This is a genomic window from Streptomyces sp. NPDC051051 (assembly GCF_040682975.1).
Lineage (GTDB): Bacteria > Actinomycetota > Actinomycetes > Streptomycetales > Streptomycetaceae > Streptomyces.
Genome location: NZ_JBFBCB010000001.1, coordinates 111052 through 338026 on the forward strand (window position 1 = coordinate 111052; position 226975 = coordinate 338026).

Annotated in this window: 202 protein-coding genes, 1 tRNA gene, 10 pseudogenes and 1 riboswitch (2 of these 214 running past the window's edge); of the genes and pseudogenes, 109 read left to right on the forward strand and 104 right to left on the reverse strand. The window is 72.7% G+C overall.

The annotated features are described in order from the left end of the window. A protein-coding gene (locus AB0N31_RS00550; RefSeq protein WP_366056085.1) for a GNAT family N-acetyltransferase crosses the window boundary here: on the forward strand, positions 1 to 64 show its final stretch. 650 nt of this gene lie to the left of the window's left edge; 64 of the gene's 714 nt are visible here — the last part of the coding sequence; its start codon lies off the left edge, out of view; its stop codon occupies positions 62 to 64. 30 nt (positions 65 to 94) lie between these two features. Here the strand turns inward: AB0N31_RS00550 and AB0N31_RS00555 are convergent, their stop codons facing one another. Next, the gene (locus AB0N31_RS00555) at positions 95 to 550 is read right to left on the reverse strand and encodes a MarR family winged helix-turn-helix transcriptional regulator (RefSeq protein WP_366056086.1); all 456 of its coding nucleotides are present in this window, start codon (positions 548 to 550) and stop codon (positions 95 to 97) included. Between the two features lie 266 nt (positions 551 to 816). On the opposite strand from AB0N31_RS00555, the gene AB0N31_RS00560 reads away from it, so the two are divergent. Then, complete coding sequence (locus tag AB0N31_RS00560) at positions 817 to 1659, forward strand: putative protein N(5)-glutamine methyltransferase (protein WP_366056087.1); 843 nt, start codon at positions 817 to 819, stop codon at positions 1657 to 1659. Positions 1660 to 1669: 10 nt separating this feature from the next. Here the strand turns inward: AB0N31_RS00560 and AB0N31_RS00565 are convergent, their stop codons facing one another. Together AB0N31_RS00565 and AB0N31_RS00570 are read right to left on the reverse strand one after the other, a co-directional pair. Then, on the reverse strand, positions 1670 to 2362 hold the full coding sequence (locus AB0N31_RS00565) for a hypothetical protein (protein WP_366056088.1): 693 nt from the start codon (positions 2360 to 2362) through the stop codon (positions 1670 to 1672). 104 nt (positions 2363 to 2466) lie between these two features. Next, positions 2467 to 4530, reverse strand: a complete 2064-nt coding sequence (locus AB0N31_RS00570; RefSeq protein ID WP_366056089.1) for a SpoIIE family protein phosphatase — start codon at positions 4528 to 4530, stop codon at positions 2467 to 2469. Between the two features lie 242 nt (positions 4531 to 4772). Between AB0N31_RS00570 and AB0N31_RS00575 the strand changes: the two genes are divergently transcribed. From AB0N31_RS00575 to AB0N31_RS00590, 4 genes are all read left to right on the forward strand, one after another. Continuing rightward, positions 4773 to 5654 carry a hypothetical protein gene (locus AB0N31_RS00575; RefSeq protein ID WP_366056090.1) on the forward strand — a complete coding sequence of 294 codons (882 nt, stop codon included), beginning with the start codon at positions 4773 to 4775 and terminating at the stop codon, positions 5652 to 5654. 172 nt (positions 5655 to 5826) lie between these two features. Then, entirely contained in the window at positions 5827 to 6195 is a 369-nt protein-coding gene (locus AB0N31_RS00580; RefSeq protein ID WP_366056091.1) for a hypothetical protein, read from the forward strand. Positions 6196 to 6328: 133 nt separating this feature from the next. Further along, positions 6329 to 8344, forward strand: coding sequence for an NADPH-dependent 2,4-dienoyl-CoA reductase (locus AB0N31_RS00585; protein WP_366056092.1), 2016 nt, complete (start codon positions 6329 to 6331; stop codon positions 8342 to 8344). Positions 8345 to 8375: 31 nt separating this feature from the next. Next, a complete protein-coding gene (locus tag AB0N31_RS00590; protein ID WP_366056093.1) occupies positions 8376 to 8924 on the forward strand; it encodes a PadR family transcriptional regulator in 549 nt (182 codons plus the stop codon). A 140-nt stretch (positions 8925 to 9064) separates the two neighbouring features. On the opposite strand, the gene AB0N31_RS00595 is transcribed toward AB0N31_RS00590, so the two are convergent. Beyond that, on the reverse strand, positions 9065 to 9604 hold the full coding sequence (locus tag AB0N31_RS00595; protein ID WP_366056094.1) for a hypothetical protein: 540 nt from the start codon (positions 9602 to 9604) through the stop codon (positions 9065 to 9067). Positions 9605 to 9798: 194 nt separating this feature from the next. Further along, a complete protein-coding gene (locus AB0N31_RS00600; protein ID WP_366056297.1) occupies positions 9799 to 10734 on the reverse strand; it encodes a fibronectin type III domain-containing protein in 936 nt (311 codons plus the stop codon). A gap of 423 nt (positions 10735 to 11157) precedes the next feature. Between AB0N31_RS00600 and AB0N31_RS00605 the strand changes: the two genes are divergently transcribed. After that, a complete protein-coding gene (locus AB0N31_RS00605) occupies positions 11158 to 11910 on the forward strand; it encodes a glycoside hydrolase family 75 protein (protein WP_366056095.1) in 753 nt (250 codons plus the stop codon). Positions 11911 to 12045: 135 nt separating this feature from the next. On the opposite strand, the gene AB0N31_RS00610 is transcribed toward AB0N31_RS00605, so the two are convergent. The 9 genes from AB0N31_RS00610 to AB0N31_RS00650 all read right to left on the reverse strand — a co-directional run bounded on the left by AB0N31_RS00610 (position 12046) and on the right by AB0N31_RS00650 (position 21089). Further along, complete coding sequence (locus tag AB0N31_RS00610; RefSeq protein WP_366056096.1) at positions 12046 to 12456, reverse strand: PTS fructose transporter subunit IIA; 411 nt, start codon at positions 12454 to 12456, stop codon at positions 12046 to 12048. An 8-nt stretch (positions 12457 to 12464) separates the two neighbouring features. Then, positions 12465 to 13064 (reverse strand): dihydroxyacetone kinase subunit DhaL, encoded by a 600-nt coding sequence (dhaL, locus tag AB0N31_RS00615; RefSeq protein ID WP_366056097.1) that lies wholly within the window; start codon positions 13062 to 13064, stop codon positions 12465 to 12467. A gap of 47 nt (positions 13065 to 13111) precedes the next feature. Further along, positions 13112 to 14104, reverse strand: coding sequence for a dihydroxyacetone kinase subunit DhaK (dhaK, locus tag AB0N31_RS00620; protein WP_366056098.1), 993 nt, complete (start codon positions 14102 to 14104; stop codon positions 13112 to 13114). A gap of 643 nt (positions 14105 to 14747) precedes the next feature. Continuing rightward, positions 14748 to 15572, reverse strand: a complete 825-nt coding sequence (locus tag AB0N31_RS00625) for a DUF1684 domain-containing protein (protein ID WP_366056099.1) — start codon at positions 15570 to 15572, stop codon at positions 14748 to 14750. After that, positions 15569 to 17293, reverse strand: a complete 1725-nt coding sequence (locus AB0N31_RS00630) for an ABC transporter ATP-binding protein (protein WP_366056100.1) — start codon at positions 17291 to 17293, stop codon at positions 15569 to 15571. The genes AB0N31_RS00625 and AB0N31_RS00630 overlap by 4 nt, the downstream gene beginning before the upstream one ends. Beyond that, positions 17275 to 18201 (reverse strand): ABC transporter permease, encoded by a 927-nt coding sequence (locus tag AB0N31_RS00635; protein WP_366056101.1) that lies wholly within the window; start codon positions 18199 to 18201, stop codon positions 17275 to 17277. Before AB0N31_RS00635 ends, AB0N31_RS00630 begins: the two co-directional genes overlap by 19 nt. Next, positions 18198 to 19157 (reverse strand): ABC transporter permease, encoded by a 960-nt coding sequence (locus AB0N31_RS00640; protein WP_366056102.1) that lies wholly within the window; start codon positions 19155 to 19157, stop codon positions 18198 to 18200. The genes AB0N31_RS00635 and AB0N31_RS00640 overlap by 4 nt, the downstream gene beginning before the upstream one ends. Before the next feature lie 3 nt (positions 19158 to 19160). Then, positions 19161 to 20783: an ABC transporter substrate-binding protein gene (locus AB0N31_RS00645; RefSeq protein WP_366056104.1), complete on the reverse strand. Its 1623-nt coding sequence runs from the start codon at positions 20781 to 20783 to the stop codon at positions 19161 to 19163. A gap of 183 nt (positions 20784 to 20966) precedes the next feature. Then, positions 20967 to 21089, reverse strand: coding sequence for a putative leader peptide (locus AB0N31_RS00650; protein ID WP_366056105.1), 123 nt, complete (start codon positions 21087 to 21089; stop codon positions 20967 to 20969). Positions 21090 to 21116: 27 nt separating this feature from the next. Next, positions 21117 to 21226, reverse strand: a riboswitch (SAM riboswitch). A gap of 566 nt (positions 21227 to 21792) precedes the next feature. Here AB0N31_RS00650 and AB0N31_RS00655 point away from each other — a divergent pair. From AB0N31_RS00655 to AB0N31_RS00695, 9 genes are all read left to right on the forward strand, one after another. Further along, a complete protein-coding gene (locus AB0N31_RS00655) occupies positions 21793 to 22578 on the forward strand; it encodes a sulfite exporter TauE/SafE family protein (RefSeq protein WP_366056106.1) in 786 nt (261 codons plus the stop codon). A gap of 977 nt (positions 22579 to 23555) precedes the next feature. Next, positions 23556 to 24569 carry an amino acid ABC transporter permease gene (locus AB0N31_RS00660; protein ID WP_366056107.1) on the forward strand — a complete coding sequence of 338 codons (1014 nt, stop codon included), beginning with the start codon at positions 23556 to 23558 and terminating at the stop codon, positions 24567 to 24569. Beyond that, positions 24566 to 25414, forward strand: a complete 849-nt coding sequence (locus AB0N31_RS00665; RefSeq protein WP_366056108.1) for an amino acid ABC transporter ATP-binding protein — start codon at positions 24566 to 24568, stop codon at positions 25412 to 25414. The genes AB0N31_RS00660 and AB0N31_RS00665 overlap by 4 nt, the downstream gene beginning before the upstream one ends. Before the next feature lie 116 nt (positions 25415 to 25530). Continuing rightward, positions 25531 to 26556 carry an ABC transporter substrate-binding protein gene (locus AB0N31_RS00670; RefSeq protein ID WP_366056109.1) on the forward strand — a complete coding sequence of 342 codons (1026 nt, stop codon included), beginning with the start codon at positions 25531 to 25533 and terminating at the stop codon, positions 26554 to 26556. Positions 26557 to 26645: 89 nt separating this feature from the next. Continuing rightward, on the forward strand, positions 26646 to 27422 hold the full coding sequence (locus AB0N31_RS00675) for a GNAT family N-acetyltransferase (RefSeq protein ID WP_366056110.1): 777 nt from the start codon (positions 26646 to 26648) through the stop codon (positions 27420 to 27422). A 302-nt stretch (positions 27423 to 27724) separates the two neighbouring features. Beyond that, the gene (locus AB0N31_RS00680; RefSeq protein WP_366056111.1) at positions 27725 to 28930 is read left to right on the forward strand and encodes an LLM class flavin-dependent oxidoreductase; all 1206 of its coding nucleotides are present in this window, start codon (positions 27725 to 27727) and stop codon (positions 28928 to 28930) included. A 19-nt stretch (positions 28931 to 28949) separates the two neighbouring features. Then, on the forward strand, positions 28950 to 30323 hold the full coding sequence (locus AB0N31_RS00685) for an NtaA/DmoA family FMN-dependent monooxygenase (RefSeq protein ID WP_366056112.1): 1374 nt from the start codon (positions 28950 to 28952) through the stop codon (positions 30321 to 30323). Beyond that, the gene (locus AB0N31_RS00690) at positions 30320 to 31411 is read left to right on the forward strand and encodes an LLM class flavin-dependent oxidoreductase (protein ID WP_366056113.1); all 1092 of its coding nucleotides are present in this window, start codon (positions 30320 to 30322) and stop codon (positions 31409 to 31411) included. The genes AB0N31_RS00685 and AB0N31_RS00690 overlap by 4 nt, the downstream gene beginning before the upstream one ends. A gap of 14 nt (positions 31412 to 31425) precedes the next feature. Next, positions 31426 to 32553 (forward strand): LLM class flavin-dependent oxidoreductase, encoded by a 1128-nt coding sequence (locus AB0N31_RS00695; RefSeq protein WP_366056114.1) that lies wholly within the window; start codon positions 31426 to 31428, stop codon positions 32551 to 32553. A gap of 456 nt (positions 32554 to 33009) precedes the next feature. Here the strand turns inward: AB0N31_RS00695 and AB0N31_RS00700 are convergent, their stop codons facing one another. From AB0N31_RS00700 to AB0N31_RS00755, 12 genes are all read right to left on the reverse strand, one after another. Continuing rightward, positions 33010 to 34224, reverse strand: coding sequence for an LLM class flavin-dependent oxidoreductase (locus AB0N31_RS00700; protein ID WP_366056115.1), 1215 nt, complete (start codon positions 34222 to 34224; stop codon positions 33010 to 33012). After that, on the reverse strand, positions 34221 to 35606 hold the full coding sequence (locus AB0N31_RS00705; protein WP_366056116.1) for an NtaA/DmoA family FMN-dependent monooxygenase: 1386 nt from the start codon (positions 35604 to 35606) through the stop codon (positions 34221 to 34223). Before AB0N31_RS00705 ends, AB0N31_RS00700 begins: the two co-directional genes overlap by 4 nt. A gap of 161 nt (positions 35607 to 35767) precedes the next feature. Further along, a complete protein-coding gene (locus AB0N31_RS00710; protein ID WP_366056117.1) occupies positions 35768 to 36718 on the reverse strand; it encodes a fumarylacetoacetate (FAA) hydrolase in 951 nt (316 codons plus the stop codon). A gap of 31 nt (positions 36719 to 36749) precedes the next feature. After that, positions 36750 to 38042 (reverse strand): pyridoxal phosphate-dependent aminotransferase, encoded by a 1293-nt coding sequence (locus AB0N31_RS00715; RefSeq protein ID WP_366056118.1) that lies wholly within the window; start codon positions 38040 to 38042, stop codon positions 36750 to 36752. A gap of 86 nt (positions 38043 to 38128) precedes the next feature. After that, positions 38129 to 39799 (reverse strand): AMP-binding protein, encoded by a 1671-nt coding sequence (locus AB0N31_RS00720; RefSeq protein ID WP_366056119.1) that lies wholly within the window; start codon positions 39797 to 39799, stop codon positions 38129 to 38131. After that, a complete protein-coding gene (locus tag AB0N31_RS00725) occupies positions 39796 to 40914 on the reverse strand; it encodes a Glu/Leu/Phe/Val dehydrogenase dimerization domain-containing protein (protein ID WP_366056120.1) in 1119 nt (372 codons plus the stop codon). Before AB0N31_RS00725 ends, AB0N31_RS00720 begins: the two co-directional genes overlap by 4 nt. A gap of 53 nt (positions 40915 to 40967) precedes the next feature. Next, positions 40968 to 41531, reverse strand: coding sequence for a gamma-glutamyl-gamma-aminobutyrate hydrolase family protein (locus AB0N31_RS00730; RefSeq protein ID WP_366056121.1), 564 nt, complete (start codon positions 41529 to 41531; stop codon positions 40968 to 40970). A 12-nt stretch (positions 41532 to 41543) separates the two neighbouring features. Next, positions 41544 to 42371, reverse strand: a complete 828-nt coding sequence (locus tag AB0N31_RS00735) for an acetylglutamate kinase (protein WP_366056122.1) — start codon at positions 42369 to 42371, stop codon at positions 41544 to 41546. After that, on the reverse strand, positions 42368 to 43435 hold the full coding sequence (gene argC / locus AB0N31_RS00740; protein ID WP_366056123.1) for an N-acetyl-gamma-glutamyl-phosphate reductase: 1068 nt from the start codon (positions 43433 to 43435) through the stop codon (positions 42368 to 42370). The genes AB0N31_RS00735 and argC overlap by 4 nt, the downstream gene beginning before the upstream one ends. Further along, a complete protein-coding gene (locus AB0N31_RS00745; RefSeq protein ID WP_366056124.1) occupies positions 43432 to 44280 on the reverse strand; it encodes a RimK family alpha-L-glutamate ligase in 849 nt (282 codons plus the stop codon). The genes argC and AB0N31_RS00745 overlap by 4 nt, the downstream gene beginning before the upstream one ends. 1 nt (position 44281) lies before the next feature. Continuing rightward, positions 44282 to 44467 carry a lysine biosynthesis protein LysW gene (locus tag AB0N31_RS00750; protein WP_366056125.1) on the reverse strand — a complete coding sequence of 62 codons (186 nt, stop codon included), beginning with the start codon at positions 44465 to 44467 and terminating at the stop codon, positions 44282 to 44284. A gap of 69 nt (positions 44468 to 44536) precedes the next feature. Next, complete coding sequence (locus tag AB0N31_RS00755; RefSeq protein ID WP_366056126.1) at positions 44537 to 45688, reverse strand: isopropylmalate synthase; 1152 nt, start codon at positions 45686 to 45688, stop codon at positions 44537 to 44539. Positions 45689 to 45859: 171 nt separating this feature from the next. On the opposite strand from AB0N31_RS00755, the gene AB0N31_RS00760 reads away from it, so the two are divergent. Then, positions 45860 to 46612 (forward strand): arylmalonate decarboxylase, encoded by a 753-nt coding sequence (locus AB0N31_RS00760; protein WP_366056127.1) that lies wholly within the window; start codon positions 45860 to 45862, stop codon positions 46610 to 46612. Between the two features lie 65 nt (positions 46613 to 46677). Here AB0N31_RS00760 and AB0N31_RS00765 read toward each other — a convergent pair whose 3' ends face one another. From AB0N31_RS00765 to AB0N31_RS00780, 4 genes are all read right to left on the reverse strand, one after another. Next, positions 46678 to 47367: a response regulator transcription factor gene (locus AB0N31_RS00765; RefSeq protein WP_366056128.1), complete on the reverse strand. Its 690-nt coding sequence runs from the start codon at positions 47365 to 47367 to the stop codon at positions 46678 to 46680. Positions 47368 to 47404: 37 nt separating this feature from the next. Then, the gene (locus AB0N31_RS00770) at positions 47405 to 48601 is read right to left on the reverse strand and encodes a transposase (protein ID WP_366056129.1); all 1197 of its coding nucleotides are present in this window, start codon (positions 48599 to 48601) and stop codon (positions 47405 to 47407) included. Positions 48602 to 48901: 300 nt separating this feature from the next. After that, entirely contained in the window at positions 48902 to 50146 is a 1245-nt protein-coding gene (locus tag AB0N31_RS00775; protein ID WP_366056131.1) for an MFS transporter, read from the reverse strand. A gap of 152 nt (positions 50147 to 50298) precedes the next feature. Beyond that, positions 50299 to 50844, reverse strand: coding sequence for an SDR family oxidoreductase (locus tag AB0N31_RS00780; protein ID WP_366056133.1), 546 nt, complete (start codon positions 50842 to 50844; stop codon positions 50299 to 50301). A gap of 268 nt (positions 50845 to 51112) precedes the next feature. Between AB0N31_RS00780 and AB0N31_RS00785 the strand changes: the two genes are divergently transcribed. Continuing rightward, positions 51113 to 54460, forward strand: a complete 3348-nt coding sequence (locus AB0N31_RS00785) for a BTAD domain-containing putative transcriptional regulator (protein ID WP_366056134.1) — start codon at positions 51113 to 51115, stop codon at positions 54458 to 54460. A 111-nt stretch (positions 54461 to 54571) separates the two neighbouring features. On the opposite strand, the pseudogene AB0N31_RS00790 reads toward AB0N31_RS00785, so the two are convergent. From AB0N31_RS00790 to AB0N31_RS00800, 3 genes and pseudogenes are all read right to left on the reverse strand, one after another. Beyond that, a pseudogene (locus AB0N31_RS00790) lies at positions 54572 to 55712 on the reverse strand (homoserine O-acetyltransferase). Continuing rightward, positions 55709 to 56041: pseudogene (locus AB0N31_RS00795) on the reverse strand (PLP-dependent transferase); the annotation flags it as partial. The pseudogenes AB0N31_RS00795 and AB0N31_RS00790, both read right to left, overlap by 4 nt. Positions 56042 to 56461: 420 nt before the next feature. After that, positions 56462 to 57337 (reverse strand): NAD(P)-dependent oxidoreductase, encoded by an 876-nt coding sequence (locus tag AB0N31_RS00800; RefSeq protein ID WP_366056135.1) that lies wholly within the window; start codon positions 57335 to 57337, stop codon positions 56462 to 56464. A 142-nt stretch (positions 57338 to 57479) separates the two neighbouring features. Here AB0N31_RS00800 and AB0N31_RS00805 point away from each other — a divergent pair, with 142 nt between their 5' ends. Next, positions 57480 to 58076: a TetR/AcrR family transcriptional regulator gene (locus AB0N31_RS00805; protein WP_366056136.1), complete on the forward strand. Its 597-nt coding sequence runs from the start codon at positions 57480 to 57482 to the stop codon at positions 58074 to 58076. Positions 58077 to 58085: 9 nt separating this feature from the next. On the opposite strand, the gene AB0N31_RS00810 is transcribed toward AB0N31_RS00805, so the two are convergent. Continuing rightward, the gene (locus tag AB0N31_RS00810) at positions 58086 to 58706 is read right to left on the reverse strand and encodes a hypothetical protein (protein ID WP_366056137.1); all 621 of its coding nucleotides are present in this window, start codon (positions 58704 to 58706) and stop codon (positions 58086 to 58088) included. A 175-nt stretch (positions 58707 to 58881) separates the two neighbouring features. Continuing rightward, the gene (locus AB0N31_RS00815; RefSeq protein ID WP_366056138.1) at positions 58882 to 60201 is read right to left on the reverse strand and encodes an MFS transporter; all 1320 of its coding nucleotides are present in this window, start codon (positions 60199 to 60201) and stop codon (positions 58882 to 58884) included. A 180-nt stretch (positions 60202 to 60381) separates the two neighbouring features. Between AB0N31_RS00815 and AB0N31_RS00820 the strand changes: the two genes are divergently transcribed. After that, complete coding sequence (locus AB0N31_RS00820) at positions 60382 to 60741, forward strand: metalloregulator ArsR/SmtB family transcription factor (protein WP_366056139.1); 360 nt, start codon at positions 60382 to 60384, stop codon at positions 60739 to 60741. A 124-nt stretch (positions 60742 to 60865) separates the two neighbouring features. On the opposite strand, the gene AB0N31_RS00825 is transcribed toward AB0N31_RS00820, so the two are convergent. Together AB0N31_RS00825 and AB0N31_RS00830 are read right to left on the reverse strand one after the other, a co-directional pair. Next, complete coding sequence (locus AB0N31_RS00825) at positions 60866 to 61603, reverse strand: DUF1775 domain-containing protein (RefSeq protein ID WP_366056140.1); 738 nt, start codon at positions 61601 to 61603, stop codon at positions 60866 to 60868. Further along, a complete protein-coding gene (locus AB0N31_RS00830) occupies positions 61564 to 62301 on the reverse strand; it encodes a hypothetical protein (RefSeq protein ID WP_366056142.1) in 738 nt (245 codons plus the stop codon). The genes AB0N31_RS00825 and AB0N31_RS00830 overlap by 40 nt, the downstream gene beginning before the upstream one ends. A gap of 212 nt (positions 62302 to 62513) precedes the next feature. Between AB0N31_RS00830 and AB0N31_RS00835 the strand changes: the two genes are divergently transcribed. The 6 genes and pseudogenes from AB0N31_RS00835 to AB0N31_RS00860 form a co-directional block, all read left to right on the forward strand. After that, positions 62514 to 63020: a hypothetical protein gene (locus AB0N31_RS00835; RefSeq protein ID WP_366056143.1), complete on the forward strand. Its 507-nt coding sequence runs from the start codon at positions 62514 to 62516 to the stop codon at positions 63018 to 63020. 151 nt (positions 63021 to 63171) lie between these two features. After that, positions 63172 to 64056, forward strand: coding sequence for a hypothetical protein (locus AB0N31_RS00840; RefSeq protein WP_366056144.1), 885 nt, complete (start codon positions 63172 to 63174; stop codon positions 64054 to 64056). A 162-nt stretch (positions 64057 to 64218) separates the two neighbouring features. Continuing rightward, positions 64219 to 64680 carry an RpiB/LacA/LacB family sugar-phosphate isomerase gene (locus tag AB0N31_RS00845; RefSeq protein WP_366056145.1) on the forward strand — a complete coding sequence of 154 codons (462 nt, stop codon included), beginning with the start codon at positions 64219 to 64221 and terminating at the stop codon, positions 64678 to 64680. A gap of 200 nt (positions 64681 to 64880) precedes the next feature. Beyond that, complete coding sequence (locus AB0N31_RS00850; RefSeq protein ID WP_366056146.1) at positions 64881 to 67265, forward strand: phosphoketolase family protein; 2385 nt, start codon at positions 64881 to 64883, stop codon at positions 67263 to 67265. 343 nt (positions 67266 to 67608) lie between these two features. After that, the gene (locus AB0N31_RS00855; protein ID WP_366056147.1) at positions 67609 to 68625 is read left to right on the forward strand and encodes an alpha-L-glutamate ligase; all 1017 of its coding nucleotides are present in this window, start codon (positions 67609 to 67611) and stop codon (positions 68623 to 68625) included. A gap of 221 nt (positions 68626 to 68846) precedes the next feature. Next, a pseudogene (locus AB0N31_RS00860) lies at positions 68847 to 69299 on the forward strand (hypothetical protein); the annotation flags it as partial. A gap of 294 nt (positions 69300 to 69593) precedes the next feature. Here the strand turns inward: AB0N31_RS00860 and AB0N31_RS00865 are convergent. Then, positions 69594 to 70007 (reverse strand): annotated as a pseudogene (locus tag AB0N31_RS00865) (IS1380 family transposase); the annotation flags it as partial. Between the two features lie 344 nt (positions 70008 to 70351). Here AB0N31_RS00865 and AB0N31_RS00870 point away from each other — a divergent pair. The 5 genes from AB0N31_RS00870 to AB0N31_RS00890 all read left to right on the forward strand — a co-directional run bounded on the left by AB0N31_RS00870 (position 70352) and on the right by AB0N31_RS00890 (position 72263). Beyond that, positions 70352 to 70813, forward strand: a complete 462-nt coding sequence (locus AB0N31_RS00870) for a cupin domain-containing protein (protein WP_366056148.1) — start codon at positions 70352 to 70354, stop codon at positions 70811 to 70813. A 415-nt stretch (positions 70814 to 71228) separates the two neighbouring features. Beyond that, positions 71229 to 71369, forward strand: a complete 141-nt coding sequence (locus AB0N31_RS00875) for a helix-turn-helix domain-containing protein (protein WP_366056298.1) — start codon at positions 71229 to 71231, stop codon at positions 71367 to 71369. Continuing rightward, complete coding sequence (locus AB0N31_RS00880) at positions 71366 to 71584, forward strand: hypothetical protein (protein WP_366056149.1); 219 nt, start codon at positions 71366 to 71368, stop codon at positions 71582 to 71584. The genes AB0N31_RS00875 and AB0N31_RS00880 overlap by 4 nt, the downstream gene beginning before the upstream one ends. Before the next feature lie 23 nt (positions 71585 to 71607). Beyond that, positions 71608 to 71835, forward strand: coding sequence for a hypothetical protein (locus AB0N31_RS00885; RefSeq protein ID WP_366056150.1), 228 nt, complete (start codon positions 71608 to 71610; stop codon positions 71833 to 71835). 80 nt (positions 71836 to 71915) lie between these two features. Beyond that, positions 71916 to 72263 (forward strand): hypothetical protein, encoded by a 348-nt coding sequence (locus tag AB0N31_RS00890; protein ID WP_366056151.1) that lies wholly within the window; start codon positions 71916 to 71918, stop codon positions 72261 to 72263. Here the strand turns inward: AB0N31_RS00890 and AB0N31_RS00895 are convergent. Next, positions 72232 to 73818: a PAS domain S-box protein gene (locus AB0N31_RS00895; RefSeq protein ID WP_366056299.1), complete on the reverse strand. Its 1587-nt coding sequence runs from the start codon at positions 73816 to 73818 to the stop codon at positions 72232 to 72234. The two genes, AB0N31_RS00890 and AB0N31_RS00895, sit on opposite strands and share 32 nt — an antisense overlap. A gap of 317 nt (positions 73819 to 74135) precedes the next feature. Here AB0N31_RS00895 and AB0N31_RS00900 point away from each other — a divergent pair, with 317 nt between their 5' ends. After that, positions 74136 to 76523 (forward strand): excinuclease ABC subunit UvrA, encoded by a 2388-nt coding sequence (locus AB0N31_RS00900; RefSeq protein ID WP_366056152.1) that lies wholly within the window; start codon positions 74136 to 74138, stop codon positions 76521 to 76523. Positions 76524 to 76643: 120 nt separating this feature from the next. Here the strand turns inward: AB0N31_RS00900 and AB0N31_RS00905 are convergent, their stop codons facing one another. Beyond that, complete coding sequence (locus AB0N31_RS00905; protein ID WP_366056153.1) at positions 76644 to 77009, reverse strand: DUF6479 family protein; 366 nt, start codon at positions 77007 to 77009, stop codon at positions 76644 to 76646. 157 nt (positions 77010 to 77166) lie between these two features. Here AB0N31_RS00905 and AB0N31_RS00910 point away from each other — a divergent pair, with 157 nt between their 5' ends. The 3 genes from AB0N31_RS00910 (at position 77167) to AB0N31_RS00920 (ending at position 79922) form a co-directional block, all read left to right on the forward strand. Next, entirely contained in the window at positions 77167 to 77541 is a 375-nt protein-coding gene (locus AB0N31_RS00910) for a ferredoxin (protein ID WP_366056154.1), read from the forward strand. Between the two features lie 477 nt (positions 77542 to 78018). Further along, positions 78019 to 78924 carry a universal stress protein gene (locus tag AB0N31_RS00915; RefSeq protein WP_366056155.1) on the forward strand — a complete coding sequence of 302 codons (906 nt, stop codon included), beginning with the start codon at positions 78019 to 78021 and terminating at the stop codon, positions 78922 to 78924. 113 nt (positions 78925 to 79037) lie between these two features. Then, the gene (locus AB0N31_RS00920) at positions 79038 to 79922 is read left to right on the forward strand and encodes a universal stress protein (protein ID WP_366056300.1); all 885 of its coding nucleotides are present in this window, start codon (positions 79038 to 79040) and stop codon (positions 79920 to 79922) included. Between the two features lie 89 nt (positions 79923 to 80011). Here AB0N31_RS00920 and AB0N31_RS00925 read toward each other — a convergent pair whose 3' ends face one another. The 3 genes from AB0N31_RS00925 to AB0N31_RS00935 all read right to left on the reverse strand — a co-directional run bounded on the left by AB0N31_RS00925 (position 80012) and on the right by AB0N31_RS00935 (position 82471). Then, positions 80012 to 80476 (reverse strand): pyridoxamine 5'-phosphate oxidase family protein, encoded by a 465-nt coding sequence (locus AB0N31_RS00925; RefSeq protein ID WP_366056156.1) that lies wholly within the window; start codon positions 80474 to 80476, stop codon positions 80012 to 80014. A 158-nt stretch (positions 80477 to 80634) separates the two neighbouring features. Then, complete coding sequence (locus tag AB0N31_RS00930; RefSeq protein ID WP_366056157.1) at positions 80635 to 81102, reverse strand: FMN-binding protein; 468 nt, start codon at positions 81100 to 81102, stop codon at positions 80635 to 80637. A gap of 7 nt (positions 81103 to 81109) precedes the next feature. Continuing rightward, the gene (locus AB0N31_RS00935; protein ID WP_366056159.1) at positions 81110 to 82471 is read right to left on the reverse strand and encodes a ferredoxin reductase family protein; all 1362 of its coding nucleotides are present in this window, start codon (positions 82469 to 82471) and stop codon (positions 81110 to 81112) included. A 242-nt stretch (positions 82472 to 82713) separates the two neighbouring features. On the opposite strand from AB0N31_RS00935, the gene AB0N31_RS00940 reads away from it, so the two are divergent. From AB0N31_RS00940 to AB0N31_RS00970, 7 genes are all read left to right on the forward strand, one after another. Next, a complete protein-coding gene (locus AB0N31_RS00940) occupies positions 82714 to 83463 on the forward strand; it encodes a response regulator transcription factor (RefSeq protein WP_366056160.1) in 750 nt (249 codons plus the stop codon). A 59-nt stretch (positions 83464 to 83522) separates the two neighbouring features. Beyond that, entirely contained in the window at positions 83523 to 85007 is a 1485-nt protein-coding gene (locus tag AB0N31_RS00945) for a HAMP domain-containing sensor histidine kinase (RefSeq protein WP_366056301.1), read from the forward strand. 314 nt (positions 85008 to 85321) lie between these two features. Continuing rightward, positions 85322 to 86236: a universal stress protein gene (locus AB0N31_RS00950; protein WP_366056161.1), complete on the forward strand. Its 915-nt coding sequence runs from the start codon at positions 85322 to 85324 to the stop codon at positions 86234 to 86236. Between the two features lie 404 nt (positions 86237 to 86640). Beyond that, entirely contained in the window at positions 86641 to 87543 is a 903-nt protein-coding gene (locus AB0N31_RS00955) for a universal stress protein (RefSeq protein ID WP_366056163.1), read from the forward strand. Positions 87544 to 87615: 72 nt separating this feature from the next. Continuing rightward, a complete protein-coding gene (locus AB0N31_RS00960) occupies positions 87616 to 88461 on the forward strand; it encodes an oxygenase MpaB family protein (protein ID WP_366056164.1) in 846 nt (281 codons plus the stop codon). A gap of 133 nt (positions 88462 to 88594) precedes the next feature. After that, the gene (locus AB0N31_RS00965; protein ID WP_366056165.1) at positions 88595 to 90187 is read left to right on the forward strand and encodes an NAD(P)/FAD-dependent oxidoreductase; all 1593 of its coding nucleotides are present in this window, start codon (positions 88595 to 88597) and stop codon (positions 90185 to 90187) included. Positions 90188 to 90284: 97 nt separating this feature from the next. Further along, the gene (locus AB0N31_RS00970; protein WP_366056167.1) at positions 90285 to 91784 is read left to right on the forward strand and encodes an acyl-CoA synthetase; all 1500 of its coding nucleotides are present in this window, start codon (positions 90285 to 90287) and stop codon (positions 91782 to 91784) included. 19 nt (positions 91785 to 91803) lie between these two features. Here AB0N31_RS00970 and paaK read toward each other — a convergent pair whose 3' ends face one another. Continuing rightward, on the reverse strand, positions 91804 to 93102 hold the full coding sequence (gene paaK, locus AB0N31_RS00975; RefSeq protein WP_366056168.1) for a phenylacetate--CoA ligase PaaK: 1299 nt from the start codon (positions 93100 to 93102) through the stop codon (positions 91804 to 91806). Positions 93103 to 93269: 167 nt separating this feature from the next. Between paaK and AB0N31_RS00980 the strand changes: the two genes are divergently transcribed. From AB0N31_RS00980 to AB0N31_RS01000, 5 genes are all read left to right on the forward strand, one after another. Further along, entirely contained in the window at positions 93270 to 94136 is an 867-nt protein-coding gene (locus tag AB0N31_RS00980) for an alpha/beta hydrolase (protein ID WP_366056169.1), read from the forward strand. 297 nt (positions 94137 to 94433) lie between these two features. After that, positions 94434 to 94676, forward strand: coding sequence for a DUF397 domain-containing protein (locus AB0N31_RS00985; protein WP_366056170.1), 243 nt, complete (start codon positions 94434 to 94436; stop codon positions 94674 to 94676). A gap of 339 nt (positions 94677 to 95015) precedes the next feature. Then, on the forward strand, positions 95016 to 95915 hold the full coding sequence (locus AB0N31_RS00990; protein WP_366056171.1) for a universal stress protein: 900 nt from the start codon (positions 95016 to 95018) through the stop codon (positions 95913 to 95915). 42 nt (positions 95916 to 95957) lie between these two features. Beyond that, on the forward strand, positions 95958 to 96557 hold the full coding sequence (locus AB0N31_RS00995; RefSeq protein ID WP_366056172.1) for an ABATE domain-containing protein: 600 nt from the start codon (positions 95958 to 95960) through the stop codon (positions 96555 to 96557). Between the two features lie 97 nt (positions 96558 to 96654). After that, the gene (locus AB0N31_RS01000; RefSeq protein WP_366056173.1) at positions 96655 to 97152 is read left to right on the forward strand and encodes a hypothetical protein; all 498 of its coding nucleotides are present in this window, start codon (positions 96655 to 96657) and stop codon (positions 97150 to 97152) included. A 6-nt stretch (positions 97153 to 97158) separates the two neighbouring features. Here AB0N31_RS01000 and AB0N31_RS01005 read toward each other — a convergent pair whose 3' ends face one another. Then, the gene (locus tag AB0N31_RS01005; RefSeq protein ID WP_366056303.1) at positions 97159 to 99048 is read right to left on the reverse strand and encodes an N-acetylmuramoyl-L-alanine amidase; all 1890 of its coding nucleotides are present in this window, start codon (positions 99046 to 99048) and stop codon (positions 97159 to 97161) included. A 364-nt stretch (positions 99049 to 99412) separates the two neighbouring features. Further along, a complete protein-coding gene (locus AB0N31_RS01010; RefSeq protein ID WP_366056174.1) occupies positions 99413 to 100555 on the reverse strand; it encodes an aminoglycoside phosphotransferase family protein in 1143 nt (380 codons plus the stop codon). 232 nt (positions 100556 to 100787) lie between these two features. On the opposite strand from AB0N31_RS01010, the gene AB0N31_RS01015 reads away from it, so the two are divergent. Beyond that, entirely contained in the window at positions 100788 to 102284 is a 1497-nt protein-coding gene (locus AB0N31_RS01015; RefSeq protein ID WP_366056175.1) for a hypothetical protein, read from the forward strand. A gap of 27 nt (positions 102285 to 102311) precedes the next feature. Here AB0N31_RS01015 and AB0N31_RS01020 read toward each other — a convergent pair whose 3' ends face one another. Next, complete coding sequence (locus tag AB0N31_RS01020; protein ID WP_366056176.1) at positions 102312 to 103679, reverse strand: SpoIIE family protein phosphatase; 1368 nt, start codon at positions 103677 to 103679, stop codon at positions 102312 to 102314. Between the two features lie 415 nt (positions 103680 to 104094). Between AB0N31_RS01020 and AB0N31_RS01025 the strand changes: the two genes are divergently transcribed. Beyond that, on the forward strand, positions 104095 to 104517 hold the full coding sequence (locus AB0N31_RS01025) for an SsgA family sporulation/cell division regulator (RefSeq protein WP_366056177.1): 423 nt from the start codon (positions 104095 to 104097) through the stop codon (positions 104515 to 104517). Positions 104518 to 104529: 12 nt separating this feature from the next. Here AB0N31_RS01025 and AB0N31_RS01030 read toward each other — a convergent pair whose 3' ends face one another. Further along, on the reverse strand, positions 104530 to 105543 hold the full coding sequence (locus AB0N31_RS01030; protein WP_366056178.1) for a Gfo/Idh/MocA family oxidoreductase: 1014 nt from the start codon (positions 105541 to 105543) through the stop codon (positions 104530 to 104532). Between the two features lie 58 nt (positions 105544 to 105601). Further along, on the reverse strand, positions 105602 to 106696 hold the full coding sequence (locus tag AB0N31_RS01035; RefSeq protein WP_366056179.1) for a chemotaxis protein: 1095 nt from the start codon (positions 106694 to 106696) through the stop codon (positions 105602 to 105604). 267 nt (positions 106697 to 106963) lie between these two features. Between AB0N31_RS01035 and AB0N31_RS01040 the strand changes: the two genes are divergently transcribed. Continuing rightward, positions 106964 to 107761 carry an alpha/beta fold hydrolase gene (locus AB0N31_RS01040; protein WP_366056180.1) on the forward strand — a complete coding sequence of 266 codons (798 nt, stop codon included), beginning with the start codon at positions 106964 to 106966 and terminating at the stop codon, positions 107759 to 107761. Here the strand turns inward: AB0N31_RS01040 and AB0N31_RS01045 are convergent. After that, positions 107754 to 109208, reverse strand: coding sequence for an FMN-binding glutamate synthase family protein (locus AB0N31_RS01045; RefSeq protein WP_366056181.1), 1455 nt, complete (start codon positions 109206 to 109208; stop codon positions 107754 to 107756). The two genes, AB0N31_RS01040 and AB0N31_RS01045, sit on opposite strands and share 8 nt — an antisense overlap. Beyond that, positions 109209 to 110810 (reverse strand): alpha/beta hydrolase, encoded by a 1602-nt coding sequence (locus AB0N31_RS01050; protein WP_366056182.1) that lies wholly within the window; start codon positions 110808 to 110810, stop codon positions 109209 to 109211. A 332-nt stretch (positions 110811 to 111142) separates the two neighbouring features. On the opposite strand from AB0N31_RS01050, the gene AB0N31_RS01055 reads away from it, so the two are divergent. Next, entirely contained in the window at positions 111143 to 111634 is a 492-nt protein-coding gene (locus AB0N31_RS01055) for a chaplin (protein WP_366056183.1), read from the forward strand. 37 nt (positions 111635 to 111671) lie between these two features. Here AB0N31_RS01055 and AB0N31_RS01060 read toward each other — a convergent pair whose 3' ends face one another. Beyond that, positions 111672 to 112169, reverse strand: coding sequence for a nucleoside deaminase (locus tag AB0N31_RS01060; protein ID WP_366056184.1), 498 nt, complete (start codon positions 112167 to 112169; stop codon positions 111672 to 111674). Between the two features lie 108 nt (positions 112170 to 112277). Between AB0N31_RS01060 and AB0N31_RS01065 the strand changes: the two genes are divergently transcribed. Next, entirely contained in the window at positions 112278 to 113060 is a 783-nt protein-coding gene (locus tag AB0N31_RS01065) for a GNAT family N-acetyltransferase (protein WP_366056185.1), read from the forward strand. Between the two features lie 224 nt (positions 113061 to 113284). Then, positions 113285 to 115000, forward strand: a complete 1716-nt coding sequence (locus AB0N31_RS01070; RefSeq protein WP_366056186.1) for an alpha/beta hydrolase — start codon at positions 113285 to 113287, stop codon at positions 114998 to 115000. Positions 115001 to 115090: 90 nt separating this feature from the next. On the opposite strand, the gene AB0N31_RS01075 is transcribed toward AB0N31_RS01070, so the two are convergent. Further along, complete coding sequence (locus AB0N31_RS01075) at positions 115091 to 115531, reverse strand: SPW repeat protein (RefSeq protein ID WP_366056187.1); 441 nt, start codon at positions 115529 to 115531, stop codon at positions 115091 to 115093. 203 nt (positions 115532 to 115734) lie between these two features. Between AB0N31_RS01075 and AB0N31_RS01080 the strand changes: the two genes are divergently transcribed. Beyond that, the gene (locus AB0N31_RS01080) at positions 115735 to 116688 is read left to right on the forward strand and encodes a MerR family transcriptional regulator (protein ID WP_366056188.1); all 954 of its coding nucleotides are present in this window, start codon (positions 115735 to 115737) and stop codon (positions 116686 to 116688) included. A 258-nt stretch (positions 116689 to 116946) separates the two neighbouring features. Here the strand turns inward: AB0N31_RS01080 and AB0N31_RS01085 are convergent, their stop codons facing one another. After that, positions 116947 to 117642 (reverse strand): type 1 glutamine amidotransferase domain-containing protein, encoded by a 696-nt coding sequence (locus tag AB0N31_RS01085; RefSeq protein WP_366056189.1) that lies wholly within the window; start codon positions 117640 to 117642, stop codon positions 116947 to 116949. A 153-nt stretch (positions 117643 to 117795) separates the two neighbouring features. Here AB0N31_RS01085 and AB0N31_RS01090 point away from each other — a divergent pair, with 153 nt between their 5' ends. Then, positions 117796 to 118704 (forward strand): LysR family transcriptional regulator, encoded by a 909-nt coding sequence (locus tag AB0N31_RS01090; protein ID WP_366056190.1) that lies wholly within the window; start codon positions 117796 to 117798, stop codon positions 118702 to 118704. 134 nt (positions 118705 to 118838) lie between these two features. On the opposite strand, the gene AB0N31_RS01095 is transcribed toward AB0N31_RS01090, so the two are convergent. Next, positions 118839 to 120203, reverse strand: a complete 1365-nt coding sequence (locus tag AB0N31_RS01095; protein WP_366056191.1) for a deoxyribodipyrimidine photo-lyase — start codon at positions 120201 to 120203, stop codon at positions 118839 to 118841. A 70-nt stretch (positions 120204 to 120273) separates the two neighbouring features. Then, the gene (locus AB0N31_RS01100) at positions 120274 to 121800 is read right to left on the reverse strand and encodes an SDR family oxidoreductase (RefSeq protein WP_366056192.1); all 1527 of its coding nucleotides are present in this window, start codon (positions 121798 to 121800) and stop codon (positions 120274 to 120276) included. A 125-nt stretch (positions 121801 to 121925) separates the two neighbouring features. On the opposite strand from AB0N31_RS01100, the gene AB0N31_RS01105 reads away from it, so the two are divergent. The 3 genes from AB0N31_RS01105 to AB0N31_RS01115 all read left to right on the forward strand — a co-directional run bounded on the left by AB0N31_RS01105 (position 121926) and on the right by AB0N31_RS01115 (position 124946). Next, positions 121926 to 122432: a MarR family transcriptional regulator gene (locus AB0N31_RS01105; RefSeq protein WP_366056193.1), complete on the forward strand. Its 507-nt coding sequence runs from the start codon at positions 121926 to 121928 to the stop codon at positions 122430 to 122432. Between the two features lie 140 nt (positions 122433 to 122572). Then, positions 122573 to 124705: an MMPL family transporter gene (locus tag AB0N31_RS01110; protein WP_366056194.1), complete on the forward strand. Its 2133-nt coding sequence runs from the start codon at positions 122573 to 122575 to the stop codon at positions 124703 to 124705. Between the two features lie 73 nt (positions 124706 to 124778). Further along, positions 124779 to 124946 (forward strand): hypothetical protein, encoded by a 168-nt coding sequence (locus tag AB0N31_RS01115; protein WP_363089407.1) that lies wholly within the window; start codon positions 124779 to 124781, stop codon positions 124944 to 124946. Positions 124947 to 125027: 81 nt separating this feature from the next. Here AB0N31_RS01115 and AB0N31_RS01120 read toward each other — a convergent pair whose 3' ends face one another. Further along, entirely contained in the window at positions 125028 to 126059 is a 1032-nt protein-coding gene (locus tag AB0N31_RS01120; RefSeq protein WP_366056195.1) for an acyl-CoA dehydrogenase family protein, read from the reverse strand. 117 nt (positions 126060 to 126176) lie between these two features. Between AB0N31_RS01120 and AB0N31_RS01125 the strand changes: the two genes are divergently transcribed. The 7 genes and pseudogenes from AB0N31_RS01125 (at position 126177) to AB0N31_RS01155 (ending at position 132925) form a co-directional block, all read left to right on the forward strand. Next, entirely contained in the window at positions 126177 to 126527 is a 351-nt protein-coding gene (locus AB0N31_RS01125) for a YciI family protein (protein WP_366056304.1), read from the forward strand. Further along, the gene (locus tag AB0N31_RS01130; protein WP_366056196.1) at positions 126527 to 127714 is read left to right on the forward strand and encodes an RNA polymerase sigma factor; all 1188 of its coding nucleotides are present in this window, start codon (positions 126527 to 126529) and stop codon (positions 127712 to 127714) included. Before AB0N31_RS01125 ends, AB0N31_RS01130 begins: the two co-directional genes overlap by 1 nt. Positions 127715 to 127854: 140 nt before the next feature. Continuing rightward, on the forward strand, positions 127855 to 129177 hold the full coding sequence (locus AB0N31_RS01135) for an aldehyde dehydrogenase family protein (protein WP_366056197.1): 1323 nt from the start codon (positions 127855 to 127857) through the stop codon (positions 129175 to 129177). A gap of 254 nt (positions 129178 to 129431) precedes the next feature. Beyond that, on the forward strand, positions 129432 to 130322 hold the full coding sequence (locus AB0N31_RS01140) for a glycoside hydrolase family 19 protein (protein ID WP_366056198.1): 891 nt from the start codon (positions 129432 to 129434) through the stop codon (positions 130320 to 130322). After that, positions 130319 to 131239 (forward strand): annotated as a pseudogene (locus tag AB0N31_RS01145) (aldo/keto reductase); the annotation flags it as partial. The gene AB0N31_RS01140 and the pseudogene AB0N31_RS01145, both read left to right, overlap by 4 nt. Before the next feature lie 145 nt (positions 131240 to 131384). Beyond that, positions 131385 to 131777: a VOC family protein gene (locus AB0N31_RS01150; protein ID WP_366056199.1), complete on the forward strand. Its 393-nt coding sequence runs from the start codon at positions 131385 to 131387 to the stop codon at positions 131775 to 131777. 77 nt (positions 131778 to 131854) lie between these two features. Next, the gene (locus AB0N31_RS01155; RefSeq protein ID WP_366056200.1) at positions 131855 to 132925 is read left to right on the forward strand and encodes an adenosine deaminase; all 1071 of its coding nucleotides are present in this window, start codon (positions 131855 to 131857) and stop codon (positions 132923 to 132925) included. Here the strand turns inward: AB0N31_RS01155 and AB0N31_RS01160 are convergent. Then, positions 132907 to 133422 (reverse strand): DinB family protein, encoded by a 516-nt coding sequence (locus AB0N31_RS01160; RefSeq protein ID WP_366056201.1) that lies wholly within the window; start codon positions 133420 to 133422, stop codon positions 132907 to 132909. The two genes, AB0N31_RS01155 and AB0N31_RS01160, sit on opposite strands and share 19 nt — an antisense overlap. An 88-nt stretch (positions 133423 to 133510) precedes the next feature. After that, positions 133511 to 134398, reverse strand: coding sequence for a LysR substrate-binding domain-containing protein (locus AB0N31_RS01165; RefSeq protein WP_366056202.1), 888 nt, complete (start codon positions 134396 to 134398; stop codon positions 133511 to 133513). 143 nt (positions 134399 to 134541) lie between these two features. Here AB0N31_RS01165 and mgrA point away from each other — a divergent pair, with 143 nt between their 5' ends. Continuing rightward, positions 134542 to 135534 carry an L-glyceraldehyde 3-phosphate reductase gene (gene mgrA / locus AB0N31_RS01170; protein ID WP_366056203.1) on the forward strand — a complete coding sequence of 331 codons (993 nt, stop codon included), beginning with the start codon at positions 134542 to 134544 and terminating at the stop codon, positions 135532 to 135534. Between the two features lie 170 nt (positions 135535 to 135704). Here mgrA and AB0N31_RS01175 read toward each other — a convergent pair whose 3' ends face one another. Then, a complete protein-coding gene (locus AB0N31_RS01175; RefSeq protein ID WP_366056204.1) occupies positions 135705 to 136088 on the reverse strand; it encodes a nuclear transport factor 2 family protein in 384 nt (127 codons plus the stop codon). Between the two features lie 306 nt (positions 136089 to 136394). Here AB0N31_RS01175 and AB0N31_RS01180 point away from each other — a divergent pair, with 306 nt between their 5' ends. From AB0N31_RS01180 to AB0N31_RS01195, 4 genes are all read left to right on the forward strand, one after another. Then, entirely contained in the window at positions 136395 to 136805 is a 411-nt protein-coding gene (locus tag AB0N31_RS01180; protein WP_366056205.1) for a hypothetical protein, read from the forward strand. 120 nt (positions 136806 to 136925) lie between these two features. Further along, positions 136926 to 139265 (forward strand): FHA domain-containing protein, encoded by a 2340-nt coding sequence (locus tag AB0N31_RS01185; RefSeq protein WP_366056206.1) that lies wholly within the window; start codon positions 136926 to 136928, stop codon positions 139263 to 139265. Positions 139266 to 139272: 7 nt separating this feature from the next. Next, entirely contained in the window at positions 139273 to 139857 is a 585-nt protein-coding gene (locus tag AB0N31_RS01190; protein WP_366056207.1) for a hypothetical protein, read from the forward strand. Continuing rightward, the gene (locus AB0N31_RS01195; RefSeq protein ID WP_366056208.1) at positions 139854 to 140858 is read left to right on the forward strand and encodes a serine/threonine-protein kinase; all 1005 of its coding nucleotides are present in this window, start codon (positions 139854 to 139856) and stop codon (positions 140856 to 140858) included. The genes AB0N31_RS01190 and AB0N31_RS01195 overlap by 4 nt, the downstream gene beginning before the upstream one ends. 6 nt (positions 140859 to 140864) lie before the next feature. On the opposite strand, the gene AB0N31_RS01200 is transcribed toward AB0N31_RS01195, so the two are convergent. Continuing rightward, on the reverse strand, positions 140865 to 142142 hold the full coding sequence (locus AB0N31_RS01200; RefSeq protein WP_366056209.1) for a streptophobe family protein: 1278 nt from the start codon (positions 142140 to 142142) through the stop codon (positions 140865 to 140867). Positions 142143 to 142305: 163 nt separating this feature from the next. Between AB0N31_RS01200 and AB0N31_RS01205 the strand changes: the two genes are divergently transcribed. Together AB0N31_RS01205 and AB0N31_RS01210 are read left to right on the forward strand one after the other, a co-directional pair. Further along, positions 142306 to 143556 (forward strand): DUF6777 domain-containing protein, encoded by a 1251-nt coding sequence (locus tag AB0N31_RS01205; protein WP_366056210.1) that lies wholly within the window; start codon positions 142306 to 142308, stop codon positions 143554 to 143556. A gap of 108 nt (positions 143557 to 143664) precedes the next feature. Continuing rightward, the gene (locus AB0N31_RS01210; protein WP_366056211.1) at positions 143665 to 144120 is read left to right on the forward strand and encodes an ATP-binding protein; all 456 of its coding nucleotides are present in this window, start codon (positions 143665 to 143667) and stop codon (positions 144118 to 144120) included. A gap of 35 nt (positions 144121 to 144155) precedes the next feature. Here the strand turns inward: AB0N31_RS01210 and AB0N31_RS01215 are convergent, their stop codons facing one another. Then, complete coding sequence (locus AB0N31_RS01215; protein ID WP_366056305.1) at positions 144156 to 145043, reverse strand: RNA polymerase sigma factor SigF; 888 nt, start codon at positions 145041 to 145043, stop codon at positions 144156 to 144158. 205 nt (positions 145044 to 145248) lie between these two features. Between AB0N31_RS01215 and AB0N31_RS01220 the strand changes: the two genes are divergently transcribed. Continuing rightward, complete coding sequence (locus tag AB0N31_RS01220; RefSeq protein WP_366056212.1) at positions 145249 to 145653, forward strand: helix-turn-helix transcriptional regulator; 405 nt, start codon at positions 145249 to 145251, stop codon at positions 145651 to 145653. Between the two features lie 20 nt (positions 145654 to 145673). On the opposite strand, the gene AB0N31_RS01225 is transcribed toward AB0N31_RS01220, so the two are convergent. After that, positions 145674 to 146276 (reverse strand): ATP-dependent Clp protease proteolytic subunit, encoded by a 603-nt coding sequence (locus tag AB0N31_RS01225; protein ID WP_366056213.1) that lies wholly within the window; start codon positions 146274 to 146276, stop codon positions 145674 to 145676. 1 nt (position 146277) lies between these two features. Then, complete coding sequence (locus tag AB0N31_RS01230) at positions 146278 to 146931, reverse strand: ATP-dependent Clp protease proteolytic subunit (protein ID WP_366056214.1); 654 nt, start codon at positions 146929 to 146931, stop codon at positions 146278 to 146280. Positions 146932 to 147217: 286 nt separating this feature from the next. On the opposite strand from AB0N31_RS01230, the gene AB0N31_RS01235 reads away from it, so the two are divergent. Further along, the gene (locus AB0N31_RS01235) at positions 147218 to 147706 is read left to right on the forward strand and encodes a VOC family protein (protein WP_366056215.1); all 489 of its coding nucleotides are present in this window, start codon (positions 147218 to 147220) and stop codon (positions 147704 to 147706) included. Positions 147707 to 147820: 114 nt separating this feature from the next. On the opposite strand, the gene AB0N31_RS01240 is transcribed toward AB0N31_RS01235, so the two are convergent. Continuing rightward, positions 147821 to 148714 (reverse strand): aminoglycoside phosphotransferase family protein, encoded by an 894-nt coding sequence (locus AB0N31_RS01240; protein WP_366056216.1) that lies wholly within the window; start codon positions 148712 to 148714, stop codon positions 147821 to 147823. Between the two features lie 222 nt (positions 148715 to 148936). Here AB0N31_RS01240 and AB0N31_RS01245 point away from each other — a divergent pair, with 222 nt between their 5' ends. The 3 genes from AB0N31_RS01245 to AB0N31_RS01255 all read left to right on the forward strand — a co-directional run bounded on the left by AB0N31_RS01245 (position 148937) and on the right by AB0N31_RS01255 (position 153464). Then, positions 148937 to 150595: a catalase gene (locus AB0N31_RS01245; RefSeq protein WP_366056217.1), complete on the forward strand. Its 1659-nt coding sequence runs from the start codon at positions 148937 to 148939 to the stop codon at positions 150593 to 150595. 341 nt (positions 150596 to 150936) lie between these two features. Beyond that, the gene (locus AB0N31_RS01250) at positions 150937 to 152553 is read left to right on the forward strand and encodes a cellulase family glycosylhydrolase (protein ID WP_366056306.1); all 1617 of its coding nucleotides are present in this window, start codon (positions 150937 to 150939) and stop codon (positions 152551 to 152553) included. Positions 152554 to 152714: 161 nt separating this feature from the next. Beyond that, the gene (locus tag AB0N31_RS01255; protein ID WP_366056218.1) at positions 152715 to 153464 is read left to right on the forward strand and encodes a cupin; all 750 of its coding nucleotides are present in this window, start codon (positions 152715 to 152717) and stop codon (positions 153462 to 153464) included. A gap of 148 nt (positions 153465 to 153612) precedes the next feature. Here the strand turns inward: AB0N31_RS01255 and AB0N31_RS01260 are convergent, their stop codons facing one another. From AB0N31_RS01260 to AB0N31_RS01275, 4 genes are all read right to left on the reverse strand, one after another. Next, the gene (locus AB0N31_RS01260) at positions 153613 to 154209 is read right to left on the reverse strand and encodes a hypothetical protein (protein WP_366056219.1); all 597 of its coding nucleotides are present in this window, start codon (positions 154207 to 154209) and stop codon (positions 153613 to 153615) included. A 207-nt stretch (positions 154210 to 154416) separates the two neighbouring features. After that, entirely contained in the window at positions 154417 to 155592 is a 1176-nt protein-coding gene (locus AB0N31_RS01265; protein ID WP_366056220.1) for a serine hydrolase domain-containing protein, read from the reverse strand. A gap of 275 nt (positions 155593 to 155867) precedes the next feature. After that, entirely contained in the window at positions 155868 to 156578 is a 711-nt protein-coding gene (locus AB0N31_RS01270) for a DUF4232 domain-containing protein (RefSeq protein WP_366056221.1), read from the reverse strand. Between the two features lie 141 nt (positions 156579 to 156719). Next, positions 156720 to 158294, reverse strand: coding sequence for a multicopper oxidase domain-containing protein (locus AB0N31_RS01275; RefSeq protein WP_366056223.1), 1575 nt, complete (start codon positions 158292 to 158294; stop codon positions 156720 to 156722). A gap of 378 nt (positions 158295 to 158672) precedes the next feature. On the opposite strand from AB0N31_RS01275, the gene AB0N31_RS01280 reads away from it, so the two are divergent. After that, positions 158673 to 159548 (forward strand): phosphotransferase, encoded by an 876-nt coding sequence (locus tag AB0N31_RS01280; protein ID WP_366056308.1) that lies wholly within the window; start codon positions 158673 to 158675, stop codon positions 159546 to 159548. A 102-nt stretch (positions 159549 to 159650) separates the two neighbouring features. Here AB0N31_RS01280 and AB0N31_RS01285 read toward each other — a convergent pair whose 3' ends face one another. Beyond that, positions 159651 to 160895, reverse strand: a complete 1245-nt coding sequence (locus tag AB0N31_RS01285) for an ROK family transcriptional regulator (RefSeq protein WP_366056225.1) — start codon at positions 160893 to 160895, stop codon at positions 159651 to 159653. Positions 160896 to 161110: 215 nt separating this feature from the next. Between AB0N31_RS01285 and mmsA the strand changes: the two genes are divergently transcribed. From mmsA to AB0N31_RS01300, 3 genes are all read left to right on the forward strand, one after another. Continuing rightward, positions 161111 to 162658 carry a multiple monosaccharide ABC transporter ATP-binding protein gene (mmsA, locus tag AB0N31_RS01290; RefSeq protein ID WP_366056226.1) on the forward strand — a complete coding sequence of 516 codons (1548 nt, stop codon included), beginning with the start codon at positions 161111 to 161113 and terminating at the stop codon, positions 162656 to 162658. Continuing rightward, positions 162655 to 163953, forward strand: coding sequence for a multiple monosaccharide ABC transporter permease (gene mmsB / locus AB0N31_RS01295; protein ID WP_366056227.1), 1299 nt, complete (start codon positions 162655 to 162657; stop codon positions 163951 to 163953). The genes mmsA and mmsB overlap by 4 nt, the downstream gene beginning before the upstream one ends. A gap of 182 nt (positions 163954 to 164135) precedes the next feature. Next, a complete protein-coding gene (locus tag AB0N31_RS01300) occupies positions 164136 to 165245 on the forward strand; it encodes a sugar-binding protein (protein ID WP_366056228.1) in 1110 nt (369 codons plus the stop codon). A gap of 69 nt (positions 165246 to 165314) precedes the next feature. Here the strand turns inward: AB0N31_RS01300 and cpt are convergent, their stop codons facing one another. Further along, on the reverse strand, positions 165315 to 165836 hold the full coding sequence (cpt, locus tag AB0N31_RS01305; RefSeq protein WP_366056309.1) for a chloramphenicol phosphotransferase CPT: 522 nt from the start codon (positions 165834 to 165836) through the stop codon (positions 165315 to 165317). Between the two features lie 87 nt (positions 165837 to 165923). Further along, positions 165924 to 166373, reverse strand: coding sequence for a DoxX family protein (locus AB0N31_RS01310; protein ID WP_366056229.1), 450 nt, complete (start codon positions 166371 to 166373; stop codon positions 165924 to 165926). A gap of 207 nt (positions 166374 to 166580) precedes the next feature. Here AB0N31_RS01310 and AB0N31_RS01315 point away from each other — a divergent pair, with 207 nt between their 5' ends. The 3 genes from AB0N31_RS01315 (at position 166581) to AB0N31_RS01325 (ending at position 168017) form a co-directional block, all read left to right on the forward strand. After that, entirely contained in the window at positions 166581 to 167147 is a 567-nt protein-coding gene (locus tag AB0N31_RS01315) for a snapalysin family zinc-dependent metalloprotease (RefSeq protein WP_366056230.1), read from the forward strand. 541 nt (positions 167148 to 167688) lie between these two features. Continuing rightward, positions 167689 to 167892 (forward strand): cold-shock protein, encoded by a 204-nt coding sequence (locus AB0N31_RS01320; protein ID WP_073499692.1) that lies wholly within the window; start codon positions 167689 to 167691, stop codon positions 167890 to 167892. Positions 167893 to 167940: 48 nt separating this feature from the next. Continuing rightward, positions 167941 to 168017: transfer RNA gene (locus AB0N31_RS01325), tRNA-Met, on the forward strand. A 65-nt stretch (positions 168018 to 168082) separates the two neighbouring features. On the opposite strand, the gene AB0N31_RS01330 is transcribed toward AB0N31_RS01325, so the two are convergent. Both AB0N31_RS01330 and AB0N31_RS01335 read right to left on the reverse strand, forming a co-directional pair. Continuing rightward, positions 168083 to 168394, reverse strand: coding sequence for a hypothetical protein (locus AB0N31_RS01330; protein ID WP_366056231.1), 312 nt, complete (start codon positions 168392 to 168394; stop codon positions 168083 to 168085). 19 nt (positions 168395 to 168413) lie between these two features. Further along, positions 168414 to 169076, reverse strand: coding sequence for a phosphoribosyltransferase family protein (locus AB0N31_RS01335; protein WP_366056232.1), 663 nt, complete (start codon positions 169074 to 169076; stop codon positions 168414 to 168416). A gap of 196 nt (positions 169077 to 169272) precedes the next feature. On the opposite strand from AB0N31_RS01335, the gene AB0N31_RS01340 reads away from it, so the two are divergent. After that, positions 169273 to 169983, forward strand: coding sequence for an alpha/beta family hydrolase (locus tag AB0N31_RS01340; protein WP_366056310.1), 711 nt, complete (start codon positions 169273 to 169275; stop codon positions 169981 to 169983). 162 nt (positions 169984 to 170145) lie between these two features. Continuing rightward, the gene (locus AB0N31_RS01345; RefSeq protein WP_366056233.1) at positions 170146 to 170478 is read left to right on the forward strand and encodes a DUF6343 family protein; all 333 of its coding nucleotides are present in this window, start codon (positions 170146 to 170148) and stop codon (positions 170476 to 170478) included. 80 nt (positions 170479 to 170558) lie between these two features. Here AB0N31_RS01345 and AB0N31_RS01350 read toward each other — a convergent pair whose 3' ends face one another. The 4 genes from AB0N31_RS01350 to AB0N31_RS01365 all read right to left on the reverse strand — a co-directional run bounded on the left by AB0N31_RS01350 (position 170559) and on the right by AB0N31_RS01365 (position 176037). Further along, positions 170559 to 171011, reverse strand: coding sequence for a YbhB/YbcL family Raf kinase inhibitor-like protein (locus tag AB0N31_RS01350; protein WP_366056234.1), 453 nt, complete (start codon positions 171009 to 171011; stop codon positions 170559 to 170561). 353 nt (positions 171012 to 171364) lie between these two features. Further along, on the reverse strand, positions 171365 to 172936 hold the full coding sequence (locus AB0N31_RS01355) for a DUF4139 domain-containing protein (RefSeq protein ID WP_366056235.1): 1572 nt from the start codon (positions 172934 to 172936) through the stop codon (positions 171365 to 171367). A gap of 7 nt (positions 172937 to 172943) precedes the next feature. After that, a complete protein-coding gene (locus tag AB0N31_RS01360) occupies positions 172944 to 175019 on the reverse strand; it encodes a DUF4139 domain-containing protein (RefSeq protein WP_366056236.1) in 2076 nt (691 codons plus the stop codon). Between the two features lie 127 nt (positions 175020 to 175146). Beyond that, positions 175147 to 176037, reverse strand: a complete 891-nt coding sequence (locus AB0N31_RS01365; protein ID WP_366056311.1) for a helix-turn-helix transcriptional regulator — start codon at positions 176035 to 176037, stop codon at positions 175147 to 175149. Positions 176038 to 176166: 129 nt separating this feature from the next. On the opposite strand from AB0N31_RS01365, the gene AB0N31_RS01370 reads away from it, so the two are divergent. Then, positions 176167 to 176865: an SDR family NAD(P)-dependent oxidoreductase gene (locus AB0N31_RS01370; RefSeq protein WP_366056237.1), complete on the forward strand. Its 699-nt coding sequence runs from the start codon at positions 176167 to 176169 to the stop codon at positions 176863 to 176865. Positions 176866 to 177123: 258 nt separating this feature from the next. Here AB0N31_RS01370 and AB0N31_RS01375 read toward each other — a convergent pair whose 3' ends face one another. Continuing rightward, positions 177124 to 177768, reverse strand: a complete 645-nt coding sequence (locus AB0N31_RS01375) for a hypothetical protein (protein WP_366056238.1) — start codon at positions 177766 to 177768, stop codon at positions 177124 to 177126. 254 nt (positions 177769 to 178022) lie between these two features. On the opposite strand from AB0N31_RS01375, the gene AB0N31_RS01380 reads away from it, so the two are divergent. Next, positions 178023 to 178607, forward strand: a complete 585-nt coding sequence (locus AB0N31_RS01380; protein WP_366056239.1) for a DM13 domain-containing protein — start codon at positions 178023 to 178025, stop codon at positions 178605 to 178607. Between the two features lie 78 nt (positions 178608 to 178685). Here AB0N31_RS01380 and AB0N31_RS01385 read toward each other — a convergent pair whose 3' ends face one another. Then, the gene (locus tag AB0N31_RS01385) at positions 178686 to 180194 is read right to left on the reverse strand and encodes a SulP family inorganic anion transporter (protein ID WP_366056240.1); all 1509 of its coding nucleotides are present in this window, start codon (positions 180192 to 180194) and stop codon (positions 178686 to 178688) included. Positions 180195 to 180650: 456 nt separating this feature from the next. Here AB0N31_RS01385 and AB0N31_RS01390 point away from each other — a divergent pair, with 456 nt between their 5' ends. The 4 genes and pseudogenes from AB0N31_RS01390 (at position 180651) to AB0N31_RS01405 (ending at position 185287) form a co-directional block, all read left to right on the forward strand. Then, the gene (locus tag AB0N31_RS01390) at positions 180651 to 181055 is read left to right on the forward strand and encodes a MerR family transcriptional regulator (RefSeq protein WP_366056241.1); all 405 of its coding nucleotides are present in this window, start codon (positions 180651 to 180653) and stop codon (positions 181053 to 181055) included. 719 nt (positions 181056 to 181774) lie between these two features. Then, positions 181775 to 183331 (forward strand): pectate lyase, encoded by a 1557-nt coding sequence (locus AB0N31_RS01395; RefSeq protein WP_366056242.1) that lies wholly within the window; start codon positions 181775 to 181777, stop codon positions 183329 to 183331. 146 nt (positions 183332 to 183477) lie between these two features. Further along, positions 183478 to 183876 (forward strand): annotated as a pseudogene (locus AB0N31_RS01400) (restriction endonuclease); the annotation flags it as partial. Between the two features lie 298 nt (positions 183877 to 184174). Further along, positions 184175 to 185287: a tyrosine-type recombinase/integrase gene (locus AB0N31_RS01405; RefSeq protein ID WP_366056243.1), complete on the forward strand. Its 1113-nt coding sequence runs from the start codon at positions 184175 to 184177 to the stop codon at positions 185285 to 185287. A 55-nt stretch (positions 185288 to 185342) separates the two neighbouring features. Here AB0N31_RS01405 and AB0N31_RS01410 read toward each other — a convergent pair. Next, positions 185343 to 185441: pseudogene (locus tag AB0N31_RS01410) on the reverse strand (arsenic resistance protein); the annotation flags it as partial. Positions 185442 to 185475: 34 nt separating this feature from the next. Then, positions 185476 to 186039, reverse strand: a complete 564-nt coding sequence (locus AB0N31_RS01415; RefSeq protein WP_366056244.1) for a TetR/AcrR family transcriptional regulator — start codon at positions 186037 to 186039, stop codon at positions 185476 to 185478. A 138-nt stretch (positions 186040 to 186177) separates the two neighbouring features. On the opposite strand from AB0N31_RS01415, the gene AB0N31_RS01420 reads away from it, so the two are divergent. From AB0N31_RS01420 to AB0N31_RS01430, 3 genes are all read left to right on the forward strand, one after another. After that, on the forward strand, positions 186178 to 186903 hold the full coding sequence (locus tag AB0N31_RS01420) for an SDR family oxidoreductase (RefSeq protein WP_366056245.1): 726 nt from the start codon (positions 186178 to 186180) through the stop codon (positions 186901 to 186903). A gap of 69 nt (positions 186904 to 186972) precedes the next feature. Next, positions 186973 to 188043, forward strand: coding sequence for an aldo/keto reductase (locus AB0N31_RS01425; RefSeq protein WP_366056246.1), 1071 nt, complete (start codon positions 186973 to 186975; stop codon positions 188041 to 188043). Between the two features lie 69 nt (positions 188044 to 188112). Then, positions 188113 to 188859 (forward strand): SDR family oxidoreductase, encoded by a 747-nt coding sequence (locus AB0N31_RS01430; RefSeq protein ID WP_366056312.1) that lies wholly within the window; start codon positions 188113 to 188115, stop codon positions 188857 to 188859. A 321-nt stretch (positions 188860 to 189180) separates the two neighbouring features. Here AB0N31_RS01430 and AB0N31_RS01435 read toward each other — a convergent pair whose 3' ends face one another. Further along, positions 189181 to 192216 carry a Tn3 family transposase gene (locus AB0N31_RS01435; RefSeq protein WP_366056248.1) on the reverse strand — a complete coding sequence of 1012 codons (3036 nt, stop codon included), beginning with the start codon at positions 192214 to 192216 and terminating at the stop codon, positions 189181 to 189183. Between the two features lie 129 nt (positions 192217 to 192345). Here AB0N31_RS01435 and AB0N31_RS01440 point away from each other — a divergent pair, with 129 nt between their 5' ends. Then, on the forward strand, positions 192346 to 192528 hold the full coding sequence (locus AB0N31_RS01440) for a hypothetical protein (protein ID WP_366056249.1): 183 nt from the start codon (positions 192346 to 192348) through the stop codon (positions 192526 to 192528). Positions 192529 to 192765: 237 nt separating this feature from the next. Here AB0N31_RS01440 and AB0N31_RS01445 read toward each other — a convergent pair whose 3' ends face one another. Then, positions 192766 to 194235, reverse strand: a complete 1470-nt coding sequence (locus AB0N31_RS01445) for an MFS transporter (RefSeq protein ID WP_366056250.1) — start codon at positions 194233 to 194235, stop codon at positions 192766 to 192768. A gap of 258 nt (positions 194236 to 194493) precedes the next feature. On the opposite strand from AB0N31_RS01445, the gene AB0N31_RS01450 reads away from it, so the two are divergent. The 3 genes from AB0N31_RS01450 (at position 194494) to AB0N31_RS01460 (ending at position 198965) form a co-directional block, all read left to right on the forward strand. Next, positions 194494 to 195117, forward strand: a complete 624-nt coding sequence (locus tag AB0N31_RS01450; protein WP_366056251.1) for a TetR/AcrR family transcriptional regulator — start codon at positions 194494 to 194496, stop codon at positions 195115 to 195117. 235 nt (positions 195118 to 195352) lie between these two features. Next, positions 195353 to 197650 carry a glycoside hydrolase family 78 protein gene (locus AB0N31_RS01455; protein WP_366056252.1) on the forward strand — a complete coding sequence of 766 codons (2298 nt, stop codon included), beginning with the start codon at positions 195353 to 195355 and terminating at the stop codon, positions 197648 to 197650. A 58-nt stretch (positions 197651 to 197708) separates the two neighbouring features. Continuing rightward, a complete protein-coding gene (locus tag AB0N31_RS01460; RefSeq protein WP_366056253.1) occupies positions 197709 to 198965 on the forward strand; it encodes a family 1 glycosylhydrolase in 1257 nt (418 codons plus the stop codon). Positions 198966 to 198987: 22 nt separating this feature from the next. Here AB0N31_RS01460 and AB0N31_RS01465 read toward each other — a convergent pair whose 3' ends face one another. Both AB0N31_RS01465 and AB0N31_RS01470 read right to left on the reverse strand, forming a co-directional pair. Then, positions 198988 to 199779, reverse strand: a complete 792-nt coding sequence (locus tag AB0N31_RS01465; RefSeq protein WP_366056313.1) for a YihY/virulence factor BrkB family protein — start codon at positions 199777 to 199779, stop codon at positions 198988 to 198990. A 546-nt stretch (positions 199780 to 200325) separates the two neighbouring features. Next, positions 200326 to 200590 (reverse strand): annotated as a pseudogene (locus AB0N31_RS01470) (transposase); the annotation flags it as partial. A gap of 175 nt (positions 200591 to 200765) precedes the next feature. On the opposite strand from AB0N31_RS01470, the gene AB0N31_RS01475 reads away from it, so the two are divergent. Both AB0N31_RS01475 and AB0N31_RS01480 read left to right on the forward strand, forming a co-directional pair. Further along, entirely contained in the window at positions 200766 to 201263 is a 498-nt protein-coding gene (locus AB0N31_RS01475; protein WP_366056254.1) for an SRPBCC domain-containing protein, read from the forward strand. Between the two features lie 311 nt (positions 201264 to 201574). Further along, positions 201575 to 202459 (forward strand): SAM-dependent methyltransferase, encoded by an 885-nt coding sequence (locus AB0N31_RS01480; RefSeq protein WP_366056255.1) that lies wholly within the window; start codon positions 201575 to 201577, stop codon positions 202457 to 202459. Here the strand turns inward: AB0N31_RS01480 and AB0N31_RS01485 are convergent. The 3 genes from AB0N31_RS01485 to AB0N31_RS01495 form a co-directional block, all read right to left on the reverse strand. Next, positions 202456 to 203409, reverse strand: coding sequence for an IS481 family transposase (locus tag AB0N31_RS01485; RefSeq protein ID WP_366056256.1), 954 nt, complete (start codon positions 203407 to 203409; stop codon positions 202456 to 202458). The genes AB0N31_RS01480 and AB0N31_RS01485 overlap by 4 nt on opposite strands. 110 nt (positions 203410 to 203519) lie before the next feature. Beyond that, on the reverse strand, positions 203520 to 203741 hold the full coding sequence (locus tag AB0N31_RS01490; protein ID WP_366056257.1) for a hypothetical protein: 222 nt from the start codon (positions 203739 to 203741) through the stop codon (positions 203520 to 203522). A gap of 68 nt (positions 203742 to 203809) precedes the next feature. Beyond that, complete coding sequence (locus tag AB0N31_RS01495) at positions 203810 to 204184, reverse strand: hypothetical protein (RefSeq protein ID WP_366056258.1); 375 nt, start codon at positions 204182 to 204184, stop codon at positions 203810 to 203812. 158 nt (positions 204185 to 204342) lie between these two features. Between AB0N31_RS01495 and AB0N31_RS01500 the strand changes: the two genes are divergently transcribed. The 5 genes and pseudogenes from AB0N31_RS01500 to AB0N31_RS01520 form a co-directional block, all read left to right on the forward strand. Continuing rightward, complete coding sequence (locus tag AB0N31_RS01500) at positions 204343 to 204906, forward strand: MSMEG_1061 family FMN-dependent PPOX-type flavoprotein (RefSeq protein ID WP_366056259.1); 564 nt, start codon at positions 204343 to 204345, stop codon at positions 204904 to 204906. 54 nt (positions 204907 to 204960) lie between these two features. Then, a complete protein-coding gene (locus tag AB0N31_RS01505; protein WP_366056260.1) occupies positions 204961 to 205830 on the forward strand; it encodes an ABC transporter ATP-binding protein in 870 nt (289 codons plus the stop codon). Continuing rightward, positions 205827 to 206807, forward strand: a complete 981-nt coding sequence (locus tag AB0N31_RS01510; RefSeq protein WP_366056261.1) for an iron-siderophore ABC transporter substrate-binding protein — start codon at positions 205827 to 205829, stop codon at positions 206805 to 206807. Before AB0N31_RS01505 ends, AB0N31_RS01510 begins: the two co-directional genes overlap by 4 nt. 8 nt (positions 206808 to 206815) lie before the next feature. Then, complete coding sequence (locus AB0N31_RS01515) at positions 206816 to 208882, forward strand: iron ABC transporter permease (protein WP_366056262.1); 2067 nt, start codon at positions 206816 to 206818, stop codon at positions 208880 to 208882. Between the two features lie 39 nt (positions 208883 to 208921). Beyond that, positions 208922 to 209170, forward strand: a pseudogene (locus AB0N31_RS01520) (transposase); the annotation flags it as partial. 154 nt (positions 209171 to 209324) lie between these two features. Here the strand turns inward: AB0N31_RS01520 and AB0N31_RS01525 are convergent. Then, a pseudogene (locus AB0N31_RS01525) lies at positions 209325 to 209563 on the reverse strand (IS5/IS1182 family transposase); the annotation flags it as partial. 140 nt (positions 209564 to 209703) lie between these two features. Continuing rightward, a complete protein-coding gene (locus AB0N31_RS01530) occupies positions 209704 to 211170 on the reverse strand; it encodes a non-reducing end alpha-L-arabinofuranosidase family hydrolase (protein ID WP_366056263.1) in 1467 nt (488 codons plus the stop codon). 814 nt (positions 211171 to 211984) lie between these two features. Here AB0N31_RS01530 and AB0N31_RS01535 point away from each other — a divergent pair. Then, positions 211985 to 213415: an endo-1,4-beta-xylanase gene (locus AB0N31_RS01535; protein WP_366056264.1), complete on the forward strand. Its 1431-nt coding sequence runs from the start codon at positions 211985 to 211987 to the stop codon at positions 213413 to 213415. A 100-nt stretch (positions 213416 to 213515) separates the two neighbouring features. Further along, a complete protein-coding gene (locus AB0N31_RS01540) occupies positions 213516 to 214814 on the forward strand; it encodes an RICIN domain-containing protein (RefSeq protein ID WP_366056314.1) in 1299 nt (432 codons plus the stop codon). 355 nt (positions 214815 to 215169) lie between these two features. Here AB0N31_RS01540 and heR read toward each other — a convergent pair whose 3' ends face one another. The 4 genes from heR to AB0N31_RS01560 form a co-directional block, all read right to left on the reverse strand. Then, complete coding sequence (heR, locus tag AB0N31_RS01545) at positions 215170 to 215952, reverse strand: heliorhodopsin HeR (protein ID WP_366056265.1); 783 nt, start codon at positions 215950 to 215952, stop codon at positions 215170 to 215172. A 510-nt stretch (positions 215953 to 216462) separates the two neighbouring features. Continuing rightward, entirely contained in the window at positions 216463 to 217503 is a 1041-nt protein-coding gene (locus AB0N31_RS01550) for a TerC family protein (protein ID WP_366056266.1), read from the reverse strand. A 131-nt stretch (positions 217504 to 217634) separates the two neighbouring features. After that, the gene (locus AB0N31_RS01555) at positions 217635 to 217781 is read right to left on the reverse strand and encodes a hypothetical protein (RefSeq protein WP_366056268.1); all 147 of its coding nucleotides are present in this window, start codon (positions 217779 to 217781) and stop codon (positions 217635 to 217637) included. Next, positions 217781 to 218401: a universal stress protein gene (locus AB0N31_RS01560; protein WP_366056269.1), complete on the reverse strand. Its 621-nt coding sequence runs from the start codon at positions 218399 to 218401 to the stop codon at positions 217781 to 217783. Before AB0N31_RS01560 ends, AB0N31_RS01555 begins: the two co-directional genes overlap by 1 nt. Before the next feature lie 159 nt (positions 218402 to 218560). On the opposite strand from AB0N31_RS01560, the gene AB0N31_RS01565 reads away from it, so the two are divergent. After that, on the forward strand, positions 218561 to 218899 hold the full coding sequence (locus tag AB0N31_RS01565) for a helix-turn-helix domain-containing protein (RefSeq protein ID WP_366056270.1): 339 nt from the start codon (positions 218561 to 218563) through the stop codon (positions 218897 to 218899). 99 nt (positions 218900 to 218998) lie between these two features. On the opposite strand, the gene AB0N31_RS01570 is transcribed toward AB0N31_RS01565, so the two are convergent. From AB0N31_RS01570 to AB0N31_RS01610, 9 genes are all read right to left on the reverse strand, one after another. Next, entirely contained in the window at positions 218999 to 219481 is a 483-nt protein-coding gene (locus AB0N31_RS01570) for a hypothetical protein (protein ID WP_366056271.1), read from the reverse strand. Between the two features lie 245 nt (positions 219482 to 219726). Beyond that, positions 219727 to 220650: an SGNH/GDSL hydrolase family protein gene (locus AB0N31_RS01575; protein WP_366056272.1), complete on the reverse strand. Its 924-nt coding sequence runs from the start codon at positions 220648 to 220650 to the stop codon at positions 219727 to 219729. 368 nt (positions 220651 to 221018) lie between these two features. Continuing rightward, the gene (locus AB0N31_RS01580) at positions 221019 to 221669 is read right to left on the reverse strand and encodes a CoA transferase subunit B (RefSeq protein WP_366056273.1); all 651 of its coding nucleotides are present in this window, start codon (positions 221667 to 221669) and stop codon (positions 221019 to 221021) included. Then, a complete protein-coding gene (locus tag AB0N31_RS01585; protein ID WP_366056274.1) occupies positions 221669 to 222424 on the reverse strand; it encodes a CoA transferase subunit A in 756 nt (251 codons plus the stop codon). Before AB0N31_RS01585 ends, AB0N31_RS01580 begins: the two co-directional genes overlap by 1 nt. Beyond that, entirely contained in the window at positions 222421 to 223218 is a 798-nt protein-coding gene (locus tag AB0N31_RS01590) for an SDR family oxidoreductase (RefSeq protein WP_366056275.1), read from the reverse strand. Before AB0N31_RS01590 ends, AB0N31_RS01585 begins: the two co-directional genes overlap by 4 nt. Further along, on the reverse strand, positions 223215 to 224186 hold the full coding sequence (locus AB0N31_RS01595; RefSeq protein ID WP_366056276.1) for a fumarylacetoacetate hydrolase family protein: 972 nt from the start codon (positions 224184 to 224186) through the stop codon (positions 223215 to 223217). The genes AB0N31_RS01590 and AB0N31_RS01595 overlap by 4 nt, the downstream gene beginning before the upstream one ends. 30 nt (positions 224187 to 224216) lie before the next feature. Then, positions 224217 to 225149, reverse strand: coding sequence for a VOC family protein (locus AB0N31_RS01600; protein WP_366056277.1), 933 nt, complete (start codon positions 225147 to 225149; stop codon positions 224217 to 224219). A gap of 4 nt (positions 225150 to 225153) precedes the next feature. Continuing rightward, on the reverse strand, positions 225154 to 226188 hold the full coding sequence (locus AB0N31_RS01605; RefSeq protein ID WP_366056278.1) for an amidohydrolase family protein: 1035 nt from the start codon (positions 226186 to 226188) through the stop codon (positions 225154 to 225156). Continuing rightward, positions 226185 to 226975: the 3' portion of an FAD-dependent oxidoreductase gene (locus tag AB0N31_RS01610; protein ID WP_366056279.1), read on the reverse strand. 340 nt of this gene lie beyond the right edge of the window; 791 of the gene's 1131 nt are visible here — the last part of the coding sequence; the start codon falls outside the window, past its right edge; it ends in the stop codon at positions 226185 to 226187. Before AB0N31_RS01610 ends, AB0N31_RS01605 begins: the two co-directional genes overlap by 4 nt.

Sequence of the window (226975 nt, forward strand, 5' to 3'; positions counted from 1 at the left end):
GCGCCGCAGGACGGCGTTCCTGGCGGCACGGGCCCCCGAACGGGATGCGGCGCCGGCGGCGTAGCCGAGCCGGGGGAGCGGGGCCGGTGCGGAGTCAGCCTTCGTCCGGCGCCCCGCCGCCGCCCCCGGACCGGCCCCACGCGTTGTACCGCGCCAGGTACTCCGCGAACCGCTCCAGATCGTCCTCCGGCCACCCGGCGAGCCGTTCGCGGAAGGCCGCGCGGCGGCTCTCGGTGACCTGGGCGAGGATGGCGCGGCCCGCGTCGGTGAGGTGCAGGACGTGCACGCGATGGTCCGCGGGGTCCCGGCGCCGTTCGATCAGCCCGGCCCGTTCCAGCGCGGAGACCTGGCGGCTGACGGTGGACTTGTCCAGGGCGTAGTGCGCGGCCAGGTCGGTGGCCCGGCGGCCGCCGCTGTCCTCCAGGTGACCGAGCAGCGTGTACGACACCAGGGACAGCTCGGGATGCAGCCGGCCGGCCGAGGCGCGGGCCCGCCGGGCGAAGACCGTCATCTCGCGCTGGATGGTCTCCACCGCCTCGTCCGCGTCCACCCGGTCTCCTTCACCACTGCCTCGGCCACCTCGTTGCACCGTACAACTTGACGCGGGGGTGCGCAGGCGCGGGACGATCGGCGGTCCCCCCGGCGGCAGTTCGGATAGGGTGGCCGACGGCCGCGGACGCCCCCGGCCACGAGCGACCGAGGAGGTGGGACCCATCACCGCAGTGTCAGGTCGGGTGCTCTCCCCCCGGAACGGCGCGGACCGCCGCCGGGCGACCGCGAGAGCGCCCTTCGGCTTCCGAAAGGCTCTCGGCTTCCATGCCTCCTCTTCCCTCTTCCGCTCCCTCGTCCCCCTTTCCCGGCTCTCCCGGCTCTCCCGTTCCCTCCCCGTCCCCGTCCCGTGACGCCGTCGTCGTGGCGCTGCGCGCCGCCGGCTGCGTCTTCGCCGAGGACGAGGCGGAGCTGATCCTCGCCACCGCCCGCACACCCCGCGAACTCACCGCCATGGTGGAGCGCCGCGTGGCCGGTCTGCCCCTCGAACTCGTCGTCGGCTGGGCCGAGTTCCTCGGGCGGCGCATCGTCGTCGAACCGGGCGTCTTCGTGCCCCGCCGCCGCACCGAGTTCCTCGTCGGCCAGGCCCTGGCCGGGGCCCCGCACGCGTCCGTCGTCGTGGACCTGTGCTGCGGCTCGGGGGCGGTCGGCGCCGCCCTCGCCTCGGCGCTGGGCGGAGTCGAGCTGCACGCCGCCGACATCGACCCGGCCGCCGTGCGGTGCGCCCGCCGCAACGTCGCCGCCCTCGGCGGGCACGTCCACGCCGGTGACCTGTTCGACGCGCTCCCCGCCGGACTGCGTGGCCGCGTCGACATCCTGGCCGCGAACGTGCCGTACGTCCCCACCGGGGACGTCCCCCTGCTGCCGGCGGAGGCCCGTGACCACGAGCCCCTCACCGCCCTCGACGGCGGCGCCGACGGACTCGACGTGCTGCGCCGGGTCGCCGGCGAGGCGGCCGACTGGCTCGCGCCGGGGGGCTGCGTCCTCGTCGAGACGAGCGAACACCAGGCGGCGGACGCCGTCGAGGCGTTCCGGCGGGGCGGTCTCACGGCACGTCCGGCCGTCGACGAGGAGCTGTACGCCCACGTGGTGATCGGGACCAGGGAGTAAGGGGGCGGGGTCAGGTCGCGGCGCCGCCGCCCTCGGGTTCGGGGGAGCGGTCGTCGCGGTCCCAGGGCCCGTGCCCCGGCGATCCGGAGTGCCGCTCCCGGTGGTCCGGATGGTCCTGGTGATCCATGTCGCCGAACGTGCCGGACAGGACCCGGTCGGCCGTCCGCTCCGCGTCGTCCCCGTCGCCGGTACGGGAGCCGGTGACGTACACCGTGTCGCCCTTCTTCAGGGTGCCTGTGCCCGTCCCGGAGCCGCCGTCGGTGCGGACGCGGGTGTCGTCGTCCACCGTCCATGTCCAGGAGGTGCCGTCCTCGCTCCTGACGGTGATCCGGTCGCCGTCCGTCTTCCCGACGGTGCCGCGCTGCCACACGCGGACGATCCACTCGCCGGAGTCGCCGTCCTTGACGGTCGCCTCGCCGTGCACCGCCTCCCCGCCGAGGCCGGACCACGGTCCGCCGTGCCCGTGCCGGAACCCGTCGGGCGACCAGGACGCCGACGGGGTCCCGCCCGGTGCGCCGTCCGACGTGCCGCCGGACGTCGCCGCGTACGCGACGGTGCCTCCCAGGGCCAGGACCGCGACGGCCGTCGCCGCGGCCACCGTCCGGCCCCGGCCGGACAGCCGCCGCCGGCGGGCCGGTGGCGAAGCGCTTCTCCGCTCACCGCCGGGCCCCGGGAACACCTCGGCCTCTTCCGGATCGCCCATCACGATCCACCCTCCTCGGTCCGACGGACCACCCCTCCCTGTGATTGTCGGAGGCGTGCGGTAAGGAGGGAGTAACGAACACCTGTGAATCGGGGCGTACGGCGTCACAGTGCCCGTGCGCGCGCCACGAGCAGGGCCACGTCGTCGTGGTTGTCGGGGTGGTGCAGCTCCCGCAGCAGCAGGTCGCACAGCTCCTCCAGCGGGCGGTCCGGGTCGTCGAGGAGCGTCAGCAGCAGTTCCAGGCGCTCGTCGAGGGAGTGCGTGCGCGTCTCCACCAGCCCGTCGGTGTACAGCACGAGCTGGTCGCCGGGGCCGAAGTCGACGTCGGTCGAGGAGAAGGCCACCCCGCCCACCCCGAGCGGTGCCCCGGTGGGCAGGTCGAGCAGCTCCGGCGGGTGTCCCTCCCGTACACGGGCGGGCGGCAGGTGCCCGGCGTTGGCGATCCGGCACCGCCCGAGGCGCGGGTCGTGGACGACGTACAGGCAGGTCGCTATGAAGTGGTCCAGGCCCGAGGTGATCCGGTCGAGGTGCTCGAGGAGCACCGCCGGATCGAGGTCGAGGGCGGCGAGCGTGGCCGTGGCGGTGCGCAGCCGGCCCATCGTGGCGGCGGCGTCGATGCCGCTGCCCATGACGTCGCCGACGACCAGGGCGGTCTTGCCGTCCGCCAGGGGGATGACGTCGAACCAGTCGCCGCCCACCTCGGTGGTCGCGCCGGCCGGCTGGTAGCGCGAGGCCACCTCCAGGCCGCCCGTCACCGGCGGATGGCTCGGCAGCAGGCTGCGCTGGAGGGTGAGCGCGGTGCCACGGGCGTTCTGGTACCAGCGGGCGTTGTCGATCTGCACGGCCGCACGGGCGGCCAGCTCCCGGGCGAGCAGCACGTCGTCGCGGCCGAACGGCAGCGGATTGCGGGTCCGTTTCAGGTCGAGGGCGCCCAGCACCTCGCCGCGCGCGATGAGCGGCACCGCGAGATAGGAGTGGACGCCCGCCCGCGCCAGGAGTCCGGCGGCCTCCGGGGAGCGGGCGATGCGCACCAGGTCCTCGTCCTTGACCTGTGCCACCATGACCGGCCGGCCGGTGCGCACGCACTCGGTGACCAGCCGCTCGGGCCCGTAACGGGCGGTCCGGCCGGGCGGATCGGCCGCGCTCAGGGCGTCCGGCGCGTCGGCGGCGCGGACGGCCAGGGCGCGGATCACGGCGGGCTCCGAAGGCCCCAGGCTGGTGCGCCGGCCCGCCACGACCGCGTCGAGCAGGTCCACGGCGGCGACGTCGGCCAGCTCCGGAACGGCCACGTCGGCCAGCTCGTCGGCGGTGCGTTCCAGGTCCAGGGTGGTGCCGATGCGGGCTGAGGCGTCGGCGATCAGGGCGAGGCGGCGGCGCGCTGCCTCGGTCTCGATGCCGGCGCGGTACCGGTCGGTGACGTCGACGACGGAGAGGGCGACGCCCAGCACGGTGTCGCGGGCGTCCTCCAGCCGGTACAGCGACACGGACAGGGCGTGGTCCTGGTCGGGGTCCGCGGGGGTACGCCCGATCGTCGGCCGGTCGACGACCGGCACCCCCGTCCGCAGCACCTCGCGGGCCGCCGACTCCAGGGCCCCGGCGTCCAGCCGAGGGAGCACGTCGGGGACGGTCCGGCCGAGGTGCTCCCCGGCGGGGACGCCGTCGATGCGCTCCAGCGCCGGGTTGACCGACACGTACCGCAGCCGGGTGTCGAGCACGGCGAGGCCGATGGGGGACTGGGCGACCATGCGCGTCGACAGGGCCACGTCCCGCTCCAGGCGGCGCACCGTGGAATGGTCGGCGGCCAGACCGAGGGCGTAGACGTCCCCGTGGACGTCGACGAGCCGCATGTTGCGGAACTCCACGAGGCGCGTGCTGCCGTCCTTGCGCCGGACGGGGAAGGCGCCCTCCCAGCTGCGGCCGGTCGCCATGACGTCGGTGAACAGCTTCACGACCAGTTCGACGTGCTGTTCGTGGACCATCACGTGGGCGGCGTAACGTCCCAGCGCCTCCGCGGCCGGGTAGCCGAACAGCTCCTCGGCCTGCGGGCTCCACAGCACGATGCGGCCCTCGGCGTCCAGCACGACGGAGGCCACGTTGAGCACGTCCAGCAGGCCGCTGGGCCCCGTCGGGCCACCGGCCTCGGCCGCGGTCGATCCGGCTGCACTCATGCCACGCACCGCCTCCGTACGTCGACGCGGCACGTCGTCCCCCGTGCCGACTCCTCCAGTTCTACCGCGCCGAACCGTTTTCTCCCACGCCTGGGGCACCGTTCCCATGCTCCTCCAGCACGGCGGCGCGCGCCGTTCTCCTCATGGTCCACACCGGTCCATTCGATTGGTCTGTACATGACCACCGAAGTTGGCCACACTGTCCGCCGAGCGCGCACCCCACCCCCCGTCAGAGGAGACCCATGCCCCTGCGCCCTGCCCGCGGACGCCGTCACACCCTGCGCACCGCCCTGATCGCCCTGGCCACGGTCACCGCCGCGGCCCTCGGCGCCGCCCCGCCCGCCGCGGCCGCCGACACCTGGAACGAGGTCGGCTCCGACCGTGCCGACCCGTTGACCGAGAGCCAGGGCCTGGCCTCGGTCGAGGTCCCCGCGAACAGCGCCAACCGCTACACCGGCGTCGGGACCATCCCGTTCGGGGTGAGCACCCGCGGCTGGAACCACGTCGGCGACCCCGACGCCTCCTACGACGGCCACTACATCGAGCCCTACCAGCGGGACTCCGGCACCTCGAAGATGTACCGCGTGCAGGCGCCGGGCGGCGCCTGGTCGGAGTACGTGCACGCGCTCGGTCCCGGCGAGGCCCTGAACAACTCCTGGGTGGCCGTCGCGCCGGGCGGCCAGTGGATGCTCACCGGGGAGTGGGGCACCATGACCCGGCTGATCGTCCTGCCGACCCCCGGCGTCAACCCGAGCACCTCGCCCTCGGCGAACCTGCCGCAGGCCTCCACGGTCCACCTCGACCACGCGGTGCGCGACGTCCAGGGCTGCGACTTCACCGGCCCGACCACGCTGCTGTGCTCCTCCGACGACCCGGCGGGCACCCTCTTCGGCATGACCAAGCCGCTGCTCCAGATCGACCTGTCGGCCGAACCGGGCGGCTCCGGTGACGTGAACGGCCATGTCGCCGCCCTGCGTCAGGTGCCGTTGCGCAGCTCCTGCTCGGGCTCCTTCGAGACCGAGGGGATCGACTACGACCGGCGCACCGGCACCCTGCGGGTGATCGTCGTCTCGCCCGGTTTCTGCGTGCTGACGGACAGCAAGACCTACCGCTTCACGCGGTGACGCCCGCCCCGGGCGCGGGGCGTCGCCCGGCTCCCCGGCGCGGGGCGTGGTCGGGCCCCGGGCGGGCCGTTCAGGTGGTGCCCGCCCGGGGAAGTGGTGCTTTTCTTGGGATGTGGCGCGGTTCGCGGGGAACCCGCGACATCGCGCCACCGCCACGAGAGGAGCGATCACGATGGACCGCGAGCGATCCCATCCGGAGTCCGTCAGCCTCGAGATCAGCGACTGCAGCAAGGAGGACGCGCGGATCGTGTTCGACACGCTGTGCGCCTGCTTCGCGTCCGACCGCTGTGCCGACGACGTGCCCGAACAGGTCGACGAGACCCGTCCGATGGTGTGGCTCGGCACCTTCGAGGTCAGCGACGTGCAGGACTGCGCCCGCCCGGCCCGGCTGTCGTCGTCGGTCACGGCCGACGTCCAGGGCGGCTACTGGGCGATCGAGCGGTTCCGCGCGACGCTGGACTCCATGTTCCGGGTCAAGGACCTGTCCTCCGCCTCCGGCGACCAGGAGACGGAGCTGCACCTGCTGCTCGAGAGCCGGTGACGTGCCGGACCGGCGACGCCGGAAGCGGGTGACGTGAGAAAGGCGACTCCGAGGCCATTGTGCAACTAGTTGCACAACCCGTGCGCGGTCCTCTACAACTACAGGGGCACGACACCGCGCACGGAGGGCCCCGATGAGCCGATACCCGCACCTGCTGAGCCCGCTCGACCTGGGCTTCACCACCCTGCCCAACCGCGTCCTCATGGGCTCGATGCACGTGGGCCTGGAAGAGGCCGAGCACGGCTTCGCGCGCATGGCGGAGTTCTACGCCGCCCGCGCGCGCGGCGGGGTGGGCCTGATCGTCACCGGCGGCATCGCCCCCAACGACGAGGGGCGCCCCTACGAGGGCGGCGCCAAGCTCACCACCGACGAGGAGGCCGAGCAGCACCGCACGATCACCGAGGCCGTGCACCGCGAAGGCGGTCGCATCGCCCTGCAGATCCTGCACTTCGGCCGCTACGCCTACCACGAGGACCTGGTCGCGCCGAGCGCGCTGCAGGCGCCGATCAGCCCGCACGTGCCCCGCGAACTGACGGACGCCGAGGTCGAGCGGACCATCGACGACTACGCCCGCACCGCCCGCCTCGCCCGGCAGGCCGGCTACGACGGCGTCGAGATCATGGGCTCCGAGGGCTACCTCATCAACGAGTTCATCGCCCTCCAGACCAACCGGCGCACCGACCGCTGGGGCGGCTCCTACGAGAACCGGACGCGCTTCCCCCTCGAGATCGTGCGACGCGTGCGCGAGGCGGTCGGCGAGGACTTCATCGTCATCTACCGGCTCTCGATGCTCGACCTGGTCCCCGGCGGCTCCACGCTGGACGAGGTCGTCACCCTGGCCAAGGCCGTCGAGGCGGCCGGGGCCACCCTCATCAACACCGGCATCGGCTGGCACGAGGCCCGCATCCCCACCATCGCCACCTCCGTGCCCCGCGGCGCCTACACCTGGGTGACCAAGAGGCTCATGGGCGAGGTCTCGATCCCGCTCGTCACCACCAACCGCATCAACACCCCCGAACTCGCCGAGCAGTTGCTCGCCGACGGCTGCGCGGACATGGTGTCGATGGCCCGCCCGATGCTCGCCGACCCCGACTTCGTCAGCAAGGCCGCGGCGGGCACGCCGGAGGCCATCAACACCTGCATCGGCTGCAACCAGGCCTGCCTCGACCACACCTTCAGCGGCCGGATCACCTCCTGCCTGGTCAACCCGCGCGCCTGCCACGAGACCGAGCTGGTGCTCAGCCCGACCCGGCGCCGCAAGAGCGTGGCGGTCGTCGGCGCCGGACCCGCCGGACTCGCCTGCGCGGTCTCGGCGGCCGAACGCGGCCACGCCGTCACGCTGTTCGAGGCGGCGGCCGAGATCGGAGGCCAGCTCAACGTGGCCCGCAAGGTCCCCGGCAAGCAGGAGTTCGACGAGACGCTGCGCTACTTCCGCCACCAGCTCGACGCCCACGGCGTCGACGTACGCCTCGACACCTTCGTGAACGCCGGCGACCTGGCGGACTACGACGAGGTCGTGGTCGCCACCGGCGTCAGCCCGCGCACCCCCGACATCCCCGGTATCGACCACCCGAGCGTGGTCGGCTACCTCGACGTCCTGCGCGACGGCGCCCCCGTCGGCGACCGTGTCGCGATCCTCGGCGCGGGCGGCATCGGCTTCGACGTCGCCGAGTTCCTCACCGACGGCGGCGACAAGGCGAGCGAGGACCCGGCGGCGTACTTCCGGCAGTGGGGCGTCGACATGGACTACCGGGCGCCCGGCGGCCTCGCCGCGCCCGAGCGGAGCGCCCCGCCCCGCACCGTCCACCTGCTGCAGCGCAAGACCGGCAAGGTCGGCGCGGGCCTGGGCAAGACCACCGGCTGGATCCATCGCACCGAACTCAAGCACCGCGGCGTGCGCATGGTCCCCGGCGTGCGCTACGACCGCATCGACGACGCCGGCCTGCACGTCACCGTCGGCGAACAGAGCACCGTCCTGGAGGTCGACACCATCGTGCTGTGCACGGGCCAGGACCCGCGCCGCGACCTCTACGAGGAGCTGGTCGCCGCCGGGGTGAGCGCGCACCTCATCGGCGGTGCCGACGTGGCCGCCGAGCTGGACGCCAAGCGTGCCGTCAAGCAGGGCACGGAGCTGGCGGCGGCCCTGTAGGGGCAGCCCCGCCCGTCCATAGGATGAGCCCATGTCACTCCCGCACGCGATCCTCACCGCTCTGCTCGAGAAGCCGTCGTCGGGGCTGGACCTGACCCGCCGGTTCGACAAGTCGATCGGCTACTTCTGGTCGGCGACGCACCAGCAGATCTATCGCGAGCTGGGACGACTGGAGGCCGAGGGTTTCATCCGCGCGCTGCCCGCCGAGCAGCCGGCCCGCGGACAGCGCAAGAGCTACGAGGTCCTGCCCGCGGGCCGTGCCGAACTCCAGCGGTGGACGGCCGCGGCGCAGGACCCCAAGCCGCACCGCGACGCGCTGCTGCTGCGGCTGCGGGCCGCCGCCGTCGTCGGCACCGCGGGCCTCGAGGCCGACCTGCGCCGCCATCTCGACCTGCACCGGCGACAGCTGGCCGAGTACGAGGAGATCGAGAAGCGGGACTTCCCGCCCGGCGACGACAGCGCGCAGGTCAGGCTCCAGCACCTGGTGCTGCGCGCCGGCATCGAGCTGGAGACCTTCTGGACCCAGTGGCTGGCCGAGGCGCTGGAAGGCCTGCCCGGCCCCGCCGAGCAGGCACCGTAGGCCGGGCGACGGGGGCGGGCTCACGGCGCCGGATCCGCCGCGGTGGCCGCGGCCTCGGGCGGCGCGCGGCGGATGGCGGCCACCGGGCTTGCGTGCTGTGCGCGGGCCGGCCCGCGCCGGTCACGGCGACGGGGAGGTGTTCAGAGCCGGTACGGCTTCGTGCGGCGGCGCAGGAACCAGGCCGTCGCGATGACACCCGTGCCGACCAGGACGCCGCCCGCCACGAGCGTGACGGTGCCGTAGTCGCGGGTGGCGCCGCCCATGCCGCCCAGCACGCCGCGGGTCGGCGAGGCCGTCGCGGAGATCGTCGGCGTGGTGGCGGGTGACACGATCACGGACTGGGTGCCGGCGGTGCCGCCGCTCGAGCACATCACGACGACCGTGTGCGTGCCCTGGGAGACGTTGGACCAGGCCGCGGACTGGCTGACGCTGGTGCCCGACAGGGCCACCTGGCGGCCCTGGGCGAAGTTCGCCTGGTTGCTGTCGAGCAGCGCCGCCGTGCCCCAGCTGCCGTTGATCTGGGTGCACGCACTGGTCACCACGGACACCGTGGAACCGGACGTGCTGACGGAGATGCCCGAGGCCCGCGCGGCGGCGGGCTGGGCGGTCACGGCGAGGGGCAGCGCGGCGGCGGCGGCCATGGTCAGTCCGCAGCGGGCGAGGAAGGGGGAAGTGCGCATCGGGTGTCCTCCGGCGGCACGGTTGGCGACCTTGCGCCGCCGAGGGTCGGGTACGCCCGTGCTGCCATCAGGGGCAGCCAACGTCCGCCCGGCCCGGCCCGCACCCCGGCCGCCGCCGGGCAGGTGACGGATTCCACCGGACGGCGCAGAACGGCACCCCGCCCGCTTGCGCTCCCGCGGCCGGACCGCTGGGGTCAGTGTGCGCCCGTGCTCCCCGTGGTCACCGCCCGCTCCGCGGAGAACGCCCCCCACGTGCCGTCCGGCAGCCGTGCCCGCAGCCGCACCCGGTGCCCGGCACCGGCCTCGCGCCCCGCGTAGAAGCTGTGGGCGGCCCTGCCCCGCGGCGGTGCCCCGCCCCAGACCAGCGAGGTGACCGGCTGCCCGTCGAGCTGGATCTGGTACTCCGTGACCGTCCCGTCCAGCCGCGGCGGCATCCAGGACAGATCGATGTAGTACGCCCCGTCGGCACGGTGGGTCGTCGCCCGGAAGTCCGCCGGTGCGGTGTCCTCTCCCCCGTCGCCGTCCGGCGCGGTGCTCAGGCGCACGGCCGCGCCGGCGGGGGAGAGGTTGCCGGCCGCGTCCCGTGCCCGGACGGTGAAGGAGTACCGGGTGCCCGGCCGGAGCCCCGTCACCACGGTCGCCGTCTGGCTCCCGCCGGCACTGTGGATCTTCGTCCCGCCCTGGAAGACGTCGTACGACACCACCCCGCGGTCGTCCGCGGCCGCCGTCCAGGACAGCTGGACGGCCCCGCTGCCCGCCGCCCGGCCCGTGGTGCCGCCCGGCCGGGTCGGCGCCGAGCGGTCCGCCGGGACCACCGCCGGAGTCGTCGCCCGCGCCTCCCGGCTGGGCGGCCCGAGCCGGCCCCCGGCGTCGCGGGCCCGGACGGTGAAGACGTAGGCGGTGGACGGCGTGAGGCGGGTGACGTCGAGCATGCGCCCGGAACCGGGCACGTCCGCGACCTTCGAGGCGCCCCGGTACACCTCGTAACCGCTCGCCGCCGGGAGCGCGTTCCACATCACGTGCACACTGGTCGCGCTGCCCGCCTCGGCGGTGACCCCCGTCGGCCGCCCCTCGTCACCGTCGCCCGGCGCGGCGCAGCCGCAGCACAGGGCGAGGATCCCTCCGCACAGCACAACGCGTCGCACGGCTTCGCCTCCCGGCCCGGTACGGCGGCAATGGTCCGGACCAATATGGCGCGTCGGCGTGAGCACATCAAGAGGGAGGTGCGGCACGGGGTTGGCGAGCGGTCCGGGGAGTTACGTATGCTGAACCTCCCCACGGCTGAACACCGCCTGCAGGCAAGGCAGTTCATGCCGGCGACGCGGGCCGCTGTCGTCGCTGATCCCGCGTCGGCGGGGCTGCCGGGCGGCCGGTGCCGGGAAGGCGCCGGCCGCCGCTCCCCGTCGTACCGTCGGAAGATCCGCGGTGCGCGCAGGTCGTCGGAACGTCGGCACCATTGCTCCGTACGGCCCTGGGGGACTGGACCCCGGACGGGACCGGCCTCAGATTGGGCCGGGTGTCCGTCCCTGTCCCCGACGAGAGGGTTCCCCCACGTGCGTGTCCAGTCGCTGACGCTGGCCGTGGCCGGCCTCGCCCTGCTGGCCCCGGTCCCCCCGCCCGCCGCCGCGGTCCGGGCCCTCGAGGTCCCCCGGAGACCGGCGGCGCGGCAGGAGGGTTCCGTGAGCGCCTCGGCACTGCTGGCCCGGGTGAGTGCCTGCGCCCCGGTCTCCCGCGGTCGCTACCGCACGGATGCCGGCGCGCCCGCCACGGTCCCGGTCTGCGGGACCGACGGCGCGGTCTTCTGGACGGCCGACATGGACATCGACTGCGACGGACGGCCCGGCCCGCGCTGCAACGGCAGCACCGACCCGCTGTTCTCGCCCGCCACCGCCTTCCAGCAGTCCGACGGCCGCCACCTGAGCGCGGAGAGCCTGCCGTTCATCGTCGTGCCGGGCGTGAGCGACCTCTGGAACCACCGCGACCACGGAGTGCGCGGCGGGAGCGTCGCAGCCGTCGTCCACGGCGACCGGGTCCGCTACGCCGTCGTGGGCGACGTGGGGCCGCCCGAGGTCATCGGCGAGGCCTCGTACGCCGCCGCCGAGGCGCTGGGCATCCGCCCCGACCCGCGCGGCGGCGGCGTGGCCTCCGGCGTCACCTACATCGTCTTCAAGGACTTCCGGGCGACCCCGATCGAGAGCCACGCGGCGGCCGTCGAAGCGGGGGAGCGGCTGGCCCGGACGTTCGTGGCGGGGACGGCCGCGGGCACCCGCCGAGGCGCGGGTGCCGAGGCCTCCGGCGGCGGGTGACGGCGCGGCCCCGGCCCAGCGGCAGGGCCCTGCCCGCCAGGGCGGGACCCATCGGCACGGTTCGGCCCGCCTGTGACGGGGCCCCGTCCGGACGGTTTGCGCCGCCCGGACGGGGCCGCCCGCCCCGAGCGCCCGTCAGGCCTTGCGGTAGGTGTACGCCTCCGAGGCGGCCGCCTCGACCGCGTCCAGGTCGGCTCCCGTGGAGGCCGTGACGACGGCGGCCACCGCCCCCTCCACGAACGGCGCGTCCACCAGACGCGTGCCGTCGGGGAGTTCGTCGCCCTCGGCGAGCAGCGCCTTCACGGTCAGCACGGCACTCCCGAGGTCGGTGAGGACGGCGACCCCGGCACCGCGGTCGACCGAGGCGGCAGCGGCGGCGATCAGCTCCGCGCTCGTGCCCAGCCCACCCGCTTCCGTACCGCCCGCCGGGGCGACGGGCACGGCGGTGCCGCCGCCCGCGAGCCCCTGGGCCAGCTCGGCGACCGAGGCCGCCACCTGCGCGCTGTGCGACACGAGCACGATGCCCACCAGCTTGTCGTCGGTCATGGCCGCGCTCACTCCCCGTTCGCTTCCGCGAGACCCGCGACCAGCAGCGCCGACGAGGTGGCGCCCGGGTCCTGGTGTCCGATGCTGCGCTCGCCCAGGTAACTCGCCCGGCCCTTGCGGGCCTGCAGCGGGACGGTGTCGAGGGCGCCCTGTTCGGCCGCGGCCCGTGCCGCCCCGAAGCCGTCGCCCAGGGCGTCCACGGCGGGCACCAGCGCGTCGATCATCGTCGCGTCGCCCGGCGCCGCCCCGCCCAGCCGCATGACCGCGTCGACCCCGGCGCGGAACGCCTGCGCGAACTCCTCCTCGCTCACCTCGGCCGCGTCCCCGAGCGCCTTGCCGGTGCCGCGCAGCAGCGTGCCGTACAGCGGTCCGGACGCCCCGCCGACCGTCGAGATGAGCCGGCGCCCGGCGAGGACGAGGACGGCTCCGGGGACCGCGGGGGGCTCCTTCTCCAGGGCGGCGACGACGGCGGTGAACCCCCGCTGGAGGTTGCTGCCGTGGTCGGCGTCGCCGATCGGCGAGTCGAGAGCGGTGAGCCGTTCCGCCTCGCGGTCGACGGACGCGGCGGTCGCCGTCATCCAGCGGCGGAAGAAGTCGACGTCGAGCACGGGATCTCCTTGCGTGGTCGGTACGTTGATCGCTTGCGTCCGCCTGATCACATGCCCCAGCGCAGCCCCGGCGTCCGTACGGGCGCGTCCCACAGCCGCAGCATCTCCTCGTCGACCTGGCACAGGGTCACCGAGGCGCCGGCCATGTCGAGGGACGTCACGTAGTTGCCGACGAGCGTACGGGCGACGGCGACCCCGCGTTCGCCGAGCACCCGCTGGACCTCGGCGTTGAAGCCGTACAGCTCCAGCAGGGGCGTCGCCCCCATGCCGTTGACCAGGACCAGGACCGGGTTGTGCGGCGACATGTCCTCCAGCAGCGCGTGCACCGCGACGTCGGCGATCTCGCCGGACGTCATCATGGCCCGCCGCTCCCGGCCCGGTTCGCCGTGGATGCCGATGCCCAGCTCCAGCTCACCCTCGGGCAGGTCGAAGGTCGGGCTGCCCTTGGCGGGGGTCGTGACGGCGCTGAGCGCGACGCCGAAACTGCGCGAGTTCTCGTTGACCTGCCGGGCGACCGCCTCGACCCGCTCCAGGGGCCGGCCCTCGTCGGCGGCCGCGCCCGCGATCTTCTCCACGAACAGCGTCGCGCCGGTGCCGCGCCGCCCGGCCGTGTAGAGGCTGTCGGTCACCGCGACGTCGTCGTTGACCAGTACTTTCGCGACCTGGATGCCCTCGTCCTCGGCGAGTTCGGCGGCCATGTCGAAGTTGAGCACGTCGCCCGTGTAGTTCTTCACGATGAACAGCACGCCCGCCCCGCTGTCCACCGCCGCGGCGGCACGCACCATCTGGTCGGGCACGGGGGAGGTGAACACCTCACCGGGACAGGCCGCCGACAGCATCCCCGGCCCGACGAACCCCCCGTGCAACGGCTCGTGCCCGGACCCGCCCCCGGACACCAGCCCCACCTTCCCCGCCACCGGTGCGTCCCGCCGCACGATCACCCGGTTCTCCACGTCCACGGTCAGTTCGGGATGCGCGGCGGCCATCCCCCGCAGCGCGTCGGCGACCACGGTCTCCGGGACGTTGATCAGCATCTTCATGGGGATCTCCTAATGAGCTTAGTAGGCGGCCTTCGGCCAGTGTTTTCGCTGTTCAGAGTGGTTCGGTTGGTTCTCGGTCCTGGCGGTCCGTAGCGGTCGGGAGCGGGTGGCGGCGGTACTGACGCTGACTTCGGTGGCGCTGCGTCAGATTCTGCGACGGATCGACGGCATGCCGACCGGAGTCCTACAGAGGCAGTATCGACCTTGCGGCGGTGAAGGTCACGTGGGCGGTGTCCCGGGCGGACCGCTGAGGGTGATCGGCTTCCGGCAGCCCGCCGAAACCGTCGGCCCCGGAGCGGTCCGGATCTCGCTCTGCCCGGCCGCTCGGCGGCAGGCAGCGGTCGGGCTCTGCGGCGAGCGTTCGCGCTCCCGGCCAGGCAGCGGGACCGGCCGACATCGTCCTGCGTGTCCCGAGCTCGCCCGCTGTTTCCGCAGGACGGCGATCCGACGGTCGTTGCCAAGCGTTCCGCCAGGACGCTTGGCGACTCGACGAGGACCGGGCGCGCGAGCAGGGCGGTCCGACGACATGAGGGGGAACGCCCCGACCCTCGCCGGACCGGTGGCCATCGTCACCGGTGCGGGATCGGGCATCGGGCGGGGGCGGAGTCCGACTGGTCGTGGTCGTCCCGGTGGTGCCGGATGCTCAGGACCCACCCCGCTCGCGGGGGATCTTCTCCCCGGCCTCGATCGCCACGGGCAGCCGGTTCTCGGCCGGCGGCAGCGGGCAGGTGGCCAGGTCGGTGTAGGCGCACGGCAGGTTCGTCGCCCGGTTGAAGTCCAGGACGACCGTGCCGTCGGCGGCGGGCGGGTCGAGGGCGAGGGCCCGGTTGGCCGCGTAGGTGGTGACCCCGGAGGTCGCGTCGGTGAACAGCACCAGCAGGCTCCCCGGGCCGTGTCCGGGGAACGCGGTCAGTGCCAGGGGGCGTCCCTCCAGCACGAACTCCACCCGGCCCGGCGCGTCGTACACGTGTTCAAGGCCTTCGACCGCCGCGCCCACGGTCGTCGGCCGCGGCTCGTCGAAGGCGGTGTAGCGGCCGGTCACCGCCCAGCGGGGATGCGGGGTGTAGGCGGGCGTGCCGGTGAAGGCGGAACGCAGGGGGGCGTCAGGGTGCCGGGGACGGACGATGTCGTGTCCGCCGCGCTTGGCCACCTCGATCACGGCGTCGCCCCAGACCGCGTCGACTCCGCCGCGCTCCGGGAGTACCCCGAAGCGGTGCTCACCGCGGACGGGGGTTCCGCCCACGACCAGTTCCTCACCGTCGTCGAGAACCACGACGACCCCGTCGGTGCCGGTGGACCAGGCGCCCGGAGCGTCCGGGAAGCGCTGCGGCTCGTCGCCGAGCCAGTGCAGGCCGGTGACCGCGAGGAACCCGTGGGGGTCGGCGAGTCGTGCCTCCCGCCCGGAGTGCCACTCCTGCCAGTCGCGGGTGAAGGCGGACAGCTCTGCGGTGGTGTCCTGAAGAGTCATGTGTGTTTCTTCTCCAACGGGTCGGATGCGGCTGTGGCGTAACGGCCGCCGGGGATCGCCGCGAGCAGCTCGCGGGTGTATGCGTGGCGGGGGCGGGCGAACAGGTCTTCGGCGGTACCCCTCTCGACGATGCGGCCGGCCCGCATGACGGCGACCTCGTGCGCGATCTGGCGTACGACGGCGAGGTCGTGCGAGATGAACAGGTACGCCACCCCGGTGTCGGCCTGCAGTTCGGCGAGCAGGTCGAGGACCTGGGCCTGGACGGACACGTCGAGCGCGGACACCGGCTCGTCGCAGACCACCAGGTCGGGGGAGAGCGCCAGCGCGCGGGCGATCGCCACGCGCTGCCGCTGGCCACCGGACAGCTCCGCCGGGCGGCGCTCCAGCGTCGACGCCGGCAGCGCCACCCGCTCCAGCAGGTCCCGGGCTCGGGCGAGCCGGGAGGCGCGGTCGCCGACCTTGAAGGCACGCAACGGCTCGGTGATCACCTCGCCGATGGAGAACCTCGGGTCCAGCGAGGCGTACGGGTTCTGGTAGACGAGCTGGGCCCGGCGGCGCAACTGCCTCACCCGTGACCCGCGCGCGGTCGTGACGTCGGTGCCGTCGAACACGACGCGCCCGGCGGTCGGGTCGGTCAGACGGAGCACCAGCCGGGCGGTGGTGGACTTCCCGGATCCGGACTCGCCGACCAGGGCCAGCGTGCGGCCCCGGTGGAGGGTGAAGCTGACGTCGTCCACCGCGCGCACACTGCGCGCCGATCCCTTGGAGCGGGGGAGGCGGAACTCCTTGACCACGCCGTGGACCTCGACCAGCGGCGCCGCCTCGGCGGCGGGCGGTGTCGTGACCGTGGCCCGGGGGCGGGCCGTGGCCAGGCTCGGCGCGCCGACCAGCAGCCGCCGGGTGTACTCGTGCCGCGGGTTGTCGAGGACGTCACGGGTCGGACCGGCCTCGACGACCCGGCCCCCGGACATGACCACGATCCGCTGTGCCCGGTCGGCGGCGACGCCGAGGTCGTGGGTCACCAGCAGAACGGCGGTGCCGGACTCCTCGGTGAGATGTTGCAGGTGGTCGAGGATGACCCGTTGCACGGTGACGTCCAGTGCGCTGGTCGGCTCGTCGGCGATGATCAGCCTCGGCCGGCCGGCGATGGCCGTCGCGATCAGGGCACGCTGCCGCATCCCGCCGGACAGCTCGTGCGGATACTGCCGGGCGCGGGTGGCCGCGTCGGGCAGCCCGGCCCGGTCCAGGATCGCGATCGCCTCCGACGGGGCGGAGCGGCGGGTCGCCAGCCCGTGGATGCGCAGCACCTCCGAGACCTGCTCACCGATGCGTTTGACCGGGTTGAGCGACACCGTGGGGTCCTGGGGCACCAGGCCGATCTGTGCACCGCGTACGGTGCGCAGATCGCGTTCGGACAGCGAGGTGAGATCGTGCCGGCCGAAGCGGACCGTACCGGCGTCGATGCCGCCGTTCGCCGCCAGGAGGCGGATGATCGCATGGGCGGTCGTGCTCTTGCCGGATCCGGACTCGCCGACCACCGCGGTCATCTGGCCGGGCCGTACGTCGAGGTCGACGCCGCGCACGGCCTGCACCGTGCCGCCGCGGGTGCGGTACGACACCGACAGGCCCCTCACCTCCAGCAGTGGTTCCGGTGTGTTCGTCAAGTTCCCACCCGTTCCTGGGGCGTTCGTCGTGGGGCCGGTCATCGCTGTCGGGACCATTCGCCGTCCAGCGCCCGCGCGATGCGGTTGGTGGCCAGCACGGTCGCGGCGATCGCCAGGCCGGGCAGTGCGGTGAGCCACCATGCGTTCGCCAGGTGGTTGCGCCCGTCGGAGATCAACGTGCCCCACTCCGGTGCGGGGGGTGGCGCCCCGTAACCGAGGAAGCTCAGCGACGACACGGCCAGGACCGAGGCGCCGAAGTCGAGTGTGGCCAGGACGATCACCGGGCCCGCCGCGTTGGGCAGCACGTGCCGGCCCAGCACCGAGTACCAGCGGGACCCGGACGATCGCGACGCCTCGACGAAGACCGCCTGCCGCACCCGCAGTACCTCCGCGCGCGTCACCCGGGCGAAGCCGGCCACGCCGGCCGCCCCGACCGCGACCGCGACCTTCACCGTTCCGTAGCCCAGTGCCGTGACCAGTGCGAGGGACAGGAACAGCGCCGGGATCGACAGCAGTACGTCGACGAAGCGCATCAGCACGTCGTCGACCCAGCGGCCCACGAATCCGGCGACCAGGCCGAGCAGACCGCCGACCACGAAGGCGACCGCCACCGCGATCAGCGTGGCCCTCAGCGACAGCTGCGCGCCGTGCACCACCCGGGAGAAAAGGTCGCGTCCCAGCTCGTCGGTGCCGAACCAGTGCGCGCCGCCGGGGCTTCGGAAGTTCTGCGACGGCACCCCGTCCAGCGGGTCCCGCGAGGTGAACATCCCCGGCCGAAAGGCCGCCAGCACCACGAGGACCACGACGAGGACCGATGCCACCAGACCGGGGCGGCGCAGGAAGAACCGCAGGACGCGCCGCAGGTCGGGACCTCGCCCGGGACGCGGGCCGATGCCGGGTACGACCGGTGGCGCCGAGCCGGGCGCGGCGCCGGTGGTGACGTCGTCGACAAGGGGCTGGGTCATGCGAAACTCCCCTTCCTTCCGGAGGCCACCACGATCCGCGGGTCGAGGAGCGGATAGACGAGATCGACGGCCAGGTTGGCCAGCACGAAGATCAGTGCCCCGAACACCACGACTCCCTGGACCAGCGGGATGTCCTGGGCCGTGACCGCGGCCGCCGTGACCCGGCCCAGGCCGTCGCGGGAGAACACGGTCTCGACGACCACCGAACCGGCGATCAGCTGCCCGGCCAGCAGCCCGACGACCGTCAGCGCCGGCAACGACGCGTTGCGCAGAGCGTGCCGCAGGTGGATCCGCCACCTGCCCGCGCCCTTGGCCCGGGCGGTCTCCACATAGGCCTGGTCCAGGGCCGTGAGCAGGCTCTTGGCCAGCACCTGTGCGACCTGCGCACCGGTCGGGATCGCCAGTGTCAGCGCCGGCAGCACCAGGCCCCGCAGACCGTCGTTGCCGAACGCCGGGAACCACCGCAGCCGGAAGGAGAACAGCTCGACGAACAGCAGCCCCACCCAGAAGGTCGGCACCGACACGCCGAGCGGCGGCAACGACAGCAGCAGTTGCCGCAGCCACCGCTGCGAGGTGTAGGTCGCCAGCACCGCGAGACCGCCGCCGAGGACCACCGCGAGCAACAGCGCCGTACCGGTCAACGCCAGGGTCTGCGGCAGTGCGTCGCCCAGGGTCGAGGTCACCGGACGGCCGGTGGAGACCGAGTCGCCGAAGTCCCCGCGCACCGCGTTGCCGAGGTGGTCGGCGTACTGCGCCAGTACCGGCTTGTCGAAGCCGTACTCGTGTCGAAGCCTGGCGAGCTGCGCCGGATCGATCTGCGCCGAGTCCGCTCCGGCACCGGCCATCGCCGACACCGGATCACCGGGCAGGAAGTCCAGCACCAGGAACGAGACCGTGTAGGCCGCCCACAGCACTCCGAGCGCCTGCGCGACGCGTTTGATCACGTAGCGGAGCATGTGCTAGCCGATCCAGGTGTCGTGCAGTTGGATCCGGCTGGAGGCCTCGAGGCCGAGGCTGTGCACCTTCTTCGCCACCCCGAGCTGGATCTGCAGCTCCACCACCGGCACCACGTACGCGTTCTGCACGATCAACCGCTGTGCCTGGCCGACCAGTTGCTTGCGCTTGGCCGCATCGGTGGTGGCCGCCTGTTGGGTCAGCAGCGAGTCCAGCGGGCTCGCCGGCAGGCGGTAGAAGTTGGCCAGCCGGGTGGAGTACTGACTGCGCAGGATGTCCGGGTCGGCCCGGGTCAGGTTGCCCCACACGGCGTCGAAGCCACCGGACTGCAGCGTCGGGGCGAACTGGGTGATCTGCCGTTCCTCGAGTACCACGTCGATGCCCACGGCCTTGAGCTGCTGCTGGATCAGCTCCAGTGCGGGCTGGTTCGTGGCCGCGTTGGCGAACCACGTGACGGACAGCCTCAGTCTGCCGCCGTTCTTCGTCCGGATGCCGTCACTGCCCGTCTTCCAGCCGGCCGAGTCCAGCAGGGACTTCGCCTTCGCCGCGTCGTGGACCAGCTCCGGGCCGAGGTCGGCGTAGTCCGGTGTGGTGTGCGCCAGTATGCTGGTGGCCGGCTGCGTACCGGTCGGGAACACGACGTCGACGATCTGCTGCCGGTCGATGGCGAACAGGATCGCCTGACGCACCTTCACGTCCTTCAGCAGTGGCCGGGAGTTGTTCAGCCCCAGGTGGAACACGTTGCCCGGGTTGGCCCGCCGCAGCAGGTCCACGTGAGCGCCCTTGAGCGCCGCCTCGTCGGCCTTGCCCACGCTGCTGATCGCGTCCACCTGACCGGACTGGAGGCTGCCGGTGCGCACCCCTGCCTCGGGCACCACCTTGAACACCAGCTTGTCGAGGTACGCCGCGCCCTTCTTGGTCCACAGCGAGGAACCCCAGTCGTAATCGGCGCGCTTGGCCAAGGTGATCGACTGGTTCTGCACGTACTGCTTCAGCGTGAACGGGCCGCTGCCGGCGATTCCCCGGCTGCACTTCTGCTGCGGGGACCTCTTCACGCTCGCCGACGACTCGATGCCCAGTGAGAACGTGGAAGTGGCCTGCAGGAACTGGGCGTTGGGCTGCTTGAACTTCACCCGCACAGTGAGCGGGTCGACCACGGAGGTGCTTTCCACGCCGCTCAGGTACCCCTGGGCCAGGCCCCCCAGGGCGCCCAGCTTCGGTACCGCGTCGAAGTTGTCCTTGACCACCTGCGCGGTCAGCGGCGTCCCGTCGCTGAAGGTGACACCGGATCTGAGGTGGAAGGTGAAGGTCGTCGCGTCCGGGCTGATGTCCCAGCTCTTCGCCAGCCACGGCACGATCTTGCCGGTCCTGGGGTCCTGGTCGGTCAGGGAGTCGACCACCTGGCGCAGCGAGTAGACGGTGTCGTTGCTGGCGACCTGCTGCGGATCCACGCAGCCGGCGTCGGAACCCACCGCGAAGGTCAGTGTGCCGCCGGACCTGGCCTGGCCGCTGTCGTTGCTCGAACCGCTGCCGCTGCCGGACGAGCATGCGGTCAGCAGCACACTGGTTGTCAGGAGTGCGGTCAGTGCCGCCCGTCGGGCAGTGCGGGAATTTGGATGCGATATCACGGAATGATTTCTCCTACTCGAAAGCCGTCACGCACGTTTCCGTGCGGACATGGAGAGGCATGGACGGTGTCGCCCCCGGGGAAGAGCGACACGGTCAAAGGGCGTAGGGCGGGAAAAGATCAGGAGGTTGCTGCGGGCGTCAGAGCCAGCGGTGAACGTCCTCGGACAGCCGACGGGACTCGGTCAGCCACGACACAGGCAAGTGGTGATGCGCTGCAGGTCGATGTGGCGTCGGCGGGAGAATCGGGAGAGAGCCGCCACGGCCGTGCTGGAGGGACTCGAGACGCTGCTGTGCCGCACGCTCATTCCTCCAGGTCCAGGCCCTGCCACGGGGCCACGCGCTTGCCGGGTGGGCGACCCGGCCGGGCTTTCACCTGGAGCACCCCACCGCGTCGGAGGGTTGCCGGTCAGCAAGCCAGGGCTTCACGCTGACACTCAATGCCACTTGAAACTTTACCGATCGCCGCCGTGATCCGTCAATGGAGCCGGCCGCAGTCCGAGCCGCGTCGGTCGGTGATCGCAGGAGGCCGGGCCGCGTGATCGAGATCGTCGAAGGTGACCGCCGCATCGCATGCGACCGGTGCGGCGGGGTGTGCCCGGCGTGCGTGTTCGGCAGGGCCCCGACGGTGTTCCTGTGATCGCGCGACGGGACAACTGCCAGACCTGCTTGCGGCGTGAGGCGTACTGACCGGCCGACGTGCTGTTCGTCGCACCACCGGTGACCGCGGTCCCTTCCGGCTCGTGCTTCCGCGATGCGGCGGGACTCGACGAGTCCGGCCTGCCCGGCGGGTACCGGCACGAACTCGGCTGCGGCAAGGGAAGGGAGCTCGATGCCCGTACCGCGGTCGGGCCCGGTCGCCGACACCGGTGACCCCGTCCACGGCGGCGGCCGCCGCCCGGCCACGACCGACATCGGCCTCATCGCCGTCACGTCGGCGAGGCGCTCTACGCTCTCCGCGGGGCACGAGTCGGGGTCCGCATCGGCTGGCGTACGCGCAGGGGGAACCGGGTGGAGTGGGGACTGGGAGCGGTCGGCGTCGTGGTCGGGCTGCTGATCGCCGTGGTGACCGCCCCGGTCGGGGTGTCCGGGGCCGTCTTCCTGCTGCCGGTGCAACTGAGCGTGTTCGCTGTCCCCGACCCGGCCGTCACCCCCACGAACCTTCTCTACAACGTCGTAGCAGGGCCAGGTGCCCTCCTGCGCTACCGGCGTGCCGGTGCCCTGCGAGGCCCGCTCGTCCGCCGGCTGGTGACGGGCACGCTCCCCGGCGTGGTTCTCGGCGCGGTCATCCGCGTCTTCGCCCTGCCGGGCCCACACGTCTTCCGGCTCCTGATCGCCGCCCTGATGCTGCCGCTCGGCATCTGGCTGATCACCGGGACACTCCGCCCCGCGCGCTTGGAGAGCCCGCGCCCCGAGCCCGCGCCCCGGACGGTCACCGGCCTCGCGCTCGCCGTCGGGGTCGTGGGCGGGATCTACGGCATCGGCGGTGGCTCAATCCTCGGCCCCGTCCTGGCCGGCCGCGGGGTCCCTGTCGCCAAGGTCGCCCCCGCCGCGCTCGCCTCCACCTTCGCCACGTCCGTCGTCGGAGCCTCCACCTACGCGTTGCTGTCCCTGGCCCGAACCGGCAGCATCGCCCCCGACTGGTCCCTCGGCCTGGCCTGCGGCCTCGGCGGCCTCATCGGCAGCTACCTGGGTGCCCGCCTCCAGCCCCGTCTGCCCGAAACACTCCTCCGTCTGCTGCTGGGCACCCTCGCCACCGCCCTCGGCGCCCTCTACGCGATCGACACGCTCAGCTGACCCCCGCGACGGGCGGGGTCCCCCGCCGAAGGCCGCAGGGGGGACAGCCACTGACGGCGAACCCGGGCTGTCGCTCCCCGCGCGGCGGACCGGGCCGGCACACCGTGGAACACGTGCGGCCGGGGGCCGTCTCCTGCGCGCACAGCGCGGCCGGCTCCGCCGTGGGCGTGATGCCCGCCTCCGCGGAGCCGGTGCTGTGCGCCGGGTGTGGAGTGGTCGGGCGAGGAAAGGGGGACCGCACGCAGGTCCTCCCGCCAGCGACGGCCCGCCAACGCCGCAGTCACTGACGGTCGTTCGGCCGCGTACGCCTCCAGCGCGGCCTCGGGGTGCGACCGCCGCGAAGATGCCTGAAGGAGGAGACGGGTGGCTGCGGGCTGCGCAGGCGCCTCGTCAAGCCGTTCCAGGGCCATTTCCCGCCTCCGGGGCTGGCGGGACGCGAGACCACGCCTGCCCCACCGTGCCGGGGCCGCTGACCGCATGAGCGGGGCGAACTCGCGCCGTGGGCAGTGACGTTCATGACCGGCCGCGCTGATTTCGGTGCGTTCCGTGCGGCCGTCGAGAAGGCCGCGGGTGCGGTCTCACTTGGTGGTCACTTGCATTGACATTCTTTTCGGGGCATGCCTAACTTGCGACGCAGACCGAGATGCCTGAGGGCCGGAGAAGTGATGGTGACAGCGATGCACGCAGCTGACGGGACGGCCGCATGGCCGCGCCTCGGCCGCGTCCTGCTGTGCGCGGACCGCTCCGTGGACCTGCTGCGCGTCAACAGCGCGCTGTGTAAGGCCGCCTGTTGCGTCCTCTGTCGAGGCTGACGACTTTCTGAGTCTCTGACGACCACCGCTGTCGCGGTGCGTCCTCTCCCCGCCCAGCCCCCGTTCCGCGTGTACCCGTGCGTCGCCCCGCGCCGAGCCGTTCCCGCTCGGCGCGGTACCGCCGCATTCCGTGGTCCGGGGTTTCCGAATCCGCTGGAGCCCACCATGAGTGAATCTCCGGGCATCGCTGTGTCCTCCGGATCAGCACCGCCCGCCGAGGCGATCCCCCGCCCCGCCCGCCCCGACACCCTCGCCGCGCCGAAGCCCCTGACGGCGCAGCGAGTCCTTCCGCTCCGGCGCCCCGGCCGCTGGATCACCACGGCCGTCGTGCTCGTGCTGGTCGCCCAGATCACCCACGGACTGGTGACCAACCCCTTCTTCCAGTGGGACCGCTTCTCGTACTGGTTCCTGCGCCCGACGATCCTCGACGGCCTGCTCATCACCCTCGAAGTCACCGTGTACAGCGCCGTGCTGGGTCTGCTCGGCGGTGTCCTGCTGGCACTGGCCCGGCTCTCCCCGAGCCCGGTGCTGCGCGCGGTCAGCTGGGTCTACACCTGGCTGTTCCGGTCGGTGCCGCTGATCGTGGTCCTGCTGTTCCTCTACAACTTCAGTGCGCTCTACCAGACGTTGAGCGTGGGAGTGCCGTTCGGCCCGGCCTTCTTCACCTTCGACGAGTCCCGGCTCGCCACCGACATGGTCGTCGCGGTCGTCGGACTGAGTCTGAACGAGGCGGCGTACGCTTCCGAGGCGGTGCGCGGCGGCATCCTCTCCGTCGACCAGGGCCAGCACGAGGCGGCCGCCGCCCTCGGCCTGCCGAAGCGGTACCAGTTCGCGAAGATCGTGTTCCCGCAGGCGCTGCGCTCCATCACCCCGAACTACGTCAACCAGCTGATCGGCCTGATCAAGGGCACCTCACTGGTCTTCTACGTCTCGCTGCTCGACCTCTTCGGCTCGGTGCAGAGCATGGGCAGCACCTACCCCGGCGACATCGTGCCGCTGCTGCTGGTCGCCACCACCTGGTACCTGATCCTCACCAGCCTCGTGTCCGTCATCCAGTTCTACGTCGAGCGGTACTACTCGCGGGGCGCGCTGCGCACCCTGCCGCCGACCCCGCTGCAGAAGCTGCTGACCGCTCTGCGCGACCTGCGGGCCCGAGTCCGGAGGGAGACGGCGACATGACGGCCAAGGCGACGGAGACGACACGGCCGACGCATGCGGCCGAGGCGGCACCGGCGGCGGGGAGCGGCGTGACGCACGAGACACGTCCTGCCGCGGTCGAGGTGCACGACGTGCACAAGTGGTACGGCGCCCACCGGGTCCTGGACGGTGTGGAGCTGACCGTGCGGCCCGGAGAGGTCACGGTCGTCCTTGGCCCCTCCGGCTCCGGCAAGTCCACGCTCCTCAGGGTGATCAACCACCTGGAGAAGCCCGAGATCGGCCATGTCAGCCTGAACGGTGAGCTGATCGGCGTACGCAGGCACGGCGAGCGCCTGAAGGAGCTGAGCGAGCGGGCCATCCTGGCCCAGCGGGGCCGGATCGGCTTCGTGTTCCAGAACTTCAACCTCTTCCCCCACCTGACCGTGCTGGACAACGTGGCGGCGGCCCCGGTGGCGACCGGCAAGCTGACCAGGCCCGAGGCCCGGGAGCTGGCCCGCCACCTGCTCGCCCGTGTCGGGCTCGCGGACAAGGCCGCCGCCTACCCCCGGCAACTGTCCGGCGGCCAGCAGCAGCGCGTGGCCATCGCACGTGCCCTCGCCCTGCGACCCGGGGTCATCCTCTTCGACGAACCCACCTCCGCCCTCGACCCCGAACTGGTCGGCGAGGTGCTGGCCGTCATCAAGGACCTGGCCGGCAGCGGCACCACCCTCGTCATCGTCACCCACGAGATCGGCTTCGCCCGTGAGATCGCCGACCGGGTGGTCTTCATGGACGGCGGCCGGATCGTCGAACAGGGCCCGCCCGCCGAGGTGCTGGACCACCCGAAGCACGAGCGGACCAGGGACTTCCTCAGCAAGGTCCTGTGACCCTGCCGTCCGCTCGGCAGAACGCCCCCACAGCGCTCCTTCCGCGGCCCGCGGCCCACCGGGACCGCCTCCCCCCTGCCGCACACACTCTCATCGCACAACCGACAAGGACACCCATGCGCACTCCCAGCCTCCGCAGCAGACTCCTCCGAGGCGTCACCGCGTCCGCAGCCGTCGCCTCCCTCGCCGCAGGGCTCGCCGCGTGCGGTGGCGACAGTGACGCCGCCACCAGGACCGACGACCCGTCGGCCGGGACGGTCACCGTCGGCGCGCTCTCCAACGGAGCCGCCGAGGAGACCGAACTGAAGGTCTCCGAGGTGAAGTCGATCAGCGCCGGACTGCCCAAGTCGGTCGCCGAGAGCGGCAAGTTGGTGATCGGCGTCGGCGCCCTGCCCGCCGGCTTCCCGCCGCTGGCGTACGTGGGCGAGGACCAGAAGACCCTCACCGGTGCCGAACCCGACCTCGGCCGGCTGGTCGCCGCGGTCCTCGGGCTGAAGCCGGAGGTGAAGAACTCGACCTGGGAGAACCTGTTCGTCGGCATCGACAGCGGCAAGGTCGACGTGGCCTTCTCGAACGTCACCGACACCGAGGAGCGCAAGAAGAAGTACGAGTTCGCCTCCTACCGGCAGGACAACCTCGCCTTCGAGGTGCCGAAGAAGAGCACCTGGAACTTCGACGGCGACTACAAGAACCTGGCCGGCAAGACCGTCTCCGTGGGCGCCGGCACCAACCAGGAGAAGATCCTGCTGGAGTGGAAGGAGAAGCTGGCCGGGGAGGGCAAGAAGCTCACCGTCAAGTACTTCCAGGACAACAACAGTGTCTACCTGGCCCTTTCCAGCGGGAAGATCGACGCCTACTTCGGGCCCAACCCCGGCATCTCCTACCACGTCACCCAGGTCGCCGAGACGCCCAACCCGACGCGCAACGCTGGCGAGTTCTCCGGCGCGGGAGCGACGCTCCAGGGTCTCATCGCGGCCACCGCGAAGAACGGCAGCGGGCTGGCCAAGCCGCTCGCGGACGCGATCGACCATCTGATCGAGAACGGCCAGTACGCCAAGTGGCTCGCGGCCTGGAACCTCTCCAACGAGGCCGTCACCAAGTCCGAGGTCAACCCGCCCGGGCTGCCCCTCGACAACTCCTGATCCGCCGCCCGCCCCAGGGACTGCGCCGTGTCACGGCGCAGTCCGGGCCGCGCCCCGCCGCGTTCCAGATACGGAGACCCCGCACCGCCATGTCCACCAGCGTTCACCGCGCCCCGTCCCCGAGCCCGACGGAACCGCACGTCCTGGACAACGCCGCCTGGGCCGCGCTCACGGGCCCGCACGCCCATCTCGCCGAGCGTGTGGGCCGGGCCGCCCGCTACCCGAGGGACGTCTCCCCGTTCACCGCCCTGGAAGACCCCGCCGATCCCCGCGCCTGGGACGACCTGGCCGCACTGGTGGGACCGGGCACCGTCACCCCGGTCACCGCGGTCCGGACCGTGCCGGGCGGCTGGGAGACGGAGGACAGCGGTGAGGGCGTCCAGATGGTCGACACCGCGCTGCACGCCGAACCCGCACCCGAAGCGGTACGGCTCGGGGCCGCCGACGTACCCGAGATCCTCGGCCTGATCGCCCTCACCCGGCCGGGCCCCTTCCTGCCCCGTACCGTCGAGCTCGGCACCTACCTCGGCATCCGGGACCGCGGGCGGCTGATCGCCCTGGCCGGCGAACGCCTTCGCCCGCCGGGCTGGACCGAGATCAGCGCCGTCTGCACCCATCCCGACCACCGCGGCCGCGGCCTGGCCACCCGGCTGGTCCGCGCGGTCGCGGCGGGCATCAGGGAACGCGGCGACACACCCTTCCTCCACGCGGCCGCGAGCAACACCGACGCGATCCGGCTCTACGAGTCGATCGGGTTCACGCTGCGCCGTCGTACGCGGTTCGCGCTGGTGCGCACGCCGGGCGGGCAGCCGGAAACGCAAGGCGGGGGCGGCCAGGAAGCCGGACAGCCGGAAGGAAGGGCATAGCCGTGCTGCTGTGCCTGCCGACGACCCAGTGGCGCCCCTTCGGGGGCCCGCGGGCGCGAGGCCGACCAGGACCCCGGAGGTGCCGGGCTGGAAGGACGGAGATGAGGCACATGCGTCCCGCGTCCCGTCCCCGCGCCGTGGAACCCGCCCCGCCCCGCCGCCCGCACCTGCCCTCCCGGCCGCACATCGACCTGCTGCGCACGGCCGGCGCGCTCTGTCGCCCCTGGCCCGTTGTCCTCGCAGCCGCACCCTCCGTACGGGGCCGACTCCCTCGTACGGCTGATCAGGAAGGCGCCACTCCCATGTCCTCGTCACCCTCCCCCCTGCACCTCGCCGTCGCCCTCGACGGCGCCGGCTGGCACCCGGCCGCCTGGCGCGAGCCCGTCGCCCGCCCCGGCGAACTGCTCACCGCCGCCTACTGGACCGACCTCGTCACCGAGGCCGAGCGCGGTCTGCTCGACTTCGTGACCATCGAGGACGCCCTGGGCCTCCAGTCCTCGTCCCTCACCGGACCCGACGACCGCACCGACCAGGTTCGCGGTCGCCTCGACGCCGTCCTCATCGCCGCGCGGGTCGCCCCGCTGACCAGCCACATAGGTGTGGTGCCGACAGTGGTGGCCACCCACACGGAGCCGTTCCACATCTCCAAGGCGATCGCCACCCTCGACTACGTGAGCACCGGCCGCGCGGGTCTGCGGGTACAGATCACGGCACGCCGGAACGAGGCCGCGCACTTCGGCCGCCGCACGTTCCCGCCGTTCCGGGCCGAGGACCACGACACGCCTGCTGTGCAGGAAGCGGTGGCCGACGCCTTCGACGAGGCCGCCGACTACGTCGAGGTCGTGCGCCGGCTCTGGGACAGCTGGGAGGACGACGCGGAGATCCGCGACGTCGCCACCGGCCGCTTCGTCGACCGGGACAAGCTGCACCACATCGACTTCGAGGGCCGGTACTTCGACGTCAAGGGCCCCTCGATCACTCCTCGCCCACCCCAGGGCCAGCCGATCATCAGCGCCCTGGCCCACGCGACCGTTTCCTACCGGCTGGTGGCCCGGGCCGCCGACATCGGTTACGTCACCCCGCACGACGCCGGCCAGGCGCGTGCCGTCGTCGAGGAGATCCGCGCCGAGCAGACGGCGGCCGGCCGCGTCGACGAGACCTTGCACCTCTTCGGCGACCTGGTGGTCTTCCTCGACGACGACCCCGCCGAGGCCGCGGACCGCCGTGAGCGTCTGGACGCCCTCGCGGGACACCCGTACACCGGTGACGCCCGGATCTTCACCGGTACTCCCGCCCAACTCGCCGACCTGCTGCAGGAACTGCAGTCGTCGGGGCTGTCAGGCTTCCGGCTGCGTCCCGCCGTCGTCGGCCACGACCTTACGGCGATCACCCGGGGCCTGGTCCCCGAACTCCAGCGCCGGGACGCCTTCCGCCGCGCCTACGAAGCCGACACCCTGCGCGGGCTGCTCGGGCTCTCCCGCCCCGCCAACCGCTACGCCACCGCCTGAGCCGGAAGGACCCCCGACCATGAGCAAGCCGCTCAAGCAGATCCACCTCGCGGCCCATTTCCCCGGCGTCAACAACACCACCGTGTGGAGCGCGCCCGAGGCCGGCAGCCACATCGAGTTCAGCTCCTTCGCGCACTTCGCCCGGACCGCCGAGCGCGCCAAGTTCGACTTCCTGTTCCTCGCGGAGGGACTGCGACTGCGCGAACAAGGCGGAAAAATATACGACTTGGACGTGGTCGGCCGTCCGGACACCTTCACGATCCTCGCCGCGCTCGCCGCCGTCACCGACCGCCTCGGCCTGACCGGCACCATCAACTCCACCTTCAACGAGCCCTACGAGGTGGCCCGCCAGTTCGCCAGCCTCGACCACCTCTCCGACGGCCGCGCCGCCTGGAACGTGGTCACGTCCTGGGACGCCTTCACCGGCGAGAACTTCCGCCGCGGCGGCTTCCTCCCGCAGGAGGAGCGCTACTCCCGGGCCAAGGAGTTCCTGGCAACGGCGAACGAGCTCTTCGACTCCTGGCACGGGGACGAGATCGTCGCCGACCGGGCGACCGGCACGTTCCTGCGTGACGCGAAGGCCGGATCCTTCGTGCACCAGGGCCGGCACTTCGACATCCAGGGGCGGTTCAACGTCCCGCGCAGCCCGCAGGGACGCCCGGTGATCTTCCAGGCGGGGGACTCCGACGAGGGGCGCGAGTTCGCCGCCTCCAGCGCCGACGCGATCTTCAGCCGTTACGCCACCCTCAAGGAGGGCCAGGCGTTCTACACGGACGTCAAGGGACGCCTCGCCCGTTACGGCCGTACGCGCGACCAACTGCTGATCCTGCCCGCCGCGAGTTTCGTCCTCGGCGACACCGACGCCGAGGCGGAGGAACTGGCCCGTGAGGTGCGCCACCAGCAGGTGAGCGGGGCCACGGCCATCAAGCACCTGGAGTTCGTCTGGAACCGGGACCTGTCCGGCTACGACCCTGACGGCCCGCTCCCCGACATCGACCCCGACCTCGGCGAACACACCATCGCCCGCGGCCGCGCCCAGGTACGGATGTACCGCGACCCGCTGGCCACGGCCCGCGAGTGGCGCGAGCTGGCCGCCGCCAACAAGTGGTCGATCCGCGACCTGGTCATCGAGACCGGAAACCGGCAGAACTTCGTCGGCTCCCCGGCCACCGTCGCCGAGACCATCAACGACTTCGTCCAGGCCGACGCCAGTGACGGCTTCATCCTCGTCCCGCACATCACCCCCGGCGGCCTCGACCCCTTCGCCGACAAGGTCGTCCCGCTGCTCCAGGAACGCGGCGTGTACCGCACGGAGTACGCGGGCACCACCCTGCGCGACCACCTCGGCCTGGCTCACCCCGACGAGGCGCGCGACGAGCGTGCGGCGTCATGAAGTTCCTCGCCATCACCCTGATCGCACACGCCCCGCACCCGGTGACGGGCGTACGGAAGTCCACCCAGGACCGCTTCCGCGAGGTGCTCGACAACGCACTTCTCGCCGAGGAACTGGGCTTCGACGGCTTCGGCGTGGGGGAGCGGCACGAGCGGCCCTTCATCTCCTCCTCGCCACCGGTCGTTCTCGCTCACGTCGCCGCCCTCACCTCCCGCATCCGGCTGTTCACGGCGGTCACCACGCTCAGCCTCCTCGACCCGGTGCGGGCGTACGAGGACTACGCGACCCTGGACCACCTCTCCGGCGGACGCCTCGAGCTGATCATCGGCAAGGGCAACGGGACCGCCCAGCGGGACCTGTTCCAGGTCACCCCCGAGGAGCAGTGGGACCGCAACGCCGAAAGCTACGAGGTGTTCCGCCGGATCTGGCGCCAGGACAAGGTGACCGCCCGGACCCGCTTCCGCCCGGAACTCAAGGACGCGGAGGTGTGGCCCCGGCCCCTCCAGCAGCCGATCCGGGTCTGGCACGGCAGCGCGACCAGCAAGGAGTCGGTCGACCTGGCCGCCCGTCACGGCGACCCGCTCTTCTCCGCCAACGTGACCAACCCCATCGAGCCCTACGCCGAGTTGATCCGCCACTACCGCGAGCGCTGGGAGCACTACGGCCACGACCCGGCCGCCGTCGTGGTCGGCGCGGGGACGGCGGGCCTCTACGCGGCCCGTACCTCCCAGGAGGCGATCGCCGCCTACCGGCCCGTGTTCGAGGGGAATCTGGCGTTCCAGAAGCGGTTGGGGCTGGAGCCGGTGTTCTCGACCCTGGAGGACTTCGTGGAGCGCAGTTCGGCGCTGATCGGCAGTCCCCGGCAGATCATCGACAAGGTGCACCGCTACCACGAGCGGTTCGGGCACACCGTGCTGCATCTGCCCGCGGACGCGAACGGACTGACCGATCGTCAGCACCGGGGTTCCCTCGAACTCTTCCAGTCGGACGTCGCGCCGGTGCTGCGCCGCGAGATCCCCGATCCACCGTTCCCCTGGGGCCCGGTCCTCGCGGAACCCGCGCCCGCCTCCGTCCCCGCCAACCACTGAGGAGCCCTCCGCCCATGTCCCGCATCCCCCTCGGCGTCCTCGACCTGGTCCCGATCTCGTCCGGTTCCACCGCCACCGAGGCGCTGCGCAACTCCATGGACCTGGCCCGGCACGCCGAGAGCTTCGGCTACGCCCGCTACTGGTTCGCCGAACACCACCTCAACCCGGGCGTGGCCGGCACCTCGCCCGCGGTCGTCCTCGCCCTGACCGCCTCCGCGACCTCGACCATCCGGCTCGGCGCCGGTGCCGTACAACTCGGCCACCGCACCGCCCTGTCCACGGTCGAGGAGTTCGGCCTGATCGACGCGCTGCACCCCGGGCGCCTCGACCTGGGGCTCGGCCGCTCCGGCGGACGCCCGCCCACCGGGCCCGCCACACCGTCGCCGACCGCGACTCCGGTGGTCGACGGCCGCGCCCCCAACGGCCTGCGCATCCCGCCCCGCTTCTCCTTCGAGCACCTCCTCGGCTCACCGCGCATCGCCCTCCAGCGCAAGCTGCTCCAGCAGCCGAACGCCGAGTCGCAGCCCTACGGCGAACAGATCGACGACATCCTGGCGCTGCTGGCGGGCACGTACCGCTCCGCGGACGGAGTCGAGGCTCACGTCGTGCCGGGAGAGGGCGCCGAGCTCGAGATCTGGATCCTGGGCAGCAGCGGCGGCGAGAGCGCCGAGGTCGCGGGCCGCAACGGTCTGCGGTTCGCGGCGAACTACCACGTCAGTCCGGGCACGGTGCTGGAGGCGGCGGAGGCCTACCGCGCCGCGTTCGAGCCTTCCGACGTCCTGGACGAACCGTACGTCAGCGTCTCCGCGGACGTCGTGGTCGCCGAGGACGACGAGACCGCCCGCGAACTCGCCACCGGCTACGGCCTGTGGGTCCGCAGCATCCGTACGGCCGAGGGCGCGATCCGGTTCCCCACGCCCGACGAGGCCCGCGCCCACACATGGTCCGGCGCCGACCGGGCGCTGGTCCGCGACCGCCTCGACACCCAGTTCGTCGGCTCCCCGGGCCGGGTCGCCGACCAGCTGGAACAGCTCCAGGAGGCCACCGGCGCCGACGAGTTGCTGATCACCACGATCACCCACGGGCACGCGGACCGGGTGCGGTCCTACGAGCTGCTGGCCGAGGAGTGGCGCAAGAGGTGAGCGGGTGCCGGCTTCGGTCCCCTGCGGCCGGGCCGATGCCCGGGAGCGTTGACCGGTCCGCCGTCGCGACCGCTTCGGCGCGGTCCGCCCGGTCGCCGCGACGAAACCGGAAGATCCTGCCGGCGAGGACCACCACGTGCGCGTCGCCCGCGGCGGAGTCGCAGTGCCGGCCGTTCTCCGCTTCGGGCGACGCGGCGAGCGCGTCCGCGCGGCCGGTGACGTCGGCGGAGCCGGTCTCGCACTCGACGCGTTTCCAGGCGGCCGTCCGCGCGGCGGACGGAGGATCTCGGCGGAGCGCCGGACAGCGGCCGAGGCCCTGCCGGAACCACTCACCCTCCTGTCGTGGTGTGACAGGAGGGCGAGTGGCAGAGCGGCAGAGACCGGTTCCCCGGCGGGAACAGCCGCCGGCCGCTGCCCCGGCCCGCAGGCCGGTGGCCGTCGATCACCCGTCCGGTGTCAACGTGTTCGCGCATAGCGGTTGCCCGGGCGCCGCAGACGCAGGTGACCCCGCAGGGTCGTGCTGTGATAGGCGGTACGGAACGCACCGCGCCGCCGTAGCTCCGGGACCAGACCACGGGTGATCGCAAAGAGGTCGTGCGGCAGCGTGCCGGGCCGCAGCCGGAAGCCGTCGAGCCCTGCGGTGCGCCAGTCGAGCATCAGGTCGGCCAGGTCGCCGGGCGTGCCCGTGAAGATCTCGGCGTCGGAGGAGAGAGCGGCGCCGTCCAGGCCGTCCAGGCGCGCTTTGCGGTGGGCGGCGGCGCCCGGCTCCGCGTCGAGGAAGACGAGGAGGTCGGCGAACTTCCTCAGCGGCCACTCCCGCACGTTCCGGTCGGCCTCCTCCACCGCCGCGTCCACCTGCGTGAGAATCGCCGTGGCGCCTGCGCGGTCGTGCGGCGTGATGTAGACGACGTCGGAGCTGCGCGCCGCGAGGTCGTACGGCGTGGAGGCGTGGGCGAGGACCGTCACCAGCGGCTGGCCCTGCGGCGGGCGCGGCGTGATCGAGGGGCCCCGCACGCTGAAGTACCCGCCCTCGAAGTCGATGTGGTGGAGTTTGTCGCGCTCGATGAAGCGGCCGGTGGCCGCATCCCGTATCTCGGCGTCGTCCTCCCAGCTGTCCCACAGCCGTCGCGCCACCTCCACCACGTCGACGGCCTCGTCGAACAGTGGGCGCAGCCGCCTCGCGATCAGCTCCGGGTCGCGTACGTCGCCGTCGGTGAGCTGTGGTGTCGTGCGGCGGCCGAAGTGGGCGGCGTCGGCGGCGCGCGCGGAGATCTGCGGGCGCCAGCCCGCGCGGCCCTCGCTGGCGTGGTCGAGGGTGGCGATGCCGATGGCCAGGTGGAACGGCTCGGTGTGTGTGACGTTGGTGGTCGGGACCAGACCGATGTGCGTGGTGAGCGGGGCGAGGCGGGCCGCGAGCAGGACCGCGTCCAGGCTGCCCCTGACCTGGTCGGTCCGGTCGTCCGGTCGGTGGAAGGCGGCGGACTGCAGGCCGAGGGCGTCCTCGAAGGTGACGAAGTCGAGCAGGCCGCGCTCGGCCTCGGCGACCAGGTCCGCCCAGTATCCGGCTGTGAACAGTTCGCCGGGCCGGGCGCCGGCGGCCCGCCAGGCCGCCGGGTGCCACCCGGCGCCGTCGAGAGCGACGGCGAGGTGCAGCGGGGCGTCGTCGGTCACGATGCCTCCTTCTCGTCCTTCTGGCCACGGCCGGGGTACGTCGCGTGCGGTGGTCTGCTCAGCCCCAGGTGGTCCCGGAGCGTGGTGCCCGTGTACTCCGTACGGAACACGCCCTTCTCCTGGAGCAGCGGCACCACCCGGTCCACCACGTCGTCGAGGCCGCCGGGGGTCAGATGGGGCACGAGGACGAAGCCGTCGGCGCCGTCGCTCTGGACGAAGTGATCGATGGCGTCGGCGACGGTGCTCGGGCTGCCGACGAAGGTCTGGCCGCCACTGACCTCGATGACCAGTTCGCGGATGCTCAAGCCTCGTTCCGCAGCGAGCTTGCGCCACTGCCGCGCCGTCTCGCCGCGGCCCTTGCGGAACACCGAATGCCCCTTCAGGACGAGGGAGTCGGGCTCGGGGTCGATCGCCGGCAGTGGTCCGTCCGGGTCGTACGCGGACAGGTCCCGGCCCCAGACGGCCTCCAGATGGGCGATCGCGGTCTGCGGGCCCACCTGGGCGCGGGTGATCTCGTCGGCGTACGCGGCGGCCTCCTCGTCGGTGTCGGCGACGACGGCCGTGGCGGTGGGGACGATCTTCAGGTCGTCCGGGGCACGGCCGTACCGGGCCAGGCGCCCCTTCACGTCGCGGTAGAACGCACGGGCCTGGTCGAGCCGGTTGTACTTGCTGAAGATGACGTCGGCGTCGGACGCGGCGAACTCGCGTCCCTCGCCGGATTCGCCCGACTGGATGATCACGGGGTGTCCCTGCGGGCCGCGGGGTGTGGTGAACCGCCCGGAGACGTCGAAGTGCCGGCCTCGCTCGGTGAACCGCCCGGCGGCGGGCCGGACGAACTCGCCCGCTTCCGCGTCGGCGCGGACGTCGCCGTCGGCCCAGCTGTCCCACAGGGCACGGGCGATGCGGAGGAACTCGGCGGCGCGGGCGTAGCGATCGGTCTCGGGGAGGAAGCCGCCCCGGCGGAAGTTCTCGCCGGTGAACGCGTCGAAGCTGGTGACCACGTTCCACGCGGTGCGCCCGTCGCTGAGGTGGTCGAGGGTGGCAAGCCGACGAGCCACCTCGTACGGCTCGTTGAAGGTGGTGTTGACGGTGGCGGCGAGGCCGAGGCGCGTGGTGACGGCGGCAAGCGCGCTGAGTACGGTCAGGTTCTCCGGGCGCCCCACCACGTCCAGGTCGTAGACCTGGCCCTTGTGTTCGCGCAGCCGCAGTCCCTCGGCGAGGAAGAAGAAGTCGAACTTGCCGCGTTCGGCGGCTTGTGCGAGCCGTATGAAGGAGTCGATGGCGATCTGGCTCTTGGACCTGGGGTCCGACCAGACGGTCACGTTGTGGATGGCGGGCAGTTGCGCGGCGAGGTGCACCTGCTTCTTTCCTGCGGCGGGCACGGTGCGGTCTCTCCTTCTGCGGAGGTCCGGGCCGGCTCCTGCGGAGATCCGGCCGAATGAGATGAAGGGGGTGGCGGGGTGGTGCCCTGCGGCTCCCCCCCAGAGCCTGCACACGCCGGTGGGGGAGTGCACAGGCTCAGGGGCGGGTTTTCACGAGGTGTTCATACCGCTGGGACGCCGCTCTCGGAGGTGGTGAGAGGTGCGGGGGAGACGTGCCGCACCGTGTTCTCGAAGGTCACCCCGTGGCTCTTCACGTCGATGGCGACGCGGTCGCCGTCGGCGATCCTGAACCCGTCGTGGAAGCTGGCCTCGTCGGCGCCCAGAAGCACGTAGTTGACCAGACCGGGCCGCCGCACCGCGGGGAACGAGAACAGGTGCTCCACCATGTCCTGCACCCGGAAGTACAGGGCGTCGCCGCCGCAGTCGAAGCTCCCCTCCCAGGCCGTCGCACCGCCCCGCACGATGCTGACCCGCCCGTTCACCGAGCGCGGCGGCGGGCCGAGAAACAGCCAGGGCGTGAGGGCGGTGTCGCACAACTTGCAGTAGGGGTTGTAGCCGGGGTCCTTGCGGTGCAGCCCGATGTCGCACAGGTCGTTGCCGAAGGTGTAGCCCACGTAGTGCGGGGTGCCGTCGGCGTCGTTGACGTAGACGAGGGCGACCTCCGGCTCCTCGATGAGGGCGATCGGCCGTGCGGGTACGTCCAACGGCTCGCCCGGCAGCCGCACCCAGTCGCCGAAACCCTTGAAGAACCACTTGGGCGGCGTGAACTCCACACCCTCCGGCGCGGTTTCGCCGCCCCACTTCTTCTTGTGCGTACCCATGAAACCGCTCAGCAGGGCGTTGCCCGTGGCCGTCGGCAGCAGCGGCGGCAGCGGACGTACCTCCGGGTCGTCGGCGGCGACGGTGACGGTCGTCCCGGCACGCTCGGTGACGGCCGTCCGGACAGCGGCCGGCGAGCCGTCGGTGTCGATGAAGGCGGCCGCGAGCTGTCCGTCGGCCACTCGGTGCAGGGTCTGCGGTGTGCCGGGCACGGGCAGGCCGAAGCCGACGTGGCGTTCGCCCTTGTACGAGGCCTCGAACAGGACGGGGGGAAGAGACGAGGACGGGGACACGGGGAGGACTCCTTGTGGACGGTGGTGACGGTCAGGGGCGGGAAACCGGGACGGGAGTGCCGGTGAGGTCGGTCAGGACCTCACCGACCCGCTCGACCGCCGCGTGTATCCACGGCAGTCGGAGCGGATCTGCCGCTCGCAGTGCGGCCGTGCGCTGCTCGTCGCTCTCGCCGTAGAGGCGGCTGGTGGCCGCGCGGATCCGCAGGGCGCGCCCGGACTCCCCGAAGGCACTCGCCGGCAGCACCCCGACTCCATGGCGTTCAAGGAGGAGACGGGCCAGGCCGTCGCCGTCGCTCACGCCGTGGGCCTCGGCCAGACGGGCACGCAGGGGTTCGAAGTCCGGGTAGAGGTAACAGGTCGCACGGACGGGGGAGAGGGCGGCCCCCACGGCGGTGAAGCGGTGGGCGACCGCGCGCGCCACGGCCTGGTGCAGTCTTCGGCTCGACGCGATGCGCTCGGTGATCTCCGGCGGTTCCCCGAACGCGTACGCGGCCGCTGCCTGGACCGGCGCCGGCGGACTCGACCAGATCTGACTGGCGACGGAGACGAGGCGTGTGTGCAGGGCGCGCCCGATGTCGCTGTCGGGCAGCCGCGCCACACCGGTGCGCCAGCCGCCGAGCGCCAGGTTCTTGGTGAGACCGGTCGTGACGACGGTGCGCTCGGGTGCGTGCACGGCAGGGGACACGGCGGGCGAGGAGGGGTCGTACACCAGATCGCCGTAGATCTCGTCGGACACGATGACCAGGTCCAGTTCCCGGGCCGCGTCCGCCAGGCGCCGCACCGTCGCGGGTGCCGCGACGGTGCCGGTCGGGTTGTCCGGCACCGTCACCACCACGCATCGCGGGTTCCGTCCGGCGGCGCGCGAGAGGTCGACGGCCTCGCGCAGCCGTTCCGGGTCGGGTACTCCCCCCTGCCCCGGCAGGGTCGGTACGGGCAGCGGGCGCGCCCCCAGGAGCCGGGCCTGCGCCGGGTAGCTGACCCAGCTCGGTACGGGTACGACCACGTCGCCGCCGATCGCCAGGAGCAGCGCGAACAGCAGTGGCTTGCTGCCCGGGCCCGCCACGACGAGGCCGGGGTCGATGCCGAGTCCACGCCGCCCCCAGTACCCGGCGGCCGCGGCGCACAGCGCGGGACTTCCGGGCACGGGGCCGTACGCGTTGTCGCCCGCCGCGGCCGACAGCCGCTCCTTCAGCGCGGGGTGGGCCGGCAGGCCGATCTCCCCGCTCGCCATCGACAGGACCCGCTCACCGGCGCGGCGCCTGCGCTCCAGAGCCTCGTCGGCGGCCAGGGTGGCCGACATGGAGACCGATGTGGGTTCGGGCATGGGGGCTCCAACGGTCGGTGACGGAAGAGTCGGTGACGAAAGGGGGGCGAGGCTTCTCCCGGTCGGGTGGACCGACCGGGAGCCGGTCAGCTCGTCGCGGCGTACCGCTGCCGCAGCTCCGCCTTGCGCACCTTGCCGGTGAGCGTCTTCGGGAGTGCGGGGAGCAGCTCCACGCGGTCCGGCAGGAAGCGGGAATCGTGTCCCGACTCCCTTACGTGCGAGCGGACTTCGTCGAGCGACGGGCCCACCGAGCCGTTCGGGACCACGACGGCGCAGATCACCGCCCCGGCCCGGCCGTCGGCTGCCGGCAGGCCGACCAGCGCGGCCTCGGCGGCCTTCGGGTGGCTGCCGATGACCGCCTCCAGCTCCGTCATGGGCGCGACCAGGCCGTCGCGTTCGATCGCGTCCCGGGCCCGGCCCACGATGCGGACACCGCCGTGGCCGTCGTCCCGCGCGAGGTCACCGGTGTCGAACCAGCCGTCGGCCCCGAACTCCGCCGCGAACACGTCCTGACGCTGGTGGTAGCCGAGCGCGAGTGATGCGCCGCGCACCTTGAGGCGGCCCACGGAGTCGTTCTCGCCCCCGACCCCCGCGGGGTCGATGAACGTCTCCATGGCGTCGATGGCCCGACCGTTGCTGTGTGCTGCCCAGCCCTCGGGATCCTCCGGCCGGGTCATGGTCACCGGCCCGTTCTCGGACATGCCCCACAGGGAGTGGACCCGCGCGCCGAGCGTTTCGTGGACCTCGTCGGCCAGCTCCCTCAGGACCGGTGCGGAGCCGATCACGACGTGACGCAGGGTGCTCGAGTCGCGCTTCTCGGCCCGCTGCGAGGCGGCCACGTCGGCGAGGGTGGCGGGGGGCCCGTACAGCAGCGTGGCGCCGTAGCGCTCCACCAGGTCGAGCAGTGCCTCGTTCCTGCGCACGTCCTGGAAGGCGACGGTGCCGCCGAGCATCACACCCGCGAGGACGCCCTGCGCGAAGCCGGAGTAGTGGACGAGCGGCGTGGACACGGCTGCCACCCAGTCGTCACCGGCCCCGAAGGCGTCGACGTAGCCGCGCACGGCCGAGTGGACGGTGTTCTGACTGTGCAGCACGCCCTTGGACGCGCCGGTGGTGCCGGACGTGAAAAGGACCACGAACGGCTCGTCGGCCGTCAGCGCCAGGCCGTCCAGGTCCGCGCTGTGGCCCTCTTCCCCGGCGCCGGCCACGAAGCGGTCGTGGAAGGAGAGCGCACCACCGGGCACCGGACCGTCCACCACCACCACGTCGTCGAGCGTGGGGAGTTCGTCCCTGAGCTTGACGGCGATGTCCGCCAAGGGGGTGCCCGACCAGGCGGGGAGCGTGACGCACACCCGGGCCTCGGTGAGGGCGAGACGGTGGCGGAGCTCGTCCTCGGGGCAGACGGGGGAGATCGGGCAGATGACGGCGCCGACGCGCATGCAGGCGAACATCAGCGGCACCATCTCCCACCGGTTGGGAAGCTGCACGGCGACGAAGTCGCCCCTGCGCACACCGAGGTCCAGCAGCGCATGGGCGAACCTGTCGGTGAGGCGGGCCAGTTCCGCGTAGTCCAGTGTGTCCGTGCGGGACTCGGTGACGCGTCGGCCCGCGACGGCGAGCCGGTGCGGGCGTTCCCGCGCCTGCCGGCGCAGGTCGTCGAGGAAGGTCTCGTCGCGCCACCAGCCGCGTCGCCGGTACTCCGCCGCGCGGTCCCCGGGAGAAGCCGCTGCCGGGCCGGGGTGTGCGGCCCCGGTCATCGGCGGTCCTCGCGGCGGGCCGCGAGCAGCTCCGGCAGCGGGTCGCCGGCCCGCGCGGCGGCGATCTCCAGCAGGTCCCGCGTGTTGTGGCGCACGCGGTCGCCGACCCATGCGAAGACCCATGCCTTGCGCGCGTCCGCCGCCAGGTCGAAGGGCACGACCCGGGTGACCGCCAGGGCGGCCGAGGCGGCCCCGCCGATGTTGGCGATCACGCCCGGGACCAGGACGGTGCCCGACGCCCGCGCTTTCTCCTTCGCCTCGGCGTCGGAGCTGAGGTTGCCGCCCTCGACCACCAGGCCGGCCCGCAGCCGGTGTGCGTTGTCCGTGTTCAGCGCGTATTTCTGCGCCGCCAGGATCAGCAGGTCGGCGTCGATGTCGAGCCAGGCGTCCGGCTCGGTGGAGACGGTGACGTCCTGCGGCAGCCGGGAGCGGTCGATCCGCCCGAACTCGTCGGTGACGGCGACCAGGTCGGCCACCGGCAGCCGGTCCGCGCTGAGGGTGCCGTGCACGTCGGCGACGCCCACGATCACGTGACCGCGGTCCTCCAGGAACCGCGCGACCGCCCGGCCCACGGCGCCGAAGCCCTGGACGACGACCCGGGCCGGGCCGGTGCGGCCGCTCGCTTCCAGGGCGGTGACCGCCGCGACCCCGACGCCGTGACCGGTGCAGTCGATCAGCGGCTCGTAGTACGTGCGCCAGTCGATCGGCATGTCGGGGGCGCCGAGGCGGTGGCGCGGGTCGTAGCCGGCCTCGGCGAAGAACACGGCGCGGTCGGCTGGGGTGACACCCATGTCGATGCCGAGATGGATGCCGCCGTGCAGGAGCGGTTTGACGGTGCGGCCGAAGGTGCGGAACGTCTCCTCGCGGTTGTCGCCGTCGGAGACGATGCCGCCCTTGGCCCCACCGATGGGCAGTCCGGCGAGGGTGAACTTCTGGGTCATGTCGCGGGCGAGGCCGGCCACCTCCTCCTCGGTGACCGTGGGGGTCATCCGGACGCCGCCCATGGCCAGGCCGTCGTACAGCGTGTCGACGACGACCCAGCCCTTGACCGTGCCGCCGCTGCCGTTCAGGTGGACCGTGAAGGCGGGCTCCTGCGGGTTTTCCAGATCACTCATGCCAAGTCCTCGAGTACGTAGATGAGGTCGGGGGGACTGCGCGCGGCGTGGCGTCACCGGTAGAGCCGGGCGAAGCCGCGCAGGATCTCCAGGCCGTCGCTGCGGAACTCCAGATGCGCCTGAGCGCCGTAGATCCGGCCGTCGTCGGACCGCAGGAACTCCACGGGCGCGTGTGCGGAACGGCCGATGGAGCGGAAGCCCTCCGGGGCCCCTCGGAGGTAGAGGGTGTGGCGGTGGAAAACCGTCACCGTCGGCTTCACGTACGTGAAGAGCCGATCTTCCTTGTCGACCTGGACCTCGTGGCCGCCGACCCGCTGCGGCCCTTCCGTCAGGAGGCCGCCCGCCGCGACCGCGAGGATCTGCATGCCGCCGCAGATTCCGAGGACCGGGACGTCGGCGCCCATGACGAGGTCGACGAGCGGCTTGTAGTGCTCGCGGTCATAAGCCCGTACCTTGGTGCCGCTCAGCACGATCGCCCGGTGGCGCCTGTCGAGCCGAGCAGGTACGGAGGCCGCGTCGACCGCCTCGGTGTCGGAGCCCAGTTCCTCTAATCGGCTGCGCAGTTGCTTGAGGGAGAGCGTTCCGTTGTCGACGACCAGAACACGTGAATGCGCCATGTCCTGTACTCCTCAGTCTCGCGTGATGACAGTGCCGGTACGGGCGGCGAGCAGCTCCGTGACGGGTGCGTTGCCGATGACCACCCGCTGCACGCCCCGCTCCAGGGCCTCGCCCGCGGCCCGCAGCTTCTTGCGCATGCCGCCGGTGGCGCCCTTGTCACGGAACGCCGCCGCGGCTTCGGCGGTGATCCGGCGCACCGGCTCCCCGCCGATCAGCAGGTGCGCCACGTCGGTGACCAGGACCAGGTCGGCCGCGTCGGTGGCCCCGGCCAGGGCGGCGGCGGCCCGGTCGGCATCGGTGTTCACCTCCTGGCCCGCCGTGTTGCGGGCCAGCGGCGTGACGAGGTAGGCGTGGCCCGGCCGGAGGTTCTTCAGCGGGGCCGGGTCCACACCGGTGATCGGGCCGACGAGGTTGTCCAGTTCGACGAGTTGCTTGTTCTGCCACCACCAGCGTTCGCCCTCGCCGGCGCGGACCAGACCGTCGCTGCCGAGCAGCCGCTCGGCAAGGACGCCGCGTCGCTCCAGCCGCCCGAGGACCTCTTCGCCCAGCGAGGCGCTGACGGTCTTGACGTCGGCGATGACCTCGGGTGTGGTCCAGCGGCTCTGGTTGCCGTACCGGTCGCGCAGGATCGCCGACGGCTCGCTGTAGCGGGGGTGGAGCCTTTTCAGCGGCTTGGACCAGCCGTGCACGAGGACCAGCGGCCGTTCCCGCCCGTGCCGGGCCAGATCGTCCCACCACGCGCCGCCGAGATCGTCCAGGCAGCTGCCGCCGAGCTTCACCACGGTCGGGGTCCGGTCGTTCCGGTTCGCCGGGGCATCGTGCACGCGGGCATCGCTCATGCGGGCATCACCGGCTGCATCGTCAGGCCCGTCTCCTCGGGCAGTGCGAACCGCTTGTTCATGGCCTGCACGGCCTGGCCCGCGGCGCCCTTGACGAGGTTGTCGAGGGCGGCGAGGACGACGATGCGGCCGCCCGCGTCCCTTTCGTCGTCACGCAGGACCGTCACGTCACAGAAGTTGGAGCCCAGCACGGCCTGCGGGTCCGGCACCGGGATCAGCGTTTCGGTGTGCCGCCGCACCCGCACGAAGTGGTGCCCCTTGTAGAAGCGCAGATACGCCCGCTGCAGCTCGCGCCCGTCCACGGCGTCGTCGGTGAACACGTAGGCGCTGGCGAGCAGCCCACGCACATGCGACACCCCGTACGCGGACATGGTCAGCGAGCCGATGGTGCCGCGCCTGCCGCGCTTCAGGAAGTCGCCGACCTCCGCGGCGTGCCGGTGCCCCGTCGGCGCGTACGGCGCGATGGCACCGTGGCGCAGCGGATGCAGGTCGGCGGTACGCAGGTGCAGGCCGCCGCCGCTGGAGCCGCTCTTGCCGTCCACCACCACGGTCCTCAGGTCGAGGCCCAGGCCGAGGGTCAGCGGGGCGAGCCCCAGCGTGATCGCGGTGGCGTAGCAACCGGGCACCGAGATGAGCGGGGCCCCGACCAGCTGGTCCCCGACGAGTTCCGGCACCCCGTAGACGAAGCGGTCGGCCAGTTCGGCGCGCCGTTCGGCCTTGGGGTACCAGCGCTCGTGCAACTCCGGGGTGCGGATGCGGAAGGCACCGCTCAGGTCGATCACACACGGGACGCGGTCGGCGAGGAGCACGGCCAGCTCGGCCGAGACCGGGGCGGGCGTGGCGAGGAACACCACGTCGCACCGCTCGGCGACGGCGTCGGCCGTGACGGGTTCGATGGCCAGGCCCAGGTCGGTGCGGAGCCCGGGGTGCAGCTGGGCCGGGCGCTTGCCGGCGCTGGAGTTGCCGCCCAGAAAGGTCAGTTCGAGTTCGGGATGCCGGCTCACCAGCCTGATGAGTTCACCGCCGGTGAATCCGGAGGCGCCGATGATTCCTGCACGGATCATGCGAGTGTCTCCTGCACGTGCCGGGCGACGGCCGACGGGATGTCCACTCCCGTCGTCGACGCCACACCCCGCCAGGCGGGGGCATGGTTGACCTCGTTGACGAGGAGGCCCGAAGGTGTCCTGAACAGATCGACTCCGTAGATGCCGGCGCCGAGCCGGTCCACGACGTCGTCCACGACCTTCTGCACCTCGGGGTCGTGGGCCAGTGCCCGGCTCCGGTTGCCGAGCGCCGCGTTACTGCGCCAGTCGGCACCGGCGCTCTCGAACTCGGCTGCGGCGACGATCTGCCGGCCGACGACCAGAGCGCGGACCGAGCCGCCGCTCACGTACGGCTCCACCAGGCATGCCTGCTCGAAGGCGTGACCGAGGTCCTCGACGTAGTCGTAGACGGAGTGCGCCAGGTCCCGGTCACGGATCAGGGTGACGCGTCTGCCCATGCCGCCGTAGACGGGCTTGAGCACCACCGGCAGACCTAGGTCGTCGAGCGCCTTCTCGAAATCCTTGCGGGACAGGACGAGCCGGAATTCCGGCACCGGCACGCCGGCGGCGCGCAGCACGGCGCGCAGCACCAGCTTGTTCTCGCAGGCGTGGACGGCCGCGGCGGAGTTGAGGACGGGCACGCCGGTCGACTCGGCCAGCGTGGCGAGCAGACCGCCGCGAGTGTAGCTGCGGCTGCGGATCAGCAGGCCGTCGTAGCCGTCGATCGACGGTGCCCCGGCGTCACCCAGGCCCAGGGAGCCGTCGTCGACCCAGTCGATCCGCAGGCCGAAGTCGGCAGCGCGGCGTATGAGTTGGCGTTCCTCCCAGCCGACCCGGTCCGCGACGATGGCCACTTTGCCAGCCATGTCACTGGCCCCAGTCGCGGAGCTGGACCTCGACCATCTGCAGCGTCAGCCGTCCGTCGTCGACGGCTTCGACGCGGAGCGTGAGCATGCACTCGGGGCAGGAGAGGGTCTCGCCCTGGACCAGCGGCGGTACGGTCAGGTCGGTCTCGCACTCGGGGCAGACACCGGTGAGGGTGGCGGTGGACATGGGGCAACTCCGTTGGTGGTGGCGGGTGAGGGGATGGCGGCAAGGGAGTGGGTCGGGTGGGGATGCGGTTCAGGCGGCCTGGAAGTCGATGGCTGCCTTGCGGATCGCGTCCCGGTCGAGCAGCGGGCGGCCGCCGTGTTCCTGCCGCTCGATGAGCCACGGGGTGAAGGCCTCGACGTCGACGGAGATCTCCGAGTCGGCGAGCGCCCACGTGACCAGGGCGGGAGTGAGACGGGTGCGGACCTGCAACTCCCTCGTGTTCCCGACTGATTCGGCGGGCAGCGTCTCGTACGCCTCCGGGTGGCTGAGCTGACCGGGCAGCTCGTAGGCGAAGGCGTGCGGCGTGGTCGGCCCCGGCTGGAACGCCTCGCCGAGGCCGGCGCCCTTGAGAGCGACCCGCGACAGCTCGGTGAGATGGGTCAGGTCGAAGCGGGTGTCGCCGTGGATGACGCGCAACGAGGTGAGCAGTTCGGCCAGCGGAGCGTTGCCGCCGCGCTCGCCGATGCCGCCGACGGTCGCGGAGATCCACCGCGCGCCCGCGCGGACGGCGGCGAGGGAGTTGGCGACGGCCATGCCCAGCATGTTGTGCGAATGGATCTCGATCTCCGAGCCGTCGATCTCCGTGAGGCCGGCGATCACCTCCTCCATCTGCCAGGGCGACAGACGGGCGACGGTCTCCGCCAGCCGGAACCGGTCGGCGCCGGCCTCGAATCCCGCGGTGACGTAGGGGACGAGCCGCTCCTTGGGGGTGCGGGCGCCGTCCTCGCCGCTGAAGGTGACGTGGAAGCCCCGGTCCTTGGCCTGCGAGATCGCCGAACGGGCGAGTGCGTGCAGGAACCTGGCACTGGGTGAGCCGAGCTTCAGTTTCGCGTGCTGCTCGGAGGTGGGGATGGAGTACATGATGTGGCGCACGCCCAGGCGTTCGGCCTCGTCGAGGGCCGTGGCGACCTGCCGACGGTCTCGTACGACGACGAGCGTCATGCTGCGCTCCGGGCCGACGGCCTCATGGGTGGCGAGGACGAGGTCGGCGTCCTTGGAGCCCGGACCGGCCACCATGCCCACCTCGACCAGCTCCACGCCGGTCTTCACCAGCAGGTCGGAGATGACCGCGGCGTCCCCGGGGCCGAACTCGACGCCTGCCATGTGGGCGGAGTCCCGCAAGGTCGCATCCGATATGCGGGGCGGTCCCGGCGTCTTCTCATCGCTTTCTGCTGCGGCCATTTCCTTCACTCCTCATCAAAGGGATGCTGCAGTCGATGCGCTGATCAATACCTTCGGCCGGACCGTGGAAAAGGGCAAGATCTCTTGAGTCAGGCTCTGTGGAAAAAAGTCAAGGAATGTGAAGAGGGAAAGGGGGGGCCACCGATACGGCTACCGTCGTACGGTATTGCGATGAACCTTTCTTCGCTGCCTCGGATCGGGGTTGTCGTACCTCCGGAAAACCCCACGGCGGAACCGGAGTTCCATCACCTGCTGAGTCCTCGTATGAATGTGTACACGTCTCGTTTCCCAGTGACGCCCGGAGTCGGGCTCAGGAAAATGCTGGAGACGTACAACGACGTGCTCCCGGAAACCGTAGGCGCCTTCGGCCGCATGCGTCTGCACGCCGCCGTGGTGGCGTGCAGTGCCTCGCACTATCTGCTGGACCCGGACGGCGACCGGACCTTCTGCGCCGAACTGTCCGCGCGTGTGGGTTTCCCCGTGCAGTCGTCGACGCAGGCGATCCTCACGGCGTGCGGTGCGCTGGGCGTGACCCGTCTGACGCTCGTCTCCCCGTACGAGTCGTGGCTCACCGACACCTCCCGCGCCTTCTGGGAGCAGGCCGGCCTCGCGGTCGACGGTGTCGTGCGGGTTCCGGCGGCACAGGATCCGTCCGGGGACGACCGCTACGACCCGTACGAGGTCACGACAGAGGTGATCCTCGAGCGCATACGGGCGCGGAAACTCCCCGACGACACCGCGCTGTTGTTCACCGGTACGGGCATGGCCACGCTCGCCGCCCTCGCCGAGCTCGTCCGGGAGGACGCCGACCGCACACTGCTGACCTCCAACCTGGCGTCGGCCTGGTGGGCGCGGCGAGTCGCGGGCGACGGCACTCCCGCCGGACACCCGCTGCTGCGGCGCCTGGAGCGCGCGGCTGCCTGACACCGTCATGGCCCCGGAGCGTTCGCCACCCCGGGGCCACCGGCCCGGCCGTGTCGTACGGCGGTTCAGCTCTCGGACGCCTCGAGCGCGCGCCGGGCGTGCCCCATCCGGTAGCCGACCCCCCGTACCGTGATGATCCATCCGCTGGAGCCGAGCTTCGCCCGCAGGCTGCTCACATGCGTGTCGATGGTGCGGCTGGCGCACACCCAGTCGCTGCCCCATACCTTCGCCATCAGGGCTTTTCTCGACAGGACGGTTTCGGGAGCGGCGGCCAGGGCGTAGAGCAGTTCGAACTCCTTCGAAGTGACGGGGACGAACCGGTCGTGCAGGCGCACCTCCTGGGTGCGTGGATCCATGTGGAGAGGATGCAGGGAAATGGTTCCCGTCGTACCCGGTAGGGGGCGGGCGCGTCGCAGTACCGCCTCGATGCGGGCGCCGATCTCCCGGAATCCCCAGGTCTTCACCACGCAGTCGTCCGCGCCGGCCTTCAGGGCGAGGACCCGGTCCAGTTCGTCGTCGAGATCGGTGACGGCGATCAGGGGCTTGTCGCCGCCGCTGCGCAGGGACCGGCACACCTCCAGTCCGTCCATGTCGGGCAGTTCCAGGGAGAGCAGCACCAGGTCCGCTTCGCGGTACACCCGCAGTGCCCGAGCCCCCGTGTCGACGCTGCGAGCCCTGTACCCCTGGCGTCCGAGACTGTGCACCATCGCCTCGGCGACGGAGGCGTTCTGCTCCACCACCAGTACGGTCGTCATACGTTCCGCCCTTTCTCGTGGCTCTCCTCACCTCTCGTCAGCTCGCGGTCCCGATGAGCTCGGGGGGCGGCGACACGGTCGGCGCCGGGGGAGCGGCGTGCAGGCGCTGGTAGACGTATGCGGCCGAGGCCATGGTCATGTGATGGTGCCAGCCGGGGAAGGAACGGCCTTCGAAGTCGAGCACGCCGAATCGTTCCCGCATGGTGGTGACGGCCGCCACGGTGGCGACAAGGCCGCGGACGAGGGCGAGAACCTCCTCCACGTCGCGGTCCGTGAGACTGGTGATCCAGTACCGGGGGGACCGCCGGCCGTCCGGGTCGGGCCGCTTCAGGACGCGGTATTCGCGGGAGTTCCCCTCCCCACCGTTGCCGAGCAGCGGCAGGCGCACGGTGCCGGTGCAGCTGTAGACCGGCACCGTCCTGGCCCGGCCGCCCGGGGCCTGGCGCGTCATCAGGTGTGGTTTCCGGGCGTGACGCATCTCCATCAGCGCGCCCACGGTGCTCACCGTGGGAGTGTGCCGTCCGATGAGGACGACCTGATCCGGGTCTACCTCGCACACCATGTCGACGCCCTGCCGGGCGAGTCCCGCGAGCACGCCGCTCGCGTCCTCGCACCGCGTCAGGTCGAGGACCCAGGGAACGCGTGGCAGCAGGGGCTGTGCGAGCACGTCGGCGGCGTAGCCGAGGACGTGGGCACCGGCGGGGCGGGCCGGCTCCGCCTCCGGTACACGCGCGCGGCGTCTGCGTTCCACGTCCCAGTCCCAGGGACCGCTGAGCACGAGACTCCAGTCCACGGGAAAGCAGTCGGTGTCGGTGGCCAGAAAGAGCACGATCGCGCGCTGGCAGCTGACGGTACGGCCGGTCGCGGCGTCCACTCGGTGGTGCACGCCCACGGAGTGTTCGCCGTTCTTGGGGATGATGAGTTCGGCCACTGTCCAGGCGTACGGCGCCGCGTTGGCGGAAACCCACAGGGCGAGCCTGCGCCGCACGGGCTGCCAGTCCCACGGACTGCCGTTGATGAACTGATGCAGGCCGTTCACCGCAGCCGAGGGTAACGACCCGGCCCGCGCCAGACGCCTCGGCGTCTTCTTGCCCGAGATGTGGGTCAGGGCCCACAGATACGCTCGGGCCCAACGGCGTTGCTCCACCCGCTGGAGCGATCCGAAAACGTCCTCCACGAACATCTGCGTGCGCGCACCATCGCCCACCGTCGTTCGTCTCCCGCTTGATGGCATGTGAAGCTACGCCCCCTCGTATCCGCGACACTCACGCACCGGGGCCGGTGCGTAACGCATCTGTACGAGGTATCAAAATACCGTTCGAAGTGAAAATTTCAGCGGTCGGTCGTTCACTTTGTAACTTCGCGGTCTGAGCAGCGGAAACGTGCTCAGGGCCTGGCGTGGACACCGTTGTGAGCGGGAGAGCGATGAATTGTCAAAAACATATGAACAAATTGCTTGGTGAAGCGGGCGAATCATCGGGCAAGGCCTTCGGAATCCCCGCGCTCGAGGATTCCGAAGGCGTCGGCCGCCGCCCTACACGGCGCTCCGCCCGGCGGGGAAGCCGTGGCTGCGTGCGGAGAGGACGACCGCGAGGACCGGCAACAGGAGCAGCAGAACGGTCCAGGGGAAGGAGTCGCTGCCGATCAGGTCGAGCAGGATGCCGCCGATGATCCCGCCGGCTGCCATGGCGACGTTCCACAGCGTGACGAGCATCGCCTGTGCCGCGTCGGCGTGATCGCCGCCCGCGTCGCCCGCGGCGGTCTGCAGCAAGGTGGGTACGCCACCCCATCCCAGGCCCCACAGGACGGCGGCGAGGTAGACGAGGGCGGTGTGGTCGGCGAGGACCGCCAGGAGCGCCGCGGCCACGGCGACCAGCAAGGTGCTGGTGACAGTGAGGACGCGCAGCCGGTGGTGGATCTGGGCGCCGACGATCCAGATGCTCGCCAGTGACGTGGCGCCGAAGACGAGGAGCACGAGGTCGGTGTTGTCGCTCATGCCCAGGTCGTCGAGGAAGCTGGCGATGTAGGCGTACAGGATGGTGTGGGCCAGGACGAAGACCAGTGTGACGAACAGGACCGGGGTCACGCCCGGAACGCGCAGGGCGTGCAGCATCTTCGGCTGCTCGCCGCGCTCCTGACCCGGGTAGTCCGGCACGGCCGCCACGATCCACAGCAGAAGCACCACGGTGAGCGCCGTCATCGCGAGGAAGGCCACACGCCAGTCGGTCACCTTGCCGAGGAAGGTTCCGGCGGGCACACCGAGCGAGAGTGCGAGGGGAATGCCCGCCATGGCGATGGCGATCGCCCTGCCCTGGAGGTGGCCGGGTGCCATGCGCCGCGCGTACCCGGCGAGCAGTGCCCAGGCCAGACCGGCCGCCACACCCGCGACGAAGCGTGCCGCCATCGTCAGCCCGTAGTGGGACGACACCGCGGTGACGGTGTTGGCGAGGGCGAAGCCGCCCATGGCGGTCAGCAGCAGCCGCTTGCGCCGCCAGCCCGCGGTGGCCGCCGTCAGCGGGATCGCGGTCAGTGCGGTGCCGATCGCGTAGACGGTGACCGTCTGCCCGGTCGCGGACTCGCTCACGTGCAGGTCGTTGCTGATCGCGGGGAGGAGGCCGGCGGGGAGGGTCTCGGTGAGGCTGGTGACGAAGACGGCGGTGGCCAGGGCGAGGAGGGCGAGGAGCGGGAGCTTCTGCTGCCCCTCGACTCCGCCCTCCGGACCTGACGCGGTGCCGGTGCCCGAGACTGAACCGGCCTCGGTGTCGGGTGCGGTGCTCATGTGGTGTGCTCCGGATTCTCTGGGGACGTGTCGTCTTCCGGTCGCCCGGGGTGCGGTGTCCGGGGGCGGTGCCGAGCCGGGGACCGGTCATGTGTTCTCGGTGACGCGTTGCGTCGGATCGCGGGTGGTGGCCGGGCACCGTGCTTGTCGGGTCATGGGGGACCGAGTCCGCCGTCGACCGGCAGCCGGGCGCCCGTCGTGAAGGTCGCGTCCGTTGCCAGGAAGAGCGCGGCGCGGGCCACCTCCTCGGCGGCGCCGAGACGGCCCAACGGCGGCAGGGGGACGGCGCCGCCGCCCGGCGCCTCGATACAGCCCGGGGCCACCGCGTTGACGCGGATGCCCCGGGAGACGAGCTCCCTGGCGAGCGCGTGCACGGAGGCGGGCGACGGGGCAAGGGCGGTGAGGACGACCGCGCCGCCGTCCCTCAGGCTCGGCACCAGGGCCTGCACCGTGGACATGGCGTCGGCGAAAAGGAGATCGACGCCGTCTCCCGGGGCGAGGCAGCCCTCGAGTGCGGCCGGTGCGACGACACGGGCGGCGGAGCCCAGCTCGTCGCCCATACGGACGCACTCCTGCGGGGTAGGGGCGGTCAGCAGGACCTCCGCGCCTCCCTCCACGAGGCGCTTGGCGATGGCCAGACCGATGCCGCTCGCCGCACCGACCACCACCACGGCCCTCCTGTCCGCGTACTTGGCCATGTGCGCCGCTCCTTCCCCGGATGCGCTGTTCTCGCCGGGCGCGCGGTGCCACCCGTCGGGAACGACTGTGCGCGGGGGCGCTTCGGAAATCCTTCGGAACGGCTGCGGGCCGGCCGGTCGCACCGGACGAGTGGGTGAAGATCCGTCCGAAGAGGGAAGCGGGTGGACTTCCCCGCCGCCGGGGGCCCGCTCCGTCGGTGGAGCGGCGGGCCGGGCAACCGGAGACGGCGGCCACCGTACATATGCAGGTACATATACAGTGGCTCGCATGCGGTTTGGGGTGCTTGGGCCACTGGTGGTGTGGGACGACGGGGGAGAGACGGTCAAAGTCCCCGAAGTCAAGGTCCGCGCGCTGCTCGCGAACCTGCTCGCGCACGGCGGGGGCCCGGTCGCGGCGGACCGCCTCATCCACGACCTGTGGGGCGACCGCCCGCCGGGCAGGCCGACGGGCGCCCTGCAGGCCAGGGTCTCCCAGCTGCGCCGGGTCCTCGGCCGGGATCGGGTGGTGCGGCAGCCGCCGGGCTACCGGCTGCGGCTCGACGGTGACGGCGACGAGGTGGACGCCGGACGGTTCGGCGCCCTTGCCGCCGAGGCCCGCCTCGTCCAGGACCCCGGTGCGCGAGCCGCGCTGCTCACCCAGGCCCTCGAACTGTGGCGGGGGCCCGCATACGCGGATTTCGCGGACGAGGAGTTCGTGCGGGGAACCGCGCAGCGCCTCGCGGAACAGCGACTGTCCGTGCTGGAGGAACAGGCGGAAGCCCGTCTGGAGGCGGGCGGCCATGTGCTCCTCGCGGGAGAGCTCGCCGACCTCGTGGCTCAGCACCCGCTGCGGGAGCGCCTGCGTGCCCTGCAGATCCGGGCCCTCTACGTGGCGGGACGTCAGAGCGAGGCCCTCGCGTCGTACGAGGACCTGAGATCCCGCCTCGTCGGGGAGCTCGGGGTCGATCCCGGCCCCGAGCTCAGCGCACTGCACCAGGCGGTGCTCCGGCAGGATCCCGAGCTGGCCCCCGTCCCCGGCGCACCCGGCGGCGGACGGCGTGGCCGGCCTTCCCCGGGTTCCCGGCCCCGCTCGGACGGGGGAGCTCCCCGCCGCCACGCGCAACGACCGCCCGCCGCGTTCGAGGACCTGCCCCCGACCGGCATCCGCTCGAACCTGCCCGTTCCCCTCACTCCCCTCATCGGCCGGCACCAGGCCCTCACCGGCCTCTCACACCTTCTCGGCTCGGCACGGCTGGTCACCCTCACCGGCCCCGGCGGCGTCGGCAAGACCCGCCTGGCCGTGGCGGCGGGCACCGCGGCAGCGGCCGACGCCGGTGAACTTCCCGACGGCGTCTGGCTGGTCGAACTCGCCGGCACCCGTGTCGGTACCGCCGCCGACCTCGCCCAGGTCGTCGCCACCACCCTCGGCATCAGGGACGACGCTCCCTCCGTCCTGCCGGGCACGTGCACCGGCGCCCCCTCCCCGGTGCACCACCTCACCGCTGCCCTGCGGGACCGTCGCACCCTGCTCGTCCTGGACAACTGCGAGCACGTCATCGAGGCCGCAGCCGAACTGACCGAGGCACTCCTGCACGCCGCGCCCGGCGTGCACGTCCTCGCCACCAGCCAGGAACCGCTGGGTCTGACCGGCGAGGAGGTGTTCCTGGTCGAGCCCCTCCCGACCGCCGACGCCGTGCGGCTGTTCATGGAGCGTGCCTCCGCCTCCGGCTTCCCGCTCGACCCGGACACGTCCCACCCGGGCGACCGGGACACCGTCGTCGAGATCTGCCGCCGCCTCGACGGCATTCCGCTCGCACTCGAACTCGCCGCGACCCGCGTACGCGCCCTGGGCGTGCGGGAGCTGGCCGCCCGGCTCAGCGACAGGTTCCGGGTCCTGACCGCGGGACGGCGTGGGGCGCCGGCCCGTCAGCAGACCCTGCGAGCGGTGATCGACTGGAGCTGGGAACTGCTCAGCGCGCCCGAGCGCATCGTCCTGCGCCGCCTTGCCGCCTTCAGCGACGGCTGTGACCTCGAGGCCGCCGAAGCGGTGTGCGCGGGGGAGGGGGTCACCCGCGACGAAGTGCTCGATCTCGTGACGCGGCTGGTCGACCGGTCCCTCGTCGCCGTCGTGGACGTGCCGGCCGGGCGGCGCTACCGGCTCCTGGAATCCGTCTCCGCGTACGCGAGGGAGCGACTGCACGAAATGGAGGACCTCACCGCCGTACGTGACCGCCATCTGCGTCACCACCTTGCCCTCGCCGAACGTGCGGAGCCTCAGCTGCGCGCTGCCGGGCAGCAGTCCTGGCTCGCCCGTCTGGACGCCGAGACCGGTAATCTGCGCGCGGCGTTCGACGAGGCGTTGCGCCGCGCTGCCGCGGACGACGCGGACGACGCCGTACGGCTTGCCACCGCCCTGTCCTGGTGGTGGCTCCTGCGGGGCCGCCTCACCGAGGCCCGCCGCAGCCTGCGGGCCGTCCTCGACGCCCTCTCGCGGGGCGCGGATCCGCCCGGTCGCATTGCCCCTGAACTCGTCCTGCTGCACGCCGCGTTCGCGCTTCTCACCGGCGAGCCCGGCGCGGCCTCCGCCATCCGTGCCGTCGAGGCCGTTCCCGACACGGTGCACCGGGCCCGCGCCCTGTGGCTGTGCGCGTACGGCTTGTTCAGCGCGGGTGCCATCACCGACGGCGACGAGCTGAACACCCGTGTCCTCGCCTTCTCCGCCGCCACGAAGGACCAGTGGGGCACCGCCGCCGCGCTCGGCCTGCGGGCGATGCTCGCGCTGGTCCGCGGCGACCTGGCCGGGCTCGGCCGCGACGGGCTGCGCAGTGCCGGTCTCTTCCGCGAACTGGGCGACCGCTGGGGAGAGTTGCAGACTGTTTCGCCGCTGGCCGCGCTGGCCGAGATCAAGGGCGAGTACCGGGAAGCGGCACACCGCCAGCACGAAGGGCTCAGGATGGCCCGGGAGCTGGGACTGGAGGCGGAGGTTTCGGCGCGGCTCTCCGGGCTCGGCCGGCTCGCGTTGCTCGCCCGCGATTGGGACCGAGCCCGCGACCTGCACGAGCAGGCCCGCCGCATCGCCCTCGAACAGGGCTACAAGTACGGTGAGATCCATTCCGAGATGGGCCTCGCCCTCGGCGCGCGCCGCTCCGGCGACCTCGACGCCGCCGAAGCGCACCTGCTGCACATCGGCGACGGCTACGCGGACGTCTCGTCCCGGGCGGGCGACCACCTCCTCCTGGCCGAACTCGGCTTCGTCGCGGAACTCCGCGGCGACGCGGCCCGTGCCACCGCTCACCACCTGTGTGGTCTGGACGTCGCCTGTTCCCTCGGCGAGCCGCGCGCCCTCGCGCTGTCGCTGGAGGGTCTCGCGGGAGCGTTGGCCTTGCGCGGAGACGAACGTGCCGCCACGTGCGCAGTCGTACTGCTCGGCGCGGCGGATGCGGCCCGGCGAGGCGTGGGCGCCCCACTGCCGCCCGCCGAGCGCGCAGACGTCGACCGCATCGCGGTGGCGGCACGGGCCGCCCTGGGCGGGCCCGCCTTCGCGGAGGCGTTCGACCGTGGCACACGGCTGGCCGCGGAGGAGGCGGTACTCCATGCCCGGACGACACTCGACCGGCTGATGGGCGAGGCCGGTTGAGCACAGGCCGGTGTACTGCGACAGCTCGAAGACGTGTCCTCCGGGATCCGCCGGTCCGTGTCGCGAGCCGGGTTCCGAGGCGATCACATCGGCGGACCTGGACGACAGCCGCTAACCGAGGAGTTCGCGTACCAACGCGGCGACCTGCTCGACCTCGATGAGGAAACCGTCGTGACCGTAGGGGGATTCGATCACCCGGAGGTGATCCGCTGTGTCGATCCCGGCGGCCAGCTCAGCCTGCTGGGTGAGGGGGTACAGGAGGTCCGAGCTCACTCCGGCGACAAGCGTCCTGGCGGTCACACGGCGCAGCGCGGCGCGCGTACCGCCACGGCCGCGACCGATGTCGTGCGTGTTCATGGCCTCTGCGAGCACGACATGGCTGCCCGCGTCGAAGCGGCGCACCAGCTTGGCGGCATGGTGGTCGAGATAGGACTCGACCTGGTACCGGCCGCCGTTCCAGGGGTCCTCCGTACCCTGGGGCGTGCGACCGAAGCGGACCTGCAGCTCCGGCTCACTGCGGTAGGTGACGTGGGCGAGGCGGCGGGCCGGGCCGAGCCCCGCGTGCGGACCCCGGCCCGTGGTAGTCGCCGCCGCGCCAGTACGGGTCGCCGCGGATGGCATGGAGCTGGATGCCGGCCCAGGCGATCTGCTCCGCGCTCGCCGCCGCCGTGGACGCGAGCAGGAGGAGTGCGCCCGTGCGCTCCGGACATGACACGGCCCACTCCACGGTGCGCATTCCGCCCATGGAGCCGCCGACCACCAAGGCCCAGCGGTCGATGCCGAGCGCGTCGGCCGGACCGGCCTCCGCGGCGACCCGGTCACGTTGTGTCAGAGCGGGGGAGGAGCCACCCCGGTGTCGTCCGTCGGGACGCGTCGAGGACGGTCCGGTACTGCCCTGGCAGCCGCCCAGCACATTGGGGGCGACGACGAACCAGCGGTCCGTGTCCAAGGCCAGACCGGCCCCGATGAGCCCGTCCCACCAGCCGGGGGTGGGGTGGCCGGGCTCGGCCGGTCCGGCGGCATGGCTGTCGCCGGTGAGCGCGTGGAGCACCAGTACGGCATTGGAGCGGTCCGGCGCCGGCTGCCCCCAGGTCTCGAACGCGAGCCGCACACGGGGAAGTTCACCTCCGGCCTCCAACGGCATTGGTTTCTCCCGCACATGCCGTTGGCGGCGGCCCGGAGGGTCCCCCTCCCGCCAGGCCCCGGAGGCCGGCGGGAGGGGGACCCCGGAGGTCGCCGGTACGGTGTTCAGGACGCGCCCTTCGCGGCGCGGAATCCGGCCTCCAGGTCCGCCTTGAGATCGTCGAGGCTCTCGATGCCGACCGACAGCCGAACCAGGCCGGGCGAGGTGCCGGTCGCCGCCAACTGGGCTTCGTCCAACTGGCTGTGGGTGGTGGACGCCGGATGGATGATGAGACTGCGTACGTCGCCGATGTCGGCGAGACGGCTGAACAGTTCGACGCCGTCGACGAACCGCTTGCCGGCCTCGACCCCGTCCCGCAGTTCGAAGGCCAGGACCGCGCCGGCGCCGCGCGGCAGGTAGCGCCGCCCTGCCTCGTACCACCGGTTGGATTCCAGGCCCATCCTCATGGAGGTCGGCCTGCTGCTGGCCGCCACGCCCGGGACGGCAGCCGCTGCTCCCCGGGTGCTGTGAACGCCCGCATGAGTTCGCCGGATCGAGCCGGGCTGCGATTTCGAGGGGGCGTCCTCCCGGTGGACGCCCCGCGGGGTGCCGTCGCCGATCGAGCGGCAGCCGTGGAAGTGACGCACCCTGCGGGTGCGCCGGCGGGTGGCAGGCACCCGGTCCGGGCGTTGCTGCCCGGTCCGGCCGGAGCCCGTGTGGGCCCGATGCCGGGCGGGCCGAACGCGCCGAAGGCGAAGGCCCGGTCGGGAAGGTGGACGGCACCTCTTCGATCCGGTCCGACAGCACCAGCAGTATCGGCCTTGCCGTACCGAAGGTCACGGCTGCCGTCCCGTGACCGCCCGGCACCGGGTGCCCCCTCAGCCCCGGGTGCGGGCCTCCAGCGCGTGCAGGACGGCCGCCATGTCCTCGTCGCCGTGGCCCTGTTCGACGGTCTCGCCGTAGAGGGCGTGGCAGACGTCGAGAAGGGGGGAGGCGATGCCCGCCGTGCGGGCGGCCCGCGCGATCAGGCGGTTGTTCTTCAGGACGTCCGCGGCCGCCGCCTGGACGGTGAAGTCGCGGGCCAGCAGTTTGGGCGCCTTCATCCGGGAGACCGCGCTGGCCATCGGGCCCGCGTCCAGGACGTCCCGCAGCAGGCGCCGGTCCAGTCCGTGCCGGTCGGCGAAGTGGAAGGCCTCGGCCAGACCGGTGACCAGGGTGATGAGGAAGAGGTTCACCGAGAACTTCATCAGCAGGGCGCCCGGGACCGGACCGCACGCGAAGGTCTCGCGGCACAGCGGGCCGAGCAGCGGCCGTACCGCCGCCACGGTGTCGTCGTCACCGGCCAGCATGGCGACCAACTCGCCCTGCTCCGCCGGGACTCGCGAGCCGGAGACCGGCGCCTCCACGTAACGGCCGCCCGCGGCCAGGACGTCGTCCCGCAGGCCGCCGGAGTACTCGGGCGCGGTCGTGCCCATGTGCACGACGGTGCGTCCGGCGACGCGGGCGGCGAAGTCCGGGGTGCCGCGGCCGAGGACCGCGTCGACGGCCGTCTCGTCGGCCAGCATGAGGATCACCGTGCCGGCCCGCTCGAAGACCTCGGCGGGGCTCGCCGCGACCTCGGCCCCGGCGGCGCGCAGCGGCTCGCAGCGGCCGGGGGTGCGGTTCCACACGAGGAGGGGCGTCGCGGCTCGGGCGAGGTTGAGTGCCATGGGCTGCCCCATGACCCCGAGGCCGAGGAAACCGGTGTACGTCATGTGCTGCCTTTCCTGGCCCGTGCCGAGGCGGAGCCATTGCCGTCGCCCTGGGCCGGCGACTATGACAGCCGTCATGGTAGGTGCTCCATGACGGCTGTCATAGAGTGGGCGCCGGTCAGTCGCGACATCCTGGAGGTCGACCATGGCGCCGTCCGGACGGGGGCCGCGTGAGCGGATGGTCTTCAGCGCGGCCCAGCTCGTCCGGCGCGACGGCGTCGGCGCCACCGGCATGCGCGAGGTGGCCGCCCACGCGCGGGCGCCCCGGGGCTCGCTCCAGCACTACTTCCCCGGCGGCAAGGAGCAGCTGGTCAACGAGGCGCTGGCCTGGGCCGGCCGTTACGCGGCCGACCGGGTGACCCGGTTCCTGGCCGCGCTGCCCGAGCCGACGCCGAGCGCCCTGTTCGGCGAGATGGTGCGGCAGTGGACCGACGAGTACGAGTCGGCCGGGTTCGCGGGCGGCTGCCCCGTCGCCGCGGCCACGGTGGACTGCGCCGAGTCCGTCGAGACCACGCGGGAGGCCGCGGCCGCCGCGTTCGCCGCCTGGAACGGCGCCGTGGCCGACGCCCTGACCGGCATGGGGGTCCCGCCGGAACGGTCCGCACCGCTGGCCACGCTCATGATCGGAGCCCTGGAGGGGGCGATCCTCATCGCCCGCGCCGAGCAGGACGTGCGGGCGCTGACGAGCGCGGCCCGCGAACTCGGCCCGCTGCTCGACGCGGCGGTGAGCCGCAAGGACTGAACGGACGGCCTACGGCCGCGCCCCCGCCGTGGCCGACGGCGCCCCGGACTCGTCGCACCTCGGCGCCCTGGGCGCGTCCTCGGCGTACCGGGTCAGGGCGCAGACCGTGCGCAGTGCGACCTTCCAGGTGTCACCCTGCCGGACGGCCGCACCCGGCCCGCCGGGGTCCAGCGCCCGGCCGTCGCGGGTGAGGGTGTAGCCGACGGCGGCGTCCTGGGACGTCGTGTAGGCCACGGAGGTCACCGTGGCGCGCAGGCGGCTGCCGAGGCGGTCGGCGAAGAGGTTCTCGATCATCAGGGCGTTCTGGGGGCCGTCCTCGACCACCCCGCTCCGGTCGTCGACGGAGGAGCCCGGGGCGAAGAGGGTCTCCCACGCGGCCCGGATGTCCCGCTCGGCGCCGTCCGGGTCCGCCGGGGCGGTGCCCGTGGGGGTGGGGGACTGCGCGGTGGGCGATGGGGAGCCGCCGACGGAGGCCGGTGCCGCCGTGGAGGCGGTGGGCGGCGGGGCCGGCGTCGTCCGTGCCGTGTCGTCGCCTTCGCCGCCGCTGCCGCAGGCGCCGGTGAGGACGAGTGCGGCGGCGGTGGCCGCCCAGCGGGCCGCACGTCGTGTCGCAGGGGACGCAGGGGACATGGACTCCTCCGGGTTGCCTGGGGCAGCCCTACCCGGAACACGCTGAAACATCCCGGCACGTGCCGTGCGCGAGGGTGCTGGGAGGGGGCGCACGCCGGTTCGCGAGCGTGCCGGGAGCGGCGTGCACCGCCCCTGAGGGGATCTGGGAGCGGGCGTCCACCGTGCCCGCCAGAGGCTACGGGCGGGCGTGCGCCCCGTCCGCGAGGGTGCCGTGGCGATGCCGGCGGCCGGACCGTACGCCTCGGGCACGCGCCAGGTGCGGGTACCCCGCGGGCGGGTCCGCCCGCGCGGGAGGCGGCGGCGCCGGCCACAGCCGCACCGCCGTCAGCGAGGCTCCCAGGGTGATCGAGCCCAGAGCGGCCACCGCCCACCCGAGTCCGGCCGTCGCTCCCAGCCAGCCCGCCAGCGGGTACGTCAGCAGCCAGCAGCCGTGCGACAGCGAGAACTGCGCCGCGAAGGCCGCCGTCCGCACCTCGGCCGGCGCCGCACGGCGGATCAGTCGTCCGGTCGGCGTCAGCACCATCGCGCAGGCGGCACCGAAGGCGGCCCACACGACGAGCAGGGCGGGCCACCGCCAACCGCCGCCGTCCGCGCCGGTGACGGCACCGAGCGCCGCGAAGACGACCCCGAGCAGCGCGGCCCCGCGCACCATCACCGTCCGGTCCGGCACCCGGTCGAGCAGTCGGGGCAGGACCAGGGCCACGGTCATCGAGCCGGCGCCGTACGCGCCGAGCGCGAGGGGCACGGCGCCGGTCGGCAGGTCCAGGAAGCCGCGGACGTAGACGACGGTGTTGACGGTCACCGTCGCGCTCGCCGCGGCCACCGCGAGGTTGAGGGCGAGCAGCGCCCGCAGCGCGGGGACGGTGCGGAACAGCCGGGTGCCCGCCGCGGCCCGGGCGCGGGCACCGCCCGCCCGTGCCGGGCGGACCGGGGGCAGGGCGGCGGACACCACGAGTGCGGCCGAGGCGAGGAAACCCAGGGCGGTGCCCGTGAACAGCCGGTTGTAGGTGACGACGGACAGCAGGGCCGCCGCCAGGGCCGGTGAGAACAGGCTCTCCATGTCGTACGCGAGCCGGGACATCGACAGCGCCCGTGTGTAGTCGCGCTCCTCGGGCAGCACCTCGGGGACGACGGCCTGGAAGGCCGGGGTGAACGCGGCCGAGGCGGACTGGAGCACGAAGACCAGGACGTACACCTGCCACACCTGGCCGACGAAGGGGAGCAGCAGGGCGACCCCGGCACGGGTGAGGTCCGCCGACAGCATGAGGGCCTTGCGGGGGAGGCCTTCGGCCAGCGCGCCCACGGCCGGGGCGATCGCCACGTACGCGACCATCTTGATCGCGAGCGCGGTGCCGAGCACCGAACCGGCGTCGGCGCCCGCGATGTCATAGGCCAGCAGCCCGAGGGACACGGTCGCCAGACCCGTGCCGACCAGGGCGACGACCTGGGCGGCGAAGAGATGGCGGTAGCTGCGGTTGCGCAGGACGGCGAGCATGCGGGAGGCCCCCTCGGCGGCGCGGTCCGGGTCGGTGCCACGAGTGTAGCTGTCATGTGCGCATCTGTGCACATGATGAAGTGACATGTGCGCGGTCCCGGACGCACGCGATCCCCGGCCGCCCGGTCGCCCCCCCGGGCGGATGACCGCCCCGCGGACGGATGGCTCTAGGCTGGCCCCATGTCCGACAGCCACCCCATCTCACCTGCGGCCGATGTGCATCTGCGGGCCCCCGACAGCGCGCGGCTGGCCGAGGCCACCGGGGTGTTCGCGATGCTGTCGGACGTCACCCGGCTGCACCTGCTGTGGCTGCTGGCGCAGGGCGAGTCGGACGTCGGCTCCCTCACCGAACGCTGCGGCGCCTCCCGGACGGCGGTCAGCCAGCACCTCGGGAAGCTGCGGCTCGCCGGGCTCGTGGACACCCGCCGCGACGGCCGGCACATCCACTACCGGCTCAGCGACGGCCATCTGCGGCGCCTGGTCCTGGAGGCGCTGAGCCACGCCGACCACCGGGTGAGCGGACAGGCACCGCACGGCTGACACACCGGGGGAGCGGACAGGCCGGGGGAGCGGACAGGCGGCGTGGCCGACGGGTCGTCCGCACGGCGGGCCGAGGGCCCCCGCACACCCGTGTGCGAAGGCCCTCGGCCGCGTGCGCGGTCGGCTACTCCCGGGCGGCGCCCCGGCGACGGACGAGGAACACCGCGGCCGCGACCGCGGCCAGGGCCGCCGCGACGATGCCGGTCCAGGCGCCCGCGGACAGGCCCCCCTCGTCGTCCTTCGCGGTGTCGGCCGCCTGTGGGGAGGGGCCGGTGGCGGTTCCCCCGGCCGTCGGCGCCGGGGTCGCCGTGGGGCTCGCCGGGACACTGGGGGAGGGGCTGACGGTGTGCGCGCCGGGCGCGGCCGCCCTCAGCTTCAGGACGGGCGCCTCGTTGCCGTGCCCGTGGTCGTCGTCGCCGGACCCGCCCAGCTCGATCCAGCGGTCGACCTTGCCGTCGCCGTAGGTCTGGAGCGTCTTGAACGCCAGCTCCTTCGCGTCGGGCAACTGCCTCACGACCACCGAGTGTTCGACGTCCTCGCCGACCTTCACGGCCGGGCCCCCGACGCGGTAGCCGTCGGCGGTGGCGGCGAACTCCCAGCCCGCCGGGCCCTCGCCGTAGGTCACGTCGGCCGGCTCGATGCCCTCGGGCAGGACCACCCGCAGTTCGGTGATGCCGGCGGTGGCGGACTCCGACTCGGCCGTGAAGGTGAGCCGGACGTTCTCGGCGAGGGCCTGCGCGCCGGCCGACTCGACCTCGACATGGGCGGCGGCCGGAACGGCGGCCAGCAGGGCGGCGGTCGTCGCGGCGGCCACCGCGAGGGTCAGGTGCCGCGCGCCGCGCGGCAGGGTGATGCGGGACATGGGTCTCTCCAGGCACGGGAGGGTGGCGGGGGCCGTACGGCGAGCGCCGAACGGGCTTCCCCGCGAGGTCGGTTGACGAGGGCGGACCTCGGCCGGGGAGGGCCCCGCCGGACCAGCGCGTGCGCCAGCACCGGCCCGAAGACGGGCAGCCGGTCCCCCTCCGCCGCGACGAGGGCGACCGGCGCACCGGGCGCGGAATCCACGCGCCGCGCCGCCCCGAGGAGCAGACGGGCGCGGACGGCGTCGAGCGCGGCCGTCAGCCCGCGCGTCAGTGACCAGCACACCGTGTCCGCGCGGTGCAGCAGGACGGCGACGCCCGCCGCGACCAGGGTGTGGGCCGCCGTCATGGCCAGGGAGTCGTGCAGCCGCACGTGCCGGGCCGCGTGGACGTCGTGCGGGGCGTGGACGTGTGCGGCGGGCGGCGCCTGCGGGTGCCCGGTGTGCGTCAGCCACCGGTGCAGCCCGGACTGCGCCAGGACACTCACGACGACGACCGTGGCCGGACGGCGCGGGCGGCGCGCGCCGGCCAGTCCCACGCCGAACAGCACGACGGCCGCGGTCGCGCCCCGCCCCCACGGCACCGGCCGCTCCGCGAGCAGGTGGTGCGCGCCGGTCCCCAGCACCGTGCCGACGACGGCGAACACCGCGGCCCGCAGGACGGGCAGCGGCGGCCGTGGTGTCGTCGCGGGCGGCTGCATGGCCCGCTCATCATGCGGTACCGGCCGTGCGCCGGGTGCGCGGCCCGGGGAAAGTGGCCGATCGGCGTCGGGCCGAGCCGACCGGTCGGCGGTGGTGGTCTTCCGGCGCACGGGAGTTGAACAACCTCCCGGAACCGGCCGTACCCCTGGGCAGTCGTACACCCGGCCGCCGACGGCCGGGCGCAGCCCAGGACCGGGAGACGGAGAGGCACGTGCCACAGCAGCCGCGGCGGACACACACCGGCCGCACCCCCACCACCGCCCGCCTCCCGCGGGGCGCCGCACTCGTCGCAGGCCTGCTGCCGCTCGCCCTCGTCACGGCCTGCGGCGGTGGCGCGCAGGAGGTCGCGGTGAACAGCGACCCGGCGAAGATCTCCGCCGCCCCCGCGGCCGGGGTCGTCGCCCCGGCGAAGGTCGAGGTGATCGCCGGACTCACCGGCTGCGAGGCCGACATCCGCATCGAGGCCGACGAACTGCGTCAGGGCGCGTGCACCACCGCGGACGGCGGCTACCTCATCACCACGTTCCCGGAGGAGCGGCTCAAGGAGACGTGGCCGGACTCCGCGAGCGTGTACGGCGGCACGTACCTGGTCGGCACCCGCTGGGTCGTCAGCGCCGAGCCGGAGACGCTGGAACGGTTCCGCGGCAGACTCGGCGGTTCCCTCCGGGAGTTGCGGGGCACGGTCAGCGGGCCGGAACCGGGTGCGAGCCCTTCCTGACGGCGGCCGCGGACCGACCGGGCCCGCGGCGGACCGACGCGTGTCGCGCCGCCCGCGGACGCCGGGCGGTCCGGCGGGGCTTGTTCGCCGCGGCCGTCATGGCGCATGCTGCCTCCCGGCGGGCAGGAGATCGCGAACCGGGAGGCATGTGGTGGACGGCGCAGTCGTGCGGGCGATGTGGGAGCGGTTCGAACTCGTCCACGACCTGGTCTACTTCGCCCCCGAGGCACACTCGGCCGCCGACGAAATCGGCATGCGCGGCTTCTGGATGGGCTACTTCGCGTTCCGTGCCGCACCCCTCGGCCCCGCTCCGGCCGCCGTCGTCACCAGTTCCTTCTACGTCTTCCACCCCGACCGTGTGGCGCGTGCCGTCCCCGACGCCTGGCGGTACGCCGATCCGGCCGACGTCCTCTCGGCACGCGAGCGGGCCATGGACGCCGCGATGACCCGCGTGCTGGGGCCGGACACGGTCGGTTCCGCCGCGCTGGCCGAGGCCGCCGACCTCGCCTGGGAGGCGGCGCAGGCCGCCGACACGGCGGGACGCGTCCTCGGCGCCGCCAACCAGGCACTCCCGCGGCCCGCACAGCCGCACGTCAGGCTCTGGCAGGCGGTCACCACGCTGCGCGAACACCGGGGCGACGGGCACATCGCCGTCCTGGTCGGCCACGGTCTGGGCCCGGTCGCGGCGATGGCGCTGAAGTGCGCGGCGGGCGAGTCGGACGAGGAGGTGCTCCGGCAGACCCGCAAGTGGGACCTCCCTGCGTGGCGGGCGGCGCAGGCCGAACTGCTCGACCGCGGCTGGCTCGACGACGACGGCCGGCTCACCCCCGCCGGGAAGGCCGCCCGCGCGGCCGTCGAGGCCGGCACGGACGCCGCGGCGGCCTCCCCCTGGACGGCCCTGGGCCCCGACGCCACCGCCCGCCTCGGCCACCTCCTCGCCCCCCTGGCCGGCGCGGTCCGCGAGTCGGGCCTCATCCCGGACGGCAACCCGGTGGGACTCCCCGCCGCGACGGCGGCGGACGAGGAGAAGGTCTGAGCGGTTGCGCCGGGCCCCGGACGGTCTGCGCGCGGAGGGCGCCCGCCCCTCTCGCGAAGCGCCCCGACCGGCCGTCGCCGGGCTGAGCGGCCCCGCCCGGCGCGGTGCGTCCCGTCCTTCCCGGCGCGACGCCGCCCGCCCCGCCTCGGTACCCTCCGAACCATGCGGATCTCCGTTTCCTCCGACATGGACGAACCCGTCGCCCGCGCACTCGTCGCGGAACTGCGCGGGCGAGGGCACGACGTGGTGCCGCACGGCGCGCTGCGGCCCGGTTCGGACGCGCAGTGGGCGGTGTGCTCGGAGGCGGCGGCCCGCGAGGTGGCCGACGGGACCTCGGAGCAGGCCGTGGTGTGCTGCTGGACGGGCACGGGCGCGTCCATCGCCGCGAACAAGGTGCCCGGCGTCCGCGCGGCCCTGTGCACCGACGCCCCCACGGCCGAGGGCGCCCGCCGCTGGAACGACGCGAACGTGCTCGCCCTCAGCCTGCGCCTGACCTCGGAGCCGTTGCTGAAGGAGATCCTCGACGCCTGGTTCGCCGCCGAGCCCAGCGAGGACGCCGAGGACCGGGGCAACGTCCTGCACGTCGACCGCATCGGCCGGACCGGCGGCGACGCAGCGCCCTGACGGCCGCTCGGGGCGTGTCCCGGCGGGGTGGTTCCCGCACCCGCCCAGGGGGTCCGGCACCCGTCCGGGCCCCGCCGGTTCGGCCGGTCGGGTCGGTCGGACGGGTCGGTCGGCCCTGGCGGGTACCCGGCGGCCGGGAGAGGGTGGGAGGGAACGGACCCGCCCGCACCCCGCCGAAAACCGATCCGGAAGGGACCCCGATGTCCGTCGACACCCAGCAGGCGTCCGACCGCCTCACCGACGACGAGCTGAGGACGCTGGACGCCCACTGGCGCGCCGCGAACTACCTGGCCGTCGGCCAGATCTACCTCATGGCCAACCCCCTGCTCACCGAGCCGCTGCGGCCCGAGCACGTCAAGCCGCGGCTGCTCGGCCACTGGGGCACCTCGCCCGGGCTGAACCTCGTGTACACCCACCTCAACCGTGTCGTCCGCGGCCGCGACCTCGACGCCCTGTGCGTGTGGGGCCCCGGCCACGGCGGGCCGGCGGTGGTGGCCAACTCCTGGCTGGAGGGCTCGTACACCGAGACGTACCCCGACGTCACGCGCGACGCGGCCGGCATGGCCCGGCTGTTCAAGCAGTTCTCCTTCCCGGGCGGCATCCCCAGCCACGTCGCCCCCGAGACCCCCGGCTCCATCCACGAGGGCGGCGAACTCGGCTACGCACTCTCCCACGCCTACGGCGCCGCCTACGACAACCCGGACCTGCTCGTCGCCTGCGTGATCGGTGACGGCGAGGCCGAGACCGGGCCGCTGGCCGCGTCCTGGCACTCCAACAAGTTCCTCGACCCCGTCCACGACGGCGCCGTCCTGCCGATCCTCCACCTCAACGGCTACAAGATCGCCAACCCGACGGTGCTGGCCCGGATCCCCGAACCGGAACTCGACGAACTGCTGCGGGGGTACGGCCACGACCCGATCCACGTCACCGGCGACGACCCGGCCGCCGTGCACCGCGCGATGGCCGAGGCCATGGACACCGCGCTCGACCGGATCGCCGCGATCCAGCGTGCCGCCCGCGAGGAGGGCTCCGGCGAGCGCGCCCGCTGGCCGGTGATCGTGCTGCGCACCCCGAAGGGCTGGACCGGGCCCGCGCAGGTCGACGGGCTGCCCGTGGAGGGCACCTGGCGCGCCCACCAGGTTCCGCTCTCCGCCGTCCGGGACAATCCCGAGCACCTGCGCCAACTCGAGGCGTGGCTGCGCTCCTACCGGCCCGAGGAACTCTTCGACGAGCGGGGCGCCCCCCGGCACGACGTCCTGACCTGGATCCCCGAGGGCCCCCGCCGACTCGGAGCCACCCCGCACGCCAACGGCGGACTGCTGCTGCGCGAACTCCCGCTGCCCGCACTGGAGTCGTATGCCGTCCCCGTCGACGAACCCGGCACGACGCTGCACGAACCCACCCGCGTCCTGGGCGAGTTGCTGGAAAACGTGATGCGCTCCACCGCCGAGCGGCGCGACTTCCGGCTGGTCGGCCCCGACGAGACCGCCTCCAACCGGCTCCAGGCCGTGTACGGCGCCACCGGCAAGGCCTGGCAGGCGCAGACCCTCCAGGTCGACGAACACCTCGACCGGCACGGCCGGGTGATGGAGATCCTCTCCGAACACACCTGCCAGGGCTGGCTGGAGGGATACCTGCTCACCGGCCGGCACGGACTGTTCTCCTGCTACGAGGCGTTCGTGCACATCGTCGACTCGATGGTCAACCAGCACATCAAATGGCTGCGCGTGACCCGCCGGCTGCCCTGGCGGGCGCCCATCGCCTCCCTCAACTACCTGCTGACGTCGCACGTCTGGCGCCAGGACCACAACGGCTTCTCCCACCAGGACCCCGGCTTCGTCGACCACATCCTCAACAAGAGCCCCGAAGTCGTACGCGTCTACCTGCCGCCGGACACCAACACGCTGCTGTCGGTGGCCGACCACGTGCTGCGCAGCCGCGACTACGTCAACGTGGTCGTGGCCGGCAAACAGCCCTCCTTCGACTGGCTGACGATGGACCAGGCCCGCGCCCACTGCGCCCGCGGCGCCGGCATCTGGGACTGGGCGGGGACCGAGAACGGCACCCGCGAACCGGACGTGGTCCTCGGCTGCGCGGGCGACGTGCCGACCCTGGAGGTGCTCGCGGCCGCCCAGTTGCTCCGTCGGCACCTGCCCGAACTCGCGGTCCGCGTGGTCAACGTCGTCGACATCGCCCGCCTGTTGCCGAGCGAGGAGCACCCGCACGGCATGAGCGACTTCGAGTACGACGGCCTGTTCACCCCCGACAAACCCGTCGTCTTCGCCTACCACGGCTACCCGTGGCTGATCCACCGGCTCGCCTACCGCCGCACCGGCCACGGCAACCTGCACGTGCGCGGCTACAAGGAGATCGGCACGACGACCACGCCGTTCGACATGGTCGTCCGCAACGACCTCGACCGCTACCGACTGGTCATGGACGTCATCGACCGCGTCCCCGGCCTCGCGGTGCGCGCCGCTGCCGTACGCCAGCGGATGGAGGACGTCCGGCTGCGCCACCACGACTGGATCAGGGTCCACGGCACCGACCTGCCGGAGGTCGCCGACTGGGCCTGGGACGGCTGACCGGCACACCGGGCAGGGCGCACGGATCGGGGCAGACGGCGCAGGGGAAGGGGCAGGGACCGGGCGCGCGTGCGCCCTGGTACGTCGCCCGACCGGGTGCCTACAGTGGTCGGCCGGCCCCGCGGCACGGATTCCCGGCGGGGCGAGCCCCGTCCTTGCGTGGTCACCGGCCGCCCCCGGCCCCGGCAGCCGTCCGGGCCGGGGACGGCCCGCACACCGGCGCGGCTCGAAGGGCGACGGGTGCGAGGACCACCCGCGCGACAGGCACCACACCGTGACGGCGTTCGGGCCGCGCGACCGGGCCCGCGGTACGAGCGCGCGTCGAGAGCCACTGGAGGCCGCTGTGTCCCGACCGTGCATCGCCCTGATCGCCGATCCGACGTCGTCCGAAGGGTGCCGGGAGTACCTCGCCGACGCCGTGGAACTGCTCACCGGCACGCCGCCCGTGCGCGTCGACGCCCGCCACTTCGCGGCCGGCGCCTCCGGTCGCGGCATCCGCGACGGAGGCCGCTTACGGCTGCAGGTCGCCGAGGAGGGCCTGGACTTCGTGCCCGACATCGTCCTGCTGTACGAGATCCCGCCGCACCGCCGCCGCGCCCTGGCCGGCTTCCAGGAACTCCTGGACCGCCATGACGTGATCACGCTCGGCACCGGACCCGAGGCGTGGCGGACCGCCACCGAGAAGAACCTCACCGTGGAACGCTTCCGCCGGGACGGCATCGCCCAGATGGAGACCGCCGTCCTGTCCCGTCCCACCGCGCGGGAGGCCTGCGAGGCGTTCGAGCGGCTCGGGGGCGACACGTGGGCGCGGCCCGTCGTCGGCACCGGCGGCAACGACACCTTCCACGTCACCACCCGCGCCCAGCTGGAGGCGGCCACCGGCTACTACGCCGGGCACGGCACCGACTGGATGCTCTCCCGCGACGCGGGCAACTTCACCGCCGACGGACTGCGCCACCAGTTCCGCGTCTTCGTCCTCGGCGGACGCGTCGTGCACGCCCGCGAACATCTCCAGCCCGCCGCCGACACCCCCTGCAACACCTGCCAGGGAGCCACCCCCGTCCCCATCGCCCCGCCGGACCTGCCGCCCCGGCTCACCGAACTCGCCGTCGCCGCCACCGCGTCGGTCGGCCTGCCCTTCGCCGGGGTCGACCTGGCCGTGGAGAACGGCGGTGTCGTCTTCGAGGTCAACGTCCAGCCCGCCTTCGTCGACGGCGAGCTGGAGACCGTGGCCGTCCCGTACGTCGAGGCCCACCTGGACGCCTACGCGCGCGCGGCGAGCGGCCTGCGCACGGTCCGGCGGCCGCACCCCGCCCAGGCGATCGGAACCGGCAGCCGGGGCTTCACCGCCCCGGCGTGAACCCGGTCGTCCGCCCTCGTTCGGGGACGCGTCTTCGTGGTGAGGACCCGTCCCCGTCCGGCTCGATCGGGTCTGGTGCTGCAACGGTGTTTGCCGTGACTGCCGGCCGGCTCAGTCGTAGAGGGGGGCATGGGGGAGCATGGGGGGCCTTGCCGATGTCAGGCTGTGGGCCGGTGAACCGGACGCTCTGCATGAGCGGTTCGTGCACCGGTTCAGCCGGCCGCAGCGTCAGCCGGCCCGAGGAGATCTCCTACTGCATCGCCTACTGTCCCGCCGGCACCACCTTGGATCAGCTGATCCGCATCGCCGGCAGCAGGTGGGCGGTGGAGGAATGCTTCCAGAGCGCGAAGCAGGAGTGCGGGCCGGACGACCACCGGGTCCGCCGCCGTCCCGGCTGGCACCGCCACATGACGTGGGCCATGACCGCGCACGCCTGCCTGACCGTCCTGCGGGCCGGAGAGCTGGAGGACGGTGACGACGAGACGGGAGACGGTGGGGTCATGCCAGGGCACATGGCCGCTGACGGCGTTCGCCACCGTGTCCACGGGCGAGTCGAGACACGACGTCACGGCACGCGCCAGGGCTGCCGCGTGCACCCACGGTGCGCCGTACCAGACATGGCCGTGGGCCCCCGGCCTCGGTCGGCCAGCCGTCCCTCCCGCACGGCCTGGTGAGCACACCGGCGGCACCCCAGCGCAACTGGTCGCGCAGCCGCTCGTGCGGTCCCCACACCAAGGGGGAGCGCACGGCGCTCGCGTCGCCCCGGCCCCCGGTGCCCACCGAGTCCAGCGGGATCCGCTCGCACTCCGACTCGGCCCGGCCGTAGGGGCTCAGCGGCTCCCGTGGCGGTGACTCCTCCGCCCGAAAGTTCCGGCGACCGTGGTGATCGCGATGAGTGCGAACCCGCCGAGGGAGATGCGGGCGACCGCCCGCACGACGAGGCGCACGGCGTCGGCGAGCCCGCTCCGGTGATGGAGCTCGAGGGCGGCGACCGGCCGGTCAGGAGTGTCGGTCGCGAAGCAGGTGATCCGCTCGCCGTTCACGTCGGTGGTTCTCCACCGGGCGCCCCGGGGTGGGGCCGTTCCTTTCGGACAATCAGCCGCATGCCCTTGGACCGGCCGTCCAGGAGTTTGCCAGTGAGCTCGGCGCCCCGGACCCCGTCACGGGCCTCGCCGCTGGTCTCGACGGTCGGGGTCCAGTCCGATGCCGGGATCTTCAGGACGTGTTCGTGGATCGCTTCGGTGATCACCATGCCGACCGACTGAGACAGCCGTCGTCCTCGGTCGACGAAGGCCGTCAGTGGGTGATGACCGTAGGTCTTCTTCCAGGTCGCGGTCGCGTCCTCCTTGTCGGAGTGCGGTCAGGAGGACGCCGTCGAGATCGTCCGGATTCGATCAGCCGGTGTCCGGATCATCAGCCTCTTCAAGGAGACGAGTCGCGAGGTCGTCGGCCCACCCCACGGCCCGGACACGGAGAGCGGTGACGGTGGTTTCGTCCAGGCCGTAGGCGGCGAAGGCTTCGTCGTCGGTCCACTCGGCACCCGTAAGGCTCGACTCAGGGTGAACCAGCACGCTGCTCCGGGCGTTCACGGGAGGGGAACGCGGATTCGAAGATCATCACGCACGGTTCCTGGCCGGATTCGCCGTCGCACCTTCCGAGGAAGCGCTCCCGAATCCACAATGCCCCGGCGCTCCCGCCGGTGTCGAACCATGAAAAGGAGCTCATCATGTTGGATCGTCGCTCTCTTCTGCGGTCCAGTGGCGTGGCGGCAGCCGGCGCGCTCGGCATCGCCGCTTCTGCCTCGGCCGCTGAGGCCTCTTCCACGGCGTCCCACGGTCATCACTCGTCTGTTCCCGACCCGACCGCCGGCGTGACGCGCACCTTGCTGCAGGAGAACCCCTCGCCCGCCAAGGGCTGGAAGACGGTGCAGACACTCGTCGAGATCCCCCGGCGCAAGGAATCGGGCCGCCACAGCCACCCGGGAGTGGAGGTCGGATACATCGTCCGCGGTGACGTGTCGATGGAGTTCGACGACGGGACTACCGTGCGGCTTCGCACTGGTGACCCCTTCTTCATCCCCTCCGACACCATCCACAACGCCCGCAACATCGGGACGGTGACAACGATGATGCTGTCCACCTACGTCGTCGACGAGACCAAGCCTCTGGTGACCACCCACACCCATTGACCGAGTCTCTTTCATCCTCTCTCTCAAGGGTGAATGGACTGTTCAGGTGGGTGGTGATGTGACAGGACCCCGGTCGTTCTTCAGTTCCAGCGGTCCTTGCAACACCCCGGTTCGATGAGTGCGATGAACTTCGGAATCCGCCGAGCCGGGAAGCCCCGGGGCTGGGAAGTCGATCCGTGAGCGGGCCGCATACTTCCAGCTCACGGAGCAGGGTGGCAGCACCCGGTGAGCGGCCCGGATCGTCAGCAGCGATCCACGAACGGGCAAGAAGTGGTGCAACGACAGTCACGCATCCAGGAGCGGCCGTAAGGCGGTTCCTCCGATCCACCCGCAGTACGGGCACACGCTCGTGGCTCGGTAAGACCCGGAGGAACCGCCTGCTGATCCGCCGCGGTACTCGCAGGAGCACAAGCGCATCCATACCGCGGACCGGCTGCGCGAGAAGGCGTCGATCCGGCAGACAGCCGCAGAGCCGGGCCGCAGCCCCTCCACCATCAGCCGCGAGACGCGTCGCAACCGGCGCACGATGCCTACTGGCTTCCGCTGGTCAGGGTGACGCTGGTTCGTCGGGCACAGGCCGGGGTCGACTATGAAGTCGCCGAGGGTGTCGGACCGGTGCTGGAGATGTTCGAGCCGATTGCGGACGAGGGCTTCGAGTCGCTCGAGGACGACCTGCAGAGGTCTTCAACCGCGTGTCTCCTCCGGGAGGAGGAAGCAGGAAGGAGGAAGAACAGCCTCGTGGCTCCCGCCCGGGGAGGTCGGGTCGCGTGAGCAGCGCCTTTACCTCTGACCTCATGAGAGAGTCGCGGTCCTTCACGGGCCGCCGGGTACCGGCCGCGGTGACGGACGTGACGCCGGCCGTCCTGGCGGTGGCAGCATGTCTGGCGCCGCCGAAAGCAGTTCCGCCCGGCGCCCATCCCCTGCGGTCGCCGGATCACTGGTGGCTCGTCCTGGTGCTGCTGTCGAGTCCTCCGCTCGTCGTGGATCGTGTGGAAGCTGCGGACCGGATCGGCCTGGCGTGATGTGCCGGAACGCCACAGCTCCTGGGAGACCCCGTACACGCGGTTCCGCGCGGGGGGCACTGGACGGCACGCTCTCGGGCATGCTGCGGGCCGTCCGGGCGGCGAAGGACGCGGCCGGGGGCGTCGACCCCGGTCATGTGCTCGCCGACAACGGCTACAACTCGCGGAAGATCCGCGCACACCCGCGACGACGCGGCATCCCGCACACGATCCCCGAATGCGTCCACCGGATCCCGGGGCGGCCGTCCGCGGCACATGCCGCGGACGGCCGCCCCGGCTTCACCCGGCGCCTCCACCCCCGCCGCAGCGACGCCGAACGCTCCTTCGACCGCCCCGAGCAGGGGCGCGGACCGGTCACTGGCCACGACAAGATCCGCGAGTCCTGCCACGCCGCCGTCACCACCGCCTCGATCCTGCTCCGGACCTGACCTTCGAAGACGACCTCCGGACCGTCGGGAGCTGCGCCAGCAGGAGGGTCACGTCGTCGTTGTGGCTCTCCGGGTCCGGCAGGAGGCCGGCGAGCACCTGGTCGGCGGCCGTCTCCAGACAGGGCGCGTCGGTGAACAACTCATCGAGCAGGAGGGTGAGTTCACCGATGCGCAGTTCGATGTCGCTGCCCGGCGTCTCGATCAGGCCGTCCGTGTACAGCACCAGGGTGGCTCCCGGCGGTATCTGCGCGCGGGCCTGCTCGAACGGGCCGTCGCCGACCCCGAGGGGCATGTTGACCGGGCAGTCGAGCGCCCGCACCCCCTTGCCGGCCCCGGCGACCAGGACCGGCAGATGGCCTGCCGAGCAGATCGTCACCGTGCCCGTCTTCGGGGCGATGACCAGATAGCAGCAGGTCACGAGCTGGTCGGGCACGTCCAGGTCGGCGACGCAGGTGTCCAGCGCCCGCATCAGCTGCCGCGGCTGCATGCCGGTCTTCGCCAGCGCGTGCGCGGCCGAGCGCAGCTGGCCCATCACGGCGGCGGCCTCCAGACCCCGCCCCATCACGTCGCCTATCAGCACCCCCACCCGGCCGCCGCCCAGCGGCACGAGGTCGAACCAGTCGCCGCCCACCCCGGCGCCCTGGGTGGCGGGCCGGTAACGACTGGCGGTGGCCAGGCCGGGCAGCGCGGGCGGGGTGCCCATCAGGCTGCGCTGGAGCGTGAGGGCGATGTGCCGCTGCTGCTCGTACAGTTCGGTCAGCTCGGCCTGGGCGCGCTTGCGGTCGCTGATGTCCCGCACGATCGCGCACGCCCCGACCACCGTGCCACGGGTGTCCCGGGTCGGCCACAGGGTCACGTCGACGTCCAGCAGCGCACCGCCGCTGGTGACCCTCAGCGTCTCGAAGTGCTCCACCTTCCGGCCCCGCCGGAGCTGCCGCAGCAGCGCCCTGACCTCGCCGCGCAGCTCGGGCGGGGCCAGCAGGGAGACGTGCCGGCCGATGGCCTCGTCGGCGGTGTAGCCGTACAGGCGCTGTGCCGCCGCGTTCCAGTAGGTGACGCGTCCGTCCAGGGTGTGGGCGAGGATGGCGTCCTGGGACGATTCCACGAGGGCGGCCAGCTCGTTGATGCGGGCCTCGGCGGCCTTGCGGTCGGAGACGTCGCGGACCGCCGCCGACACCAGCAGCCCGTCCGTGGTCTCCAGGGGGCTCAGACTGATCTCGACGGGGAACTCGGTGCCGTCCTTGCGCAGCCCGAGCAGTTCGAGTCCGGCGCCCATGGGCCGGACCTGGCGGTTCGCCGTGTACCCGCTGCGGTGCCCGGTGTGCTGCTCGCGGAAGCGGTGCGGCAGCAGCAACTCGACCGGCTGGTCGAGGAGTTCCTCGCGGCGATAGCCGAAGAGGGCCTCGGTCTGGGCGTTGACGAGCCGGATGGTGCCCCGGTCGTCGACGATGACCATCGCGTCCGGTGCCGCCTCCAGCAGCCCCCGGAACCGTTCCTCCGCCCCGCCCGGAGCCTTCTCGCGCACAGGGGCGCGGCAGCCGTACCGTCGTTCCACCGGTTCCGCCTGCACCAAGTCGGCCATGTCCCACCTCACCTTGCGCGATGATTCAAGCCATCTCAGCGCCTTCGCGCCCGCCCCGCTCCGGGATGTCGCTTACTGACCGTTCACGCCCGAAGCTGGCCGATCGCGGTCCGGGCGTAAGACACGGGCCGTCGGGGCGCCGCTTCACCTCCGGTACGCGGGGTATGGCACGGTTTCGTACCGCCCGGCCGGACAGGAACGGTCCGGTTCGACCAAGAAACGGGAAGCGCCGGGCCGCGGGCGGCACATAGCGTGGGGGCGACGCCCAGGAACACGGACGGAGACTGTTGATGAGCCCCGCTGACAGGACGGACGGCCGGCCGTCCGCGCCGCACGCCGCCGACACCCACGACGTGATCCGTGTGCACAGCGCGCGCGTGAACAACCTCAAGGACGTCAGCGTCGAGATCCCGAAGCGCCGGCTGACCGTCTTCACGGGGGTGTCCGGCTCGGGCAAGAGCTCGCTGGTCTTCGACACGATCGCCGCCGAGTCGCAACGGCTGATCAACGAGACGTACAGCGCCTTCGTGCAGGGCTTCATGCCGACGCTCGCGAGGCCCGACGTCGACGTGCTCGACGGGCTGACGACCGCGATCATCGTCGACCAGCAGCGGATGGGCGCCGACCCCCGCTCCACGGTCGGCACCGCCACCGACGCCAACGCGATGCTGCGCATCCTCTTCAGCCGGCTCGGCGAGCCGCACATCGGCCCGCCCGGCGCCTACTCCTTCAACACGGCCTCGGTGCGGGCCAGCGGCGGCATCACCGTCGAGCGCGGCGCCAAGGAGACGGTGAAGGCGACCTACCAGCGCACCGGCGGCATGTGCACCCGCTGCGAGGGCCGGGGCACGGTCTCCGACATCGACCTCACCCAGCTCTACGACGACAGCAAGTCGCTCAACGAGGGCGCGCTCACGATCCCCGGCTACAGCGTGGACGGCTGGTACGGCCGCATCTTCAGCGGCTGCGGCTTCTTCGACCCGGACAAGCCGATCCGCAGGTTCACGGAGAAGGAACTGCACGATCTCCTTTACCGGGAACCGACCAAGATCAAGGTCGACGGCATCAACCTGACGTACGAGGGGCTGATCCCGAAGATCCAGAAGTCGATGCTCGCCAAGGACGTCGACGCGCTCCAGCCCCATGTGCGCGCCTTCGTGGAGCGCGCCATGACCTTCACCGTCTGCCCCGAGTGCGACGGCACCCGCCTCAGCGAGGGTGCCCGCTCGTCGAGGATCGACGGGATCAGCATCGCCGACGCCTGCGCGATGCAGATCACCGACCTCGCCGAATGGGTGCGCAAGCTCGACGTGCCCTCGGTGGCGCCGCTGCTCACGGCGCTGCGCGGGACCCTCGACTCGTTCGCGGAGATCGGCCTCGGCTACCTCTCGCTCGACCGGCCGGCGGGCACCCTGTCGGGCGGCGAGGCGCAGCGCGTCAAGATGATCCGCCACCTCGGCTCCTCGCTCACCGACGTCACCTACGTCTTCGACGAGCCCACCACCGGCCTGCACCCCCATGACATCCAGCGGATGAACGACCTGCTGCTGCGCCTGCGGGACAAGGGCAACACCGTGCTCGTCGTGGAGCACAAGCCGCAGACGATCGCGATCGCCGACCACGTCGTCGACCTCGGCCCCGGCGCCGGCACCGCGGGCGGCACCGTCTGCTACGAGGGCACCGTCGAGGGGCTGCGGGCCGGCGGCACCGTCACCGGCCGCCACCTCGACGACCGGGCCGCGCTGAAGCACTCCGTGCGCAGGCCGACCGGGGCACTGGAGATCCGCGGCGCGACGGCGCACAACCTCCAGGGCGTCGACGTGGACATCCCGCTCGGCGTGCTCGTCGTCGTCACGGGGGTCGCCGGCTCCGGCAAGAGTTCGCTCGTCCACGGGTCGATACCCGCCGACGCGGGAGCGGTGACGGTCGACCAGAGCCCCATCAAGGGGTCACGGCGCAGCAACCCGGCGACCTACACCGGACTGCTCGACCCGATCCGCAAGGCGTTCGCCAAGGCCAACGGCGTGAAGCCGGCCCTGTTCAGTGCCAACTCCGCCGGCGCCTGCCCCACCTGCAACGGCGCGGGTGTCGTCTACACCGACCTGGCGATGATGGCCGGCGTGGCCGCCACCTGCGAGGACTGCGAGGGCAAGCGGTACCAGGCGGCGGTGCTCGAGCACCGCCTCGGCGGCCGGGACATCAGCGAGGTGCTCGCGATGCCGGTGTCCAGGGCCGAGGAGTTCTTCGGCTCCGGCGAGGCGCACACCCCGGCCGCGCAGCGCATCCTCGGCCGCCTCGCCGACGTCGGGCTCGGCTATCTCACCCTCGGCCAGCCGCTCACCACGCTGTCCGGCGGCGAGCGGCAGCGGCTCAAGCTCGCCACCCGCATGGGCGACAAGGGCGGCGTCCACGTCCTCGACGAGCCGACCACCGGCCTGCACCTCGCCGACGTGGAGCAGCTGCTCGGACTGCTGGACCGGCTGGTCGACGCCGGCAAGTCGGTCGTCGTCGTCGAGCACCACCCGGCGGTCATGGCGCACGCCGACTGGATCATCGACCTCGGTCCCGGCGCGGGTCACGACGGCGGCAGGATCGTCTTCGAGGGCACCCCGGCCGACCTCGTCGCAGCCCGCTCCACCCTCACCGGCGAGCACCTGGCGGCGTACGTCGGCGCCTGACGCCCCGCCCGGCCGTGGCCGGACACCGCGATCCCGGCCGACGGACCGGATCGCCGCCGTACCTCGGGGCCCGCGAGCCCGGCATGATCCGAACGAGAGGCCCTCGGTCACGGGGAGCGGTCAGTGCCCGCCCAGGCCGCCCCCGCCGAACGAACCGCTGCTGCCGCGACTCCAGCGCGGCCGCGACGTGGACGCGCTCGGCCGGGTCCCCATGTTGGTCAGTTCGTACGGGGTGAGGGCGTGGCCCCCCTTCCCGGTCCGCGGCACCTCGTCGGGCTCCCGGATCTCCTGGACCTCGCGCACGGGTCCCCCCGGGGGCAGGTGCGGCTGCTCCTCGGGGCGCGGCCGGGGCAGCTCGCGCTGCTTGACGCGCGCGCCCAGCCAGAAGCTGCCGGCGAGCAGGGCCACGAGGGCCACACCGACCACGAACATGGCCACGCTGAGCAGGCCGCTCGCGGCGGCCAACTGCATGTGTGCGCTAGTCATATCAGGTGAATACCCCGCTAATCGGTCACGAACCGCTTCGCGGTGCCGTCGCTCTCCGTGCGGGGGCGATGCCGGACCGGTACCGGATCGGTGCCGCGGCCGTCGCGGCCGGCCTGCCGCAGGGTTTGGCGCGGCGCGCCGCGGCTACCCGCGCTGTGTGACTTCGACGACATCCCAACAGGAACTCTTCCGGTTTCTGGAGGACCGTTTCGCATGCGCCCAGGCGTGCACCGAGTGTGCGCGGGCCAGCGCGCTGCGCGCGAGCCTGGTGAATCCGGACGGAACCGAAGAGCAGGAACTCGTACGCCGCAAGGGGATCATGTGCGCGGAGGTCTGCGACGCGACCTGCCGTGTGCTGTCCGAGGACAACCGGGTGGACGAGGCGGGCATCCGGGTCCAGGTGGAGTGGTGCCGGACCGTCTGCCTGGAGACCGCGCACGCCTTCGACCGGCACCCGGGTGCCGAGGACAGCGCGGCGGCGTGCCGCGCGTGCGCCCAGGCCTGCACCGACTTCCTTCAGACGCTGGAGTGAAGTGGTGACCCCGGTGCCGATCGGGACGGGGGCCGGGACGGCCGCCGCCCTCGACCGGCCGGTGACGGCGTCCTCGGCCGCTGACCGCCCTTCCCGGCGCGGGCTGACGCCGGTCGGGCGGTTCGTCCTCCTCGACGAGGCCGCCGGGGCCGGAGCCCCCTGCCGCTGACGGCGCTCGACACCGTCGGCCCGGTCACCGCTCAGCCGTGGTCCTCACCGTCCGCGGCGGCGACTACGAGATCCGACGGGCGATCATCTCCCGGACCGGCCCGGGAACGCCCCGCGTACGGCGCCGACGCCCGTCCGGCAGGAGAATGGACTGAGGCACGTACCGGGCCCGGGTCGGTCGGCTCCACCTCGGGACCAGTGGCCCCTGCCCCGGCGACGCCCCCGAGGGCGACGCTGGTGTCGGACCCCCTCCCGGATCCCTTGTCCCGGATCCTGAGCCCAAGATCCCTCGACGAGGAGGTGGAGATCATGCTCCGCACCGTCACCGTAGGTCTCGACGGCTCGCGCGAGAGCCGCGCCGCCGTGGAATGGGCGGCGCGCGAGGCGAAGCTGCGCGGTCTGCCGCTGAAGATCGTGCATGTCTGGCAGCCGGCCCCGGAGCCGATGGCCCAGGCACCGCTGCTCGGCGGTGAGACGCAGGCGCACTGGACCGAGCGCATTCCCCGGGAGGCCGCCGCGGGCGTCAGCCTGCGCCATCCCGGTGTCGAGGTGATCAGCGAGCAGCTCTCCGGACAGGCCGGTGACGTCCTCGCCGAGGCGGCGAGGAGTGCCGAACTGCTCGTCCTGGGCTCCCGCGGTCTCACCGGGGTCGGCGGGTTCATGATCGGTTCCGTGGGTCTGTCCGCCCTCGCGCACGCGGACCGCCCCGTCGTCCTGGTCCGCGCGCTGGAAGCGGCCGCCGACGAGCACGAGGCGGACCCGACCGGGATACCGTCCACCGCGACACCGTTCCGGCCCGTGGTGCTCGGACTCGACGTCGACCACCCGGACGAGACACTGATCGAGTTCGCCTTCGACGCCGCCCGGCTCCGCGACACGTCCCTGCGGGTCGTCCACGGCTGGAACCCGCCGCCGTACCACGCGTACGCCATGCCCGCCAACCCCGCGCGCCACGAGGCCCTGGCCCTGAGCGCGGCCGAGGCCCTCTCCGAGGCGCTGCGGCCGTGGTTGCAGAAGTTCCCGGACGTCGAGGTCGTCGAGATGTCCCGCTACGGCAGTGCGGCCGGCCACGTCGTGGACGCCGCCCGTGAGGCCTCGCTCGTCGTCATGGGCCGCCGGATCCGACGCAGCCCGTTCGGCGCCCACATCGGTCACACCACGCACGCGGTCCTCCACCACTCGGCGGCCCCCGTCGCCGTGGTCGCCCACGCCTGACCCCGAGGAGGAGAAGCCATGAACGCAGCGGTCGTTCCAGCGTTCGCCGAGCCCCCCGCCGCCGAGGTCCGGGCCCGTGCCGTCGCCGCTCCGGACGAGGGGCGGTGAGCACGGTGGACCTCCCCCTCGTGGTGGGCGTGGACGGCTCCGAGCCGAGCCTGCGGGCCGTGGACTGGGCGGCCGACGAGGCCGCCCTGCGCGGGGTCCCGCTCCGAGTGGTGTACGCCTCCCTCTGGGAGCGGTACGAGGGCGACTCCCTCGCCGAGGACCTCACCGACGACCTGGAAGGGGCGGCCGAGCAGGTGACGGCCGGGGCCATCGTGCGAGTCGCCGCGAACCGGGCCGCACTGCGCCGCCCCGACGTCAAGGTCTCCACCGACGTGCTGCCCGAGGAACCCGACTCCGCGCTCGTCCGCGAGGGACGCAACGCCTGCGCCCTGGTGCTCGGTCACCGGGGCCGCAGCGGCCTCGCCGAGGTGCTGCTCGGCTCGGTCGGCCTGAGCGTCGCTGCCCACGCCGACTGCCCGGTGATCGTGCTGCGCGGCAGTCACGACAACCAGGTCCGGGCCGGGAGGCACGGCCGCGTCGTCGTCGGCGTCGGCGACAAGGGCACGGACTCCGCCGCGCTGCGCTTCGCCGTCCAGGAGGCCAGGCTGCGCGACGCGACGCTGGAGGCCGTACGGGCCTGGCGGTGCCCCGCGCACGAGACCACCGACCACCCCCTGCTCGTCGGGGAACCCGCCAGGGTGCACGAACTGCGTGCCGCCGAAATCCTGGAGCAGGCACTCGAGGACGTGCCCGCCGACGTGGAACTGCGCCGTCGCACGGTGGAGGGCCCGGCCCGCGGGGTGCTCCTGGCTGCCTCGCACGAGGCCGACCTGCTGGTGGTCGGCGCCCGGCGCAACCCGGGACACCTCGGACTCCAGCTGGGGCGCGTCGCCCACTCGGTGCTGCACCACGCCGCCTGCGCGGTGGCGGTCGTACCCGAACGGCCGTGAGAGGCGCGGCCGGCCCGGCGGAGACGCGCCGCAAGGGGGGGCGGGGCGGGAGCACCCGGCCGGGTCGGGCCCGGCCCGCCCCCGGGGTCTCACACGAGCGGGGACGGATCGTGCGCCGTCAGGCGGACTCCGGTGACCAGATCGGGACCGATGCGGACGGCGTGATCCATCCTCTGCGTCGCCCAGGGCCGCAGCAGGGCCCGGTAGCGGGCGAGTTCGCCCGGATCGGTGACCAGCCGCGCATAGCCCGTCACGACCACGCTCCAGCCGAGATGGGTGTCGGGGTCGATGTCGTCGGCCTCGTAGGCGACGACGGCCCCCTCCGCCCCGCTCTGCCGGGTGTACCGGGCCAGCGCGGCGTCTCCGTGGGTGCGGATGACGACGTCGCCGTCGACCAGGACGTGGTTGACGGGGCGGACGGTCGGCAGCGCGTGCCGGGTGAAGACGATCCGTCCCAGGGACACGCCGCCCAGCAGCCGCAGCGCCTCGGCAGCGTCCAGCTCGACACTCGTCCGTGCCTCCGGGGCGTTCGGCTGGTCGTCGTCACCGGCCATCGCAGACATCCGTATCGTCGGATCGGTCACAGGTCTCTGTCTCCCGCAGCCGCGCGTGCGGCCGACCGGGCCATTCGAACCGGGCGGACGCCCACCTCACCAGGGCCGACCGGCCCTGTGGGGCGTCCGATGGTCCCGGCCGACCCGCCCGGCGGGCGTCAGCCGCTCGCGGAGTCCAGCGCCGACTGGAGCGACTGACGGTAGCCGTCGCTGGTGTAGGTGGCTCCCGAGACCGTGTCGATGTCCGCGCTCTGGGCGCTGAGCGCCTCCCGGGTCAACTGGGGGATGGCGTAGCCGTTGATCTGCTGGTCCCTCGGGTTCTCCTGGGGGTAGGCGACCGCGGTGACGTCGGTGAGCCTGCCGTCCTTCACCGTGACGCGGACCTGGACGGGGCCGTAGCGGGTCTGGACCGAGTCCCCGGTGAGCGTCCGGGTTCCCGCGACCGTCGATCCGCCCGACCCGGCCGACGCGCCGGAACTGCTGGACGGCACGGGAGAGGACGCGAGCCCGGCGACGGCCGGCGCCGTGTGCGGCTTCAGCGACAGCACCAGCACGATCCCGGAGACGGTCGCGGCGCTCGCCAGCACGATGCGGCGCAGCGGGTGGTTCTTCCTCAAGGTGTGCAAGACGGCCTCACAGTTCGAAGGACTCGTGGTGGATGCGGCGGTCCGGGACCCCCGCGGCGCGCAGCGCCTCGTACAGGTCCCGTGCGAACCCGTGCGGGCCGCACAGGTACACGTCGTGGGCGGCCAGGTCGGGGACGGCCGCGCGCAGGGATCCCGCCGTGAGGTCCGGACGCCGGCCGTGCGGGCCGTTGAGCGCGTAGAGCACCTTGGCCCCGCGCCACCGTGCGACGGCCTCCAGCTCCCCGCCCAGGGCGAGGTCCTCCGCCGTGCGGGCCCGGTAGACGAGCGTGACGTCGCCGGGCAGCGTCTCGAACAGGGCCCGCAGCGGGGTGATGCCGACGCCGCCCGCGACCAGCAGGGACTTGGGCGAGGTCTGCCGGTCCGCGGTCAGCGCCCCGTAGGGGCCCTCCGCCCACACCCGGGTACCCGGCCGCAGCAGGGCCACGGCGGCGCTGTGGTCGCCGAGCGCCTTGACCGTGATCCGCAGCAGGTCCGGACGCGGCGGCGCCGACAGGGAGTAGGGCGTCGAGGTCCAGCGCATGCCGTCGGTGAGGAAGCGCCACCGCAGGAACTGGCCCGGCCGCGCGCCCGTCTCGGCCAGCCGCCGGCCACGGATGACGACGGAGTACACGCCCGGTGCCTCCCGGTGCACGGAGTCGACCCGCAGCCGGTGACGCAGGTTGAGCCGGACCGGGGCGAGGATCCGGAACCACACCACCAGGGCCGCGGCCCCCAGGTACAGCGCGTACCAGGCCGCCTGTGCCCATCCGTTGCCGGTGAAGTCGGATCCGAGGGCGAGCTGGTGGCCGAAGGAGAGGAAGACCGCGGCGTAGGTGAGCAGGTGCACGTAGTACCAGAACTCGTGACCGACCCGGCGGCGCACCGCGCGGGCCGAGACGATCCCGACCGCGAACAGGACGACGGTGCCGGCGGTGGCCTTGAGCATCTCCGGATAGTCCAGGACCACCGTGATCGTCTCGTCCACGACGGAGGAGCGGTCCTGGGCGGCGTACCCGAGCAGGATCAGCACGACGTGGGCCGCCAGCAGGCAGATCGTGTAGCGGCCCGCCATCGCGTGCCAGCGCGTCACCCGGTCCGACCCGATCCGCCGCTCCAGCAGCGGGACACGGGCCATCAGGGCGACGAGCACGGCGCAGGCGTACCCGGACAGCAGTCCCGCGATCCGCCCCGCTCCCGTCAGCCAGCCCGCGGTGCCCACGACCGACCCCGTGTCGTACCACCACAGGGCGACCACGGCGGCGGCCCCGCCCCACAGGGCGGCCAGCACGGGGCCCGCGGGGGAACGCCTGGGCGCGGGAGGCACGGGAGGCGCGGGGGCGACCCCTGGTCGCGCGTACATCGTCGTCATCCGTGTGTTCCTTCGGCTTTTCCGTACGTCCGCTGCGGCCGTACGCAACGACACTGTGCCGACGCAACCTCTGAGCCCGCTCTCAGCGCTCGGCGCTGCGGCACGGTTCCGCCGCAGGTGGGAGGAGTCGCCGAGGTGAACGGGCGGAACGGCGGCAGGGCGGACTCAGAGCGGACTCAGAGCGAACTCAGAGGTCCGGGAAGGAGCCCCGGCCGCGGCGGGACCGCATCCTGGTACGTGAGATGAACACTCCCCGCCACCGCGGCTCCGGCCGCCCCGCCCTCACCCGGACCGACGGCGCCCCCATCCGGGTCCTCGTCGTCGACGACGACCCCGACCTCGCGGAGGTGCTCTCCGGCGCCCTGCGCTACGAGGGCTGGGAGGTGCGCACGGCCGGCGACGGCGTCTCGGCCGTCGCCGAGGCCCGCGAGCTGCTCCCCGACGCCGTCGTCCTCGACGTGATGCTCCCGGACACCGACGGCTTCTCCGTGCTGCGCTCGCTGCACGGCGTTCGCCCCGACGTGTGCGTTCTCTTCCTGACCGCACGGGACGCCGTCGAGGACCGCATCGCGGGCATCACGGCGGGCGGCGACGACTACGTGACGAAACCGTTCAGCCTGGAGGAGGTCGTGGCCAGGCTGCGCGGTCTGCTGCGCCGGGCCGGCATGGCCCGGCAGAGCGAGGACGGGCCGCGGCTGACCGTCGGCGACCTGGTCATGGACGAGGAGGCCCGCGAGGTCACCCGCGGCGGCGACCTCGTGGAGCTGTCCCCGACGGAGTTCGAACTGCTGCGGCTGCTGATGCGCAATCCGCGGCGCGTGCTCAGCAAGGCGCAGATCCTCGACCGCGTGTGGTCCTACGACTTCGGCGGCCAGGCCCACGTCGTCGAGCTGTACATCTCCTACCTGCGCAAGAAGGTGGACGCGGGCCGCCCGCCCATGATCCACACGGTGCGGGGCGCCGGATACGTGCTCAAGCCGGTGACCCGGTGAGCACGCGGCCGCGGCGGGCTTCCGCGCGTCGGCCGCGCCCGCGCGGGACGGCCCGGCGGCTGCCGCGTCCGCCCTGGCCGCACACGCTGCGGGCGCGGCTCACCGCCGGACTCGTCGTGCTGCTCGCCGTCAGCTGCGCGGCCGTCGGGGTGGCGGCGGTGCTGGAGCTGAACGGCTTCCTCACCGGCCGTCTCGACCAGCAGCTGCGGGAGGCGGGCGTACGGTTCCCGGCCAGCCTGGAGCACGTCGGGACGCTGCCCTCGGACCGCGACGGCGACGAGGACGGCGACGGCGACACCCGCCGTCAGACCGTCGGAACCTTCGGGGCCCGGCTCGTCGGGGACACGGTCACCAACGCCGCGGTGGTGGCGTCCGGCGGCCGTACCGGCACGGTGAACGTGTCGCTCGGGGCACGCGACAGCCGTCGGCTGGCCGGGCTGCCGGCCGACGGCGACGGGCACACGACCGAGCTCTCCTCCCTGGGCGAGTACCGCCTGATGGCGTTCCGGGGCGTGGACGGCGACGTCCTGGTCACCGGGCTCCCCATGGAGCCCGTGGAGGCCACCGTCCACCGGCTGGAACTGGTCGCCGCGGTCGTCTTCGGCGCGGCGCTGGTCGTCACCGGCTTCGCCGGGGCCCTGTGGGTGCGCTGGTCGCTGCGACCGCTCAGCCGGGTGGCCGCGACCGCCACCCGGGTCAGCCGGCTTCCGCTGTCCAGCGGCGAGGTGGGGCTCTGGCCGCGCGCGCCCGAGGCCGACCCGCGCAGTGAGGTGGGCCGGGTCGCCGACGCCTTCAACACCATGCTCGGCCACGTCGAGGACGCGCTGACCAAGCGGCAGGCGAGCGAGGAGCGGCTGCGCAGTTTCGCCGCCGACGCCAGCCACGAGCTGCGTACGCCCGTGGCGACGGTCCGCGGCCACGCGGAGCTGGCGCTGCTGCACCCCGGTCCGGTGCCGCCGAAGGTGGTGCGGGCCCTGGAGCGCATCGAGGCCGAAGCGGCCCGCATGGGCGAGATGGTCGACGACCTGCTGCTGCTCGCCCGCCTCGACGCCGGCCGTCCCCTGGAGCGCCTGCCCGTCGACCTGACCCGGCTGGTCCTGGACGCCGTGACCGACGCGCAGGCCGCGGGTCCCGGACACCGCTGGACGCTGGAACTGTCCGAGGAACCGGTGACGGTGACGGGCGACGCCCACCGCCTCCACCAGGTACTGGCCAACCTGCTGGCCAACGCGCGCCTGCACACACCCGTCGGCACCACGATCACCGTCTCGGTGGAGACCGACGGCACGACGGCGGAGCTGAAGGTCCACGACGACGGCCCCGGCGTCCCCGAGGACGTCCGCCCCCGGGTCTTCGAGCGCTTCACCCACGGGGAGCGCCGCCGTACGGAAGGCGCGCCGGGCGGCACCGGCACCGGCCTCGGCCTGTCGATCGTGGCCGCCGTGGCGGAGGCCCACGGCGGCAGCGTCGCCCTCGACAGCGTCCCGGGGGCGACCACCTTCACCGTACGGCTCCCGGCCCGGCCGGCGGCCGATCGCCCGTGACGGACGGCCGGACACCGGTCGGCGGCCCCGAGGAGGGCGGCCCCCACGGACCCGGCCCGGCCCCCTCGGCTCATGCGGCTCCCGCCCTGGCGTGGGCCCTCGCCGCGGCGTTCGACGGGTTCGCCGTTCGGCTGCCGAGCCCCCGCACGGGCCGCGGCCACCCGTACCGCACCGGCCGCGGGCGGACGACCGCCGCGCGGGGGCGCACCGGTGACGCCTCGGGGCCGTTCGGCTCCCGGCGGGGACCTCCGGCCCTGCCGACCCGCGGGCGTGGCCCGCCAGACTGGGGACGCACCCCTGAAGGAGGTCCGCACATGCTCGCCATCACCGTCGGTCTCGACGGCTCGCCCGAAAGCCTCGCCGCCGCCGACTGGGCCGCTCGCGAGGCGGCACAACGAGAGACGCCCCTGTGCCTCCTGCACGCCGGGGAACCGCCGCGCCCCCTCTACGCGCCGCTCGCGGGCCTTCCGGCACCGGGCGTGCTCGACGCGCAACGCGCGTGGGCGGCCGAGCTGCTGAGCGGGACCGCCTCCCGGCTCGTGGAGCGCCACCCAGGCCTGCGGATCACCACCCGGCAGACCGAGGACCCGGTGGTCCCCGCCCTGCTGGCGGCCGAGGAGGACACCGAACTGCTGGTCCTCGGGTCCCGGCGCCTCGGCACGGTGTCGGGCTTCCTGGTCGGCTCCGTCGCCCTCGCCACGGTGGCGCGTGCGGAACGCCCCGTCGTCCTCGTACGGGCCGACGGCCACCCCGAGGACGAGCACCTGCCGGACGCCACGGGCGCCGGCGCGACCACCACCCCCTACCGCGAGGTCGTGCTGGGGCTGGACCCGCGGAACCCGGCCGACGCCGTCGTCGAGTTCGCCTTCGAGGCCGCCCGGCGCCGCGCGGCGGGCCTGCGGGTGGTCCACGGCTGGAACCCGGCGGTCGACCAGGGCTACGGCGCCGTCCTGGAGCCGGGACCCGACGCCGAGCCGACGGAAGAGGAACGGCACGGACTCGGCGACGTCCTGCGGCCCTGGCAGGACAAGTTCCCGGGCGTGGAGGTGCGGGAGCAGGCCGTCATCGGCGGCGCCGGCCGTCACCTCGTGCACGCGTCGAGGGACGCGTCCCTGGTCGTCGTCGGACGCAGGAGGCGCCGGGCACCGGTCGGCGGGCGCATCGGGCCGGTGACACACGCGGTGCTGCAGCACGCCTCCGCGCCGGTGGCGGTGGTCCCGCACGACTGACCCGCGGAGGCGGGCGGCCCCCGGCGGACCGCCCGCGCCGGCGCGGGACGCCTCGGCCCTCCGGGTTCCCGGGAACCCGGACGCGGTGGGCCGGGCGAGGGGGTCGGCCCGCCGCGTTCCCGCACGCCGTGCGACCGCCACCTGACCGGCGGTGGTCCCGGTTCCCGGTCCCCGTGAGCCCCGGCCGGCTCCGTCCTCCTCCACCCGCGCTCGCCCGGCACGAACCGAGGCCCCTGCACACCGGCCTGACGGAGAGTCACGTAAAACGTGTCGTCACTGAAGACGGGGTGTCACGGAAAAGGGCCGGACGGCCCCCCGGAGGGGACCGGGCAGCCTCTGCCGCCCCACCGCCCGCCGGGCGACGCTGGCACCGGAAGTACAGAGCGAATGTGGGAGGTGCGGAGATGCTTCTGCCCGTGACCGCCGGAGTCGACGGATCCGCCGAGAGCCTGGCCGCCACCGCGTGGGCGGCCCGCGAGGCCGCCCGGCGGGACCGGCCACTGCACCTGGTGCACGCCCTGGCCTGGCACCCCCGGAACCAGGACGGCGACAGCACGGGCGCCGCCCGGCGGCACCTCGCCCGGCGCGCACTGCGGCAGGCGGAGGAACGGGCCCGCGCCGAACGCCCCGGCGTGCGCCTCACCGACGAGCAGCTGGAGGGCCCGGCCACCGCCGCCCTGCTCAAGGCCGCGGACCGGTCCGGCCTGTTGGTCCTAGGCTCCCGTGGGCTGAGCGGTTTCACCGGATTCCTCGTCGGCTCCGTCGCGCTCGGCGTGGTCGCGCGGGCCGAGTGCCCCGTCGTCCTCGTGCGGGCGGACGAGGAGGCGGCGGACGAACACCTGCCGGCCGGCGACGGAGGCGCCTCCACGGACACCGGACACCGGGACGTCGTGCTCGCCGTCGACCTCGGCGAGGCCTGCGACGAGGTCGTCGAGTTCGCCTTCGAGGCGGCCCGGCTCCGCAGCGCGCGCCTGCGCGCCGTGCACGCCTGGCACACGGCCGGCCCGGTCGGCCTCGGCACCGGCGACATCGGCCTGGTGCGGGAGTCCCGGCAGGGCGAGGAATGGCTGGGCGTCCTCAAGGCCGCGCTCCAGGTGTGGCGCGACAAGTACCCCGACGTGGAGGTCCTGGAGACGGTGGTGGAGGACAGGCCGTCGAGCGCGCTCGTGAGGGCGGCGACCGGAGCGGGTCTCCTCGTCGTCGGCCACCGCGTCGCCGAACGCCGGGTCGGCCCCCGCACCGGGCCCGTCACGCACGCCGCGATCCACCACGTCGGCTGCCCGGTGGCCGTCGTCCCGCACGTCTGAGGGGAGCGGCCGCACCGGATTTGGCCGGTCCGGACGGTGGCGTCGGCCGCCGATCCCGGCCACACTGCCGGTATGAGCGCCGACCCCGGCTTGTACGGCCCGGCCAGCGTGACGTGGCAGGCGCACGGCGATCCCATGATGTGGGTCGCCGGGATCCGCGCGCTGCACCTCCAGGCGCTGCACCCGCGCGCCGTACGCGGCGTCCTGCAGAACTCCGACTTCCGCCGCGACGCCTGGGGACGTCTCATGCGCACCGCGGACTTCGTCGGCACCACCACCTACGGCACCGCCGAGGCGGCCGAGAAGGCCGGGGCCCGGGTCCGCCGGATCCACCGCCTGCTGTCCGCCAACGACCCGGACACCGGGGAGCGGTACGGCATCGACGACCCCGCACTGCTGTTGTGGGTGCACTGCGCCGAGATCGACTCCTACCTGCACGTCCTGCGCCGCTCCGGCTACCCCCTCACCGATGCGGCCGCCGACCGCTACCTCGCCGAACACCGCGTCGCGGCCCGCCTGGTGGGCCTCGACCCCGACGCCGTACCCGCCGACAGGGCGGCGATGGAGGCCTACTTCGAGAAGGTGCGGCCCGAACTCGCCGCCGGGGACGACGCGCACGCGGTGGACGACTTCCTGCGCCGCCCGCCCGTGCACCCTCTGCTCGTCCCGGCCCGCGCCGTGCTGTGGCGGCACGTGGCGGACCTGGCGTACGGCTCCCTGCCGCCGTACGCGCACGAGTTGTACGGCCGCGCGGCCCCGCCGCCCGCGACCGTCACCCGGCGGTTGCGGGCCACGGGCGCCGTCCTGCGCGCCGTTCCGGCACGTCTGCGGTGGCAGCTGCCGCCCCGGCACATCCTGCGGGCCGTGGCACGGCTCGGCCCCGAGGCGCGTCCGGCGCCGTGCCGAGCCGCACGGTAGGCAGGGCCTCCGGGGGCCACCGGCGAGGCGGGCCACCGCCGACCCCCGCTCGCGGTGACCGGCCGGGAAGCGGTGCCGCGCCGGTGACGGTCCGCCTCTGGCCGGTCCTGATCGCCCCGTGTTACGAAGAACCATGCCTGCACACGAGGGAGACCCCGGACGTCGCTCCTACGACGTCGTCATCGTCGGCGGCGGTCACAACGGGCTGGTCGCCGCCGCCTATCTGGCGCGGGCCGGGCGGTCCGTGCTGGTGCTGGAGCGGCTGGACCACACCGGGGGCGCCGCCGTCTCCACCCGGCCGTTCGCCGGCGTGGACGCCCGGCTGTCGCGCTACTCGTACCTGGTCAGCCTGCTGCCGCCGAAGATCGTGCGGGATCTCGGGCTGAACTTCCGGGTCCGGGGACGCACCATCTCCTCGTACACGCCCGTGGAGCGTGACGGGCGGCCGACCGGGCTGCTCGTGGGCGGCGGCGAGGCACGCACCCGCGAGGCGTTCGCGCGGCTGACCGGCGGTGAACGGGAGTACGCGGCCTGGCAGCGCTTCTACGGTATGACCGGACGCCTCGCCGGACGCGTCTTCCCGACGCTCACCGAACCGCTGCCCACCCGCGAGGAGCTGCGCCGTCGCATCGACGACGAGGAGGCCTGGCGGATGCTCTTCGAGGAGCCCGTCGGCGTCGCCGTCGAGGAGCACTTCGCGGACGACCTGGTGCGGGGCGTCGTCCTGACGGACGCGCTGATCGGCACCTTCGCCGACGCGCACGACGCCTCCCTCAAGCAGAACCGCTGCTTCCTCTACCACGTGATCGGCGGCGGCACCGGCGCCTGGGACGTGCCCGTCGGAGGGATGGGGGCGCTCACCGACGCCCTGGCCGACGCCGCCCGGAGCGCGGGCGCCGTCCTCGCCACCGGCCACGAGGCCGTCCGGATCGACACCGACGGACGCAGCGCCGAGGTCGTCCACCGCACCGCCGACGGCGAGAGCGTCACCGCCGCCCGCCACGTCCTCGTCAACGCCTCCCCGCAGGCGCTCGCCGCCCTCACCGGGGACACCCCGCCGGCCCCCGCCGAGGGCGCCCAGCTCAAGGTGAACATGCTGCTGAGACGGCTGCCCCGGCTCCGCGACACCTCCGTCGACCCGCGCGAGGCCTTCGCCGGCACCTTCCACATCGCCGAGGGGTACGCCCAACTGGCCGCCGCCCACGCCAGGGCCGCGGCCGGCGACCTGCCCACCGCCCCGCCGTCGGAGATCTACTGCCACTCCCTGACCGACCCGACGATCCTCGGCCCGGACCTGGCCCGGCGGGGCTGCCAGACGCTCACCCTGTTCGGTCTGCACACCCCCGCCCGGCTGTTCGAACGGGACAACGACGCCGTACGCGAGGAACTGCTCGAGGCCACCCTCGCCCAACTGGACGCGCACCTCGCCGAGCCGCTCGCCGACTGCCTGGCCACCGACGCCGACGGGCGCCCCTGCATCGAGGCGAAGACCCCGCTGGACCTGGAGCACGACCTCGGGCTGCCCGGCGGCCACATCTTCCACCGCGACCTGGCCTGGCCGCACGCCCAGGACGGTGTCGGCCGCTGGGGCGTCGAGACCGCGCACGCCAACGTGCTGCTGTGCGGCGCCGGCGCGGTGCGCGGGGGAGGGGTCAGCGGGGTGCCGGGGCACAACGCGGCGATGGCGGTCCTGGAGGACCTCGCCCGGCGAGACCCCGCCGGATGAGGCCCCGCCGGACGGAGCCCTCCCGCCCGGCGCGGGCACGCCCCCCCCCGCCCCGCCGGCTTGACCTGTCCCGGCGGCCCGCCGAGGATCATGTGCCATGACGCCCGGACACGGCAGCACCGTCGACGGGGTGCTGCGCCGCAGCGCCCGACGCACTCCCGCACGCGTCGCGGTGGAGTACCGCGACCGCACCTGGACCTACGGGGAACTCGACGCGGCGGTCTCCCGCGCGGCGAGCGCCCTGCTCGGCCGGGGCCTCGCCCCCGGCGACCGGGTGGGCGCCTACGGCCACAACTCCGACGCCTACCTCATCGCGTTCCTGGCCTGCGCCCGCGCCGGCCTGGTCCACGTCCCCGTCAACCAGAACCTCACCGGCGACGACCTCGCCTACGTCGTCGGCCAGTCGGGCAGCGCCCTGGTCCTCACCGACCCCGGCCTCGCCGGCCGGCTCCCCGACGGCGTGCCGACCCTGCCGCTGCGCGACGCCGACGACTCGCTCCTCGCCCTCCTGGCGGCCGCCCCCGCGTACGACGGCCCCGAGCCGCGCGCCGAGGACCTGGTCCAGCTCCTCTACACCTCCGGCACGACGGCCCTTCCCAAGGGCGCGATGATGACGCACCGCGCCCTGGTCCACGAGTACCTCAGCGCGATCACCGCCCTCGACCTGAGCGCCGGCGACCGCCCCGCGCACTCGCTGCCGCTCTACCACTCGGCGCAGATGCACGTGTTCCTGCTCCCGTACCTCGCGGTGGGCGCCACCAACCTCATCCTCGACGCACCCGACGGCGACCGCCTGTTCGACCTGATCGAGGCGGGCCGGGTCGACAGCGTCTTCGCCCCGCCCACCGTGTGGATCGGCCTGACCAACCGGCCGGACTTCGGCACCCGCGATCTCGGCGGGCTGCGCAAGGCGTACTACGGGGCGTCGATCATGCCGGTGCCGGTCCTGGAACGGCTGCGCGAGCGCCTGCCGGGACTCGCCTTCTACAACTGCTTCGGGCAGAGCGAGATCGGCCCCCTCGCCACCGTCCTGGCCCCCGACGAGCACAAGGGCCGCATGGACTCCTGCGGGCGTACCGTCCTGTTCGTGGACGCGCGCGTGGTCGACGGGAACGGCGAGGACGTGCCCGACGGCACGCCGGGCGAGATCGTCTACCGTTCCCCGCAGCTGTGCGAGGGCTACTGGGACAAGCCCGAGGAGACCGCCGAGGCCTTCCGCGACGGCTGGTTCCACTCCGGTGACCTCGCCGTGCGGGACGCCCACGGCTACTTCACGATCGTCGACCGGGTGAAGGACGTCATCAACTCCGGTGGTGTGCTGGTCGCCTCGCGGCAGGTCGAGGACGCCCTCTACACGCACGAGGCCGTCGCCGAGGCCGCCGTGATCGGCCTGCCCGACGAGAGGTGGATCGAGGCCGTCACCGCGGTCGTCGTCCCCCGCGGCGAGGTCACGGAGGGCGAACTCGTCGCCCACGCCCGCGAGAAGCTCGCCGCGTTCAAGGCGCCCAAGCGGGTGCTGTTCGTGGACGAACTGCCGCGCAACGCCAGCGGGAAGATCCTCAAACGGGAGCTGCGCGACCGCTTCTCCGGCGCGTAGCGCGTCGCCCCGGCCGCCGCTACCCGCGCGGGCGCAGGTCGACGATCCGGCGGATCTTCCCCACCGACCGCTCCAGCGACTCCGGGTCCACGACCTCGACGGCGACCGAGACCCCGACACCGTCCTTCACGGCCGCGGCGATCGAACGGGCGGCCGTGTCACGGTCCCGGGGCGAGGCGTCGGGGCGGGCCTCGGCGCGGACCGTGAGGGCGTCGAGGCGCCCCTCGCGGGTCAGCCGCAGCTGGAAGTGCGGGGCGACCCCGGGGGTGCGCAGCACGATCTCCTCGATCTGGGTGGGGAAGAGGTTCACCCCGCGCAGGATCACCATGTCGTCACTGCGGCCGGTCACCTTCCGCATCCGCCGGAACCGCCGTGCCGTGCCCGGCAGCAGCCGGGTCAGGTCCCGGGTCCGGTACCGGACCACGGGCATCGCCTCCTTGGTGAGCGAGGTGAACACCAGCTCGCCCTCCTCGCCCTCCGGCAGCACCTCGCCGGTGAGCGGGTCGACGATCTCCGGGTAGAAGTGGTCCTCCCAGATGTGCAGCCCGTCCTTGGTCTCCACGCACTCCTGGGCGACGCCGGGGCCGATCACCTCCGACAGTCCGTATATGTCGACCGCGTCGATCGCGAACCGCTCCTCGATCTCCCGGCGCATCTCCTCCGTCCACGGCTCGGCGCCGAAGATCCCCACCCGCAGGGAGGTGCCGCGGGGATCGACGCCCTGCCGCTCGAACTCGTCCAGGAGGGTGAGCATGTAGGACGGGGTCACCATGATGATCCCCGGCTTCAGGTCCTGGATCAGCTGGACCTGACGTGCCGTCATGCCGCCGGACGCGGGGACGACCGTACAGCCGAGCCGTTCGGCGCCGTAGTGGGCGCCCAGGCCGCCGGTGAACAGGCCGTAGCCGTAGGCCACGTGGACCGTGTCGCCGGGGCGCCCGCCCGCCGCCCGGATCGAGCGGGCCACCATGTCCGCCCACAGGGACAGGTCGTTCTCCGTGTACCCGACGACGGTGGGGCGGCCGGTGGTGCCGCTGGAGGCGTGGATGCGGCGGATCCGCTCGCGCGGCACCGCGAACATCCCGTACGGGTAGTTCTCGCGCAGGTCCGCCTTGGTGGTGAAGGGGAACCGGGCGAGGTCGGCGAGTTCGCGGCAGTCGTCGGGGTGGACGCCCGCCTTGTCGAACGAGTCCCGGTAGAACGGCACATGGGCGTACGCGTGCCGCAACGAGGCGCGCATCCGGTCCAGTTGCAGCGCGCGCAGCGCGTCCAGGCCGAGCCGTTCGCCCTCGTCCAGCGGATCCCTCGCAGCCACCACGGACGCCTCCTCGCCAACCGTGCCGATCCGGACGACCGATCATTCGGTCGACGCCTCACGGATCATTGATCCAGACGCACGTCGGTGAGGCAAGGGGCCGGGCCGTACTTTCGGGACCCCGGAGAACGCCGTTGCGCCCGGACCCGACCGGCCCCGAGGATCTGGGCATGCCGATCTTCACCGCACCCGACGGAACCCCGCTCGCCCACCATGTCCGGGGCGAGGGCGAGCCCCTCGTCGTCCTGCCCGGCGGGCCCATGCGGGCCTCGGAGTACCTCGGCGTTCTCGGTGGCCTCACCGCCCGCCGCCGCCTGATCCTGCTCGACCTGCGCGGCACCGGCGACTCCTCGGTTCCGGCGGACCCGGCGACGTACCGCTGCGACCGCCAGGTCGAGGATGTGGAGGCGCTCCGGATCCATCTGGGCCTCGAGCGGATGGACCTCCTGGCGCACTCGGCGGGCGGCAGCCTCGCCATGCTCTACGCGGCCCGCCACCCCGAGCGCGTGGCCCGGCTCGTCCTCGTGACCGCCGTCCCCTGGGCCCTGGGCCGGCCGGCCGGCCCCGAGGAGCGGCTGGCGGCGGCGCGACTGCGTCAGGACGAGCCGTGGTTCACGACGGCCTTCCCCGCGTTCGAGGCCTGGACGACCGGCGCGGAGGACACCGACTTCACGGCCGTCGACGCCTTCTTCTACGGCCGCTGGGACGACACCGCCCGCGCGCACGCGGCCGCCGCGGACGAGCAGACCAACGAGGAGGCGGAGGGCCGCTTCCACGACCCGGCCGCCTACGACCCGCCCGCCCTGCGGGCCGCCCTCGCCGGTGTCGGCGCCCCGGTGCTCGTGCTCGCGGGCGAACTGGACGGCGGCCCCCGTCCGGAAGTGGCCCGGCTCGTCGCCGACGCCTTCCCGAACGCCGACTTCGCCGTGCAGCCCGGCGCCGCCCACTACCCGTGGCTGGACGACCCGGCCTGGTTCACGGCCCGCATCGAGGCCTTCCTGGCCGGTGGCGGGTCACCTCCGGCCGCGGCGGAGTAGCCCCGCGGCGGCCCGGGTGCGGCGGGCCGGCCCGTGAAGGTCCCACGTACGGCATCCCGAAGAAGGTCTCGGCCCTCGTCGCGGGGCCGTTGCGGCGGCGACCGGCCGGGGAGCACCGGGTGGACGGGGCCCGCGGGGTCCCCGGGCACGTCCACGGCGGCGGGCCGCGGTTCTTCGCCACGCGGCTCGCGGGAACGGCGCCGTCGCCGTTCCGAAAGGTCCCCCTCGCGTGCTCTGTCGGCGCCGGGGACCGGTCGCTAGGCTGGCCGCGGACGACGAACCGGGAGGAGCACGGACGTGGCCGAGAGCACGATCCAGCAGCAGCCGCTCGCGAGCTGGGACAAGCCGGAGCTGGACCTCAGCAACGCCGAGTGGCAGTCCAGCAGCCGGGGCCGGGGTGATGTCCAGATCGCCTTCGTCGAGGGATTCGTCGCGATGCGCAACAGCGGCCGCCCCGAGAACCCTTCCCTGATCTTCACGCCCGCCGAGTGGGGCGCGTTCGTCTCGGGGGCACGCGAGGGGGAGTTCGACCTGACCTGAGACCCGCCGACCGCGCCCGTCCGCCGACCGCGCCCGTCCGCCGACCGCGCCCGTCCGCCGACCGCGCCCGTCCGCCGACCGCGCCCGTCCGCCGACCGCGCCGGGCCACCGAGTCCGCCGGCCTACCGAGTCCGCCGGCCTGCCCGCTCCGCGGCACGGGCCGGACCGTCCCGCGGGCCGCCGCGCCCGGCCGGGCGGCCGGATCGCCACCGCGGCGGGCCGAACCGGCGGTGTCGTCGCTCATTTTCCGGACACGCGACCGGGGAGAGCCTGCCGGAGCCGTTGCCTGAGCCAGGCTGGACCCAGCAGGACGACGCTCGTATCCCGGAGGTGAGGACCATGAGCACGCTGCCGGTCGCCGTGGCGGTCGACGGTTCCGAGGACAGCTGGCGGGCCCTCGACTGGGCCGTGGACGCCGCACGTCGACGCCGGACGGCACTGCGCGTCTGCCACGTCCGCCATTACGCCGCGTGGACGCAGCCCGGCGCACCCATGACCCTGCCCCCGCCTCCGGACGAGGACCCCGTCCTCGGCGACGCGCGCGCCCGGCTGGAGAAGACCGCGGACGGCGCGGACGTGGAGTACGTCGGTCTCGACGGGGCGCCGGGCGCGCTGCTGCCCGAACTGGGCGCCGAGGCCGAACTGCTCGTGCTCGGGTCCCGGGGGCGGGGTGGTTTCCGGAGCCTGCTGCTCGGCTCCAACGGCCTGACCGCCGCCCGCGACGCCGAGTGCCCCGTCGTGATCGTGCCCCGGCCCGGCCGCGAGGTGGACGGCCCGTCGCCCGGTCCCGGCCCGCGGGTCGTCGTCGGGCTCAACGTGGACAGCCCCGACGACGCCGCCCTCGCCCTCGCCTTCACCGAGGCCGCCCTGCGGGACGCCCGCCTCCAGGTGGTCGTCGCCTATCCCTGGCCCGTCCAGACCTGGGCCGCCCCCGGCGAACTCCTCCCGACCGACATCGACCAGGGCGCCCTCGAACGCGAGACCCGCACCCTCACCGACGGCTTCCTCGCCGCGCACCGGCAGCGCCACCCCGAGGTCCGCGTCGAGCCGTACCCCGCCCCCGGCGACGCGGCCGGTCACCTCGTCGCCGCCTCCCGGGACGCCGAGCTGGTCGTGGTGGGCCGCCACCGCCGGCGCCTGCTGGCACCCGCCCGCATGCTGGGCTCCGTCACCCACGCCGTCCTGCTGCACGCGGCGAGCCCGGTGGCGGTGGTGCCACCGACACCCGCGGAGGAATGAGGCGCCCCTGCCGGTGGCCGCACGCGGCCTATCATCGGCCGCATGCAGGACGCGCTCCCCGCCGACAGCCGCCTCGCCCTCGACCTCGCACTGACCGTCCGGCACGACGGTCACGGCGGGGTCGCCGACGACCTCACCGACCCCGCGGGACTCACCGCCTGGGTCCGCGCCCACGCCGACGCCCTTCCGCTCGCACCGGACTACGCCGCCGACGCCCGGGGCCTCGCAGCCGTCCGCGACCTGCGCGCCGCCGTCCGCGCCCTCTTCGCGCACGCCGTACGCCCCGGCGCGCCGAGCCCCGCCGACGCGGCCCGGCTGCTGCCCGTGGCCCAAGCCCTGGACCGCCTCAACACGGCCGCCGCCCGCCTGCCCACCGTCCCCGTCCTGCACTGGACCGACGGTGCCGACCCGCGCGTCGGCCGGCGGCCCGTGCCGGACGGCGACGACCTCGACGCCGCCCTCGCACAGGCCGTGATGGCCTTCCTGACCGGCCCGGACCGGCAGCGCCTGCGCGCCTGCCACGCCCCGCGCTGCGTCCGCTACTTCCTCAAGGACCACCCGCGCCAGGAGTGGTGCAGGCCGTCCTGCGGGAACCGCGCCCGAGTGGCCCGCCACCACGAACGCCACAAGCAGGCCTCGTAGCCCGGAAGGCCCCGCACCCCCGAGGAGAGTCGCGCGCCCCCCGGACAGGCGACCGCCCGCAGGACGCCGACGGCCCCCGTACCCGTACCATGGCCCCATGTCGTTCCTCCGCCGCCGCAGTGCCACGCCCGCCGGGCCCGACTTCGACGTCCTGGCCATGGATCCGGGTGACTGGCCCGGCAACCTCGGCGCCGGCCTGCTGCCCGCCCCCGACGGCACGTGCCAGGGCGTCTTCCTGCGCTACGACCTCTTCGGCGGCCGCGGCCCCGCGATGATCATCGGCAACCTTCCCGAGGGCTCGCCGGCCCGCGAGGTCGCCCAGGACGAGGTTCCCTTCGAGGTGGCCCAACTGCTGCTCGCGCTGGAGAACGAGGAGGAGGTGACCGTCGTCGGCACCGAGGACATGCCGGTGATGCAGGGCGACAACCTCCTCATCGTGCGCCGCCTCAAGCTCTCCGAGAGCCGCATCTCCTGCGTGCAGTTCGACCGCAGCGACAACGTCCTGGTGACCATCGCCGCCTGGGACCGCCCCATCACCGACGACCTGTACGCCCTGCTGAAGCCGCTCCCGGCGGAGCTTTTCCAGCAGGGCTGACCGGACCTACGGCTTCGACAGCCGTACGTCCGCGGCCCGGACGAACGCCACCCGGTGCCCGTACTGGATCTCGTAGTACAGGTCCTCGCCGACGACCACCCGGTGCGAGTCGGCGGTGAAGTCGACCGCGTAGTAGTACTCGCCGGGCACCTCGTCACCGACCACGTACTTCTGTCCCGCCGGCAGCCGGTACGGCAGCGGCGACACCGACTGGACGGGCACGCCCGCCGGGTAGGCCGGCGCCTCCGGGTAGGCGCGCCCGTAGACCGGCACGCTCTCCACGCCGTCCTTCGGGGTCACCAGCAACCCCTTCGCGGGCACGGCCGTCGGCCGTGCCGCGGGGTTGCGGAACCAGGCCTTCTGGCCCAGGTACCAGATCGCCGTCCAGTCGCCGAAGCGGTCGGCGACCGCGTACTGCTGGCCGGTGGAGACCCGTGAGGAGAGGTCGTTCACGCCCGTCGTCGGGGTCGTGCCCAGGCCGGCGTCCGTGATCAGGGCGGAGTTCTCGTCGTGGTCGGAGTACAGCCGCACCGCGCTCGACCCGTGCGCCGCGCACGGCTCGCCCTTCGCCGTGCAGCCCGTGTACACCGGCCGGTTGGCGGAGTAGTCCGGCAGGATCGTCACCACCCCGGCGTTCTTGCGGGCCGTGGCCCTGAAGGGCCGGCCCAGCAGCTCGAAATAGTGCCGCCAGTCCCAGTACGGCCCCGGGTCGGTGTGCATGCCCGGCACGGTCGCCGCGGTCGGACCGGGCACGGTGTCGTGCCCCAGGATGTGCTGCCGGTCCAGCGGAATGCCGTACTTCTTCGCCAGGTACGTCACCAGGCGCGCCGACGACCGGTACATCGCCTCCGTGTACCAGGAGTCCGGGGAGGCGAGGAAGCCCTCGTGCTCCAGGCCGATCGACGTGGCGTTGACGTACCAGTTGCCCGCGTGCCAGGCCACGTCCTTCGCCTTCACGTGCTGGGCGATGTGGCCGTCGGTGGAGCGCAGCGAGTACTGCCAGGACACGTAGGTGGGGTCCTGGACCAGGTTCAGGACCCCTTCCCAGCCGCCCTCGGTGTCGTGCACGACGATGTACTTGATCGACTGCGACGCCGGGCGGTCCCCGAGGTCGTGGTTGCCGTAGTCGTTGTCGCCGAACTGCTCGTACGGCGCCGGGATCCACTCGCAGGAGACCGACCCCGGGCACTCGGTGCCCGCCGCGGACGCCGCGCGCAGGCCGGCCCGCCGCAGCTGTCCCGTGTCGGGCGCCAGTTCAGGCCGTGCGGCCAGCGCCACCCGCTGGCCGGCGTCCGTGGTCCGCTCCTGCCCGGTGCGGATCACGTCGTACACGTCGTTCGCGTACGTGGCGGCCGTCGCGGTGTCGTCGGCGCCGGAGAAACGGGCCACGGCGCCGTACCAGTCGGCCGGATCGTCGGTCAGCGGCTCGCCCAGGTCCCGCTGTGCGGCGGCGAGCAGGGCGGCGCCGCCGGCCACGTTGGCGGCCGGGTCGGTGCGCAGTTCCCCGGGGCTCAGACCGGTCAGCTCCGCGGCCTCGGGGAGCGTCCTGAGGCGGGCCGGGATCGCGGTGCCCGCCGGGAGCGGCGCCTTCGGGCGCAGGGCGGCGCGGGCGTCGTCGCCGCGCGGGTCCTCCGTGCCCTCGCTGTGGTGCGGGGCGCCGGCCAGGGCGGTGCGGGCGTCCGTGAGGTGCATCGGACCGTAGCCGCCGGTCACGCTCGGCGCGCCGCCGTGCGCGTCCCAGCGGGACTGGAGGTAGGAGACGCCCAGCAGCACGCTCTGCGGCACGTCGTACTCGGCGGCCGCGGCGGCGAACGCCCGTTGCAGCCCCGTCGCCGACCGGTCCTCGGCGCCCGGTGAGTCCGGTGAGGGGGACGCGGCGAGCAGCGGGAACAGCAGAGCCGCCGAGGCGACGGCGCCGGCGGCTCTGCGGGTGCGTGCGGGACCGGTGGTGCGTGCCGGTCCGGAGCGGGTGGGGGATCCTCGCAATGCGGCCTCCTGGGACGAGCGGGCGGGGCGGGGCGGGGCGTGCGGGGCCGGACGTGGCTCAGTGGTACCGGCTTGCCGACGATCCGTCAATCATGCCCACGGCACAGCGATTTCCCATGTCAGTGAGGGCCGGGCGAGTTTCGTGGCGGGTGGCCCCGCCGCCTGCGGTCCGTCACCGGCGTACACCGGTGGCTCCGGCGTGAAGGCGGCCGGCACGCGAAGGTCCGTGATGCGCCGCCGCTCTGGCGCACCACGGACCCTTCCCCCTCGCCGGTCAGCGAGTACCGACCGCCGCCCGGACGGCCCGGCGGGCCATCTGGCAGTCGTCGTGCAGCCGCCGCAGCAGCAACCGCTGCTCCTCGCCGGACGGCACGGCACCCGGGTGGGCCGCCCCCGGAGCCGCGGGGGCCGAGTCGTGCATCGAACGCTGCACGGCCATCTCGTAGGTGCGGATCTCCCGGGTCAGCACCAGCATCAGGTTGACCAGGAAGGCGTCGCGTGAGGCCGGGCCCGCCGACTGGGCGATCTGGCTGATCTGGCGGCGCGCCGTCGGCGCCTCACCGAGGACCGACCACAGGGTCGCCAGGTCGTAGCCCGGCAGGTACCAGCCCGCGTGCTCCCAGTCCACCAGCACGGGACCGGCCGGTGACAGGAGCATGTTGGACAGCAGGGCGTCGCCGTGGCAGAACTGGCCCATGCCCTGCCGGCCCGCGGTCGCCGCGATGCCGTGCAGCAGCTTCTGGAGGTCCCCCAGATCCCGGTCGGTCAGCAGACCCAGCTCGTGGTAGCGGGAGATGCGGGCCGCGTAGTCCAGCGGGGCGTCGAAGGTGCCGGCCGCGGGCCGCCAGGCGTTGAGCCGGCAGATCGCGCCGAGCGCCGCCCGGATGTCCGCGCGGGGCGGGGCCTCCACGGGATGCCGCTGCAGGGCCGCCACGCGTCCCGGCATCCGTTCGACGACGAGGGTGCAGTTGTCCGGGTCCGCCGCGATCAGCCTCGGCGCCCGCACCGGGGGGCGGTGCCGGACGAACGTGCGGTACGCAGCTATCTCGTGCCGGATCCGCTCGGCCCACGCGGGGGAGTGGTCCAGTAAACACTTGGCGACGGCCGTGCTGCGTCCGGTCGTGCCGACCAGGAGCACGGAGCGGCCGCTGCGGCGCAGTACCTGCACGGGGGCGAACTCCGGGCAGATCCGGTGCACCGACGCGATCGCCGTGCGCAGTTGGGCGCCCTGCGGGCCGGACAGGTCGAGCCTCCCGCTGAGGGGCTGTGTGCCGAGCCCCGCGGGGCGCCGGGCGCCGCGGCCCGCGCCGAGCACGGGAGGTGCCGGCCGGGCGGGGTCGAGGTAGGGGCCGCCGCCGCCCGGGCGGGAGTGCAGCGACCGGGGCGGGGCGGACACGGAGGACGATGCTGTGTACATGGGCGAAACAGATCCCTTCGTGTGCCTGCGACATCGATGCGCCGCCCGGCCCGGCCTCCCGGGTGCACCCTGGGGAATGTCCCTCGGCGACCGGGTCGGGGTGGCGCACTCCTACCTGACACCTGTCGCCCCGTGGCACACCATCTGGCGCACCCTGGCGAACCCTGGCGAATAGTCGCCCGGCAACTTGCACGGGGCTACTGTCAACTCAGCCGAGAACCTGGGGGCTTACGTGAGCGGACAACCCAACACCCGCCTGGCGGACCTGTTCGGCCTGGCCGGCTGGTCCAAAGGGGAACTCGCGAGGCTGGTCAACCGGCAGGCGGCGGCCATGGGCCACCCCCAGCTGTCGACCGACACCTCCCGGGTGCGGCGGTGGATCGACATGGGAGAGATCCCGCGCGATCCCGTGCCGCGGGTGCTGGCGGCTCTGTTCACCGAGCGTCTCGGCCGTGTCGTGACCATCGAGGACCTCGGTCTGGTACGGCACGGGCGTGCGGGGAAACGGCCACGCGACGGGAGTGCGCAGCATCCCGACGGCGTGCCGTGGGCGCCCGAACGGACTGCCGCGGTCCTCACCGAATTCACGGGAATGGACCTCATGCTCAACCGACGCGGCTTGGTGGGCGCGGGTGCCGCGCTCGCCGCGGGATCAGCACTCAGCAGTGCCATGTACGACTGGCTGCACACCGACCCCACCCTCTCCGCCGACGCTTCCGTCGTCGATCACCCCCTCCTGCACGCCGACTCCGCCGGGTTCGACCGTTACGAGGCCGCCCCCGTGGGGGCGGAGGAGGTCGACGAACTGGAGCGCTCGGTGGAGGTGTTCCGGGCCTGGGACGCCGCCCGTGGCGGCGGACTCCAGCGCAAGGCCGTGGTGGGCCAGCTCAACGAGGTGGGCGGCATGCTCGCCTACCGCCACCCACCCCACCTCCAGCGGCGCCTGTGGGGCGTCGCCGCCAACCTCGCCGTTCTCGCGGGCTGGATGTCGCACGACGTCGGCCTGGAACCCACGGCCCAGAAGTACTTCGTGATCGCCGCCCATGCCGCGCGGGAGGGCGGCGACCGGCCCCGGGCGGGGGAGGCCCTCTCCAGGGCGGCCCGTCAGATGGTGCACATCGGCCGGCCCGACGAGGCCCTGGACCTCATGAAACTCGCCCAGTCCGGCTCCGGTGACACGGTGCTGCCACGGACACGGGCCATGTTCCACACCATCGAGGCCTGGGCCCAGGCCTCGATGGGCAAGGGGCAGGCCATGCGCCGCACGCTCGGGCAGGCGGAGGACCTGTTCGTCTCCGGCCGGATCGACGCGGAGACGCCGTCCTGGATGCAGACCTTCAAGGACGAGGACCTGTACGGCATGCAGGCCCTGGCCTATCGCACGCTCGCCGAGTTCGAGCCGGGGGCGGCCGTGCACGCCCAGTACTACGCGGAGAAGGCCCTCGCCCTGCGGGTCGACGGGCGGGAGCGGTCGAAGATCTTCGACCATCTGTCCATGGCCTCGGCCTGTTTCATCGCGGACGACCCCGAACAGGCCGACCGGTACGCGCGGCTGGCCCTGATGTCGATGGGGTCGAACTCCTCCCGGCGTACCTGGGACAGGCTGCGCGAGATGTACCGGCTCACCGCCGAGTACGCGAACTACCCGCGGATCAGCGAACTGCGCGAGGAGATCCGGCAGGCGCTGCCGAAGCCGAGGGGAGGCAAGAACAACACCGTTCAGGCGTAGATGAGTTGACGGTTATCGGTCTGTCGGTCACCGGGTGACCCGGGCGACGAGCAGGCAGGCGTCGTCCGCGCGGCCGCCGTCGTCGCACTCCCGCGCGATCAGCCGTGCGCAGTCCTGTGCCGTGCGCAGGCCGGCGAGGCGCGGGGCCAGGTCCAGGAGGGGGTCCGGGCCGTCGGCGGGGGTCGGCCCGCCGGTGTGCAGCACCAGTACGTCGCCCTCCTCCAGGGTCGCCTCGGCCTGCCCGGGAGCGGAATCCGGGCCGGTGCCGAGGAGGCCGCCGTCCGGTCCGTCCAGTCGGCGCCCCCTCCCGGCGCGGAACAGCAGCGGGGCGGGGTGTCCGGCCTGTGCCCATACCAGGGTGCGGGTGGCGGGCCGGTAGCGGCAGTACAGGGTGGAGCACCGGGCCGACGGATCGGCGGCGCCCAGTAACTGGTCCAGCCAGGAGAGCAGTTGGGCCGGACCGGCGCCGGACATCGCCATGCCGCGCAGGGCGCCGAGCGTCGTCGCCGGGGTGGCGGTGGCGTCCGGGCCGTGCCCGGTGAGCGCGCCGGTGCCCAACAGCGTGTCGCCGTCCGTAAGTTCCAGGACGTCGTACCAGCTGCCGTCGGTCGGTGGACTCGGCGCGGCGGGCAGGTGCCGGGCGGCGAGGTCGAGCGTGCCGGTGGTGCGCGGGAGCCGCGGGGAGGCGTGCCGGGAAGACGGGGCGGCCTCCCGCGGGCCGGCCGCGGGTCGGTGCCCGGCCGGTGCCGGGCGCCGTCGCAGGTGGAGCGAGTCACGGGTCGTGCCCACCGCGCGCCGGCTGCGGCGCAGTTCGCTGACGTCCCGCAGCACGGCCCACATCGAGGTGGTGCTGCCGCGGGCGTCGAGCACGGGCTCGCCCATCATGTGCACGGTCCTGACCTCGCCGTCCGGCCGGACGACCCGGAACTCGCCGTCGATGGGCTTCGCGTCGACGAGGCAGCCGGTGACCATGGCCGTCAGGTGCGGGCGGTCCTCCTCGAGGACGAGGGAGGGGAGTTCGTCGAGGGTGAGCGGCGGGGCGGCCGGGTCACGGCCGACGATGCCGTGCAGCTCCGGGGACCAGACGGCCTCGTCGGTCAGCAGGTTCCACTCCGCGCTGCCGACCCGGCCGAGCGGCGACTCACGCGGGGGAGGGGACGGTGGGCCGTCCCGCAGTTGCGCCAAGTGCGCGTCGAGGTCCTCGAGTTGGTGCAGCGCCAGGTCGCACAGTGCGCGCTGCCAGCGTCCCCGCGGGTCGAAGGTGTCGTCCTGCGTGTCCTGCCGCACGGCGTCCACGTCGCCCATGAGGCGTCGCGTCTGCGTGATCAGCGCGTCGACCTGGCCGCGTCCGGGCGTCCGGGCGGCTGGGCGGTCCGCGGAGAGGGGGGACGGCATGACGCACTCCGATGGGGGACGGGACGGCCGGACTGACGAAGGGGCCGTTACGACTGTGGCACAGCCCGCGACGCGGTGTAAGGGATTTGGCAACACACGATCCGGTGATGCGTCTGACATATGCCACAGTCTTCACGAGCAGCTCGGGGGGCGCCGATGACGTAGGCCGCCACCGGTGTGAGTCGTAGGCGGCGTACGTGACTTGAGTGACTTCCGGGGGTGTCCGGAGGTGATCACTCGGGTGTTCGACGGTCGCGTGTTCCGTGCGAGAGGCCGGGAGACGGCGGCGGGCCGGGTCACCGTGACGCAGGTCACAATAATTCACCCGGCTTTCCCGTAATGCGATCGGCCCCTGCGAGGTCCTACAAGCACCACGCCGGAAACGGCCGACCACTCACCGCTGCGGAGACCGCCCATGGATCCCACCCACGTCACCGTCGAACAGCCCGCCCGCGCCCGGCTCATCACCGGCGAGGAGCGGGAGCTGCCCGTCCCGGTGACGCTCCGCTACACCTCCGCCGACCCGCTCGCCGTGCACCTCGACTTCCCACCGGAGGTCTCCCTCCAGGGCGAGGCGGTCACCTGGACGTTCGGCCGCGCGCTGCTGGAGGAGGGACTGGACGGACCGGCCGGCGGCGGTGACGTGCACATCTGGCCGTGCGGCCGGTCCCGGACGGTCGTCGAGTTCCACTCGCCGTTCGGGCTCGCCCTGCTGCAGTTCGACACGGCCGCACTGCGCCGCTTCCTGCTGCGCAGCTACGCCGTGGTCGCCGCGGGCCGTGAGGACGTCGGCGCGGCGGTCGACGAGAGTCTGCACGCACTGCTCGGCAACGTGTGAGACCGCCCGGCGTCAGCCGTACAGGGCCAGGCGTGGGGCGAGGTCGACGGCCACGCGCGTGCCGTTGTCGAGCGCCCGCACCCCGGCCTCGGCGACGACGGAGGCCGCGTAGCCGTCCCAGGCGGTCGGACCGGTGACCCGGCCCCGCCGGGCGGCGTCGACCCAGGCCTGCACCTCGCGGTCGTAGGCGTCGGCGAACCGGACGAGATAGTCCTGCGGCACGTCCGTGCCGGCCGAGCCGTGCGCGGTGACCAGCGGGCCGCGGTCGTCGCCGATGCGCGCGCTGCCCGCCTCGCACACGGCCTCGCAGCGCACCTGGTAGCCGAAGCCGCAGTTGACGAAGACCTCCACGTCGACCAGGGCGCCGCCGTCGGTCTCGAAGACCACGAACTGGGGGTCCAGCAGGCCCTGCGGGGCGCCGGACGACGGGCGGGGCCGCAGCACCGTGACCGCGGTCGGCTCCTGGCCGAGCAGCCAGCGCGCCGCGTCGATCTCGTGCGACACCGAGCTGTCGATCAGCATGGCGCTGGTGAAACCGGGCGGCGAGGAGACGTTGCGGTGCGTGCAGTGCAGCATCAGGGGCCGGCCGAGCCGCCCGTCCTCCAGCAGCGTCCTGAGCCTGCGGTACTCCGCGTCGTAGCGCCGCATGAACCCGATCTGGGCGAGCCGCCGGCCGAGCCGGGCCTCCGCCTCCAGCACCCGCAGGGCCCCGGCCGGGTCCGGCACCATGGGCTTCTCGCACAGCACCGGAAGACCGCGGGCGAACGCCGCCAGCAGCGCCTCCTCGTGCGCGGGACCCGGCGACGCGATCAGGACGGCGTCCACGCCGGGCGCGTCCAGCGCGGCCTCGGCCGCGGTGTGCACCGAGACCCCCTCGACACCGGCGACGGCTTCCTCCGCACGGGCGGCGTCGGGATCGGCCACGGCGGCGACCCTGGCACCGCTCACCACTCGGTCGAGCCGGCGTATGTGGTCGGCGCCCATGTGCCCGGCACCCAGCACCGCCACGCCCAGCAGTTCACCCACGTACGCGCTCCCTCCCGGCCGACGATCATGTGCAGCGTACGCCGACCGGGTGGGGGCCTCAGTAGCGCAGCACGCCCGCGATGCCGTCGGCGTCGGTCAGGGTGCCGTCCGGGACGAAGCGGACCTCGGCGCCCGTCTCCAGGCACTGCTCGACGATCTCGTCCACGATGTCGTCGCGGGAGTCGAGGTCGCTGCTCTCGGCCGGGATCAGGTGGTCGCCGTCGTCGCGGACCGTGACGCTGTAGTTCTCCTCCACGGCGAGGAGGCGGACGCGGCCCTCCCGGGCGTTCTGCCACAACTCGTCGACCCCGGCGGCGAAGGTGCGCCGGCCGCGGGCGGAGTCCAGCTCCCGGGCCACGGCGGCGGTGTCCCGGAGGGCCTCGGCGTCGTGCACCGGGCGGACCGCCTCCCACACCGCCTCCGGGGTGGCGTGGGTGAGGCCCCCGTGCGGCACGTGCACGGCGTCGCGGGTGCCTCCGCCGATCTCGTCCAGGAGGGACAGCGCCGCCGTCTCACCGGTGACGTAGAGCCGGCGCGGGGCCTCGCGCAGCAGCCGGCCCATGGCGGTGTCGGCGTCGCGCAGGAAGTGGCGGGTGCCCTCGTCGCGGAAGGTGCTCGGCAGGTCGCCGGTGCGTTCCATCCGCTCGGCGTCGAAGTTCTCCTGGGTCCTGATGAGCGGGAAGCCGTGGGAGTGCTCCTCGGTGACCCGGTCGGCGCCGCCGCTCCACAGGGTGACGCGGTCGGCGGAGACCGACAGCACCCAGAACGGCCGCTCGGCGGCCTGCGCCGAGACGAGGTTGCGGGTGAGGAAGGTGTCCGAGAGGACGACGCGCTCCGGGACCGGGCGGGCCAGCGACCACACCTGGTGCTCGCCCGGTGCGGCGAAGATCACCAGGCCGTCCTCGGTGTACGTCAGGTCGACCTCGGCGAGGGCCCGGTCGAGCTGTTCCGCCACGTCCGCGCGGCGCTCCCGGGTGACCGCCGGATCGGCCTCGAGCTGCTTCTTGGCCTCGGCGACGACATTGCGCAGCCGGACCCGGTCCTGGCTGTTGTCGGGTTCGCGGCGGTGCGTCGGCGTCAGCACGGACACCGCGGGATAGGGCCGCGGACGGCGCAGTTCGGAGAGGGTCGCGGGGCTGAGTTCGTGCTCCATACGAGCACGATAGGGCCGAATCGGGTGTAAGGCATTTGGGGCAGCGAAGCGGGACGGAACGGTACGGGTGGACCGGGATGCAGGGCCGCGGCCCGCCGGGCACGCCCCTCGGCCGGGGTGCCGCCCTCGCCGCGTCCGGGCCCGTCCGCGGCCTCCCTCGGGTTCCCCGGCCGGATTCCCCGGCGAACGACGGTGACGCCGCCCCCGTCGGCCGGTTACGGTACGCGTCAGTAACCGGAAGACCGGACGTACCCGCGGGAGACATCCATGCCGCAGCTCGAAGTCGACGGCGCAGCACTGACGTACGACGACGAGGGACCCCGCGACGGCGGCGGGGTGCCTCTGGTGTTCGTCCACGGCTGGACGGCGAACCGGCACCGCTGGGACCACCAGACGGCGCACTTCTCGGCCTCGCGCAGGGTGATCCGGCTCGATCTGCGCGGGCACGGCGGCAGCACCGGGGCAGGCGTGCGGACGATCCGGCACCTGGCGGACGACGTCCTCGCCCTCCTCGACCACCTGGAGGTCGAGCGGTTCGTGCTGATCGGCCACTCCATGGGCGGGATGATCGCGCAGACCATCGCCCTCGCCCACCCCGAACGCGTCGAGCGCATGGTGCTGGTGAACTCCATCGGCCGGATGGCGTACAACCGCGGCCGGGGCCTGCTGATGGCCGCCTCCACCCTCGTCCCGTACAAGCTGTTCGTCGCCACGAACATCCAGCGCGCCTTCGCCCCCGGCCACCCGCGCGAGGAGGTCCGCGCCTACGTCAGGTCCTCCGCGGACACCCCGCGCGAGGTGGTCATGACGCTGTACGGGGCCATGCGCGCGTTCGACGTCCTGGACCGGGCCGGCGAGATCCGCACGCCGACCCTGATGATCCACGGCTACCACGACATCCAGCTCCCGGTGCGGCAGATGCTGCGGATGGCGAAGGCGTATCCGGACGCCACCGTCCGCATCCTCGACGCGGGCCACGAACTGCCCGTGGAGAAGCCGGCCGAGCTGACGGCGGCCATCGACGCCTTCGTGACCGTCCCGTCGGCGGCGGGCACCGCTAGCTGAAACGGTCCGGGTCCGCCGCCTTCCAGTCCGCCGCCCAGGACTCCGGCGGCCCGGACAGCAGCGCTCCCGGCTCCAGCCACTCGTACAGCTCCGCGTACGTCCGGAGCGTCCCCCGGCCCGTCCGCCGCACCAGGTGGGCGGGCGTGAGCCCGGCCGGCTCCCGGACGCCCATAGCGGCCATGACCCGCACGGCGTCGCGGACCGTCTCACGCTGGTAGCGGTGCACCCGCCGGGCCTTGTCGGCCACGTCGAGGGCGCGCATCCGCAACGGGTCCTGCGTCGCGACGCCGACCGGGCAGCTGTCGGCGGCGCACCGGCCGGCCTCCACGCAGCCGACGGCCCGCATCATCGCGCGCGCCGCGTTGGTGAAGTCGGCGCCCTGGGCGAGCCGCCGGACCACGTCCGTGCCCGTGGCCACCCGGCCGCTCGCCCCGATCCGGACCCGGTCCCGCAACCCGACGCCGACCAGCGCGTTGTGCACGGTGATCAGCCCCTCGGTGAGCGGCAGCCCGACCTCACCGGCGTACGGCGGCGCCGCGCCGGAGCCGCCCTCCGACCCGTCCACCACCACGAAGTCCGGCGCGACGCCCTCCGCGACCATCGCCCGGCACACCGCGAGGAACTCCCGGCGCGAACCCACGCACAGTTTGAACCCGGTCGGCTTGCCGCCCGCCAGCTCCCGCAGCCGCGCCAGGAACAGCACCAGCTCCCGCGGCGTGGCGAACTCCCGGTGTCCCGGCGGCGACACCACCGGTTCGCCCACCGGCACCCCGCGCTCCCGCGCGACCGAGGCACTCACCTTCCCGCCCGGCAGCAGCGCGCCGCCACCCGGAGCGGACCCCTGCGACAGCTTCAGCGACACGCACCGCACCTCGGGCAGTGCCGCCTTGTCCGCGAACTCCCGTGCGTCGAACGCCCCGTCGTCGGTCCGGCAGCCGAAGTAGCCCGTTCCGATCTCCCAGACGAGGTCACCGCCGCCGCGCAGATGGTGCTCGGTCAGCCCGCCCTCGCCGGTGTCCTGCGCGAACCCGCCCAGCGCGGCGCCCCGGTTGAGGGCGTGCACCGCGCGGGGCGAGAGGGCCCCGAAGCTCATCGCTGACACGTTCAGCAGCGCCATGTCGTACGGCAGCCGGCAGTCGGGGCCGCCCACCCGCACCACGGGCGTCTCCTCGGGCGGCTCGACCGGGCCGAGGGACGACACGAGGAACTCGCGCACGGCACCGACCGGCTCGGCGGCACCGCGCCGGGGCACCCACGGCAGACGCCCGGTGAGGGGATACGCCCGCAGCAGCGAGTCCCGGCGCTGCACCAGATCGCGGACGCCGAGGCAGGTGAGCGACAGCAGCGGCCCGGCCGCCAGCCACCACCACGCCGAACCGGCGCACGCGGCGAGCGCCGCCCCCACCGCGCCGACGGCGGCCAGCAGCACCGGCAGATGGCGGCCCACTCAGCCGTCCTCGTCGGCCCCGCAGGAGCTGCCGCTCGGCGGGAGGGAACCGTACAGGAGGAAGTCGTCGACCTTGCGGTGCACGCACTTCGACGAGCCGTACCCGGTGTGTCCCTCGCCGCGGTTGTCCAGCACCACGGCCGACGACCCGAGCCGCTCCGCCGTCTCCACGGTCCAGCGGTACGGCGTCGCCGGGTCCCCGCGGGTGCCGACGAGCAGCATCTTCGGGGTGTCGAGGTTCTTCACCTCGTCACGTATGTAGTCCGTGCCCCTGGGGCGGCCGTAGCACATCAGGACCTGGGTGAGCCGGTACTGCCCGAAGACCGGCGACGCCTCCTCGTAGTCGGCGCGCAGCCGCTCGAGGTCGGCGGTGATCCGCTCGGCGGTCGGGCGGTCGGGGTCGTCGGCGCAGTTGATCGCCATCAGCGCCGCCGGCAGGTTGTCCAGGGGGATCTCCTCCTCGTCGGCCAGCCCTCCGCTCGGATCACCGCCCCCCGGATCGCGCACCGGCAGGGACAGGCCGCCGGTCGCGAACGCCATGACGCCGCTGGTGTCCCCGTTCTCGACGAGCTGGGCCAGTGCCCGCTCCAGGGACGGCCACAGCTGCTTGCTGTACAGCCCCTGTCCGATGGCGCCCACCAGGTCCTGCCCTGTGAACGGCTCGCCGAAGTCGGTCGGCACCGGGTCCTCGTCCATCGACCGGACGAGCCGCCGCACCTCCTCGCGGGCGGTGCGCGCGTCCTGCCCGAACGGACAGGCGATGTCCTTCACACACCAGTCCACGAAATCGTCCAGCGCCACCTGCTGTCCCCGCGCGCCCGCGACGCCCTGCTCGGCGAGCGGTTCGGTGAGCGTGTCCACGCCGTCCAGGACGAGCCGTCCCACCCGGTCGGGGAACTGGGCGGCGTACACCGCGCCGAGCCGGGTGCCGTAGGAGAAGCCCAGGTAGTTGAGCTTCCGGTCGCCGAGGGCCGCGCGGATCACGTCCATGTCCCGCGCCGCGTCCACCGTGCCGATGTGCGGCAGGACCGGCCCGGAGTGCTCGGCGCACGCGGCGGCGGCCTTCTTCAGCTGTGCCAGCAGCGCCCGCGGATCGCCGAGCTCGTCCGGATCGTCGTCGACGGCCGCGTACGCGTCGTTCTCGGCGTCCCCGCAGCTGACCGGGGAGGACCGGCCGACGCCCCGCGGGTCGAAGGTCACCACGTCGTAGCCGTCGGTGAGGTCCATGAAGTCCTTGCCGCTGTAAGCGAGTTCCGGGACACCAGGACCGCCGGGCCCGCCGAAGTTCAGCAGGACGGACCCGCGCTTGTCGCCGGTGGCGCGGTAACGGGCGAGCGCCAGGTCGAGGGTGGCGCCGTCGGGGCGCGCGTAGTCCACGGGGACGGTCGCCTTGGCGCACTGGAGGTCGTCGGGCATGCCCTCGCCCGTGCACTTCCCCCACCTGATCTTCTGGTCGTGGAACCGGGACAGGTCCGCGGGGCGGCCGCCGCCCGTGTCCGTGGTCGCCGCGGGCAGCCCCGCGCCGAGCAGCGTCAGGGTGGCGGCGACGGCGGCGAGCGCGCCGCGTCGCAGTGCGGGTCGCGTCGACAGCTTGGCCAGCATCAATGCCTCCCAGACGCCTTGCAGCGGACCGGGGACCGGTGCCCCGGCCCACGATAGGCGGGCTCCCAGGGACCCGCCTTTCGGACGCCGGGCGGCCCCGCGCGAGGCCCGTCGGGCGGGCACCGCGAGGACGCCGTGCCGCCCGTGTCCCGCGCGGGCGGCGACGGCACGACGCGCATCGTCGCCGGTTCGAGAGGAGTGACCCCCATGGGAGTGAAAGACCGTTTGGCCATGACTCGCATGGTTCCGCCGCGTTCCACGGGGTGACGGGCGAGCGCCCGCGACCATGTCTGGAAGGCAGGGACCCCATGAGACGGGTTACCCGAGACGGTGTGATCGCCGTCGCCGCCTCGGGCGCGCTGCCCGTAGCCGCACCCGCGTTCGCCGACTCCGCGGCGGACGCGACCGCGGCGAACTCGCCCGGGCTGGTCTCCGGCAACGGCGTCCAGCTGCCGGTCCAGCTCCCGGTGAACGTGAGCGGCAACAGCGTCGACGTCGTCGGCATCGCCGACCCGGCGTTCGGCAACCCGTCCGTCAACGTCTCGGACGAGGAGCCGGCGCCACCCGCCGGGTCCAGGCCGGAGCCGCCGACGCGGCACACCCCGCCGGCCGCGTCCCACGCGGACCCGACGGCGGTGCCGCCCGCCCCGGCGCCGCACACCATGTCCGCCCTCGCCCGCACGGGCGCCGCCGCCCTCGCCCGCACGGGCGCCGCCGCCCTCGCCCGCACGGGCGCCGCCGCCCCCGCTCTCGCGGGCGCCGCGGCGCTGATCCTCGGCGGAGCGGTCCTCCACCGCCGGTTCCGCCCCGGCGCGGGGCGCTGACCGGCCGCCCCCGCACGGCCGTGGGCGCCGCGGGGGCCTACGGCCGCTCCCGCTCCGCCCGCACGCCGTGGAACCGCCGGTGCAGCGCCCGCACCTCCTCCACCAGCTCGGGCACCGGCCCCTCCACCGGCACGCCGGGGGCGATCTCCTGGACCGGCAGAGCCCGTACGGGCGCCGCGGGCACGCCCCACCCGGAGAGCCAGGCCGTCAGCTGGGCGGACGAGGCGACGTACACGATGCGGCCCAGGCCGACCCAGGCGTGGGCGGCCGCGCACATCGGGCAGTGCTCGCCGGACGTGTACACCGTGGCCGCCGCCCGTTCCCCGGGCGACAGGTGTGCCGCGGACCAGCGGGCCAGTGCGAACTCGGGGTGGCGGGTGCGGTCGCCGGACGCCACCCGGTTGTGGTCCTCGGCGAGCACGGTCCCGTCGGCCCCCACCAGCACCGAGCCGAACGGCTCGTCCCCGGTCCGCAGCGCCTCCTCGGCGAGCGCGACGCAGCGACGCAGATGCGGGAGTTCGTCGTCCTTCGGCATGACGTGCGGCTCTCCTCGTCCTCGTGCGGGTCTCCGGCGTCCAGGGTAGGACCGCCGGCCCCCGGTAAATCCGTTGATCGCATCGGGGCGCCCTGCTGGAGTGGCCCCATGGACAACGCCGCGGTACTCGCCCTGTACGACCGGGACATGCGCGAAGGCGCGCTTCCCGAGAGCCCCGGCGCACGCGTCGAACGCGTCGGGCGGGTGGTCCGCCACGTCGGCTCCGAGGGCGGCTGGAACGGCGTCGTGTGGTCCGGCCTGGACTCCGCGGACGCGGACGCGGACGCGGCGATCGCCGAGCAGGTCGCGTACTTCGGCGGACTCGGCCGGGACTTCGAGTGGAAGCTCTACGGGCACGACCGGCCCGCCGACCTGGGGCGCCGCCTCGTGGCGGCCGGCTTCGTGCCCGAGCCGGAGGAGACCCTGATGATCGGTGAGACCGCCGCACAGCTCGTCGGCGCCGAACTGCCCGAGGGACTCCGCATCGTGCCCGTCACCGACCGGGCGGGCGTCGACCTCATGGCCGAGGCGAACGAGAGGGCGTTCGGCAGGGACGCCGGCTGGCTGCGGGACCTGATGCGGGACCGCCTCGCCACGGACCCGGACAACGTCGTCGCCCTCGTCGTCCTCGCCGGCGACGAACCGGTCAGCTCGGCCCGCATGGAACTCGTCCCCGGCACACGGTTCGCCGGTCTGTGGGGAGGCGGCACCTCCGAGGCCTGGCGCGGCCGCGGCATCTACCGGGCCCTGGTCGCCCATCGCGCCCGCGTCGCCGCCGACCGCGGCTACCGCTACCTCCAGGTCGACGCCTCCGACCAGAGCCGCCCCATCCTCCAGCGCCTCGGCTTCGCGCCCCTGACCACGACGACGCCGTACGTGTACACGCCGTAGGACCGTCCGTCCGGCGGACCTTCGCGGTGCGCCCCGGACCGCACCGGCGGCGCGCTCGGCCCGGGCGCTGCTGACCCGCCGGTGCGTTCGATGTCCGCACCACGACGCCGTACCGCCCGTTCGGACGCGTGTCGGTTGCCCGGGGGCCGGGTCGCCGGTGGTATGGCTGCGGGGCCGCTGTCGCAGGGCCCGGCTCCCGTCAGTCGCCAGGGAAGGGCCCGCCCATGCCACGGACCGTCGTACGGATGCCGCTCAGAGGGACCGCCGATGCGGCGGCCGGGGCGTTGGTGATGCTGCTCGCAGGGGTCGGCCCGGCGTCCGCGGGCGGCCCGGGCGGTGACGTCGGCGTCGTCCTGCGGTGGAAGCCCTGCGAGGGGGAGACGCAGGCCGGGTTCGAGTGCGCGGTGGCGAACGTGCCGCTCGACCACACCCGCCCCGAGCACCGCACCATCGAGCTGGCCGTCATCCGTCACCGCGCCGCCGAACCGGCCGGGCGGGCCGGCACGCTGTTCTTCAACCCCGGCGGTCCGGGCGGCCCGGGCACCCTCGGACTGCCGGAACTGTACGAGAAGTTCCCCCGCGCACTGCGCGACCGCTACGACATCGTCAGCTGGGACCCGCGAGGCGTCGGCGAGAGCACGGCCGTGCGCTGCTTCGCCACCGCCGGGGAGGCCGCCGCCTGGCAGGCCGAGGTGCCGCCGTTCCCGGTGGGAGAGCGGGAACGGCGCGCGTTCACCGCCGCGTACGCCGACCTCGCGCGGCGCTGCGAGCGGCGCGACCCGGAGCTGTTGCGCCACATCTCCACCGCCGACACCGCCCGCGACCTGGAGTTGCTGCGCCGCGCGACGGGGCAGGAACGGCTGAACTACTGGGGCATCTCCTACGGCACGCTGCTCGGCGCGACCTACGCGAACCTGTTCCCCGAGCGGGTCGGGCGCCTGGTGCTCGACGGGAACGTGGACCCGCAGGCGTGGGTGAACCGGGGCGCGACCGGCGAGCCCGAACTGAACACCTTCCTGCGGCTCGGCTCCCACGTGGGCTCGGCCGACACACTGGAGCAGTTCCTCGACCACTGCGGCCGGGCGCCCGTGACGGAGTGCGTGTTCTCGGCGGGCAGCCCGGCGGCCACCCGGGCCAAGTACCACTCCCTGCTGCGACGCCTGGCGAAGCGGCCGGTCGGGGGGTGGACGTACGCGCGGACGGTGAGCGAGGTGCGGGGCGGGCTCTACACCGTGCACCCCGGCTGGGCCGGGATCGCGGACACGCTCCAGGGGCTGTGGGACGGCCGGGCGCCCGTCGACCCCGGCACCGCGGTGGCGGAACCCGCGCGGTACCCGGGCTTCGAGCAGTCGGTCGCGGTGCTGTGCGCGGAGAGTCCCGACCCGCGTTCGCCGGGCCGCTACCCCGCCCTGGAACGACGGGCGGTGGCGGAGGCCGGCGCGCTCGGCAGCTGGTGGGCCTGGGCCAACGAGCCGTGTGCCGGGTGGCCGGCGCGGGCGGCGCGGCCGTACACCGGTCCGTGGGACCGTCCGACCGCCCACCCGGTACTGGTGGTCAACCCGACCCACGACCCCTCGACCCCCTACCGGTCGGGCCGCGCGACGGCCGCGGAGCTGGGCCGTGCGCGCCTGCTGACGCTCGACGGGTACGGGCACACCGCGCTGGACAATCCCAGCGCCTGCGTGGGGCGGCACGTGGTGCGCTACTTCCTGACCGGTGCGCTGCCGCCGGTGGGCGCGCGCTGTGCCCAGGACCTCCCGCCGTTCGTCGAGCGGGTCCCGGAGCCCACGGCGCCGTCCGCCTCGGCCGGCACGCCGACGAGGACCGGGCCGCCGGCCGGCCCGCCGGAGCCGCTGCTGCCGGCGTACGGCGTCTGGCCGCCGGAGATCGTCTCGGGACTGCTGCCGCCGCCTCACGCCGCGGTGGCCGGCCGCCGCTGACCCGCGGCCGGCGCCCGGCCGCAGGCCGCGCGGACGACGGAAGGCGGCCCGGCCGGACCGCCTTCCTGTCTCCCGTCCGTGCCGCGGGGGTTACGCGCGGGGGACCCTCTTCGCCGCCGTACCGGCGCACACCAGCCCGAGGACCAGTGCCAGGGCCCCGATGACGATGTTGTTGACGACCACCCCGGCGTCCGGGCTGTCGCCGACGATCCACGGGGCGACGATCATCCATATGCCGAGCGCGCACATGGCCCAGCTCAGTCCGTACATACGGGCGGGAGCCGCGGTGAACCCGAGCGCGAGCAGACCGATCGCGATGCCGGCGATCAGGTTGTGCGTCACGAGCGCGGGCTGGCTGACGGTGTAGTGGAGTACCCACGGGGACACGGCGCAGTACAGACCGAGCAGGAACACCGGTCCGTCCACGAGCGCCACATCGCGACCACCGAGCATGCGGTCGTACCTGGTCCGCATCTCGGGAGCATCCGGGTGAGTCGACATGTCGCCTCTGGAGTGCGAGACGTTGGCCATGACCCATCTCCTTCGACTTGCAGGCCTGACCGCTTCGATGCGGTGTGCGGTATGCGCCGCTTCATTCCATTGTGCTCTTATTTTTCCTTTATGTGTAGAGCTTCGCGCCCGCGTCCCGTGCGCACGGCCGCAACTCCTTCCGCATCGCCCCCGTCCGCGGGCGCGCCGCACTCCGCCTCGTTCCGGCGTCGTATCGTCGGCTCATGCGAGAGTCCCCGAACCCCGACGACGTCGGCCTGACGACCGGCACGCTGGCCCGTCGGCTGGGCGTGGCACCCACCACGTTGCGTTCCTGGGACCGCCGCTACGGCCTCGGACCGGTGGAGCGCGACGGCGGACGGCACCGCCGCTGGCGCCCGGACGACGTGGCCGTGGTCGAGGCCATGTGCCGGCTGACGTCGGCCGGTGTGCCGCCCGCGGAGGCGGCCAGGGCCGCGAGAGCGGGCGCCGACACGCCGCCCCGGACGGCCGGGGCCCCGTCGGGGCGCTCCCGCGCGGCCGGCGCGCTGCCCCTGGGCGCCGACGTCCGCCAGGAGTGCCGGGGCCTGGCCCGTGCCGCGGTACGGCTGGACGCGCCCGCCGTGGAGGAGCTGCTGGCCGAAGCCGTCGAACGGCACGGGCTGCCCGTCGCCTGGGAGGAGGTGATGGTGCCGGCCCTGCACGCGGTGGGACGCAAGTGGGAGTCCTCCGGCGACCGGTACGTGGAGGTCGAGCACCTGCTGTCCTGGCACGTGTCGACCACCCTGCGCCGCGTCACGGGTCCGCCCGCGGCGGGCCGGCGCACGGAGGACGCCGGGCCCGTGATGCTGGCGTGCGTGCCGGGGGAGCAGCACACCCTGCCGCTGGAGGCGCTCAACGCGGCCCTGCTCGAACGCGGCACGGCCACCCGCATGTTCGGGGCGGCCGTCCCGGCCGAGGCGCTCGCCGCGGCGGTCAGCCGTCTGGGCCCGGTCGCCGTGGTCCTGTGGGCGCAGGCCCGCTCCACGGCGAGCCCGGCGCTCGCCCGGCAGGTCGCGGACATGCGGTGGGGCGTCAGCGGCGCGCGGCGCGGGCCGACGGTGGTGCTCGGCGGCCCCGGGTGGGCGGGGCGCTCCGCGCGGGGGCTGCCGCGACCGGCGGGACTGAAGGAGGCCCTGACCCTGCTGTCGGGCAGGTGAGGACCGCTGCGGACCGGTGGGTCCCCGCCGGGTCCGGGCGGGCGGTGGGTGTCCGGCGCGTCCTCCGAGCCGGCGACCGTGCCGGAAGAGGCGGCCCCGTCCGCTTCAGAGGCCCTCCCCGTCTCGGCGGCCCTTGCCGTCCAGCGGCTCACGGGACGCGCGGAGTCGCCCGCGAGCCGCTGGACAGGCCGGATCCGGCTGGTGCGGGGCATCCGGAGGCGGTGTCCGGGGCCTCGCGGAGCCGGCCGGCCGGCGGGGTCAGGCCAGCTTCTTCAGCAGCTCGGCGGCGAGCGGGACCGAGGAGGCCGGGTTCTGGCCGGTGACGAGGTTGCCGTCCACGATCACGTGCGGCGCCCACGGCTCGCCGATCTGCACGTCGACGCCCGCCGCGGTCAGCCGGTCCTGGAGGAGCCACTCGGCCTTGTCGCCGAGACCGGCCTGCATCTCCTCGTCGTTGGTGAAGGCGGCGACGCGGCGGCCGGCGAAGGCGTTGGTGCCGTCCTCCTTCACGGCTGCCAGCAGGGCGGCCGGGCCGTGGCAGACGACGCCGAGCGCCGTACCGGACTCCAGGGCGGTCGTGAGGATGCGGCCGGAGGCGGCGTCGACGGCCAGATCCTCCATCGGGCCGTGCCCGCCGGGGTAGAAGACGGCCGCGTAGTCGGCGAGGTCCACGTCCTCCAGGCGCACCGGACGCCGCAGCTCGGTCATCTTCTCGAGTCCGGCCGCGACGCGGTCGGCCCCTTCCTGGCCGCCGTTCGACTCGGCCGAGAGGCTGCCCTTGTCCACCGGCGGGACCACGCCGCCCGGCGTGGCGACGACCACCTCGTGGCCCGCCGCACGGAACGCCTCGTACGGGGCGACGGCCTCCTCGGCCCAGAAGCCGGTGGGGTGCAGGCTGCCGTCGGCGAGCGTCCAGTGGTCCGCGCCGGTCATCACGAAAAGGATCTTTGCCATGGTGGTCTCTCCGGGGGGTCGTCCCTGACGCCCCGGGTGCGGAGCGTCGGTGTGTCGATGCCCTGAACCTAGGCCGTCAAGCCATAGGCAACCAATGAGAATTCCAATACCAGGTATGGGAATCCCGATGGCCCGCACGGAATACTGCGCACGGTGGACCAAAGTCATCACCTGGACCTGAACCTGCTGCGGACCTTCCTCGCGGTCTACCGCTCGGGGTCGTTCACCGGCGCCGCCCAGCTGCTCGGACTCTCGCAGCCGACCGTGACGACGCAGATGCGGACCCTGGAGCGGCAGGCCGGACGGGAGCTGTTCGAGCGGCTTCCGCGCGGCGTCGCCCCGACCGCCGTCGCCGACGCGCTGGCCGCGCGGATCGCGGCGCCGCTCGACGAGCTGGCCACGGTGGCCGGGCCCGGCCCGGCCACGGCGGGGCGCGCCGATCCCGTGCACCTCGCCGGTCCCGCGGAACTGCTGTGCCTGCGCGTACTGCCCGCACTCGCGCCGCTGGCGGCCGAAGGCGTCCGGCTGCGCGTGGCGCCGGGCCTGACCGAGCCGCTGCTCGACGAGCTGCGGGCCGGACGGCACGACCTGGTCATCGCCACGACCCGCCCGCGCGGCCGCACCCTGACCTCGACGCCCTTCATGGACGAGGAGTTCGTCCTGGTCGTCGCGCCCGCCTGGGCCGAGCGGCTCGGCGACCGGCCGGCCGCCGAACTGCCGGCGGCCCTGCACCCGGTCCCGCTGGTCACCTACGCGCAGGACCTGCCGATCGCCCGCCGCTACTGGCGGCACGTCTTCGGCCGACGGCTGTCCGGTTCCGCCGCCGTGACCGTGCCCGACCTGCGCGGTGTGCTCGCCGCGGTCGTCGCGGGCGCGGGTTTCACCGTCCTGCCGCGCTATCTCTGCCTCGACGAGCTGGCCTCGGGTGCCCTCGTCGCCCTGCACGAGCCGGAGGACCCGCCGATCAACACGGCCTTCCTCGTCCAGCGGCCCGGAGCGGTGGAGAACCCGGACGTCACGCGCGTCCGCGAGCTGCTGCTGGACGCGGGCCGCACGTGGTGAGCGGATCCGCGCGCAGGTGGGAGACCGATGACCGCGGAAGCCGACGCCGCCGTGGCCATCGGGCCGCACACACGGCGACGGCCCTGCGGTGCGACGTCCCGCGCCGCCGTCCGTCCACCGGCACCGCCCGCGCCTCAGCCGAGTCCGCGCGCCCGCCGGAAGCGGGCCAGCCCTTCGGACAGCTCGACCACCGGGTCGGGGTAGCCGGCCGCCGCCCGGTCCGGACCGCGCAGCCGCCACGGCTCGTGCACCGCCGCGCCCTCGATCCCCGCCAGTTCCGGTACCCAGCGCCGCACGTACGCCCCGTCCGGGTCGTACCGCTTGGCCTGGGTGACCGGGTTGAGGACCCGGTTGGGGCGGCTGTCGGTGCCGGTGCCCGCGACCCACTGCCAGTTGAGCTGATTGTTCGCCATGTCCCCGTCAATGAGCAGTTCCAGGAAGTGGCGCGCGCCGATCCTCCAGTCGACGTACAGCGTCTTGGTGAGGAAACTCGCCGTCAGCAGCCGGCCCCGGTTGTGCATCCAGCCCTCGTGGCGCAGCTGTCGCATCGCCGCGTCCACGATCGGGTAGCCGGTACGGCCCTCCCGCCACGCCTCGATGTCGTCGCGGGCGGTCCGCTCGGTGCGCCAGTCGTCGTGCCGGGGCCGGTAGTCGGCGACGGCGGCGGCCGGACGGGCCGCCAGCACCTGACGGTGGAAGTCGCGCCAGGCGACCTGCCGTACGAACGCCTCGGCGCCCGCGCCGCCCGCCGCACGGGACCGGCGCACGAGTTCGACGGGGGAGAGGGTGCCGAAGTGCAGATGGGGCGACAGCCGGGAGGTGGCGTCGCCGGCCAGGTCGTCGTGCCGGTCCTCGTACGCGGCGATCCCGTGGCGCAGCCAGGCCGCCAGCCGTGCCCGCCCCTCGCGCTCGCCGCCCGCCGCCAGCCCCTCGGACACGCCCGCGTGCGCCGGGAGTTGCTCCGAGCCGACGCCGTCCGGGACGGTGACGGCTCGGGGCGCGTCGAGCACCTCCCGCAGCCGCTCCCGCGACCAGCGCCGGAAGTACGGCGTGAACACGGCGAAGCGGTCCGACCCGGCCGGTGTCACCGCCCCCGGCGCGACGGCGGCCGTCACGGCGTCGTGCACGTGCAGCCGTACGCCCTTCGCTTCCAGGGCGTGCCGCAGCCGCTCCTCGCGGTGCTGCGCGTAGCGGCTGACGTCGGCCGCCAGATGGACCTCGTCGGCGCCCGCCTCGCCGGTGACCCGGCACACCTCCTCGACGACGTCCCCCGACCGGAGCACGAGCCGTCCGCCCCGTTCGCGCAGCCCCGCGTCCAGATCCCGCAGACAGTCGGCGAGGAAGGCCAGCCGGTTGGGCACGGCGAACCCGGCGGCGTCGACGGCCCGGTCGCGCACGAACAGCGGGACCACCTCCCGGGCCCCTTCCAGAGCCGCCCGCAGCGGCGGATGGTCGTGCAGCCGCAGGTCGGAGGTGAACAGGACGACGGAGACGTTCATGACGTTGACTTCCGACTGGGGTGAGGGGCCACCGGGTGCTTCCGAGGCGAGGCACCAGGCGGATGCGCGCTCATGCGGCGGACGTCCGGCCGGGAGCCTCGGCCGCCGCGGCCCGGGCGATGTTGCGGGCCATGCCGCCGAACACCACCGCGTGGAAGGGGGAGACACTCCACCAGTACGCCTGGCCGAGCAGCCCGTGCGGATGGAACAGGGCGCGCTGGCGGTAGCGGGTGCCGCCCGTCCCGTCCGTCTCCGCGGACATCTCCAGCCAGGCCAGACCCGGCAGCCGCATCTCGGCCCGCAGCCGGAGCAGGCGTCCGGGCTCGATCTCCTCGACCCGCCAGAAGTCCAGCGAGTCGCCGACCCGCAGACGCGCCGCGTCGCGCCGGCCCCGGCGCAGTCCCACCCCGCCGACCAGCCGGTCCAGCCATCCGCGCACCGCCCAGGCCAGCGGGAAGGAGTACCAGCCGTTGTCGCCGCCCACCCCCTCGATCACCCGCCACAGCGACTCCCGGGAGGCGTGCACGGCCACCTCCCGGCAGTCGGTGTACAGGCTGCCGCCCGCCCAGTCCGGGTCGGTCGGCAGCGGGTCGCTGGGAGCGCCGGGCAGGGAGGCGGAGGACCAGCGGGTGACGACCTCGGCGTCGCGGACCCGCCGCAGCGCCAGCCGTACCGCCTCGTCGAAACCCACCGGATGTCCGGGCGGGTCCGGCACGTACCGGGCGATGTCGTGCTCCTGGCACACCACCTCGTGACGCAGCGACTCGGTGAGCGGCCGCGCGATGGAGGCGGGCACGGGCGTCACGAGACCCACCCAGTGGCTGGAGAGCCGGGGGGTGAGCACGGGCACCGGGACGATGATCCGGCGCGGCAGACCCGCCACCGCGGCGTAGCGGATCATCATCTCCCGGTACGTCAGCACCTCCGGCCCGCCGATGTCGAAGGCCCGGTTGACGTCCTCCGGCATCCGGGCGCTGCCGACCAGGGTGCGCAGCACGTCCCGGACGGCGACGGGCTGGATCCTGGTGCGCACCCAGCTCGGCGTGACCATGACGGGCAGGCGTTCGGTGAGGTAGCGGAGCATCTCGAAGGAGACCGAGCCCGAGCCGATGACCACGGCCGCCCGCAGCACGGTCGTCGGCACACCCGAACCCAGCAGGATGCGGCCGACCTCGGCGCGCGAACGCAGGTGCGGCGACAGCTCCCGCTCGGGGACACCGGGCGGGGTGAGCCCCCCGAGGTAGACGATACGGCGCACCCCGGCGGCGCGGGCCCGCTCGCCGAAGATCCGTGCCGCCCGCCGGTCGGTCTCCTCGAAGTCCCGGCCCGAGCCCAGGGCGTGCACCAGGTAGTAGGCGATGTCGACGTCCCGCATCGCCTCCGCGATCGACGCGGCGTCCGTGACGTCCCCGCGCACCACCTCCACCTCCCCGGCCCACGGGTGGTCGCGCAGCCGTTCGGGGGAGCGGGCCAGGCAGCGCACCCGGTGGCCGGCCGCCAGCAGTTCCGGGACGAGCCGGCCGCCGATGTAGCCCGTGGCGCCGGTGACCAGGCAGCGGAGAGGTTCGTGGCCGTGGCCTTGGCCCTGTGCGGTCATGAGTCCTCGGTCCTTCGCGTCGACGTCCCCACTCGGTATGCCTTCCCCGTGGGGGCGGGCAGCGGATGCGCGACGCGGTCCGAGGGCACGATCGGGTGATCGCGGGCAACGGCTACGCTGATCGCGTGGCCACAGGGAACGATCGGGAGCAGCACGAACGGGGACGGGACGCGGACGCGCCCGCGCCACCGACCGACCTGTACGCCTTCGCGGTCCGGCTGCGGCGGATGAACGGCGAGATCAACCGGCTGGTGCACGGGTTCGCGGGCGACCAGGGGCTGCACGCCACGGACGTCCAGGCGCTGGCGGCGATCCTCGACGCCGAGGAGCCCATGACCCCCAAGCGGTTGCGCGAGCACCTCGGGCTGACCTCCGGCGCCGTCACCGCGTGCGTCGACCGGCTGGAGCGCGCCGGCCACGTCCGGCGGGTCCGCGAGAGCGCCGACCGCAGAGTGGTGCACCTGCAGTACGTGTCGGACGCCCGGTCCGCGGCGCGGGCCCATTTCCGGCCCCTGGCCGAGGCGACGCAGGCCGCCCGGTCCCGTTTCACCGAGGAAGAGCTGTCGGTGGTCCTGCGCTTCCTGGCGGCGATGAACGAGGAACTCTCGGGGATAGCCACCCTCGGCCGCTGAGAACGGGGCAGGGTCCGGCGCATCCGCCGACCCCGCAGGGGCAGAAGAACGGACGCAGTCTAAGATCGCCCCGTCCAGGATTACTCAATCATTGAGATTGTTAGTCATCGAGATATCTGTCCCTTCGCAGCAGGAGAACGATGTCCACCACCCTTCGACGCGCCCGACGGCTCGTCCCGGTCCTGCTCGTCGCCGTATGGCTGGTCCTCGGCGGCGTCCTCGGACCGTTCGCCGGGCGCCTGGGCGAGGTCGCCACGAACGACCAGGCCGCCTTCCTGCCGCGCAGCGCCGAATCGACCGAGGTCATCAGCGCCCAGCGGGCCTTCCGCCAGGACGAGACCCTGCCGGCCATCGTCGTGTGGACGTCGGACCGGGACACCGGGGTGGCGGACCGGCGCGAGGGCGCGGCCCAGGCGCTCGCCTCCCTCGCCGACGCCCCGGGAGTGGCGGGCCGGGTCTCGCCCGCGCTGCTCTCCGAGGACGGCAAGGCCCTGGAGGGCGTGGTGCCGCTGCGTCCCGACCTCGGGGAGGAGCTGGCCCCGGCCCTGGAGCGGATCCGTGCCGCGGCCGAGCGGGTCCCCGGCACCACCGTCCGACTGGCCGGACCGGCCGCGACCCAGGCCGACCTCTCCGACGCGTTCGCCGGCATCGACGGCCTGCTCCTCGCCGTCGCGCTGGTGACCGTCCTGGTGATCCTGCTGCTCGTCTACCGCAGTGTGCTGCTCCCCCTGGTGATCATCGTCGGTGCCGTCCTCGCGCTCGGCCTCGCCTGCGCCGTCGTCTACGTGCTCGCCGACCACGACGTGGTGCGCGTGGACGGGCAGGTCCAGGGCATCCTGTCGATCCTCGTCATCGGCGCGGCCACCGACTACGCCCTGCTCCTGACCGCCCGCTACCGCGAGGAACTCGCCTCCCGCACGGACCGGTTCGCGGCCATGCGGGCCGCGCTGGGCCGGTCCTGGAGCACGGTGGTGGCCAGTGCCGCGACCGTCGCCCTCGGCCTGCTCGCCCTGTTGCTCAGCGACCTCACCAACAACCGGGCCCTGGGGCCCGTCGGGGCCATCGGCATCATCGCCGCCGTGGTGAGCACGCTGACGTTCCTGCCCGCCGTCCTGGTGCTGCTCGGCCGTGCCGCCTACTGGCCCGCCAAGCCCGGGCCCGCCGACGGTCAGGGGGCCGGCGGCCGGATCTGGCACCGGGTCGCGGCCCTGGTGGACCGCGCCCCCCGCAAGGTGTGGGCGGTGTCGCTGGCCGGCCTGCTCGCCTGCGCGGCGTTCGCGCCCACCCTCACCTCCAAGGGCGTCCCGCTGGACGAGACCTTCGTCAACGACGCCCCGTCCGTGGCGGCCCAGCAGACGCTCGCCCGGCACTTCCCCGGCGGTGCGGGCAACCCGGTGGTGGTCATCGCCGACGCCGACCGGCTCACGAAGGTGGTCGAGACGTCCCGTACGACCGACGGCGTGGCCTCGGCCGCGGCGGTGAGCGCGTCCGGAGCGCCCGGCGGGGAAACGCTCGTCGTCGGCGGACGGGCCCGCGTCGACGTCACCCTGAAGGCGGCGGCGGACAGCGACGCGGCCAAGGACACGGTGGCGCGGCTGCGTACCGCGCTGCACGCCGTTCCCGGCGCGGACGCCCTGGTGGGCGGCTACACGGCCCAGCAGTACGACACCCTGCGCACCGCCGAGCGCGACCGCGCCCTGATCGTGCCGGTGGTCCTCGCCATCATCTTCGTCATCCTGACCGTGCTGCTGCGTTCGCTGCTCACGCCCGCCCTGCTGGTGGCCACCGTGGGGCTGAACTTCCTCGCCACCCTGGGGGTCTCCAGCCTCGTCTTCGAGCATGTGTTCGGCTTCACCGGCACGGATCCGTCCGTTCCGCTGTACGGGTTCGTCTTCCTCGTGGCGCTGGGCGTCGACTACAACATCTTCCTCATGTCCCGGGTGCGTGAGGAGTCCCTGCGGCACGGGGTCCGCGAGGGTGTGCTGCGAGGCGTGATCAGCACCGGCGGTGTCATCACCTCCGCCGGGGTGGTGCTGGCCGCCACCTTCGCCGCGCTCGGCGTGATCCCGCTGGCCTTCCTCGTGCAGATCGCCTTCATCGTCGCTTTCGGCGTGCTGCTCGACACGCTCGTCGTGCGTTCGCTGCTGGTGCCCGCCCTGGTGCGGGACCTCGGCGCCCGCGCCTGGTGGCCGGGACGGCTCGGCCGCGACAGCGACAGCGACCGCGACCGTGATCTCGACCGCCCGGGTGTCACCCGGGTGGACGCGTCCTGAACATGCTTCGGCCGGCAGCGGGCAGGCGTAGGTGACGGACGTGTTCGTATCGAATCGGGAGGTGTCTGCCGCTATGGGCGCGAAGGTGTTGGAGCGTTTCCCCGCGGGAGCCCCGCGCGGATCGTGGCCGGCGGAGGAGTCCGCGGCCAGGCGGCGGGCCGAGGGGGAGCCCGCCACCGTGGTGATGGACCTGAAGTCGGACGCCTTCCTCGTCGTGGTTCAGGCGGGCGACGAGGACTGAGGCCGAACGGACGGCCGGTGCCCGCCCCACGGGGCGGGCACCGGCCGTCCCCGTGCGCACACGCCCCACGGGGAACGGACCCTAGCGGCCCGCCAAGGCGTCGAGGTGGGCCCCGCGGGACTCCCGCGTCTGGCCCTGGACCATGAGGAACAGGGCCTCCCGTGCCAGCCGCTGGGCCCGGTTCGTCAGCGACAGGGACCGGCCGCCGCCCGCCACCACCGCCGCCGTCGTGGCCGCGTGCAGCACCTCGTACGCCCGGATCCTGACGGCCAGACGCTCCTCCGTGTGCTCGTGCGGAACCGGATGGTCGGCCAGGGCGTAGGCCCGGTCGCGGACCCCGGTGAGACGGGCGCGCAGGGCGGCCGCCGTGTCCTCGTCCAGCAGGGCGAGGGCCGCCTCCGTCACACCGAACACCGCCGGGTTCGCGGCCACCGTCTTCGGGCGGTCCGCCGCGGCCCACCGCGCGAACGGCGTCCGCAGCGCCACCGCCTCCTCCGGCAGCCGCAGCCCGTCCAGCTCCAGGGACACCGTGCGGGCCGCGGTCAGCGCGGTCAGCCGCATCGGTGCCGAGGCCCGCAGCCCCGGCTGCTCCCGCGCCTCGGTGAAGGCGAACAGCGCCTCGTCGGCGTCGGTCACACCGGCCAGCAGCATCACGTCGTTCAGCCCCCACCCCGTGTACCAGGGGACCCGTCCGTCGAAGCGCCAGCCGTCGCCGTCCCGGGTGACCCGCACCGGAATCCGCGGATGCGCCCGCAGATGGGCGTAGGCGACACCCGACAGCAGCTCGCCGCGGGCCAGGGGCCCCAGCAGCCGTTCGCGGACCGGGTGCTCGCTCCTGGCGAGCGTCAGGACCGGCGTGTGGTGCTGGGTCTGCACGAACCAGGTCGAGCAGCACGCCCCGGCGAGGATCTCCGCCGTCTCCCGCACCACCGACGCGGGCGCGTCCGAGCCGCCGTACTCCTCGGGCGCGTGCAGGCCGAGCAGGCCCGAGCGCCGGATCTCCGTGAGATGACCGGTGGGGACCTCCGTCCGGTCCACCTCTTCGGCGTGCGGGGCGAGGAGGGCCTGGGCGAGGTGCCGGGCACGGGTGACGAGCGGGTGCGGTGCGGTCATGGACCGGATTCTTCCCGTGTCGCCGCGTGGGGTGTCGATCCGGGGGTGTTCCGTTCGTGTAGGAGGTGAAGGGCACCGCGGCACGGCGGTGCCGTGGACCGCGTCACGGAGGCCGCCATGAAGCACTACCTGCTCAGCGTGATCACCCCCACCGGTGGAGAGCCCCCCGCCGGGGAGGAGATGGCGCGGATCGGCCGCAACCTCGAGACCTTCCACCAGGAGCTGCGCGAGGCCGGCGCCTGGGTCTTCGCCGGCGGACTGCACGGCCCGGAGACGGCCACCGTGCTGCGGCCCGAGGGCGGTGACGTGCTGGTCACCGACGGGCCGTACGCCGAGGGCAAGGAACACCTCGGCGGGATCTGCGTCGTCAGGGCCCCGGACCTGGACGCCGCCCTGCACTGGGGCCGCCGCGCGACCTGGGCCACCACCCTGCCCGTCGAGGTGCGCCCCTTCATGGGCGAGGCCTGATGCCCCTCGACGTCGAGGCCGTGTTCCGCGCGGAGTACGGCCGTGCCGTCGCCGTCCTCGTCCGCTTCCTCGGCGACATCGACCTCGCCGAGGAAGCGGTGCAGGACGCGTTCACCACGGCCGTGCGCCGCTGGCCGGAGACCGGCGTCCCACCGAGCCCGGCCGGCTGGATCATCACCACCGCCCGCAACCGGGCGATCGACCGGCTGCGCCGCGAGTCGTCCCGGGACGCCCGGCACGTGGAGGCCGCCGTGCTGCGTGCGCCCATCCCGCCCGCCGAGGAGGGACCCGTGCACGACGACCGGCTCCGGCTGATCTTCACCTGCTGCCACCCGGCGCTCGCCCCGCAGGCGCGGGTCGCCCTCACCCTGCGGCTCCTCGGCGGGCTGAGCACCCGGCAGATCGCCCGCGCCTTCCTGGTGCCCGAGCCGACGATGGCGCAGAGGCTGGTCCGTGCCAAGAAGAAGATCCGCGACGCCCGGATCCCGTACCGGGTGCCCCGCGACGCCGACCTGCCCGACCGGCTCACGGGCGTCCTGACGGTCGTCTACCTGATCTTCAACGAGGGCTACACGGGCGAGCCCGGCCTGTGCGACGAGGCCGTACGTCTGGGCCGGCTCCTCGTCGAGCTGATGCCGGACGAGCCCGAGGCGTCGGGCCTGCTCGCGCTCATGCTGCTCGTCGAGTCGCGCCGGGCGGCCCGCCGGGGCGCGCACGGGGAACTGGTGCCGCTGCCCGAGCAGGACCGCGGGCGCTGGGACCGCGACCTGATCGCGGAGGGCCAGGACCTGGTCCGCCGCTGTCTGCGCCGCGACCGGCCCGGTCCGTACCGGATCCAGGCCGCGATCCAGGCCGTCCACAGCGACGCGCCGACCGCCGGTGCCACCGACTGGGGCCAGATCCTGCGGCTGTACGACCAGCTGACGGCCGTCGCCCCGAGCCCGGTCGTGGCCCTCAACCGGGCGGTCGCCGTGGCCGAGACGCAGGGCCCGCGCCAGGCCCTCGACCTCGTGGACGCGCTCGGCCTCGACGGCTACCACGTGTGGCACGCGGTCCGCGCCGACCTGCTCCGCCGGCTGGGCCGCACGCCCGAAGCGGTGCGCGCGTACGAGCGCGCGCTCGCGCTCACCGACAGCCCCGCCGAGCGGGCCCACCTCGACCGGCGCCGCGGCGAACCGCCCCGCTGATCCCGGTGGCAGGCCCGCGCGGGAAAGCGGCCGAGCCGGGGAATATGTTTTGGCGCATGAAAGGTTGGCATATACATCGAGTCGACCGCTCGCCACCCGTACCCAGGGCTGAGAAGCCCGCGCACCACCAGCGAGGCACCGTGAGCACCGCCATCCCCGAGCAGCCCGCCGACGTCGTCGCCCGGCTGCGCGCCACCTTCCGTACCGGCCGCACCAAGCCCGCCGCCTGGCGGACCGGACAGCTGCGCCGCCTGCGTGAGATGCTCACGGAACGGGGCGAGGACCTGGCCGCCGCCCTCCACGCCGACCTCGGCAAGAGCGCCACGGAGGCCTACCGCACCGAGATCGACTTCACGATCCGCGAGATCGACCACACCCTCGACCACCTCGACGACTGGCTGCGTCCCGAGCCCGCCCCGGCCCCCGCCCACCTCGGCGCCGACGCCCGCGCCTGGACCCAGTACGACCCGCTCGGTGTCGTCCTCGTCATCGCGCCCTGGAACTACCCCGCCCAACTGCTGCTCGCCCCGCTCGTCGGCGCCCTCGCCGCGGGCAACGCCGTCGTCGTCAAGCCCAGCGAGCTGGCCCCGGCGACCTCCGCCGCGCTGGCCCGGCTGCTGCCCGCCCACCTCGACACCGACGCGGTCGCCGTCGTCGAGGGCGGCGTCCCGGAGACCACGGCTCTGCTGGCCGAACGGTTCGACCACATCTTCTACACCGGCAACGGCACCGTCGGCCGCATCGTGATGCGGGCCGCCGCCGCGCACCTCACCCCGGTCACCCTCGAACTCGGCGGCAAGTCACCGGCGTTCGTCGACCGCGACACCGACCTCGCCGTCGTCGCCGACCGGCTGGCCCGCGGCAAGTTCCTCAACGCCGGCCAGACGTGCGTCGCCCCCGACTACGTCCTCACCGACCCCGCGACCGCCGCCGCCCTGGAACCCCTCCTCGCCCGGGCCGTCGAGAAGGTCTACGGCGCCGACCCGCAGACCTCCGGCGAGTACGGCCGGATCGTCAACGAGCGCCACTTCGACCGGCTCACCGGCCTGCTGGGCTCCGGCCGCGTCGTGGTCGGCGGCGGCAGCGACCGTGCGGACAGGTACATCGCGCCGACCGTCCTGGCCGACGTCGACCCCGCCTCGCCCGTCATGGGGGAGGAGATCTTCGGCCCGATCCTGCCGATCGTGACCGTCGACGGCCTCGACGGGGTGATCGCGTTCATCAACGACCGCGACAAGCCCCTCGCGCTGTACGTCTTCTCCCGGTCCGAGGAGACCCGCGCGCGCATCGCCGCCGAGACCTCCTCCGGCGGCCTCGGCCACGGTCTGCCGCTGGCCCATCTCACCGTCTCCGACCTGCCGTTCGGCGGAGTGGGGGAGAGCGGCATGGGCAACTACCACGGCCGGTACTCGATGGAGACCTTCAGCCACCGCAAGGCGGTGCTGGAGAAGCCGCTGGGCTGAGCCCCCGAGCAGGGCCGTCCTCCCTGGGCGCGGGAGGCTGCGGCGACACCCGGACAGGTCGCCCCGGCCACAACCCTGCCGGGTCGACTGGTCTACACCCTTGACTGGTACAGACCAAAGCGGTTGAGTGTGCCTCCACACCCCCCACCACGGCCGCCCCCGAGCCGTGACCGGCTCCACCGGTACGCGCACGAGGCCCGGCTCCGCCCTGCCCCGTGCCGGGGACGGCCGTGCTCCGTGAAGGAGTTGATCCCGTGTCGAGGCGCCGTATCTCCGCGGTCGTGACCGCGCTCGTCCTCTCCAGTGCCGTACCGGTGCTCCTGCCGGCCACGAGCGCGTCCGCCGCCGCCTGTTCGAGCTATCCCGCCTGGGTGGCCGGCAAGGCCTACCGCACCGGCGACATCGTCCGCTACACCGACGGCAGGGCCTACGTGGCCGAGCACGACAACCCGGGCTACGACCCCGTCATCAGCACCTGGTACTGGGAGCCGTACGCCTGCGACACCGGCCCCGGCACGCCGGTCGGCAGTTTCGTGGTCACCGAGGCGCAGTTCAACCAGATGTTCCCGGGCCGGAACTCCTTCTACTCCTACAGCGGTCTCACCGCCGCCCTCAGTGCCTACCCCGGCTTCACCACCACCGGCAGCGACACCACCAAGAAGCAGGAGGCGGCGGCCTTCCTCGCCAACGTCAGTCACGAGACCGGCGGTCTGGTGCACGTCGTCGAGCAGAACACCGCCAACTACCCGCACTACTGCGACTGGAGCCAGTGGTACGGCTGCCCGGCCGGCCAGGCGGCCTACTACGGGCGCGGCCCCATCCAGCTCAGCTGGAACTTCAACTACAAGGCCGCGGGCGATGCGCTCGGCATCGACCTCCTCAACAACCCCTGGCTGGTGCAGAACGACGCAGCCGTGGCCTGGAAGACGGCCCTGTGGTACTGGAACACCCAGAGCGGTCCCGGCACCATGACGCCGCACAACGCCATGGTCGACGGCGCCGGGTTCGGCCAGACCATACGCTCCATCAACGGCTCCCTGGAGTGCGACGGCAAGAACCCGGCGCAGGTGCAGAGCCGGGTGACCAAGTACCAGCAGTTCGCACAGATCCTGGGCGTCCCCCCGGGCGGCAACCTCTACTGCTGAACCCCGAGGGCCCGTGCCGCACTTCGGCGACGGCCTCGGATGCGATCACCGCGGACGCCGCGGGAACCTGGACACTCGGCGACACGACCGTGAGCCGCATCGGTCTCGGCGCGACGCGGCTCACGGGCGACGCCGCCTTCCACCTCGGCACGCCGGGCGACCGCGACCGGTCGATCGCCGTCCTGCGCAGGGCGGTCGACCTCGGTGTCGACCACATCGACACCGCCGCCTTCTCCTTCTCCTCCCTGCGCTCCACCAACGAACTCGTCAACAGCGCCCTCGCCCCGTACCCGGACGACCTGCTCATCGCCACCAAGGTCGGCCCCTTCCGCGACTGGTCGGGAGAGTGGGGCACCTCGGCCCGCCCCTAGGACCTCCGCGGCCACGTCGAGGAGAACCTGCGCCGGCCCGGGCGTGACCACCTCGACCTCGTCCACCTGCGCCGGATGGACCAGGAGTCGATCGCCGAACACTTCGGCGCCCTGGCGGAGCTGCGCCGGGCCGGCCTCGTCCGTCACCTCGGCATCTCCGGCGCGGAACCCCGCCACCTCGCCGAGGCGCAGGCCATAGCCCCGGTGGTCGCCGTCCAGAACCGCCACGGCCTCGGAGACCGCCCGCCCGCCACCGAGGAACTCCTGCGCCTCTGCCGCGACCAGGGCATCGCCTTCGTCCCGTTCCACGCCATCGCCGGCGAGAGCGGCCCGCGGGGCGCCACGACCGCCCACGGGGAAGCGGTCCTGGCGGCGGCCCGCGCCCACGGCGCGAGCCCCGCACAGATCCGGCTGGCCTGGATTCTCGCCCAGGGGCCGCACGTCCTGGCCATCCCCGGCACCGGCAACCCCGAGCACCTCGTCGAGAACGTGGCGGCGGGACGCCTCCGGCTGACGCCGGCGGAACCGGACCGCCTGAACGGGGCCCACGGCAAGGCGGACCGACCTCCGTCCTGTTCCCGCCGCGCCCACGGCGCGAGTCCGGACTCGGCGGGGTTCCCCGGAGGTGACTGGCGTCCGTCAAGTTTTACGTATAACCTCTCCCGCTAATCAGTCCTCCCGAAAGGTCCCGATGAGTCGCATCGCCCTGGTCACCCTCGTCGTCGACGACTACGACGAGGCGATCCGCTTCTACACCGAGGCCGTGGGTTTCCGCCTCGCCGAGGACGAGGCGCGTCCCGACGGATCGCGCTGGGTCGTCGTGCGGCCCGGCGATCACCAGGACGGCACCGGCCTGCTGCTGGCCAGGGCGAAGGACGGCGCCCAGCGCTCCCGGGTCGGCGACCAGACCGGCGGACGGGTCGGGTTCTTCCTGCACACCGACGACTTCGCGGGGGACCACGCCCGGATGCACGCCGCCGGAGTGACCTTCCTGGAGGAGCCCCGCCACGAGCCGTACGGCTCCGTCGCCGTCTTCCGGGACCTGTACGGGAACCGCTGGGACCTGCTCCAGCCCGCCGGCTGACCCCGCCGGTCCGCGCCCTCTCCCGCGCCCCGCATCCGCAACCCCGCCCCATCGCCCCGCCCGAGGAAAGATCCACCATGACCGCTACGCGCGTAGACTCCGCCATCCTCCGCCGGCTCCCCAAGGCCGTCCTGCACGACCACCTCGACGGCGGTCTGCGCCCCGCCACCGTCGTCGAGCTGGCGGCCGCGGTGGGCCACACCCTGCCGACCACGGACCCGCAGGAGCTGGCCGCCTGGTACTTCGAGGCCGCCAACTCCGGTGACCTGGTCAGGTACATAGCGACCTTCGAGCACACCCTCGCCGTCATGCAGACCCGCGAGGGCCTGCTGCGCACGGCGGAGGAGTACGTCCTCGACCTGGCCGCGGACGGCGTCGTCTACGCCGAGGTGCGCTACGCCCCCGAGCTGATGCTCGACGGCGGCCTGACCCTGCCCGAGGTCGTCGAGACCGTCCAGGAGGGCCTCGCGGCCGGCATGGCCAAGGCGGCCGCCGCCGGCACCCCGGTCCGCGTCGGCACCCTGCTGTGCGGCATGCGGATGTTCGACCGGACCCGCGCCACCGCCGACCTCGCGGTCGCCTTCCGGGACGCCGGCGTCGTCGGCTTCGACATCGCCGGCGCCGAGGACGGCTTCCCGCCCGCCGACCACCTGGACGCCTTCGCGCACCTGCGCCGCGAGAACGTCCCCTTCACCATCCACGCCGGCGAGGCGCACGGCCTGCCCAGCATCCACCAGGCCCTCCAGGTCTGCGGCGCCCAGCGCATCGGCCACGGCGTGCGCATCACGGACGACATCGTCGACGGCAAGCTCGGCCGCCTGGCCGGCTGGGTGCGGGACCGCCGGGTCGCGCTGGAGATGTGCCCGACGTCCAACCTCCAGACCGGCGCCGCCACCTCCATCGCCGAGCACCCGATCACCGCGCTGAAGGACCTCGGCTTCCGCGTCACCCTCAACACCGACAACCGGCTGGTCTCGGGGACGACGATGACGCGCGAGATGTCGCTGCTGGTCGAGGAGGCGGGCTGGACGGTCGAGGACCTGCGCACCGTCACGGTGAACGCCCTCAAGAGCGCCTTCGTCCCGTTCGACGAGCGCAAGGCCCTCATCGAGGACGTCGTCCTGCCGGGCTACGCGGCCGCGCTCTGAAGCAGTCCGCGCACATAGGCGGCCTGTCCGACGTGCTGGAGGTCGTCGGACAGGACGCTGACGAGGCGGACGCCGAGCGTGACCGGCGGGTCCCAGCGCTCGTCCACGACGCGCTCCAGGTCCGCCGCGGTCACCCCGCGCAGCGCCTGGAGGGTCTGCGCGTGGACGGCGTCGTGGTACCCGGTCAGCAGGTCGCCGTCGGTGACCCGTACCCCGGCGACCTGCGCCGCGCTGTGCCCGTACCCGGTGTCCCGGCGCGGCAGGCGCAGGCCGAACCGTTTCTCCCAGTCCTGTGAGAGCCACACCTGATCGAGCCCGAAGGCGTCGGCCACGTGGTCGTCCTGGACGCGGGTGAGGTGCCAGACCAGCCAGGCGACCGAGTTCGTCCCTGCGGTCGGCCGGGCGTTGAGGTCGTCCGGGTCGAGGCCGGCGACGGCGGCGCGGACCTCTTCCCGGACGCGGCCGTAGCCGTCGATGAGGATGTCCTTGGCATGCATGCGTCCACCATCGCGCACCCGCCGCCCCGGCGCCGCCCCTCGGACCCGTCCGGCACGATCCACCGGACAGGCCCCGGGCGGCCGGACCCTACCCGCCGCGCTCCGTCTCCAGCAGGGCCATCAGCGCGCGTGCCGCCGGGCTGGTCGCCCGGGCGGGCGGCAACAGGGCGACCGTCTCGTACACCACCTCGCCCGCCCCCTCGAGGGGCAGCGCGGTGAGCGCCTCCCGCTTGTGCCGGAAGTGGCGCGGTACGACGGCGACGCCGAGGTTCTCGTCCACCAGGTCCAGCAGGCTGTGCACGTCGTTGACCTCCAGTGCGACCGTCCGGCGGACCCCGGCCGCCGCGAAGGCCGCGTCGGTGGCGCGGCGCGGGCCCCAGTCGGGGTGGAAGTCGACGAACACCTCGTCGGCGACGTCGGCCGGGGTCAGCGCGGCCGCGGCGCCGGTGAGCCGGTGGTCGGGATGGCACAGCACGTACATCGGCTCACCGGTGAGCGAGGCGGAACGCAGCTGGTCGCTGTCCGCCTGCGTGCGGTAGGCGAAGGCCAGGTCCAGCCGCCCGGCGGCCACCTCCTCGGCGAGCGCGCCCGAGCCGGACTGCCGGAGCCGGATCTCCACGTCCGGGTGGCGCCGCCGGAACGCGGCCAGCAGCCCCGCCACGTGCACCCCGGCGATGCACTGCTCGGTACCCACCGAGAGGGTGCCGCGCACCACGCCCTGCACGGCCGCCACCGCCTCGTGCGCGGCGCGCACCTGCATCAGGATCCGTTCCGCCTCCGCCAGCAGCGCGCGGCCCGCCTCGGTCAGCGTCACCCGGCGGGTCGTGCGGACGAACAGGGGCGCCCGCAGCTCCCGCTCGAGCGCGCGGATGGACGCCGACAGTCCCGACTGGGAGACCATCAGGCGTTCGGCGGCACGGGTGAAGTGCTGGTCCTCGGCGACCGCGACGAAGTGCTGGAGGTGGCGCAGTTCCATGATTGAGAAGCCTATCCGCTGAATTCCATCGGATTCTTCTGTTGGACCACTACCCGCAGGCAGGGCGAGAGTGGGTGACGGTCCCGCGACCGGCCTACCGTTGCCGGGACCGGTCTTCCGAGCCAACCCCTCCTGGAGTCGCGTTGTACACCGCACACCCCGACCGCTACGCGCACATGCCCTACCGGCGCACCGGACGCAGCGGCCTGAAGCTCCCCGCGCTCTCGCTCGGACTGTGGCACAACTTCGGGCCCGACCGTCCCGTGGAGACCCAGCGGGCCATCCTGCGCCGCGCCTTCGACCTCGGCATCACCCACTTCGACCTGGCGAACAACTACGGCCCGCCGCCCGGCGCCGCCGAGTCCGCGCTGGGCGAGTTCCTCAAGACCGACTTCGCGCCCTACCGCGACGAGCTGGTGATCTCCACCAAGGCGGGCTACCTGATGTGGCCGGGTCCCTACGGCGAGTGGGGCTCGCGCAAGTACGTGCTGTCCTCGCTGGACCAGAGCCTGAAGCGGATGGGGCTGGACCACGTCGACATCTTCTACTCGCACCGCCCCGACCCGGAGACTCCGCTGGAGGAGACGATGGGCGCCCTGCACTCCGCGGTCCAGCAGGGCAAGGCGCTGTACGTCGGCGTCTCCAACTACTCGGCCGAGCAGACCCGCGAGGCCGCCCGCATCCTGGGCGAGCTGGGCACCCCGCTGCTCATCCACCAGCCGCGCTACTCGATGCTCGACCGGCGCCCCGAGAGCGAGGGCCTGCTGGACGCGCTGGACGAGCTCCAGGTCGGCTCCATCGTCTTCTCCCCGCTGGAGCAGGGCGTGCTCACCGCCCGCTACCTCGACGGCATCCCGGAGGGCTCGCGGGCCGCGAGCGACAGCCCCTTCCTGAACTCCGACGCCCTCACCGACGAACTGGTGGGCAAGCTCCGCGCCCTCGACGACATCGCCGCATCCCGCGGCCAGTCGCTGGCCCAGCTCGCCCTGGCCTGGGTGCTGCGCGGCGGCAGGGTCACCTCCGCGCTGGTCGGCGCGAGCAGTGCCCGGCAGATCGAGGACAGCGTCGGCGCCCTGGACAACCTGGAGTTCGAGGCGGACGAACTGGCCCGCATCGACGCGGTGATCAACGGCTGAGCCGTTCCGCCGGCCGGCGGTGACGGATTCACCCGCCTCTTTTCGAAGCTCGCGCACCGGGCGGCGGTGAATTCCGCTTCCGCTTTTCCGGCGTCGTGCACGGCATCCTCCGTTCGCGGCGATCATTGCCTTTCACCGGGCGGACCGCCGCGAGCGGAGGAATTCACCGGTCATGCCCCGGCCGGCACCCGGTCGAGGAATCCGAGGACGGCGACGATGCGGTCGTCGGCGTCCAGCGTGACGACGTCGGAGCCGGCCACCGGCGCCGACCCGTCCGCCTCGTTCACCAGCTCCCAGGCGAAGCGGGCCGTGTCGTGGTGGCCGTCGACCGTGCCGGTGAGCCGGAAGGCGAAACCGGGGAACCGGTCCTGTGCCGCCGTGACGACGGCCGTGATCCCCTCGTGGCCGCGTACGTCGGCGAGAGGGTCGGTGTAGCTGCCCTGCGGGGCCCAGGCGGCGGCCACGGCCTTGGCCCGGGTCCCGGGCTCACGGGCGTTCCAGGCCTCGAAGTAGCGGGCGACGGCGTTCTGGTAGCGGTCGGTCTGCGCGGACATGGGAAATCAGCCCCCAAGGGGTCGTCGATCCTGGTCAGAACCCGGATTCGGGCTTCCCCGATCCGGTGCGACCACCTTGCCCGCGCCCGCCCGCCGGGTCGATTACCCCGCGGGTAATGACGGCGCCGGCCCGGGCCCGCCGCATTTCGGCCACGAACGCCGGGGAATATGCCAAGAGACTGGCCAAAAAAGCGTGGTGACAGTGTTTCAGTAGTCAACATACTCAAACGTCAGGGGCAGTTCACCCCACAGGAGCCGCATGGAAAGCGAGGCCCGCACCGGCAGCGAGCGACGGGGGAGAAGGACGTGCACGACGAATTCCTGTGCCATGTCACCGCGTACGGAGTGTGCGACGGGCGCCGCATCGGCGTCCCGCTCGGCACCTACCGGGCCCCGACGCTGGCGCTCGCCCTGTGGTGGCTGAGGGACCGCGCCTCCTGGATCGCCGAGCGGCTCGACCCGCAGCCGGAGAGCACGAGCATCCCGCCCAGCGCCCTCGTCCCGGTCTCCGACACCGTGCCGGACGTCCCCCGCCTGCTGAGGGCCTGGTGCGCCGACGTCGACCGGCAGGAACTGATCGCCGACGAACTGGCGGCCGGGCGGCTGGTGCGGATCGCCGCCAGCGACGAGACCACCGAGTACGAACTGCTCGCCGAGTCCGTCGACGCCCTGCGCATGCAGCGGACCGTCCCGCCGCTGGTGATGCCGGTCGGCTGACCGGCATCCGCCGCTGCCGGTCCGGGCCTTCCGCCGGGCCGTAACTCCCGCTGCCGGTGCGCGGTCCGCTGCCGGATCTCCCGCGCGGCGCACCCCGGTGCGAATCGATAGAATTCCGGCATGGCGGAGTCGCCGATCACGTCCACCGCGCCCGAACTCGTGCTGGAGACCGAGACGGGCACCACGGTGATGACCCCGAGCCACGACTACCACGTCGGCCGCGACCCGCTCAGCGACATCGTCCTCGACGACGCCCGCGTCTCCTGGCACCACGCGGTCCTGCGGCCGGACGGCGACCACTGGACCCTCGCGGACGAGCACAGCACCAACGGCACCTACGCCGACGGCCGCCGGGTCCGGGAGTGGAGCATCGGTCCCGGCAGCGTCATCCGCTTCGGCAGCCCGGACGACGGCCCGTGCGCCGTCCTGACGGGCCGCCCGCCGCCCGCCCCGCCCCGCCCCTCCGTGGTGGCCGACCCTGCCGTGACCGGGACGTTCCGCCGGCCCACCACCGTCCGCCCGCTGCCCACCCGTACCGTCCGCATCGGCCGCGCCCCCGACAACGACCTGGTCCTCGACGACCTCGTCGTCTCCCGCCACCACGCCGAACTGCGCGCCCTGCCCGACGGCACCTACGAGATCGCCGACCTCGGCAGCCACAACGGCACCTACCTCAACGGCCTGCCCGTCACGGCCGCCCCCCTCGGGGCCGGAGACATCGTCGGCATCGGCCACTCGGCGTTCTGCCTGATCGGCGACGAACTCCAGGAGTACGTCGACACCGGGGAGGTCTCCCTGGACGTGCAGGACCTCACCGTCGCCGTCGACCGCGGCCGCAAGGTCCTCCTCGACCACGTGTCCTTCCCGGTGGGGGAGAAGTGCCTGCTCGCGGTCGTCGGACCCAGCGGCGCCGGCAAGTCCACCCTGCTCGGCGCCCTCACCGGACAGCGTCCCGCCGACCACGGCACCGTCGTCTACGACGGCCGCGACCTCTACCGCGACTACGCCGAACTGCGCCAGCGCGTCGGCCTGGTCCCGCAGGACGACATCCTGCACACCCAGCTCACCGTCCGCGGCGCGCTGACCTACGCCGCCGAACTGCGCTTCCCCCAGGACACCGCCAAGGCCGAACGCCGGGCGCGCGTCGAGGAGGTCATCCACGAACTGGGCCTCGAACAGCGCGCCGGCCAGCACGTGCACAGCCTCTCCGGCGGCCAGCGCAAACGCGTCAGCGTCGCCCTGGAACTGCTGACCAAACCGTCCCTGCTCTTCCTCGACGAGCCGACCTCCGGACTCGACCCCGGCATGGACCGCTCGGTGATGCACATGCTGCGCGGCCTCGCCGACGACGGCCGCACGGTCGTCGTCGTCACCCACAGCGTCCTCAGCCTCGACGTCTGTGACCGTCTCCTCGTCCTCGCGCCCGGCGGCCGGATCGCCTACTACGGCCCGCCCGACGACGCCCTCGCCTTCTTCGGGTTCACGGACTGGCCCGAGGCCTTCGAGGCCTTCGAACGGGACCGGGACCGCGACTGGGCCGGGGAGTACGCCGCCTCCCCCCTCCACCGCCGGTACGTCGTCGACTCCAGCGCCCAGCCGCTCCTGCCCCACTCCGACCAGGTCGTCGTACCGGCGCCGCCCCGCCCGCGCAGCCGCGGCGCCCAGCTCGGCACCCTCGTCCGCCGCTACACGGCCGCGCTGAGCGCCGACCGCACCTTCCTCGTCATCATGATCGCCCTGCCGTTCGTGATGGGGGCCATGGCCCGCGCCCTCGCCGGCGACCGGCTCACCCGGGACACCGCGATGAACGCGCTGCTGATCCTGTGCGTCGGCGGCGTCCTCACCGGCGCCGCCAACGCCGTACGCGAACTCGTCAAGGAACGCGTGATCTACCAGCGCGAACGCGCCGTCGGCCTGTCCAGATCGGCGTACCTGATGTCGAAGGTCGTCGTGCTGGGCGCGGTCACCGTCGTGCAGGCGGTCGTGCTCACGCTCGTCGCCCTGCTCGGCGTCGACCTCGGCGCCCCCGGCGGAGGGGGCGTCCTGATGCCCCCGCTGGTCGAGATCACCGTCGCGGTCGCCCTGCTCGCCTTCACCGCGATGATGCTCGGTCTGGTGGTCTCCGCCCTGGTGCGCAAGGAGGAGGTGACCATGCCGCTGCTGGTGCTCCTCGCCATCGTCCAGGTCGTCTTCTGCGGCGCCCTGCTGTCGCTGGACGGCGTGCCGGGCCTCGAACAGCTCGCCTGGCTCATCCCCTCGCGCTGGGCGTTCGCCGCCATGGCCGGCACCCTCGACCTCGCCCGGATCGTGCCCGGCGGCCTCACCGGCGACCCGCTGTTCGCGCACTCGGCGGGGGCGTGGCTGCTCAACGTGGGCATGCTCGTCGTGCTCTCGGCCGTCTTCGGATTCGTCGTCTCCCGGCTGCTGCGCCGGCACGAACCCGCCGTGATGCGGAAGTAGGCCCGCGATGACGCCCTCCGGCTTCCGGCCCACGCACGTCGTCCCCCAACAGGGCATGCCCGCCTGGGAGACCCCCGATCCGGCCCGGCCCACCGTCCCCCTCGACCCGCTGCTGCCCGTCCGCCTCGTCGAGCGGCGCGGCGACTGGGGACACGTGCTGTGCTCCAACGGCTGGTCGGCCTGGGTGGACGGCCGCTACCTCGTCGCCGTGCCCCAGGACCCGCCCCTGCCCGACGACCCCCTCACCACCACCGCCGACCCGCGCCCGCTGCTCGGCCGGACCGAACAGGCCCTGGCCCGCTACCGCGCCGCCGTCGAGGAACTCGCCACGGGCGGCCTCGACGGCGAGGCCTTCGGCCGCCGCACCCAGGGCCTGCGGATCGGCGTGGTCGTCGACGGCGAGTCCGTCTGGCTCTACGACCCCGCCCGGTTCCGCTGGGTGTACGGCGACGGCAGCCGGCTGAGCACCTACGCGGCCGACGACCCGCCCGCCGCGGTCCAGGACGACGGCCGGGACGCCGGTCCGCACGGCGGCCCGGACAGTGGCCACGCCCCCACCCGGGTCGTGACGCCCGACGGTGAACGCCGATGACCCGCGAGCCGACGAGCCTCTTCTCCGGCCGGCCCTCCGACCTGATCGGCCGCCAGGTGGCGGGCTACCGCATCGAGCGGGAGATCGGGCGCGGCGGCATGGCCGTCGTGTACCGCGCCCGCGACCTGCGCCTGGAACGGACCGTCGCGCTCAAACTGCTCGCCCCCGAACTGGCCCGCAACGACACCTTCCGCAAGCGTTTCACCCACGAGTCCCGGGTCGCCGCCGCGATCGACCACCCGCACATCGTGCCGGTCTTCGAGGCCGACGAGACCGACGGACTCCTCTACATCGCCATGCGGTACGTCGCCGGCGGCGACCTGCGCCACCTCCTCGACGAGCGCGGACCGCTGCAGCCGGCCGCCGCCGTCCGGATCGCCGCCCAGGTCGCCTCCGCCCTCGACGCCGCCCACGAGCACGGCCTCGTCCACCGCGACGTCAAACCCGGCAACATCCTCGTGGACCGCGGCACCGACAGCGACCACCCCGAACACGTCTACCTCACCGACTTCGGCCTGACGAAGAAGTCGCTGTCCCTCACCGGCTTCACCACCGTCGGCCAGTTCGTCGGCACCCTCGACTACGTCGCCCCCGAGCAGATCTCCGGCCGCCCGGTAGACGGCCGCTGCGACGTGTACGGCCTGGCGTGCGTCGTCCACGAGACCCTCGCGGGCCACCCGCCGTTCCGCCGCGACGACGACATGGCCCTGCTGTGGGCCCACCAGTACGACGAGCCGCCCCCGCTCACCACCGCCCGCCCCGACCTGCCGCCCGCCGTCGACGAGGTCTTCGCGCAGGCCCTCGCCAAGACCCCCGACGCCCGCCACCCCACCTGCCTCGCGTTCGTCGCCGCCCTGAGGACGGCACTGCTGTCCGGCTCACCCCGGCGGCACCCGCCGACGGAGGCGGACCGCAGACCCGCGGCAGCGGGACGGGACCGCCCCGAACCTCCGCCCCGGTGGGCGGCCCCGGTCTTCGAACCACGAGGCGGCCGTGCCTGACGCTGCCTAGCGGATGCCGTCGCCCACCCTTCCCCGGCCGGCTCTCCCGCGGGCCGGCAGTGCGCCCAGGAAGCCGGCGACCAGCCCCCACAGCGCGGCGAGGCCCAGCGCCGACCACACCTCGGGGCGCAGGAACAGGTCACCGGTGAGGCCCGTACCGCCCAGGTCGCTGATGCCGAACAGCGTCAGGCCGTAGTGCGCGGAGATCCGGCCGACGAGGCAGACCGTCAGCACCGTCAGCACCAGGGCCACCGCCATGTGCACCGCATGCCGCCAGGCCGGCGTCCGGGCCGGGGAACGGGCCGCCATCACGAACGCCGCCGCCAGCAGCAGCACCGCGTCCACGGCGACCAGCCACCACACCCGGCCGTCCTGCTCGCCGAGCGTGCGCAGGTTCAGCGTTGCGGTGTCCGAGCCGCGCAGCACCTCGTCCAGCACATGCGGTATCGGCAGCCCGAACGGCCCCTGCACCCGGCCCTCCCAGGTGGCGCCCAGCCCGATGGTGAACGCGAGCCACACCAGGTTGGGCAGGCCGAGCAGCACCAGGGCGAGGGTCTCCGCGGCCCGGCCTCGCGTCGCCGCGGTCACGAGCGCCACGGCCACCCCCAGCGCGACGCACGCGAGCAGCAGCACCACCATCGCGTACGCCGCCGGCCGCACCGACTCCTGGAAGCGCAGCAGCCGCGGCGGCAACGGAGCCCCGCGGGAGACCAGCAGCGCCAGCACCAGCACGCCGGCCAGCCAGAGCAGTCCGGACAGCAGGGTGAGCGGCACATCGGTGGTGAAACCGGCCTTCGGGGTCACGCCGAACACCTCACCGAGGTCGTTCAGCGTGTCGTCGCCCAGCGACACCGCGAACGTCCGGCGGGCGGCGAGGGCGAGGGCCGTCAGACCGAGGAGCCACACCACGGCGATTTTGACCGCCCAGCCGGCGAGTTCGGCCGCCGAGGCGACCGCCCGGTGCCGCAGCGGCCGGAGGAACCCGGCGGCGGTCGCCAGGGCGCCGACGAGCGTCACGGACAGCGGGATCACCGTGAGGCCCGCCCGCGTGCCGGCGATCCCCCCGGCATCGGCGGAGAGTTCCACCGAGCCCCCGACCGCGGTGACGACGGTCGCCGCGACGACCCTCGGGTAGGCCCCGCCGGGCAGATCGGTCGCGCCCGCCGCCCACAGCCCCAGCGCGGCCGTGACCGCCATGGTGATCAGCGCGGCCGGCGCCACGGCGAACGCCGGCACCCAGCCGTGACGGGACGACGCCTGACCGGAGGGGAGGTTCGGGCTCACCCTCGCCACGCTAAGCAGGGCCCGGCCCGCACGCCTGCCGGGAGAGCCGTCCGCGTCCACTTGCGGATGAAGTGTGACAAGAGCACACAATGAAGACGTTGCGGACCAAGCGGCGTGCAGCGTTACGTGAGTGGCGTCGCGGGAGATCCCGTCGGGAGTGCTCGTGAGTGTCGAACCGCCCTCCTCCGGCCGCCCCTCAGGCCCGCCCTCCGGCCCGCTGTCCGGCCCCTCGCAGCCGCCTTCGGGGCCGCCCGCCCCGCCGCCCGGCGGAACCTCGGGCGGCTCGACCTCGCCGGGCGGCGGCCCCGGACCGGACCGGCCGTGGTGGAGGTCCGCCTCCCGTATCGCGCTGCTCACCGCCGCCCTCGTCGTCGCGGCGGCCGTCGCGATCGTCCTGACGACCCGCTCCGGCGGTGGCGGCTCCGACGGTGACAGCGAGGTCTTCCTCCAGGCCGCGGGCAGGACGGGCCCGGACCCCTTCACCGAGTCCACCGCCACCGGCAGCTCACCCCCGCCCACCACCACGGCCCCGGCGACCACCTCCGCGCCCGCCAACGCCGTACGGGGCGTCGACGGCGGCGCCCCCGGCCTGTACGGCGGCACCCGGGACGTGGCCGCCTGCGACGTGGAGAAGCAGGTCACGGCACTGCGGGCGGACCCCGACAAGAACCGGGCGTTCGCGTCCGTCCCCGGCATCGACCCGGCCGAGGTCCCCGCCTACCTGCGGGCCCTCACCCCCGTGCAGCTGCGCATGGACACCCGTGTCACCAACCACGGCTACCGCGACGGCGCCGCCACCTCCTACCAGGCCGTCCTGCAGTCCGGCACCGCCGTCCTCGTCGACGGCCACGGCGTGCCCCGCGTGCGCTGCGCCTGCGGCAACCCGCTGACCCCGCCCGTCGCACAGCAGACCACCCCGAAGCGCACCGGCGACTCCTGGCCGTCGTACCACCCCGCGAACGTCGTCGTGGTCACCCCGTCGACGGCCGTGATCGACGTCTTCGTCCTGTACGAGCCCGGCGCCGACCGCTGGTTCGCCCGGCAGCGGGGCGACACCGGCGGCAAGGACGAGCCCGCCGAGCCCCCGGTGACCCCGCCCAAACCGTCCGCGAGCGTCACCACGCCCACCACGCCCACGTCGCCGTCGACCTCCCGCGGCCCTGAGCCGCCGGACTCGACCAGCCCTTCGCCGCCCCCCGGTTCCGAGGAGCCGCCCTCGTCGCCGGAGCCCTCGAACCCCTCGGAGCCCTCGTCGCCCTCGGAGCCCTCAGGCCCCTCGGAGCCCTCAGGCCCGTCGGGGCCGTCGGGCGAACCGCGGACCGAGGACTCCACGTCCTCCGGGGCGGTCGACACCACGTCCCGCTCCGCACCCCCCTCGGCCGACCGGTCCCCGAGCCGTTCACCCGTGCTGTGAGGCAGCCCATGGCGGCCGGGCCGAGACCGGGGGACTGCACGGCCCGTTTCGGGGTACGAGCGCTGGTGCAGCAGCGTCCGGCCAGGCCGGCCTCCGAGAGAGAAAAGCATGATCAAGCACCTGGACGGGGCAGTGATACCGACCGGTTTCGACGTACCCGTGGAGCCGCTCCGCCGCGCGGCGCACTACACCGGTGAACCCGGCTCCATCGCCGAGGCCCGCGACTTCGCCGCCCACTTCGTCGACCAGCTCAGGACCGAGTGGTGTGCGGGCATGGACGACCGCTTCGGCGACGACGTCATGCTGGTCGTCAGCGAGCTGGTCACCAACGCCGACCGGCACAGCAACGGCCCCTACATCCTGGAGCTGGAGGGCACGGACACCTCGGTGACGGTCGCCGTGTACGACAGCAGCGACCGGCTGCCCCTGCGGTTCCCCAAGGACCCCCGCCGCGTCGGCCACCACGGTCTGGAGATCGTGCACGCCATCGCCACGGAGATCACCGTCGACCGCATCCCGGTCGGCAAGCGCGTCCGCGCCGTCCTCGGGGTCGCCACCGGCTGACGCCGTGGGGCCGGCGGCCCCACGGCACCGGGCACTCAGGCGCAGCCCAGCTCGCCCAGCATCCCCTCGCGCAGCCGCACGATGATCCGCTTGATCAGGCGGGAGACGTGCATCTGCGAGCAACCGAGCCGCTCCCCGATCTCCGCCTGGGTGGCCTCCTCCACGAACCGCAGGTGGATGATCTGCCGGTCCCGCTCGCTCAGCTCCGCCATCAGCGGAGCCAGCGAGTGGAAGTCCTCCACGAGCCGCAGGCCGTCCTCCTCCACACCGATGAAGTCGGCCAGCACCGCTTCGCCGCCCTCGGGCCCGTCACCGGTGAGGGCGGCGTCCAGGGAGGAGGAGTTGTAGCCGTTGGCCGCGATCCGCGCCTCGATCACCTCGGGTTCCGTGAGGTTCATCAGCGTGGCCAGCTCGGCGACGGTCGGCTCCCGGTCGAGGCGGCTGGAGAGCTCGTCGCGCGCCTTGGCCAGCTCCACCCGCAGCTCCTGGAGACGCCGGGGCACGTGCACGGCCCAGGTCGTGTCCCGGAAGAAGCGCTTGATCTCGCCCACGATGTAGGGCAGCGCGAAGGAGGTGAACTCGACCTCGCGCGAGATCTCGAACCGGTCGATCGCCTTGATCAGGCCGATCATCCCGGTCTGGACCACGTCCTCCATGTCGTCGCCGCGGCCCCGGAACCGGCCGGCCGCGAACCGCACCAGCGACATGTTCATCTCAATGAGGGTGTTGCGCACGTACTGGTACTCGTACGTCCCCTCCTCCAGCTCCGCCAGCCGCTGGAAGAACTGACGCGACAGCTGGCGTGCGTCGCGGGGGGCCACGCGCCTGGGGTCCTCGACTCCCGGCAGCGGTGTGCCACCCGTGCCGGCCCCGGCGGTGTCCTCGACGACCTGTGCCTGCGACCCGATCACGGCGGTGTGCATTACCTCTCCCACGAAAGTCACGGTCCGACATCTGTTGTACCCGATGCGTGAGCGGACCGAAGGCGACGAGCCCGCTCACGCAGCGCGTACCCCGAGTCGGCGAACCCATGCACGCCAAAACGCGCCGATTCCTTCTGCCGCGATTTCCCTGAGGGCGGAACGCCGGGGCCCTGTCCGCGGCGGCCGGTCCTCCTAGGCTTGGACGGTGAGCAACCAAGCGCCGAACCACGCCCGCGTGATCCCGCTGCGCCCCTCGGCGGAGCGCCCGGGAACCGCCCGCCCCGCCGACCGGCCGCCCACCCCCAGAGAACCCCTCTGGCGCGACCTCGTCGGCGACGTCCTGCGCCGCGAACGCCAGGCCCAGGAACGCACGCTGCAGGACGTCGCCGACGCCGCCCGCATCTCCATGCCCTATCTGTCGGAGGTGGAGCGCGGCCGCAAGGAGGCCTCCTCGGAGGTCCTGGCGGCCGCCGCCCGCGCGCTCGGCCTGAGCCTCGGCGACCTGCTGGCGCGCGCCCGGGGCGAGCTGCTCCGGCTCACCAGCCGGACCTCGCAGCCGAGCCGTACGACGACCACGTCCTCGCTCGACGGACTCTGCCTGGCCGCCTGAGGCACGCCCGGGCCGGTGCCTCACCCCCGCGCGGGGCGCCGGCTCAGCACCTCGTCCGCCAGGCCGTACGCCACGGCCTCGTGCGCGGTGAACACCTTGTCGCGGTCCATGTCCGCGCGCAGGGTCGCGACGTCGTGGTGCGTGTGCCGGGCCAGCACCTCCTCGATCTGGGCGCGGATGCGCACCATCTCCTTCGCCTGGAGCGCCAGGTCCGACACCGTGCCCTGCCGCCCGCCACTGGCCGGCTGCCCGAGCAGCACCCGCGCGTGCTCCAGCACGAACCGCCGCCCGGGGTCCCCGCCCGCCAGCAGCACGGCCGCGGTGGAGGCCGCCTGGCCGACGCAGAACGTCGCGAGGGGGGCCTGGACGAACGTCATCGTGTCGTATACGGCCATCAGCGAAGTGAACGAGCCGCCGGGGGAGTTGATGTAGATCGCGATCTCGTTCTCCGGCGCCGACGACTCCAGATGGAGCAGTTGCGCGATGACGACGTTGGCGACGCCGTCGTCGATCTCGGTGCCGAGGAAGATGATCCGCTCGGCCAGCAGCCGGCTGTAGACGTCGTAGGACCGCTCGCCCTGCGGGGTGCGCTCCACGACGTTCGGAATCGTGTACGTCCCCATGTCAGAGCCCCATCCGTCGCTTCGAGGCGGCCGGGCGGACGTCGGCCAGCGACTCCACCACCCGGTCGACGATGCCGTACTCCCTGGCCTCCTCGGCCGTGAACCAGCGGTCGCGGTCGCCGTCCCGGGAGATGGTCTCCGGGCTCTGACCGGTGTGCTCGGCGGTGATCCGCTCGATGGTCCGCTTGGTGAACTCCAGGTTCTCGGCCTGGATCTCGATGTCCGCGGTGGTGCCGCCGATGCCGGCCGACGGCTGGTGCATCATGATGCGCGCGTTCGGCAGCGCGTACCGCTTGCCGGCCGTGCCGACGCTCAGCAGGAACTGGCCCATGCTGGCGGCGAATCCCATCGCCAGCGTCGAGACGTCGTTCGGGACGAGCCGCATCGTGTCGTAGATGGCCAGGCCCGCGTGGACCGATCCGCCGGGGCTGTTGATGTACAGGCTGATGTCGGTGCGCGGGTCCTCGGCCGACAGGATCAGCAACTGCGCGCAGACCCGGTTCGCGGACACCTCGTCGACCTGGGTGCCGAGCAGCACGATGCGCTGATCGAGCAGTCGGGCCGCGAGCTGGTCGTCGAAACGGCTAGGAGGGGTGTCACCCTCTCCGGCCCGTGGCAGCAGGGCCGGCGCGGAACCGGTGAGGTGTCGGGACATGGGCGCTCCTTGTCGAGAGGGGAGTGCGGCGGCGTCGGCCGCCGCGCCACCCACTCTCGGCGCGCGCCCGCCCCCGCGGCGGATTTCCCTGCCCTGGGCAGATTCGCCGACAGCAGAGGGCCTCCTGCCACGGCCTGCGCGGGCGGGTCCCCGGACGAGCCCGAATCGGACGAGCCCGCACCGCACGAGCCGAAACCGGGGCGCCGCCGGGCGATGAGTTCCGGGCGCCGCACCGGTCGACACTGATGACCGCGTTCCCCGCACCCTCGCGCTCCTGGAGGAACCCATGACCACCGACGGATTCACCACGTGCCTCTGGTTCGACGGCCAGGCGGAGGAAGCCGCCCACCACTACGCGTCGATCTTCAAGAACTCGAGCGTCGGCACCGTCGCCCGCTACACCGAGGCCGGCCCGGGCCCCGCCGGCTCCGTGATCACCGTGGAGTTCACGGCCAACGGCCAGAAGTTCGTCGGCCTGAACGGCGGCCCGCAGTTCACGTTCAACGAGGCCATCTCGTTCCAGATCGACTGCGCCGACCAGGAAGAGGTCGACTACTACTGGGAGAAGCTCATCGAGGGCGGTGGCGAGCCCGGCCCCTGCGGCTGGCTCAAGGACAAGTACGGCGTGTCCTGGCAGGTCGTGCCCACCGAGATGATCCGCATGCTCACCTCCCCGGACCAGGAGAAGGCCGGCCGCGCCACCAGGGCCATGCTCGCCATGGGCAAGCTCGACATCGCCGCCCTGCGGAAGGCCTACGAGGGGGAGGGGGAGTAGACGAGCAAGGGCCGTCGGGAGGGGGGCAGGCCTCGGGCTGGCGGTCCGGAAGGCCTGCCACCGCCGGCCCGTACCTTCCCGGGCTGCGGCCGGGGCCCACCCGTCCGCCGCCCGTCACCCCCCGGCCTCCGCCAGGATCTCCTTGATCACGTGCCGGGAGTTCTCCGCCAGCGGCGGATTGGTCTCCCAGTAGAACGGCAGCTGGATCAACGAGATCGACAGCGCCCAGCCGCGGCCGCGCGCCCACTCGGCGTCGTCCGCGCCCACCGCCGCCCGGAAGGTGGCGCGGGCCGGCGCCGGCAGCAGGTTCCAGGCCGCGATCAGGTCCACGGCCGGGTCCCCGACACCCACACTGCCGAAGTCGATCACGGCCGCCAACCGGCCGTCCGCCACCAGCACGTTGCCCGGTGACAGATCGCCGTGGGCCCACGCGGGCGGTGCCGTGCGGCCCGGCGCCCGCAGCGCCTCCTCCCACAGGGCGGTGACCGCGACCGTGTCGATCCTGCCCGCCAACCGGGCGATGGCCGAACGGGTGGGCGCGTCCCGTTCCGCCAGCGGCACACCCCGGTGCCCGGGCGGCCCGCCCCGCGCGTCGACCCGGCGCAGCCCGGCGACGAACGCCCCCAGGTCCGCGGCCAGCGCCTCGGGCCGTTCCAGGGCGCCCGCGACGGGATTGCGGCCGTCCAGCCACCGGTAGACGGACCACGGCCAGGGGAACCCCTCACCGGGAGTGCCCTGTTCCAGCGGCACCGGCGCGGCGACGGACAGCCGCGGCCCCAGCCGCTCCAGCCAGAGCCGCTCGTGGGCCACGCTCTCCACCGCCCCCGGATACCGGGGCAGCCGCACCACCTTGTCGGCGCCCAGCCGGAACATCGCGTTCTCCGTCCCCGAGGACTCCAGCCGCTCCACCGGCAGCGACGCCCACCGCGGGAACTGCTCGGCGACGAGCCGCCGTACCAGCGCCGCGTCCACGTCGACCTCGTCCGGGCGCATCCTCACCGCACACATGCCGCTCATTCCAGGTGAACGGCCCGGCGGCTGTCCAGCGGGTTTACGGGCGGGCGTCACCGTCGTCCGGATGCAGCGCGCCGCGCCCGGGCCCAAGCTGACTCGTGTGACTCGTCCCGGCCCATCGGGTACCCGAGCCGTCCGTCCGAGATTCCGGCGGTGGCTGCGCGGCAGCCCCGCGCCCCGTGACCGCGGGGAACCGACGCGAAGGAGCGCATGTACATGACCGACGTATCGAGCAAGGGGCCCGATCGCGGCGACGACCGGAAGGTGCTCACCAACCGGCAGGGCCACCCGGTCCACGACAACCAGAACCAGCGCACCGTCGGCGCCCGCGGTCCCGCCACCCTGGAGAACTACCAGTTCCTCGAGAAGATCAGCCACTTCGACCGCGAACGCATCCCCGAGCGCGTCGTCCACGCCCGCGGCGTCACCGCGTACGGCTACTTCGAGGCGTACGGCACCTGGGGGGACGAGCCGATCGGCCGTTACACCCGCGCCAAGCTGTTCCAGGAGCGCGGCAAGCGCACCGACCTGGCGGTCCGCTTCTCCACGGTGATCGGCGGACGCGACTCCTCCGAGGCCGCCCGCGACCCGCGCGGCTTCGCCGTGAAGTTCTACACCGAGGACGGCAACTGGGACCTCGTCGGCAACAACCTCGGCGTCTTCTTCATCCGGGACGCGATCAAGTTCCCGGACGTCATCCACGCCCTCAAGCCCGACCCGGTCACCTTCGAGCAGCAGCCGCGCCGCATCTTCGACTTCATGTCGCAGACCCCCGAGTCGATGCACATGCTGGTCAACCTGTTCAGCCCGCGCGGCATCCCCGCCGACTACCGCCACATGCAGGGCTTCGGCGTCAACACCTACAAGTGGGTCGACGGCGAGGGCCGCACGGTGCTGGTCAAGTACCACTGGATGCCCAAGGCCGGGGTGCGCAGCATGACCGAGGAGGACGCCGCCAACGTGCAGGCGGACTCCCTCGGCCACGCCACCAAGGACCTTTACGAGAGCGTCGCGCGCGGTGAGTACCCCGAGTGGGAACTGCTCGTGCAGATGATGGAGGACGGCGAGCACCCGGAGCTGGACTTCGACCCGCTCGACGACACCAAGACCTGGCCCGAGCAGGAGTTCCCGCCCAAGCCGGTCGGCAGGATGGTGCTGAACCGGATGCCGGAGAACTTCTTCGCCGAGAACGAGCAGATCTCCTTCGGCACCGGCGTCCTCGTCGACGGACTGGACTTCTCCGACGACAAGATGCTCATCGGCCGTACCTTCTCCTACAGCGACACGCAACGCCACCGCGTCGGCCCGAACTACCTCCAACTGCCCGTGAACCGGGCGAAGAACGCCGACGTGCGCACCAACCAGCGCGACGGGCAGATGACGTACCACGTGGACGGCGGCGGCGAGAACCCGAGCGTCAACTACGAACCGTCGATCACCGGCGGGCTCCGGGAGGACCGGTACCCCACGCACGACGAGCAGGGCCCGGAGATCCGCGGCCGGCTGACCCGCAAGCGCATCCCGCGCACCAACGACTACCAGCAGGCCGGTCAGCGCTACCTGCTGATGGAGCAGTGGGAGCGCGACGACCTGGTCCAGAACCTCACGGCGGCGCTCGCCGAGTGCGACCGGCCGGTGCAGGAGCGCATGGTGTGGCACTTCCTCCTGGTCGAGAACGACCTGGGGCTGAGGATCGGTGAAGGCCTCGGCATCACCCCCGAGGACGTCGCCGACCTCGAACCCCTGGCGAGCCAGGACCTGACCGAGGAGGACCGCGACCGGCTCGCCCACCTGGGCAAGAACCCGCCCCGTGACGTGGAGGGCCTCACGATGACCCACTGCGTACCGGACGAGCGGCACGTCGTGACCCGCTGAGAGGTACGGGGCGGCATCCCGCCGGAACACCGCGGGGGCCGGACGGGCCGCCCCGGAGACAGGCCGTCGGCCACCTCGTCGCAGTGACGGGGCGGCCGACGGCCTGTGCGCGATGTCTTGACGTGTACTTGCCGCAGTGGCTTCATGGGAGCGCTCCCATCCCCATCCTCCCGATGCCTGAGTTTCTGGCGCTCACTCCTGGAGTCGCAGTGAGAAGAGCACGCAGCACGACCCGAAAGAGGTTTCTGCCCGCCCCCGCCCCCGCCCCCGTCGGTCCGACGGGGGCGGCGAGTCGCTCCGCCCCGGCCGGTCCGCGTCACCCCGCCCCCTTCCTGGCCGGTCTGCTCGCCCTCGCCGTCGTCCTGGGCCTGGGCTTCCTCGTCCCGGCCGGGGCGCAGGCCGCCGAGGCCCCGCGCGCCCTCGCCACCGGCCTGCACGTCAGCGACGGACGCCTGCTGGAGGGCAACGGCAACGATTTCGTGATGCGCGGCGTCAACCACGCCCACACCTGGTATCCCGGTGAGACGCAGTCCCTCGCCGACGTCAAGGCGCTGGGCGCCAACACCGTCCGAGTCGTCCTCTCCGACGGTCACCGCTGGACCAGGAACACCCCCCAGGACGTGGCCGCCGTCATCGGCCGGTGCAAGGCCAACCGCCTCATCTGCGTCCTGGAGGTGCACGACACCACGGGCTACGGCGAGGACACCGCCGCCGGCACCCTCGACCACGCCGCCGACTACTGGATCGGCCTGAAGGACGTCCTGGCCGGCCAGGAGGACTACGTCATCGTCAACATCGGCAACGAGCCCTGGGGCAACACCGCCCCGGAGGGCTGGACCGCCCCGACGATCGCCGCCGTGAAGAAGCTGCGCGCCGCCGGCCTCCAGCACACGATCATGGTCGACGCCCCCAACTGGGGACAGGACTGGCAGGGCGTGATGCGCGCCAACGCCCGGACCGTCTACGACGCCGATCCCACCGGCAACCTGATCTTCTCCATCCACATGTACAGCGTCTTCGACACCGCGGCGGAGATCACCGACTACCTCAACGCCTTCGTCGATGCGAAACTCCCCCTGCTCATCGGCGAGTTCGGCGGGCCCGCCGACCAGTGGGGCGACCCCGACGAGGACACCATGATGGCCACCGCCGAACAGCTCGGCCTCGGCTACCTGGCCTGGTCCTGGAGCGGCAACACCGACCCGGTCCTCGACCTCGCCACCGACTTCGACCCGACCCGCCTCAGCTCCTGGGGGCAGCGGATCTTCAACGGCGCCAACGGCATCGCCCGGACCGCGAAGGAGGCCACCGTCTTCGGCGGCGGCACCCCGGGCGACACCCGGGCGCCGACCGCCCCCGGCACCCCGGTGGCCTCCGCCGTCTCGGCCACCTCCGCGACGCTCACCTGGGGCGCGGCCACGGACGACGTCGGCGTCACCGGTTACGACGTCGTGCGGATCAGCGGCGGTACCGAGAGCAAGGTCGCCGCGTCCACGGCGAACACCGCCACGCTGACGGGCCTCACCCCGGACACGGCGTACACGTTCGCCGTCTACGCCCGTGACGCGGCCGGCAACCGCTCGGCGCGCTCGGCCACGGTGGACGTCACCACCGACGAGGGCGGCGGCACCCCGGGTGCGGCGTGCTCGGTCGGCTACCGCGTGGTGGGGCAGTGGTCCGGAGGTTTCCAGGCCGAGATCGCCCTGCGCAACACCGGCACGGCGGCGGTCGACGGCTGGACCCTCGCCTTCGCCTTCCCGGACGGCCAGACGGTGACGAACATGTGGGGCGGCACCCCCGCCCAGAGCGGGAGCGCGGTGAGCGTGGCCGCGGCGTCGTACACCTCGACGATCCCCGTCGGCGGCTCGGTGACCGTGGGCTTCATCGGCACCAAGGGCGCCACCAACACGGCGCCGACCGCGTTCACCCTCAACGGCACCGCCTGCACGACCGGTTGAGCGACCCCGTTCCCGTCGGCCGGCGAGGGCCTCGGGCCTCCGCCGGCCGACGCGTGCCGCGGGGCCGGCATCGGCGTCGAACGGGCGGCCGGCCTTGTACCCGTCCGCCCCCTGACCTAGGCTCACCGTGGAGCAAGCGCTTTCTCGGTGAAGGGTGCGTCGTGGTGAGCGAGTCCGGATCCGCGCCGCCGCGCCCGCTGCCCGGTGCCGTCGGCCTGTCCCACCTGACCGCGTACGACTGGGAGGCCGCCGACGGCGTGTGCGGCGGCAGCCCGCATCTGCACCTGGTGTGCACGGAGGCGTACGTCGTCACCGGCGGCCGGGGAGCGGTGCAGACCCTGAGCCCCGACGGCTACCGGGACATCCCCCTGGAGTCCGGATCGGTGGCCTGGTTCACGCCGGGCACCGTGCACCGGATGGTGCAGGGCGGCGGCCTGCGCGTCACGGTGCTGATGCAGAACAGCGGCCTGCCCGAGGCCGGGGACGCCGTCTTCACGTTCCCGCCCGAGGTGCTCGCCGATCCGCGGCGGTACGCGGCCGCCGCGGCGCTCCCGCCCGGAACCGGCCAGGAGGCGGCCGCGGCCGCGCGCCGGCGCCGGGACCTCGCGGTCGAGGGGTACGTCGGCCTGCGGAGGGCCCTCGTCGCCGGCGACCCGGAGCCCCTCCTGGCCTTCCAGCGGGCCGCCGCCGCCCTGGTGCGCGAGAAGGTGCCGGTGTGGCGCGAGCTGTGGCGGGCCGGGGCGCTCGCCGCCGCCGAACGCACCGGCGCCCAGCTCGACGCGCTGGCGGCCGGGGAGCCGTCGTATCTCGCCGGCGCGACCGCGCACGAGGCCGTACCGACCCGGCGCGACGGCTTCGGGATGTGCGGCCGCAGGGACGAGTACACGCTGCCGGGCGTCACGGCCGTGTGACCCGCACGCGACGCCGTGAGCGGGCCGACGCGCGCCGCCCGCCCCTGGAGGCGCGGCACCGTTCCTGTGTCGCGCTCTCGGTCGTCGGCGCACCGGCCGCGTCAGCCGCCGACGGCGACAGCCGCGGCGGCGGACGCGGCCGGCGGCGTCAGCGGGCGGCCGTCCAGTTGTGGGCGACGTCGACGACGAGGTGGCCGTCGAGCCGCTGCACCCGGAAGGGCAGCCGCGCCCGCACCCCGAGTCCGATCTGCGTCTCGCCCTCGAAGCTGCCGGCGTACCGCGTGTCACGGAAGGCCCGGTAGCCGGTGATGTTCACGCCGGGCAGCGGCTGGGCGGCACGCGCGGGGTACGTCGGGGCGCCGGTGTCGGGGTCGTAGGCGGGCGCGCTCACCCGCACCTCCAGGATCGCTCCGCCGCCCACCGGGATGTAACGACCGGAGCCGTCCTGGTGGAGGCGGTCCACATAACGGACCGAGTACCCGAGTTCGCCGGCGGCCGCGCCCGGAACGTCGATGACGAGCCGGTCGTAGCAGTCGTGCTGTCCGGTCCGCGCGTTGCGCACCGGCGTCGTCGCGCCGGCGGTGTACGCCTTGTCGAGACTGCCCCAGCCGGTGGGGCAGGCGACGGCCGCGCGCGAGGCGGCGACCGGTGCGGTGGGCGAGGCGGCCTGGGCCGGGATCGCGGCCGCGCCGAGCGTGGCCGTCATGACGGCGGCGGTGACCCAAATGGTTCTGGTTCGCGCCATGGTGTCCCCCTAGGGGTGCGTGTGACTGTTATCAGGTGAGACAGCCCGCTTGGCCGAATGGTTGCACCGTTTGGCGGACCCGTCACCCGGGCGGCCGGACCGCGTACCGGTCGGGCGCCTCCGACACCTCCGCCGGCGTCGCGTCAGCGGGTGGTCGCCCGGCCCGGCACGAACACGGTGAGCATCCCCGCGGTGCCGAGTGCGTGTTCAGGTGGTGCGGCACAGGACATGGTCGATGAGGTTGCGCATGGCGTCTTCCTGACGGGCCGCGGTCTGCGGGTCCGCGGAGCGGCTGTGCGCGGAGACGGTGACGGTGCGCTGACCGTCCATGGTTGTCGCTGCCCGGATGACATATCCGAAGCCGCTTCCTCCATGTCCGAGATAGCCGCCGCCGCAGGACAAGGGTGTGAAGAACAGGCCCAGGCCGTCCCGGGTGCCTTCCGGGTGACCGCTGTCCTGCGGCACCGGCACGGTGTTCTGCATGGCAGCGAGTTCGGCGGGCTTCAGCACCTGTCCACTTGTCAGTGCGGTGAAGAAGCGGTTGAGGTCGCGGGCCGTACCGGTCATCGAGCCGTCGGCTCCGCTGTCGAAGGGACGGTAGGGGATCGTGGTGTCCACGATCGGGCCGTCCGCGGTGAACTGCTGGTAGTTGGCCGTGTGCGGATACGGAAGGAAGGGCCAGGTGCCGGGGGTGTCGGTGTGCTGCAGGCCGAGCGGGCGCAGGATGCGGTCGTGGACCTGCTGTTCCCAGGTACGGCCTGTGATCTTCTCGATGATCATTCCGATGAGCACGTAATTCGTGTTGGAGTACGCCCAGCGGGTGCCTGCCGGGAAGGCGGGTTCATGGCGCATGGCCAGGTCCACCAGCTCCTCGGGCTCGTAGGCCCGCCACCGGTTGGCGAAGTAGGTCCGGGTACCGGGGTCGGGGAAGACGTCATGGACGTAGTCGGAAAGGCCACTGGTGTGCTGCAGCATGTCGCGGACGGTGATGGTCCGGCCGTCGTTTCCAGCACCGGACACGACCCCGGGCAACAGCTGCTCCACTGTCTGGTCGAGGGAGATCCGTTTTTCGCCCACCAGTTGCATCATGACGGTGGCGACGAACGTCTTGGTGGTACTGCCCAGACGTAGGTAGCCGTCTTTCGGGACCGGGCGACGAGTGACCAGGTCCTTCACCCCGGAGCGGGCCGTGACCGTCCCGCGCGGGGTTTCCAGGCGGACCGCTACCCCGGTGACCCCGGTATCCCGCAGTGCGTCGGCGTCATGCTGCACAGACCACGCCGTGCCGGAGGGGCGTGGTGCGGCTGAAGCCGCAACGGACGGCAGGGATGACACAGCCAGTGCCAGCGCCGCAGCTGACAACCACGAACGACGAAAGATCATGACCTGAGGCTAGGAACAGCAAGGGCCTCCAACCATCCGGGATACGCCCCGTCTCGAACGGGTGCCAGCCGGATGGACATCACGCCAGGTGCCCGGCACCACCACTGGCCTCCTCTGAACGCGGGAGACCAGGCGGGTGTCGCGGCCTGGGCGTCGACGAGGCCGGCCTGGAGCGAGGCCCCGCTGACCGGTGAGCCGCCGGCAGGGTACCGGGCTGCCGGCGGAGTGCGGACGAGGCTACAACTCCCCGGCGGGCGTGCGGTTCCCGGCTCGGCCTACAGGCTGAGCGCGTCCTCCACGTTGTTCATCCACGGGGTCACGGAGTTGGTGTCGGGGGAGACGTACAGGCCCGGGGTCGAGGCGCTGAGGGGGGTCTGTTCGAGATCGGACTCGGTGTTCATGGTCATCGCGATCGAAGCGACCGTCCTGCCCTTCCCGTCGTCGGCGCCCCCCATGAGGCCGGCGTAGGCCGACTCACCGGGTTCGAGCCTGAGCGCGTCCTCGATGCCGGGGGCGGAGCCCCGTTCCGTTGCCTGACCGTCCAGTTCGCCGAAGGTCACGATCGGGTGGCCCAGCGCCCGGCAGGCCTTCTTGCCCTTGTTGGTGATCTTCAACAGGTAGCTGCTGGTGGTCGGTTCGGCGAGGCTCGCGGTGAACTTCACGTCGTACGTGCTGCACGGGAAGACGTCGGGGTCGGCCGAGGAGCCACCACCGGCCGGGCCGCTTCCGGTGCCGGACGGACCGCCGCCACCGGACGAGCCGCCACCGGACGAGCCGGTGCCGGACGGACTTCCGGCGGGGGAAGCCGGCCCTGCCGGTGCCGCCGACGGGCTCGTGGACGGCGTCTTCGACGGGGCCGCCGACGGGCTCGTGGGCGGTGTCGTGCCGGTGTCGCCCGCCGCGTCGTCCTCGGCGGGACCGCAGGCGGTCAGTGCCAGTGCGGAGAGGGCGGCGAGGACGACGGCGGCTCTGCGTACGGTGCTCATGGCGTGGTTCCCCCGATGAGAAGCGTGGTGTTCCGGAGTGCTGCTCCAGCGTCCCGCGGGTTCTTCACAGCTTGGTGACAGGATCTCGCCGGATCCACCACCGTTCGCGGTGCCGGGGCCGGCCTCGTCCACGGGCGGGGCTCAGCGGACGTATTCGACGATCTGCATCATGCCCTGGTCCTCGTGCTGGAGCTGGTGGCAGTGCAGCATCGAGAGGCCCTCGAAGTCCTCGGCGCACAGCCGGAAGGTGATCGTGCCGCGGGACGGGATGCCGACGGTGTCGTGCCAGACGGGGGTGGTCAGCGGGCGGCCGTTGACCGCCGTGAGCAGGAAGTGGTTGGTGTGCAGGTGGAAGGGGTGGTGGGGATGGCTGTGCGCGCCGTTGGTGACGGTCCACTCCTCCACTTCGCCCAGCCGGACGCGGTGGTTGACGTGACCGGGGGAGAAGCGGCCCCAGGCCAGGTCCCGTGGGCCCGCCGCGACGTCGGCGTGCGGCGTCTCCCCGTCGCCCAGGATGCGGTAGGCGTTGGGGAAGGCGCCGGAGAACACGTTGCTGTAGCTGCGGAAGGCCATGTGCCGGGTGCGGACGGGGGCGGGCAGGCTGGGGGGCCGTCCGGGCAGGTCGGCCGGCAGCGGCATGTCGTGGGGCGGACCGGTGACGACCACCGTCATCAGGGGCCGGTCGACGCCGTCCGTGATCAGTTCGTACGTGCCGGGCTCGCCGCCGCGCACCAGTACGTCGGCCCGGCCGCCCATGGGCAGAGCCACCGTGGAGGAGGGGACGGGGGCCATGAAGGTGATGCCGTCCTGGGCGATCCGGTGCATCGCGTGCCCGTCCAGCCGCAGGGAGAGCGGGGTGAGCGCTCCGGCGTGCACGATCCGCCACCGCTGGACCTCGCCGGGCGCGATGGTGAGGACGGGATTCTTCGCCCCGTTGACGAGGAAGGTGGAGGCGAGGCCCTCGAAGGCGCCCTCCGACGTCAGATCCGGCACCCGCCCGCCGTTCAGGCGGAGTTCGTTGACGCAGACGACGACCTCACGGGCGGCGGCGATCTCGGGGACCTCGTCGACGTCCCCCTCCACGACGATGACGCCGGCCATGCCGTTGAGCACGTGGGCGGCCGTGGACCCGTGGTGGTGGGGGTGGTACCAGAAGGTGCCGGCGGGATGCCCGGCCGGGACCGTGACGCGGCTGCGGTGGATCGTGGTGCCGCCCGCCTCCGCGGCGGGCCCGAAGGCCCGGAACACGTTGTCCGCGTCGCCCGTCGGGTCCACGTGCATGCCGTGGGTGTGCAGGTTGAAGGTGCTGAAACGGTGGGGGACGTTGACGTCCTGGTGGGGGCCCGCGGTGTCCGGCGGCAGCGCGTTGACGTGCGTGATCTCGAGGGCGTCGCCGGGCCGCACCCGCAAGGTCGGTCCGGGGACCGCCCCTTCGTAGGTGCGGGTGCGGACGGTGCCCACGCCGGGGAGCGTCATTTCGGTGAATCCGACCGTGAGCCGTGTGGTCAGGGAGCGGCGCCAGGGCGGGGTGCTGCGCGTCTCCGGCTGGGGGAAGCCGGGGTCGTCCTCGCGGCGCGGCACCGTGTGGGCATCCACCGGCGGCACTGCGCGGGCGCTCGCCGCCGCCGCACGCGCACTCGTCGACGATGCCGTCAGGACCGCTCCGGCGGCGAGCGGCAGGCTCTTCAGTACACCGCGTCGGGGCAGGGTGGTCACGGGGGCGCCTCCTGGGGCAGCAGACGGACAGCGGACGGTCGACGTCTGCGCAGAAAGTGACAAATGGGTATTTTTCGACACGAGAGTGATCGCAGTGTAGAGGTCGCCCGACCGCGGTCACGGTGCAACACGGCGGGTGCGGTGGGGCTGGTGGGGCGGCCGGAACGGCCGAAGCGGCGCGACGGGGCACGCAGAAAAGCGGTCGCTCCCGCGTCCCCGACCCCCGTAAGGTCCCCAAGTCGTTTTGGTGGAGGGGTGGTTCGGAACGTGGAACACAGGGCGGCGCGGGAGCGGTTGGCGGACGCGGCGCGGACCGCGCTGGGCGGCGGGCGGCGACTGGAGGCTGTCACACGCGTCACGGGTGGCAGCAGGAAGGGCGTGTACCGCCTCGTGATGGACGACGCGACGACGGCGATCGCCTACCTCTGGGACGCCGCCGAGAACCACTGGCCGGCGGCCCACGGTGACGACGACCTCACCGACCCCTTCTCGCCCGGCCTCGGACTCGACCTGTTCGAGGCCGCGCACGCGCGGCTGGACGCGCTCGGTGTCCGCGTCCCGGCGATCCGCTTCGCCGACCGCGACGGCGCCCAGCACGCGGGCGGCCTCGCGATCGTCGAGGATCTCGCGGGCGAGAACCTGGAGGAACTGCTCGCGCGCGACCCGCGCGCGGCCACCCCCGTCCTGGCCCGGCTCGGTGAGGCGCTGGAGACGATGCGACGCCATCGGGCGCCCGCCTACGGCAAGGTGGCCGTGGCCGACGCGGGAAAAATCTCGCGGGGGCCGTCGTGCGAGGCGGTCGTCCTGGACCGCGCACTGCGGGACCTCGCCGAGGCCGCGTCGCGTGATCCGCGGATCGCGGGAGTCCGCGACCGGCTGGCGGAGCGCCTGCCGGAGCTGGCCGCGGCGGTGCGGCCGCGCGCCGAGTACGCGGTCGTACACGGCGAACTGGGCCCGGACCACGTGCTCGTGGACGCGGACGGGAACCCCGTGCTGATCGACATCGAGGGCACGATGTACTTCGACGTCGAGTGGGAGCACGTCTTCCTGCGGATCCGCCTGGACGATGCCTACCGTCCGCTGGAGGCACCGGGCCTGGACGAGAACCGGCTCGCGCTCTACACACTCGCCCAGCGGCTCTCGCTGACGGCGGGTCCGCTGCGCCTGCTCGACGGCGACTTCCCCGACCGTGCGGCCATGGCGGCCATAGCCGAGCACAACCTCGGCGAGGTGCTGGCGCTGGCCCGCGCCTGAACCCCCGGTGCGGGCGCCGACGGACCGAGCCGCCCGCCGCCGGCCTGACGGCTACCGCCGGGCGTACGGCGCTCGGTCCGCGCGACCGGACACCGACGGTGCTCAGTCCGCGAGCAGCGCCGACAACCGGGGTGAGTAGGTGGCGTGCAGAACGAGCGCGGCGCTGCCCACCACCGCGGCGTCCGTGCCGAGCGGCGACGCCTCGACCGCGACGACCCGGACGTGGCGTGACAGCGGGCGGCGGGCCAGCACGTCGGCGACGACGTCGACGTAACGCGACTCCACGTGCTGGATGCCGTGGCCGCCGAGGACGATGAGATCGACGTCGATGAAGTTCGCGATGTCGACCGCGACCGAGGCGACGTGTTCCGCGGCCTCGTCGATGACCGCGGCGGCGACCGGGTCCCCCGCGGCGGCGGCGATCCGGATCGCGGCATGGTCGACCGAGGCGGGATCCGCCGCGAACGCCTGCTTCAGCGCACTGTCGGCGGCGGGATCGGCGGCGAGCCGGCGATGCACCTCGGCGACGATCGCCGAGGGGTTGACCAGTCTCTCCAGGCAGCCCCGGTTGCCGCAGTAGCACTCCGGTCCGTCGGGCAGCACGGAGGAGTGGCCGAACTCGCCCGCGTTGAGTGAACCACCCCGGTACACCTGGTGGTTGAGGACGAGCCCGCCGCCGATGCCGGTGCCGAAGAAGAAGTAGGCGAAGTCCGCCACGCCCTTGCCGGCCCCCGACCAGCGCTCGCCGACGGCGGCCGCGGTGGCGTCGTTGTCGAGGGTCACCGGCAGGCCGGTGGCCTCGCTCAGCATCCTTTGCACCGGCACCCGCGTCCAGTGGGCCAGCTGGGGAGCGCCGACGATCGTCCCGTGTCTGAGGTCCATCGGTCCCGGGGTGGCCAGGCCCAGTCCGAGCACCCGGTCGCGTGGGACCCCCGCCTCCGCCAGCACCTCGGCGACCAGCTCGGCCATGGCCTTCACGACCGGCGCGGGATCGCTTCCCGGGTCGAGGGGGCGCTTCCTGACGACCAGGGGCCGGCCGAGCAGATCGACCACGGTGCAGCTGAGTTCGACCGGATCGAAGTGGAGGCCGACCGCGCTGCCCGCGTCCGCGTTGAGCCGCAGCGTCGTGCGGGGCTTGCCCCCGCTGGACACGCGGCTCGCGCCGTCCTCCCGCACGATGCCCTCGTCGAGCAGGCGACGCACGATGCCGGAGACCGTCTGCGGGGTGAGGCCGGTGTGCTGGGCGATCTCGACCCGGCTGATGCCGTCGGCCAGCTGGATCTGGTCCAGCACCACGGCCCGGTTGTACCGGCCGACCTTGGGAAGGTTCGTTCCTGCCTGCCGCACGCGCGGTCCTCTCTGATTGCCCCCGACAAACATATCCTCACCGTCCCATTGACTTAGTAAAACAAATGGATTTAGTGTCCGGCCGCAGACGACACCCCGGACACGACGGCACAACGCTGTGCCATCGGAGGCAAGTTGATGTCCACGAAATGCCGCATGCCCGACGGCGCGGATCCGAACGGCCGGTGGGCCCTCCGCGGCACGGAGCCGCGCTCATGACCGCCGCCCCGGCCCTGCTGGAGATGCGGTCGATCACCAAGACCTTCCCCGGCGTCACGGCGCTCGCCGGCGTCAGCCTGACCGTGCGGGAGGGGGAGATCCACGCGATCTGCGGCGAGAACGGCGCCGGCAAGTCCACCCTGATGAAAGTGCTGAGCGGCGTGCACCCGCACGGCAGCTACACCGGCGACATCGTCTACCGGGGGGAGCGGATCCGCTTCCACGACATCCGGGCCAGCGAGCAGGCCGGCATCGTGATCATCCACCAGGAACTCGCCCTCGTACCGGGCATGTCGATCACCGAGAACATCTTCCTCGGCAACGAACCACGCCGACACGGCGCCATCGACTGGAAGACCGCCCGACGCAGGGCCCTGGAACTGATGGCGCAGGTCGGGCTCCAGGAGGACCCCGACACGCTCGTCAAGGACATCGGCGTGGGCAAACAGCAACTCGTGGAGATCGCCAAGGCGTTCGCGAAGGACGTGAAGCTGCTCATCCTCGACGAGCCGACCGCGGCCCTCAACGAGGCCGACTCCCGGCACCTGCTCGACCTGCTGCGCGGTTTCCGCGCGCGGGGCATCACCTCGATCATCATCTCGCACAAACTGAACGAGATCGAGGCGGTCGCCGACACCATCACGATCCTGCGCGACGGCCGCACCATCGAGAGCCTCGACGTCGAGGCCGACGGCGTCGACGAGGACCGCATCGTGCGCGGCATGGTCGGACGCGAACTCGACAGCCGCTTCCCCGACCGCACACCCGACATCGGCGAGATCTTCTTCGAGGTCCGCGACTGGACGGTACGGCACCCGAGTTCGGACGAACGGCTGGTGTGCAAGGGCTCGACCTTCCATGTCCGGCGCGGCGAGATCGTCGGCTTCGCCGGCCTCATGGGCGCGGGCCGGACCGAACTCGCGATGAGTCTCTTCGGCCGCTCCTACGGCACCTACCTGTCCGGCAGGGTCTTCAAGGACGGCCGGGAGATCCGGCTGAAGTCGGTGCCGGACGCCATCCGGCACGGCCTCGCCTACGTCAGCGAGGACCGCAAGTCGATCGGCCTGAACCTCCTGGACGACGTCAAGACCTCGATGGTCGCCGCCAAGCTGTCGAAGATCACCCGGCGCAAGGTCATCGACCCGGTCCGCGAACACCGGATCGCCGAGGAGTACCGGCGGAACCTGAGGATCAAGACCCCCGGCGTCGACGAGGGCGTCGTGAAGCTCTCCGGCGGCAACCAGCAGAAGGTCGTCCTGGCGAAGTGGATGTTCACCGACCCCGACCTGCTGATCCTCGACGAGCCGACGCGCGGCATCGACGTGGGCGCCAAGTACGAGATCTACGGGATCGTCCACCGGCTGGTCGCCCAGGGAAAGGGCGTCGTCGTCATCTCCTCCGAACTGCCCGAACTCATCGGCCTGTGCGACCGCATCTACACCGTGTTCGAAGGCGCCGTCACCGGTGAGGTGCCGCGCCGCGACGCCGATCCGGAACTCCTGATGAAGCAGATGACCGCTACGAAGAAGAGCCCCGCCTCATGAGCCGCACAAAAGACCTGCAGAAGAACCTCTTCGGAGGCACGACCTCCAACGCCCGCCAGTTCGGCATGATCTCCACCCTGGTGGCGATCGTCGCGCTGTTCCAGATCTGGACGGGAGGCCTCACCCTCACCTCCGGCAACCTCATCGCGGTCGTCAGCCAGTACTCCTACATCCTGATCCTCGCCATCGGCATGCTGATGGTGATCGTCGCCGGGCACATCGACCTGTCGGTCGGCTCGGTGGCGGCCTTCACCGGCATCGTCGTCGCCAAGGCCATGCAGGAGTATTCCCTGCCCTGGCCCCTGGGCATCGTGCTCGGCCTGCTCGTCGGCGTGGCGATCGGCGCCTGGCAGGGCTTCTGGGTCGCCTACATCGGCGTACCGGCGTTCATCGTGACCCTCGCCGGAATGCTGCTGTTCCGCGGCGGCAACCAGTACATCGGCAACGCCGACACCGTGCCGGTGCCCGAGGGCTTCCGGGAGATCGGCGCCGGTTTCCTGCCCGAGGCGGGACCGGACACCGGTTACAACAACCTGACCCTGCTGCTCGGTGCCGTCGCCTGCGCGGGCGTCGTGTGGCGCGAGTGGCGGGCACGCCGGACCCGGCACGAGATGAACGTCGACCTCGCGCCGGTCTGGATCACGGCGGTGCGCCTGGCGGTGATGACCGGTGTCATCGTCTTCGCGACGCTGCGTTTCGCCGGCGGCCGGATCGGCACGAGCCTGCCCGTCTCCGGCATCATCCTGATCGCCTTGGTGCTCGCGTACTCCTCCTACACCCGCAACACCATCGGCGGGCGCCACATCTACGCCGTCGGCGGCAACGCCCGGGCGGCCGAGCTGTCGGGTGTGAAGCTCAGGCGGGTCAACTTCCTCGTCATGCTGAACATGTCCGTACTGGCGGCGCTGGCCGGCATGATCTTCGTGGCCAGGTCCGCCGCCTCCGGACCCCAGGACGGTCTGAGCTGGGAACTGGACGCCATCGCGGCCGTGTTCATCGGCGGCGCGGCGGTCTCCGGCGGCCTGGGCACCGTCAGCGGTTCGATCGTCGGCGGTCTGGTCATGGCGCTGCTCAACAACGGCCTGCAACTGGAGGGCGTGGGCTCCGACATGGTCCAGATCATCAAGGGGCTGGTCCTCCTCCTCGCCGTCGCCTTCGACGTGTACAACAAGCGGCAGGGGCGCTTCTCGGTCATCGGAAGACTGATGCGTCCGTTCCGCCGGGACGAGCCGCGCGCACCGGCCGAACCGTCGGCCCCGGCCTCCGACGCGGGCAAGGCCCCCGTCGCCGGCTGACCCCACGGCCGGGCCGGCGGTCCGGCGACCGGGGCCGGACCACCGCCCGCAACCGCCGTCCGCCGTACCTGCCCCACCTTCCCCGGCCCCACCGCCACGACGCACCTCGATCCGCCGACAGGCGTACCTCTCTCCGGCGACAAGCCGGCAGCAAGCACACCGTACGAAGGGTTCGATCCACCATGCGCAGACTCATCATCCGGGGCATCGCCGCGGTCGGCGCCGCCGCGCTGCTCACCCTGGGCACGGCATGCTCCAACGAACGCGAGGGCTCCGGCGGCGGCGACAGCGCCGACGGCAAGGGCTTCGCACAGGGCGCCCTCGTCGGGGTCGCGCTGCCCGCCAAGACCTCGGAGAACTGGGTCCTCGCCGGCGACCTGTTCACCAGCGGCCTGAAGGAGGCGGGATTCAAGGCCGACGTGCAGTACGCGGGCGCCTCCACCACGGTCGCCGACCAGCAGGCGCAGATCTCCTCCATGGTCACCAAGGGCGCGAAGGTGATCGTCATCGGGGCGACCGACGCCTCGCAGCTCGCCACCCAGGTGGCGCAGGCCAAGCAGGCGGGCGCCACGGTCCTCGCCTACGACCGGCTCATCACCAACACCCCGGACGTCGACTACTACATCGCGTTCGACAACTTCAAGGTCGGCCGGCTCCAGGGGCAGGCCCTCGTCGACGGCATGAAGGCGAAGAAGCCGAAAGGCCCGTGGACGGTCGAGTTGTTCTCCGGCTCGCCGGACGACAACAACTCCAAGGTCTTCTTCGACGGCGCGATGGACGTGCTGAAGCCGTTGATCGACAAGGGCGACATCGTTGTCGGGTCCGGTCAGACGGGCATCAAGCAGACCGCGATCCAGGGCTGGAAGGCCGAGATCGCCCAGCAGCGCATGGACTCGCTCCTGACCTCGACCTACGGCGGCGGCAGGACGCTTGACGGCGTCCTGTCGCCGAACGACACCCTCGCCCGCGCGATCCTCACCTCGGTCAAGGGCGCCGGCAAGCCGGTCCCGGTCGTCACCGGTCAGGACTCCGAGGTCGAGTCCGTGAAGTCGATCATGGCGGGCGAACAGTACTCCACCATCAACAAGGACACCCGCAAGCTCGTCGCCGAGACCGTCACCATGGTGAAGTCCCTGCAGAAGGGCGACAAGCCGGCCGTCAACGACACCACGTCGTACGACAACGGGGTCAAGGTCGTCCCGGCCCACCTCCTGCCGCCCGTCATCGTGACGAAGGAGAACGCGGCCGAGTCCTACGCCAACGACCCGAAGCTGGCGCCCCTCACCAAATGACGCCCGTCACCGCGTCGACCGGCCCCGCCCCCTGCCCGTCCACGCCGGACGGGCAGGGGGCGGGGCCGGTCAGCGGACGTGGGCGGCGATGGCCCGCGCGCACGCCAGGGACTCGGTGTGCGTGGTGTCGACCTCCAGGTCGTAGATCACCCCTCGGTGGACCGCGTCCGCCTGCGACGCGGCCATTCCCCGGACGCGATCCCCCCGCGCGATCTCACGGCCCGCGGCGACCTCCCTCCCGCACCTGACACCGACCCACAGCGCCGTCACGTCGCCCAGCGCCTTCTGCCACCGCTGCTGGGACCCGGCCCCGCCGAGGAAGACCTCGTCGACCACGATCCGGGCGCCGGCGCGGGCCATCGCCACGATCCCCTCGGTCCAGGCCTCCTCCAGCGCCCGGAATTCCGCTCCGACGGTCACCCGGCCGTCCTCCGCGATCTCGAGCCCCGCCTCGGACGCCTGCAGCTCTGCGGGCAGCGCGTCGACGAACGAGTGGACCCCGAACGCGAGCCACGGATCAGGCAGTACGGCCTGGAGGCACCGCACGATGCCGGACTTCCCCGAGCTGGAACCACCGTTGAGAATGATCATCCGAGTCGTCGTCACCGCGCCACACTAAGGGCCCGCTCTCCGGGGGCGAAACGCATTTCGGGGCGGCCTCGGGGACCGGGGCGGACGTCACCGGGACGGCTCGGTCACCCCCCGACCGGCGGGTCGAGGTTCCCCCTTCCGGCCCATCGGAGCGGCCAGGGACAGGGCACCCGGCCCGGAGAAGACCAGCAGCAGGAAGCCCCAGCAGAACAGGGCGGGGGAGAGCCCGCCGTTCTGCAACGGGAACAGGCCGTCCGGCTGGTGCTCGGTGAAGTAGGCGAACGCCATCACACCCGAGCTGAGGAACGCCGCGCTGCGGGTCGCCACCCCCAGGAGGACGAGCACGCCACAGGCCAGTTCGATCACTCCGGCGTACCAGAAGGGCCAGTCGCCCACCGGACCGGCCTTGCGCCCCAGCACCCCGAAGACCGTCGCGGCGCCCTCGCTGGCGAACAACAGGCCGAGGACCATGCGGAACAGGCCGAGCACGAGCGGCTGGTGCGTCGTCAGCCGGTCGCTGAGGCGCGGAGTGGTCATCGGTGCTCCTTGAGTGGCTGCGGTCCGGGTACGGGACGACGCCTGTCATGACGCGGGGGCGAGGCTCCCGGTTCTCCCTACGCGTGGACGGCGGGCCTTGTTCAAGCGGCGCGGCGCCGAATGACGGATTGACGGTCGCGGGACGTGGGCAGAGGGCCAGCAGTACGTGACATGAGCACGCCCACCTTCCCCCACAGGAGGTCGATCATGCACTCACACACCCGCGTCCCGGCACTGGCCGCCGCCCTCGCGGCGGCCGCCACCCTCTTCGGAGGCCCGGCCCACGCGCAAGCCCCCGCCGACCAGCCCCTCGCGGCCCGGGTCGTCACCTACGACGCCGGCGCGTCCGCGGAGTTCCGGGCCGCCGTCGACCGCGGCGCGGCGATCTGGAACGAGAGCGTGGACAACGTCGAACTGCGACCCGTCGCCTCCGGGCAACGCGCCAACATCCGGATCCTCGCCGACGACGGCTGGCCCCGCGCCCTGACCACCTCGCTCGGCAACGGCACCGTCTACATCGGACGGCAGGCCGTCGACCAGGGCTACAACACGGTCCGTATCTCGGCGCACGAACTCGGCCACATTCTCGGTCTGCCGGACCGCAAACCCGGCCCCTGCACCAGCCTGATGTCGGGTTCCAGCGCCGGCGTCGCGTGCACGAACCCCTACCCGAACGCGGCCGAGAAGGCGGAGGTCGAGGGCAACTTCGGCGCCGCGCTCGCCCGCCCCGCGGGAACGCCGGGAACGCCGGGAACGGTGACGATCGTGGACTGAGTCACCGCCGGCCCGGGCAGGCCGCCGAAGCTCTGGAGTTCCTCAAGACGCGCTTGACCCCTGGGCGTCGCGGGGCATGGCCCTGGCAGAAGTTGCCGCCGGACGACCACGGGGGTCGAGTGCAGTGGAATTCGTCATGATCGCAGGGTTCGTGCTCGTCGTGATTCTCATCGCGGGAGCACGCGGTGGTGGCCGACGCGGCGGCAGGTCGCGGGGCCGGTCCTGGGGCGGAGACGGAGGCGGTGACGGGGGCGGAGGCGGCTGGTCGTGCGGCGGCGGATCGTCCTGTGGCGGTGGGTCGTCCTGCGGGGGCGGCGGCGGAGGCGACTGACCGCCACGGACGGTGTCACCGCGGGTGCGCGGCGTCGCCGTCCGTCCATCGGCTGAGAACAGGTCACGATGGAGAAGTTTTTGAGCGCCAGGTGCGGATTGCGAGGCCCTTCGTGGGGTAGAACGGGTCTGGGACGCGATCCATGATCATGGATGGCGCCCACATCCATTGCAGCCGGCGTCCGCCGGCGAGAACGAAGGACACAGCAGTATGGCCAGCGGCACCGTGAAGTGGTTCAACGCCGAAAAGGGCTTCGGATTCATCGCCCAGGACGGCGGCGGCCCGGATGTCTTCGCGCACTACTCCAACATCTCCGGCAACGGCTACCGCGAGCTGGTGGAGGGAGAAGCGGTCACCTTCGACGTGACCCAGGGACAGAAGGGTCCCCAGGCGGAGAACATCGTCCGCGGCTGACCCCTGTACCCAGCCCGCCCGGATCGCCGTGTAGAGTGGCAGAACCGACGCGGGGTGGAGCAGCTCGGTAGCTCGCTGGGCTCATAACCCAGAGGTCGCAGGTTCAAATCCTGTCCCCGCTACCAAGAAGAGGGGCCCGGCATCAGCCGGGCCCCTTTCTCCGTGGCCGCACGGAGTCGGGTCGGGGCCGTCACAGGTGGGGTCTGAGTCCGAAGCGCGGGCCCAGGTCCGGGGTGTCCGATCCGGCCAGTTCGGTGGCGAGGCCATGGACGGTCACCAAGTCGTGCAGCAGCTCGGCGGTCTCCTCCGGCGGCAGGCGCGAGGCGCTCGCCACCTCCTCCAGGTGGACGGCCTCGCCCCGGTGTTCCCGCTGCAGACGGCTCAACGCCTGGAAGACCCGCTCGTGCTCCTCGGAGTACGGCCCGCGGCCCTCGAAGGACCGGCTCTCCGGCGCGGCCCCGCGTTCCCGCGGCGCGCCGCCGTCCCGTTTCCCGCGGTCCATGACCATGGGCTCCTTTCCCTCAGCCCCTGCCCGCGCCGGCGCCGTGCCCGTGCAGGGCCCGCGTGACCTCCTCGTCGCCGACCTGGTCGAAGTCGGCGTACCACAGACCGACCGCCCGGAAGTCCGGCGGCTGGTGCAGGCAGACGACGTCGTCCGCCTCCGCGCGCAGGGCCGCCGCCGACTCGGGTGCGCCGACCGGAACGGCGAGGATCAGCCGTGCGGGCCCTTGCCGGCGCAGGTGGCGCAGGGCGGCACGCGCGGTGACGCCGGTGGCGAGCCCGTCGTCGACGACGATCACGGTCCTGCCTGCGACGCGCGGTGCGGGCCGGTCGCCGCGGTACCGCCGTTCCCGGCGCCGCAGTTCGGTCCGCTCACGGGTCACGTCCGGGCCGAGCACGTCCTCGCTCAGGCCGAGCATCTCCACCGAGCGTCGGTCGAACAGGGGAGGATCGTCCCCGACGATCGCGCCGATACCGGTCTCGGGGTGCCCCGGCACGCCGATCTTCCGTGCCACGAGGACGTCGAGCGGTGCCCCGAGCGCCCGGGCGACCTCGACGGCCACCGGGACGCCGCCGCGGGGGAGGGCCAGCACGAGGGGATCGGCGAGAGCACCGTCCGCCGACCACTCCAGCAGCCGGGCGGCGAGTTCCCGGCCGGCGTGGCGACGGTCCTGGAATCGCATGACCTGCCACCTGCCTTCCTCGGACGAGGACGTGCGCACGGCCGTCCTCTCCTGTCCGGGGTTTCCTCCCGGACGGCGGCCAAACGGGAACTCCGCTCCCGCGAGCGGGTTCCCCTCGACATCATGGGTACGCGGTGGGGGACATCCGGGTCGTGGCGATCCACACCATCGGCCGATGGGGAAGAGGCTGATACCGATGACCTCCGACATGGTTCTGGTGCCCGCCGGCGAGGTCACGCTCTCCGGTGACCTCGTCGTCCCGGCAGCGGCGCGGGCCGTGGTGCTCTTCGCGCACGGCAGCGGCAGTTCCCGGCACAGTCCGCGCAACCGCATGGTCGCCGCCGAGCTGCGCACCGCCGGGCTGGGCACGCTGCTGATGGATCTGCTCGGCGAGCGCGAGGAGCGGCACGACGCGCTGACCGCCGAGCACCGGTTCGACATCGCGCTCCTGGGCCGACGGCTCCTGGCCGCGATCGACTGGCTGGGGACCCGGCCCGACACCCACGACCTGCCCGTCGTCCTGTTCGGCGCCAGTACCGGCGCCGCGGCGGCACTGGTGGCGGCCGCCGAACGGCCGGACCGCGTGCTGACCGTGGTGTCGCGGGGCGGGCGCCCGGATCTCGCGGGGGACGCCCTGGAGCAGGTGACGGTCCCGGTACTGCTCCTGGTCGGCGGGCGGGACCATCAGGTGCTGGCCCTGAACCAGGAGGCGGCCCGGCGGATGCGGTGCCCGCACGCCCTGCACGTCGTCCCCAAGGCGACGCACCTGTTCGAGGAACCGGGCGCTCTGGAACACGTCGCCGCGACGGCCAGGCGGTGGTGCGACGACCGGCTGCGCTCCGCGCCCGGGTCCCGGACGACCGCGCGGCCGGGACCGGCTCGGACTCCGGCCCGCAACGAGAAGTGACCGGTCGGGACGCGGACCCACCGCGCGGCGCGGTGCACGGTGCCGGAGACGACGTGAAGGCGCCGACGGGCGCCGGGGCCGGCCACCGCTCGCCGCCCGGCGCCGCGGTGCGCCGTGCGCGGAAGGTACGTGGGAGCCGGACCGGTACGGAGGAGGAACACCATGGGCGCATCGGATCCGGAACGCCGTGAGCGGCGGGCGCGCCGTGCGCGTTCGGGGACGATCGGACGGCGCTTCCCGAGGACCGGAACCGAACCGACCACCGCACAGAGCCCCCTCGCGCTGCGCCTGCTCCTGTCGGGTGTCTTCGTGCCGGTGTTCGTCGCGGCGGCCGTCGTCCTCGCCGTGTGGGCCGCCCGCTCGGGTCCGGGCGACAGCCCGGGACGCGGCCCGCTGATCGCCGTCGCCGTCCTGTGCGGGGCTCTGGCCCTGTCGGCAGCAGTCGACCTGCTGGTGGTCGGGCGTCGGCTGCGGCGTGAGCGGGGCGAACGGTGACGGCGTGACGCGGGGCCGCGGCAAGGATGTCCCTCCTGCCGCGGGCCCCGGTCCTCTGCCGTGGGCCCCCGGTTCCTCGTTCAGCGCCGGTAGAGCGCCACGAGGGTGCCGACGGCGAGTCGCCGGTCGTCGACGGCCCGGTGGATCCGGTCGGCGCTCGGCGCCTCGGGGAGGACGCACGGCTCCCCGAGCGCGTACAGGCGGAAGTAGTACCGGTGTGCCTCGTCCCCCGGCGGTGGGTGCGGTCCGCCCCAGCCCTGTTCGTGGAAGCCGTTGACGAGTTCGGTGCCGCCGGGCGGGACCCCGCCCGCTTCCGTACCGTCGCTGCGGGGGTCGATGCCGACCACCACCCAGTGCACGAACGTGCCCGACGGCGCGTCGGGGTCCTCGCACAACAGCACCAGCTCGGTCGCCTCGTCCGGGATGCCGCTCCACGCCAGCGGTGGGGACTCGTTCTCTCCTTCGTACGCGTACCTGCGCGCCAGAACGGCGTGGTCGTCGAACGCGCTGCTGATGAGTTCGATGCCGGCCATGGCACCCGGAGTACCCGCCTGCGTCCGCGCGTACCGGTGGGGCGCCGCGGCGCGGGCCGGGCCGGGCCGGATCATGCAACGGTGTTGCAACGTACGGCCCGGCAGGATGGTCGGCGCCCGGGCGGCGGCCTCGCCCGTGCCGGAGCGACCGGCCCCGTACCGACGGCGGTACGGGGCCGGTGGCCGGTTGCCCGCCCCGCCACGTCGTCGACCCGCAGGGCGTCCGCTGGTCCTGCTCCGGGACGGAGGCGGGCCGGGAGCGCGGGCCGTGGCCGCGGTGACGGCGCCGTGGTCACCCCGCGGCAGGGGGCGGTTCACGACCGACGAGGGCCGGTCGGGCGCGCGCCCTCGCCTCACGGTCCCGACAGGCCCGTCACCTTCGCGCTCGCCGACAGCTCGTAGACCAGGGTGATCGTGCGGCGGCCGCCGGGAGGCAGGACGACGTCCCAGCGGACGATGCCCTCCGCGTCGACCGTGTCGGGCACGGGGGAGCAGGCCTCCTCGCGCAGGCGTACCTCCACCGCCGAGACCTCGGAGACGGGGACGCGCTCCCGTACGGCGACGGTCTGTCCGGCCCGTTCGGCGGGGGCGGAGAACCGGGAGAGATGCAGCCGGACGGTGTGGGTGGTCACGGTCCGCTGGGTCAGGCCGGGGGAGGCGTGGGACTCCTCGGCGTGCCGGACCACGCGGTAGTCGTCGCAGCTTCCGAAGGCCAGCTCGACGGGGGCGCCCGGGGCCGTGAAGTCCAGGGTGCCGCGGCCGGTGAACCCGCTGTCGCGGACCAGGTCCACGGGCCCGGCGAGCAGGGCGTGACCCGAGCGGTTGTCGAACCGTGCGACGCGGGTGACCAGGGGTGACAGCTCGGGCGCGCAGGCGTACTCGCTTCGCGCCGCCGTGGTGAAGGAGGACAGGGGCACGCGGTGGGCGCGGCCGTCCGCGGGCACCGAGACCGGCGCGGAGGCGTTGAGCACGCGGGTCTCGCCACCGTCGGCGACTCCCGGCAGGCCGATCACGGGGGCGGGGCCGAGGTCGCCGATCTCCTGCTCGCGCAGCTCGACGTCGACCGTGCGGCGCTCCGCCGCGGTGCGGTCCGTGAGCGTCAGCCGGTCCTCCCGCAGGCGCGGCGGTTCGGCGGCCGATGCGGACCGGGCCGTCGACAACGTCAGCCGTACGTCCGACCAGTCCTCGCCGGTGCGCTGCCAGACCATCGCGTCGGTCTCCAGCGTGAGGGAGTCCCCGTCGAGCACGGCCCGGTAGGCGGGCCGCCACAGCGCGCACGGGGTGAGGTGGGTCAGGCGCAGCCCCACCGGGCCGGCGGCACCGGCCTCCACGGTCAGTTCGACGTACCCGACCAGCTCGGCGGGTTCCGTCTCCGCGAGGTCCATGGCCCGCTGTGCCTCACCGAGTTCGGCGGCCAGGGCGGTCAGCCTGGCTTCCGCGGCGCGCAGCCGCTCACCGTACGCGTCGCGCTCGGCGTCCACCCGGTCCAGTTCGCGGGCCCAGCGCGGTCCCTCGGTCTCCCCGTGACCGGCGCCCTCGCCGATCTCCCGCAGCAGGTCGGCGGCGAGGCGGCCGAGCAGGTCGAGGCGGGACCGCAGGCGGTCGCGGCGCTGCTCGACGGCGAGCCGTTCCTCTTCGAGGGCGTGCACGTGGTGGCGGAGGGCGGAGTCGTCGTCGGCGGACGGCAGCGGCCCGCGGGGCGTCCATGCGCGGACGATCCGCACGTCGAGCACGGTCGCGCCGTGCCCGGCGGTCAGTTCGGCGTGCAGGGTGCGGTCGACGGCCAGCGCGCTGATCGGCCCGAGACGCAGCCGCTGGACACCGGCCCGCAGGTCGAGCACGGCGGCGCGTTCGACGAGGGCGCGGTCCTCCAGGCAGGTGACGGCGGTGACGGGGAGGGCGATCGGCTTCGGGGCCGTGGACATGGGTGGGTCAGCTCCTGCGGTTGCCGCCGACGAGGGTCTTGCCGGCCGGGATGCGGATCTCGTAGCCGCCGTCGAGAGCGGTGGTGCCGCCGGCGGGCAGCGTCACCCGCCAGACGCGGGTGCCCGGTGCGTGCCGGTCGGACCCGGCACCTTCCTCGGGTGCCGTCCAGTCCGCCCGTTCCTCGATCCGGACGTCCGGGTCGGAGGTCACCGGCACCGGCTCGCGGACCTCGACGGTCACGGGCCCGGCGAGCTGGTTGGCCAGTTCCACGTGCACGCGGTGGTCTAGCACGGTGACGTTGTTGCGCAGGCCCGCCGTCGACTCGCGCAGGTTCGTGCGGCGGGTGACCCGGATGCCCTCGGCCGGCCCGAGTCCCACCCGGCGCGCACCGCCGGGCGCGAGGGTGGGCAGTGCGGCGGTCAGCAGGAAGTCGTCGTCGACGGTGACCTCCACCGGGCCGGCCAGCAGAGCCTGGTCGGTGGCGTTGGAGAGCACGAGGGTGGCGTACACGGTCGGCTCCACCGACGGCACGCACAGGTACTCGGTGCGCAGACCGACCGGGATCTCGCCGACGGTGACGGTGTGCCAGGTGCCGTCCGAGGGGATGTCGGCGCGGGTGGCGGCGTCGAAGCGGTGGTCGAAGGAGCCCGCCGACTCGCGGGGCCGTACGGCGTGCCCGGGCAGCGGCAGTGCGGCCACCGCTTCGGCGCGGCGCCGGTGCTCGGCCGCCACCGGGTCGAAGGGGGAGTCGGGAAACAGTCGGCCCCGGCGGTCGCCCTGCTCGTCGGGGCCGCACAACACCAGTGCCGCGTAGTCGAGTTCGGTGCTGCTGGGCTGCGGCGGCCCGACCGCCGGGGCGGTCGGCGGCGGGGGTGCGGCCCGGCCCGGAGCCGGGGGCGCCTTGGCGGCGGGAGCGGCGAAGGCCCTGCCGGCGCTGCGCGGGGAGCCGCCCGGACGCGACCCGACCGGCTGTGCGAGGTTCGGCACCGGGCCGCCGAAGGGTATCGGAGGGGCGACGGGCGGGCCGCCGGGCGCCGCGGGCCGGGGTGGGGGTCCCCCGTAGGACGGCGGCGGGGGGACCGGGGGAGCGAGGTCGGCCGCGCCGGCCACGGGCGCCGCCCCCGAACCCCTGGGTGCGGCGGCGGCCGTGGCCGGACGCGGGCCCGGGGCGTCGTATCCGGTGAACAGGTCGGCGAGCCCGGCCGGGGGCTCGCGCCAGCCGGAGGGGGCGGGGGCGGGCTGGCGGCGTCCGATCCGGACCGAACCGAGCCTCGGCAGACCGGTGCGGCGCCGCAGGTCGGCGGTGGACAGGGCGACCCGCACGCCCGTCCAGTCCTCCCCGGTGCGCTGGGCGACCGAGGCGCGCAGCACCAGACGGCCGCTGTCCTCGCCCCGGCGGTGGCCGAGACGGTAGGCCGGCACCCAGACGGCACCCGGCACCCCGTACTCCAGCTCCAGCTCCGTTTCCGCGTCACCGGTGCCGCCGACGAGGGTGAGGACCGCGGAGACCGTGGTCCCGATGTGCGCCGGCGGCACGTCGGTGGAGGCGCGGGCCAGCCGGTCCGTGGCGACGGCGAGGTCGTGCCCGACGAGGCGCAGTGCCTCGTCGAGTTCGGTGAGGCGGGTGTGCAGGTCCGTCAGCCGTCGTTCGACGAAGTCGGCGAGTTCCAGCCACGCGTCGACCGGGGTGCGCCGGTGCGGGTCGTCGCGCCTGCGGGCCGGCGGGACCGGGTGCAGGGCCGCGACTTCCCGGATCAGATCCAGCTGCCGGTCCCGACGGCCCTGTGCCGCCGCGTACGCGTCGCCCAGCCGCTCCACCTCGCGCCGCAACGCGTCGGGGACGCCGGCGTCCCGCGGCTCGGCCCCGACCTCCACCCTGGCCTCGACGACACGCACGCCGGGAGCGCCGAGGACGCGCGCCCGCAGCGAGCCGGGGTCCAGCGAACGGGGCAGCCCCGTCACCCGTACCCGCCCGTCCGGCGGCACGCTGCCGCGGGCCAGACGGCGGCAGAGCGCGCCCTGCGCGTACACCACGACCGAATCGAGGGCCGACCCCCAACTCCGTGCTTCTTCCACCCGCATGTGCGCCCCCACCGTGTCCGTGCCGAGCACAGCCTACGTCCCGTGCGCGTCCCGTCGCGATGACCGGATGCCGCGCGGTGACGGGTCGGCGGGTCTACGGGTCTACGGGTCTACGGGTGACGGGTGATCAGAGGGAGGGCGTGGGCCTGCTGTCGGAGTCGGCGGACATGGCGAGCCGCAGCCTGTCCTCGTCCGTGCTCCCGGGTGACGCGGTCAGGATCACGATCTTGAGTTCGGAGTCGCCGTCGGTCAGGACGTCGCAGTCCACTTCCACGTGCCCGACCGCGGGATGCTCGACCGTCTTGTGGTCCTCGCGGTGCGCGGCCACCGTGCCGCTCGCCCACAGCCGGGCGAAGGTGCGATTGCCCGCGGTGAGGACCCGGATCAGCTCGTTCAGGCGTGCGTCGTGGGGGAAGCGGCCGGACGCCCGGCGAAGGTCCGACACGATGGCGAGGTCGGAACGGTCGCGGTTCTCCTCGAGCACCGGCCAGCGTGTGACGCGTCCGTGCCCGGATCCGACGGGGAACCGTTCACGGGCGAAGTTGCGCAGTTCCGGCGGCGTCGCCGCCGGGTCGCCGAGCAGCGCCGCCCACCCCGGGTTCCAGTGGATCAACTGCCAGTCCGCGGCGAACACGGCGACGGCGGCGTCCCCGAGCCGGTTCAGCAGCCGGTGGACCCCCGGCGGGACGCGGTCGGGGACCGGCTCGTCGTTCGCGGGGGCCAGCCCGGCCATGCGGTGGAGGTGGTCACGTTCGGGGCGGGTCAGCCGCAGGGCGTCCGCGAGGGAGGCGACCACCTGCGCGGAAGGGTGCGTGGCCCGGCCCTGCTCCAGGCGCACCACGTAGTCGACCGAGAGACCGGCGCGCTCGGCGAGTTCCTCGCGACGCAGTCCGGTCGCGCGGCGCGCACGGCCCGACGGCAGTCCCGCTGCCGACGGGGACAGCCGCTCCCGCCAGGCGCGGATCGTCGCGCCCAGACCGGCGCCCCGCTGCGTCGCCGTGCCGTGCTGCGTTTCCATGCCGTGCTGTGCCGCCGTGCCGTGCTGCGTTTCCATGCCGTCCATCCTGCCCCGTCCGACGGTGGTACTGCCGTTCCTACGGTCGCGGCATCCCTGGCAGACCTCCGCCGCGTCGCGAACGATCGACGCATGACCACCATCTTCATCACCGGAGCCAACAAGGGTCTCGGTCACGAGACCGCCCGCCGCCTCACCGCACTCGGCCACACCGTGATCGTGGGAGCCCGCGACCCGGAACGGGGCGCTGCTGCCGCCGCCGCGCTGGGTGCGCGGTTCGTCCGGATCGATGTCACCGACGACGTCTCCGTCGCCGCCGCGGCGGCCGACGTCGCCGCCCACGAGGGCGTGCTGGACGTTCTCGTCAACAACGCGGGCGTGCACGGTCCGCACGGCGATCCGAGCGACCTGACCGGCGCGGACGCTCTCGGCGTCTTCGACGTCAACGTCTTCGGCGTGGTCCGGACGACCACGGCCTTCCTGCCGTTGCTGCGCCGGTCCCCGGACCCCGTCATCGTCAACGTCAGCAGCGGGATGGGATCGCTCGCCTTCACCCACGACCCGTCGCGCGTCGAGTCGGCGGTCGTCGTGCCCCTCTACACCGCCTCCAAGGCGGCCCTCACGATGCTGACCACGCAGTACGCCAAGGCGTTCCCGGACATCCGCGTCAATGCCGCCGATCCCGGCTACACGGCGACCGACCTCAACGGCCACAGCGGTCCCCAGACCGTCACCGAGGGCACCGACGCGATCGTCCGGCTGGCGACCGAGGGGCCCGGCGCCGGTTCGGGACGCTTCGTCGACCGCGCCGGTCCGATCGACCTGTTCTGAGGTCCCGCTTCGACGCACCGGCGGCAGCCGCGGGCGGACCCGCCCCCGGGCGCGGCCGGTCGGGCGGCCGCCCATGGAGGTGAGGTGCTCCGTGTGAACGACGCCGTCCGGCACTCCCTGCGGCGTGGCGGGAACGGGTCCGCCGCGCGCCGCGCCCCGCGTGACGGCCGGACGCCTGGGGCGCGGGCGGTCCGGGCCGCCGCGCGGCGACCGCGGCGACCTCGTGGACCACGCGGTGCGGGAGCCGTCGGCCCCGCCTTACGCGGACTGTCCCTCTCGCGGCACCTCCTCCGCGCTCGCGGCCGGGGCGGCGGGCGCCTCCGGGGAGGTGTAGAAGACGGACGAGCCCTGCTTGCTGCGCTGGGCGTGGTTCTTGGCCACCAGCCCTTCGAGGGTGGTGCGCACGACGGTGGTCTTGATGCCCCGCTCGGGGTACTGCTCACCCAGCGACTGGGCGACCTCGGCCGCGGAGCGCGGCTCGCTCTGGCCGGCGAGGTGCTCGCGGACGAGGGAGACGAGCGAGGGCTGATCCGCCTTCGGGGCCGCCTTGCGGGCCGCCGTCTTCTTGGCGGCCGGCTTCGGAGCCGCCGCCGCGGACTTGGCGGCCTTCGACCGGCGGGAGGCGCCGGCCGAGGCCTTCTTCCGTGGAGCGGGCACCGCCGCGGCCTTCTCGACCGCGGCCTTCCCGTCGGCGGGCGCGGCGGACGCGGACTCCACACCGAGGGCCTGCTGCACGTTCAGCAGCACCGTGCGGTCCTTCTCCAGGGAGGCCAACTGCTCCTGCAGCGCGGCGATCTCACCGGCGATGCGGTCCTGCTCCTTGAGGTTGCGCTCCAGGTCACCGGCGACCTGTGCCGCATACTGGCTGGTCACCCCGTTCGTCTGTGTGGTGGTCTCGGACATGACGCTCACGCTCCTTGATAGGACCCGACAGGTCGCGGGCCGCCGACCCACGGCCTGTACGGCGTTGTGTCGAAGTGATACTACGGAGCGCAGCCTTCCCACGGTCGGTCTCCGCCCGCACCGCGTTGCCGCCGTTCGAACAGTGCGACCGGCGCGACGTAAGGATTCCGTCATCGGCCACGGGGTGCGCGACGGTCGTCCGCGCCCGTTGAATGGACGGACGACGAAGTGAACTCCTGAGGATCGGGGCGGAGATGGGGCGTGTGCGCAGGGCACTGACCGGGCCGTCGGCCATCGCGGTGCTGGTGGCGGCGGTGGCGGGCGTCGGATTCGGCCTGTACTGGTTCCAGCCGTGGAAGCTGTGGCAGGACGAGACCGTCCAAGAGGCGCTCCCCGGAGCCGTGAGCGTCCCGGCCCCTCCGGCGTCGGCTCCCGCACCGGCCCCCTCGGACGAGCCCTCCGGGCAGTCCGCCCCGGCCGCCGGTCCGCACACATGGGCGAGCGGTGAGTTGATCAGCCACGAGCACGCCACCTCGGGCACGGTGAAGCTCGTACGGCTGGCCGACGGCTCCCACGTCGTCCGGCTGGAGAACCTGGACACCAGCAACGGACCGGACCTGCGCGTCTGGCTGACCGACGCGCCGGTGCGGCGGGGCCGCGCCGGATGGCACGTCTTCGACGACGGGAAGCACGTCAGCCTCGGCAGGCTCAAGGGCAACAAGGGAAGCCAGAACTACGCCCTCCCCGCCGACGTGGACCCGTCGGACTACCGCAGTGTCAGCATCTGGTGCGACCGCTTCGACGTGTCCTTCGGCGCGGCCGAACTCGCCCGCGCCTGAGGGGCGTTCGTCCTCACGGTGGCGCCCGCGGCCGCGCGGTGTCCCGCCCGCCTCCCGCCTCCCGCCGACGGTGTCCGGTCAGCCGCTGCCCGTGAGTTCGCCGCTGAGTGCCCCGTGGAGGCGGGCGCTGGCCTCGTTGAGGCCGGTGATCTCGACGGCCTTGCCGCGCTGGGCGTACTTGTGCTCGATGGCGTCCAGCGCGGCGACGGAGGAGGCGTCCCAGATGTGGGCGGCGGACAGGTCGATGACGACGCGGTCGGCTTCGGTGCTGTAGTCGAAGCGGTCGACGAGGTCGTTGGATGAGGCGAAGAACAGCTCACCGGTGACCCGGTGGACGACGGTCGAGCCGTCGGGGTCGGTGACCGAGCTGACCTCGGCGAAGTGGGCGACACGCTTGGCGAAGACGACCATCGCCGTGACCGAGCCGACGACGACACCGATGGCGAGGTTGTGGGTGGCGACCACACACACGACGGTCACCACCATGACGGTGATCTCCCCGGCCGGCATCCGCCTGAGCGTCTTCGGCGCGACGGAGTGCCAGTCGAACGTGGCCACCGACACCATGACCATCACGGCGACGAGCGCGGCCATGGGGATGTCCGAGACGACCGGGCCGAAGACGACGCACAGCACCATCAGGAAGGCGCCCGCCAGGAACGTCGACAGACGGGTGCGGGCGCCGGACACCCGTACGTTGATCATCGTCTGGCCGATCATGGCGCAGCCGCCCATGCCGCCGAAGAAGCCGGTGACGATGTTGGCGACGCCCTGCCCGACCGACTCACGGGTCTTGGACGAGTGGGTGTCGGTGATGTCGTCGACCAGCTTGGCGGTCATCAGCGACTCCATCAGCCCGACCAGGGCCATGGCGAGCGCGTAGGGGGCGACGGTGGTCAGGGTGTCCAGCGTGAACGGCACGTCCGGGAGGCCGGGCACCGGCAGCGCGGAGGGAAGGTCCCCCTTGTCGCCGACGGTCGGCACCGCGATCCCCGCCGCGACGGTGATGACCGTGAGGATGACGATGGACACCAGCGGGGCCGGGACCACCGTGGCGACCTTGGGGAAGAACACCATGAGGGCCAGGCCGGCGGCGATCAGCGGATAGACCGGCCAGGGCACGTCCGTCATCTCCGGAACCTGCGCCAGGAAGATCAGGACGGCCAGGGAGTTGACGAAGCCGACCATCACGCTGCGCGGCACGAACCGCATCAGCTTCGCCACCCCGAGCGCGCCCAGGGCGATCTGGATGACGCCGGCCAGGATGACTGCCGCGACCAGGTGGCCGAAGCCGTGCTCGCGGTTCAGCGGGGCGATGACCAGGGCGACGGCACCGGTCGCCGCGGAGATCATCGCCGGTCGGCCGCCGACCACGGCGATGGTGACGGCCATGGTGAAGGAGGCGAACAGGCCGATGGCCGGGTCGACCCCGGCGATGATCGAGAACGAGATCGCCTCCGGGATCAGCGCCAGGGCGACCACGAGACCGGCCAGCACCTCGGTGCGCAGCACCTTCGGGTCGGACAGCCAGGCGGGACGCCGGGGGCCACGCAGCCACGCGGCCGGGGACAGCGCGGAGGAAGACAAGGAGGAGGAAGACAAGAGAAGGCAGACCTGTCGTGCTCGGGCACACCCGGCATCACGGCGGGCGTGCGGAAGAGGCGTGGGATGGCGTGGGGACGTGGAGGGCGCGAATGACCGGGGCGGCCCTCCCCGAGGTCCGCGAGGGGCGGAACGGGATCGGCGGGCGGCTCAGAAGCGGGCCGTGAGGGCGGCGGGCACCGCCCGGCGGCGAAGGCTCACGGCGGGAAGGCGGCGATGCCGGTCGTCACGGACATGCGCACGCTCTCTCCTGCGGACAACTGATTTCGCCGGGGGCTTCGTCGGCCCCGACACGACGGACGGCCCGGGACGGCGGGCCCGCACCGGGAGAAAGGCACGGCGGGGAGCCGTCCCCGAGCCAGGGCAACTCTACCCTAACGTTAGAGTAGAGATCGGCGTCGGCTTCCGGTGGTCGCCGCCAGAGACGAGAAGGGCGCCCGCGTGAGCAGCGAGCACATGCAGATCGGCGAGGTCGCCGCACGGACCGAGCTGTCGCTGCGCACCATCCGGCACTACGAGGACGCCGGTCTCGTCACCCCCTCCGCCCGCTCCCAGGGGGGTTTCCGTCTCTACACCGAGGCGGACGTCGTGCGCCTGATGGTCATCCGGCGGATGAAACCCCTCGGCTTCACTCTCGACGAGATGCGCGGTCTGCTCGAGGCGATGGACCGTCTGGACTCGGACGACGAACTGCCGCCCGCGGAGCGCGAGGAGCTGCGGAGGTGCATCCGCGGCTTCGAGCAGGCCACGCAGCGGCGGGTGAAGGATCTGCGCGTCCAGCTGGCACGCGCCGAGGAGTTCGCGGCCGCGCTCGCCGAGCGGCTCACCCGGATCGTGGCGCCCTGACCGGGGGCGACGAACCGTGATGCTCCGACCGGCGGGCCGGCGAACCGTGACACCCCGACCGGCGGGCCGGCGGAGCGCGCGCGTCGGTCGAGCGTCGACGAGATGCGCGGTGGCCTGAGCGGTGTCCGCGCGGCGGAGACCGTGGTCGCCCCGCGCCGCGTCGAGACCCTCACGGCGGCGTCGCCCGGACTCCCGAGCTGATCACGTACGTCACTCGCGTTCACGTATGGGAACGTGAAGGGGAGTCAGGTGTCGTGCCGCCTGGGGAGCCCGGTTGCGGCGGAAACGGCTCGGCGGGCGGGGGGATGCGTTCACGGAAGCAACGTCGTCGCTCGGCCGTGAGCGCTGTGCGTCGGAAAGCGGAACGGGGTCGCGGGCAGTTGCCGCTCTCTGCGTTGACCCTTCTCGAACTCTTGCCACCTCGCCGTCGGACCCCTATCGTCGCCGCACGGAAAGCGCTTTCTCGGGGCCGGGGCCGTTCCGGGAGGGCCGACCTTCGCGGTGGGCGCCGCGACTTGTGCACGAGCCGCCAGTGATCCGGCATGAGGTGTCCCGCGACGCCGACGTGCCGCCGAACGAAGGGTGCACGTCATGACGAGCCGGCATGTGACCGTCCCGCACGCTCTTCCTGTCGGTTCGGATTGACGGCCCACGGACAATCTTTCGCCGTGTGCGGCAGCAATGCGAGGCCAGGCAGAACGAAGAATCAGGAGACATCCATGCAAAGAAAAGTCGCCCTGCGACTCTCCGCCGCATCGGCCGCGATGGCCCTCGCGGCCGCGGTCGGTGTCGTGCTGTCGATGCCGGAGGCCTCCGCGGCGACCGGTACCGCGACCGGTTACGCGACCCAGAACGGCGGTACCACCGGCGGAGCCGGCGGTCAGACGGTGAGGGCCACCACCGGAACCGCGATCCACGCGGCCCTGTGCGGCAGGGCCAGCAGCAGCACCCCGATCACCATCGAGGTCGAGGGGACCATCAACCACGGCAACACGGCCAAGGTGTCGGGCAGCAGCTGCAACACCGCCGCCGGGGTGATCGAGCTGAAGCAGATCAGCAACGTCACGATCGTCGGCGTCGGCGGCGGAGCCGTCTTCGACCAGCTGGGCATCCACATCCGCGAGGCCAGCAACATCATCATCCAGAACGTGACGATCAAGAACGTGAAGAAGTCGGGCTCGCCCACCTCCAACGGCGGCGACGCCATCGGCATGGAGAGCGGCGTCCGCAACGTCTGGGTCGACCACACGACCCTGGAGGCGTCGGGCGGGGAGTCGGAAGGCTACGACGGCCTCTTCGACATGAAGGACGACACCAAGTACGTGACGCTGTCGTACAGCGTCCTGCGCAACTCGGGGCGCGGCGGTCTGGTCGGCTCCAGCGAGAGCGACCTGTCGAACGGGTTCATCACCTTCCACCACAACCTGTACCAGAACATCGACTCCCGCACGCCCCTGCTGCGCGGCGGAACGGCGCACATCTACAACAACCACTACGTGAGCCTGAACGAGTCCGGCATCAACTCCCGTGCCGGAGCGCGCGCCAAGGTGGACAACAACTACTTCGAGGACTCCAAGGACGTCCTGGGCACCTTCTACACGGACGCGGCCGGCTACTGGCAGGTCAGCGGCAACGTCTTCGACAACGTGACCTGGTCCAGCCCCGGCACCGACAACAATCCCGCCGGACCGAACCCGCAGTCCAACACCACGGTCAGCATCCCCTACGCCTACGCGCTCGACGCCGCCGCGTGCGTGCCGGACGTCGTGAGCCGCACGGCCGGGGCCGGCAAGGGCCTCCAGGTGTCGAACGGCAGCTGCACCGTGCAGTCGCCCACGTCGACCCCGACCACCCCGCCCACGTCCGCCACCCCGACCCCCAGCCCCACCTCGGGACCCAGCCAGCCCAGCGGCACCAACCTGAGCATCGGGGCCGGGTCGGACGGCTCCAGCAAGGCCACCGGCACGAGTTACGGCAACGTGCGGGACGGCGACATGAGCACGTACTGGTCGCCCGCCGCCTCGACCGGCGCCATCTCGATCAAGTGGGGTTCCGCCACGTCCGTCTCCAGGATCGACATCCGGGAGGCGGCGGGGGCGACGGGTGTCATCGGTGCCTGGAAGGTGGTCAACGGTGACACCGGCGCCGTGCTGACCTCGGGCAGCGGCGCGGGTGCCATCACCTTCCCGCGGACCTCGCTGAGCAAGGTCACCTTCGAGATCACCGGTTCGACGGGAACACCGAAGGTCGCCGAGTTCGAGACCTACGCCCAGTAGGCGGGCGGTCCGCCCCGTCCCGGTGCCCGACGCGGCACCGGGACGGGGCGGCCTGATCTCCCGCCCCCGGCGCCGGATGGAGCCGCCCCCGCGAGGGCAGCAACAAGACGGCTGAGCAAGGGGACAAGGGGAGGGAGACCCGACGTATGGGCACAGTGCTGCTGTCGACGGCGTCCGTCATCGCGGTCGCGGTGGTCGTCACCGGTCTGGTGCGGGCCGGGCGGCGCGAGGCGCGGGCGGAGCGGGTCCGGCTCGCCGCGGAGGCCCGCCGGCAGGCGCGCCGCTCGCTGGACGAGGTCTGGGCGATGGACGACCGCCGGTTCGAGGAGTACGTCGCCGAGCTGTGCCGCCGGGACGGCTGCACCGGCGTCCGGCGCGTCGGGGGTGCCGGCGACCTCGGAGCGGATGTGACCGGCAGCCTGCCCGACGGCCGCCGTGTCGTCGTGCAGTGCAAGCGCTACGCCAAGCACCGCACCGTCGGCAGCCGTGACCTCCAGACCTTCAACGGCACCGCACGGGCGGAACACCACGCCGACGTCCCCGTGTTGGCCCTGTTCTCGTATAGCTACGGCGAACGGACATGCAGCGCAGGGTGAGGCTCGGGGCTGGAGCGGGCGCGAGGATCGACGGCACAGCGATCGGCAGTGGCAGCGATTCAGCTTCGAGGTTCACTTATCGGACTTCCGGCGCGCCTGGTGACTCGCCAGGATGGTGCCGCAGTAAATACCGGATTTACTGCGGCAGAGCACCTACCGTGATCATCGCGACCTGCGACGGACGATTCCGGCCACCGGGGCGAGGTGTACGCATTTACTGCGGCAGCACTGGAGGGGCGGGACGGACGTGACGATCGAACCAGTGACCGAACTCGGGAGCGGGGGCGCGCTCCGGCCGCCGCGCGCCCCGGTGATCCCTCTGTCCGCCCCGTCCTCGTCGTACACCGCAGCGGTCGAGCGGTACCTCACCGGCGCGGGCATCGCGAAGTCCTCCGCGCGGATCTACCGGATCTCGCTGACGACATGGGGATGGATGCGTGCCGGCAAACCGGCGCCGACCGGACCCGCCCGCCGAGGCGCGAAGCCGCCCGTCTTCCCCCTCACCGCGATCGACGACCCAGCCCTGCCCGAGGTGCTGGCCGAGCTGGCGGCGGCGCGGGCGGACGAGATGGACGCCGACACCGTCAACCGGGAGCTGTCCATCGCCCGCAAGGCAATCGGCTGGTGGCAGCGCCAGGGATGGATCGAATCCGACCCCACGATCGGCATCGAGCGACGGCTGGCACCGCCCGACCGCACCAAGGCCCTTGCTGAGGAACAGATCGCCGCCCTGTGGCGGCTGAACGTCTCGCTGCGGGAGAAGACGTTCTGGAAGATGCTCTACGAGTCTGCGGCCCGCGCCGATGAGGTGCTGTGCCTGAACGTGGAGGACCTATATCCGCAGGACAAGCGCGGCAGGATCACCGCCAAGGGCGGGGCGATCGAGTGGATCCACTGGCAGTCCGGCAGCGCCCAGCTTCTGCCCCGACTGATCGCCCGTCGCACCCGCGGCCCGCTGTTCCTCACCGACCGCAAGGCCCCGGCCGGAACACCCACGCTGGACGTGTGCTCCGAGACCGGCAGGGCCCGGCTCTCCTATCGCCGGGCCGAGGAAATCTTCGAGGAGAACACCCGGCTACTGGCCAACCCTCTCGCCTCGCCCGAGGACATCGAGGACCTGAACGGCTGGACGCTCCATCGGCTACGCCACAGTGCCCTGACACACGACGCTGAGGGCGGCACCTCCACCCGATGCTGCTGGCCCGCTCCCGCCACGCATCCGTCCGCTCCCTGGAACGCTACGCCCGCCCCAGCGTCGACGCAGTCGCCCGACACGTCGCCGTCCGCGACGCCGCCGTCCGCCGGAAGCGCTGACGCCTCCAAGATTCAACTACTGGCGGCTCTGGGCCCACCTCGGTGATCCCCCTTGAGCGGCGACGGCAGGAACACCTGACGAGCCGTTCGGGCGCTGTCGCGAGGCGGGGAACGAGCCGAACGTAGGCAACCATCCCGACGGTCCTCACCAAGGTCTGGGGCGCCACGACCGCCGCGGCCGCAGCCATGCCGTCCGGCATAGGCCGACGCCTCGCCGAACCGCTGGCGTATCGCTTAGCGGGGCCTGAGTCCGTCGACGACGACGTCCAGCATGCGGTTCAGTTGGGGGCGCTGCTCGGGTGCGCCGGCCACGGAGAGCAAACCGGCGAGGATGCCGCCTACCTCGACCGGGTCGATGTCGCTGCGCAGTTCTCCTGCTGTGGCGCCGGCCTCGAGCACCATCGCCAGGACTTGCTGGACCTCGTCGCAGACCGGTCCGGTGCCGAAGCGGCCGGAAGCGCTCATGGCGACCAGGGCCTCGCAGATGCCGCGTCGTTCGCCGGCCCAGTCGGCGAATCGGAGCATCCACGCGTGGAGGGCCTGTACGGGCGGCTTGGTAGCCAGCAGGGTGTGCGCGTCTTCGCGCAAGGGGCGGATCTGGTCCCGATAAACCTCTTCGACCAGATCCTCTCGGGTGGGGAAGTGCCGGTACAGGGTGGCGTTCCCCACTCCCGCGCGTTTGGCGATCGCGTCCAGCGAGATCGGGCGTCCGGAGGCGAAGGCTTCGGCGGCCGTGGCGATCAGTTGCTCGCGGTTGCGCTGCGCGTCGGCGCGCAGGGTGCTGCGTGGAGGTGTCATGACCTTCGCGATCGTGAGTGTCGGATGAGGCTCGGGAACGATTCGGGGATGTCCCCGGTTCAGTGTACGGTGAGACAACCGGGGAGTTCCCCGTTTACGGGTGGTCTCACCCATCGCTTCAGCGACGAAAGGTTTGCCATGCCTACAGCGGTCATCACCGGGGGGACGACCGGGATCGGCAGAGCGACGGCCGAGCTGCTGCACGCCCGCGGCTACCAGGTCGCGGTCACCGGACAAAATCCCGAATCCCTCGCGCGGGCGCAGTCCGAGCTCCCCGGTGACGTGCTCGTCGTCCGATCCGACGGGCGCGTGCTCTCCGACACCGACGCCCTGATGTCGGCGGTGTCGGCGCGGTTCGGATCGTTGGACCTGCTCTTCCTCAACGCCGGGATCTTCCGTCCGGCACCGGTTGCCGAGGTGACGGAGGAATCGTTCGACGAGCACGCCGACCTCAACTTCAAGGGCCAGTACTTCACCCTCCAAAAGGCCCTTCCCCTCATGAACGACGGCGGCTCGATCGTGCTGACCGTCGGCATCGGATCCCGTCGCGGCACCCCTGGCGCCACGGTGGGGGCGGCGACACGCGGCGCGCTGCTGGCCATGCTGCCCTCCCTCGCGCTCGAACTGGCCCCGCGCAGGATTCGCGTCAACGCCGTGAGCCCCGGGGCCACCGACACCCCGCTGCTCAACAAGCTGGGGGTGCCCGAGAGCGGCCGGGACGCCATGCGCTCGAAGATCCCCTTCAAGCGCTTCGGAACCAGCCAGGAGGTCGCGGAAGCAGTCGCCTTCCTCGCCTCGGACGCCGCCGGCTACATCACCGGCCAGGACATCACCGTGGCCGGCGGCTACGGGCTCGGCGCCTGAAACCCGGGCGAGTCGACCACCAATCCGCACCTCTCGAACGCCACGAACCGCACCTCACAGGAGAACACGATGGCACTCACTCTCGACACCTATCGGCTGCTGGGCCGTTCCGGACTCCGGGTCTCACCGCTGGCGCTGGGCACGGCGACCTTCGGCACCGAGTGGGGCTGGGGCGCCGAGCGCGAGGAGGCGCGCAAGCTCTTCGACCGCTACACCGAGCTCGGCGGCAACTTCTTCGACACCGCCAGCACCTACACCAACGGCAGCTCCGAGCGACTGCTCGGCGAATTCGCCCGCACCAACCGCGACAAGATGGTGCTGGCGACGAAGTACTCGACGCTGCGTCAGCCCGGTGACCCGAATTCCGGGGGTACCCACCGCAAGAGCATGCTGGCGTCGGTGGAAGCCAGTCTGCGGCAGCTGAACACCGACCACATCGATCTGCTCTACGTGAACGTATGGGACTTCAGGACGCCGGTGGAGGAGATCCTGCGGGGCCTGGACGACCTGGTGAGGCAGAGCAAGGTGCTGTACGTGGCGATCTCCAGCGCCCCGGCCTGGCAGGTGTCGCGCATGCAGGCGATCGCCGACCTGCGCGGCTGGTCACCACTGGTCGCACTGGAGACCGAGTACAGCCTGATCGAGCGCACTGCGGAGCGTGACCTGATCCCGATGGCACGCGAGATGGGACTCGGCGTGGTCCCCTTCTCCCCGCTGGGCGGCGGGGTGCTCACCGGCAAGTACAGCCGGGAGGATCAGAACCAGGCGGGCTCCGTTGTCGGCGAAACCGCCAGCAACCGCAAGAGCCTCAACGTCGCCTTGGGATGGGTCACCGACCGCAACCTTGCCATTGCCGATGTGGTGAAGGAGGTGGCCTCGGAGCTAGGCCGCACACCCGCCCAGGTCGCACTGGCCTGGACCCTGAACGCCCCGGGTGTGACGGCACCCATCATCGGCGCCCGCACCATCGCGCAGCTGGAGGACAACCTGGGTGCCCTGCAGGTCGACCTCACTCCTTCCCAGCTGGCCCGCCTCGACGAGGTCAGCTCCATCGACCTCGGCAATCCGCACGGCCTGCTCGCCAGCGATCACATCCGCACGGTCACCACAGGCGACATGAAGATCGAAACCCTCGGCTGATTCGCTTCACGAATGGCGACATCCAGATATATCGACATGTTTTTGATGATGGAACGGAGCAACCTCGGTATGGGTAAGTACAGCGACAAGAATGTGGTGATCACGGGTGGCAGCAGCGGGATGGGGCTCGCGCTGGCGGAGCTGCTGGTGCAAGGCGGAGCCCGCGTGGTGATCACCGGCCGTTCTCAGGCCAAGCTCGACGCGGCACGCGAGCGGCTCGGCGAGAATGCCGTGGCTGTCCGGGCGGATGTGGCCTCACTGTCCGACCTGGATATGCTCGTCGGCCGTGTAAAGAGCGAGCTCGGCTCGATCGAGGCTTTGTTCGTCAACGCCGGCATCTCCCCCCTCACGCCCCTCGAGTCGACGACCGAGGACGTGTACGACGAGCTGTTCGCGATCAACGTCAAGGGCGCCTTCTTCACTGTGCAGAAGCTTGCTCCGCTGCTGAGCGCGAACGCCGGCATCGTCCTCACCACCTCGATCGCGAACGTCATCGGCATGGTGGACACCAGCGTCTATGCGGCCGGCAAGGCGGCGCTGCGCTCGATGGCCCGCACCTTCTCCCGGGAGCTGCTTCCGCGGGGAATCCGTGTCAATGCGATCAGCCCGGGTCCCATCGACTCGGGGATTCTGGAAACGATGAACTTGTCCAAAGAGGCCGCTGACCTGTTCAGGGCGGAGCGGACCGCGAGCAACCCTATGAAGCGCTACGGCACCGTCGAAGAGTTCGCCGAGGCGGCCGCATTCCTCGCCTTCGATGCCACGTACACCACCGGCATCGAGCTGGCCGTGGATGGCGGCGAAACCCAGCTCTGAGCTCGTCTGCCGTCCCGCCACGGGCGTAAGGCCCGCTACCACGGCGGTTTCAGCGGGGAGCTGCAACACGTGGTCGTGTCGATCAGGCCGCAAGCAGTTTATGCAGGCGCTCGGCGGGGGTAGCCCCGCCGAGCGTTTTGCGTGGGCGGCCATCGAGTTCGGCGGCGACGGCGTCAAGATGCTCGCACCAGGAGGTTGTCGCGGCCCACGAAGACACGCCGACTGAACCTTCCCCCGTGAAGTGGACACCTGTTTGTGTCGTTATGTGGCGAGGGTGCTGGTGACCAGATGCTGTTCGTAGGCGATCGGAGCCCCAGCTCCTCACCCCAGGGCCGCCGCCGGTCTACCCTCGGGGGCGCGCGGCCTGGGCACGGCGTCCCGGGCGGTCAGGTCCAGGTCGAGGCGTCTGTTCATGTCCAGCTCGAACCGGCCGTAGGGATTCACATGGGTCCAGAACAGCGGGGAGAGCGCCCGCGGATCCGCGTCGGTGAGGGTGTCAGCCCACTTCGGATCGGCGAGGACCTGCTGCATCAGCGGCGTGTTGACATGGACCAGGGCGGACTGGAGCAGATGCAGCGCGAGCATCGATACCTCCTGGGACTCCTTGTCCTGTCCGACCAGGTCGCCGTCCTTGCCGTAGAAGAGGTCCTTGTTCGCGGAGTTCCAGTTCTCCACGACCTGCAGGCCCTCGTGGATCTCCTGGCGCAGTTCGACGTCGGCGAGGTAGTCGCAAACGAACGCCGTACGCACCGCCCGGCCCAGCTCCTCGATCGCCTGGTAGGTGGGGTGCTTGGGCCCGCCGCGGGTGAAGCGGCGCAGGACCTGCTCGGCTTCGGCGGTGCCCAGGCGTAGGGCGGTGGTGTACTTCACGATCTGGTCGTACTGCTGGCGGATCAGATCCCAGTTGATCGTCTTGGTGGACAGCACCGGCGCCAGGTGGGGCCAGCTGTCGTCTTCCCCGGCCGCCGGGCGGTACAGCTTCGCGGAGCCGATGTTCTTCAGCCTCGGCATCAGCTTGAAGTCGAGCATGTGGGCGAAGGCGAAGCCGACGATGGAAGCGCCGTGGGTGTCGGTGTACTGCCGGTCCACCTCCATGTCGGTGCAATGCCGCAGGACGCCCTCGATCATCGAGGCGACTTCGGAGGCCGAACAGGACTTGAGCTGGGAGTAGACGCACACCGACTTTCGCTCGACGTGCCAGTAGATCATCACACCGGGGCCCCGGTAGCGCTGGTGCCACTCGGTCATCAGGTTCGAGGACCAGGAGCCGAACTTGCGGCTGTCGGAGGCGCACGCCGTGCCGCTGCCCCACCACATCTCGTCGCGGGCGGCGAAGGTGGCGTTCACCAGCTTGCGCAAGGCGGCGCGCATGTTGGCCCGGTTGACGAACAGGTGCCGCACCCGGCGCAGCGTCGCCTCGCTCTCGCCGTGCTTGCCGGTCACCGCGACCCGCTTGATGCCCATGTTGGTGCCCGGGCCGAACAGGACGAGCAGCAGCCGGCGCCGCAGTACGTCTTTGGACAGGCTCTCTCTGGTGGCGACCGAGGTGAACTCGGCGATGAAGTCGGTGTCGAACTCGGCGTACTTCAGGATGTCCAGCAGGTCGATGGTGCCCCAGCGCCGTTCGATCTCGGCCTTTATCGCGACCAGGGACTCCGGCTCATCCTGCTTGCCGCGCGGGGAGACCCTGATCCACGGCTCGCCGTGCTTCTTGACGATCGCGACCCCGTCCGTGGTGCCCTTGGCCAGGGCTTGCTCGAAGCGGTCCAGCGAGGTGCGGAGCTTGCTCTTCAGGGCGGTGATGAACTCGCCGGCGTCCTGCGGCTGGCCCAGGGCGGCATAGTGGACGTCCCGGTTGTCCTCGAAGCCGGCGGGCAGGTCGTCCTCCGGGTTGCGCCACCGGTTCGCGCCCACCACCCAGATCTCCCGGCGGCGCAGCGCGTCCCGCAGCGACACCAGCACGCACAGCTCGTAGGGGATGCGCTCCACGCGGCCCTTGTCGTCCACCGCCGCCGCCCGCCACTGCTCGGGCACCACCCCCTCCAGCGGCACCGTCTCCGCCGGGTCGAAGAACGCGCCCTCCTTCAGCGGCTGCTCCAAGTACCGCTTGAGCAGGTCGATCGCGTCCATCACCGGCCGGTAGGCGGTGTTGTTGCACTTCAGCTCCAGCGCCCGCAGCAGCGGCGACAACATCCGCCGCCAGTGCGCCGAGTACGACGACCGCAGCACCGTACGTACCCGAGCTTTGTAGCGGGCCTCGTTCGCCGCGGCCTCCGCCGCCAGCACCTTGAGCGTCTTCTCCCCGCCCACTACTGGGAAGATCACCCGCCGCACTGTGCCCGACGGCTCCGACAGCGCCGCCTCCGCGACCCGCAGCAGCATCGCCTCCTTGCCGCGGACCTTCTTCAGCTCCGCCCCCAGCTCCTTCTCGACCTTCCGCTCCGCACGCGTGTTGATCTTCAGCACGAGCTGGATGAACAAGTCCACCAGCGAGTCGGTGATCTCCGCCTGCCGCACATGGCACAGCGTCGCCAGCAGCGTCAGGCGCCGCGGCGGCTTCATCCGCTCCAGGTTCGCCGGATACTCCTTCGATGCCCGCGCCCGCCAGGCGTCCACCAGCTTCTCCGACACATCTGCGAACAGGTCTGCGGACAGCTCCAGGCGCCGCACCCGCTGAAGCTTGTTCACCTCGGCCAACAGGCTCTCCAGACCCGGAGTGCCAGGGTCGGTCTTCAGCTCGGTGAAGTGCGATCGCCCGCCCCCAGCCACTGTGCCGTCGCCGTCCGCGCCGTGCTCGGTGCCGTCACCCGCGATCAGATCTTCCAGCCGCGATCGGGCCGTGTGACTGAGCCGGTCCAGCGTGCCGCGACAGAACCGCTTCTCGAAGTCCTTGATCGCCTTGCCCACCAGCCGCCGCACCTGCCCCGGCGCCGGCGGCTCGATGTGGTCGTTGCGGCACCGGGCCACCACGGCCGCCGCGAGCCGGTCACGGGACAGCTCCACCGGGCACAGCTCGGTGGCCGGCCACGCGGCCAGCCGGTCCTGGTCCTCCTCGGTGTTCGCACGGCACCCGTACGCCGTCCGGATCTCGCCCCGGTGCCTCTGGATCGCCTTGCTCTGCCAGTCGTAGTCCGCCCACGCCTCCGCAGGCACCTTGACCTGCTGGGCCACGTACTCCACCGCGGCGGTCGGCACCTCCTGGGCCGACTCCGGGAACCGGGCCTCCACCTCGAAGAACTTCAGCAGCAGCGCGAACCCGAGCCGAGTCGCCCCGGACTTGTCCCGCACCCGCTTCATGTCGTCTTCCAGCAGCGTCCAGACCTCGATCAGGTCCTCCGGCTCCCAGTCCTGCCGCACCCGTACTCCTCGCCCCACGCCCGAGATCACTCGTTCAGCCCAACGAGGCGCCAGGCGAGGGGAAACGACGACCACAGCAGGCATACAGCGCTACATGTCCGTTCGCCGTAGCTATACGAGAACAGGGCCGTGTTCGTCGCCTCCTGCGTGTTCACCCGGCCCGCCCGCGAGTTCGCCGCCCGGCACGGCCTGGTCCTCATCGACGTGAATCTGCTGGGCTTCTGGAACAGCGGCACGGCCCTGACCTCGCTCCTGGACCTGGACATCGGCCGCTCCGGGACGCACCGCAGGCTGCGTCCCGACCGCGACTGACGCACCGCGCCGGCAGGCGGGCCCGTCAGCCGAGGGGCTTCGGGTGCGGCAGGCCCGACCGGGTGAAGTCCGGTGTGCGGACGGCCGGTCGGGGGTCACGGGTTGCCGCCCGGCGGCAGCCCGTTTCCGGTGTGCGACGTGCTCGTGGCGGCCCGCCACCGCTCGGCGGGCCGCCACGCAGAGGACGGCGCGCGCGGGATCTCGTCCCGCCCGCGCCGTCCCGCCCGCGCCGTCCGCTCAGCCGGGCAGCACGTCCTCGGTCTCCGGATCCCGCAGCCGGGGGATGAACAGGGAGAGCGCCAGGGCCAGGAGGGTGACGAGGGCGCCGAGCCAGAAGACCCAGGCGTAACCGGCGTCCTGGTAGAAGGCGGTGCCGTCGACCACGGTGCTGTGCGCGTTGAGGAGGGCGTACGCGCCGGCGGTGACGATCGCGCCGAACAGGCTGATGAGCATGTTGAGCATGCCGCTGCCCAGGCCCTGTTCGTCGCGCGAGACGACACCGACGACGAGCACCGGCGCGGTCGCCACCACGATGCCGGAACCGATGTTGGCGATGCACGACGTCAGGATCAGTTCCGTCTCGTCACCGTGCAGAAATCCGACGAGCGTGTAGCCCAGCGCCATGACCGCCAGGCCGGCGATCCAGACCTTGCGGGGGTCCAGGCGGCGCAGGAAGCGGCTGACGAAGAGGCCGGTGCCGAACATCACCAGGTTCCAGCTCACGCTGACCACGGCGTTGTGCTGCGCGGTCCAGCCGAGGCCGGCGGAGACACCGGGGATGTGCGGGAAGAGCGCGAGCAGGATGGCCAGGCCGGGCATCGTGAACGCGACGGTCTGGGCGAGACCGCCCGCCGTGAGGGCGAGGGCCACCGGGCGGCGCCGGAGAACCCCGAGGTCCAGGATCGGGTGCGCGCTGGCCCGCTCGACGAACAGGAAGGCGACCAGCGCGGCGGCCCCGGCGGTGAGCCAGCCCAGGGTCCTGCCGTCCGCCCAGCCCCAGCTCTGCCCCTGGCCGACGGCGTAGACCACGGCGGTCAGACCGCCGCCGAGGACCAGGCCCCCGAGCCAGTCGAAGCCCGTGTCGAAGGCGTGCCGCGGTGTCTCCGGCACCAGGAGCGCGACCAGCACGAAGGCGACGGCGGTGGCGACGGCGAGGAACCAGAGGGCGCCGCGGTAGCCCCAGTTGTCGACGAGCCGGCCCGCCAGGAACGGTGTGCCCAGGGCCACCAGCCCGACGCTGCTGCCCATGATGCCGCTGGCCGACTTGACCAGCCGGCGCGGGAAGATGTCCCGCACCGCGGCGAAGGACAGGGCGCCGAACGGACCGTAGAACCCGGCGACGGCCCGGCCCACGAGCACCAGCCAGAATTCTCCGGCGAGGGCGGCCAGGGCCTCGCCGCCGGCACCCAGCGCCATCATGGCGAGCATGACGCGCCGCCTGCCGTACAGGTCGCCCAGTTTCATGGCGAACGGTGTGAGCAGGGTGGACACCAGGGTGAGCGTCAGGCCGAACCACGCGACCTGCGTGGTGTGGAAGCTCTGGGCGACGCTCGCGGTGGCGTTGGCACCGAGGATCCCGCCCGCGGCCAGCAACTGGGTGGGCCAGGCGAGGGCGATCAGGACCGCGACCAGGCGGAGATTCCATCGTCCGCCCGTCTCGGCAGGAGGCGCGCTGTCGAGTGAGGGGCTTGGTGACGTCGGTGTCACGCCATGCCCTCCTTTCACGGAGGTGCCGAAGGGAGTGAGAGGAGATGTGGGGGCGATGTGGGGTGCGCGGAGGAACGGGCCCGCCGTAACACCCCGGTGACCGGGAGGTGACAGCGCGGCAATCCGTCGTCGCGTGACGTCGATGATGACCCGAACACCTAGTGCCCGCTAGGTTTCCATTGCGTGACCCACGTCACAAGCTTGGTCTGCTCCCGGTCCGCCGCCGGCGCCGTGCGCCGCCCCCGGTACGGTTCTGACATGGCGACACCCAGGGGGCCGCGCGGCGGCTACACGGCAGGCCGGGCCCGGCGCACCCAGATCCTCGAAGCCGCCCTCCTGCGCTTCGGGCGGGACGGCTACCGCAAGACCTCGCTCGCCCGTGTCGCCCGGGACGCCGAGATCACCGACGCCGGCCTGCTGCACCACTTCCGCGACAAGCAGCAGCTCCTGTTGGCCGTCGTCGAGTACTGGCACGACCGCATGGACACCCAGTGGCAGCGGGTCTCGGGATCGGTGCGCGATGCCTTCCGCTGCCACCTGGAGGACACCGCCCAGCGGCTCACCATGCCCGGCATGGTGGAACTCGCCGTCGTGGTCGCCGCCGAGGCGACCGCCCCCGACCACCCCGCCCACGACTTCTTCACCCACTGGCAGGAGAAGGGCGTGAAGGAGCTCGCCGAGCGGCTGGAGGCCGGCAGCCGCAACGGTGAACTCCTGCCGGACCTCGACCACGACGGCATCGCCCGCGAGTGCGCGGCCCTCGACGCGGGCCTGCGCCAGCAGTGGCTCGCCGGCGGCCGTTCCTTCGACCTCATCGCGGTCATGCGCGCGCACCTCGACCGCCTCATGCGCTCCATATCCGTCGACGGGCAGGGGCTGTAGGCGGTTCGGGCGCCGGTGGCGGGCCGGGCGGCCCGCTCGGACCCATGCATTGTCATGCACTCGACAATCACACGACAGTCCCGATCGGGCGCGTGACCCACATCACGCAGGCCAAGACCTAGCGTCCGCTAGGTTTTGGGGCGCATGATCGAACCTGCCCCCCTCCGCCCGACGACTCCGCCCGCCCCCAGGCCGCCCCAGACATCACCCGCGCCCACCGCGCCGAGGACCCGACATGCGCCACTTCCGGACCGCCCGCGTCATCGCTCCCCGCCGACCGGCGGAGCCCTCCGCCACCGGGGCCCGCCCGGCCGCCCTGCTGCGCGCCGAGTTCACCCTGCGGGCAGCGGTCACGGCGGCCCGGCTCTCCATCACCGCGCTCGGCGTGTACGAGCTGGAACTCAACGGCACCGTGGTGGGCGACCACGTCCTGGCTCCCGGCTGGACCAGCTACCGCCACCGCCACCGCTACCAGGACTTCGACGTGACGCACCTGGTCCGCGAGGGCGCCAACGCCTGGGGCGCCCACCTCGCCGACGGCTGGTACCGGGGCCTGCTCGGCTTCAACGGCGGCACCCGTGACATCTACGGCGACGACACGGGCCTGCTCGCCGAACTGCGGATCGAGTACGCCGACGGCACCGTCGACACCGTCGCCACCGGCGCGCACTGGCGCTGGAGCCCGGGCCCCGTCCTCGCCGCCGGACTGTACGAGGGCGAGGAGTACGACGCCCGCCGGGCACAGGCCGGCTTCAGCGAAACCGGCTTCGACGACTCGGCGTGGGAACCCGTGCGGGTCCTGGAGTTCGACACCGGCGTGCTCTTCCCGGCCGACAGCCCGCCGGTGCGCCGTATCGAGTCGCTCACCCCGGTGGCCGTCACCACCTCACCCACCGGCCGTACCCTCGTCGACTTCGGCCAGAACCTCGTCGGACGCCTGCGCATCCGCGTCCGGGGCGAGGCCGGCCGCACGATCACCCTCCGCCACGCCGAGGTCCTCGAGGACGGCGAGCTGTGCACGCGTCCGCTGCGGCACGCCACCGCCACCGACCGGTACACCCTGTGCGGGGACCCGGAGGGCGAGGTGTGGGAGCCCCGCTTCACCTTCCACGGCTTCCGCCACGCCGAGATCGACGGCTGGCCCGGCGAGCTGGACCCGGCCGACGTCACCGCCGTCGTCCTGCACAGCGACCTGCGCCGCACCGGATGGTTCTCCTGTTCGGACGCCTCCCTGGAGCGGTTGCACGAGAACGTGGTCTGGGGCATGCGCGGCAACTTCCTCGACGTGCCCACGGACTGTCCGCAGCGCGACGAGCGGCTCGGCTGGACCGGCGACGTCCAGGTCTTCGCCCCCACCGCGGCCTTCCTCTACGACGTCCGCGACTTCCTGCGCTCCTGGCTGCGCGACCTCGCCGCCGACCAGGGCGACGACGCGCGCGGCGTACCGCCGGTGTTCAGCCCCGCCGTCCCGGTGATCACGCCGGTGCCGATCCCGCCCGGCAACCCGCCGATGGCCGGCTGGTGCGACGCGGCCGTCATCGTCCCCTGGGTGCTGCACGAGCGCTACGGCGACGTCGAGGTGCTGCGCGCCCAGTACCCCTCGATGCGGGACTGGGTCGACGCAGTCGACCGGATCGCCGGACCCGGCCGGATCTGGGGCGAGGGCTTCCAGTTCGGTGACTGGCTGGACCCGGCCGCGCCCGCGGACGATCCAGGCCGGGCGATGACCTCCTCCTGCCTGGTCGCCACCGCGTACTTCGCGCACTCCGCCCGCCTGCTGGCCCGAACGGCCCGGCTGCTGGGGGAGGACGACGACGCCGGGCGCTACCTCGTGCTGGCCGACTCGGTCCGCGACGCCTTCCTCGGCCGCTTCCACGCCGGGGGCGGCCGGCTGACGGAGGAGACCCAGACCGCGTACGCCCTCGCCCTGCGCTTCCGGCTGATCGAGGACCCCGCCGAACGCGCCGAGGCCGGACGCCGGCTGGCCGCCCTGGTCGCCGAGGGCGGGCACCGCATCGGCACCGGGTTCCTCGGCACCCCGCTGGTGTGCGACGCGCTGACCGACACCGGACACGTGGACACCGCCTACCGGCTGCTGACCCAGCGCTCCTGCCCGTCCTGGCTCCACCAGGTCGACATGGGCGCCACCACCGTCTGGGAACGCTGGGACAGCATGCTCCCCGACGGCCGGGTCAACCCCGGCGAGATGACCTCCTTCAACCACTACGCGTTCGGAGCCGTCGCCGACTGGCTCCACCGCACCGTCGCCGGCCTGGCCCCCGCCGAGCCCGGCTACCGCCGGCTCCTGGTCCGGCCCCGCCCCGGCGGCGGCCTCACCTGGGCGCGTGCCGCGCACGAGACGCCGTACGGCCGGGCCGAGACCGGCTGGCGCGTCGAGGGCGGCACGCTGCTCGTCGAACTCCTCGTGCCGCCCCGCGTCACCGCACTGGTCGACCTGCCGGGCGCGAAGCCCACGGAGGCCGGCCCGGGCCGGCACTCCTTCCGCACCCCGTTCACCACGGCCACGCCCTGACCACCCGGGCCCTGCCCCCACCCACCTCCCGGCCCACCGGATCACACAAGGAGCACCCATGACACACACCGGCCTGCCCGACGGCTTCCTGTGGGGCGTCGCCACCGCGGGACACCAGAACGAGGGCGACAACCGCGCGAGCGACACCTGGTTCCTGGAGCACACCACTCCCTCCCTCTTCCGCGAACCGAGCGGACCGGCCTGCCGGGGCTACGAGCAGTGGGAGACCGACCTCGACCTGGTGGCGGGGCTCGGACTCAACGCCTTCCGGTTCTCCGTCGAGTGGGCACGCGTCGAACCCGAGCGCGGTGTCGTCTCCGCCGAGGCGCTCGACCACTACGAGCGCAAGGTCGACGGCTGCCTCGCACGCGGCCTGGCGCCCCTGGTGACGTTCAGCCACTTCACCGCACCGCACTGGTTCGCGGCGGACGGTTCGTGGACCGCGGCCGACGCTCCGGGCCGGTTCGCCGACCAGTGCGACCGTGTCATGGCACGCTTCGGCGACCGGATCGCCTACGCGGTCACCCTCAACGAACCCAATCTGGAACAGCTGTTGCAGGCGGGCGCGAAACTCCCGCCCGAGGCGGAGACACTCAAGGCACGGATGCTCGTGGCGGCGGCCCGCGCGGCCGGAAGCGACAGCTATGCCAGCGCGAACGTCATCCCCGCCGACCGGCAGGACGAGTTCCAGGAGGCGTTCACCCGCGCCCATCGCGCCGCCCGCGAGGCGATCAGGGCGAGCCGTGGCGACCTGCCGGTCGGCGTCTCCATCGCCATCGCCGACGAGGTCGCGGTTCCCGGCGGCGAGCAGCGCCGGGACGCCAAGCGCGCCGCCGTCTACGACCACTGGCTGCGCGAGGCGCGCGACGACGACTTCATCGGCGTGCAGAACTACGAGCGCATCGTGCACGGACCCGACGGCGAGGTGACGCCCGACGGGGAGCTGAACGGCATGGGCACCGCCATCGAGCCCGGCTCCCTCGCCGGGGCGGCGCGCTACGCCCACGAGGTGGCCGGCGTACCGGTGCTCGTCACCGAACACGGCATCCAGACCGGGGACGACACCCAGCGCGCCGCGTTCGTGCCCGCCGCGATCGAGGCCCTCACGGCCGAGATCGGCGCCGGCACACCCGTCCTCGGCTACTGCCACTGGACGCTCATGGACAACTTCGAGTGGATCTTCGGATACGGCGCCCAGCTCGGCCTCCACGAAGTCGACCGCGAGACGTTCGAGCGCCGGCCCAAGCCGAGCGCGAAGGCCTATGCCGACGTGGTGCGAAGCCACCGCGGGGTGCCCGCCGGCCACGGCGGATGAGCCGTGCCGGGGGCGCCGGCCGTCACCGGCGAGACGGCGACTGCCTGCTCAGCTCGGCCGTGAACTGGGCCCCGGCGAGCAGGGCGAGGTTGGACAGCCACAGCCAGATCAGGAAGACGACGATGCCGGCGAGCGAGCCGTACAGCCTGCTGTAGGTGCTCAGGGCGGAGGCGTAGAGCGCGAAGCCCGCGGAGACGGTGAGCCACAGGCCCGCCGCCAGGGCACCGCCGGGCAGGCTGTGCCTGCGCAGACGCGCCGGGGCCGGGCCCATGCGGAAGACGACGACCACCAGGAGCGCGACCAGCCCCAGAAGAAGGGGCCAGCGCAGCAGGGCCCATGCCCGGGCGGCCACCTCGTCGAGCCCGAGAAGACCGCCGACGGCCTCGGCGACCGGACCGGTGACCAGCAGGAGCAGCGAACTGACGAGGAGCAGGACCAGCAGGGCGAAGGCGGTGAGCACGATGCGGTGGGCCTTGCGCAGGGGGGAACGGCAGTCGGCGACGTGATGCATGCGGTGCAGGGCCCGGCGGAACACGGCCAGGTAGCTGCAGGCGGACCACAGGGCGCTCACCGTACAGGCGCCCAGCAGCGCCCAGGCCGCGGAACTGCGCCGCGCCATCCGGACCATGACCCCCTCGAGTTCGCTTCCGGACTGCCCCGGGGCGTAGGCCGTCACGTGCGCGATGAAGTCCCCCGCGGTGGCGGGGCTGACCAGGCTGAAGGCGATGACGGTCACCAGGAGGGAGGGCAGCACGGCCAGGATGGCGTAGTAGGTGAGTGCGGCCGCGTAGTCGGACACGTCGTCACGCCACATCGACCCGGGGGTGCGGCGCAGGGCGGGGCCCCACGAGGGCGGCAGCCGCCGTGCGGAGGCCGTCGGGACGACGACGGGCCGACCGTGCCGTGGCGCGGCCTGCCGCTCGGCGGGCACGGGGAGTGAGAGGGGGAGAGGACGCGGACCGTCGTCCCTTTGCCGTGCGCGCACCCTCATGGCCCGTCCTTCCCGCCGACCGGCGGACCGCTTCCACCGTGTGAACCGCCCCGACCGCGGGACCGGCCGGCCGGCCGTGTCCATGACGCGGAGTTCCGGGTCTGTGGGGCGGATACCCGGGAATCGCCCGCCCACGTCTTCGCCGGACCAGGTCACGGGTGCCGCGTGAGCGGGGCGGCGTGCCCCGCCGGGGGCGGGTGGAGGGAACCGGTGGTCGTCCGGCAGCGCAACCAGTACTCCAACCGTAGATCTTGATCTTCATGGGGTCTGGGCTGTTTGTCACAGGTAGTGGCCGTCGCGGGCGCGGGCTTGGTGGCGTCGTCGCCAGTCGGACCACGAAGGCCGGTGGGCTGGGGCGTGGGCGGGCTGATCGCCGGTCTCGTCGACGGCCCATACGGCGTCCTGATCGCCGAGGTGTTCGACGACGTATCCGCGCAGGTCGTCGCGGACTGCCTCGGCATCCCACTCGGCCCGGGCCGACAGGTGCTGCAGGCCATCCGGTGCGGCGTGTCCGGCATGCTCGGCGATCGTCCAGCAGTTTTTTCCGTGGCAGGTGCGACAGCGGTCCCAGGACGGGGGACCGTGCGCGGCGTCGGGGTTCGACCCGCGCGAAGCGGCCTGCGATCCGGCCCATCGGGTCATCGAACATGGCCAGCCGGTGAGCGGGGGCTAGACCATGGCTTGCGGCCTCCGCTTGATCTTCGTTGGTCCACACGGCACGCGATGATCATCGGTGGCCGTACCTGCCTTCACATCGCCCCTGACCAGCGAGATCGCGGCCTATGGCTGAATTACTTAGGATGTGTTCGGTGGTCAATCTCGAGGCCTTCGGCTGGAGGAGGTTCGTGATGGCGCACGATGGCGGGTTGAGGCTGCATCTGCGGCGTGTCCTCCGCGCACCGCGCTCGGTCGTATTCCGAGCCTTGACCGAACCGCAGGAACTGGCCAAGTGGTGGGGCCCTGACGGATTCGTCACCCCACGTGTGGAAAGCGACCTTCGGCCAGGAGGTGGTTATCGGATCGCGATGCAGCCTCCGGAAGGCGATCTGTTCTACCTGGTGGGGGAATTCGTTGAGGTCGATCCTCCGGCACGCCTGTCCTACACCTTCCGGTGGGAGGATCCCGACCCCGAGGACCGGGAGACGGTGGTGACGCTGTCGCTTCGCGATATCGGCGGTAAGGGGGCCCAGTTGGACTTCAGCCAGGGCGACTTCGCCACTGAGCGGCGCCAAGCTCTTCACGAGGAAGGCTGGACTCAGAGTCTCGACAAGCTGGAGGGACTGATGTCGTCGGCTGCGTCGGCCTGAGATCTTTACCGCGGGGGAGAGGGCCCTGCTGGTGGCCGCACCTGTCTTCACATCGCTCTGACCAGCAAGACCGCGTTCCGCGGTTGGAGTACTAGTTGGCTCTGCTTCATAGGTCGACCCGTAATTGATCCGGCGCCGTCTGGCCGTTGGGCATTCTCTCGAGGGATGGAACACGCAGGTTGTCGTCGCTTCTCGGATCTGACCCGCAGGTTATTCCGGGGATCGCGAGGATCGCATTCGTTACCAAAATAGAACTCGAAAGCTCTTCCGAAAGTTTTGCTTTTGTGGTATTCTGTCAAATTATTGGGCTAATGTCCGACATCATGATGAACAAGGGACAACCCAGCCGGACAGCTCTCATGTCGGCCGCAGCACGCGCGGCACACCTCCTCGTCGACGAGACCCCCTCGATCTTCGCCGACACCCTCGCGCAGCCCTTCCTGGGGGAGCGTGCTGAAGAACTCCTCGGCTACCACCGGTCCTATGGTAGGCACCCAGTCCTGTCCGGCGCGCGGACAACGGCCGTTACCCGCAGCCGCTACACCGAGGACCGACTGGCCGAGCTGGCCGGCCGGGGCGTCGACCAGTACGTGATCCTCGGCGCGGGGCTGGACTCCTTCGCTTACCGGTCGGAACTGGCCGACTGCATGCGGGTGTTCGAGGTGGACAAGCCGACGACCCAGCGCTGGAAGCGGGCGCTGCTGGTTGAGACGGGGACGACGGTGCCACCGTCCGCCTTCTTCGTCCCGGTCAACTTCGAGAAGGAGTCCGCCCGGTCACTTACCGATCACCTCGTGTGGGCCGGCTTTGACCCGGGCCGACCCGCGCTGGTCAGTTGGCTCGGGGTCACGATGTACCTGACCTCGGAGGCGATCAGGCAGACCCTGGTCGTCATCAGCGGCTTCGCACCCGGCACAGAGCTCATTGTGGAGCACCTCCTCCCGGCCGGACTCCGCGACGAGGCAGGTCAATCGTATGCGGAGCTGGTCATGGCTGCGGCGGCCGAGCAGGGCGAGCCCTGGCAAACGTTCCTCGGCATCGAGCAGATGGACGCCCTCCTGCGTGAGCACGGGCTCCAGCCGATCGAGTACGCCCGGCAACGCGAGACGATCGACCCTGCGGAGTGGGAACGTACCGACGCGCTCCGCCCGTTCGAGTTGTCCGTCCTCGCCCGTGCGAGCGTCCCCACGCGCTAGGTGTGCTGTCCGGACAGGTTGGTGACGCGGCTGGCTGGTGTGTGGCCGTCGATGCCGGTGTGGGGTCGGTGGTAGTTGTACCAGTCCAGCCAGTCGGGAAACGCTGCCTGGCGTTCGGCGTCTGAGGTGTAGGGCCGCTGGTAGGCCCATTCCTCGAGCAGGGTGCGGTGGAAGCGTTCGACCTTGCCGTTGGTCTGGGGCCGCCAGGGCCTGGTCCAGCGGGGGCTGATGTCCAGGTCGTGGCAGGTCTGGCGCCAGGTGTTCTTGGTGTAGGCCCAGGCGTTGTCGGTCAGCACGCGTTCGACGGTGGTGCCGTGGGTGGCGAACCAGGCGGCAGCCCGGGTGAGGAACCCGGCGCAGGTGGCGGCGGTCTCGTCGGGCAGGTCTTCGGTGTAGGCCAGGCGGGTGTGGTCGTCCAGGGCGGTGTGCAGGTAGGCGTAGCCGGTTCCGGTTCGGTTGCGTCGGCCTTCGGCACGGCCCTGGGTGCGGTGCCCGCCGCCGTCGGGGATGCGGCCGAGTTTCTTGACGTCGATGTGGACCAGTTCACCGGGCCGGGAGCGTTCGTGACGGCGGACGGGTTCGCCGGTGGCCCGGTCGCAGGCGGCCAGGGCGGGCAGGCCGTGCCGGTTCAGGATGCGGTGGGCGGTGGAGGCGGCGATGCCGGTGCGGGCGGCCAGCCTGAGCGGGCCGATGCGGTGCTCGCGGCGCAGGCGGACAACCTGTTCCTCGACGGCGGCCGGCGTGCGGCGAGGCTGGTGGTGCGGGCGGCTGGATCGGTCGCGCATCCCGGCCTCGCCGAGCTGGCGGTAGCGGCCGGCCCAGCGGGCGGCGGTGGTGCGGCTGACCTGGAAACGTTCCGCGGCCCGCCGCAACGGCCAGCCGTCGTCGACGACGCACCGGGCCAGACGCAGTCTCCCGGTCGGCGTCAGCGGGGCATTACGGTGGGACACGAGGGCCTCCTGAGGTCGGGCGTAGATGCCGCAATCCACACCGAACCCAGAAGGCCCTCACCTCTTCAAGCACCCAGCACGCGTGTCACCAACGTCCCGGGACAGCACACCTAGCGCGTCAGGTCCAGCGGTTGCAGCGTGTTCCAGTGCCGGTGCAGCAGGTCCTCGGGTGACATCGCGCGGGGATCGCCGAGTGACGGGGGCCAGGCGTGGATCGGGTCCCGGCCGGTGCGCGAGCGGTGTTTCCACCACAGGAGGGCGGTGACGGCCACTCCGCTTCCGGCGAGCGCCGCCGCGGCGACGGTGAGCGCGTTGCTGGCACTGACCGGCATGGCGTCTCCCTGAGAGCTGTGGGCGGCGGTTCTGTCGCCGGGGCATCGGGTAACCCGGCCGGGTGCCTTCATGCCGAGTGGCGCCCACCCTTTCGCGCGCGTCCCGTCGCCGGTCCCCGCCCCCACGGGTCACCGCCCTTGCCCGGGGCACCGTCCTCCTCCGGGTGGCCGGTGGGGGCCGTGTCGTGGGCGGCCGTCGAAACCCCCGGCCCCCGCGAGGAGTTCGCCGTCGCCGACGCGGACGGAACGGGGCGAGCGGTCCGCGGCCCCAGCTGCGTCATCTCGGCGAACCACCAGGTGCCCGACACGGCGAGGGCCCAGACCAGCGCGTGCAGCAGCGACGCCGGCCACGTGGTCTGCCCCGACTGCCGTTCCACGACCGCGAAGAAGACCCAGCCGACCGCCAGGACACAGGTGACGCGCACGCGTCGATGCTTGAACATGCGTGCCCGGTTACCCGAGCCGTCCCCGGTCCACACCCGGCCGGCCGCGGACCCCGGCGCCCGGCACCACCACATCCCAAGCCAGTAAGGCAAGGCGAACCTAACCTAAGCTAATGTTCGATGCGCAACCACTTGCCGCACGACCCCTGGAGCCCACCTTGCCGCACGCGATCGACGCCACCGTGGACGGGCCGGGCACGGCCGCCGGGAGCGGCTGGGTCGAGCTGGGCTCGCGGGCCGAGCTGCGCGAAGTGCTGGGCGAGCCCTGGCCCGTGGTGATCGAGAAGGTCCACGACCGGCTCACCGACCAGGACCTCGGCATACTGGCCCGTTCGCCCTTCTGTCTGCTGTCCACCTCCGACGCGGACGGCAACTGCGACGTCTCCCCGCGCGGGGACGGCCCGGGGTTCACCCATGTCGTCGACGCGCGCACGCTCGCCCTGCCCGACCGGCCGGGCAACCGGCGCGGTGACAGCTTCCACAACATCCTCGACAACCCGCACGCCGGCCTGCTGTACCTGATCCCGGGCGGCAAGGAGGTCCTGCGGGTCAACGGGCGGGCCCGCATCCTCACCGACGCCCCGTTCTTCGACGCCATGACGCGGGACGACCGGCGCCCCGTACTCGCCCTGGTGCTGGAGATCGACGAGGTCTACCTGCACTGCCCGCAGTCCCTGCGGCGTTCGGGCCTGTGGGACCCGGCGTCCTGGCCGGCCGGCTGAGACGGACCCGCCCCGCGTGATCCAAGTAAATAAGGTTAGGCTAACCTTATTGGCGTGAGATCTGGTGGAGAAACAGCCGGCGCCCCACGCCTGCGCGGCCACGAACTGGCGGCCACGGACGTCACGGTGTCGTACGACGGCGTCGACGTCGTCCATGGAGCCGCGGTCGGGCTGCGCCCCGGTGAGGTGACCGCCCTCGTCGGCCCCAACGGCAGCGGGAAGTCCACGCTCCTGCGGACGATCGCCCGGTTGCAGCGGGCCCGGCACGCCACGATCCGGATCGACGACGACACCGACGGCCTCGCCCTGACGCCCCGTGAGTTCTCGCGCCACGTCGCCCTGCTGACCCAGAGCCGCCCGACACCCAGCGGACTGACCGTGCGCGACATCGTCGAGTTCGGCCGCTACCCCTACCGCGGCCGCTTCGGCCGGCCCGACCCGGACGCGGCCGCCGCGGTCGACCGGGCGCTCGACCTGACCGGTGTCACCGACCTCGCCGAACGCGGCGCCGACCACCTGTCCGGCGGGCAGTTGCAGCGGGTGTGGCTCGCCGGCTGCCTCGCGCAGGAGACCGGCGTACTGCTCCTGGACGAGCCCACCACCTACCTCGACCTGCGCCACCAGGTCGAACTCCTCGAGCTGATCCGCGACCTGGCGGACGAGCACGGCATCGCCGTCGGCGTCGTCCTCCACGACCTCGACCAGGCGGCGGCCGTCGCCGACCGGATCACGCTGCTCGACGCGGGCCGCGTCGTCGCCGACGGTCCACCCGCGGACGTCCTGACACCACAACGCCTCACCGCCGTCTACGGCATCCGCATCGAGGTCGACCACGACCCCCTCACCGGCCGGCTGCGCACCCGCGCCATCGGCCGCCACCACACCCGCCACACCCCCAGCGAAAGGCTCGGCACCACCTCATGAGACGCCCCCTGCTCACCGCGGCCGCCACCACCGCCGCGGCGCTCGCCCTCGCCGCGTGCGGCACCACCGAGCCCACCGCCGACAGCTCCGGGAAGCCCTCCGAGGCCATCAGCCTCACCGGCGCCACCGGCACCAAGATCACGCTCGACGGCCCGGCCACCAAGGTCGTCACCACCGAGTGGAACGTCACCGAGAGCCTCCTCACCCTCGGCGTCGACCCCGTCGGCGTCGCCGACGTCAAGGGCTACAAGACCTGGGACACCGCCGTCCCGCTGACCACCGAGCCGAAGGACATCGGCACCCGCGGCGAGCCGAGCATGGACACCATCGCCTCCCTCGCGCCCGACCTCGTCCTCGCCACCACCGACCTGCCGCCCGCAGCCGTGAAGCAACTGCGCAGGATAGCCCCCGTGCTGGAGGTGAAGTCCGCCGACGCCGCCGACCAGATCGGGCTGATGCTGGACAACATCGACCTCATCGCGCGGGCCACCGGCACCACCGACAAGGCCGAGGCGGTCCGCACCGCCTGGGAGACCAAGGTCGCCGAGGGCCGGAAAGCCCTCGCCGACGCCGGTCTCGACGGCACCGGGCTGGCCTTCGCCGACGGGTACGTCACCTCCAACCAGGTCTCCCTGCGCCCGTACACCAGCGGCTCGCTGATCGGCAGCGTCAACGAGGCGCTCGGCCTGAAGAACACCTGGACCGTCAAGGGCGACGCGAGCTACGGCCTCGGCGCCACCGACGTCGAGGGCCTCACCGCCCTGCCGAAGGACACCCGCTTCGCCTACATCGGCAGCGACGGCGACAAGAACAGCACCCCCTTCACCGGCGCCCTGGCGAAGAACGCCGTGTGGACGTCCCTGCCGTTCGTGAAGGCCGGCGAGGTGCACCGGCTGCCCGACGGCATCTGGATGTTCGGCGGACCCGGGTCGATGCAGGCCTACGTCGACGCCCTCGTCGCCGCGCTGACGAAGTAACGGAAGCCATGGCCGTCACCGCAACCGCCCCCGCCACCCGTCCGCAGGCGGCCCCGCCCCGCCGGGGTGCCGCCGCGGTGACGGCCGCACTGGCGCTCCTGGTAGCCGCCCTCGCCGTCGTCGACATCACCCAGGGCACGGCCGCCGTCGGACCGGCCGAGGTGTTCAAAGCCCTGACCGGGCAGGCCGATCCGGCGGACGCGTCCGTCGTGATCGCCTCCCGGCTGCCGCGCACGACCGCGGGCCTCCTGGTCGGCGTCGTGCTCGCAGTGGCCGGGGCCGCACTCCAGGCCGTCAGCCGCAACGTGCTCGCCTCGCCCGACACCCTCGCCGTGAACGCCGGTTCCTACCTGGCGCTCGGCGTGGTCGGCGCCACCGGCGTCTCGCTGCCGCTGCTCGCCTCCTCCGGGGTCGCCTTCGCCGGCGGCCTCCTGGCAGCGGGCGTCGTCCTCGCCCTGTCCGGCCTCGGCACGGGCACCGTACGGCTGGTCCTCGCCGGCACCGCGCTGGCCCTCGGCCTCAACTCCGTGACCGAGGGCCTGCTCCTGCTGTTCCCCGAGCAGACCGAGGGCCTGTACCAGTGGAACCAGGGCAGCATCGGCCAGAACGGATTCGACGGCGTCCTGCAGATGCTGCCCGTCGCCGCGGCCGGCCTCGTCGGCCTGCTGCTCACCGCCCGCCGGGTCGACGCGCTCGCCCTCGGCGACGACGCCGCGCGCGGGCTCGGCGTCCCGGTCCGCGCCACCCGCGTCACGGTGGTCGTCCTGGCGGCGCTGCTGTCGGCCGCGGCGGTCACCCTGGCGGGGCCCATCGGCTTCGTCGGACTGTGCGCCCCGGCCCTGACCCGCCCGCTCGCCCGCCGGTTCCCGGCCTTCGTCCGCGCCCGTGCCGGCTGGCCCGCGGTCGGCCTGGCCGGTGCGGCACTCGTCCTCGGGTCGGACGTCCTGCTGCGGGCCCTGGTGCCCGCGGACACGGCGGTGGCCGTCCCCACCGGGGTCGTCACCAGCCTCGTCGGCGCCGTGTTCCTGGTGGTGACGGCCCTGCGGCTGCGGGACACCGCCGAGGCCGGCGCCCCGGACCGGCTGCGCACCCCCGGCCGGACGGCGTTCCGGGTCACGGTGGCCGTCCTCGCCGCCGCCGTCGCCGGCGTCACGGTCGCCGGGGTGCTGCTGGGCGACACCGGACTCCTGCTCGGCGACGTCGTCAACTGGGCGCAGGGGCGGGCCGGGCGGACGGTCTCCTTCGTCCTCGACACCCGGGTGCCGCGCGTGCTCGCCGCCCTGAGCGCGGGCGCGGCGCTCGCCCTGGCCGGCACGCTGGTCCAGGCCGTCACCCGCAACCCGCTGGCCGAACCCGGCGTCCTGGGCGTCTCCGGCGGAGCCGCGCTGGGTGCCGTGCTCCTCGTCACCACCGTGCCCGTCGCCGGCTCCTGGGCCGTCGCGGGAGCGGCGTTCGCCGGGGCCGCGACGGCCTCCGCCGTCGTGTTCGGACTCGCCGCCCGGGGCGGTTACCGGCAGAACCGGCTGGTCCTCGTCGGCGTCGGCGTGGCCGCCGCCACGACGGCGCTGATCAGCCTGCTCATCGTGCTGACCGATCCCTTCAACGCCACCAAGGCGCTGACCTGGCTGTCCGGTTCGACGTACGGGCGGACCATGCCGGACGTCCTGCCCGTCGCGCTGGTGCTGGCGCTGGGCGTCGGCGTGGCGGTCGCCCGGCGCACCGAACTGGACCTCGTGTCCCTGGACGGGGACACCCCACGTCTGCTCGGCCTGCGGCTGTCCCGGGTCCGCCTGGGCTTCCTCGTGGTGAGCGTCCTGCTCAGCGCGACCGCCGTCGCCTCGGCCGGCACCATCGGCTTCGTGGGCCTCGTCGCGCCGCACGCGGCGCGGACCCTCGTGGGCCGGCGGCACGTACGGGTGGTGCCGATCGCCGTCCTGCTCGGCGCGGCCCTCGTCTGCGTGGCCGACCTGATCGGCCGCACGGTCATCGCGCCCGCCCAGCTCGGCGCGGGCCTCATGACGGCGGTGATCGGAACGCCGTACTTCCTGTATCTGCTCGTACGCAGCCGTCGCTAGCGCGTGTCTCTCTTCGACGGGTCGCTCCGTCGATCGGGCGTGTCCGTCCGTTCAGCGATCACTGATGCGACGGGGGACCGGAACGAGCCGCTGATGCCGGCGGATCCGGTCCGCGGGCGGCGGTGGGACGACCACCGCCGCACGATCGAGGCCGTCGCGTGGACGTACCGCACCGACTCGCCCTGACGGGGCCTCCCCGAGGAGCTCGACTCGTTCCGGACCGCTCGCAAGCGGCTGATCGGACGGGCCGTCCACGGAACCCGGGAGATGATCCTCGCCGCCGTCCTGGAACGCCTTCTCGCGGTCGGGGTGGTCGAGCCGCTCTGACGGTGAGGATGACGAAGTCCTGCACGCGGGCGGCCGGCCAGGTGCGTTCGAAGCCGACGAGCGCGAGGCCGGCCCACCACTCGCCGTCGGCCGGGCCGAGCCCCGGCACCGGGCCGCCGGGCACAGGCCGGGCCGCCGCCACCACGAGGCGGCTCTCAGCATCCACCATGACCTGCACGTTTGCCGAGAACCGGTAGGTGCGGGAGGAGGCGCCCACGCCGCGGTCACGGACCGGGACGAGGGTGCCGCACACGGTCCGGGGCGTCGGCGGAGCCGGAGACCGGCTCGAGCGCGAGCAACGGTCCCAGCCGCTGGATCACACGGCACACGGCACACGGTGGAGGAGGAGACACCGGACAACTTGGTGAGCGTTGCCCGACTCCGCGCTCCGTCGCCGTACGAGAGCTGACGTTGGCGCGTGACCCGGGCGGGCTCGGCCTTGCGCCGAGCCCGCCACGCCGGCTCCCCACGGAGCCGGCCCCCGCGTCACGCCGTCAGCGCTGCAGTGTCAGCAGACCCGGACGGTAGGGCAGGAGGCCGTAGTCGCCGCCGGAGTTGGGGCTGCGTCCCTGGTAGAGCAGCTGCAGATTGCAGGGATCGACGGTCATGGTCTGATCGGGGCTGGTGCGGATCAGTTCGCCATGGCTGATGTCGTTGGTCCAGGTGGCGCCGCTGTTGGCCTTGCCGGCGAAGGGATTGCTCTCGGTCGCGGCCTGGGGTGTCCATGAACCGTTCAGACTGGTGGCCGTGAACGAGCGGAAGTAGCGGCCCTGCGAGCCGATCGCCTCGACGATCATGAGGTAGCGGTTCTGGCCCTGCAACTTGTAGACCTGCGGGGCTTCGAACAGGTTGTTCGTCGTATCGCTCATGATCACTGTCGAGGTCGTGCCGAAGCTGCCCGGGAAGTTCCCGATCGGCATGCTGGCCCGGTAGATCTTGCCGTTGTCACCGGCGAAGAACAGGTACATGTTCGTCCCGTCACCGATGAGCGTCTGGTCGATGGGTCCTGTTCCGGAACCGGAGATGCTTCCGGAGAAGAGCACCTGCTGGGACGACCAGCCGTTCGGGTTGGTGGGGTCGCTCGACGTCCGGTAGGAGAAGGCGGTCCCGCCCCACTGGTAGGCGAGCACCCAGATGTTCTTCGGCGCGAAGTAGAAGAGCGTGGGCGCGACGGTGGAAGTCGACATCGTGTTCTGACTGGTCGAGGCCATCTCCGACCAATTGGTGAACAGGCCGAAGTTCATCGAACCCCAACTCGTCCCCGTGTCGTGCGTCGTCGCATAGACGAGTTGCCTGCCGTTGTAGGGGACGACGGTGAAGTCCTTGAGCGAGACCCACCCCGGCTTGGGCTGCGCCAGCGCGCCCGTTGATGTCCAGCGGTATGCCGACGGAAGATCGCACGGGCCGGGGTTGTCGGCGCCGGCCTTGACGAGCTGCCACTGCTGGTTGGTGCCGCCCCAGTCGTCGTACTGGACGATGTTCGCGTTGTCGGCGGTGGAGGCGCCTTGTACCTCGAGGGCCTTGTTGCTGTGGCGCGAGATGAACCTTACGTAGCCGTCCGAGCTGTCGGCCAGCCGCCACTGCTGGTTGGTGCCGTTCAGGTCGGCCCACTGCACGATCGAGCCGCCGTTCGCGGTGGACCAGTTGTGGACGTCCAGCACCTTGCCCGAGTGGCGGGACTTGATCCGGTAATAACCGTCCCCGGAATCGACGAACTGCCACTGCTGCTGGTTCTGATCGTTCCTGGTCCACTGAGTGATGCGGGCGCCGTCGTCGGTCGCCATGTTGTAGACGTCCAGGGCCTTGCCGCTGTTGCGGTTGACCAGCACATACGAGGCGTTGGGGTCTACGGTCGCCGCGTCGGCGGGCTGGGCGCCGAGGAAAGCGGCCACGAGCAGCAAGGGCGAAAGGACCGCGAGCAAGCGTCTTGGGCGGACCGGGGACGGGTGGCGAAACCACATCAGAGGGCCTCCTTGGGGCGGGGTGAGGTGACGCCTGGGAACCGCAGAGCGGCCGTACCGGGACAGGGACGGTATCGAAACTTTCGAAGATCTCTCCGAACCTTTGACGCCACAAGCTAGGAATGCGGGGCCCTCTGGTCAAGGTCCTTCGCCGATCTGTCCACAAACAGTTCCTCCCGGCACTCCGGAGGCTCGCGATACGGCCCGCCACTCCAAGGGTCCTCCCGGATGAGGGAAGTTGAGCAGGCGGCGTCCGTCGCTCGTCGCGATTTCGAAAGATTCGGACGACAAGCGGAAACTTTCCCTGTGATGAGTATTGACGATTCGCCGTCAATCCCTCGATCATCCCTCTCTGAGTGACCGACCACAGTTCGAAATACCGAACTGCACCGTCCTGGGCAGCTGTGCTGCACGACAGATCCACGCACAGCCGCACCGCAGATCCACGTACCGCAGATCCACACACCGCAGCACCTGCGCCACCCCGTTTCGTTCCGGTGAGGTCGCACCAGCGCATCCCGGCTGTTCGCGCAGTGGGAGAGGTACGCGACGCCGCGTGGCGGTCCCCCGGCTGAACCGCGATGGAGTGCCCCATGCCTGTGTCGAAACACCGCCGCCGCCCGTCGTACGTCCCCCGACGGCCGACGGCTGCCGTCTCGTGCGGGTTGCGATCGTCCCGGTCCCATGACCGCGGTGTCCGGTGACTCCGTACCGCCCCGGTTCCGGCCCGCCCCGTCCGTCTGCCGAGCGGGAGCGGACGACACATTCCCCTGCGCTTCAGTCCTTCCGTGATTTCTACCTTGGAGGCACAGTCATGGGCTCGTACGCCCTTCCCAGACCCGTTGTCCGCCGGAAGGTCCGCGGCCTGCCGTTGGCGCTGGTCGTCGGCGTCCTCGGTACGGTCGCCGCACTGGTCGCGCCGCCGACCGCACACGCCGCCGAGAACACGCTCGGCGCCGCGGCGGCGCAGAGCGGCCGCTACTTCGGCACCGCCATCGCCTCGGGCAGGCTGGGCGACTCGGCGTACACGACGATCGCGGGCCGTGAGTTCACCTCGGTGACGGCCGAGAACGAGATGAAGATCGACGCCACCGAACCGCAGCAGGGCCAGTTCAACTTCACCGCCGGTGACCGCGTCTACAACTGGGCGGTGCAGAACGGCAAGCAGGTGCGCGGCCACACCCTGGCCTGGCACTCCCAGCAGCCCGGCTGGATGCAGAGCCTCAGCGGCAGCACGCTGCGCCAGGCGATGATCGGCCACATCAACGGCGTGATGGCCCACTACAAGGGCAAGATCGCCCAGTGGGACGTCGTGAACGAGGCCTTCGCCGACGGCAGTTCGGGAGCCCGGCGCGACTCCAACCTGCAACGCACCGGCAACGACTGGATCGAGGTCGCCTTCCGCACCGCGCGCGCCGCCGACCCGGCCGCCAAGCTCTGCTACAACGACTACAACGTCGAGGACTGGACCTGGGCCAAGACCCAGGCCATGTACGCGATGGTCCGAGACTTCAAGCAGCGCGGCGTGCCGATCGACTGCGTCGGCTTCCAGTCGCACTTCAACAGCGGCAGCCCCTACAACAGCAACTTCCGCACCACCCTGCAGAACTTCGCCGCCCTCGGCGTCGACGTGGCCGTCACCGAACTCGACATCCAGGGCGCCCCGGCCACGACCTACGCCAACGTGACCAACGACTGCCTGGCCGTCCCGCGCTGCCTCGGCATCACCGTCTGGGGTGTGCGTGACACGGACTCCTGGCGATCGGAGCAAACACCGCTGCTGTTCAACGGCGACGGCAGCAAGAAGCTCGCCTACACCGCCGTCCTCAACGCACTCAACGGCGGCTCCTCCACGCCCCCTTCGGATTCCGGACCGATCAAGGGCGTCGGTTCGGGCCGCTGCCTGGACGTGCCCGGTACCAGCACCACCGACGGCACCCAGCTCCACCTGTGGGACTGCCACAACGGCACCAACCAGCAATGGACGTACACCGCCGCAGGCGAGCTCAGGGTCTACGGCAACAAGTGCCTGGACGCCGCCGGCACCGCCACCGGCACCAAAGTCCAGATCTACAGCTGCTGGGGCGGCGACAACCAGAAATGGCGCCTCAACTCCGACGGATCCGTCGTCGGCGTCCAGTCCGGTCTCTGCCTCGACGCCGTCGCAGGCGGCACCGCCAACGGCACCCTGATCCAGCTCTACTCCTGCTCGAACGGCAGCAACCAACGCTGGACCCGCACCTGAGGGGACCTGCCACAGACGAAAGGGTGAACGGATGAAGACCCACGGTGCGGCTCCCCCCGCCCCTCCAGGAAGACATCGCTGGTGGTCCCGGGTCGCCGCCGTGGTGGCGGCGACCCTCGCGATCGGCATGCTCGCCGCGGTGAATCCGGCGCCCGCCGAGGCGGCGACGGTGGACGCCAACGCCTGGTACGTCCTGGTCAATCGCAACAGCGGCAAGGCGCTGGACGTCTCTGGCGCGTCCACCGCCGACGGTGCGCGGATCAGCCAGTGGACGCGCAACGACGGAGCCAACCAGCAGTGGCAGTTCGTGGACTCCGGCGGCGGCTTCTACCGCCTCAAGGCCCGGCATTCGGACAAGGTTCTCGACCTGGCCGGCGCCTCGACCGCAGACGGTGCCGCGCTCCAGCAGTGGGCCGACCACAACGGGGCCAACCAGCAGTTCCGCCTGGCCGACTCGGACGCGGGCCACGTCCGGCTGATCAACCGCACCAGCGGCAAGGCGGTGGAGGTGCAGGGCGCCTCCACCGCCGACGGCGGCAACGTCGTCCAGTACACCGACTGGGGCGGCGCCAACCAGCAATGGCAGATGATCAAGCTGTCGTCCGGTGGTGGCGGATGCGGCAGCGCCCCGACTCTGGCGAGCGGTACGCACACGATGCAGAGCGGCGGCAAGAGCCGCAGCTTCATCCTCAGGGTCCCCGCCGACTACGACAACAGCCACCCCTACCGGCTGATCTTCGCGTTCCACTGGCGGGGCGGAACCGCCGGCGACGTCGCCTCGGGCGGCACGAGCGGGAACGCCTGGTCCTACTACGGCCAACAGGAACAGTCGGACGACGGCGCGATCCTCGTCGCCCCCCAGGGCCTCGGCAACGGCTGGGCCAATACCGGCGGTGAGGACATCATCTTCGTCGACGACATGATCCGGCGCATCGAGGGCGGCCTCTGTGTCAACCCGGCACAGCGCTTCGCCACGGGATTCAGCTGGGGCGGCGGTATGAGCTACGCACTCGCATGCAGCCGGGCGAACGTCTTCAGGGCCGTCGCGGTCATGTCCGGCGCCCAGATCAGCGGGTGCAGCGGCGGCACCCAACCCATCGCCTATTTCGGAATCCACGGCATCAGCGACTCCGTCCTCGACATCGCGCAAGGACGGTCCCTGCGCGACAGATTCGTCAGCAACAACGGCTGCATCCCTCAGAGCCCGCGCGAGCCCGCGCCGGGAAGCCGCACGCACATCACCACCACCTACTCGGGCTGCCGTGCCGGATACCCGGTCCAATGGGCCGCGTTCGACGGAGACCACGTACCCGGTCCGGTCGACGGCTCCTCCGGCGAAAGCGGCGTCGCCACTTGGACCAAAGCAGAGATCTGGAGGTTCTTCGCTCAGTTCCAGTGACACGCCCGCACCACGGAGTGGAGCCAGGACGATCCCGGCTCCACTCCGTCGACCTCGGCGGCCTCCTCCAGGAGATGGAGGGGGCCATGCCGGAGACCGGGTCGGCCCGCTCGGCCGCGACGGCGCCGCGCGTGCGCCCGGTCGGGATGAGACCCATCGTCTTGGCCCGGCATGCCAGGGCATGGCGGGACTCCGGTCCGGCCGAGCACTGCCACGGTGTGACCGTGCTCGGCGACGGCCTCCACCACGCGCGTCTTCGTGGCCGGAGCTCGGGCCGTGTACGAGCTGACGTGTCCGCTCGCGCAGAGGACACGGTCAAGTCAGCTGCACCGCCCGAGCGCAGGCTGAAAGAGGTTCAGTCAGCCAGCGAGCCGGTGAAGATCTGCCACGCCAGGAGTGACTTCGCCACGAGGCTGAGGACCAGGTAGGCCTTTTCACCGTATGCGTAGTCGGACCACCGGCCGGCTCCGCGGTACTGGAGCCATTGGTTGAGGCCGAAGCTGAAGAAGAGGGTGGCCTGGACGAGAACGATTCCGTACACGAAGCCGGGGACGGTCTCGGCCGCGACGATGTTGTACGCGATCGAGATCCACGGCGTGACGCCGACCAGCGTCCCGAACCAGAACGGCAGCATCGTGGTCCTCGCCCGCCCCGGCGGGTTCATCAGCTCCTCGACCCAGCCGAAGAGGATCATCCCGATGTTGGCACCGACGACGGCGAGGACGGCGTTGATGCTGGTGATGCCCGCGTAGAAGCCGATGAGGAGCACCACCAGGGTCGCGCTCAGCGCGTACTCCAGCCACCGGAAACGGTTGATGCCACGTCTGAGGTCGCGTTCGTAGATGCGGCGGCACACCGTCGCCGTCAGCAGGTGGTCCACTGCCGCGAGGGTGAGGAAGACGGCGACGGCCCAGCCGATCGGCACGTCGAACAGTGCTTCGGGGGCGGGCGCCTCCGTTCCCGGCGGCCCTTCGGGAACGGAGGCGGTGACGGTGATCGAGAAGTCTCCGGCGAGGAGGACGATCGCCACGGCCTGGACCAGGTGCAGCAGCGTGAGCCCCAGGTTCCACCTGCGGAGCCCGGCGAGGCGCTCGGCGGTGACACCGGTGGCCACCGATGTGCCGTCCTCTCGCTTCACAGTTCCTCCCCAGTGGCCGGCACCGCGGTACGTCAGCATGGTCGTATCTGTCCGGCCGGAATCACAGCAGTCACGCCACCGCCCCGCCGGAAAGTCGCCCGGGTGGCGCCCGGGAATCCGCCGTACCCGCTCGTCTCCGGGACAGCCCGCGGACCCTTCCCCACCGGTCTCCCCCGGGACGGTGTGGCTGCGGTTGCGCAACGATCTGGGCGGCTGTGCCCTTGGCCGAGCCTATGGGGGGACGAGGGTGCACAGCGCGTTTGCGGTGTTCAACGACGTGGGGTGAGGGATCCGGACGGTTCGGGGGGGACGGGATGTGGCGCCGGACGCTTCGTGGGCTCTGGTGAAGTACTGGTCGGCCTGTGTTGACTGCCACGTCCGCATCGGCGCGGGCGCCTGCGAGGACGGCCAGGACGCCACCTGCGGACGGCCGGCCGGTGACGGTGCAGGCGTGCACGGACCTGGTGCGGGGTGTGGCGGGTGTGTTGCGACGGCTGGGGCTGAGGGTGGTCATGACGGCCGTCCTTCCGGATGGTGCGGGCCGGTGCCGGGGGCCGTGGTGTCCGGCTCGGTGCCGGTCACGTCGTCCGTCACACGCGTCGCCTCGCCGCTGTCACTGCCTCCGCCGCGGGTGGCGATCAGCGACCAGGCGATGGAGACGGTGATGGTGACGACGATGACGCCGAGGGTGAGGGGGATGGGCAGCTTGCCGACGGGGGTCTCGGACAGGATGAGCTTGACGCCGGCGAAGGCGAGCAGGACCGCGAGCCCGTAGTGCAGGTACTGGAAGCGGCGCAGAAGTCCGGCGAGGCAGAAGTACAGGCTGCGCAGGCCGAGGATGGCGAAGGCGTTGGCGGTCCACACGATGAAGGTGTTGGTGGTGATCGCCAGGACGGCGGCGACGGAGTCGACGGCGAAGATCAGGTCGGTGGCCTCGACGGCGACCAGGACCACGAACAGCAGGGTGGCGATGCGTTTGCCATGCACGCGGATGAAGAACTTGTCGCCGTGGAAGCGCGGGTCGGTGGGGATGGTCTTCTTGACGAGCCGGACGACGGGGTTGCGGTCGGGGTGGACCTCCTCGTCCTTGGAGACGGCCATCTTCCAGCCGGTCCAGATCAGGAACGCACCGAACAGGTAGGCGGTCCAGAAGAACACCTGGAGCAGTTCGGCGCCGATGAAGATGAACACCAGGCGGGCCGCGAGCGCGCCGATGACGCCCCAGAAGAGGACCTTGTGCTGGTAGGCGTCGGGCACGGCGAAGAAGGAGAAGACCAGCGCGAACACGAAGACGTTGTCGATCGACAGGGCCTTCTCGATCAGATAGCCCGCGTAGTAGGTCGATGACGCATCGCCGCCCTGCCATGCCCACAGGACGAGGCCGAAGCCGAGGCCGATGGCGATCCACAGGCCGCTCCACAGCGCGGCCTCGCGGAAGCCGATCACGTGGTTGTCGCGGTGGGCGATCAGGTCGACGGCGAGCATGGCGCCGATGCCGACGGTGACCGCGGCCCACACCCACAGCGGGACGGCGAACGACAGTTCATTCATGGTGGATCGGCTTCCTCGGGCGGGGGCGGAAGGACAAAGACGGAGAAGAGAGTCGGGGGCCCCGGGCCCTGGCGGGTTACGGAGGGCTGCCGGGCCCGGGCGCTGGTTCACCTGATGGTTGCGACAGGTGCTCACCTCCCTGCTCGGACGGGCCACCGAACGGGGGTGCCAGCGGTGCGGCGGCGCGGCCGCAGGGCGAGCGCGACGCACAGGCCGCCGACGACCAGGTCCACCAGCGCGAGCGGCCACCACGGCGCGAGCACGTTCAGGCCGTTCATCACGCCTCCACGGGGCGGGTGGCGGGCAGGCGGCGCCGGGCGAGCGTCCACACGTTGCGGACCCCGGTGGGCGACAGGTCGGCCGGGTCCAGAGCGGCGCCGGCGACGGGGACCGTCCAGCGGGTGGGGGCGACGGCGAAGACGAAGGGCCCGCCGCGTACGGCGGAGGCTTCGGTCAGGCTGTGCGCATCCAGGCCGGCCGGTCCCCGGCTGGAGGCCACCACCAGCGGGGAGTGATGACGTGCGGCCAACGCGAGCACCCCGCCCGCGGCCCGCAGCCGCATCTGTCCGCCGTCATCGGCCGGGACACGGTGGGCGACGGGGATGTAGCCGACCCCGGCAGCACGCAGCCGGGGCAGCACGCGGGTCAGGAACACCCGGGCCGCCTGCGCGTCAACGCGGGCACGCTCCGGAATCTGCCGCTGGGCGGGCAGGACGGCGACCAGCAGCACCGGTGCCTTGCGCGGTGTGGCCAGTCGTACGGCCGCGTCGACCACGGCCAGGTCGTCGGAGCGGTTGGTCACCAGCGCGGTGACCGGGTGCGGCAGGGACAGTGGCAGCACCGGAGATCCGGTTTCCGCGTGGCGGGTCGGGATCGGGACGAAGGTCTGGGAGGACATCGTGACCCCCCTTTCAGCGGGGTGGAGAGGGCGGTGGGGATATGTCCAGCGTCACTTGACCCCCTGATTCCCGTCAAATAATACGCGAAAATTTTTTCGGCAATTATTTTTCGCGAAATGATGTTGGTTATGCGAAGTCGGCTTCGTATGATGAAGGCCATGAGCCAGCCCTCCAGCCCGCGCGGCGATCAGTGGACCTTCCTGACCAACCACGCCCGGGTCCTGATCGCCCTCGCCCGCGACCCTGAAGCGCGCGGGCGCGACGTCGCCGCCGCCATCGGCATCACCGAACGCGCCGTCCAGCTGATCGTCGCCGACCTCGAAGCGGCCGGATACCTCACCCGCGAGCGCGTCGGCCGCCGCAACCGCTACACCATCGATCTCACCGTCGCCCTGCGTCACCCCAGCGAGGCGGACCACCCCGTCGGCGACCTCCTGGCCACCTTCCTGCACCGCGAGGACACCCCCGCCGACGACCGCGAACGCGCCGCCTCGTAAACCGGTCCCGACTGAGCGTGGCGGCGCTGGGGTGTGCAGCAGCCGGTCCCGGCCACCCTCTCCCCGTGGGGCGGCCGGGACCGATCCTTTGCCCGAGCCTCAGCGGCCGGGGCAGGGCACGCCCGGCGGCGCCCACGGCAGCGGCGAGGCCGCGTGGACGAACGGGCCGCCGCGGATGGCGGCGGCCTCCATCACCGTGCAGGCGTCCAGGCCCGCCGGCCCGCTGCGCGAGGCCACCAGCAGCGAGCAGCCGTGCAGGACCGCCGTGTCCAGCAGGGCCTTCGCCGCGTGCAGCCGCCCGCGGATCAGATGGTGCTCACCGCCCACCGGTCCGCGGCCGATGCCGGCGACGGCGGCCGGTTTCCGCGTCGAGCACGGGGCGAACCGGTGGCCTGCGCCGAGCCGATCCTCGGCGGTGTCCACCAGGACCTGCTCGACGCTCTGGAGTTCGCCCGCCGCTGGATCGGCGTGGGCGCAACCAAGGACGAACTGCCGGAGCCGGACGAGAAGATCTCCGCGATCCTCCCCGCCTGCCGCGACCTGCCGGCCCTGGAGCGCCACGACCTCAACTGCCCGGCCCACGCGCCGCACCGGCAGTCCTGGACGACGAGCCCCTCGTGGTGCTGCACAGGCCCACCGGGACCGGGTTCGAGGTGCGCGTCGGCGGCATCGGGGACAACTTCCAGCTCCACATCCAGGGTGAGCCCGCCCGGCTGGGGCATCCGATCACACCGTCCACGGTGGGGGAAATCCTGCGCGCGGTCGGCCTCGGGCCGTGTTCCCCGCCCGCCGGGGTCCTTGCCGGGGCAGGGCGGGGAACCGGTCGGTCAGCGGTGTCCGGCCCTCTTGCCCAGGCGTTCCAGGACCGCGCTCGCCATGGTCTCCATGCCCTTGGCGTTGGGGTGCACGGGGGCTGCGGGCGCGGAGGGCCGGAGCGGTTCGATCCAGCGGTCGGCCGGCGCCTTGCACATGTCGTGTCCGACGAACGGACCGTAGGTGTCGACGAACTCGGCTCGATTCAGCCACGCCACCAGGCGCAGCATCCGGTTCAGGCGCTTGCCCGTGTCCCGGAGGTAGGGGAAGTCCTTCGCGGCGAAGGGAACCGAGGGGTAGCAGCCGCTGCCGTCGTCGGGCAGGAGCGCGGGATAACCGACGACCACCACGCGTGCGTGCGGTGCCCGCTCATGCACCGCACGCAGCACACGGGCGACCTTCGGAGCGGTTTCGAGGATGCTCAGCGTGAGCCGGTCGACCCCGGAAGACGCGTAGTGCTGCCGGCACGGGTCGCCGGACAGGTCCTCGGAGCTGAGCGCGGCACAGGTGCTGATGATGGGGCCGAACCCCATGTCGTTGCCGCCGATCTGCAGCGTCACCAGGTCGGTGTTTCGGTTCAGGGCGTCCAACTGGGGCCCGTTGGTCCCCTGGGCCTTCCACATCTCGTCGGTCTTGGCCCCGCTGCAGCTGACGTCCGCGAACGAGGCGACCTTGTACCGGGTCGCCACCAGCGAGGGGTAATCATGGTCCGAGCGGGCGCAGTTGGCGTCGACCTGGCGCGGAATCAGTGGACCGGACGTGTACGAGTCACCGAGCGCCACGTAGTCCACGGGGCGGGGGGAATGCCGCTCTCCGGCAGAAGCGGGAACCGATGTGCCGACACCGGCGACGAGCGCGCAGCTGCTCAGCGCCGCGCCCAGCGCCATGGTGCGGCGCCGTCGCGCGAGGTCGCCGCCCTGACGCGTGTGATGGTTCATCGTGCCCCTTCCTCGAAGTCCGGTCAGCCCGCTGTATCGGACCGGCCGTCGGAGCACACGGAGGATCGCGACACCGCGGCAACCGGACACGCTCCTGTCCCACAGGTCCAACATCGCTTGTATACCGGCCGGTAGACACGCGGAACAGAGTTTGGTCGGCGCCGGCTTGTTCGACTTCCGCCCACCGGGCCGGACCGCCGGGGCGGGCGCGTCCGTCGTCGGTCCGATTCCGTCCGATGTCGTCGGCGGTGTCGGCTGCCGCGAGGATCTCCTCCCGTCAACCGACCAGCCGGTCAAGGGGACATGGGCCGGCCCGCCGCCCGTCGGCGGGCAGCGGGCAGCGGGCAGCGGGCCAGGATTGATCCGGGTCAGCAGGCGGCGGTGAAACCGTCGAGGCGCAGGGCGGCCCCGGTGCGGGCCGAGATCTCCTCGACGGTGACGCCCGGCGCGGTCTCGACGAGGGCGAGGCCGCTGCCGGTGACGTCGAGCACGCCCAGATCGGTGACGACGCGGTGGACGCACCGTTCGCCGGTGAGCGGGAGCGTGCACTCCTCGACGACCTTCGGGCTGCCGTCCTTGGCGGTGTGGTCCATCAGGACGATGACCCGGCGGGCACCGTGGACGAGGTCCATCGCGCCGCCCATGCCCTTGACCATCTTGCCCGGAATCATCCAGTTGGCGAGGTCGCCGGTCGCGGAGACCTGCATCGCGCCCAGGACCGCGGTGTCGATGTGGCCGCCGCGGATCATGCCGAAGGAGAGCGCCGAGTCGAAGAAGGAGGCGCCGGGCAGCACCGTGACGGTCTCCTTGCCGGCGTTGATCAGGTCCGGGTCGACCTGGTCCTCCGTGGGACAGGGACCGGTGCCGAGGATGCCGTTCTCCGAGTGCAGGACGACGTGGACGCCCGGCGGGAGGTGCCCCGGGATGAGGGTCGGCAGGCCGATGCCGAGGTTGACGTAGGAGCCGTCGGTCAGTTCGGCGGCGGCGCGGGCGGCCATCTGGTCGCGGGTCCAGGCCATCAGCCGCTCACCGTCCTCTTCTCGATGGGCTTGTCGGCGGCCTCCTCGGGGGTCAGCGCCACGACCCGCTGCACGTAGACGCCGGGCAGATGCACCTCGTCCGGGGCGAGTTCGCCGGGTTCGACGAGTTCCTCGACCTCGGCGACCGTGACGCGGCCAGCCATGGCCGCCAGGGGGTTGAAGTTGGCGGCGGCCCGGCGGAAGCGGAGGTTGCCGTGCCGGTCGCCGCGCCAGGCGCGGACCAGGGCGAAGTCGGTGGTGATGCCGTGCTCCAGGACGTGCGGACGGCCGTCGAAGTCGCGGGTCTCCTTGGGCGGTGAGGCGACGGCGACGGTGCCGGCGGGTGTGTAGCGCCAGGGCAGGCCGCCCCGGGCGACCTGGGTGCCGACGCCGGCGGGGGTGTAGAAGGCGGGGATGCCCGCGCCGCCGGCGCGCAGCCGTTCGGCGAGGGTGCCCTGCGGAGTCAGTTCCACCTCGAGTTCCCCGCCGAGGTACTGGCGGGCGAACTCCTTGTTCTCGCCGACGTACGAGCCGGTCACCCGGGCGATGCGGCCGGCGGCCAGCAGGATGCCCAGGCCACGGCCGTCGACCCCGCAGTTGTTCGACACGACCCGGAGCCCCGTGGCGCCCTGCGCGTACAGGGCGCGGACGAGGATCTCCGGCACACCGCTCAGTCCGAAGCCGCCGACGGCGAGCGAGGCCCCGTCGGGTATGTCGGCGACCGCCTCGGCGGCGCCGGCACTCACTTTGTTCACGAACGGTCCTTTCTCGACAGGGCTGCCGGCCGGTCGCCGGCACCGTCCGCCTCCGGACGCAGGGCGTCGGAGACGGACTTGACGCCGCCGTGCGCGGTGAGGCCGCCGTCCACGGGGATCTCGGCGCCGGTGATGAACGACGATTCGTCCGACAGCAGGAAGACGACGAGCGGGGCGACCTCGTCGACCGTCCCGGTGCGGCCGAGCGGCGTCTCGCGGACGTTGGCCTCGCGGAACACCGGAACCGCCGAGGCGGTCATCTCGGTCTCGATGTAACCGGGATGGATCGTGTTGACGCGGATCCCGCGCGGACCGAGTTCGAGGGCGGCGGTCTTCGACAGGCCCCGCAGCGCCCACTTGCTCGTGGTGTAGGCGACCGGATAGTGGGCGGTCAGGGCCGCGGAGGAGCCGACGTTCACGACGGAGGAGCCGGGCGGCATGAGCGGCGCGAGGTGCTGGATGCCGAGCAGCGGGCCGGTGACGTTGACCGCGTGGACCCGGGCCAGGTCCTCGGGGCGCACGTCGCCGACGCGGGCCCGCCAGGTGATGCCCGCGTTGTTCACGAGGCCGTGCACCTGGCCGTAGGCCTCGCGCAGGTCCGCGGCCAGGTCCGCCCAGCCCCTCTCGTCGGTCACGTCGAGCCGGCGGCAGCCGGGCGCGTCGCTCACGTCGGTGGCGATGACGCGGGCGCCCTCCCGGACGAGGGCCGCGGCCTCGACGGCGCCCTGGCCACGGGCCGCGCCCGTGACCACGACGACCTTGCCCAGCAGCCGCTTGGGGTGCGGACCGCTCACGGCCGCTCCCGGCCACGACGCCTGCCGCTCGGCAGGGGGACGGGCTCGGCGCCCGCGACGACGGTGTTGGTGAGCGTGCCGATGCCCTCGACGGTGAGGACGACGGTGTCGCCGGGCTTCAGGGGCGGCGGTGTCCGCTCGCCCCGCAGGCCCCACAGCTCGGCGAGGCAGCCGCCGTTGCCGCAGGTCCCGGAACCGAGGACGTCACCCGGTACGACACGGGTGCCGCGGGAGGCGTAGGCGGTCATCTCCTCGAAGGTCCAGCTCATGTTGGAGAGCAGGTCCTCACCGACCACCTCGCCGTTGATCTCGGCGGTCAGCGCCAGGCGCAGGAACCCGTCGGGGTCCCGGTACGGCTCCAGTTCGTCGGCGGTGACGAGGTACGGGCCGAGGGTGGTGGCCGTGTCCTTGCCCTTGCAGGGGCCGAGCCCGACCTTCATCTCCGCCGACTGGAGGTCGCGCGCGGACCAGTCGTTGAAGACCGTGTAGCCGACGATGTGCTCGCGGGCCTGTTCGGGGGTGAGGTCGCGGCCCTCGCGGCCGATGACGGCGGCGACCTCCAGCTCGTAGTCCAGCACGGACGAGCCGGGGGGCACGGGGATGTCGTCGCCGGGACCGTGGACGGCGTGCGGGTTGGTGAAGTAGAAGGCCGGTGCCGCGTACCACTGCTCCGGCACGCCGGCGGCGCCGTCCACGGACCGCCGGACGCCCTCGACGTGCTCCTCGAAGGTGACGAAGTCCCGGACCGACGCGGGCCGCAGGGGAGGCAGCAGCCGCACCTCGGAGACATGGGGACCGGACGGCACGTCGAGGGCGGCGGCACCGGCGGCGAGCAGCGCGGGCAGGCCGCCGGTCTCCGTGAGCAGGGCGGTGAGCGAGGTGACGCCGGGCAGCGGAAGGAGGGTGCCGTCGTCCTCCACGACGGCCACCCGGTGGCGGTGCTGGTGTTCGTATGCGGCGAAACGCATGGGACGACTCCTGGGGGAGCGGGGTCGGGGTCAGACCGGCGGGGCGACGAACACGCCGCGGTCGGGGTCGTTGAAGGACTCCTTGGCGATCAGCTCGTTCATCGGGTTGGCGGTGCCCCACTGGTCGGTGACCTCGGGCCGGGAGAAGTCGTAGACGTGCGGGTGCCAGGTGTCCTCGTCGAGGCACTCCAGCTCGGTGGTGTACTCGACGGTGTTGCCGTGCGGGTCGAGGAAGTACGTGAAGGTGTTGTCGCCCGCCATGTGCCGGCCCGGACCCCAGATCTTGCGGAACCCGGCGCGCATCACGCGGCCGGAACCGCGCATGTACTCGTCGAGGCCGCGCATCTCGAAGGAGATGTGGTGCAGGGCGGTGTGCGGGCCCCTGGCGATGGCCATCGAGTGGTGCTGGTTGCTGATCCGCATGAAGTGCATGACCTCGCCCATGTGCGGCGAGCTGAGCGTGTCGGAGAGCCGGAAGCCGAGGTGGCGCTCGTACCACTCCCGGGTCCGGTTCAGGTCGGGGGAGTTGAGGACGACGTGGCTCAGCTTGACCGGGATCGCCTCCTTCTCCTCGATCTTGCGGTGCTGCCGTACCTCGACGTCGGCGGAGACCTCGATGGTGCGGCCGTCGACGTCGAAGAAACGGAAGCCGTAACCACCGCCGGGCGTGTCCACCTTGCCCGGCTGGGAGATCAACCGGACCCCCTGAGAGAGGAGTTGATCGGCGAGGGTGTCGACGTCGGCCGCGTTCGCGGCCCCGTACGACACGAGGTCGAGGCGCTTCTCCCCGGCCTTGCGCAGCCGGACGACGTACTGCTCGGGCGAGCCCTCGGCGGCCAGGAAGGAGATGCCGGAGTCCTCGGCGACCTTGGTCAGGCCCCAGACGCCGGCGTAGAAGTCGAGTTGCTTGTCGTAGTCGGGCACGGCGAGGTCGACGTGCCGCAGGTGGGTGAGCAGGCGCATGGTGTCAGTCCTTCCGGAGGAGGGCGGCGGCGTTGCCGCCCCGTACGGCGTGGAAGTCGGCATCGGGGAGACGGGCGGCGCGCAGGGCGCCGACCGGGTCCTCGGTGCCCATGTCGAAGGGGAAGTCGGAGCCGAGCAGCACCCGGTCGGCCCCGGCGACGCGGACCAACTCCCGCAGCACGTGCGGGTCGTGGACGAGGGAGTCGAAGTACAGCCGCTTCAGATAGCTGCTGGGCGGGTGCGCGCAGCCGCCGCCCGCGTCGGAGCGGGCCGACCAGGCGTGGTCGGAGCGCCCGATGTGGGTGGGCAGGTAGCCGCCGCCGTGCGCGGCGATCAGTTTCAGCGCGGGGTGCCGGTCCAGCACCCCGGAGAAGATCAGGTGGGACAGCGCGACGGCGTTCTCGGTGGGCTGTCCGACGGTGTTGGACAGGTACCAGCGGTCCAGCCGCTCGTCGAGCGTGCAGCCGAAGGGATGCAGGAAGAGGAGCGCGCCGGTCTCCTCGGCCCGGGACCAGAAGGGGGCGTAGGCCGGGTCGGAGAGTTCCCGTCCGGGGGCGTGGCTGGAGATCTCCACCCCGGCCAGACCCTGTTCCAGAGCGTGGTCCAGGGCGCGGACCAGCTGGTCCGGGTGCTGGAGCGGCACCAGCCCGAGGCCGCGCAGCCGGTCCGGCGCCGCCGCGCAGTGCGCGGCGGTGGCCTCGTCGGCCAGCCGGTACACCTTCTCGGCCGTCTCCTCGTCCGTCCAGTAGTGGTAGTGCGAGGGGGACGGACTGACCAGCTGGACATCGACGCCCTGGGCGTCCATGGCGGCGAGGCGTACGGCCACGTCGGTCAGCCGGGGGACGCGGTCGCGGACCATGGGGCCGCTCACCGCCAGGGCGGCGGGGCCGTTGCGGCGTGCGTCCAGGGCCCTGGCCTCGCCGTGGCCGGGCAGCCCGGCCACGAGCGCGTCGACCTCGGGCAGCAGGACGTGGGCGTGCACGTCGACGGTCGGGACGTGGGTGGAGGTCAGGTCCCCACGAGGGGTGGGCTCGGTCACGGCAGTTCCCTGAGCATGGTCATGGTCCGGCCCATCAGGCCGGGCACGTCGGCGTCGCGCACCCCGTCGAGCTGCCACTGCCCGATCTGCACGGACGCCTCGACGACCGGCCGGACCCGTGCGATCCGCCGCTCGTGGTACGCCTGGAACAGCGCGTCGTCCCAGGTGTCGGACCCGGTCAGCAACTGTGCGAGGACCCAGGCGTCCTCCAGGGACAGCGCCGCGCCCTGGGCGAGCGTGGGCGGGCAGCAGTGCGCGGCGTCGCCGACCAGGACGACCCGCCCGCGGTGCCAGGAGTCCTCGACCAGCAGCCGGTCGAACCAGGTGTAGTTGACCTTCGCCGGGTCGGTGATGTGCCGGGTGATCTCCGGCCAGAAGCCGCCGTACGCCGAGGCCAGGCGCCGCATCTCGTCGGCGTGGGAGTCGGCCGGTATCGAGGCGCGGTCGCGGTTGGCCTCGACGACGTAGGCGTACAGGGTGTTCTCGCTGGTGGGGCAGTACCCGGCGATGTAGGCCGGGCCGCCGTAGGCGAGGTCGGTGCGGACCACGCCGGCGGGGCGGGGGGCGGCGATGCGCCAGATGGCCATGCCGGTGGGCTCGGGCTTGTCGGTGATGCCGATCGCGGCGCGGGTGGTGGAGCCGAGGCCGTCGGCGGCGATCACCAGGGCGTAGTGGGTCTCGCTGCCGTCGCTGAGGCGGACGAGGACGCCGTCGGCGTCCTGGTCCAGGATCTCGGCGGTGGTGCCCAGCCGGACCGACGCGCCGCTCGCGCGCACGGCGTCGATGA

Coding starts and splice junctions, on each gene's coding strand:
- AB0N31_RS00560 (WP_366056087.1), top strand. CDS start 817: ATGCCTCCTCTTCCCTCTTCCGCTCCCTCGTCCCCCTTTCCCGGCTCT.
- AB0N31_RS00565 (WP_366056088.1), bottom strand. CDS start 2,362: ATGGGCGATCCGGAAGAGGCCGAGGTGTTCCCGGGGCCCGGCGGTGAG.
- AB0N31_RS00570 (WP_366056089.1), bottom strand. CDS start 4,530: ATGAGTGCAGCCGGATCGACCGCGGCCGAGGCCGGTGGCCCGACGGGG.
- AB0N31_RS00575 (WP_366056090.1), top strand. CDS start 4,773: ATGCCCCTGCGCCCTGCCCGCGGACGCCGTCACACCCTGCGCACCGCC.
- AB0N31_RS00580 (WP_366056091.1), top strand. CDS start 5,827: ATGGACCGCGAGCGATCCCATCCGGAGTCCGTCAGCCTCGAGATCAGC.
- AB0N31_RS00585 (WP_366056092.1), top strand. CDS start 6,329: ATGAGCCGATACCCGCACCTGCTGAGCCCGCTCGACCTGGGCTTCACC.
- AB0N31_RS00590 (WP_366056093.1), top strand. CDS start 8,376: ATGTCACTCCCGCACGCGATCCTCACCGCTCTGCTCGAGAAGCCGTCG.
- AB0N31_RS00595 (WP_366056094.1), bottom strand. CDS start 9,604: ATGCGCACTTCCCCCTTCCTCGCCCGCTGCGGACTGACCATGGCCGCC.
- AB0N31_RS00610 (WP_366056096.1), bottom strand. CDS start 12,456: ATGACCGACGACAAGCTGGTGGGCATCGTGCTCGTGTCGCACAGCGCG.
- dhaK (WP_366056098.1), bottom strand. CDS start 14,104: ATGAAGATGCTGATCAACGTCCCGGAGACCGTGGTCGCCGACGCGCTG.
- AB0N31_RS00625 (WP_366056099.1), bottom strand. CDS start 15,572: ATGACTCTTCAGGACACCACCGCAGAGCTGTCCGCCTTCACCCGCGAC.
- AB0N31_RS00630 (WP_366056100.1), bottom strand. CDS start 17,293: ATGGTCCCGACAGCGATGACCGGCCCCACGACGAACGCCCCAGGAACG.
- AB0N31_RS00635 (WP_366056101.1), bottom strand. CDS start 18,201: ATGACCCAGCCCCTTGTCGACGACGTCACCACCGGCGCCGCGCCCGGC.
- AB0N31_RS00640 (WP_366056102.1), bottom strand. CDS start 19,157: ATGCTCCGCTACGTGATCAAACGCGTCGCGCAGGCGCTCGGAGTGCTG.
- AB0N31_RS00650 (WP_366056105.1), bottom strand. CDS start 21,089: ATGAGCGTGCGGCACAGCAGCGTCTCGAGTCCCTCCAGCACGGCCGTG.
- AB0N31_RS00660 (WP_366056107.1), top strand. CDS start 23,556: ATGAGTGAATCTCCGGGCATCGCTGTGTCCTCCGGATCAGCACCGCCC.
- AB0N31_RS00665 (WP_366056108.1), top strand. CDS start 24,566: ATGACGGCCAAGGCGACGGAGACGACACGGCCGACGCATGCGGCCGAG.
- AB0N31_RS00670 (WP_366056109.1), top strand. CDS start 25,531: ATGCGCACTCCCAGCCTCCGCAGCAGACTCCTCCGAGGCGTCACCGCG.
- AB0N31_RS00675 (WP_366056110.1), top strand. CDS start 26,646: ATGTCCACCAGCGTTCACCGCGCCCCGTCCCCGAGCCCGACGGAACCG.
- AB0N31_RS00680 (WP_366056111.1), top strand. CDS start 27,725: ATGTCCTCGTCACCCTCCCCCCTGCACCTCGCCGTCGCCCTCGACGGC.
- AB0N31_RS00685 (WP_366056112.1), top strand. CDS start 28,950: ATGAGCAAGCCGCTCAAGCAGATCCACCTCGCGGCCCATTTCCCCGGC.
- AB0N31_RS00690 (WP_366056113.1), top strand. CDS start 30,320: ATGAAGTTCCTCGCCATCACCCTGATCGCACACGCCCCGCACCCGGTG.
- AB0N31_RS00695 (WP_366056114.1), top strand. CDS start 31,426: ATGTCCCGCATCCCCCTCGGCGTCCTCGACCTGGTCCCGATCTCGTCC.
- AB0N31_RS00715 (WP_366056118.1), bottom strand. CDS start 38,042: ATGCCCGAACCCACATCGGTCTCCATGTCGGCCACCCTGGCCGCCGAC.
- AB0N31_RS00720 (WP_366056119.1), bottom strand. CDS start 39,799: ATGACCGGGGCCGCACACCCCGGCCCGGCAGCGGCTTCTCCCGGGGAC.
- AB0N31_RS00725 (WP_366056120.1), bottom strand. CDS start 40,914: ATGAGTGATCTGGAAAACCCGCAGGAGCCCGCCTTCACGGTCCACCTG.
- AB0N31_RS00730 (WP_366056121.1), bottom strand. CDS start 41,531: ATGGCGCATTCACGTGTTCTGGTCGTCGACAACGGAACGCTCTCCCTC.
- AB0N31_RS00735 (WP_366056122.1), bottom strand. CDS start 42,371: ATGAGCGATGCCCGCGTGCACGATGCCCCGGCGAACCGGAACGACCGG.
- argC (WP_366056123.1), bottom strand. CDS start 43,435: ATGATCCGTGCAGGAATCATCGGCGCCTCCGGATTCACCGGCGGTGAA.
- AB0N31_RS00745 (WP_366056124.1), bottom strand. CDS start 44,280: ATGGCTGGCAAAGTGGCCATCGTCGCGGACCGGGTCGGCTGGGAGGAA.
- AB0N31_RS00750 (WP_366056125.1), bottom strand. CDS start 44,467: ATGTCCACCGCCACCCTCACCGGTGTCTGCCCCGAGTGCGAGACCGAC.
- AB0N31_RS00755 (WP_366056126.1), bottom strand. CDS start 45,688: ATGGCCGCAGCAGAAAGCGATGAGAAGACGCCGGGACCGCCCCGCATA.
- AB0N31_RS00760 (WP_366056127.1), top strand. CDS start 45,860: ATGAACCTTTCTTCGCTGCCTCGGATCGGGGTTGTCGTACCTCCGGAA.
- AB0N31_RS00765 (WP_366056128.1), bottom strand. CDS start 47,367: ATGACGACCGTACTGGTGGTGGAGCAGAACGCCTCCGTCGCCGAGGCG.
- AB0N31_RS00770 (WP_366056129.1), bottom strand. CDS start 48,601: ATGCCATCAAGCGGGAGACGAACGACGGTGGGCGATGGTGCGCGCACG.
- AB0N31_RS00775 (WP_366056131.1), bottom strand. CDS start 50,146: ATGAGCACCGCACCCGACACCGAGGCCGGTTCAGTCTCGGGCACCGGC.
- AB0N31_RS00780 (WP_366056133.1), bottom strand. CDS start 50,844: ATGGCCAAGTACGCGGACAGGAGGGCCGTGGTGGTGGTCGGTGCGGCG.
- AB0N31_RS00785 (WP_366056134.1), top strand. CDS start 51,113: ATGCGGTTTGGGGTGCTTGGGCCACTGGTGGTGTGGGACGACGGGGGA.
- AB0N31_RS00800 (WP_366056135.1), bottom strand. CDS start 57,337: ATGACGTACACCGGTTTCCTCGGCCTCGGGGTCATGGGGCAGCCCATG.
- AB0N31_RS00805 (WP_366056136.1), top strand. CDS start 57,480: ATGGCGCCGTCCGGACGGGGGCCGCGTGAGCGGATGGTCTTCAGCGCG.
- AB0N31_RS00810 (WP_366056137.1), bottom strand. CDS start 58,706: ATGTCCCCTGCGTCCCCTGCGACACGACGTGCGGCCCGCTGGGCGGCC.
- AB0N31_RS00815 (WP_366056138.1), bottom strand. CDS start 60,201: ATGCTCGCCGTCCTGCGCAACCGCAGCTACCGCCATCTCTTCGCCGCC.
- AB0N31_RS00820 (WP_366056139.1), top strand. CDS start 60,382: ATGTCCGACAGCCACCCCATCTCACCTGCGGCCGATGTGCATCTGCGG.
- AB0N31_RS00825 (WP_366056140.1), bottom strand. CDS start 61,603: ATGTCCCGCATCACCCTGCCGCGCGGCGCGCGGCACCTGACCCTCGCG.
- AB0N31_RS00830 (WP_366056142.1), bottom strand. CDS start 62,301: ATGCAGCCGCCCGCGACGACACCACGGCCGCCGCTGCCCGTCCTGCGG.
- AB0N31_RS00845 (WP_366056145.1), top strand. CDS start 64,219: ATGCGGATCTCCGTTTCCTCCGACATGGACGAACCCGTCGCCCGCGCA.
- AB0N31_RS00850 (WP_366056146.1), top strand. CDS start 64,881: ATGTCCGTCGACACCCAGCAGGCGTCCGACCGCCTCACCGACGACGAG.
- AB0N31_RS00870 (WP_366056148.1), top strand. CDS start 70,352: ATGTTGGATCGTCGCTCTCTTCTGCGGTCCAGTGGCGTGGCGGCAGCC.
- AB0N31_RS00885 (WP_366056150.1), top strand. CDS start 71,608: ATGAGAGAGTCGCGGTCCTTCACGGGCCGCCGGGTACCGGCCGCGGTG.
- AB0N31_RS00890 (WP_366056151.1), top strand. CDS start 71,916: ATGCTGCGGGCCGTCCGGGCGGCGAAGGACGCGGCCGGGGGCGTCGAC.
- AB0N31_RS00900 (WP_366056152.1), top strand. CDS start 74,136: ATGAGCCCCGCTGACAGGACGGACGGCCGGCCGTCCGCGCCGCACGCC.
- AB0N31_RS00905 (WP_366056153.1), bottom strand. CDS start 77,009: ATGACTAGCGCACACATGCAGTTGGCCGCCGCGAGCGGCCTGCTCAGC.
- AB0N31_RS00915 (WP_366056155.1), top strand. CDS start 78,019: ATGCTCCGCACCGTCACCGTAGGTCTCGACGGCTCGCGCGAGAGCCGC.
- AB0N31_RS00925 (WP_366056156.1), bottom strand. CDS start 80,476: ATGGCCGGTGACGACGACCAGCCGAACGCCCCGGAGGCACGGACGAGT.
- AB0N31_RS00935 (WP_366056159.1), bottom strand. CDS start 82,471: ATGACGACGATGTACGCGCGACCAGGGGTCGCCCCCGCGCCTCCCGTG.
- AB0N31_RS00940 (WP_366056160.1), top strand. CDS start 82,714: ATGAACACTCCCCGCCACCGCGGCTCCGGCCGCCCCGCCCTCACCCGG.
- AB0N31_RS00950 (WP_366056161.1), top strand. CDS start 85,322: ATGCTCGCCATCACCGTCGGTCTCGACGGCTCGCCCGAAAGCCTCGCC.
- AB0N31_RS00955 (WP_366056163.1), top strand. CDS start 86,641: ATGCTTCTGCCCGTGACCGCCGGAGTCGACGGATCCGCCGAGAGCCTG.
- AB0N31_RS00960 (WP_366056164.1), top strand. CDS start 87,616: ATGAGCGCCGACCCCGGCTTGTACGGCCCGGCCAGCGTGACGTGGCAG.
- AB0N31_RS00965 (WP_366056165.1), top strand. CDS start 88,595: ATGCCTGCACACGAGGGAGACCCCGGACGTCGCTCCTACGACGTCGTC.
- AB0N31_RS00970 (WP_366056167.1), top strand. CDS start 90,285: ATGACGCCCGGACACGGCAGCACCGTCGACGGGGTGCTGCGCCGCAGC.
- AB0N31_RS00980 (WP_366056169.1), top strand. CDS start 93,270: ATGCCGATCTTCACCGCACCCGACGGAACCCCGCTCGCCCACCATGTC.
- AB0N31_RS00990 (WP_366056171.1), top strand. CDS start 95,016: ATGAGCACGCTGCCGGTCGCCGTGGCGGTCGACGGTTCCGAGGACAGC.
- AB0N31_RS00995 (WP_366056172.1), top strand. CDS start 95,958: ATGCAGGACGCGCTCCCCGCCGACAGCCGCCTCGCCCTCGACCTCGCA.
- AB0N31_RS01000 (WP_366056173.1), top strand. CDS start 96,655: ATGTCGTTCCTCCGCCGCCGCAGTGCCACGCCCGCCGGGCCCGACTTC.
- AB0N31_RS01010 (WP_366056174.1), bottom strand. CDS start 100,555: ATGTACACAGCATCGTCCTCCGTGTCCGCCCCGCCCCGGTCGCTGCAC.
- AB0N31_RS01020 (WP_366056176.1), bottom strand. CDS start 103,679: ATGCCGTCCCCCCTCTCCGCGGACCGCCCAGCCGCCCGGACGCCCGGA.
- AB0N31_RS01025 (WP_366056177.1), top strand. CDS start 104,095: ATGGATCCCACCCACGTCACCGTCGAACAGCCCGCCCGCGCCCGGCTC.
- AB0N31_RS01035 (WP_366056179.1), bottom strand. CDS start 106,696: ATGGAGCACGAACTCAGCCCCGCGACCCTCTCCGAACTGCGCCGTCCG.
- AB0N31_RS01040 (WP_366056180.1), top strand. CDS start 106,964: ATGCCGCAGCTCGAAGTCGACGGCGCAGCACTGACGTACGACGACGAG.
- AB0N31_RS01050 (WP_366056182.1), bottom strand. CDS start 110,810: ATGCTGGCCAAGCTGTCGACGCGACCCGCACTGCGACGCGGCGCGCTC.
- AB0N31_RS01060 (WP_366056184.1), bottom strand. CDS start 112,169: ATGCCGAAGGACGACGAACTCCCGCATCTGCGTCGCTGCGTCGCGCTC.
- AB0N31_RS01065 (WP_366056185.1), top strand. CDS start 112,278: ATGGACAACGCCGCGGTACTCGCCCTGTACGACCGGGACATGCGCGAA.
- AB0N31_RS01070 (WP_366056186.1), top strand. CDS start 113,285: ATGCCACGGACCGTCGTACGGATGCCGCTCAGAGGGACCGCCGATGCG.
- AB0N31_RS01075 (WP_366056187.1), bottom strand. CDS start 115,531: ATGGCCAACGTCTCGCACTCCAGAGGCGACATGTCGACTCACCCGGAT.
- AB0N31_RS01080 (WP_366056188.1), top strand. CDS start 115,735: ATGCGAGAGTCCCCGAACCCCGACGACGTCGGCCTGACGACCGGCACG.
- AB0N31_RS01085 (WP_366056189.1), bottom strand. CDS start 117,642: ATGGCAAAGATCCTTTTCGTGATGACCGGCGCGGACCACTGGACGCTC.
- AB0N31_RS01095 (WP_366056191.1), bottom strand. CDS start 120,203: ATGAACGTCTCCGTCGTCCTGTTCACCTCCGACCTGCGGCTGCACGAC.
- AB0N31_RS01100 (WP_366056192.1), bottom strand. CDS start 121,800: ATGACCGCACAGGGCCAAGGCCACGGCCACGAACCTCTCCGCTGCCTG.
- AB0N31_RS01110 (WP_366056194.1), top strand. CDS start 122,573: ATGTCCACCACCCTTCGACGCGCCCGACGGCTCGTCCCGGTCCTGCTC.
- AB0N31_RS01115 (WP_363089407.1), top strand. CDS start 124,779: ATGGGCGCGAAGGTGTTGGAGCGTTTCCCCGCGGGAGCCCCGCGCGGA.
- AB0N31_RS01120 (WP_366056195.1), bottom strand. CDS start 126,059: ATGACCGCACCGCACCCGCTCGTCACCCGTGCCCGGCACCTCGCCCAG.
- AB0N31_RS01125 (WP_366056304.1), top strand. CDS start 126,177: ATGAAGCACTACCTGCTCAGCGTGATCACCCCCACCGGTGGAGAGCCC.
- AB0N31_RS01130 (WP_366056196.1), top strand. CDS start 126,527: ATGCCCCTCGACGTCGAGGCCGTGTTCCGCGCGGAGTACGGCCGTGCC.
- AB0N31_RS01150 (WP_366056199.1), top strand. CDS start 131,385: ATGAGTCGCATCGCCCTGGTCACCCTCGTCGTCGACGACTACGACGAG.
- AB0N31_RS01155 (WP_366056200.1), top strand. CDS start 131,855: ATGACCGCTACGCGCGTAGACTCCGCCATCCTCCGCCGGCTCCCCAAG.
- AB0N31_RS01160 (WP_366056201.1), bottom strand. CDS start 133,422: ATGCATGCCAAGGACATCCTCATCGACGGCTACGGCCGCGTCCGGGAA.
- AB0N31_RS01165 (WP_366056202.1), bottom strand. CDS start 134,398: ATGGAACTGCGCCACCTCCAGCACTTCGTCGCGGTCGCCGAGGACCAG.
- AB0N31_RS01175 (WP_366056204.1), bottom strand. CDS start 136,088: ATGTCCGCGCAGACCGACCGCTACCAGAACGCCGTCGCCCGCTACTTC.
- AB0N31_RS01185 (WP_366056206.1), top strand. CDS start 136,926: ATGGCGGAGTCGCCGATCACGTCCACCGCGCCCGAACTCGTGCTGGAG.
- AB0N31_RS01190 (WP_366056207.1), top strand. CDS start 139,273: ATGACGCCCTCCGGCTTCCGGCCCACGCACGTCGTCCCCCAACAGGGC.
- AB0N31_RS01195 (WP_366056208.1), top strand. CDS start 139,854: ATGACCCGCGAGCCGACGAGCCTCTTCTCCGGCCGGCCCTCCGACCTG.
- AB0N31_RS01210 (WP_366056211.1), top strand. CDS start 143,665: ATGATCAAGCACCTGGACGGGGCAGTGATACCGACCGGTTTCGACGTA.
- AB0N31_RS01215 (WP_366056305.1), bottom strand. CDS start 145,043: ATGCACACCGCCGTGATCGGGTCGCAGGCACAGGTCGTCGAGGACACC.
- AB0N31_RS01225 (WP_366056213.1), bottom strand. CDS start 146,276: ATGGGGACGTACACGATTCCGAACGTCGTGGAGCGCACCCCGCAGGGC.
- AB0N31_RS01230 (WP_366056214.1), bottom strand. CDS start 146,931: ATGTCCCGACACCTCACCGGTTCCGCGCCGGCCCTGCTGCCACGGGCC.
- AB0N31_RS01235 (WP_366056215.1), top strand. CDS start 147,218: ATGACCACCGACGGATTCACCACGTGCCTCTGGTTCGACGGCCAGGCG.
- AB0N31_RS01240 (WP_366056216.1), bottom strand. CDS start 148,714: ATGTGTGCGGTGAGGATGCGCCCGGACGAGGTCGACGTGGACGCGGCG.
- AB0N31_RS01245 (WP_366056217.1), top strand. CDS start 148,937: ATGACCGACGTATCGAGCAAGGGGCCCGATCGCGGCGACGACCGGAAG.
- AB0N31_RS01260 (WP_366056219.1), bottom strand. CDS start 154,209: ATGGCGCGAACCAGAACCATTTGGGTCACCGCCGCCGTCATGACGGCC.
- AB0N31_RS01265 (WP_366056220.1), bottom strand. CDS start 155,592: ATGATCTTTCGTCGTTCGTGGTTGTCAGCTGCGGCGCTGGCACTGGCT.
- AB0N31_RS01270 (WP_366056221.1), bottom strand. CDS start 156,578: ATGAGCACCGTACGCAGAGCCGCCGTCGTCCTCGCCGCCCTCTCCGCA.
- mmsA (WP_366056226.1), top strand. CDS start 161,111: ATGACCGCCGCCCCGGCCCTGCTGGAGATGCGGTCGATCACCAAGACC.
- mmsB (WP_366056227.1), top strand. CDS start 162,655: ATGAGCCGCACAAAAGACCTGCAGAAGAACCTCTTCGGAGGCACGACC.
- AB0N31_RS01300 (WP_366056228.1), top strand. CDS start 164,136: ATGCGCAGACTCATCATCCGGGGCATCGCCGCGGTCGGCGCCGCCGCG.
- cpt (WP_366056309.1), bottom strand. CDS start 165,836: ATGATCATTCTCAACGGTGGTTCCAGCTCGGGGAAGTCCGGCATCGTG.
- AB0N31_RS01310 (WP_366056229.1), bottom strand. CDS start 166,373: ATGACCACTCCGCGCCTCAGCGACCGGCTGACGACGCACCAGCCGCTC.
- AB0N31_RS01315 (WP_366056230.1), top strand. CDS start 166,581: ATGCACTCACACACCCGCGTCCCGGCACTGGCCGCCGCCCTCGCGGCG.
- AB0N31_RS01320 (WP_073499692.1), top strand. CDS start 167,689: ATGGCCAGCGGCACCGTGAAGTGGTTCAACGCCGAAAAGGGCTTCGGA.
- AB0N31_RS01330 (WP_366056231.1), bottom strand. CDS start 168,394: ATGGACCGCGGGAAACGGGACGGCGGCGCGCCGCGGGAACGCGGGGCC.
- AB0N31_RS01335 (WP_366056232.1), bottom strand. CDS start 169,076: ATGCGATTCCAGGACCGTCGCCACGCCGGCCGGGAACTCGCCGCCCGG.
- AB0N31_RS01340 (WP_366056310.1), top strand. CDS start 169,273: ATGACCTCCGACATGGTTCTGGTGCCCGCCGGCGAGGTCACGCTCTCC.
- AB0N31_RS01345 (WP_366056233.1), top strand. CDS start 170,146: ATGGGCGCATCGGATCCGGAACGCCGTGAGCGGCGGGCGCGCCGTGCG.
- AB0N31_RS01350 (WP_366056234.1), bottom strand. CDS start 171,011: ATGGCCGGCATCGAACTCATCAGCAGCGCGTTCGACGACCACGCCGTT.
- AB0N31_RS01355 (WP_366056235.1), bottom strand. CDS start 172,936: ATGTCCACGGCCCCGAAGCCGATCGCCCTCCCCGTCACCGCCGTCACC.
- AB0N31_RS01360 (WP_366056236.1), bottom strand. CDS start 175,019: ATGCGGGTGGAAGAAGCACGGAGTTGGGGGTCGGCCCTCGATTCGGTC.
- AB0N31_RS01365 (WP_366056311.1), bottom strand. CDS start 176,037: ATGGAAACGCAGCACGGCACGGCGACGCAGCGGGGCGCCGGTCTGGGC.
- AB0N31_RS01370 (WP_366056237.1), top strand. CDS start 176,167: ATGACCACCATCTTCATCACCGGAGCCAACAAGGGTCTCGGTCACGAG.
- AB0N31_RS01375 (WP_366056238.1), bottom strand. CDS start 177,768: ATGTCCGAGACCACCACACAGACGAACGGGGTGACCAGCCAGTATGCG.
- AB0N31_RS01380 (WP_366056239.1), top strand. CDS start 178,023: ATGGGGCGTGTGCGCAGGGCACTGACCGGGCCGTCGGCCATCGCGGTG.
- AB0N31_RS01395 (WP_366056242.1), top strand. CDS start 181,775: ATGCAAAGAAAAGTCGCCCTGCGACTCTCCGCCGCATCGGCCGCGATG.
- AB0N31_RS01415 (WP_366056244.1), bottom strand. CDS start 186,039: ATGACACCTCCACGCAGCACCCTGCGCGCCGACGCGCAGCGCAACCGC.
- AB0N31_RS01420 (WP_366056245.1), top strand. CDS start 186,178: ATGCCTACAGCGGTCATCACCGGGGGGACGACCGGGATCGGCAGAGCG.
- AB0N31_RS01425 (WP_366056246.1), top strand. CDS start 186,973: ATGGCACTCACTCTCGACACCTATCGGCTGCTGGGCCGTTCCGGACTC.
- AB0N31_RS01430 (WP_366056312.1), top strand. CDS start 188,113: ATGGGTAAGTACAGCGACAAGAATGTGGTGATCACGGGTGGCAGCAGC.
- AB0N31_RS01450 (WP_366056251.1), top strand. CDS start 194,494: ATGGCGACACCCAGGGGGCCGCGCGGCGGCTACACGGCAGGCCGGGCC.
- AB0N31_RS01455 (WP_366056252.1), top strand. CDS start 195,353: ATGCGCCACTTCCGGACCGCCCGCGTCATCGCTCCCCGCCGACCGGCG.
- AB0N31_RS01460 (WP_366056253.1), top strand. CDS start 197,709: ATGACACACACCGGCCTGCCCGACGGCTTCCTGTGGGGCGTCGCCACC.
- AB0N31_RS01465 (WP_366056313.1), bottom strand. CDS start 199,779: ATGTGGCGTGACGACGTGTCCGACTACGCGGCCGCACTCACCTACTAC.
- AB0N31_RS01480 (WP_366056255.1), top strand. CDS start 201,575: ATGTCCGACATCATGATGAACAAGGGACAACCCAGCCGGACAGCTCTC.
- AB0N31_RS01490 (WP_366056257.1), bottom strand. CDS start 203,741: ATGCCGGTCAGTGCCAGCAACGCGCTCACCGTCGCCGCGGCGGCGCTC.
- AB0N31_RS01495 (WP_366056258.1), bottom strand. CDS start 204,184: ATGTTCAAGCATCGACGCGTGCGCGTCACCTGTGTCCTGGCGGTCGGC.
- AB0N31_RS01510 (WP_366056261.1), top strand. CDS start 205,827: ATGAGACGCCCCCTGCTCACCGCGGCCGCCACCACCGCCGCGGCGCTC.
- AB0N31_RS01515 (WP_366056262.1), top strand. CDS start 206,816: ATGGCCGTCACCGCAACCGCCCCCGCCACCCGTCCGCAGGCGGCCCCG.
- AB0N31_RS01530 (WP_366056263.1), bottom strand. CDS start 211,170: ATGTGGTTTCGCCACCCGTCCCCGGTCCGCCCAAGACGCTTGCTCGCG.
- AB0N31_RS01535 (WP_366056264.1), top strand. CDS start 211,985: ATGGGCTCGTACGCCCTTCCCAGACCCGTTGTCCGCCGGAAGGTCCGC.
- AB0N31_RS01550 (WP_366056266.1), bottom strand. CDS start 217,503: ATGAATGAACTGTCGTTCGCCGTCCCGCTGTGGGTGTGGGCCGCGGTC.
- AB0N31_RS01555 (WP_366056268.1), bottom strand. CDS start 217,781: ATGAACGGCCTGAACGTGCTCGCGCCGTGGTGGCCGCTCGCGCTGGTG.
- AB0N31_RS01560 (WP_366056269.1), bottom strand. CDS start 218,401: ATGTCCTCCCAGACCTTCGTCCCGATCCCGACCCGCCACGCGGAAACC.
- AB0N31_RS01565 (WP_366056270.1), top strand. CDS start 218,561: ATGAGCCAGCCCTCCAGCCCGCGCGGCGATCAGTGGACCTTCCTGACC.
- AB0N31_RS01575 (WP_366056272.1), bottom strand. CDS start 220,650: ATGAACCATCACACGCGTCAGGGCGGCGACCTCGCGCGACGGCGCCGC.
- AB0N31_RS01580 (WP_366056273.1), bottom strand. CDS start 221,669: ATGGCCTGGACCCGCGACCAGATGGCCGCCCGCGCCGCCGCCGAACTG.
- AB0N31_RS01595 (WP_366056276.1), bottom strand. CDS start 224,186: ATGCGTTTCGCCGCATACGAACACCAGCACCGCCACCGGGTGGCCGTC.
- AB0N31_RS01600 (WP_366056277.1), bottom strand. CDS start 225,149: ATGCGCCTGCTCACCCACCTGCGGCACGTCGACCTCGCCGTGCCCGAC.